Annotated in this window: 214 protein-coding genes, 2 tRNA genes, 2 other RNA genes and 1 pseudogene (1 of these 219 only partly in view); 145 read left to right on the forward strand and 74 right to left on the reverse strand. The window is 62.5% G+C overall.

Annotated elements, in window-relative coordinates:
* Positions 1-42 precede the first annotated feature (42 nt).
* Positions 43-591: a hypothetical protein gene (locus ACZ5YV_RS01755; protein WP_196225515.1), complete on the forward strand. Its 549-nt coding sequence runs from the start codon at positions 43-45 to the stop codon at positions 589-591.
* A 149-nt stretch (positions 592-740) separates the two neighbouring features.
* Here ACZ5YV_RS01755 and ACZ5YV_RS01760 read toward each other — a convergent pair whose 3' ends face one another.
* The 4 genes from ACZ5YV_RS01760 to ACZ5YV_RS01775 form a co-directional block, all read right to left on the reverse strand.
* Positions 741-1,241 (reverse strand): hypothetical protein, encoded by a 501-nt coding sequence (locus ACZ5YV_RS01760; protein WP_464788308.1) that lies wholly within the window; start codon positions 1,239-1,241, stop codon positions 741-743.
* 467 nt (positions 1,242-1,708) lie between these two features.
* A complete protein-coding gene (locus ACZ5YV_RS01765; protein ID WP_464788309.1) occupies positions 1,709-2,080 on the reverse strand; it encodes a hypothetical protein in 372 nt (123 codons plus the stop codon).
* A gap of 97 nt (positions 2,081-2,177) precedes the next feature.
* Positions 2,178-3,044, reverse strand: a complete 867-nt coding sequence (locus tag ACZ5YV_RS01770; RefSeq protein WP_464788310.1) for an SDR family oxidoreductase — start codon at positions 3,042-3,044, stop codon at positions 2,178-2,180.
* 84 nt (positions 3,045-3,128) lie between these two features.
* The gene (locus ACZ5YV_RS01775; protein WP_464788311.1) at positions 3,129-4,007 is read right to left on the reverse strand and encodes a hypothetical protein; all 879 of its coding nucleotides are present in this window, start codon (positions 4,005-4,007) and stop codon (positions 3,129-3,131) included.
* A 103-nt stretch (positions 4,008-4,110) separates the two neighbouring features.
* Between ACZ5YV_RS01775 and ACZ5YV_RS01780 the strand changes: the two genes are divergently transcribed.
* Positions 4,111-5,421 (forward strand): SLC13 family permease, encoded by a 1,311-nt coding sequence (locus tag ACZ5YV_RS01780; RefSeq protein ID WP_464788312.1) that lies wholly within the window; start codon positions 4,111-4,113, stop codon positions 5,419-5,421.
* On the opposite strand, the gene nhaA is transcribed toward ACZ5YV_RS01780, so the two are convergent.
* The 7 genes from nhaA to ACZ5YV_RS01815 form a co-directional block, all read right to left on the reverse strand.
* Positions 5,399-6,595: a Na+/H+ antiporter NhaA gene (gene nhaA / locus ACZ5YV_RS01785; protein WP_464788313.1), complete on the reverse strand. Its 1,197-nt coding sequence runs from the start codon at positions 6,593-6,595 to the stop codon at positions 5,399-5,401. The two genes, ACZ5YV_RS01780 and nhaA, sit on opposite strands and share 23 nt — an antisense overlap.
* Before the next feature lie 53 nt (positions 6,596-6,648).
* On the reverse strand, positions 6,649-6,906 hold the full coding sequence (locus tag ACZ5YV_RS01790) for a hypothetical protein (protein WP_464788314.1): 258 nt from the start codon (positions 6,904-6,906) through the stop codon (positions 6,649-6,651).
* On the reverse strand, positions 6,907-7,614 hold the full coding sequence (gene trmB, locus ACZ5YV_RS01795; RefSeq protein ID WP_464788315.1) for a tRNA (guanine(46)-N(7))-methyltransferase TrmB: 708 nt from the start codon (positions 7,612-7,614) through the stop codon (positions 6,907-6,909). It lies immediately after the preceding gene.
* Positions 7,615-7,792: 178 nt separating this feature from the next.
* Positions 7,793-7,972 (reverse strand): hypothetical protein, encoded by a 180-nt coding sequence (locus ACZ5YV_RS01800; protein ID WP_464788316.1) that lies wholly within the window; start codon positions 7,970-7,972, stop codon positions 7,793-7,795.
* A gap of 182 nt (positions 7,973-8,154) precedes the next feature.
* Positions 8,155-9,360: a methionine adenosyltransferase gene (gene metK / locus ACZ5YV_RS01805; protein WP_464788317.1), complete on the reverse strand. Its 1,206-nt coding sequence runs from the start codon at positions 9,358-9,360 to the stop codon at positions 8,155-8,157.
* A gap of 61 nt (positions 9,361-9,421) precedes the next feature.
* A complete protein-coding gene (gene lnt / locus ACZ5YV_RS01810; RefSeq protein WP_464788318.1) occupies positions 9,422-11,068 on the reverse strand; it encodes an apolipoprotein N-acyltransferase in 1,647 nt (548 codons plus the stop codon).
* Between the two features lie 10 nt (positions 11,069-11,078).
* Positions 11,079-11,714, reverse strand: coding sequence for a YqaA family protein (locus ACZ5YV_RS01815; RefSeq protein ID WP_464788319.1), 636 nt, complete (start codon positions 11,712-11,714; stop codon positions 11,079-11,081).
* Between the two features lie 143 nt (positions 11,715-11,857).
* On the opposite strand from ACZ5YV_RS01815, the gene ACZ5YV_RS01820 reads away from it, so the two are divergent.
* The 3 genes from ACZ5YV_RS01820 (at position 11,858) to ACZ5YV_RS01830 (ending at position 14,091) form a co-directional block, all read left to right on the forward strand.
* Positions 11,858-12,649, forward strand: coding sequence for a hypothetical protein (locus tag ACZ5YV_RS01820; protein ID WP_464788320.1), 792 nt, complete (start codon positions 11,858-11,860; stop codon positions 12,647-12,649).
* Between the two features lie 64 nt (positions 12,650-12,713).
* A complete protein-coding gene (locus tag ACZ5YV_RS01825) occupies positions 12,714-13,361 on the forward strand; it encodes a glutathione S-transferase family protein (protein ID WP_464788321.1) in 648 nt (215 codons plus the stop codon).
* 154 nt (positions 13,362-13,515) lie between these two features.
* Positions 13,516-14,091: a hypothetical protein gene (locus ACZ5YV_RS01830; RefSeq protein ID WP_464788322.1), complete on the forward strand. Its 576-nt coding sequence runs from the start codon at positions 13,516-13,518 to the stop codon at positions 14,089-14,091.
* A gap of 139 nt (positions 14,092-14,230) precedes the next feature.
* Here the strand turns inward: ACZ5YV_RS01830 and ACZ5YV_RS01835 are convergent, their stop codons facing one another.
* Positions 14,231-14,737 carry a hypothetical protein gene (locus ACZ5YV_RS01835; RefSeq protein WP_464788323.1) on the reverse strand — a complete coding sequence of 169 codons (507 nt, stop codon included), beginning with the start codon at positions 14,735-14,737 and terminating at the stop codon, positions 14,231-14,233.
* Positions 14,738-15,096: 359 nt separating this feature from the next.
* On the opposite strand from ACZ5YV_RS01835, the gene ACZ5YV_RS01840 reads away from it, so the two are divergent.
* The 9 genes from ACZ5YV_RS01840 (at position 15,097) to ACZ5YV_RS01880 (ending at position 21,328) form a co-directional block, all read left to right on the forward strand.
* Positions 15,097-16,431: a DNA-packaging protein gene (locus ACZ5YV_RS01840; protein ID WP_464789124.1), complete on the forward strand. Its 1,335-nt coding sequence runs from the start codon at positions 15,097-15,099 to the stop codon at positions 16,429-16,431.
* A gap of 62 nt (positions 16,432-16,493) precedes the next feature.
* A complete protein-coding gene (locus ACZ5YV_RS01845; RefSeq protein ID WP_464788324.1) occupies positions 16,494-16,832 on the forward strand; it encodes a hypothetical protein in 339 nt (112 codons plus the stop codon).
* 108 nt (positions 16,833-16,940) lie between these two features.
* The gene (locus tag ACZ5YV_RS01850; protein WP_464788325.1) at positions 16,941-18,068 is read left to right on the forward strand and encodes a phage portal protein; all 1,128 of its coding nucleotides are present in this window, start codon (positions 16,941-16,943) and stop codon (positions 18,066-18,068) included.
* Between the two features lie 98 nt (positions 18,069-18,166).
* Positions 18,167-18,487 carry a DUF6127 family protein gene (locus ACZ5YV_RS01855; protein ID WP_464788326.1) on the forward strand — a complete coding sequence of 107 codons (321 nt, stop codon included), beginning with the start codon at positions 18,167-18,169 and terminating at the stop codon, positions 18,485-18,487.
* Positions 18,484-18,882: an HK97 family phage prohead protease gene (locus ACZ5YV_RS01860; protein ID WP_464788327.1), complete on the forward strand. Its 399-nt coding sequence runs from the start codon at positions 18,484-18,486 to the stop codon at positions 18,880-18,882. The genes ACZ5YV_RS01855 and ACZ5YV_RS01860 overlap by 4 nt, the downstream gene beginning before the upstream one ends.
* A gap of 102 nt (positions 18,883-18,984) precedes the next feature.
* Positions 18,985-20,097, forward strand: coding sequence for a phage major capsid protein (locus tag ACZ5YV_RS01865; protein ID WP_464788328.1), 1,113 nt, complete (start codon positions 18,985-18,987; stop codon positions 20,095-20,097).
* 102 nt (positions 20,098-20,199) lie between these two features.
* Complete coding sequence (locus ACZ5YV_RS01870; protein WP_464788329.1) at positions 20,200-20,736, forward strand: head-tail connector protein; 537 nt, start codon at positions 20,200-20,202, stop codon at positions 20,734-20,736.
* Entirely contained in the window at positions 20,733-20,930 is a 198-nt protein-coding gene (locus ACZ5YV_RS01875) for a hypothetical protein (protein WP_464788330.1), read from the forward strand. The genes ACZ5YV_RS01870 and ACZ5YV_RS01875 overlap by 4 nt, the downstream gene beginning before the upstream one ends.
* On the forward strand, positions 20,927-21,328 hold the full coding sequence (locus ACZ5YV_RS01880) for a DUF3168 domain-containing protein (protein ID WP_464788331.1): 402 nt from the start codon (positions 20,927-20,929) through the stop codon (positions 21,326-21,328). Before ACZ5YV_RS01875 ends, ACZ5YV_RS01880 begins: the two co-directional genes overlap by 4 nt.
* Before the next feature lie 181 nt (positions 21,329-21,509).
* Here the strand turns inward: ACZ5YV_RS01880 and ACZ5YV_RS01885 are convergent, their stop codons facing one another.
* Entirely contained in the window at positions 21,510-21,839 is a 330-nt protein-coding gene (locus ACZ5YV_RS01885; protein ID WP_464788332.1) for a hypothetical protein, read from the reverse strand.
* Positions 21,840-21,893: 54 nt separating this feature from the next.
* On the opposite strand from ACZ5YV_RS01885, the gene ACZ5YV_RS01890 reads away from it, so the two are divergent.
* From ACZ5YV_RS01890 to ACZ5YV_RS01940, 11 genes are all read left to right on the forward strand, one after another.
* Positions 21,894-22,301 carry a phage tail tube protein gene (locus ACZ5YV_RS01890; RefSeq protein WP_196225666.1) on the forward strand — a complete coding sequence of 136 codons (408 nt, stop codon included), beginning with the start codon at positions 21,894-21,896 and terminating at the stop codon, positions 22,299-22,301.
* Positions 22,298-22,609, forward strand: a complete 312-nt coding sequence (locus ACZ5YV_RS01895; protein WP_464788333.1) for a gene transfer agent family protein — start codon at positions 22,298-22,300, stop codon at positions 22,607-22,609. Before ACZ5YV_RS01890 ends, ACZ5YV_RS01895 begins: the two co-directional genes overlap by 4 nt.
* Positions 22,606-22,800, forward strand: coding sequence for a phage tail assembly chaperone (locus ACZ5YV_RS01900; RefSeq protein WP_464788334.1), 195 nt, complete (start codon positions 22,606-22,608; stop codon positions 22,798-22,800). Before ACZ5YV_RS01895 ends, ACZ5YV_RS01900 begins: the two co-directional genes overlap by 4 nt.
* Positions 22,801-22,919: 119 nt before the next feature.
* Positions 22,920-23,471, forward strand: a complete 552-nt coding sequence (locus tag ACZ5YV_RS01905; RefSeq protein ID WP_464788335.1) for a tail tape measure protein — start codon at positions 22,920-22,922, stop codon at positions 23,469-23,471.
* Positions 23,468-25,798 carry a DUF2460 domain-containing protein gene (locus tag ACZ5YV_RS01910; protein WP_464788336.1) on the forward strand — a complete coding sequence of 777 codons (2,331 nt, stop codon included), beginning with the start codon at positions 23,468-23,470 and terminating at the stop codon, positions 25,796-25,798. Before ACZ5YV_RS01905 ends, ACZ5YV_RS01910 begins: the two co-directional genes overlap by 4 nt.
* On the forward strand, positions 25,795-26,610 hold the full coding sequence (locus ACZ5YV_RS01915) for a DUF2163 domain-containing protein (protein ID WP_464788337.1): 816 nt from the start codon (positions 25,795-25,797) through the stop codon (positions 26,608-26,610). The genes ACZ5YV_RS01910 and ACZ5YV_RS01915 overlap by 4 nt, the downstream gene beginning before the upstream one ends.
* A gap of 23 nt (positions 26,611-26,633) precedes the next feature.
* Positions 26,634-27,008: a peptidoglycan endopeptidase gene (locus ACZ5YV_RS01920; protein WP_464789125.1), complete on the forward strand. Its 375-nt coding sequence runs from the start codon at positions 26,634-26,636 to the stop codon at positions 27,006-27,008.
* 8 nt (positions 27,009-27,016) lie between these two features.
* Positions 27,017-29,212, forward strand: coding sequence for a phage tail protein (locus ACZ5YV_RS01925; protein WP_464788338.1), 2,196 nt, complete (start codon positions 27,017-27,019; stop codon positions 29,210-29,212).
* Between the two features lie 31 nt (positions 29,213-29,243).
* On the forward strand, positions 29,244-29,747 hold the full coding sequence (locus ACZ5YV_RS01930) for a DUF2793 domain-containing protein (protein ID WP_464788339.1): 504 nt from the start codon (positions 29,244-29,246) through the stop codon (positions 29,745-29,747).
* A gap of 178 nt (positions 29,748-29,925) precedes the next feature.
* The gene (locus ACZ5YV_RS01935; protein ID WP_464788340.1) at positions 29,926-31,014 is read left to right on the forward strand and encodes an OmpA family protein; all 1,089 of its coding nucleotides are present in this window, start codon (positions 29,926-29,928) and stop codon (positions 31,012-31,014) included.
* Positions 31,015-31,325: 311 nt separating this feature from the next.
* A complete protein-coding gene (locus ACZ5YV_RS01940; protein WP_464788341.1) occupies positions 31,326-31,874 on the forward strand; it encodes a superoxide dismutase family protein in 549 nt (182 codons plus the stop codon).
* A 21-nt stretch (positions 31,875-31,895) separates the two neighbouring features.
* Here ACZ5YV_RS01940 and thpR read toward each other — a convergent pair whose 3' ends face one another.
* On the reverse strand, positions 31,896-32,441 hold the full coding sequence (gene thpR / locus ACZ5YV_RS01945) for an RNA 2',3'-cyclic phosphodiesterase (RefSeq protein WP_464788342.1): 546 nt from the start codon (positions 32,439-32,441) through the stop codon (positions 31,896-31,898).
* Between the two features lie 191 nt (positions 32,442-32,632).
* Between thpR and ACZ5YV_RS01950 the strand changes: the two genes are divergently transcribed.
* The gene (locus ACZ5YV_RS01950) at positions 32,633-33,367 is read left to right on the forward strand and encodes a Bax inhibitor-1/YccA family protein (protein WP_464788343.1); all 735 of its coding nucleotides are present in this window, start codon (positions 32,633-32,635) and stop codon (positions 33,365-33,367) included.
* Between the two features lie 77 nt (positions 33,368-33,444).
* Here ACZ5YV_RS01950 and ACZ5YV_RS01955 read toward each other — a convergent pair whose 3' ends face one another.
* The 3 genes from ACZ5YV_RS01955 to ACZ5YV_RS01965 form a co-directional block, all read right to left on the reverse strand.
* On the reverse strand, positions 33,445-34,074 hold the full coding sequence (locus ACZ5YV_RS01955; protein WP_464788344.1) for a glutathione S-transferase family protein: 630 nt from the start codon (positions 34,072-34,074) through the stop codon (positions 33,445-33,447).
* 253 nt (positions 34,075-34,327) lie between these two features.
* The gene (gene clpA / locus ACZ5YV_RS01960; protein WP_464788345.1) at positions 34,328-36,646 is read right to left on the reverse strand and encodes an ATP-dependent Clp protease ATP-binding subunit ClpA; all 2,319 of its coding nucleotides are present in this window, start codon (positions 36,644-36,646) and stop codon (positions 34,328-34,330) included.
* Positions 36,647-36,803: 157 nt separating this feature from the next.
* Positions 36,804-37,001 (reverse strand): DUF1192 domain-containing protein, encoded by a 198-nt coding sequence (locus ACZ5YV_RS01965; protein WP_464788346.1) that lies wholly within the window; start codon positions 36,999-37,001, stop codon positions 36,804-36,806.
* Between the two features lie 101 nt (positions 37,002-37,102).
* Here ACZ5YV_RS01965 and ACZ5YV_RS01970 point away from each other — a divergent pair, with 101 nt between their 5' ends.
* The 7 genes from ACZ5YV_RS01970 to ACZ5YV_RS02000 all read left to right on the forward strand — a co-directional run bounded on the left by ACZ5YV_RS01970 (position 37,103) and on the right by ACZ5YV_RS02000 (position 43,702).
* A complete protein-coding gene (locus ACZ5YV_RS01970) occupies positions 37,103-38,107 on the forward strand; it encodes an NAD(P)H-quinone oxidoreductase (RefSeq protein ID WP_464788347.1) in 1,005 nt (334 codons plus the stop codon).
* A 101-nt stretch (positions 38,108-38,208) separates the two neighbouring features.
* Positions 38,209-39,069 (forward strand): UDP-2,3-diacylglucosamine diphosphatase, encoded by an 861-nt coding sequence (locus ACZ5YV_RS01975; RefSeq protein ID WP_464788348.1) that lies wholly within the window; start codon positions 38,209-38,211, stop codon positions 39,067-39,069.
* A complete protein-coding gene (locus ACZ5YV_RS01980) occupies positions 39,069-40,097 on the forward strand; it encodes a glycosyltransferase family 4 protein (protein WP_464788349.1) in 1,029 nt (342 codons plus the stop codon). The genes ACZ5YV_RS01975 and ACZ5YV_RS01980 overlap by 1 nt, the downstream gene beginning before the upstream one ends.
* Before the next feature lie 114 nt (positions 40,098-40,211).
* The gene (locus ACZ5YV_RS01985; protein ID WP_464789126.1) at positions 40,212-40,895 is read left to right on the forward strand and encodes a DUF1013 domain-containing protein; all 684 of its coding nucleotides are present in this window, start codon (positions 40,212-40,214) and stop codon (positions 40,893-40,895) included.
* Between the two features lie 64 nt (positions 40,896-40,959).
* Positions 40,960-42,666 carry a long-chain-fatty-acid--CoA ligase gene (locus tag ACZ5YV_RS01990; protein ID WP_464788350.1) on the forward strand — a complete coding sequence of 569 codons (1,707 nt, stop codon included), beginning with the start codon at positions 40,960-40,962 and terminating at the stop codon, positions 42,664-42,666.
* 43 nt (positions 42,667-42,709) lie between these two features.
* Positions 42,710-43,243 carry a peptide-methionine (S)-S-oxide reductase MsrA gene (msrA, locus tag ACZ5YV_RS01995; RefSeq protein WP_464788351.1) on the forward strand — a complete coding sequence of 178 codons (534 nt, stop codon included), beginning with the start codon at positions 42,710-42,712 and terminating at the stop codon, positions 43,241-43,243.
* A gap of 192 nt (positions 43,244-43,435) precedes the next feature.
* A complete protein-coding gene (locus tag ACZ5YV_RS02000) occupies positions 43,436-43,702 on the forward strand; it encodes a hypothetical protein (protein ID WP_464788352.1) in 267 nt (88 codons plus the stop codon).
* Positions 43,703-43,959: 257 nt separating this feature from the next.
* Here ACZ5YV_RS02000 and ACZ5YV_RS02005 read toward each other — a convergent pair whose 3' ends face one another.
* A complete protein-coding gene (locus ACZ5YV_RS02005; RefSeq protein ID WP_464788353.1) occupies positions 43,960-44,916 on the reverse strand; it encodes an L-threonylcarbamoyladenylate synthase in 957 nt (318 codons plus the stop codon).
* Between the two features lie 108 nt (positions 44,917-45,024).
* Here ACZ5YV_RS02005 and ACZ5YV_RS02010 point away from each other — a divergent pair, with 108 nt between their 5' ends.
* A complete protein-coding gene (locus ACZ5YV_RS02010; RefSeq protein ID WP_464788354.1) occupies positions 45,025-45,843 on the forward strand; it encodes an ATP-binding protein in 819 nt (272 codons plus the stop codon).
* A 219-nt stretch (positions 45,844-46,062) separates the two neighbouring features.
* Here ACZ5YV_RS02010 and ACZ5YV_RS02015 read toward each other — a convergent pair whose 3' ends face one another.
* Both ACZ5YV_RS02015 and ACZ5YV_RS02020 read right to left on the reverse strand, forming a co-directional pair.
* Positions 46,063-47,391 carry a PQQ-dependent sugar dehydrogenase gene (locus ACZ5YV_RS02015; RefSeq protein ID WP_464788355.1) on the reverse strand — a complete coding sequence of 443 codons (1,329 nt, stop codon included), beginning with the start codon at positions 47,389-47,391 and terminating at the stop codon, positions 46,063-46,065.
* Positions 47,392-47,435: 44 nt separating this feature from the next.
* Complete coding sequence (locus ACZ5YV_RS02020) at positions 47,436-47,606, reverse strand: hypothetical protein (RefSeq protein WP_464788356.1); 171 nt, start codon at positions 47,604-47,606, stop codon at positions 47,436-47,438.
* A gap of 241 nt (positions 47,607-47,847) precedes the next feature.
* On the opposite strand from ACZ5YV_RS02020, the gene ACZ5YV_RS02025 reads away from it, so the two are divergent.
* Both ACZ5YV_RS02025 and ACZ5YV_RS02030 read left to right on the forward strand, forming a co-directional pair.
* On the forward strand, positions 47,848-48,057 hold the full coding sequence (locus tag ACZ5YV_RS02025) for a hypothetical protein (RefSeq protein WP_464779152.1): 210 nt from the start codon (positions 47,848-47,850) through the stop codon (positions 48,055-48,057).
* 239 nt (positions 48,058-48,296) lie between these two features.
* Positions 48,297-49,066 (forward strand): IS5 family transposase gene (locus ACZ5YV_RS02030; RefSeq protein ID WP_464788357.1). Its coding sequence is split into 2 segments (ribosomal slippage): positions 48,297-48,611 and positions 48,614-49,066, totalling 768 coding nucleotides; the frame shifts between segments, so codons are not numbered across the junction.
* Here ACZ5YV_RS02030 and argC read toward each other — a convergent pair.
* The 4 genes from argC to ACZ5YV_RS02050 are packed head-to-tail and all read right to left on the reverse strand — an operon-like array spanning position 49,063 to position 52,737.
* Positions 49,063-50,007, reverse strand: coding sequence for an N-acetyl-gamma-glutamyl-phosphate reductase (argC, locus tag ACZ5YV_RS02035; RefSeq protein WP_464788358.1), 945 nt, complete (start codon positions 50,005-50,007; stop codon positions 49,063-49,065). The genes ACZ5YV_RS02030 and argC overlap by 4 nt on opposite strands.
* A complete protein-coding gene (locus ACZ5YV_RS02040; protein WP_464788359.1) occupies positions 50,004-50,912 on the reverse strand; it encodes a C40 family peptidase in 909 nt (302 codons plus the stop codon). Before ACZ5YV_RS02040 ends, argC begins: the two co-directional genes overlap by 4 nt.
* On the reverse strand, positions 50,872-51,279 hold the full coding sequence (locus ACZ5YV_RS02045; protein ID WP_464789127.1) for a MarR family transcriptional regulator: 408 nt from the start codon (positions 51,277-51,279) through the stop codon (positions 50,872-50,874). Before ACZ5YV_RS02045 ends, ACZ5YV_RS02040 begins: the two co-directional genes overlap by 41 nt.
* A gap of 54 nt (positions 51,280-51,333) precedes the next feature.
* Positions 51,334-52,737 (reverse strand): leucyl aminopeptidase family protein, encoded by a 1,404-nt coding sequence (locus ACZ5YV_RS02050; RefSeq protein WP_464788360.1) that lies wholly within the window; start codon positions 52,735-52,737, stop codon positions 51,334-51,336.
* Positions 52,738-52,877: 140 nt separating this feature from the next.
* Here ACZ5YV_RS02050 and ACZ5YV_RS02055 point away from each other — a divergent pair, with 140 nt between their 5' ends.
* Together ACZ5YV_RS02055 and ACZ5YV_RS02060 are read left to right on the forward strand one after the other, a co-directional pair.
* A complete protein-coding gene (locus ACZ5YV_RS02055; protein ID WP_460987665.1) occupies positions 52,878-53,081 on the forward strand; it encodes a hypothetical protein in 204 nt (67 codons plus the stop codon).
* Positions 53,081-53,932 carry a DUF4163 domain-containing protein gene (locus ACZ5YV_RS02060; protein WP_464788361.1) on the forward strand — a complete coding sequence of 284 codons (852 nt, stop codon included), beginning with the start codon at positions 53,081-53,083 and terminating at the stop codon, positions 53,930-53,932. Before ACZ5YV_RS02055 ends, ACZ5YV_RS02060 begins: the two co-directional genes overlap by 1 nt.
* Here the strand turns inward: ACZ5YV_RS02060 and rimO are convergent.
* The 3 genes from rimO to serS form a co-directional block, all read right to left on the reverse strand.
* A complete protein-coding gene (gene rimO / locus ACZ5YV_RS02065; RefSeq protein WP_464788362.1) occupies positions 53,905-55,293 on the reverse strand; it encodes a 30S ribosomal protein S12 methylthiotransferase RimO in 1,389 nt (462 codons plus the stop codon). The two genes, ACZ5YV_RS02060 and rimO, sit on opposite strands and share 28 nt — an antisense overlap.
* Positions 55,294-55,340: 47 nt before the next feature.
* Positions 55,341-56,390, reverse strand: coding sequence for a potassium channel family protein (locus ACZ5YV_RS02070; RefSeq protein WP_464788363.1), 1,050 nt, complete (start codon positions 56,388-56,390; stop codon positions 55,341-55,343).
* A 139-nt stretch (positions 56,391-56,529) separates the two neighbouring features.
* Entirely contained in the window at positions 56,530-57,807 is a 1,278-nt protein-coding gene (gene serS / locus ACZ5YV_RS02075; RefSeq protein ID WP_464788364.1) for a serine--tRNA ligase, read from the reverse strand.
* Positions 57,808-57,898: 91 nt separating this feature from the next.
* Here serS and ACZ5YV_RS02080 point away from each other — a divergent pair, with 91 nt between their 5' ends.
* The 4 genes from ACZ5YV_RS02080 to ACZ5YV_RS02095 all read left to right on the forward strand — a co-directional run bounded on the left by ACZ5YV_RS02080 (position 57,899) and on the right by ACZ5YV_RS02095 (position 60,628).
* On the forward strand, positions 57,899-58,336 hold the full coding sequence (locus ACZ5YV_RS02080) for a host attachment family protein (RefSeq protein ID WP_464788365.1): 438 nt from the start codon (positions 57,899-57,901) through the stop codon (positions 58,334-58,336).
* Positions 58,337-58,492: 156 nt separating this feature from the next.
* Positions 58,493-59,170: a hypothetical protein gene (locus tag ACZ5YV_RS02085; protein ID WP_464788366.1), complete on the forward strand. Its 678-nt coding sequence runs from the start codon at positions 58,493-58,495 to the stop codon at positions 59,168-59,170.
* Positions 59,171-59,736: 566 nt separating this feature from the next.
* Complete coding sequence (dksA, locus tag ACZ5YV_RS02090; RefSeq protein WP_464779163.1) at positions 59,737-60,201, forward strand: RNA polymerase-binding protein DksA; 465 nt, start codon at positions 59,737-59,739, stop codon at positions 60,199-60,201.
* A 64-nt stretch (positions 60,202-60,265) separates the two neighbouring features.
* A complete protein-coding gene (locus ACZ5YV_RS02095) occupies positions 60,266-60,628 on the forward strand; it encodes a PilZ domain-containing protein (RefSeq protein ID WP_464788367.1) in 363 nt (120 codons plus the stop codon).
* Between the two features lie 137 nt (positions 60,629-60,765).
* On the opposite strand, the gene ACZ5YV_RS02100 is transcribed toward ACZ5YV_RS02095, so the two are convergent.
* Positions 60,766-60,921 (reverse strand): YdcH family protein, encoded by a 156-nt coding sequence (locus tag ACZ5YV_RS02100; protein WP_464789128.1) that lies wholly within the window; start codon positions 60,919-60,921, stop codon positions 60,766-60,768.
* 189 nt (positions 60,922-61,110) lie between these two features.
* Here ACZ5YV_RS02100 and ACZ5YV_RS02105 point away from each other — a divergent pair, with 189 nt between their 5' ends.
* The 5 genes from ACZ5YV_RS02105 (at position 61,111) to ACZ5YV_RS02125 (ending at position 68,984) form a co-directional block, all read left to right on the forward strand.
* Positions 61,111-61,290, forward strand: coding sequence for a YdcH family protein (locus ACZ5YV_RS02105; RefSeq protein WP_464779165.1), 180 nt, complete (start codon positions 61,111-61,113; stop codon positions 61,288-61,290).
* Between the two features lie 111 nt (positions 61,291-61,401).
* On the forward strand, positions 61,402-61,881 hold the full coding sequence (locus ACZ5YV_RS02110) for a DUF1465 family protein (protein ID WP_196225703.1): 480 nt from the start codon (positions 61,402-61,404) through the stop codon (positions 61,879-61,881).
* Between the two features lie 93 nt (positions 61,882-61,974).
* Positions 61,975-64,023, forward strand: coding sequence for an autotransporter assembly complex protein TamA (locus ACZ5YV_RS02115; protein ID WP_464788368.1), 2,049 nt, complete (start codon positions 61,975-61,977; stop codon positions 64,021-64,023).
* Positions 64,023-68,198 carry a translocation/assembly module TamB domain-containing protein gene (locus ACZ5YV_RS02120; RefSeq protein ID WP_464788369.1) on the forward strand — a complete coding sequence of 1,392 codons (4,176 nt, stop codon included), beginning with the start codon at positions 64,023-64,025 and terminating at the stop codon, positions 68,196-68,198. The genes ACZ5YV_RS02115 and ACZ5YV_RS02120 overlap by 1 nt, the downstream gene beginning before the upstream one ends.
* Positions 68,199-68,330: 132 nt before the next feature.
* Positions 68,331-68,984: an outer membrane protein gene (locus ACZ5YV_RS02125; protein WP_464788370.1), complete on the forward strand. Its 654-nt coding sequence runs from the start codon at positions 68,331-68,333 to the stop codon at positions 68,982-68,984.
* Positions 68,985-69,032: 48 nt separating this feature from the next.
* Here ACZ5YV_RS02125 and pyrF read toward each other — a convergent pair whose 3' ends face one another.
* Positions 69,033-69,707, reverse strand: a complete 675-nt coding sequence (pyrF, locus tag ACZ5YV_RS02130) for an orotidine-5'-phosphate decarboxylase (protein ID WP_464788371.1) — start codon at positions 69,705-69,707, stop codon at positions 69,033-69,035.
* Positions 69,704-70,036, reverse strand: a complete 333-nt coding sequence (locus ACZ5YV_RS02135) for a hypothetical protein (protein ID WP_464788372.1) — start codon at positions 70,034-70,036, stop codon at positions 69,704-69,706. The genes pyrF and ACZ5YV_RS02135 overlap by 4 nt, the downstream gene beginning before the upstream one ends.
* Before the next feature lie 167 nt (positions 70,037-70,203).
* On the opposite strand from ACZ5YV_RS02135, the gene ku reads away from it, so the two are divergent.
* Genes ku through ACZ5YV_RS02150 form a run of 3 tightly spaced genes read left to right on the forward strand, consistent with a single transcriptional unit; the run spans position 70,204 to position 73,814 of the window.
* Positions 70,204-71,070, forward strand: coding sequence for a non-homologous end joining protein Ku (ku, locus tag ACZ5YV_RS02140; protein ID WP_464788373.1), 867 nt, complete (start codon positions 70,204-70,206; stop codon positions 71,068-71,070).
* A gap of 3 nt (positions 71,071-71,073) precedes the next feature.
* On the forward strand, positions 71,074-73,569 hold the full coding sequence (ligD, locus tag ACZ5YV_RS02145) for a DNA ligase D (protein WP_464788374.1): 2,496 nt from the start codon (positions 71,074-71,076) through the stop codon (positions 73,567-73,569).
* Between the two features lie 59 nt (positions 73,570-73,628).
* Positions 73,629-73,814: a hypothetical protein gene (locus ACZ5YV_RS02150; RefSeq protein WP_449471522.1), complete on the forward strand. Its 186-nt coding sequence runs from the start codon at positions 73,629-73,631 to the stop codon at positions 73,812-73,814.
* 103 nt (positions 73,815-73,917) lie between these two features.
* Here ACZ5YV_RS02150 and ACZ5YV_RS02155 read toward each other — a convergent pair whose 3' ends face one another.
* Positions 73,918-74,304: an EF-hand domain-containing protein gene (locus tag ACZ5YV_RS02155; protein WP_464788375.1), complete on the reverse strand. Its 387-nt coding sequence runs from the start codon at positions 74,302-74,304 to the stop codon at positions 73,918-73,920.
* 268 nt (positions 74,305-74,572) lie between these two features.
* Between ACZ5YV_RS02155 and purB the strand changes: the two genes are divergently transcribed.
* Positions 74,573-75,889: an adenylosuccinate lyase gene (purB, locus tag ACZ5YV_RS02160; protein WP_464788376.1), complete on the forward strand. Its 1,317-nt coding sequence runs from the start codon at positions 74,573-74,575 to the stop codon at positions 75,887-75,889.
* A 583-nt stretch (positions 75,890-76,472) separates the two neighbouring features.
* Here purB and ACZ5YV_RS02165 read toward each other — a convergent pair.
* Positions 76,473-76,549, reverse strand: a tRNA-Pro gene (locus ACZ5YV_RS02165).
* Between the two features lie 99 nt (positions 76,550-76,648).
* The gene (locus ACZ5YV_RS02170) at positions 76,649-76,948 is read right to left on the reverse strand and encodes a JAB domain-containing protein (protein ID WP_464788377.1); all 300 of its coding nucleotides are present in this window, start codon (positions 76,946-76,948) and stop codon (positions 76,649-76,651) included.
* A gap of 168 nt (positions 76,949-77,116) precedes the next feature.
* Here ACZ5YV_RS02170 and thyA point away from each other — a divergent pair, with 168 nt between their 5' ends.
* The 4 genes from thyA (at position 77,117) to ACZ5YV_RS02190 (ending at position 82,172) form a co-directional block, all read left to right on the forward strand.
* Entirely contained in the window at positions 77,117-78,064 is a 948-nt protein-coding gene (gene thyA, locus ACZ5YV_RS02175; protein WP_464788378.1) for a thymidylate synthase, read from the forward strand.
* A gap of 105 nt (positions 78,065-78,169) precedes the next feature.
* Positions 78,170-79,504, forward strand: a complete 1,335-nt coding sequence (locus tag ACZ5YV_RS02180) for a thiamine pyrophosphate-dependent enzyme (RefSeq protein ID WP_464788379.1) — start codon at positions 78,170-78,172, stop codon at positions 79,502-79,504.
* A 220-nt stretch (positions 79,505-79,724) separates the two neighbouring features.
* Positions 79,725-80,729, forward strand: coding sequence for an alpha-ketoacid dehydrogenase subunit beta (locus ACZ5YV_RS02185; RefSeq protein WP_464789129.1), 1,005 nt, complete (start codon positions 79,725-79,727; stop codon positions 80,727-80,729).
* Positions 80,730-80,732: 3 nt separating this feature from the next.
* Positions 80,733-82,172 (forward strand): dihydrolipoamide acetyltransferase family protein, encoded by a 1,440-nt coding sequence (locus ACZ5YV_RS02190; protein ID WP_464788380.1) that lies wholly within the window; start codon positions 80,733-80,735, stop codon positions 82,170-82,172.
* Between the two features lie 145 nt (positions 82,173-82,317).
* Here ACZ5YV_RS02190 and ACZ5YV_RS02195 read toward each other — a convergent pair whose 3' ends face one another.
* Complete coding sequence (locus ACZ5YV_RS02195) at positions 82,318-82,788, reverse strand: hypothetical protein (RefSeq protein WP_464788381.1); 471 nt, start codon at positions 82,786-82,788, stop codon at positions 82,318-82,320.
* A 156-nt stretch (positions 82,789-82,944) separates the two neighbouring features.
* Between ACZ5YV_RS02195 and ACZ5YV_RS02200 the strand changes: the two genes are divergently transcribed.
* Together ACZ5YV_RS02200 and ACZ5YV_RS02205 are read left to right on the forward strand one after the other, a co-directional pair.
* Entirely contained in the window at positions 82,945-84,099 is a 1,155-nt protein-coding gene (locus tag ACZ5YV_RS02200) for an AI-2E family transporter (RefSeq protein ID WP_464788382.1), read from the forward strand.
* A gap of 41 nt (positions 84,100-84,140) precedes the next feature.
* Positions 84,141-84,217, forward strand: a tRNA-Asp gene (locus ACZ5YV_RS02205).
* A gap of 198 nt (positions 84,218-84,415) precedes the next feature.
* On the opposite strand, the gene ACZ5YV_RS02210 is transcribed toward ACZ5YV_RS02205, so the two are convergent.
* The 5 genes from ACZ5YV_RS02210 to ACZ5YV_RS02230 form a co-directional block, all read right to left on the reverse strand.
* A complete protein-coding gene (locus tag ACZ5YV_RS02210) occupies positions 84,416-84,655 on the reverse strand; it encodes a DUF2842 domain-containing protein (protein ID WP_460987684.1) in 240 nt (79 codons plus the stop codon).
* Positions 84,652-85,230 (reverse strand): 5-formyltetrahydrofolate cyclo-ligase, encoded by a 579-nt coding sequence (locus tag ACZ5YV_RS02215; protein ID WP_464788383.1) that lies wholly within the window; start codon positions 85,228-85,230, stop codon positions 84,652-84,654. The genes ACZ5YV_RS02210 and ACZ5YV_RS02215 overlap by 4 nt, the downstream gene beginning before the upstream one ends.
* 90 nt (positions 85,231-85,320) lie before the next feature.
* A non-coding RNA gene (ssrS, locus tag ACZ5YV_RS02220) (6S RNA) lies at positions 85,321-85,477 on the reverse strand.
* Between the two features lie 11 nt (positions 85,478-85,488).
* Complete coding sequence (locus ACZ5YV_RS02225; RefSeq protein ID WP_464788384.1) at positions 85,489-85,827, reverse strand: cell division protein ZapA; 339 nt, start codon at positions 85,825-85,827, stop codon at positions 85,489-85,491.
* On the reverse strand, positions 85,820-86,017 hold the full coding sequence (locus ACZ5YV_RS02230; protein WP_464788385.1) for a hypothetical protein: 198 nt from the start codon (positions 86,015-86,017) through the stop codon (positions 85,820-85,822). The genes ACZ5YV_RS02225 and ACZ5YV_RS02230 overlap by 8 nt, the downstream gene beginning before the upstream one ends.
* 174 nt (positions 86,018-86,191) lie before the next feature.
* On the opposite strand from ACZ5YV_RS02230, the gene tkt reads away from it, so the two are divergent.
* The 4 genes from tkt (at position 86,192) to ACZ5YV_RS02250 (ending at position 91,527) form a co-directional block, all read left to right on the forward strand.
* Positions 86,192-88,159, forward strand: coding sequence for a transketolase (gene tkt, locus ACZ5YV_RS02235; protein ID WP_464788386.1), 1,968 nt, complete (start codon positions 86,192-86,194; stop codon positions 88,157-88,159).
* Positions 88,160-88,189: 30 nt separating this feature from the next.
* Entirely contained in the window at positions 88,190-89,200 is a 1,011-nt protein-coding gene (gap, locus tag ACZ5YV_RS02240; protein ID WP_464788387.1) for a type I glyceraldehyde-3-phosphate dehydrogenase, read from the forward strand.
* Between the two features lie 132 nt (positions 89,201-89,332).
* Positions 89,333-90,535: a phosphoglycerate kinase gene (locus tag ACZ5YV_RS02245; RefSeq protein WP_464788388.1), complete on the forward strand. Its 1,203-nt coding sequence runs from the start codon at positions 89,333-89,335 to the stop codon at positions 90,533-90,535.
* 95 nt (positions 90,536-90,630) lie between these two features.
* Positions 90,631-91,527: a fructose bisphosphate aldolase gene (locus tag ACZ5YV_RS02250; RefSeq protein ID WP_464789130.1), complete on the forward strand. Its 897-nt coding sequence runs from the start codon at positions 90,631-90,633 to the stop codon at positions 91,525-91,527.
* A gap of 65 nt (positions 91,528-91,592) precedes the next feature.
* Here ACZ5YV_RS02250 and ACZ5YV_RS02255 read toward each other — a convergent pair.
* A pseudogene (locus ACZ5YV_RS02255) lies at positions 91,593-92,345 on the reverse strand (DUF72 domain-containing protein).
* A gap of 38 nt (positions 92,346-92,383) precedes the next feature.
* On the opposite strand from ACZ5YV_RS02255, the gene thiE reads away from it, so the two are divergent.
* From thiE to ACZ5YV_RS02375, 24 genes are all read left to right on the forward strand, one after another.
* Complete coding sequence (thiE, locus tag ACZ5YV_RS02260; RefSeq protein WP_464788389.1) at positions 92,384-93,076, forward strand: thiamine phosphate synthase; 693 nt, start codon at positions 92,384-92,386, stop codon at positions 93,074-93,076.
* A 177-nt stretch (positions 93,077-93,253) separates the two neighbouring features.
* The gene (locus tag ACZ5YV_RS02265; protein ID WP_464788390.1) at positions 93,254-94,351 is read left to right on the forward strand and encodes a L,D-transpeptidase family protein; all 1,098 of its coding nucleotides are present in this window, start codon (positions 93,254-93,256) and stop codon (positions 94,349-94,351) included.
* The gene (locus tag ACZ5YV_RS02270; protein ID WP_464788391.1) at positions 94,348-94,932 is read left to right on the forward strand and encodes a M23 family metallopeptidase; all 585 of its coding nucleotides are present in this window, start codon (positions 94,348-94,350) and stop codon (positions 94,930-94,932) included. Before ACZ5YV_RS02265 ends, ACZ5YV_RS02270 begins: the two co-directional genes overlap by 4 nt.
* A 98-nt stretch (positions 94,933-95,030) precedes the next feature.
* Positions 95,031-95,594, forward strand: a complete 564-nt coding sequence (gene efp, locus ACZ5YV_RS02275; RefSeq protein ID WP_464788392.1) for an elongation factor P — start codon at positions 95,031-95,033, stop codon at positions 95,592-95,594.
* 152 nt (positions 95,595-95,746) lie between these two features.
* A complete protein-coding gene (locus tag ACZ5YV_RS02280; protein ID WP_460987694.1) occupies positions 95,747-96,562 on the forward strand; it encodes an inositol monophosphatase family protein in 816 nt (271 codons plus the stop codon).
* A 126-nt stretch (positions 96,563-96,688) separates the two neighbouring features.
* On the forward strand, positions 96,689-97,063 hold the full coding sequence (locus ACZ5YV_RS02285; protein WP_464788393.1) for an NADH-quinone oxidoreductase subunit A: 375 nt from the start codon (positions 96,689-96,691) through the stop codon (positions 97,061-97,063).
* Positions 97,054-97,608 carry a NuoB/complex I 20 kDa subunit family protein gene (locus ACZ5YV_RS02290; RefSeq protein WP_464788394.1) on the forward strand — a complete coding sequence of 185 codons (555 nt, stop codon included), beginning with the start codon at positions 97,054-97,056 and terminating at the stop codon, positions 97,606-97,608. The genes ACZ5YV_RS02285 and ACZ5YV_RS02290 overlap by 10 nt, the downstream gene beginning before the upstream one ends.
* Before the next feature lies 1 nt (position 97,609).
* Entirely contained in the window at positions 97,610-98,464 is an 855-nt protein-coding gene (locus ACZ5YV_RS02295; RefSeq protein ID WP_464788395.1) for an NADH-quinone oxidoreductase subunit C, read from the forward strand.
* Positions 98,464-99,699 (forward strand): NADH-quinone oxidoreductase subunit D, encoded by a 1,236-nt coding sequence (locus ACZ5YV_RS02300; protein ID WP_464788396.1) that lies wholly within the window; start codon positions 98,464-98,466, stop codon positions 99,697-99,699. The genes ACZ5YV_RS02295 and ACZ5YV_RS02300 overlap by 1 nt, the downstream gene beginning before the upstream one ends.
* Positions 99,699-100,367 (forward strand): NADH-quinone oxidoreductase subunit NuoE, encoded by a 669-nt coding sequence (gene nuoE / locus ACZ5YV_RS02305; protein WP_464788397.1) that lies wholly within the window; start codon positions 99,699-99,701, stop codon positions 100,365-100,367. The genes ACZ5YV_RS02300 and nuoE overlap by 1 nt, the downstream gene beginning before the upstream one ends.
* Positions 100,368-100,476: 109 nt before the next feature.
* Entirely contained in the window at positions 100,477-101,787 is a 1,311-nt protein-coding gene (gene nuoF / locus ACZ5YV_RS02310; RefSeq protein WP_464788398.1) for an NADH-quinone oxidoreductase subunit NuoF, read from the forward strand.
* Entirely contained in the window at positions 101,784-102,344 is a 561-nt protein-coding gene (locus ACZ5YV_RS02315) for a hypothetical protein (protein WP_464788399.1), read from the forward strand. Before nuoF ends, ACZ5YV_RS02315 begins: the two co-directional genes overlap by 4 nt.
* A complete protein-coding gene (nuoG, locus tag ACZ5YV_RS02320; RefSeq protein ID WP_464788400.1) occupies positions 102,337-104,343 on the forward strand; it encodes an NADH-quinone oxidoreductase subunit NuoG in 2,007 nt (668 codons plus the stop codon). The genes ACZ5YV_RS02315 and nuoG overlap by 8 nt, the downstream gene beginning before the upstream one ends.
* Positions 104,340-105,389, forward strand: coding sequence for an NADH-quinone oxidoreductase subunit NuoH (gene nuoH / locus ACZ5YV_RS02325; RefSeq protein ID WP_464788401.1), 1,050 nt, complete (start codon positions 104,340-104,342; stop codon positions 105,387-105,389). The genes nuoG and nuoH overlap by 4 nt, the downstream gene beginning before the upstream one ends.
* Positions 105,386-105,871: an NADH-quinone oxidoreductase subunit NuoI gene (gene nuoI / locus ACZ5YV_RS02330; protein WP_464788402.1), complete on the forward strand. Its 486-nt coding sequence runs from the start codon at positions 105,386-105,388 to the stop codon at positions 105,869-105,871. The genes nuoH and nuoI overlap by 4 nt, the downstream gene beginning before the upstream one ends.
* A gap of 33 nt (positions 105,872-105,904) precedes the next feature.
* Complete coding sequence (locus ACZ5YV_RS02335) at positions 105,905-106,516, forward strand: NADH-quinone oxidoreductase subunit J (RefSeq protein ID WP_464788403.1); 612 nt, start codon at positions 105,905-105,907, stop codon at positions 106,514-106,516.
* 118 nt (positions 106,517-106,634) lie between these two features.
* Positions 106,635-106,940: an NADH-quinone oxidoreductase subunit NuoK gene (gene nuoK / locus ACZ5YV_RS02340; RefSeq protein ID WP_004211745.1), complete on the forward strand. Its 306-nt coding sequence runs from the start codon at positions 106,635-106,637 to the stop codon at positions 106,938-106,940.
* A 6-nt stretch (positions 106,941-106,946) separates the two neighbouring features.
* The gene (gene nuoL / locus ACZ5YV_RS02345; RefSeq protein ID WP_464788404.1) at positions 106,947-108,992 is read left to right on the forward strand and encodes an NADH-quinone oxidoreductase subunit L; all 2,046 of its coding nucleotides are present in this window, start codon (positions 106,947-106,949) and stop codon (positions 108,990-108,992) included.
* The gene (locus ACZ5YV_RS02350; protein ID WP_464788405.1) at positions 108,992-110,566 is read left to right on the forward strand and encodes an NADH-quinone oxidoreductase subunit M; all 1,575 of its coding nucleotides are present in this window, start codon (positions 108,992-108,994) and stop codon (positions 110,564-110,566) included. The genes nuoL and ACZ5YV_RS02350 overlap by 1 nt, the downstream gene beginning before the upstream one ends.
* Complete coding sequence (gene nuoN / locus ACZ5YV_RS02355; protein ID WP_464788406.1) at positions 110,566-112,002, forward strand: NADH-quinone oxidoreductase subunit NuoN; 1,437 nt, start codon at positions 110,566-110,568, stop codon at positions 112,000-112,002. Before ACZ5YV_RS02350 ends, nuoN begins: the two co-directional genes overlap by 1 nt.
* Before the next feature lie 5 nt (positions 112,003-112,007).
* The gene (locus tag ACZ5YV_RS02360; RefSeq protein ID WP_464789131.1) at positions 112,008-112,706 is read left to right on the forward strand and encodes a biotin--[acetyl-CoA-carboxylase] ligase; all 699 of its coding nucleotides are present in this window, start codon (positions 112,008-112,010) and stop codon (positions 112,704-112,706) included.
* A 16-nt stretch (positions 112,707-112,722) separates the two neighbouring features.
* On the forward strand, positions 112,723-113,502 hold the full coding sequence (locus ACZ5YV_RS02365) for a type III pantothenate kinase (RefSeq protein WP_464788407.1): 780 nt from the start codon (positions 112,723-112,725) through the stop codon (positions 113,500-113,502).
* Entirely contained in the window at positions 113,502-115,139 is a 1,638-nt protein-coding gene (locus tag ACZ5YV_RS02370) for a ribonuclease J (RefSeq protein ID WP_464788408.1), read from the forward strand. The genes ACZ5YV_RS02365 and ACZ5YV_RS02370 overlap by 1 nt, the downstream gene beginning before the upstream one ends.
* A gap of 11 nt (positions 115,140-115,150) precedes the next feature.
* The gene (locus ACZ5YV_RS02375) at positions 115,151-115,411 is read left to right on the forward strand and encodes a DUF1467 family protein (protein WP_464788409.1); all 261 of its coding nucleotides are present in this window, start codon (positions 115,151-115,153) and stop codon (positions 115,409-115,411) included.
* Positions 115,412-115,502: 91 nt separating this feature from the next.
* Here the strand turns inward: ACZ5YV_RS02375 and ACZ5YV_RS02380 are convergent, their stop codons facing one another.
* Positions 115,503-116,159, reverse strand: a complete 657-nt coding sequence (locus tag ACZ5YV_RS02380) for a response regulator (RefSeq protein WP_464788410.1) — start codon at positions 116,157-116,159, stop codon at positions 115,503-115,505.
* Positions 116,156-117,865, reverse strand: a complete 1,710-nt coding sequence (locus ACZ5YV_RS02385; protein ID WP_464788411.1) for a sensor histidine kinase — start codon at positions 117,863-117,865, stop codon at positions 116,156-116,158. The genes ACZ5YV_RS02380 and ACZ5YV_RS02385 overlap by 4 nt, the downstream gene beginning before the upstream one ends.
* A 130-nt stretch (positions 117,866-117,995) precedes the next feature.
* On the opposite strand from ACZ5YV_RS02385, the gene recO reads away from it, so the two are divergent.
* From recO to ACZ5YV_RS02445, 12 genes are all read left to right on the forward strand, one after another.
* Positions 117,996-118,730 carry a DNA repair protein RecO gene (recO, locus tag ACZ5YV_RS02390; RefSeq protein WP_464788412.1) on the forward strand — a complete coding sequence of 245 codons (735 nt, stop codon included), beginning with the start codon at positions 117,996-117,998 and terminating at the stop codon, positions 118,728-118,730.
* Positions 118,731-118,782: 52 nt separating this feature from the next.
* Positions 118,783-119,829: a 3-isopropylmalate dehydrogenase gene (leuB, locus tag ACZ5YV_RS02395; protein ID WP_464788413.1), complete on the forward strand. Its 1,047-nt coding sequence runs from the start codon at positions 118,783-118,785 to the stop codon at positions 119,827-119,829.
* A gap of 10 nt (positions 119,830-119,839) precedes the next feature.
* On the forward strand, positions 119,840-121,048 hold the full coding sequence (locus tag ACZ5YV_RS02400; RefSeq protein ID WP_464788414.1) for a trans-sulfuration enzyme family protein: 1,209 nt from the start codon (positions 119,840-119,842) through the stop codon (positions 121,046-121,048).
* A gap of 33 nt (positions 121,049-121,081) precedes the next feature.
* Positions 121,082-121,480 (forward strand): Co2+/Mg2+ efflux protein ApaG, encoded by a 399-nt coding sequence (gene apaG, locus ACZ5YV_RS02405; RefSeq protein WP_464788415.1) that lies wholly within the window; start codon positions 121,082-121,084, stop codon positions 121,478-121,480.
* Complete coding sequence (locus ACZ5YV_RS02410; RefSeq protein ID WP_464788416.1) at positions 121,477-122,268, forward strand: LysR family transcriptional regulator; 792 nt, start codon at positions 121,477-121,479, stop codon at positions 122,266-122,268. Before apaG ends, ACZ5YV_RS02410 begins: the two co-directional genes overlap by 4 nt.
* A 62-nt stretch (positions 122,269-122,330) precedes the next feature.
* Positions 122,331-122,894: a tetratricopeptide repeat protein gene (locus ACZ5YV_RS02415; RefSeq protein ID WP_464788417.1), complete on the forward strand. Its 564-nt coding sequence runs from the start codon at positions 122,331-122,333 to the stop codon at positions 122,892-122,894.
* Between the two features lie 715 nt (positions 122,895-123,609).
* Positions 123,610-132,585, forward strand: coding sequence for a VCBS domain-containing protein (locus ACZ5YV_RS02420; RefSeq protein ID WP_464788418.1), 8,976 nt, complete (start codon positions 123,610-123,612; stop codon positions 132,583-132,585).
* 47 nt (positions 132,586-132,632) lie between these two features.
* Positions 132,633-133,340, forward strand: coding sequence for an OmpA family protein (locus tag ACZ5YV_RS02425; protein ID WP_464788419.1), 708 nt, complete (start codon positions 132,633-132,635; stop codon positions 133,338-133,340).
* Between the two features lie 13 nt (positions 133,341-133,353).
* Positions 133,354-134,748 (forward strand): TolC family protein, encoded by a 1,395-nt coding sequence (locus ACZ5YV_RS02430; RefSeq protein WP_464788420.1) that lies wholly within the window; start codon positions 133,354-133,356, stop codon positions 134,746-134,748.
* A gap of 53 nt (positions 134,749-134,801) precedes the next feature.
* Entirely contained in the window at positions 134,802-136,961 is a 2,160-nt protein-coding gene (locus ACZ5YV_RS02435; RefSeq protein ID WP_464788421.1) for a type I secretion system permease/ATPase, read from the forward strand.
* Positions 136,962-136,999: 38 nt separating this feature from the next.
* Complete coding sequence (locus ACZ5YV_RS02440) at positions 137,000-137,977, forward strand: cell wall hydrolase (protein WP_464788422.1); 978 nt, start codon at positions 137,000-137,002, stop codon at positions 137,975-137,977.
* Complete coding sequence (locus ACZ5YV_RS02445) at positions 137,974-139,248, forward strand: HlyD family type I secretion periplasmic adaptor subunit (RefSeq protein ID WP_464788423.1); 1,275 nt, start codon at positions 137,974-137,976, stop codon at positions 139,246-139,248. Before ACZ5YV_RS02440 ends, ACZ5YV_RS02445 begins: the two co-directional genes overlap by 4 nt.
* 12 nt (positions 139,249-139,260) lie before the next feature.
* On the opposite strand, the gene ACZ5YV_RS02450 is transcribed toward ACZ5YV_RS02445, so the two are convergent.
* From ACZ5YV_RS02450 to ACZ5YV_RS02460, 3 genes are all read right to left on the reverse strand, one after another.
* Complete coding sequence (locus ACZ5YV_RS02450; protein WP_464788424.1) at positions 139,261-140,289, reverse strand: transglutaminase-like cysteine peptidase; 1,029 nt, start codon at positions 140,287-140,289, stop codon at positions 139,261-139,263.
* A 117-nt stretch (positions 140,290-140,406) separates the two neighbouring features.
* Complete coding sequence (parE, locus tag ACZ5YV_RS02455) at positions 140,407-142,380, reverse strand: DNA topoisomerase IV subunit B (protein ID WP_464788425.1); 1,974 nt, start codon at positions 142,378-142,380, stop codon at positions 140,407-140,409.
* 245 nt (positions 142,381-142,625) lie between these two features.
* Positions 142,626-143,306: a GcrA family cell cycle regulator gene (locus ACZ5YV_RS02460; RefSeq protein WP_464788426.1), complete on the reverse strand. Its 681-nt coding sequence runs from the start codon at positions 143,304-143,306 to the stop codon at positions 142,626-142,628.
* Positions 143,307-143,421: 115 nt separating this feature from the next.
* Here ACZ5YV_RS02460 and ACZ5YV_RS02465 point away from each other — a divergent pair, with 115 nt between their 5' ends.
* Positions 143,422-144,270: an ABC transporter permease gene (locus tag ACZ5YV_RS02465; RefSeq protein WP_464788427.1), complete on the forward strand. Its 849-nt coding sequence runs from the start codon at positions 143,422-143,424 to the stop codon at positions 144,268-144,270.
* 21 nt (positions 144,271-144,291) lie between these two features.
* On the opposite strand, the gene ACZ5YV_RS02470 is transcribed toward ACZ5YV_RS02465, so the two are convergent.
* Both ACZ5YV_RS02470 and ACZ5YV_RS02475 read right to left on the reverse strand, forming a co-directional pair.
* Positions 144,292-144,417, reverse strand: coding sequence for a hypothetical protein (locus tag ACZ5YV_RS02470; RefSeq protein ID WP_464788428.1), 126 nt, complete (start codon positions 144,415-144,417; stop codon positions 144,292-144,294).
* Complete coding sequence (locus ACZ5YV_RS02475) at positions 144,417-145,733, reverse strand: UDP-glucose dehydrogenase family protein (protein WP_464788429.1); 1,317 nt, start codon at positions 145,731-145,733, stop codon at positions 144,417-144,419. The genes ACZ5YV_RS02470 and ACZ5YV_RS02475 overlap by 1 nt, the downstream gene beginning before the upstream one ends.
* Before the next feature lie 160 nt (positions 145,734-145,893).
* Here ACZ5YV_RS02475 and wecB point away from each other — a divergent pair, with 160 nt between their 5' ends.
* From wecB to ACZ5YV_RS02495, 4 genes are all read left to right on the forward strand, one after another.
* Entirely contained in the window at positions 145,894-147,039 is a 1,146-nt protein-coding gene (gene wecB, locus ACZ5YV_RS02480; protein ID WP_464788430.1) for a non-hydrolyzing UDP-N-acetylglucosamine 2-epimerase, read from the forward strand.
* Between the two features lie 126 nt (positions 147,040-147,165).
* A complete protein-coding gene (gene wecC / locus ACZ5YV_RS02485; RefSeq protein WP_464788431.1) occupies positions 147,166-148,461 on the forward strand; it encodes a UDP-N-acetyl-D-mannosamine dehydrogenase in 1,296 nt (431 codons plus the stop codon).
* 122 nt (positions 148,462-148,583) lie between these two features.
* Positions 148,584-149,294 carry a polysaccharide biosynthesis/export family protein gene (locus ACZ5YV_RS02490; protein WP_464788432.1) on the forward strand — a complete coding sequence of 237 codons (711 nt, stop codon included), beginning with the start codon at positions 148,584-148,586 and terminating at the stop codon, positions 149,292-149,294.
* Positions 149,294-151,405: a GumC family protein gene (locus ACZ5YV_RS02495; RefSeq protein ID WP_464788433.1), complete on the forward strand. Its 2,112-nt coding sequence runs from the start codon at positions 149,294-149,296 to the stop codon at positions 151,403-151,405. The genes ACZ5YV_RS02490 and ACZ5YV_RS02495 overlap by 1 nt, the downstream gene beginning before the upstream one ends.
* A gap of 133 nt (positions 151,406-151,538) precedes the next feature.
* On the opposite strand, the gene ACZ5YV_RS02500 is transcribed toward ACZ5YV_RS02495, so the two are convergent.
* Positions 151,539-154,211: a coiled-coil domain-containing protein gene (locus tag ACZ5YV_RS02500; RefSeq protein ID WP_464788434.1), complete on the reverse strand. Its 2,673-nt coding sequence runs from the start codon at positions 154,209-154,211 to the stop codon at positions 151,539-151,541.
* A gap of 79 nt (positions 154,212-154,290) precedes the next feature.
* Here ACZ5YV_RS02500 and ACZ5YV_RS02505 point away from each other — a divergent pair, with 79 nt between their 5' ends.
* The 4 genes from ACZ5YV_RS02505 to ACZ5YV_RS02520 all read left to right on the forward strand — a co-directional run bounded on the left by ACZ5YV_RS02505 (position 154,291) and on the right by ACZ5YV_RS02520 (position 158,357).
* The gene (locus ACZ5YV_RS02505; protein ID WP_464788435.1) at positions 154,291-154,593 is read left to right on the forward strand and encodes an Hpt domain-containing protein; all 303 of its coding nucleotides are present in this window, start codon (positions 154,291-154,293) and stop codon (positions 154,591-154,593) included.
* A 78-nt stretch (positions 154,594-154,671) separates the two neighbouring features.
* Complete coding sequence (locus ACZ5YV_RS02510; protein ID WP_464788436.1) at positions 154,672-155,838, forward strand: hypothetical protein; 1,167 nt, start codon at positions 154,672-154,674, stop codon at positions 155,836-155,838.
* Positions 155,839-155,895: 57 nt separating this feature from the next.
* The gene (locus ACZ5YV_RS02515; RefSeq protein ID WP_464788437.1) at positions 155,896-156,975 is read left to right on the forward strand and encodes a DUF2336 domain-containing protein; all 1,080 of its coding nucleotides are present in this window, start codon (positions 155,896-155,898) and stop codon (positions 156,973-156,975) included.
* Positions 156,975-158,357 (forward strand): sensor histidine kinase, encoded by a 1,383-nt coding sequence (locus tag ACZ5YV_RS02520; RefSeq protein WP_464788438.1) that lies wholly within the window; start codon positions 156,975-156,977, stop codon positions 158,355-158,357. The genes ACZ5YV_RS02515 and ACZ5YV_RS02520 overlap by 1 nt, the downstream gene beginning before the upstream one ends.
* 12 nt (positions 158,358-158,369) lie before the next feature.
* On the opposite strand, the gene ACZ5YV_RS02525 is transcribed toward ACZ5YV_RS02520, so the two are convergent.
* The 3 genes from ACZ5YV_RS02525 to gltX all read right to left on the reverse strand — a co-directional run bounded on the left by ACZ5YV_RS02525 (position 158,370) and on the right by gltX (position 162,218).
* Positions 158,370-159,313, reverse strand: a protein-coding gene (locus tag ACZ5YV_RS02525) for an IS630 family transposase (RefSeq protein WP_464786945.1) whose coding sequence is annotated in 2 segments (ribosomal slippage) — positions 158,370-158,975 and positions 158,978-159,313 — 942 coding nt in all. Because the reading frame shifts where the segments join, the coding sequence is not laid out codon by codon here.
* A gap of 144 nt (positions 159,314-159,457) precedes the next feature.
* Complete coding sequence (locus ACZ5YV_RS02530) at positions 159,458-160,744, reverse strand: citrate synthase (RefSeq protein ID WP_449471612.1); 1,287 nt, start codon at positions 160,742-160,744, stop codon at positions 159,458-159,460.
* 10 nt (positions 160,745-160,754) lie between these two features.
* Complete coding sequence (gltX, locus tag ACZ5YV_RS02535; protein ID WP_464788439.1) at positions 160,755-162,218, reverse strand: glutamate--tRNA ligase; 1,464 nt, start codon at positions 162,216-162,218, stop codon at positions 160,755-160,757.
* Between the two features lie 36 nt (positions 162,219-162,254).
* Between gltX and ACZ5YV_RS02540 the strand changes: the two genes are divergently transcribed.
* Positions 162,255-164,429, forward strand: coding sequence for a ComEC/Rec2 family competence protein (locus ACZ5YV_RS02540; protein WP_464788440.1), 2,175 nt, complete (start codon positions 162,255-162,257; stop codon positions 164,427-164,429).
* On the opposite strand, the gene lexA is transcribed toward ACZ5YV_RS02540, so the two are convergent.
* Positions 164,390-165,061 carry a transcriptional repressor LexA gene (lexA, locus tag ACZ5YV_RS02545; RefSeq protein WP_464788441.1) on the reverse strand — a complete coding sequence of 224 codons (672 nt, stop codon included), beginning with the start codon at positions 165,059-165,061 and terminating at the stop codon, positions 164,390-164,392. The two genes, ACZ5YV_RS02540 and lexA, sit on opposite strands and share 40 nt — an antisense overlap.
* A 152-nt stretch (positions 165,062-165,213) precedes the next feature.
* Between lexA and ACZ5YV_RS02550 the strand changes: the two genes are divergently transcribed.
* Positions 165,214-165,366 (forward strand): hypothetical protein, encoded by a 153-nt coding sequence (locus tag ACZ5YV_RS02550; protein ID WP_196225777.1) that lies wholly within the window; start codon positions 165,214-165,216, stop codon positions 165,364-165,366.
* A gap of 54 nt (positions 165,367-165,420) precedes the next feature.
* Here the strand turns inward: ACZ5YV_RS02550 and ACZ5YV_RS02555 are convergent, their stop codons facing one another.
* The 5 genes from ACZ5YV_RS02555 to ACZ5YV_RS02575 all read right to left on the reverse strand — a co-directional run bounded on the left by ACZ5YV_RS02555 (position 165,421) and on the right by ACZ5YV_RS02575 (position 169,547).
* Positions 165,421-166,599 carry a molybdopterin molybdotransferase MoeA gene (locus ACZ5YV_RS02555; RefSeq protein ID WP_464788442.1) on the reverse strand — a complete coding sequence of 393 codons (1,179 nt, stop codon included), beginning with the start codon at positions 166,597-166,599 and terminating at the stop codon, positions 165,421-165,423.
* The gene (gene moaC, locus ACZ5YV_RS02560) at positions 166,596-167,066 is read right to left on the reverse strand and encodes a cyclic pyranopterin monophosphate synthase MoaC (RefSeq protein ID WP_464788443.1); all 471 of its coding nucleotides are present in this window, start codon (positions 167,064-167,066) and stop codon (positions 166,596-166,598) included. Before moaC ends, ACZ5YV_RS02555 begins: the two co-directional genes overlap by 4 nt.
* Entirely contained in the window at positions 167,063-167,854 is a 792-nt protein-coding gene (gene trpC, locus ACZ5YV_RS02565; RefSeq protein ID WP_464788444.1) for an indole-3-glycerol phosphate synthase TrpC, read from the reverse strand. Before trpC ends, moaC begins: the two co-directional genes overlap by 4 nt.
* Positions 167,851-168,843 (reverse strand): anthranilate phosphoribosyltransferase, encoded by a 993-nt coding sequence (gene trpD / locus ACZ5YV_RS02570; RefSeq protein ID WP_464788445.1) that lies wholly within the window; start codon positions 168,841-168,843, stop codon positions 167,851-167,853. The genes trpC and trpD overlap by 4 nt, the downstream gene beginning before the upstream one ends.
* Before the next feature lie 113 nt (positions 168,844-168,956).
* Entirely contained in the window at positions 168,957-169,547 is a 591-nt protein-coding gene (locus ACZ5YV_RS02575; protein ID WP_464779943.1) for an anthranilate synthase component II, read from the reverse strand.
* A gap of 118 nt (positions 169,548-169,665) precedes the next feature.
* Between ACZ5YV_RS02575 and ACZ5YV_RS02580 the strand changes: the two genes are divergently transcribed.
* The 7 genes from ACZ5YV_RS02580 (at position 169,666) to ACZ5YV_RS02610 (ending at position 177,888) form a co-directional block, all read left to right on the forward strand.
* Complete coding sequence (locus tag ACZ5YV_RS02580; RefSeq protein ID WP_464788446.1) at positions 169,666-170,067, forward strand: DUF6766 family protein; 402 nt, start codon at positions 169,666-169,668, stop codon at positions 170,065-170,067.
* Positions 170,068-170,134: 67 nt separating this feature from the next.
* Positions 170,135-170,647, forward strand: coding sequence for a hemerythrin domain-containing protein (locus ACZ5YV_RS02585; RefSeq protein WP_464788447.1), 513 nt, complete (start codon positions 170,135-170,137; stop codon positions 170,645-170,647).
* Between the two features lie 5 nt (positions 170,648-170,652).
* Positions 170,653-170,997, forward strand: a transfer-messenger RNA (tmRNA) gene (gene ssrA / locus ACZ5YV_RS02590).
* Between the two features lie 303 nt (positions 170,998-171,300).
* Complete coding sequence (locus ACZ5YV_RS02595) at positions 171,301-171,684, forward strand: tetratricopeptide repeat protein (RefSeq protein WP_464788448.1); 384 nt, start codon at positions 171,301-171,303, stop codon at positions 171,682-171,684.
* Between the two features lie 270 nt (positions 171,685-171,954).
* Positions 171,955-173,541, forward strand: coding sequence for a hypothetical protein (locus tag ACZ5YV_RS02600; protein WP_464788449.1), 1,587 nt, complete (start codon positions 171,955-171,957; stop codon positions 173,539-173,541).
* 91 nt (positions 173,542-173,632) lie between these two features.
* Positions 173,633-176,311 (forward strand): TonB-dependent receptor domain-containing protein, encoded by a 2,679-nt coding sequence (locus tag ACZ5YV_RS02605; RefSeq protein WP_464788450.1) that lies wholly within the window; start codon positions 173,633-173,635, stop codon positions 176,309-176,311.
* An 89-nt stretch (positions 176,312-176,400) separates the two neighbouring features.
* The gene (locus ACZ5YV_RS02610) at positions 176,401-177,888 is read left to right on the forward strand and encodes a CYTH and CHAD domain-containing protein (RefSeq protein WP_464788451.1); all 1,488 of its coding nucleotides are present in this window, start codon (positions 176,401-176,403) and stop codon (positions 177,886-177,888) included.
* A 3-nt stretch (positions 177,889-177,891) separates the two neighbouring features.
* On the opposite strand, the gene ACZ5YV_RS02615 is transcribed toward ACZ5YV_RS02610, so the two are convergent.
* On the reverse strand, positions 177,892-178,545 hold the full coding sequence (locus ACZ5YV_RS02615) for a prolyl hydroxylase family protein (protein WP_464789132.1): 654 nt from the start codon (positions 178,543-178,545) through the stop codon (positions 177,892-177,894).
* A 168-nt stretch (positions 178,546-178,713) separates the two neighbouring features.
* On the opposite strand from ACZ5YV_RS02615, the gene ACZ5YV_RS02620 reads away from it, so the two are divergent.
* Genes ACZ5YV_RS02620 through ACZ5YV_RS02680 form a run of 13 tightly spaced genes read left to right on the forward strand, consistent with a single transcriptional unit; the run spans position 178,714 to position 190,763 of the window.
* Positions 178,714-179,538 carry a type II secretion system protein N gene (locus ACZ5YV_RS02620; RefSeq protein ID WP_464788452.1) on the forward strand — a complete coding sequence of 275 codons (825 nt, stop codon included), beginning with the start codon at positions 178,714-178,716 and terminating at the stop codon, positions 179,536-179,538.
* Positions 179,535-181,721 carry a type II secretion system secretin GspD gene (gspD, locus tag ACZ5YV_RS02625; RefSeq protein ID WP_464788453.1) on the forward strand — a complete coding sequence of 729 codons (2,187 nt, stop codon included), beginning with the start codon at positions 179,535-179,537 and terminating at the stop codon, positions 181,719-181,721. The genes ACZ5YV_RS02620 and gspD overlap by 4 nt, the downstream gene beginning before the upstream one ends.
* A 52-nt stretch (positions 181,722-181,773) precedes the next feature.
* Positions 181,774-183,312, forward strand: coding sequence for a type II secretion system ATPase GspE (gene gspE, locus ACZ5YV_RS02630; RefSeq protein ID WP_464788454.1), 1,539 nt, complete (start codon positions 181,774-181,776; stop codon positions 183,310-183,312).
* Complete coding sequence (gene gspF / locus ACZ5YV_RS02635) at positions 183,305-184,522, forward strand: type II secretion system inner membrane protein GspF (protein ID WP_464788455.1); 1,218 nt, start codon at positions 183,305-183,307, stop codon at positions 184,520-184,522. Before gspE ends, gspF begins: the two co-directional genes overlap by 8 nt.
* 9 nt (positions 184,523-184,531) lie before the next feature.
* Complete coding sequence (gene gspG / locus ACZ5YV_RS02640) at positions 184,532-185,065, forward strand: type II secretion system major pseudopilin GspG (RefSeq protein WP_464788456.1); 534 nt, start codon at positions 184,532-184,534, stop codon at positions 185,063-185,065.
* Positions 185,066-185,114: 49 nt separating this feature from the next.
* Positions 185,115-185,567, forward strand: coding sequence for a GspH/FimT family pseudopilin (locus ACZ5YV_RS02645; protein ID WP_464789133.1), 453 nt, complete (start codon positions 185,115-185,117; stop codon positions 185,565-185,567).
* On the forward strand, positions 185,560-186,006 hold the full coding sequence (gene gspI, locus ACZ5YV_RS02650) for a type II secretion system minor pseudopilin GspI (RefSeq protein ID WP_464788457.1): 447 nt from the start codon (positions 185,560-185,562) through the stop codon (positions 186,004-186,006). Before ACZ5YV_RS02645 ends, gspI begins: the two co-directional genes overlap by 8 nt.
* A complete protein-coding gene (gspJ, locus tag ACZ5YV_RS02655) occupies positions 186,006-186,728 on the forward strand; it encodes a type II secretion system minor pseudopilin GspJ (RefSeq protein WP_464788458.1) in 723 nt (240 codons plus the stop codon). Before gspI ends, gspJ begins: the two co-directional genes overlap by 1 nt.
* On the forward strand, positions 186,721-187,710 hold the full coding sequence (gene gspK, locus ACZ5YV_RS02660) for a type II secretion system minor pseudopilin GspK (protein WP_464788459.1): 990 nt from the start codon (positions 186,721-186,723) through the stop codon (positions 187,708-187,710). The genes gspJ and gspK overlap by 8 nt, the downstream gene beginning before the upstream one ends.
* Complete coding sequence (gene gspL / locus ACZ5YV_RS02665) at positions 187,707-188,816, forward strand: type II secretion system protein GspL (protein ID WP_464788460.1); 1,110 nt, start codon at positions 187,707-187,709, stop codon at positions 188,814-188,816. Before gspK ends, gspL begins: the two co-directional genes overlap by 4 nt.
* Positions 188,813-189,298 carry a type II secretion system protein GspM gene (gene gspM / locus ACZ5YV_RS02670; protein ID WP_464788461.1) on the forward strand — a complete coding sequence of 162 codons (486 nt, stop codon included), beginning with the start codon at positions 188,813-188,815 and terminating at the stop codon, positions 189,296-189,298. The genes gspL and gspM overlap by 4 nt, the downstream gene beginning before the upstream one ends.
* Positions 189,295-190,017: a type II secretion system protein N gene (gene gspN / locus ACZ5YV_RS02675; protein ID WP_464788462.1), complete on the forward strand. Its 723-nt coding sequence runs from the start codon at positions 189,295-189,297 to the stop codon at positions 190,015-190,017. The genes gspM and gspN overlap by 4 nt, the downstream gene beginning before the upstream one ends.
* Entirely contained in the window at positions 190,014-190,763 is a 750-nt protein-coding gene (locus ACZ5YV_RS02680; RefSeq protein ID WP_464788463.1) for a prepilin peptidase, read from the forward strand. Before gspN ends, ACZ5YV_RS02680 begins: the two co-directional genes overlap by 4 nt.
* A 12-nt stretch (positions 190,764-190,775) precedes the next feature.
* Here ACZ5YV_RS02680 and ACZ5YV_RS02685 read toward each other — a convergent pair whose 3' ends face one another.
* Complete coding sequence (locus ACZ5YV_RS02685; protein ID WP_464788464.1) at positions 190,776-190,979, reverse strand: energy transducer TonB; 204 nt, start codon at positions 190,977-190,979, stop codon at positions 190,776-190,778.
* Between the two features lie 590 nt (positions 190,980-191,569).
* On the reverse strand, positions 191,570-191,860 hold the full coding sequence (locus ACZ5YV_RS02690) for a hypothetical protein (protein WP_449471718.1): 291 nt from the start codon (positions 191,858-191,860) through the stop codon (positions 191,570-191,572).
* A gap of 355 nt (positions 191,861-192,215) precedes the next feature.
* Between ACZ5YV_RS02690 and ACZ5YV_RS02695 the strand changes: the two genes are divergently transcribed.
* Both ACZ5YV_RS02695 and ACZ5YV_RS02700 read left to right on the forward strand, forming a co-directional pair.
* Entirely contained in the window at positions 192,216-192,614 is a 399-nt protein-coding gene (locus ACZ5YV_RS02695; protein WP_464788465.1) for an antitoxin Xre-like helix-turn-helix domain-containing protein, read from the forward strand.
* The gene (locus ACZ5YV_RS02700; RefSeq protein WP_464788466.1) at positions 192,614-193,300 is read left to right on the forward strand and encodes an RES family NAD+ phosphorylase; all 687 of its coding nucleotides are present in this window, start codon (positions 192,614-192,616) and stop codon (positions 193,298-193,300) included. The genes ACZ5YV_RS02695 and ACZ5YV_RS02700 overlap by 1 nt, the downstream gene beginning before the upstream one ends.
* A gap of 162 nt (positions 193,301-193,462) precedes the next feature.
* On the opposite strand, the gene ACZ5YV_RS02705 is transcribed toward ACZ5YV_RS02700, so the two are convergent.
* From ACZ5YV_RS02705 to ACZ5YV_RS02725, 5 genes are all read right to left on the reverse strand, one after another.
* Entirely contained in the window at positions 193,463-194,725 is a 1,263-nt protein-coding gene (locus ACZ5YV_RS02705; RefSeq protein WP_464788467.1) for a cytochrome b/b6 domain-containing protein, read from the reverse strand.
* Positions 194,726-194,799: 74 nt separating this feature from the next.
* Positions 194,800-196,134 (reverse strand): MFS transporter, encoded by a 1,335-nt coding sequence (locus ACZ5YV_RS02710; protein ID WP_464788468.1) that lies wholly within the window; start codon positions 196,132-196,134, stop codon positions 194,800-194,802.
* Positions 196,135-196,190: 56 nt separating this feature from the next.
* Positions 196,191-198,338 carry an acetate--CoA ligase family protein gene (locus tag ACZ5YV_RS02715; RefSeq protein WP_464788469.1) on the reverse strand — a complete coding sequence of 716 codons (2,148 nt, stop codon included), beginning with the start codon at positions 198,336-198,338 and terminating at the stop codon, positions 196,191-196,193.
* Positions 198,339-198,408: 70 nt separating this feature from the next.
* Positions 198,409-199,269 carry a p-hydroxycinnamoyl CoA hydratase/lyase gene (locus ACZ5YV_RS02720; RefSeq protein ID WP_464788470.1) on the reverse strand — a complete coding sequence of 287 codons (861 nt, stop codon included), beginning with the start codon at positions 199,267-199,269 and terminating at the stop codon, positions 198,409-198,411.
* Positions 199,270-199,384: 115 nt separating this feature from the next.
* Positions 199,385-200,848 carry an aldehyde dehydrogenase gene (locus ACZ5YV_RS02725; RefSeq protein ID WP_464788471.1) on the reverse strand — a complete coding sequence of 488 codons (1,464 nt, stop codon included), beginning with the start codon at positions 200,846-200,848 and terminating at the stop codon, positions 199,385-199,387.
* A 74-nt stretch (positions 200,849-200,922) separates the two neighbouring features.
* Between ACZ5YV_RS02725 and ACZ5YV_RS02730 the strand changes: the two genes are divergently transcribed.
* The 4 genes from ACZ5YV_RS02730 to ACZ5YV_RS02745 all read left to right on the forward strand — a co-directional run bounded on the left by ACZ5YV_RS02730 (position 200,923) and on the right by ACZ5YV_RS02745 (position 206,206).
* The gene (locus ACZ5YV_RS02730) at positions 200,923-201,402 is read left to right on the forward strand and encodes a MarR family winged helix-turn-helix transcriptional regulator (protein ID WP_464788472.1); all 480 of its coding nucleotides are present in this window, start codon (positions 200,923-200,925) and stop codon (positions 201,400-201,402) included.
* Between the two features lie 84 nt (positions 201,403-201,486).
* Positions 201,487-202,635, forward strand: a complete 1,149-nt coding sequence (locus ACZ5YV_RS02735; RefSeq protein WP_464788473.1) for a helix-turn-helix transcriptional regulator — start codon at positions 201,487-201,489, stop codon at positions 202,633-202,635.
* Positions 202,619-203,995, forward strand: a complete 1,377-nt coding sequence (locus tag ACZ5YV_RS02740) for a serine hydrolase domain-containing protein (RefSeq protein WP_464788474.1) — start codon at positions 202,619-202,621, stop codon at positions 203,993-203,995. The genes ACZ5YV_RS02735 and ACZ5YV_RS02740 overlap by 17 nt, the downstream gene beginning before the upstream one ends.
* A gap of 33 nt (positions 203,996-204,028) precedes the next feature.
* A complete protein-coding gene (locus ACZ5YV_RS02745) occupies positions 204,029-206,206 on the forward strand; it encodes a TonB-dependent receptor (protein WP_464788475.1) in 2,178 nt (725 codons plus the stop codon).
* A gap of 106 nt (positions 206,207-206,312) precedes the next feature.
* Here ACZ5YV_RS02745 and pabB read toward each other — a convergent pair whose 3' ends face one another.
* Positions 206,313-207,521, reverse strand: a complete 1,209-nt coding sequence (gene pabB, locus ACZ5YV_RS02750; RefSeq protein ID WP_464788476.1) for an aminodeoxychorismate synthase component I — start codon at positions 207,519-207,521, stop codon at positions 206,313-206,315.
* Positions 207,522-207,829: 308 nt separating this feature from the next.
* Between pabB and ACZ5YV_RS02755 the strand changes: the two genes are divergently transcribed.
* The 6 genes from ACZ5YV_RS02755 (at position 207,830) to ACZ5YV_RS02780 (ending at position 214,203) form a co-directional block, all read left to right on the forward strand.
* Entirely contained in the window at positions 207,830-208,762 is a 933-nt protein-coding gene (locus ACZ5YV_RS02755; RefSeq protein ID WP_464788477.1) for an AraC family transcriptional regulator, read from the forward strand.
* A gap of 82 nt (positions 208,763-208,844) precedes the next feature.
* Positions 208,845-209,603, forward strand: coding sequence for an SDR family NAD(P)-dependent oxidoreductase (locus ACZ5YV_RS02760; RefSeq protein ID WP_464788478.1), 759 nt, complete (start codon positions 208,845-208,847; stop codon positions 209,601-209,603).
* 154 nt (positions 209,604-209,757) lie between these two features.
* Complete coding sequence (locus tag ACZ5YV_RS02765) at positions 209,758-212,328, forward strand: TonB-dependent receptor (RefSeq protein WP_464788479.1); 2,571 nt, start codon at positions 209,758-209,760, stop codon at positions 212,326-212,328.
* A 34-nt stretch (positions 212,329-212,362) separates the two neighbouring features.
* The gene (locus ACZ5YV_RS02770) at positions 212,363-212,899 is read left to right on the forward strand and encodes a 2,4'-dihydroxyacetophenone dioxygenase family protein (protein WP_449471741.1); all 537 of its coding nucleotides are present in this window, start codon (positions 212,363-212,365) and stop codon (positions 212,897-212,899) included.
* A gap of 112 nt (positions 212,900-213,011) precedes the next feature.
* Positions 213,012-213,416: a nuclear transport factor 2 family protein gene (locus ACZ5YV_RS02775; RefSeq protein ID WP_464788480.1), complete on the forward strand. Its 405-nt coding sequence runs from the start codon at positions 213,012-213,014 to the stop codon at positions 213,414-213,416.
* A gap of 37 nt (positions 213,417-213,453) precedes the next feature.
* Positions 213,454-214,203 carry an IclR family transcriptional regulator gene (locus tag ACZ5YV_RS02780; RefSeq protein WP_464788481.1) on the forward strand — a complete coding sequence of 250 codons (750 nt, stop codon included), beginning with the start codon at positions 213,454-213,456 and terminating at the stop codon, positions 214,201-214,203.
* Between the two features lie 183 nt (positions 214,204-214,386).
* On the opposite strand, the gene desA is transcribed toward ACZ5YV_RS02780, so the two are convergent.
* A complete protein-coding gene (gene desA, locus ACZ5YV_RS02785; RefSeq protein WP_464788482.1) occupies positions 214,387-215,781 on the reverse strand; it encodes a syringate O-demethylase in 1,395 nt (464 codons plus the stop codon).
* On the reverse strand, positions 215,778-216,512 hold the full coding sequence (locus ACZ5YV_RS02790; protein ID WP_464788483.1) for an alpha/beta fold hydrolase: 735 nt from the start codon (positions 216,510-216,512) through the stop codon (positions 215,778-215,780). The genes desA and ACZ5YV_RS02790 overlap by 4 nt, the downstream gene beginning before the upstream one ends.
* A 134-nt stretch (positions 216,513-216,646) precedes the next feature.
* Between ACZ5YV_RS02790 and ACZ5YV_RS02795 the strand changes: the two genes are divergently transcribed.
* From ACZ5YV_RS02795 to ACZ5YV_RS02810, 4 genes are read left to right on the forward strand one after another with little or no spacing between them, the layout of a single operon-like run.
* Positions 216,647-217,525 carry a methylenetetrahydrofolate reductase gene (locus ACZ5YV_RS02795; RefSeq protein WP_464788484.1) on the forward strand — a complete coding sequence of 293 codons (879 nt, stop codon included), beginning with the start codon at positions 216,647-216,649 and terminating at the stop codon, positions 217,523-217,525.
* A gap of 25 nt (positions 217,526-217,550) precedes the next feature.
* Complete coding sequence (gene purU, locus ACZ5YV_RS02800) at positions 217,551-218,411, forward strand: formyltetrahydrofolate deformylase (RefSeq protein WP_464788485.1); 861 nt, start codon at positions 217,551-217,553, stop codon at positions 218,409-218,411.
* On the forward strand, positions 218,380-219,285 hold the full coding sequence (locus tag ACZ5YV_RS02805; RefSeq protein ID WP_464788486.1) for a bifunctional 5,10-methylenetetrahydrofolate dehydrogenase/5,10-methenyltetrahydrofolate cyclohydrolase: 906 nt from the start codon (positions 218,380-218,382) through the stop codon (positions 219,283-219,285). The genes purU and ACZ5YV_RS02805 overlap by 32 nt, the downstream gene beginning before the upstream one ends.
* Entirely contained in the window at positions 219,278-219,631 is a 354-nt protein-coding gene (locus ACZ5YV_RS02810) for a dihydroneopterin aldolase (RefSeq protein ID WP_196226803.1), read from the forward strand. Before ACZ5YV_RS02805 ends, ACZ5YV_RS02810 begins: the two co-directional genes overlap by 8 nt.
* 36 nt (positions 219,632-219,667) lie before the next feature.
* Here the strand turns inward: ACZ5YV_RS02810 and ACZ5YV_RS02815 are convergent, their stop codons facing one another.
* The 6 genes from ACZ5YV_RS02815 to ligK form a co-directional block, all read right to left on the reverse strand.
* Positions 219,668-220,606, reverse strand: a complete 939-nt coding sequence (locus tag ACZ5YV_RS02815; protein WP_464788487.1) for a helix-turn-helix domain-containing protein — start codon at positions 220,604-220,606, stop codon at positions 219,668-219,670.
* A gap of 89 nt (positions 220,607-220,695) precedes the next feature.
* Positions 220,696-221,658 (reverse strand): PDR/VanB family oxidoreductase, encoded by a 963-nt coding sequence (locus tag ACZ5YV_RS02820; protein WP_464788488.1) that lies wholly within the window; start codon positions 221,656-221,658, stop codon positions 220,696-220,698.
* Between the two features lie 4 nt (positions 221,659-221,662).
* Entirely contained in the window at positions 221,663-222,766 is a 1,104-nt protein-coding gene (locus ACZ5YV_RS02825; RefSeq protein WP_464788489.1) for a Rieske 2Fe-2S domain-containing protein, read from the reverse strand.
* 200 nt (positions 222,767-222,966) lie between these two features.
* A complete protein-coding gene (locus ACZ5YV_RS02830) occupies positions 222,967-223,854 on the reverse strand; it encodes an amidohydrolase family protein (protein ID WP_464788490.1) in 888 nt (295 codons plus the stop codon).
* A complete protein-coding gene (locus ACZ5YV_RS02835) occupies positions 223,851-224,906 on the reverse strand; it encodes a 4-oxalomesaconate tautomerase (RefSeq protein WP_464788491.1) in 1,056 nt (351 codons plus the stop codon). The genes ACZ5YV_RS02830 and ACZ5YV_RS02835 overlap by 4 nt, the downstream gene beginning before the upstream one ends.
* Complete coding sequence (ligK, locus tag ACZ5YV_RS02840) at positions 224,899-225,573, reverse strand: 4-carboxy-4-hydroxy-2-oxoadipate aldolase/oxaloacetate decarboxylase (RefSeq protein WP_464788492.1); 675 nt, start codon at positions 225,571-225,573, stop codon at positions 224,899-224,901. The genes ACZ5YV_RS02835 and ligK overlap by 8 nt, the downstream gene beginning before the upstream one ends.
* A gap of 103 nt (positions 225,574-225,676) precedes the next feature.
* Between ligK and ACZ5YV_RS02845 the strand changes: the two genes are divergently transcribed.
* Positions 225,677-226,718, forward strand: partial view of a LysR substrate-binding domain-containing protein gene (locus tag ACZ5YV_RS02845; RefSeq protein WP_464788493.1) — the 5' portion only. It continues 110 nt past the right edge of the window; 1,042 of the gene's 1,152 nt are visible here — the first part of the coding sequence; the start codon lies at positions 225,677-225,679; its stop codon lies off the right edge, out of view.

The raw sequence follows: 226,718 nt of genomic DNA on the forward strand, positions 1-226,718 counted from the left end.
GCGCATGTTCTGCTGATCGACTTGAAGTCGGAGGGCAAGAGCATGGGCACCAATGCAAGACCGGCTGACGGGGCAATCACCCTGGCTGAATTGCGCGAATTCGCCAGTTTCCCGTCTGCCACGCAGCGCTATATCCGCCGGTCGCTGGACATCGGCCTTCACCGTCGTGACGCCATGAAGCTATGGTCGCGCGACATGGTGGAGGAAGCGAGCATCCGCGCGCAGGCCCGCATTTACGGGCGGCTGGACGAGATCAAGGCGCGGGTGCCCGACGATAGCGGGCTGGACCAGATGGAGCCGTTCATGGCGCCGCTGGTGACGGTTTCGGCGTTCGATCTGGGGCAGGACAGGCTGAGCAGCTTTTCCGCCTATCGGTTTTTGTATGAACGGCTGTTGGGGGCGGGGGCGCGGCCTTGGTTGCCGGGGGCGTTCTGCGCGGCGGCGAGCTTGCCGCATCTCCATCCCGAAAAGCGCCGGGCGCTGTTGCAGTCGATCAGTGAGGCCGCGGCGACGGCGGTGGGGTGGTCTAACCGGGAGCCGACCTTCTATCCTGAGTGGGTGGAGAAGGTGGATATGAGCAAGGCAAACTGAGATCCGGGCGCCCTTCCGGTCGGGGGGCGAGGGGCGAGGGTGTGACGGCGCTGCGGGCGAGGCTCGCGGCGCTGTTGCTTTTTGAGGTGGTGGGGATGGGTGGTTAGGGGACAGTCTGGTCGCGAGGTTGAGGAACGTGGGAAAGCCTCTCAAGATTTCCACTCGATGCCTTTTAACAGCACCGCAGTCATATCCAGCGCATCGAGCGTCATGGATTCCTGTTCAAGACGCTCTGCGTTGACATCAGAGAACCACCCAAAATAAGCGCCGACTGGCGCGATTTCGAGGCCGGGGCGCGCACCATCTGGACGCGTCAACGTTATCACCGATGCCGAGTGTCCCTGCCAAACTGCGTAGATCAACGCATACGGCCTCCCCTGCCGATTGTCCGACTTGAAGCCATAAGTGAAAATTGTATCAGGTGCTTCGCAATCGCTTTCTCGCGCGACGCCGTTGGTTCGATCGGCGGATGAACTTTGCTTATGATACTCCAAGGCATCGCGAAGAACAACGCCATCGAGATGAAACCCTTTGCGAAATGAACAGAATTTCGTGGTGGGCCTGATGATTATTTTGCCCTGTCGTTGAATATGAACTCGGTTATCGACAAGCAATGCCGCCTTTACCAGCTTCTGGACATCCGAAGGCATCGGGCTTCTCTCGCAGCCTGTGCAAGCCAAGCTGACTGCAAGAATGAACGTTTTGCGGACCATACCTACGGCTTATCATTGGAGGTGCTGCCGACAAGTTAATGTCCGTATATGGCGCACCCGAGCAGATGTGTGAGTGACCACAAATGGTCGTTAGCCGACGGTCCCCATTCCGTCATGCCAGCGAAGGCTGGCATCTCTGTCGATAGCGTTCGGATTAGCCGCACGAGATCCGAGCGTTGGCGGACGCCGCCCTCCGGGTCGCTGGGATGACGGAGGTGGGTGGTTTGGGGAGGTTCATCCTTCCCAGCGCGAGATGCGAGGGGGCCGTTGCGAAAGGGATGGTGGAGGGGAAATTTCGCAGGTCGTGCTATTTTCTCCTCCATCGGCCTGCGGCTGGTCCCCTTCCCCACGCTTCGCGCAGGGAGGGTTTGGGAAGGCTATTCCCCGGCGCTTTCCTTGCTCTGTCAGGAAGCCAGCCATTGCAGGGCTTGTTTTTCCTCCTGGAAGAACATGGTCGGAGTGTCTCGCATCAGACGTTCCATTTGCAGTCTGAGGAGGGCGGATTCGGGTAGCAGGACTCCATATTCGCTGATCTGGGTGGCATAATTGGTGATGATCTTCATGAAGCTGTTCATGACCGTTTGCGATTGAACGGTGCATGCTTTCATATCGAGCAGGACGCGGTCGATCGGTGAGGGTCTGGCGGTTATGGCGGCGCGTTGCCGCAGTGCCGCGATATAGCCTTCGACGGCATCGCCATCCCAAAAGCCTCGAAAGACGATTCGTAGCGTGCCGGGCTTGTGTCCTGCCACAAATTCAAAGCGTTCCTCTGCCATCGGTCTCACTTGTCGGATGATGGGACCCTTCGCAACTGTCGTTTTGCTTGGGTGCCGTAGCGTCCGGGTCGTGGGGAGCGAGTAATGTGGAGGGGGTTCATCCATTCACGATGGTGCCGCCATTGGGGTGGAGGACCTGGCCGGACATGTAGCTGGAGTCGTCGCAGGCGAGGAAGAGGAAGGCGGGGGCGACTTCGTTGGGCTGGCCGGGGCGGCCCATGGGGGTGGATTCGCCGAAATGTTCCAGCTTCTCGGGGCTTGCGCCGCCTGAGGGGTTGAGCGGGGTCCAGATGGGGCCGGGGGCTACGGCGTTGACGCGGATGCCGTCCTTCACAAGATTTTCCGACAGGCTGCGGGTGAAGGCGGTGATGGCGCCCTTGGTGCTCGAATAGTCCAGCAGTTCCGATGACCCCTGATACATGGTGACGCTGGTGCAGTTGACGATCGCGGCGCCTTTTTTGAGGTGCGGGCGGGCGGCCTGGGTCAGGAAGAACATGCCGAAGATGTTGGTCTGGAAGGTGCGGCGCAGCTGTTCTTCGGTGATGTCGGTGATGTCCTGGTCGGGATGCTGTTCCCCGGCATTGTTGACGAGGATGTCCAGGCGGCCGAAGCGGTCGATTATCTGTTTGACGGCGTCGTCGCAGAAGGATTTTTCGCCAATGTCTCCGGCGATGGTGAGGGCCTGCTGGCCTTCGGCTTCCACGATTTGCGCGGTCTTTTTCGCGTCGTCATGTTCGCAGAGGTAGAGGATGGCGACGTCGGCGCCTTCGCGGGCGTAGAGGGCGGCGACCGCGCGGCCGATGCCGCTGTCCGCGCCGGTGATGAGGGCGACTTTTCCTTCGAGGCGACCGGAGCCGGGGTAGCGGGGTTCCCATTCGGGCTTGGGTTCCAGCTTGCTTTCATGGCCGGGCAAGCCGTCTTCGTGAATCATCTCTTCATGATTGTCGGATGGGGTGTCGGACATGGCGCGTCTCCTTTCCTCGGCCAACACATGGGCGGGGGAGATGGTTCATGGCGTTGTGAGTGAGAAAGCGAGATCGGGTGGCTTTCAGTGCCCGACCGAGCTGGTCGCGCTGCGATTTTCCCAGATGGCGACTGGCGTATCGGTGCCCGGCAATTCCATGCGCACCTCGGTCAAGGAGATGGCGAGGACGCAGGTGGGGCGCTGTTCCATCCCAAGCGGCTGGAGGCAGTGAACGGGGCCGTTGCCGGGCACCTGCTCGATACGGCCGATGAGGCGGAGCCTTAGCCCGCGCGAGGGGGCGAAATCTTCAGGCGCGAGGCGCAGGACTTTTTCGAAGGGGCGACCGTGGCGCCAAAGGTCGTTGCCATCATTCTGGCCGAATTGGGCGAGGGCGAGGGTGCGGTCGGGTGCTGGCGCGGTGTCTTCTTGCTGCGCGGGGGCGGTTTTCGGCGCGGCAGGGCATGCGTCGCTGGTGGACCAGGGACGCTCCATCCAAAAGCCCTCGGCATCATGGCCTTCCCCTTCGGCGGGGAGGGCGAAGTCGGCGGCTTTCCAAGCGATCAGCATGACATGGACGCGGAGTACGCCCGCCGCCTCATCATAGCGCCAGCGCATGGGCGCTGTGCTGTCCTTGGCCGCAGCGCCGGAGCAGCCGAAGGGGAGGACGATGTCGAACCGCTGTCCAACAGCATTTGCGACATCTGGCGGGAGCGGTTTGCCCGACGAGAGCGCATCCGCGGCGCGGCGGGTGAGGTCGGCTATCTCCGCGCGGCCCCAGAGGCGCGGCGATTGCGGCTGTACGGGGAATGGTGGCGGGATGACCGTGACGGGGGCAGGCGCGGGGGGTGGAGCCTTTGGCGCGGTGGCGCGGCCGAGAAGGAAGCCGCCCGCGCCGATGGCGATGAAAGCGGTTAACCCCGCGGCTATGGTAAGCCGACTGGTCCGGGCACTGGGTTCACGCATAAGCCATTGATAGCAAAAAAGCCTTCATCCTCCAGAGGATAAATGCCCTTTTTGCGCCTTGCTGCGTTGACAGGGGCGGCGGCAGGCACGAGGCAGGGGGCGCATGACGATTGACCAAGTTCTGACGCTGCTGGTGCTGGCGGCCGTCGTCGCGGCGCTGATCTGGGACAAGGTGCGCGCCGATGTCGTCGCGCTGTCCGGGGCGGCGGTGCTGTTGATGACGGGCGTCGTGCGGCCGGTCGATGTGCAGGGCGCCTTTGCAAGTCCCGCGATCATCGCGCTCGCGTCGCTGTTCGTCATTGCCTATGCGCTGGAGCTGTCGGGCCTGCTCGACCGGGCGATCGCGATGGCGGTGACGATGTGCAGGCGGATGGGCGCGACCGGCATGTGGCTGTTGTTGTCGATGATCGGCGCGGTGTCCTGCTTTCTCAATTCCACGCCCATCGTCGTGCTGGGCGCGCCGGTGGTGCGCGATGTCGCCAATGCGTTGAGCCTGTCGCCCAAGCGATTTTTGATGCCGCTGTCCTACATCACCATCCTGACCGGCTGCTGCACGTTGATCGGCACGTCGACCAACCTGCTGGTGGATGACATGGCGAGCGTGGCGGGGCAGCCGCGCTTTGGCATTTTCGAGATTACGCCGGTGGGATTGCCCATGGCGCTGGCGGGCGGGCTGTACCTGTTCCTGTTCAGCAAGAAGCTGCTGGGCGGGCGTCATGAGGCGGATGAGCGGGAAGGGGAGGTCCAGCCGATCGATGCCCTGCATGTGTACAGCGCGCAGGTGGGCGACCCGGCGGTGTTTGCCGAGCCACGGCCGCTAAGACCCGCCAAGGCTGCGATTGCATTGGGGGTGTTTGCGGCGGCGGTGGGACTGGCGGCGATCAATGTCGCGCCGATCGCGGCGAGCGCCTTTGCAGGGGCGGTGGTGCTGATCCTGCTGCGGGTGATCAGCGCGGACGAAGCCTATAGCGGGCTGCGGCCGCAGATATTGATCCTGATCGCGGGCATGGTGGTGATCGGCATCTCGATGGAGCAGAGCGGGCTGGCGGCGGACGCCTCGCGGATGCTGATCGGCAGCGTGCATGGGCTGAGCCCGCTGATCGCGCTGGTTGTGCTGTATCTGGTGACGATGGTGCTGACGGAGTTGCTGTCGAACGCCACGGTGGCGGTGCTGGTGACGCCGGTTGCGGTGGCGCTGGCCGATAGTCTGGCGGTCAGTCCCCGGCCATTTCTGGTCGCGGTGATGATGGCGGCGAGCGCGGCCTTTGCGACGCCCTTTGGCTATCAGACCAATGTCATCGTCTATCAGATGGGCGGCTATCGCTATATGGATTTCGTGCGGGTTGGGTTGCCTTTGAACCTGATCACTTGCGTCGTCGCGGTGGCGGCGATCAGTATGTTTTTCCCGTTCTGATCAGGTCGGGCGCGAGCCGCAGGATAAGGAAACCGGCGGTGGCGGAGGCGAGTGAGCCGAGCAGGACGCCTAGCTTTGCCGCATCGCCTGTATCCGGATGGGGCGCGAAGGCGAGGCCGCCGATGAAGAGGCTCATGGTGAAGCCGATGCCGCACAGGAGGGCGACACCATAGATTTGGCCCCAACTGGAGTGAGCGGGGCGGCTGGCCCAGCCTAGGCGAGACAGGAGCCAGATGGTGCCGAATATGCCGAGCTGCTTGCCCGCGAAAAGGCCGAGCGCGATGCCGAGCGGCACGGGCTGAGCCAAGTCGGATAGCGCGACCCCGCTTAAGGACACGCCCGCATTGGCGAAACCGAAAAGGGGGACGATGGCGTAGGCGACCCAGGGGTGGAGGCCATGCTCCAGCCGGGACAGCGGCGAATGCTGGTCGTCGGGGGCGGCTGGGGTCTTTCGCAAGGGGATGGTCATCGCGACGGCCACCCCGGCCAGCGTGGCGTGGATGCCGGATTGCAGCACGCAGAACCAGACGAAGATGCCGATCAGCACATAGGGCCAGAGGCTGTTGACACCCGCCCGATTGCAGAGGGCAAGGCAGGCGAGACCTGCGACGGCCAGGACGAGGGGCAGCAGGTTGAGCTGTCCGCTGTAGAAGAGGGCGATGATGAGGACGGCGATCAGATCGTCGATGATCGCCACCGCCGCCAGGAATATCTTGAGCGATCCCGGCACGCGCGGGCCGAGGAGGGCGAGCACGCCGAGGGCAAAGGCGATGTCGGTGGCGGCGGGGATCGCCCAGCCGCGAAGGCCCGTGGCGTCTCCCCGGTTGATGGCGACATAGATGAGGGCGGGCATGATCACGCCCGCCGCCGCTGCGAGGCCAGGCAGCAGGCGGTCGGGCCATCGGGCGAGTTGCCCGTCCAGCACCTCCCGCTTGATTTCGAGGCCCACGATCAGGAAGAACAGCGCCATGAGGCCGTCGTTGATCCAGTGGAGCAGGCTGAGCCCCGCCAGGTCGATGTGGAGCGTGTGGAAATAGTCGGCCGACAGGGCGGAGTTGGCGACGAGCATTCCCAGAGCCGCTGCCGTGATCAGGATGATACCGCCCGCCGCTTCCGCCGCGAGGAAGGCGCGCATCATCGAGAGGGGGCGGGTGATGAGGGGAGGAACGCTCATCCCGCTGTTCTAACGGCCAATTCGGCGGAGGGCCACCGCTTCTGGTCGGTGGATCAGTGCGTTTCCGTGCGGAGCCGGTCGGCGAGTTGTTCGATTTCGAAGGGTTCGAGAATCCAGGTGCGGGTCTTGCGCCCCGCCCGGTGAATGGGCTGAGTCAGGAGGATGCGGGCCTGTTCGCGGGCGTGCGGCTTGAAGACCGCAAAGTGCTGGGCGCAGTCACGGATCGTGCCGATGACCGGGGCGCGGCCTTCAAGGTCGATCAGGGTAGCGGGCTGATCCCAGGGGATTGCGGATGTTGGATGATCGTTCATTCACTTGCGCCTGTAACGGAAATACCAGACTTCATGACCGAGGCGGCGGGCCTTGGCCTCATAGCGGGTTTCGGGCCAGCCGCCGGGGCGGGTGAGGAAGTCCTTGGGCTCGTTTGCCAGCCATTCGAAATCGGGGTGGCCGTTCATCACCATCATCGCCCAGCGCAGATAGACGGGATGATCGGTGCCGAAGCGAAATTCGCCGCCGGGCTTCAGCTTGCGCGCGATCATCCCCACGGGGCCGGGGTTCATCATGCGGCGCTTGGCGTGACGGGCCTTTGGCCAGGGATCGGGATGGAGGAGGTAGACGAAGCTCAAGGCGCCGTCGGGAATGCGGCTGAGCACCTGAAGCGCGTCGCCCATGTGGAGGCGGATGTTGCCGAGCGCCTGATCGCGGACATGGCCGAGCGCGGTGACGACGCCGTTCAGGAAAGGCTCGCAGCCGATGAAGCCATGGTCGGGCAGCATATCGGCGCGATAGGCGAGATGTTCGCCGCCGCCAAAGCCGATCTCGAAATGGAGCGGGCGGTCCCCATGAGAAGTTGGGCCGAAGAGATTGGCGGCGGTGATCTCCCCTTCTTCCGGGACGGAGAGGGCGGGGAGCAGCGTGTCGACCAGTTCCTGCTGGCCGACGCGGAGCTTGTGGCCCGACTGGCGGCCATAGAGGCGGTTGAGCGTGGTGGGGTCGCCGGATTTGTGCGCGGTCATGGCGGCGCGCTTAGCCGCGTGGCGCAGCGGGGGCAAGCGGGTAGCTGTCGTGCCTCCCGCACCCGTGGTGAGGAGCGGTACGAGTGCGGGAGGCACATTAGGCCACGGCCGGGTCCTGCGGCCGGGCTTTGGCTTGCCGGGAGGAAGAGAGGAAAAGACCGGAAGCCGGTCCTTCAGCTCAGTGGCATTTTATGAAGCGGCCCTTGGCGTCCTTGCACGGGCCTTTTTTGGCGACCGGCTTGGGCGGGCATTTGATGAATTTGCCTTTCGCGTCCTTGCATGGGGCGGCGAGCGCGGGGGTGGCGCTGGCGCCCAGGAGCGCGAGGCAGGCAAGAGCGGAGGTCAAAAACCGGGTCATCGCCTGTTCTCCTTGAGAGGAGGGGTTGCCGGACCCGACAGGGGGCCAAGTCCGGCAAGACATGTATGTGCCGGGATTGGGCGGAAACCTAGTGAACTTTTCGTCATGTTGCGCCCATGAAAAAGCGGCGCGCAAGGCCATTGCCCGCGCGCCGCTCTTTCATCTGTGGCGGGATAAAGCGCTTAGAGCGCGGCCTTCAGCTTTTCGACCAGGTCGGTGCGTTCCCACGGGAAGAAGTCGCCTTCTGCCTTGCGGCCGAAATGGCCGTAGGCGGCCGTCGGACGATAGATGGGCTTGTTGAGGCCGAGATGCGTGCGGATGCCGCGCGGGGTGAGGCCGCCCAGTTCCTTGAGCGACTTAATCGCTTCCTCGATCTTCGCATCATCGACGCTGCCGGTGCCGTGGGTGTCGACATAGAGCGAGAGCGGCTCCGACACGCCGATGGCGTAGGCGAGCTGGATCGTGCAGCGGCGGGCGAGCCCGGCGGCGACGATGTTCTTGGCGAGATAGCGGGTGATGTAGGCCGCCGAACGATCGACCTTGGTCGGATCCTTGCCGGAGAAAGCGCCGCCGCCATGGGGCGATGCGCCGCCATAGGTGTCGACGATGATCTTGCGGCCGGTGAGGCCTGCGTCGCCGTCAGGGCCGCCGATTTCGAAGCTGCCGGTGGGGTTGATGTGATAGACGGTCTCGTCGCCGAGCAGATCGCCGGGCAGGACTTCGGCGATGACGCCCTTCACATAGTCCTTCAGTTCCGCTTCCTTGGCGCCTTCGTCATAACCCTTGGCATGCTGGGTCGAGACGACGATGGCGGTCGCGGCGGCGGGCTTGCCATTTTCGAAGCGCAGCGTGACCTGGCTCTTGGCATCCGGCTCAAGGAAGGGCGCGCGTCCGCTGTGGCGGTCGGCGGCCATCTTGGCGAGGATCTTGTGGCTGTAATCCAGCGTCGCGGGCATGAGGTCGGGCGTTTCGTCGCAGGCGAAGCCGAACATGATGCCCTGATCGCCGGCGCCTTCATCCTTGTTGCCGGCGGCGTCGACGCCCTGCGCGATGTGCGCGGATTGGGCGTGGAGGTTGTTTTCGAAGCGGAAGCTTTCCCAGTGGAAGCCGTCCTGCTCATAGCCGATGCGCTTTACGGTTTCGCGGACGGCGCGTTCGATCTCTTCCCGCGCGCCGGGAGCCCACTGGTCATTTTCATAGACGCCTTTGCAGCGGATTTCGCCAGCGAGGACGACGAGTTGGGTCGTGGTCAGCGTTTCGCAGGCGATGCGGGCTTCGGGGTCCTTGGACAGGAACAGATCGACGATGGCGTCGGAAATCTGGTCCGCGACCTTGTCGGGATGGCCTTCGGACACGGATTCCGAGGTGAAGAGATAGTTGCTGCGCATGGGACTCCCGTAAGCCAAGCTGGCGTGAAAGGCGACATAAAGAAAAGTTTATGTGCCCCTATTAGCCCTTCACCCAACGGATGGCAATGGCCAGTCCGGCCAGCAGAGCCATGAACAGGAGGGGCGCCCAATTACCCAAATGGGCGAACAGCGTTGGCGGCAGCGCCGTGGGCAGCGCGCTTTCCAGATATCCGGCGCGGTGGAGGCCGAGCGCGCGCAGGACGTGGCCGCGCGCATCGATCACCGCTGACACGCCGGTGGGGGTGGAGCGGATGATGGGTACGCCTTCCTCGATCGCGCGCAGGCGGGCTTGGGCGAGGTGCTGGACCGGTCCCCAGCTGCCGAACCAGGCGTCGTTGGAGGGATTGAAGAGGAAGGCGGGGCGGTTCTTCGCGTCGATCACATGGCCCGAGAAGATGATTTCATAGCAGATCTGTACGCCCATCTTCAGCTCCGGGCGGCCGAGGGTGGCGGGGAGGGTCAGGCTTTGCGGGCCGGGGCCGGGCCAGAAGTCAGCGTCTCCGGGGACGAGGCGGGACAGGCCGATCGGCTGGAGGAGGGCGCGCATGGGGAGATATTCGCCATAGGGGACGAGATGCGCCTTGTCATAGCGGCCGAGCAGCTTGGCTTGCGGGGAGACGATGAAGAGGCTGTTGTTCGCTCCGGCGAGGGCGTCGGAGGTTACGCCTTCTTTCTCAACCTGCTTGAAATAGACTTTGGTCGCGCCAGTCATCAGCAGGTCGCCGGGGCCTAGCAACGCGGCGAGGCGGGCGCGCCATTGCGGTTCCATGTCGAGATAGGCGGGGATGGCGGCTTCGGGCCAGAAGATGAGGCGCGGGGCGGGGCGAGGTGTGCCGGAGAGGGTGGTTAGGGTGCGGAAGTGGGCTTCTTCCAGTGTTGGCGAGTATTTTTCGTCCTGGCCTATGTTGGGTTGGACTACGCGGATGAGGGGAGCGCCTGCGGGGGTGGGGGGTGCCGGGGTGAGGAGGCCCCATAGGGCGAGGGCGGCGAGCGGTGCTGCTATGGTTGCGGCAGGGAGGAACTGGCGCTTGACGGCGAGGAGGATGGCTCCGGCGGCGAGGATGGTGAGGCCGCCTACGCCATAGGTGCCGATGACTGTCGCGGCGATGGGGATGCCGGTGGGGAGTAGGGTTGCGGCGAGCGGGTTCCAGGCGAAGCCGGTGAAGGCGGTGGCGCGGAGATATTCGCTCGCGATCCACGCGGCGGCGAAGAGGAGGATGAGGATTTCTCCCCTCCCCTTCAGGGGAGGGGTAGGGGGTGGGGGCGCGCCTTTGGTGGCGCCCCTGGAGGCTAGCCCCCACCCCAACCCCTCCCCTGAAGGGGAGGGGCTCTTTGTTCCGAGGGACGCGTGGAGCCACCATGTGCCGAGCGTTGCCAGGCCGGGATAAACCGCGAGGTAGAGGGATAGCAGGACCACCGCGCCATAGCCGAACCAGTGGGGCATGGCGTCCTGGAAGGTGAAGGCGTGGGCGATCCAGTTGAGGCCGAGGGTGAAGTGGCCGAGGCCGAACAGCCAGCCGCGGGTGAAGGCGGCGCGGCGGTTGGGGGCGGTTTCGATGAGCCAGAGGAGTAGCGCGAAGCAGGCGAGGGTGACGGGCCATAGCTTGAGCGGTTCAAACCCGGTGGCGGCGACGAAACCGGCGAGCAGGGCCGTGAGCTTTGGGAAGCGGGCGGGAAGCTGGATCATTGGGTAGGGATCAGCGGATTGTGGCCATGGTGGCGTGGCTGCACTTGTCGCTCTTGTGCCCGCCGCCCGACAGCATCGACGCTGCGATGAAGCCGCCGACTACCAGGACGAGGAAAGCGGCCGAGAGGAGGCCGAGATATTTCTCGATGAACGCCTTTATCGGGCGGCCGAATTTCCAGAAGAGGAAGCCGACCAGCATGAACTGAAAGGCGCGGGACAGGATGCTGGCCCAGAGGAAGGTGAAGAGCGAGAGGCCGATGAAGCCCGCCGTTATCGTGATGAGCTTGAAGGGGATGGGTGTCGCGCCCTTCACCAATATGATTTCCGCCCCATAGTCGCGCAGATAGCAGGCGGCGACGGGGAATTTGGCGGCGAGGCCGAGGGCGTGGAGAATCTGCTGTCCGACGGCCTCATAGAGGAAATGACCGATCGCATAGCCGAGCATGCCGCCCAATACCGAGGCGATGGTGCAGATGATGCCGAAGCGGATCGCCCGTTCCGGCCGGGCAAGGCACATCAGACCAAGCAGCGGATGCGGGGGGATGGGGAAGAAGCTGCTTTCCATAAAGGAGATGACGAAGAGCCAGCGTTCGGCATGGGCGTGGGCGGCTTTGGCCAGCGTCCACTGATAGAGCTTGGTGAGCATCGGTGGCGGGCCTAGCGGAGATTGTGAGCGACCGCCAGCGCTTTCACCCCATTACGGAGTCGCAACATCGTGAAGGCGTTGACGCGGTGAGAACGGCTCGGCATCACCCCGTTTCTCCGCATCAGCAGCCCGGCCGGTTTTTTGTGACGATTTCCAACCCATCATGGTCGAAAGTGCGCGAGCGTGGTGGGGGATTGATCTTTGCGCTGGGGCTGAACGCGCTGCTGGTGCTGGCGCTGCTGACATTGGCGCCGGATCTCGATCTTCAGAAGGTTGATCCGCGCAATCCAGTGACGTTCGAAATGGCCGCTGCGCCTGAACCTCAAGCCGAGAAAAGCCCTGAGCAGGCCGAAAAGAAGGAGAAAGCGGCGGCGCCGGAAAAGAAGGAAAAGCAACCCGACAAGCCGCGCAAGCCGGTCGAGAAACCCGTCGTGACGCCAGTCGAAAAGCCGATCGTGACTTTGCCGCCGACCAAGCAGCCGTTCCTGCAACTGGACAGCGCGCAGATGGCGGTGGCGGACATCGGCAAGATGCCCAAGACGGATGACAGCCAAAGCGCGGGCACGGCCGGGCAAGGGAATAGCCGCATGGCGGCGGGGCCGGGCGAAGGGCCGGGCGGCGTCCAGTTGTTCGAGGCGGAATGGTATCGGCGGCCAACGCCCGCGGAGCTGGGCGGCTATATGCCCGCTAATGCGCCTGCCGGAGGTTGGGGGCTGGTGGCGTGCAAGACGGTGGAGAATTTCCGGGTCGAAAATTGCCAGGCGCTGGGGGAATCGCCGCAGGGGTCGGGCTTTGCGCGGGCCGTTCGGCTGGCGGCATGGCAGTTCCTGGTGCGCCCGCCGCGCGTCAATGGCAAGGCGATGGTTGGAAGCTGGGTGCGGATCAGGATCGACTATAGCCGTGCGCCCGCCGACAGCGGCGGGGCGGGTATGTGAATTTAGGTTGCATTTCGATACTGATGTGAGATGACGTGTCCCGTCGATTAGTAGGGAGACTCTCATGATCATCTATGGCGCGCGTCCATCGCCCTTTGTCCGCAAGGTTATCGTCTTTGCCGCCGAGAAGGGGCTGGCGGTGGAAGTGAAGCCCGGCGGCTTTGGCCAAGGTGGTGAGATTTTTGAGCGGGCGTCGCCTTTCGGAAAGATGCCCGCGTTCCAGGATGGTGATTTCCTGATCAGCGACAGTAGCGCGATCATAACCTATATGGATGCCGTCAAACCCGATCCCACGTTGATCCCGGCAGAACCGAAAGCGCGTGCGCGGACGATCTGGTATGAGGAGTTTGGCGATACTATCGTGCAATCCGCCGGGGCCGCGATCTTTTTCAATCGCATGGTCGCTCCGTTGCTGGGGATGCCGCAAGATTTGGCGGCGGCAGACCGGGCGGAGGCGGAGCAGCTTCCGAAGATTGGCGATTATATCGAGAAGATCCTGCCGGAAAGCGGCTTTCTGGTGGAGGATCGCTTTACCTTGGCGGATATTGCGGTTGCCTGTCCGCTGATCAACGTCGGCTATTGCAGTTCCAGCTTGAAGGATGGCCGCTGGCCGCGGCTGGAACAATGGTTGGAGAAAATCTGCGCGCGGCCGAGTTTTGCCGATGCGCTGGCGGCGGAAATGAAGGGCATTGAAGCCATGCGGGCATCCTGAACGAACCTATATGGAACATTATGCTTGACATCGTCACGCTGTTCTGGCAGTTATGTCGATATTGGGAATTGTGAGTCGCCGGGAGGGTGACGCGGCAAGGGCTCGTCCGGAAGGACTGGCCCTTTTTCGTTGGGGCAAGTGGAGGGGCGAGGGGATGGGGCAAGAGGGTGGCGCTAAGGTGGCGCGGCGCTTTTCGGGCAAAGCCAGCGATGCGCCCGACAGGGAATTGATCGTGCAGCGGAGCCAGCGCGGCGCGGCAGGGAGCGGCGCGCAGATGCGCGCGGTGCGCCGGGACGGCTGGACGGTCGAGCGGCGCAAGGCCTTCATGGAAACGCTGGCGGCGACGTGCAATGTCAGCGAGGCGGCGCGGGTGGCGGGCAAGAACCTGTCGAGCGCCTATTATCAGAAGCGGCGTGACCCCGGCTTTGCGCGGGAATGGGCGCAGGCGCTGAGCGTTGGTTATGGTGAGCTTGAGGCGCTGCTGCTACGTCAGGCGCTGTTCGGCACCGAAGAGGAAGAGGTCGTGCTGGACGGCGAGGGGATGGTGAAGAGCCGCAAGGTGAAGCGCGGGCATCCCCATGCGGTCGGCGTGCGGTTGCTGGTGCAACATCGGCGCGAGGCGGGGGAGAGGCTGGCGGCTGACGGAGCGGAGAGGCCGGACGGGGAGGACGCGGTCGAGCGGTTGCGGGAGGCGTTGGAGAGGGTGCGGGAGAGGCGTGGGGTGGGGTAGTGAGGTTGGGGTGGAAAACTGACACTCTCCCCCTCCCGCAAGCGGGAGGGGGCCGGGGGTGGCCAGCGCAGCGTCTGATCTATCCCCGCCGCTGCCGGAGTTGGGTGGTTAGGGGACCGTCTGCTGAAAGATACTCAACTCAACAATTTGGCATGCCAGAGCTTTGCGCCCCTTGCTTTCGATCCTTCCGCCACGCTTCAAGGCGGAGTCTGCACTCCGCCGCAGCCAGCGGCGCAGGAATACAAAATGATTGAGTTCCAATAGAAGCGGCGTTTGGGACAACTGCATCTACAATGACGCCGCCGACCCGCTCGCAGGCGGCTCCCGGCTCAGCGTCGTAGTGAACAATGGAGACCGTATAGTCTGGGCAAATGTCTCCGCAGATATGGTCATCCAAGACCATCACATCGTTATGAAGCCCCAGCCGCAAGCGACCATGATTGTTGCTTTTCACGTCGTCAAATTTGATCGCTATGGCGGCGACGTCAGCGTCGCTGAGTCTTCTTGTAGGATTATCCGTAAAGAAGGGGTCAGTGGTACGTCTTCCAAATTGACCAACAAGGAAAACGACACTCAGCAACACAAAGATCGTCGCAACTGCGATCCAGAACATCAGGCGGTAGGGATTTCTAATATCCAACTTCATCTCGGATTAGGAGTGGCCCGATAGTCCGCTATTTGAAATCATTTTATCATTCATTAATGACCGCCATTGGTCGGTTGCTGCTGAGCAGCTTTCCAATCCGGAACCAGACGAGCAGGTTATCGACGGCATGAAACGATGCGCGATCTTGGGACGACGATGCTTGGTGGTTCCAGGGCATTGAGCCCCTCCCCTTCGGAGGAGGGGTTGGGGTGGGGGAGCCCGAAAGGCCGATGTCCGCGCTTGAGGCACGCCCCCACCCCTCAATCCCCTCCCCTGAAGGGGAGGGGAAGCTGACCGGCGGAGGCGAAGGGGCACGTTTGTCGAAAAACGGCAAGGCGCGGTTAGGGGAGCATAGGCCGATGGGTGGCATGTCGGATTTTGAAAGACTGGCGGCCCTGCCCGATGCGGCGCGGGAGCGGGTGTTGGCGGGGCTGAACGGTGCGGCGGCTCAGGCTTTGGCCCATGATTGGGAATGGCTGGCGCGGCCGGAGCAGTTGGCGCCGGAGGGCGATTGGCGCATCTGGTTGATGATGGCGGGGCGCGGCTTTGGCAAGACGCGCGCTGGGGCGGAGTGGGTGCGGCATATTGCGGAGAGTGACAGCGCGGCGCGGATTGCGCTGGTGGGCGCGACTTTGGGCGAGGCCCGCAGCGTGATGGTGGAGGGGCCTTCGGGGCTGCTGTCGATCGCGCCCTGGTGGAACCGGCCGATCTTTTCGCCTGCGCTGCGGCGGCTGGTGTGGCCCAATGGGGCGATGGCGCTGCTGTTTGGGGCGGCTGACCCGGAATCGCTGCGTGGGCCGCAGTTCAGTCATGGCTGGGCGGACGAGATTGCCAAGTGGCCGCAGGGTGAAGCGGCGTGGGACAATATGATGATGGGGATGCGGTTGGGGCGGGCTCCACAAGTGATGGCGACGACGACGCCGCGCCCGGTGGCGCTGGTGCGTGGGCTGGTGGCGCGGGATGGCGCTGATGTCGCGGTGACGCGTGGGCGGACGGCGGACAATGCGGTCAATCTGGCCGATGGTTTCGTGGCGGCGATGGAGCAGAGCTATGGCGCGACGCGACTTGGGCGGCAGGAGCTGGACGGTGAGCTGATCGAGGAGGTCGAGGGCGCGCTGTGGAACCGGGCGCTGCTGGAGCGGTGCAGGGTGGCGCATGTGCCGGGCGGCGATGGCGGCGTGGCGCTATTGTCGCGCGTGGTGATCGGGGTTGATCCTCCGGCTTCGGCGCATGGCGATGCCTGCGGGATCGTGGTGGCTGGGATTGGCGGCGATGGCCGGGCCTATGTCATTGCGGATGCGAGCGTCGAGAAGGCGAGCCCGGAAAGCTGGGCGCGGGCGGTGGCTGACGCGGCGGCTGTGCATGGCGCGGACCGGGTGATTGCCGAAGCGAATAATGGCGGCGCGATGGTGGAAAGCGTGCTGCGCGCGGCCGAAGCGGCGCTGCCGGTGAGGCTGGTCCATGCGAGCCGGGGGAAGGCCGCGCGGGCCGAGCCGGTCGCGGCGCTCTATGAGGCTGGGCGCGTGCGGCATCGCGGGGCGTTTTGGGCATTGGAGGATGAGATGTGCGGGCTGATCGCCGGGGGTGGTTATGTCGGGCCGGGGCGGTCGCCGGATCGGGCGGATGCGCTGGTCTGGGCTTTGACCGAGTTGATGCTGGGACGGCGCGGGGATGCGCGGGTGCGGGCGGTTTGAGGAACCGGCCGCCCAAGCGCGGCGTATTATCCTAAGTCAATTTTTTAAAGGGAGTGAGGCTGATGAAATTGGCCAGGATGATGATGGTAGCGGCTGGCGCGACTTTGGTTGCGACGCCGGTTATGGCGGCTTCGCTTAACGGCAAGGAGCGCGCTCGGGTGGCGCGGGCGGCTCCGCGTGATCGGGATGATGTGCGTTACTGCCTGTTGCAGGCGAAAAAGGGGCGCGATCGCGGGACGGTGATTGGCGCGGCTGGTGGCGCTGGCGTGGGTGCGCTGGCTGGCGGGAATTTGGGTGAGTCCTTGCTGGCCGGTGCGGCGGGAGCTGTGGCTGGGCGTGTTATCGGGAAGAGTGAGGGGACTAACGCGGAATGCGATCGGGTTTTGCGGCGTAATCCTTGAGTTGGGCGAGGGGGCTTTCCCCTCTCCAGGTTGCGGTAGGCGGCACGCCGCCAACCTTCACCATCCTCTCCCCTGAAGGGGAGAGGATTTTTGTTTGTGGGGCTTTCGATGAAATTCTTTGGGGCTAGGGCGGCGCGTGCTGGTGCGCGGCCGGTGTTGGCGCGTGCCTGGGGTTCGGGCGCTGTGGCTTTGGGGGAGTGGCCTGCTTCCTATGAGGCGCAGGTGCGCAGTGGGGTGATCGGCAATCCAGTAGCGCAGCGCGCCTTGCGGCTGGTGTCGGAGGGCGCGGGGGCCACGGCCTTGCTGGCGAGCGGGATTGAGGAAGAGGAGCGCGCGCCGGTGCTTTCGCTGCTGACCCGTTGTTCGGCGGGGCAGGGGTTGGTGGAGACATTGGCGAGCCATTTGCTGCTGCATGGCAATGGCTATGTGCAGGTGATGGTGGGGGCAGATGGCAGGCCGGTCGAGCTATATGCGTTGCGGCCCGAGCGGGTGAGCGTGGAGGCGGACGCGCGAGGATGGCCTGCGGCTTATCTCTATCGCGTGGGGGACAGCGTGACGCGGCTGCTGCCCGAGGATGGGGCGGGGCGGGCTTCGATCCTGCATTTGAAGGCGTTGCATCCGTTGGATGATCATTATGGGTTGGGGTGCGTTGGCGCGGCGGCCGGGGCGGTGGCGATCCATAATGCGGCGACGGTGTGGAACAAGGCTTTGCTGGACAACGCGGCGCGGCCTTCGGGGGCTATGGTTTACGATCCGGGTGACGGGTCGGTGATGTCGCCTGAGCAGTTCGAGCGGGTGAAGCGGGAGATGGAGGTCGCTTTCTCGGGGGCGGCCAATGCCGGGCGGCCGATGTTGCTGGAGGGCGGGCTTGATTGGAAGGCGATGAGCCTGACGCCTGCGGAGATGGACTTTGTGGGTCTGAAGGCGGCGGCGGCGCGCGAGATTGCCTTGGCTTTCGGGGTGCCGCCGATGCTGATGGGGCTGCCGGGCGACAATAGCTACGCCAATTATCGCGAGGCCAACAAGGCGCTGTGGCGGCAGACGATCCTGCCTCTGGTGGGGAAGATTTGCGGTGGGCTGGCGCAGGGGTTGCAGGGGTGGTGGCCGGGCTTGTCTCTGGCGGTCGATATGGATGCGGTGCCTGCATTGTCGGACGAGCGGGCGGCTTTGTGGGAGCGGGTGGCTGCGGCAGATTTCCTGACGGGGGATGAGAAGAGGGCGATGCTGGGGATTTGAGGAGAGGGCGTTCCCCTCTCCCGCTGCGACTAGGCGGCTGGCGCCGCCAAGTCTCGCGCCTCTCCCCTGAAGGGGAGAGGAAAAGGAGGGCTATTTTCATGAAATATGATGGCGAGATGCTGGCGCGGCTGGTGGCGCAGGCCGACGCGGCGCCTGGGCAGATGGACATGGTGATGATCCGCGCGCTGATCGAGGAGGCGAGCGAGCTGGGTGCCGGGCGGGCGCTGGAGAGGCTAGGGCTTAGCGACCGGCGCGCGGAGAGTGATGTGCGGGAGTTGCGTGAGCTGCTGTCTGCCTGGCGCGACGCGAAGAAGGCGGCGCGCGGGGCGGTGGTCGGCTGGGCGGTGCGGATCGTGATGGCGTTGGTGCTGCTGGGCGTGGCGGTGAAGGCTGGGCTGATCGGCATGGTGCGCGGATGAGTGGGGATGTTCGGTTCGCGGGCTATGCGGCGGTGTTCGATCGGGTGGATCATGGCGGCGATGTGGTGCGGCCGGGGGCTTTTGCTGGCGTGGCGGCGGGGGTGCCTCTGCTCTGGCAGCATCTGCCGGGCGAGGCGATCGGGACTGTGGAGCGGGTGGAGGAGGATGCGCGGGGGCTGCGGGTGATTGGGCGGGTGACGGTGCGGACTTCCGCCGGGAGGGCCGCAGCGCGGGCCTTGAAGGAGCGCGCGGTGGATGGCTTGTCCTTTGGCTATCGGGTGCGGGAGGCGCGGGGGGATGCGCCGCGGGAACTGCTGGACCTGGAGCTGGTGGAGGTGAGCGTGGTGACGCATCCGATGCAGCCTTTGGCGCGGGTGATTGCGGTGGAGGGGTAGGGAAAGCCCCCTCATCCAACTTCGCCTAGCCAGCAAGCTGGCAAGGCTTCGTATCCTTCTCCCCCGTGGGGAGAAGGTTTTTTTATGTGCAAGGAGTGGTGGATGACGGATCAGTTGGAAGCGAGCTTTGATGCGGTGGTGCAGGGTGAGCGTATCGAGGCGCTGGAGGGTGAGGTTGCGGCGCTGAAAGGGGCGCTGGTGCAGCAGCAGCGGCCTGCGCTGGATGGGGTGAAGGGTGGCGTTTTCGATCCCAAGCGGGCGGCTTTTGTCGAGCGTTATGTGCGGCAGGGGCTTGAGGCGGGCGTGGAGCTGAAGAGCTTTTCGGGCGCGAGTGGCGCGGCGGGCGGTTATGCGGTGCCGCGTGAGATTGATCAGATCATCGATGCTACGTTGAAGGGGATTTCGCCCATTCGTTCGATTGCGAATGTGGTGCGAACGGGCAGCGCTGGTTATCGCAAGCTGGTGACGTCGGGCGGCATCGTATCGGGCTGGGCCAGCGAAACGGGTGCACGGGCCGAGACGGCGACGCCGAGCTTTAACGAGATCGTGCCGCCTTATGGGGAGCTGTATGCCAATCCGGCGGCGAGCCAGGCGATGCTGGATGATGCGCAGTTCGATGTCGAAGGCTGGCTGGCGGGCGAGATTGCGCGTGAGTTTGCGGCGGCCGAGGGCGCGGCCTTCGTCAACGGCAATGGCACGAACAAGCCCAAGGGGTTCCTGACCTATACCACGACCAATGAAGCGGACAGCGTGCGAGCCTTTGGTTCGCTGCAATATGTGGCATCGGGGGCTTCGGGTGCCTTTGCTGCTACGGGGCCGGACAAGCTGATCGACCTGGTGCAGAGCCTGCGTGCGCCCTATCGTCAGGGAGCGTGCTTCGTGATGAATTCGGCGACGCTGGCCGTTATTCGCAAGATGAAGACGACCGACGGGGCTTTTATCTGGCAGCCTTCGCTGAGCGCTGGGCAGCCTGCGACGCTGCTGGGCTATCCGGTGGTGGAGGCCGAGGACATGCCCGATCTTGCGGCGGGATCGCTGTCGATCGCCTTTGGCAATTTCCAGGCGGGTTATGTGGTTTCCGAGCGAAGCGAGACGAGCATCCTGCGTGATCCGTTCAGTAACAAGCCGTTCGTGCACTTCTATGCGGTGAAGCGGATTGGTGGCGCGGTTGCTAATTCGGAGGCGATCAAGCTGATGAAGTTCGCGGCTTCGTAAGAGGCACCCTCATCCAAGTTCGCCTAACCGGCTGTGCCGGTAAGGCTACCTATCCTTCTCCCGCTTGCGGGAGAAGGACTTTGCTGACGGGAGGGGCGGTTGGTGTTGGTGCGGGATGAGGCGGTGGTGGCGGGGGCGTCGCTGGCGGAATTGAAGGATTATCTGCGGATTAGCGGCAGCGGCGAGGATGGGTTGCTGGAGGGGTTGCTTAGAAGTGCGACGGCGCTGTGTGAGCAGTTTGTCGGGCAATGGCTGATCCTTGGCGAGGCGCGGGAGACGGTGCGGGCTGATGGGGAATGGCAGCGGCTGTCCGCTACACCGGTGGTGGCGATCCTGGGCGTCGATGCGGTGGGGCCGGATGGCGCGGGGCAAGCGCAGGCTGTCGATGCCTATTCGGTTGACATTGATGCTTCGGGAGATGGCTGGGTGCGGGCGCGGCCTTTGCAGGGTCAGCGGGTGCTGGCGGTGCATTACCGGGCGGGTATCGCCGAGGATGCGGATGGCCTGCCCGAGCCGATCCGGCAGGGGATCGTCCGGCTGGCGGCGGAGCATTTCTCCGCGCGCGGCGGTGATGTGGCGAGCCCGCCTGCGGTGGTGAGCGCGCTGTGGCGGCCGTGGCGGCGGATGCGGCTGGCATGAAGGTGGCGGCGCTGGCGCGGCTGGCCGAGGCGCGGGCGGCGCGGCGGCGTGGGCAAGTGGCCGAGGCGATGCTGGGGGCGGGGGTGGAGGATGCGCGGGTCGAGGGGGAGGCGGTGCTGCTGTCGGGGCGTGGGCTGATGCGGCGGTGGTTGGGCGACCTTGATTTGCGCGAGAGGGTGAGGGGCGGGCGATGAGTGCGGAAGTGACGGTGCGGGCGGCTTTGATTGCGGCCTTAGGTGGTGATGCGGAGTTGATGGGTGGGCTGAATGGCCTGTTCGACGGTCAGCCGGTGCGAGCGAGCGTGCCTTATGCGGTGGTGGGTGAGTGTATCGCCAGCGACTGGGGCGCGAAGGATGTGGATGGGCGGGAGCTGCGGCTGACGATTGGGCTGCATGATGCGGGGGAGACGCCGGGTCGGCTGGCGGTGCTGCTGGGGCGCATTGATGGCGTGATGGATGTTTTGGAATTGGCCGAGGGCTGGCGGATCGTCGGGGTGCGGTTGATCCGGTCTCGGGTGGTGAAGGGGCGGGAGAAGGACGCCTGGCAGGCGGTGGTGGATTATCGGGTGCGGGTGGTCAGGGAGGGGGATTAGACCTTGGCGTGTCTAGCACTTGTCATTGGGACTACCACCCCTCCTCCGTTCGCCCTGAGCTTGTCGAAGGGTCTTCTCTTTTAAGAAGTAGAGGGCTTCGACAAGCTCAGCCCGAACGGGGGTAGGTAGGTAGGTGAGTTGGGCTGGGTGCGCTGATTAGCCGCATCGCCTTCTTGGCCCTTTAGCCGCCGGGCTTGGAATAATCATCGAACTCGCCGGTGATCTTGTCGACATATTCGGCGATCTGGTCGTCGGCGTCGGCTTGGGCGTCCTTGTCGGACATGCCGGTGGATTTGTCGTCAGCGACGATGGCGGCGCGGAAGGCGGCTTCCTTGGCGCTGCATTTTGACTTCAGCGTCGACTGGAAGTCGCCGAGCGACAGCTTTTTGTCGAGCGCGGGGCTGATCTCTTTCGACAGGCATTCGGAATACGCCTTGCGGCCAGCGCCGACGGCATCGCCACTTTGCGCCGAGGCAGCCAGCATCATCATGAGGGGAGCAGCGAACAGCATTCGAACCTCTCCAATCGCAATTCAGGCACGGTTTATCTTACAGGAGAATGCTCCATGGCAGTGGAAAAAGGAAGCGCGTTTCTATTGAAAGTGGGCGATGGCGGGTCGCCTGTCGCCTATGCGACGGTGGCCGGGATGCGGACCACGCAGCTGTCGGTGAATGGCGAGGGCGTCAACGTGACGTCCAAGGATTCCGGTGGGTGGCGCGAACTGCTGTCGGGCGCGGGGGTGCGATCGGTCAGCGTGTCGGCGGCCGGGATATTTACCGGGTCGGCAGCGGAAGTGCGCATTCGCAATCATGCGCTGGCCGGGACGATCGAGCAGTTTGAGTTGAGCTTTGAAAGTGGCGAGCGGATGCGTGGGCGCTTTCTGGTCACGCGGCTCGACTATGCGGGCGATTATAATGGTGAGCGTAATTATGCGCTTAGCCTGGAAAGCTCCGGCCCGGTGGTGTCGGAATGAGCGCCGTGAACGAAGCGCGGGGCGAGGCTGCGCTGGAAGTGGCTGGCGAGGCTTTGCGGTTGCGGCCGAGCTTTGCGGCGCTGGTGGCGGCGGAGCAGGAATTGGGGCCGCTGTTTGAGCTGGTCGATCGGGCGGCTGCGGGGAAGCTGTCGCTTGCCGATATGGCGGGGCTGTTCTGGCATTGCCTTGCTGATGCGCCCGAAGGGCTGACGCGTGAGAGGCTGGGCGAGGCGATCGTCGAGGCGGGGCTGGCGAAGCTGTCGCCGGTGCTGAGTGGAATCATCAGGCAGATTTTGGGGGGACGATGAGCTTCTTCAAAGCGGCGGCGCGGCTGGCGGGCGTCGCGGGATGGCTGCTGGGGTGGCGGCCGGATGAGTTCTGGCGCGCGACGCCGGTGGAGTTGGAGGCGGTGTTGCGGGCGGCTCGGGGGGAGGAAGAGCCGGAAGTTGGGGTGGATAAAGCGGAGTTGGAGCGGTTGCGGGGGGTGATGCCGGATTGAGGTGGGTGCTTTCCGTTTCTCGACTGCACTCGAACGAACGGAGGTATCGTGTGGGGCATGCCCCCACCCCAACCCCTCCCCTGAAGGGGAGGGGCTTTTTTATGTGTGCGGGAGGTGGGATGGACGAGGAAATCGAGACGCTGGTGGTGCGGGTTCGGGCGGATACGCAGGGCCTGTCGCGCGATGTGGAGGCGATGCGGGGGGAGTTGGAGGGGCCGTTGGCTTCGGGGGCGGAGCGGGCTGGACGGCGGATTGAGCAGGGGTTGCTTCGCGCGGTGCGGAGTGGGCGTTTTGGCTTTGAGGAGCTGAAGCAGGTTGCCTTGTCCGTGCTGGAGGAGATTGCGGCGGGGGCGGTGCGGTCTGGCGCGGCTAGTGTTGGGGCCGTTGGGGGTTCGTTGCTGACGTTGGCGGGTGCGGCGCTGGGCTTGCCGGGGCGGGCTACTGGCGGGCCGGTGTCGCCGGGGCGGGCCTATGTCGTGGGTGAGCGGGGGCCTGAGTTGTTCGTGCCGACGGCTAGCGGGCAGGTGATGGCGAATGGCAGCGGTGCTGCGCGGGACGTGCGTGTGAACATAGCCGTGCAGGGGCGTGGCGAAGGGTTCGACAATGCGCGGATGCTGGCGCGAAGTGCGCGGCAGGTGGCGCGGGCGGTCAGGGGGGCGCTGAACGGATGAGTGGGCTTGGCTATTGGCTGGCAGATGGGCGGCGGGGGCAGGAGGAGCGCTTCATGAAGCGTTTTGCGCCAACGCATTGGACGGTGAACTTCCCTCGGCCGATGATGGCGAGCGTTGTCACGACGGCGCCGGATGCTTTGCGGGTGGATGCGGTCTTTTATGGCTCGGGCGATCTGGCGGGGCTGATCTGGGAGGCGGAGGACAAGTGGGGCCATCCGCTGCTGGCCTATGAGACGGCGCGGGATTTCCGGGATTGCGTGTTGCGGTTCCGCTGGCGGAGCGGGGGGCTGAAGCGGCTGGACGAGGTGCATGGGCCAACGCTGACGATTGAGGGACGCGACGCGGAGGGCGATCCGAGGTCCTGGTATGTGCGGCTTTGGAACTATGCGAGCGGGTCGGCGGAAGATGCGCAGATTGTGCTGGATTTTGCCGATCTGGATGGCGGGTTCCTGCTGCCGGGCGAGGCTGATCCGGTTTGGGCGGGTGATGTGGATCGGATGTTCATTTCCCTTGCACCGCCGGGCTATGATGCGGGGACTACGGCTTTCGCGGCGGGCGTGGACGGCTGGGTCGAGCTGTCCAACATGCGCTGTGATGGCGCGGGATCGGTGCTGAGCGTCGGCGATGTGATGGTGCCGGATCATGGGTTGTCGATGGCGACCGGCTATGATGATTGTTTCAACCAGACGCCTGAACGGATCGTCGAGGCGATCCATGCGCTGGGCTATCGCGGCGACATCAATCATTATGTGGGGATGAGCCATTATTTCCGGCTCGAACCGCTGGGTGGTGGTTTTTATGTGAGCCTGGCGGGTGGTGTGCTGAACGCGCCTTGTGCGGCCTGGCATGCAGACTTTGCGCGGCGGGCGAAGGCTCTGGGGCTAGGGGTGATCTGGTCGCTTTCCTATGAGCTGCTCGACGCGCATTGCTGGAATGACTGGAAACAGCGGGCGGAGAATGGTGATCCGGCGCTGACCGGATGGTCGCCGCCTTCGACTCTTTTGTCGCCTGCGCATGACGGGGCGATGAGCTATTTGCGGTTGGTGGCGGGAGCCTTTGTTTCCATTGGTTTGAGCGCCGGGATTCCGATCAGGTTTCAGGTTGGGGAGCCATGGTGGTGGGTGATGCCTGCCGATGGGCGGATCTGCATTTATGATGATGCGGCGCGGGCGGCCTTTGGTGGAAGTCCGGTGTCGATCAGCGACGTGCGGGGGACGTTGAGCGGCCCGCATAAGGCTCTGCTGGATCAGGCGGGGGCGGTGCTGGCGGCTTCGACGGCGGCGCTCTGTGCCTGGGTGAAGGGAGTGGCACCGGGGGCGGTTACGCATTTGCTCGCCTATCTGCCGACGGTGCTGGACCCGCTCGCGCCGGAGGCGAAGCGAGCGAACATGCCAGTGGGGTGGGCTGCGCCAGCCTTCGATGTGTTGCAGCTGGAGGATTATGACTGGGTGACGGAGGGGCGCCCTACGCGGACGGCTCGGGGGATCGAGGTGGCGACTGCGCGGCTCGGCTATCCGGTGGAAGAGCAGCATTATTTTTCGGGCTTCGTACTGCTGGGCGAGCAGGCGGCGCAGTGGCGGCAGATTGCTGACGCGGCGGAGGCGGCGGTGCGGCGGGGGACGGCGGCGACCTTTGTCTGGGCGCTGCCACAGGTGGCGCGGGATGGCTTCACCTGCTTCAGACTTCAGGGGGATGATGAGATGCAAGCCTTTGACGATGTGGCGTTTCCGATCGCCATCGGGCGGGACGCGAGCCTGTCGCCTGCTTTTTCCACGCAGGTGGTGGAGAGCCCGTCCGGCCATGAGCGGCGGAGCAGTGACTGGGCGGATGCGCGGCTGTCCTTCGATGCGGGGCCGGGGGTGCGATCGGAGGCGGACATTGTCGAGCTGATCGCTTTTTTCCGGGCGCGGCGCGGGGCGGCGCGGGGGTTCCGCTTTACCGATCCCTATGATGATCGCAGCTGTGCGCCGGGGATGGCGCCGGGCGCGCTGGATCAGCGTCTGGGGACGGGGGATGGTGTGCGGACGGAGTTTCCGTTGCAGCGCTACTATGGCGAGGGTGAGGAGGCGCAGGTGCGTCGGATCACCCGGCCGGTTACGGGAAGCATTCGCGTGGCAGTGGATGGCGTCGAGTTGATGAGTGGCTGGAGCCATGCGGGGCTGGGCATCATCGCGTTCGACGAGGCTCCGGCGGAAGAGGCACTGCTGACGGCGGGGTTCCGTTTCGACGTGCCGGTGCGCTTTGCCGAAGATCGGCTGGACATCAACCGCGCGACCTTTGCGGCGGGCGACGTGCCTTCGGTGCCGCTGGTGGAGATACGGGAATGAGCGGGGTGGAGGCTTTGGACAAGCCACTCGCGACGCTCGCTTTCTGCTGGCGGCTGGAGCGGCGGGATGGGGTGACGATCGGGCTGACGAGCCATGACCGCGATCTGGAGATTGGGCATGTGCGCTATCGCGCCGCGCCGGGGATGACGCCTTCGGCCGTTCGCAGTGGAATTAGTGCTGAGGCGGGCGATACCGACTTGCAGGGCGCGCTGATTGCGGATGCGATCAATGAGGCGGACCTGATGGCGGGGCGCTGGGACGGGGCTGCGCTGGAGTTGCGGCTGACGGAGTGGGACGCGCCGGGCGTCATGTGGCTGCTGCTGGCGAAGGGCGAGATTGGGAGCGTGGCGCGCAAGGGCGGGGCGTTCACGGCGGAACTGGTGGGGGCGATGGCGGCGCTGAAGGCTCCGGTTGCGCCCTCTACTTCGCCTGATTGCCGGGCGCGGCTGGGGGACCGGCAGTGTCGTGTAGATCTGGCGGGACGGCGGAAGGTCGTGGCGGTGTCCGCTGTCGATGATGTGGAGGTGAGTGCGGCGGGGTTGGCGGTGGGCGTCTATGCCTTTGGCACTTTGCGGTGGCTGACGGGCGCCAATGCCGGAGCGGTGCAGGCCGTCGTGGATAATGGCGCTAGTGGGATGACGCTGGCCGATCCGCCATCCTTTGCGGTGGCGGCGGGGACGCTGGCGCTGCTGACGGAAGGCTGCGACCGGCAGCTGGACACATGCCGGACCCGCTTCGCCAATGTCGTGAACTTCAGGGGGGAGCCCTATTTGCCGGGGACGGACCTTCTGACGCGCTATCCGGGAGCGTGAGCGGCGAACAAGCGAACCGGATCGTGGCGGCGGCGCGCGATCTGGTGGGGGTGGCTTTCCGGCTGCAAGGGCGCAGCAGGACGAGCGGTATTGATTGCGTCGGGCTGGCGGCTCTGGCGCTGGCGGAGGCGGGGCATCGGGGTGCCGCGCCGCGAGGCTATGGGCTGCGGTCGGGCGATGCGGCGTTGGCGCGCGACTGGCTGGAGCAGGCGGGTTTGCAGGCGGTTGAGCAGGGGCAGGCGGGCGACCTGGCGCTGGTGCGGCCGGGGCCGCTGCAATTGCATCTGATGATTTTGGTCCCCGGCGGGCATGTGCACGCCCATGCGGGCCTGGGGCGCGTGGTCGAGACGCCGGGGCCTTCGCCCTGGCCCGTCATTGGCCATTGGCGGGTGATATAGGAGCAGACATGGCGACTTTAGTGCTGACGGCGCTGGGCACGGCGATCGGCGGGCCGTTGGGCGGTGCGATCGGCGGGCTGATCGGCAGCAGTCTGGATCAGGCGGTGCTGTTCAAACCGAAGGGGCGCGAGGGCAGGCGGCTGACCGAGTTGCAGTTGCAGACATCAAGCTATGGCGCGCAGATCCCGAAGCTGTTCGGCACGATGCGGGCCGCTGGTTCGGTGATCTGGGCGACCGACCTTAAGGAAAAGCGCAACAGGAGCGGCGGCGGCAAGGGGCGGCCGAGCGTTACCAGCTACAGCTATTCGGCCAGTTTCGCCGTCGCATTGTCGGCGCGCAGGGTGCGGGCGGTGCGACGCATCTGGGCGGACGGCAATTTGCTGCGCGGCGTGGGCGGGGATTTCAAGTCGGGGTTGAGCGCGTTCCGCCTGCATTTGGGCGGCGAGGATCAGGCTGCCGATCCGCTCATCGCTTCGGCGGAGGGTGTTGACCGGACGCCGGGGCATCGGGGCATCTCCTATGCGGTGTTCGAGGATTTGCAACTCGCCGATTTTGGGAACCGCATTCCGTCGCTGACCTTTGAGGTGGAGGCGGATGACGGGGTGGTGACGATCGACACGGTGGCCGTGGATCTGAGTGGGGGTATCCTTGAGGCGGTTGCAGATGGAACCGTCGATGGCTTCGCGGCGGGCGGAGCTGATGTGATCGACGCGATTGGTCCGCTGGTGGAGGCATGGGACCTTGCGTTTGTTGCTGATGAGGACGGACTGCGGCTGACCGGCACGGGGGGCGATGAGACGGGTGGTGAGATCGGCGCGGGCACTCTGTGCAAGCGTATCAATGGCCGTGCCATCGATGCCGTCGAACAGTCGGGGGAGAGCGCCGATGCGGTGCCGTTGGCCCTGTCGCTGCGCCATTATGATGCGGCGCGGGACTGTCAGGCGGGGGTGCAGCGCGTCAGTCGGCCGGGGGCGGGGCGGGTCGAGCGCGGGATCGATCTGCCGGTCACCATGTCGGGCGATGCCGCGCGCCGTCTGGCGGCCCGTCATCTTGGTCATGACTGGACGGGCCGATCGGCCATGACGCTGCGTTGCGGATGGGAAGCGCTGCGCCATGAGCCCGGTGATCTGGTGACGGTCGAGGCCATGCCGGGCCGCTGGCGGGTAGAGGAACGGGAGTGGGAAGCCATGGCGGTGCGGCTGGCGCTGCGGCGGGTGCCGGGGGCGGGGGGCGTCCTGCCTGCGGGAGCGTCCTCCGGCGCGATCGTGCGGCAAACGGATGCGCCGCATGGACCTACCATATTGATGCTGACCGACCTTCCACCGCTGCGGGAGGCGGCGGCCACCGCGCCGTTGATCGTTGCGGCGGCCAGTGGCGGGGAAGGGTGGAGGAACGCGGCCCTGTTCGTGATGAGCGATACGGGAGAAGCCAATCCGGTCGGCCGCACCGCGCCGCGCGCCGTGATGGGGGAGGCCGACGAGGCGTTGGGGCAGGGGAGCTGGGCTCTGATCGATCTGGTCAACAGCCTGCATGTTACGCTGCTGTCGGCGGACATGGAACTGGGCGACGCGGATGAGGCGGCTTTGGCGCAGGGGCGCAATCTTTGCATGATTGGACGGGAGCTTCTGCAATTTTCCCGCGCGGTGCAGACGGGGGGGGCGAGCTTCCGGCTGGAGGGATTGCGGCGGGGATTGTTCGGGACGGAATGGGCGATGGGTGGGCATGTCGCTGGCGAGCCGTTTCTGCTGATCGAGGAAGAGCGGCTGGCTGAACCATTTGCCGGCCTGGGCAATGGCGAGATCGGTAGCACATTGCGGCTTTCGGCGGTCGGGATTGGCGATGCGGAACCGGTGGAGGCAGAGCTGACCGTCAGCGGGGAAGCGGTAACGCCGGTGGCGCCCGTTCACCTTCGCGCCGTTGCCGACGGGGCGGGCGGATGGGATCTGAGCTGGGTCCGGCGGAGCAGGAATGGCTGGCGCTGGATCAGCGGGGCGGATGTGCCGTTGGGCGAGGAAAGCGAGCGTTACGAACTGCGGGTGCTGGCGGATGGCGCCCTGATGCGCCGGGTCGAAACCACATCGCCGTCATGGACATATGACGCGGACGCATTCGACGCGGACGGCGGCGGCGCATTGACGATCGAGGTGCGGCAGATCGGCTCTTTTGCTCTGGGACGGCCGACGCGGATCGTCTTGCCGCTTTGATAACCGACAATTGGAAAAAGGAAGTTCGATCATGACGAGCGATGCGACGCCCCGCTGGGCCTTGCCCCACCTTTTCGCCGGACAGGCACAGAAGGAAGTCTTTCACAACGAGGCGCTGGCACGGATCGACATGCTGCTGCATGGCGCGGTCGAAAGCGCGGACGAGGATGTGCCGCCAACTTCGCCCGACGACGGCCAGTGCTGGATCGTGGCGGATGGCGCTTCAGGAAGCTGGTCGGGGCAGGATGGATCGGTCGCCTGTTGGACTGGAGGCGGATGGCGGTTTGCCGCGCCCCGAATGGGCCTGACGCTGCGGGTCGTGGATCGAGGTCATATGATGTATTTCGATGGCGGCGATTGGCAGGATGCAGCGGTGCGGGGCGACGGCTTCTATGTGGGGGGCGAGAGGGTTGCCGGGACCCGGCAACCGGCCATAGCAAACCCCGTGGGGGGAAGCTCCATCGACAGTGAGGCTAGAAGTTCCCTGGTGGCGATTTTAAATGCGATGCGCAGTCACGGACTGATCGAGCCATGACTTGTGGCATGTCCGGCTTTTACAATAGAGGTGCACGGAAATGCTTATGCTATGGGGCTTCTGGAGCTGTGTGATGCATTTGAGCAACAGTTTCACCAATTGTGGACTTGCCATGAAACTTTCTTGCCGATACATGGTTTCAGCAGTCCTTCGTGACACTTTTGAAAGGGGAATTCAAATGCGGAAGCTTGCCCTCGCGGCTGTGCTTGCCTCCTCCGCCCTGGCCACCCCGGCCCTGGCGCGTGATAACAGCTGGTATATCGGTATCGATTCCGGCGTTACCATCGTTGAAGATCAGGACATCACTTTCACCCCCGGTATCGATCCAACGACTGGTCTTGGCACTGCCAGCACCACCCTGGAAAATGTCGACTACCACAAGGGTTGGGACGGTGATGCGGTCATCGGTTACGACTTCGGCGGTTTCCGTCTTGAAGCCGAAGCTGGTTACAAGCGCGCCAAGGTCGATCTGGACAAGAGCGGTTTCGGCGGTTCCGCGTCGGCCCTTTCGTTCATGCTGAACGGTCTGCTTGACTTCGGTTCGGACGACGGCCTGCAGGGCTTCGTCGGTGGCGGCGTCGGCGTTTCGCGTGCCAAGCTGGCCAACGACCTGGTCAACGACAGCGACACCGGCTTCGCCTGGCAGGCGATTGCGGGCGTTCGTTATCCGCTGACCAACAATGTTGACGTCTCGCTGAAGTATCGCTTCTTCAACCAGGACAACATTGACCTGGTTCCGGCCTACACCACTTCGGTGGGCGTGGCCGGTGGCGATGTCACCACCAAGCTGCGTACGCACAGCCTTCTGCTGGGTCTGACGTATAACTTCGGTGGCGAACCGGCTGCTCCTCCGCCGCCCCCGCCGCCGCCCCCGCCGCCCCCGCCGCCTCCGCCGCCGCCTCCGCCGGTCGCTGAGTGCAGCCCTGGGCCGTACATCGTCTTCTTCGAATGGGACAAGTCGGACATCACGCCTGACGCCGCCACCATTCTGGACAACGCGGTTTCGGCCTACAGCAACTGCGGCAGCGCCCAGGTCATGCTGGCAGGTTATGCGGATCGCTCGGGTTCGGCATCGTACAACGTCGGCCTGTCGCAGCGCCGTGCTGATGCGGTCAAGGCCTACATCTCGTCGAAGGGCATTCCTGACGGCGTGATCACGACCCAGGCGTTCGGTGAATCGAACCCCCGCGTCGAAACAGCCGACGGTGTTCGCGAACTGCAGAACCGTCGCGTGGAAATCACTTACGGTCCGGGTTCGGGTCAGTAAGCAAGATTTCCATCTTCGCGGATGGAAACTAGGTTGAGGGGCTGGTCGAAAGACTGGCCCCTTTTCCTTTGCGGTGATCAGGCGCATCGACCAGCGAGCGGGTGTATCTTCACCATCTGGCCGTCAGCGTTGGGGAGACCGCTACTATATGCGCAACAAATGGCATCTTGCCGCGTTCGCCAGTGAGAGTGCGCCGCATTAGATCAAACGCGGATGGGCACTTGATTATTTGTTGCCACGTTGGCTTTGCCGAATACAGTTTCCCGCTTTTGCGCACGATGTTTTGATTTTTCACCGGGAGTGCATTGATCATGAAAAACGCCCTAATCGTCTTTGCGCCTCTCGCACTTTGCCTTACCGCCTGCACGAGCGGGGATGGCGGTGCTGTGAATTCCGCGTCGGCCGGGGTGCCAAATGCACGCGCCGTCTTGCTGGCTGCGGACGGGTCGGCTCGGGGCGAAGCGAAGGTTACGCAAGCGACGGACGGCCTGCATGTCGATGTTCGGGCAAGCGGGCTCACGCCTGGTGTTCATGCGGTCCATATCCACATGACCGGAACATGCACGCCGCCCGACTTCACCAGCGCGGGCGGCCATTGGAATCCAACCGCGCGCCAACATGGCCGGGATAACCCGGCAGGCATGCACATGGGAGACATGCCGAACCTGACCGCGGGTCCGGATGGGACTGGGCGAATGGAATTTGTGGTCTCCGGCGCGACCTTGCGCGGCGGAACCGATGCGGTCCTGGACGCTGATGGTGCCGCCATCGTGATCCATGCGCAGGCGGATGACAACAAGACTGATCCTGCGGGTAACGCAGGTGGGCGCATCGCCTGTGGTATATTGTCCGCCGACTGAAGACGCCAAGGGACACGTATTTTAGAGAGCGGAGGGATCGGCGAGATATACCGCCGCCATCTCGTAATGCGCTCCATTCTGCGTCAGGTGGCTTTCGAACAGGGCAAATTCATCCACCAGAAATGGAGGACTTGAAAGCCCGGAATGATAGGTCAGGAACCCGTCCGTGCTGCCTGCGTCACGGCCGAAGCGCGCCAGAGTGATGTGCGGTAGGTAGGCGCGTTGCTCAGCCGGAAAGCCCGCCGCGACACAGGTGCGGTCGATCTTTCGATGGAGTTGGTCGAGCGCATCGTGAGGGTGAACGGCTGCCCATAATGTGTCGGTTCGCCCTTTGCGCTCAAACTGTCCAAGGCCGGACACGGAGATCGCGAAAGGAGCGAAGCGCACGGCTGCCAGCGCCTCGGCCAGGTCATTGGCCTGATGCCGATCGGCGTTTCCGACAAAGCGCGACGTCAGGTGCAGTTGATCCTCGCTCTGCCATCGCGCGCCAGCGATGCCGCTCATCAATGACAACAAGCGCGCCCGGATCGGCTCAGGCGGGCGAATGGCGACGAACAAGCGGTGCATGAGGCCATTATAGCGAGCATGGGGAATTGTGTCAGCGGAAGCGGAGGAAGGGTGGAGTGGGTGCGCTGGAAGAGAAAGCCGGGAAACCATCCTACGTCGTTAGCGCTCCGGTCGCTCTTCCCTTGAATTAGGGGCCAGATATCGCGATAATAGCGATGTCGGCGGAGTGCGCCGGTGAAGGAGATTATCTCATGGCCAATTGGTCTGACCCCCGCTCGAACATTGCCGGTTTCGGCGGGACGACGGTTGCGCGCGGCGAGGCTTTCGACGCTGGCCTGCGCAGCTATATGCTGTCGGTTTACAATTACATGGCGAGCGGCGTGCTGCTGACGGGCGTCGTTGCCATGCTGTTTGCGTCGAGCGGGCTGGCTTATCAGATCCTGGCTGGCCCCGGCATTCTCAAATATGTGATCATGCTCGCGCCGCTGGCGTTCGTGATGATCATGAGCTTTGGCATCAACCGTCTGTCGACGGTCGCTATGCAGGCCATGTTCTGGGCCTATGCCGCAATGATGGGGCTGTCGCTCTCTTCCGTTCTGCTTGTTTATACAGGTACTTCGGTGGCGCAGACCTTCTTCGCGACGGCGGCGGCTTTCGCTGGCCTTAGCCTGTGGGGCTACACGACGAAGAAGGATCTTTCAGGCTTTGGCACCTTCCTGATCATGGGCGTGGTTGGCCTGCTGGTCGCTTCGCTCATCAACCTGTTCCTGCGGTCGAGCGCCATGGACATGGTGATCAGCTTCATCGGTGTGCTGCTGTTCGCGGGCCTGACCGCTTATGACACGCAGAAGATCAAGAGCATCTACGCGCATGTGGCGGGCACGGACATGATGGGTAAGTCGGTGGTGATGGGGGCGCTGAACCTCTATCTCGACTTCATCAACATGTTCCTGTTCCTGCTGCGCTTCATGGGTGATCGCCGCTGATCGCGATTTTGTAGACGAACTAAAAAGGCCCGGTGGAGCGATCCGCCGGGCCTTTTGCTATGCAAGGGTTTGAGAGTTCAGGCCGGTTTCTGCATCCGGGCGATGAGGGCGCCGTCTAGTTCCTTCTGCCGCTTGTAAGCGGGTCGCTCGCGCAGGCGGGCGGCGTAGGTTTCGAAAGCTGGGCGGCTGTCCATCGTGCCGAAGCTCAATCCCCAGTCGATCTGGGAGCCGACATAGACGTCGGCCGCAGTGAATTGGTCTCCGCAAATCCATTGATCGCCCGACACGGCCTGTTCCAGCGTTGCGAGAGTCTGATCATAGTTGCCGTAGCCCATGGAGCGTTCGCGGTCTTCAGGAACGGTGAGGCCCATCGCCTTGTTGGAAACAGCCGCTTCGACCGGGCCTGCCGCGAAGAACAGCCAGCGATAATACTCCGCCCGCCGATCCGGCGGAGGCGCCAGGGCTGCGGCGGGGAAAGCGTCGGCCAGATAAGCGCAGATCGCGGCGGCTTCCGTCACGACCTTGCTCCGATGGACGATGGCGGGAACCTTGCCCATCGGATTGATGGCGAGATAATCGGCCGCCTTCATGGTGGTGCCATAGTCCAGGATGATCATGTCATAGGGTTGGCCAACTTCTTCCAGCATCCAGCGTGCGATCTGCCCGCGCGACATGGGGTTGGTGTAGAAGGTGATGTCTTTGGCCATATTATTCTTCCCTCGTGAAGACGTGGTTGGAATTTGCGGGCGCCAGATTGGCAAATGCTGGTGGTGTCGGCCAATGGAATTTTGATTGTGGGGGTGGCCGTTTCAGATCGCCTTTGATGTTGCGCTTGCCCACCCCCTTACCCCCTCCCGCTTGCGGGAGGGGGATGCGATACTCCTGACGCTCGCAGGCTTTGCCCAAAAAGAAAGGGCGGCCGTGGGGAGCCGCCCTTTCATATCTCGTGCCTTGGCCTGCTTACTTCGCCGATTCCGCGGGCTTCGCCTTGCCACCCTTCTTGCCCTTTTTCGGAGCGGCCGGGGTGATTTCAAAGGCCAGCGCCTCGTCCTTCAGCCGGACATGGACTTCGCCTCCATGGACCAGCTTGCCGAACAGCAGTTCCTCGGCGAGCGGCTGCTTGATCTTTTCCTGCATCAGGCGGCCCATCGGGCGCGCGCCGTAGAGCTTGTCGTAACCCTTCTTGGTCAGCCAGCCCTTGGCATCGTCGTCCAGCGTGATGTGGACGTCGCGGTCGGCCAGTTGCAGTTCGAGCTGGAGCACGAACTTGTCGATGACCCGTGCCACGATTTCCGGCGGCAGATAGCCGAATGGAACGATGGCATCGAGACGGTTGCGGAATTCGGGGGTGAAGAGCTTCTTCACCGCATCCTCCTGCACATCGTCGCGGGTCAGTTCGCCGAAGCCGATGCTTTCCTTCGCCATATCCGACGCACCCGCATTGGTGGTCATGATGAGGATGGTGTTGCGGAAGTCCACCGTCTTGCCATGGTGATCGGTCAGGCGGCCATTATCCATCACCTGCAACAGGATGTTGAACAGGTCCGGATGCGCCTTCTCGATCTCGTCCAGCAGCAGGACGCTGTGCGGATTCTGGTCCACAGCATCGGTCAGCAAGCCGCCCTGATCATAGCCGACATAGCCCGGAGGCGCGCCGATCAGGCGGCTGACCGAGTGGCGTTCCATATATTCCGACATGTCGAAACGCTGGAGCGGGATGCCGAGCAGGTTGGCGAGCTGACGCGCGACCTCTGTCTTGCCGACGCCGGTGGGGCCGGAGAAGAGATAGCTGCCGATCGGCTTTTCCGGATCGCGCAGGCCCGCCCGCGACAGCTTGATCGCGGAGGACAGTATCTCGATCGCCCGGTTCTGGCCGAAGACGACACGCTTCAGGTCGGTGTCCAGCGAGCCCAGCACCGACTTGTCGTCGGCCGAGACGGTCTTGGGCGGAATGCGCGCCATGGTCGCGATGACCTGCTCGATCTCCTTGGGGGTGATCGTCTTCTTGCGCTTGCTGGGCACCACCAGCATCTGCATCGCGCCGACTTCGTCGATCACGTCGATGGCCTTGTCGGGCAGCTTGCGGTCGTTGATATAGCGCGCTGAAAGCTCAACCGCCGCCTTGATCGCGTCAGGCGTATAGCGGACGTTGTGATGTTCCTCGAAAGCGCTGCGCAGCCCGGCGAGAATCTTGATCGTGTCCTCGATGGTCGGTTCGTTGACGTCGATCTTCTGGAACCGGCGCAGCAGGGCGCGGTCCTTCTCGAAATGGTTACGGAATTCCTTGTAGGTGGTCGAGCCGATGCAACGGATCGTGCCGCCTGACAAAGCGGGCTTGAGCAGGTTTGACGCATCCATCGCGCCGCCGCTGGTTGCGCCAGCGCCGATCACGGTGTGGATTTCGTCAATGAAGAGCACCGCATGCGGCATCTTCTCAAGCTCGGTGACGACCGCCTTCAGCCGCTCCTCGAAATCGCCGCGATAGCGGGTGCCAGCCAGCAGCGCGCCCATGTCGAGCGAGTAGATCACCGCTTCCTTCAGAACATCGGGAACATCGCCCTCCACGATCTTGCGCGCGAGGCCCTCGGCGATGGCGGTTTTGCCCACGCCCGGATCGCCGACATAGAGGGGGTTGTTCTTCGACCTGCGGCACAGGATCTGGATCGTCCGGTCGACTTCGGCGCTGCGGCCAATCAGCGGGTCAACCTTGCCCCGCATCGCCTTCTCGTTGAGGTTGACCGTGAACTGCTCCAAGGCACTGTCCTTCTTGCCCTTGCTGTCCTGCGCCTTCTTTTCCTCTTCCGGGGCGCCCTTGGCGGCGCTCTGTTCGGGAGCGGCAGTACCCTTGCCGACGCCGTGGCTGATATAGCTGACGGCATCGAGACGGCTCATGTCCTGCTGCTGGAGGAAATAGACGGCGTAACTCTCCCTCTCGGAGAAAAGCGCGACGAGCACATTGGCTCCCGTCACTTCATCCTTTCCGGAAGATTGCACGTGCAAGATGGCGCGCTGAACCACGCGCTGGAAACCGCTGGTGGGGGAGGGATCGCTTGAGCCCTCCACCTTCAGGCTGTCGAGTTCACTGTCGAGATATTGGGTGACGGCGTCACCAAGTTCGCCAAGCTCTACACCGCACGCCTGCATCACCTTCGAAGCATGCTCGTCATCGATCAGCGCGAGGAGCAGATGCTCCAGCGTCGCATATTCGTGGCGGCGCTCCGACGCATGGGTCAGCGCGTTGTGCAACGTGGTTTCAAGGGCGGGTGCGAAAGATGGCATTTCTATTCTACTCCTGAGCCCCAAAGAGGGGCTGACTTGAACCATATGTCGGCATTGCTCGACGGCGGATCAAGGAGGGGTCCCTGATCGCCGGAATTGCCAGACTGCCCGCACCCGATGAGACCCTTGTCAGGGCCGCTGGGGGCGGTGCGCGGGTTCATCGCTTGAATAACGCCTCGGCACTTGATTTGTGGTTAACAGCGCTTTCAATTTTTGATCGGGTCCGGGCGATTTCGCCCTCCAGCGCCGTGACGCGCTCTTCCAGATCGGCAACCGACAGCGGACCCAAATCCTGTCGAAGCAGTTGGGCCAGCGGATCATCAATCTTGCGAGGCAGATCGTCGTCCATGTCCATGCATGCCAATGTTGACCGCGAAGGCTGGTCTGTCAATAAGGCCCTGATGCCGCTCGTCGATTTCAACTGTGGTTTAACATCGTTGCTGGGGACTAATCATCATGCGGGTTGAGACGGCGCTGCCTGATGAGATGATGGCTATCGCTATCCCCGTTCCCGGCGGCCCTGAAGCGTTGGTGCCTGAGCGTCGGCCAATCCCTGTTCCGGCGGCGGATGAAGTGTTGATCCGGGTCGCGGCGGCAGGCGTGAACCGGCCCGATGTGTTGCAGCGGCAGGGCAAGTATCCGCCGCCGCCCGGTGCTTCCGATATTCCGGGGCTGGAGGTGTCTGGCACGATCGTAGGGGCTGGTAGCAGCGCGGAGCAGTTGATCGGCCAACGCGTGTGCGCTTTGCTGACTGGCGGAGGCTATGCCGAATATGCGGTGGCGCCTGCTGGTCAATGCCTTTCCGTGCCCGATGGCTATGACATTGTCGAAGCCGCCGCCTTGCCCGAAACGCTCTTCACCGTATGGACCAACCTGTTCGAGCGCGCCTATGTCGCGGGAGGCGATACCGTGCTGGTGCATGGCGGGACCAGCGGCATCGGCACTATGGCGATATCGCTTTGCCGCCTGTTCGATATCACGATCATCGTCACCTGCGGGAGCGACGCGAAATGCGAGCAGGCGAAAGCTTGGGGCGCGCATCATGCGATCAACTATCGCGATCAAGACTTCGTCGAGCAGGTGAAGCGTATCACCGCTGGCCGGGGCGTGCAGGCGGTGCTGGACATGGTGGGTGGCGACTATGTGCCGCGCAATCTCCAGTGCCTTGCCGAAGATGGCCGCCATGTGACGATCGCGGTGCTGGGCGGGGCGAAGGCGGAAATCTTCCTGCCAACGGTGATGACGCGCAGGCTGACGCTCACCGGATCGACGCTGCGCCCGCGCTCGTCCGGTTTCAAGAGCCTAGTGGCCGATGAACTGATCCGTGAGGTCTGGCATTTTGTGGAGGAAGGAAAGCTCCGTCCGGCGATGGATCAGCGTTTTCCCTTGGCGCAGGCAGCACGAGCGCATGCGCGGATGGACGCGGGCGAGCATTTCGGCAAGATCGTACTAACGGTCTGAAAAGCCACAGAAGGTAGCATTTCCGTCACATTCGCTGCGGGAATGTAACATTGCGCGACTAAGGATTCGGCCCCGAGGACAACAGCTCCAAGGGTCGCATCATGAATGCCGTCACGCGCCTGCCTTTCCTGGCCGACATGGACGAAAGTACTCAGCGCTTCGACACCCCGGAGCATGCAGGCAAGCGTCGCCGGTTCCGCACCATCTGGATATCGGACATCCATCTTGGCACGCGCGGTTGCAATGCCAAGCTGCTGATCGACTTTCTCGACAGCGTCGATAGCGAGACCATGTATCTGGTCGGCGACATCATCGACGGCTGGCGCCTCAAGAAGCGCTTCTATTGGCCCGCTGCACATAATGACGTGGTATGGCGCATCATGAAGCGCGCCAAACGCGGCACCCGCGTCGTCTACATCCCCGGCAATCATGACGAGATGTTCCGCCAGTTCACGGGCCTCAGCTTTGGCGGGGTCGAGATCAGGCGCAAGGCGATCCATGAGACCGCCGACGGCCGCAAGCTCCTCGTCCTGCACGGCGATGAGTTCGACACGATCATGCTGGCCCACCGCTGGCTCGCCTTCGTGGGAGACGCCGCCTATGGTTTGCTGATGCGCCTTAACGTCGTGGTGAACGCCGTGCGCCAGCGCATGGGTCTGCCCTATTGGTCGCTCAGCAAAATGGCCAAGCACAAGGTCAAGAACGCCGTCGAGTTCATCTCCCGATTTGAAGAAGTGGTTTCGCATGAGGCTGGATCACGCGGCGTCGATGGCGTAGTCTGCGGACACATCCACAATGCCGAGATGCGGGAGATTGGCGGCATCCAATATTATAATGACGGCGACTGGGTTGAAGGATGCACCGCTCTGGTCGAACATTTTGACGGCCGTATGGAGGTGCTGCATTGGGCTGATGAAGTCGCGGCGCGCGCCGTCGGCGATCAGGTGAGGATCGCCGCCTGATGCGCATCGTCATCGTGACCGACGCCTGGTCGCCTCAAGTGAATGGTGTCGTGCGAACGCTCCAGACCATTCAGGCGGAGTTGGAGGCGCGGGGGCATGCCGTCAAGGTCATCTCGCCCGATCTCTATGGCTCCTTCCCCTGTCCGACCTATCCAGAAATCCGCCTGGCCTTCGTGCGATCGGGCGTGGTGGGTGATGCGATCGCCGCCTTTGAGCCGGACGCCGTCCATCTCGCGACGGAAGGACCGCTTTGCCTTGCCGCGCGTCGCTGGTGCCTGCGTGGCGGGGTGCCGTTCACCACCGCCTATCACACCCATTTTCCCGATTATGTCTCGCGCCGGACAGGACTGCCCGCGCGCTGGTTCTGGTCCTACATTCGCTGGTTTCATGGTCCCGCCCGCGCGGTACTGGTCTCCACCCGATCGGTGCGGCAGCAACTGCGCGCCCATGGATTGGTGCAGGTGCGGCCATGGGGCAGGGGCGTGGACCTGTCCGCCTTCACACCCGAGGCGAAGCCGCCTGCGGTATTCGCCAATCTCCCGCGCCCCATCCAGCTCTATGTCGGCCGTGTCGCTATCGAGAAGAATCTCGACGCCTTCCTTGCCAATGATCACCCCGGCAGCAAGGTGGTCGTCGGCGACGGCCCGGCGCGGGCGCAACTGCAACGCGCTTATCCCGAAGCACAATTCGTTGGCCCATTGTTCGGCGAGGAACTGGCGGGCGCCTATGCGGGCGCCGATGTGTTCGTCTTCCCCAGCCGCACCGACACATTCGGCCTCGTCATGATCGAGGCGCTGGCATGCGGCACTCCTGTCGCGGCTTATCCGGTCAGCGGGCCGGTGGACATCGTGACACCCGAAACCGGCGCACTGTCCGAACGGCTGGAGGACGCCATCGCCGCTGCGCTGCGTTGCGACCGTGGCGCCTGCGCCGCCCATGGCCGCAGCTTCAGCTGGGAACGCAGCGCCGACGAATTCCTGACCGGCCTCCACTGTATCGATCCCGTCGTCAGAGACAGCGCGGCCTGACGCTTTTCCTTGCTCCACCGGGTTTCTTGCACTATCTCAGGACGGGCGTGGCCGCCCTGCTTGGGCGGCCCTTGTTGTTTTTAGTGCCGGAGAATCCTCGTGTCCCAGCCTCTCATGCCCCATGCGACAGCCAGCTGGCTGGTCGACAATACCGCGCTCAGCTTTGACCAGATCGCGGAATTTTGCGGGCTGCATATCCTGGAAGTGCAGGCGATCGCCGATGACACGGCTGGCACCAAATATACCGGCCGCGACCCCGTCCGCGCGCATGAAATCACGATGGAGGAAATCCACAAGGGTGAGGCGAATGCCGACTATCGCCTGAAGATGCTGAAAGGTCCCGAACCCGTCCGCCGTACCAAGGGGCCGCGCTACACGCCGGTTTCCAAGCGTCAGGACAAGCCCGATGGCATCGCCTGGATCCTCCGCAACCACCCGGAAATTTCGGACGGCGCGATCGGCAAGCTGATCGGCACCACCCGCACCACCATCGCCGCGATCCGCGACCGCACGCACTGGAACATCTCCAATATCGTGCCCAAGGATCCGGTGACCCTCGGCCTCTGTTCGCAGCGTGAACTCGACGCGCTGGTGACGAAGGCCGCCAAGAAGCTCGGCATCGAAGCGCCGACCGATTCACGCCTGGACGGCGACCGCGAGGCGCTGATCGAGGAACTGCGCCGCGAACGCGACGACGCCGCCCGCCGGGCCGAGCAAGCGTTGAAGAGCGAGGCGGAGCTGATCTCTGGCGCTGCTACAATCCTCGACCCGTTCAGCAACAATCAGGGCCAGGTCTGATCCTGCCCTGACGCGCCCTGCTTTACGCTTGCGTAAAGTAGGGGCCTGACATACATCTCCGTTAATGGAGAGCATCGAGACGGTCTGGAAAGACCATTATAATCATCCTTTCCCCTGGGATCAGTCCTTCCCTCCCATGTCGATGGTGGACATGGTCGTGGACAGCGCGACGGCCAATCCCGATGCCGTGATGATCGACTTCCTCGGCCGCAAGACGACCTATGGCGACATGCTCCATGTCATCCGCCGGGTCTCGAAGGGGCTTCAGGATCTGGGCGTGCGCAAGGGTGATCGGGTAGGCCTCTACCTTCCCAACGTCCCCCATTATGTCGCGGCCTATTATGGAGCGATGATGGCAGGCGCGACCGTCGTCAATTTCTCCCCCCTCTATACCGCCGCCGAACTGGAACATCAGGTCGAGGACAGCGGCACGAAAATCCTCTTCACCCTGTCTGCCAAGGCGTTACTGCCCACCGCGCAGGAGGTGCTCGACAATAGCAGCCTCGAACGGCTGATCGTCGGCTGCGTCGCGGAGGTGCTGCCTCCCGCGAAATCGGTGCTGTTCCGCCTCTTCAAGCGCAAGGAAACCGCGCCGGTCCCGAACGACCCGCGCATCACCAGCTATGCCGACCTGCTGCGCCACGGCGAGGACCCCGCGCCGGTCGCAATCGATCCGGTCAACGACGTCGCCCTGCTGCAATATACCGGCGGCACCACCGGGCGGCCCAAGGGCGCGATGCTCACCCATCAGAACCTGACCGCCAATGCGCGGCAGATTCGGCTGATCGATCCGCATCCTGAAGCCGTCGATCGCATCCTCGCGGTCCTGCCCTTCTTCCATGTCTTCGCCAACACCTGCGTCCTCAACCGCACGGTGCTGAACGGGGGTGAAATGGTGATGCTGCCCCGGTTCGAAGCCGTGCAGGTGCTCGCCGCCATTCAGCGGACCAGCCCCACCTCGATGCCCGGCGTCCCGACCATGTTCCAGGCGCTGCTCGATCATCCGGCGACGCCGAACATCGATTTCTCCTCGCTGCGTCTGTGCATTTCGGGCGGCGCGCCCTTGCCGCTGGAACTCAAGAAACGGTTCGAAGCCACCACCGGCGCCAAGCTGTGCGAAGGCTATGGCCTTACCGAAAGCAGCCCGGTCGTCTGCTCCAACCCCTATGAAGGGCTGAACAAGCCCGGCACCGTGGGCCAGCCCGTCCCCGGAACGCGCGTAAAGCTCGTGGATCGGGAAGACCCCACACGGCCGCCGCCGCCCGGCGAACCGGGCGAACTAGTCTTTGCCGGTCCTCAGATCATGAAGGGCTATTGGCAGCGCCCCGACGCTGACAAGGAAGTCTTCATCGACGGCTGGCTGCGCACCGGCGACGTCGGCCTGATCGACGCGGATGGCTATGTGAAGATCGTGGACCGCCTGAAGGACATGATCGCGGTCGGCGGCTTCAAGGTCTTCCCCAGCCAGGTGGAAGAGGTGCTCTACCACCACCCCGACGTGAAAGAGGCGCTCGTTATCGGCATCCCCGATCCCTATCGCGGCGAGTCCCCCAAAGCGTTCGTCACGCTTCAGGAAGGCGCGAAGACGGACGGCGAGGCGCTCAAGGCATGGCTTAATCCCCAACTCGGAAAGCATGAAAAAGTCTGCGAGGTCGAGGTCCGGTTGAATCTTCCCAAGACGCTGGTCGGCAAGCTGTCGCGCAAGGAACTGGTCGCCGAAGAACGTGCCAAGGCAGAGGTAGCCACTGGGCAGGCTGGAACGACTGGCTGAACATTCCTATCTTGTGCTCCACACAGGATAAGGAACCAAGCGAATGGCCGAAGAAATCGCGACGCTGGCAGGTGGCTGCTTCTGGTGCACCGAGGCGGTCTATCAAAATCTGAAAGGCGTCCGGTCGGTCGAAAGCGGTTATCTAGGCGGTCAGTTGCCAAACCCCAGCTATGAGCAGGTCTGCTCGGGCGCGACCGGCCATGCCGAAGCGATCCGCATCGCCTTTGACCCGGAGATGATCTCCTATGGGGACCTGCTCGACATATTTTTCGCGACGCATGATCCGACGACGCTGAACCGTCAGGGCAACGACATCGGCACCCAATATCGCTCCGCCATCTTCCCCCATTCGCCGGAGCAGGAAGCGGAAGCCAAGGCCGCTATCGCCCGCGCGCAACCGGACCATGTCAATCCGATCGTCACTACGATCGAACCGGACGCTCCCTGGTATCCGGCCGAGGATTATCACCAGAAATATTGGGACCGCGTCGGCGATCGTAACCCCTATTGCATGGCGGTCATTCCCCCCAAACTCGCAAAACTGCGCAAGGGATTTGCGGAACGGATCGAGGGCTGATCCCATCCTCTACTCCGTTCGCCCTGAGCCTGTCGAGCCGAAGGCCGGCGAAGCCAACGGCTCCTCTTAAAAAGAAAGAGGCTTCGACAGGCTCAGCCCGAACGGGAATAAAGTGGATTCCCTGCAAAATCGCTTAGGCTAAGGTTAATCCCGGCCATGCCATTCACGCGGGGATTTCACAGGGGAATATCAATGCGCCCATTCGCGACGATTGCCGCAGCCGGAATAATGCTGACCCTCCCGGGCTGCATCGCAAAGACGGCGCTGGACGTAGCCACCCTGCCAGTTCGCGCCGGATCGCAGGCCGCAGATTGGGCCACCACCAGCCAGGAAGAATCCGACCGCAACTATGGCCGCCATATGCGCAAGCAGGAGGCCAGGGAAGCGCGCGACCGCAAGAAAGCCGATGAACAACGCCGCCGCGAATGCAAACGCGCTGGCTATCGGGACTGTGATTGAGGCGGGGCGACGTTCCGCTGACGTTGTATGACCAAATCTAGAGTGTGATCGTCTACACGGAAGTATTCACACTAAGGCCCTTTTCCGTCACCCTGGGCTTGACCCAGGGTCCCGCTGCCTCAGCAGCGCCAGATAAGAAGCGGGACCCCGGATCAAGTCCGGGGTGACGATCACTCAAACATGATCATGTCGTAGGTTCCGTCCGCACTTAGCCTGTCGAAAGGCTCCACCAGAACGGCGCTAAAGTCCATAAACCCCTAAGCCGCCGCCCGCCGCAACCGGTCGTTGATCGCCACTCCAATCCCCACATCCGGGATCGGCGCCACCGCAATATGCGTCGCCGTGCTCGCATCGGCGACATGCAGCGCCGCAAAAAGATTTGCCGCAGCCTCCTGCACATCGGCATCCGGGCTCAAATTGATATTGCACGGCATCAGGCCAAAGCCGATCAGATATTCGTCCTTTTCCGCCCGCAGCGCGTTCAGCCGCACCGGTTTTGACGGCGCATAATGGCTTTCCAACTGGCCCGGCGCCTCGATGTTCGCATCGGCCGCGCCGGTCACGACCGGAAGGCCCGTCGCCTGCTCCAGCATCGTCGCCGTCACCGGGCCGGGCCGCAACAGCCGGATACGGTCGTCCTCCGGCGCGACGATCGTTGACTCCAGTCCCTCGCTTGTCGGCCCCTCGTCCAGGATCAGCCGCACCTTGCCATTCAAACTGGCCAGCACATGTTCCGCCCGCGTCGGGCTGATCGCACCGCTGCGATTGGCCGATGGCGCGGCGAGTGGTCGCCCGCTTTCCCGGATCAGCGCGCGCATGGCGGGGTGGGCGGGCAAGCGCAGGGCGACGGTCGGCAAGCCCGCCGTCACCAGCGATGACAGGCCGCCGTCTTCCCGTACCGGCAGTACCATGGTCAGCGCGCCCGGCCAAAATCGCGCCGCCAGCTTGTCCGCCACGGGTGAAAAGATCGCCAGCCGTCCGGCCATCTCCTTGTCCGAAACATGCACGATCAGCGGGTTGAAGCTAGGCCGCCCCTTGGCGCTGTAGATCGCCGCGACCGCGCTTTCGTCCGTCGCGTCGGCGGCCAGCCCATAGACCGTCTCTGTCGGCACCGCGACCGGCTCGCCCGCGCGGATCAGCAAAGCGGCTTCGCGCAGGGCTTCGGCGCCATAGCGGCTGATCCGGGTGGAATAGGCAGGATTTGGGATGGTCACGGCCCCGCGATATAAGCTCCAGCGCGGCAGAGTAAAAGTCCATTACGACAGAAGAATGACAGGGCCACGCCGCTTGCCGGGGCGGGGGACGGGGATTAAGCCCGGCGCATGGAAGACGAAATTCTCAGCCGTATCGCCGAAGCGCTGGAACGGATCGCGCCGCCACCGGCCATTTCCGCCGACCTCGCCGCCGCACCCGCCTATGTTTGGGACGGCGCCGCGATCCAGGCCGTCGATGCCTTCATCCCGGTAGATTACGACCTTCTGACCGGTATCGAGGCGCAAAAGGCGACTTTGCTCGAAAACACCCGCCGCCACGCCGCTGGCCATGCTGCCCATGACGCGCTGCTCTGGGGTGCGCGCGGAACGGGCAAGTCCGCAGTCGTCGCCGCCGTCGTCGACCGGCTCCAGCGGGAAGGCGCTGACATCGCCTTGCTGCAATGCGCGATCGATGAACTGAACAGCCTGCCGCGTCTTTTCTCCCTCCTGCGCACGACGCAGCGCCCCTTCATCCTTTTCCTCGACGATCTCGGGTTCGACGAAAACGGCGTGGGAGACGCGCGCGCTTTGCGGTCGCTGCTACAGGGCGGCACGGCCGCACGGCCCGCGAATGTGCGCCTCTATGTCACCTCTAACCGCCGCCACATCGTCCCGCGCCACCTGTCGGAGCAGGATGACCCGGTCAATCCACGCGACGTCATCGATGACAAGATGGCGCTGTCCGATCGCTTCGGCCTCAGCCTCGGCTTCCACGCCATCGACCAGCAGGCCTATGTCGACATCGTCACCGGCTATGCGGACAGCCTCGGCCTCAGTTTCGACCCGCTCGAAGCCATCCAGTGGGCAACCCAGCGCGGCAGCCGTTCGGGCCGCGTCGCCTGGCAATATGTGGTTGAACTGGCGGGCCGCAACGGCCGCGCGCTCTGATCCTTTGTGTGCCGCGATTTCCTAACTAGCACTCGGTTCCGAGCGCTTGGAAATCGTCCATAAGCATGATCATGTTAGAGTTGTCGTCACCCCGGACTTGATCCGGGGTCCCGCTTTTTATCTTACGCCGCCCAGCCAGCGGGACCCCGGATCAAGTCCGGGGTGACGGAAAAGAAGCCTTGATGCGGATGCGCCCGCGTAATGCGATCGCGCTCTCAATCACTTGCTGCCAGTCACCCGCCAGATCACGCCGCCGACATCGTCGCTGACCAGCAGCGCGCCCTTCGCGTCGCCCGCGACATCCACGGGCCGCCCCCGCGCATGGCCATCGGCATCCAGAAAGCCGGTCAGCACATCGACGGGCTTGGCCTTGCTCACCTCGCCATTCGCCTCGAAGGGCACGAACACCACCTTGTAACCGGCGGCAGGCTTGCGGTTCCAGCTCCCATGCAGCCCGACGAATGCGCCGTTCGTAAACGCCCCGCCAATCTTCACCTTGTCGGCGAAGGCCAGCCCCAGCGGCGCGACATGGTTGCCCAGCGCATAGTCGGGCCGCTTGGTATATTCCCGCACTTCCGGCCGTTGCGGTTGCACGCGGCGGTCCTCATATCCGCCCCAATAATTCCACGGCCAGCCATAGAAGCCGCCAAACTCCACCCGCGTCAGATAATCTGGCACCAGATCGCTGCCCAGCATGTCGCGCTCATTCACGACGCCCCACAAAGCGCCGCTCTTGGGTTCGAAAGCCAGCCCCACCGGATTGCGCAGGCCCGAAGCGTAGATGCGATAATCGCCGGTCATGGGATTGACCTCCAGCACCGCCGCGCGGTTTGCCTCCCCATCCAGGCCGTCTTCCGCGATATTGCTGTTCGACCCAACGCCAACATAGAGCAGCCCCGTGGGGCCAGCCACCAGGCTCTTGGTCCAGTGCATGTTGGGCGCGTTCGCGGGCAGGTTCAGGATCTTGCGACCTTTGGCGGTGATCCGCGTCTCGCCCTCTTTATAGGGGAAAGCCATGAGCGCGTCCGTATTGGCGACATAAAGCGTTCCGTCCACCAGTGCCATGCCATAGGGCGAATTGAGCCCGGTCAGGAAAGCCGTCTTCACCTCCGCGCGTCCATCGCCATCCGCGTCGCGCAGCAAGGTGATGCGATTGGGCGAAGGCCCGCCCGCGCCAGCCTTGTCCATCAAATAGGTCATCACCCGATCCACGATCCCCCCGGCGGGGCGGGGCGGGCTGTTCGTCTCGGCCACCAATATGTCGCCATTGGGCAGGACCAGCATCGATCGCGGATGCGCCAGCCCCTCGGCAAAGCGCGCCACGGCAAGGCCCTTCGCCGCCACCGGCTTCTCGCCCGCCGTCCAGGCCTTCACTTCGGCGACGTTGATGGTAGGGATGAGTTCGCTTCGGGGGGCGGTGAAAACCGGCTCTTTCCCCGTATCCTCACCCGCCGCCAACTGCGCCGTATCCCCTTGCGCCAGATAGAAAATGACGCCCCCGGCGATCAGCAGGAGGATAAGGGTGATGGCGATCAGATGCTTCTTCATGCCGCCTGTCTATGCTGCGAATTCCCGCGCGGCAAGGCGCCCCGTCAGCCCCGTTCGCGCAACCACAGCAACAGAGCGATTACGCCCCCCAGCGCCGCTCCGGCCAGCAGCCCCGCACTCGGTTGCCCCATCATACCGCCAATGATCGCGCCGCCCAGGATCAGCAGTGCGATGATGGCGCCCGCGCCGGTCGGATTCTTCTTGCCATTCGTCATCGGCACCGCCCTTGCCACGACCCGCCCGCCAAGGCCAGAGCCTTTGCTGATCGCCCCGTCGCGGGACAGCCCAGTCCCGTCGGGAGACAGCCCAGTCCCGTTGCAGGACGACTGTGCCGCAACGGGACTTGGCTAACGGCCCATTCACCCTCGAAAGCCGCCGCTATCCGTGGAAGCGGGAAACTGGCACGGCAATTGAACCTTTGGTTTCCATCGCGGCGAGAAATTTTCGGGGGTTCACATGCAGTTGCCATATCTTTCCGACCGCAAAAGCTATGATGACGCAGCGGAGTTGATGGCAGCCTTCGGTGACAATGCGGGCTATGAAGCCGCCGCGCGTGCCGATCGCAGCCGCGACCTCGGCAACCATATCCATTTCTGCCACTGGCGTCAGATCGAGCGGCTGATCGTGCTGCTCACCTACGACGCGCCACTCGGCACGGTTCATTAGAGCCTGACTGATCGTCACCCCGGACTTGATCCGGGGTCTCGCTTCTTATCTAATGCCGCCCAGGCAGCGGGACCCCGGGACAAGCCCGGGGTGACGGAAAAGGGGCCTCGATGCGGATGCTTGGGTGTAAGACGATCCGCTTAAACCATCAGCGAGCGCGCCCTAGGTTACATACCCATAAACGGGATTTCCAACGGGCGTGATTTCTGATTCAGTTTCCCGATGAAGGGAGACTGGCTTTGGCGCGTTTTGATCTGACGGATTTCGAGTGGTCGGTGATCGAGCCGCTGCTTCCGACCAAGGTTCGCGGAGTGGCGCGGGTCGATGATCGGCGGGTACTGAACGGGATATTCTGGCGGTTGCGCACGGGTGCGCCCTGGGCGGACATTCCGGCACGCTATGGTCCGCACACGACCTGCGTGAACCGCTTCAACCGCTGGCGCAAGGCAGGTCATTGGGCGCGCATATTGCAAGCGGTGTCAGCAGCTTACGAAGGGGATATCCAGATGATCGACTCCTCGTCGATCCGTGTCCACCAGCACGCTGCCAACGCCCAAAAAAAGATGGCCGATCCCGTTGCATGGGTCGCTCGCGCGGCGGCCTGACCACCAAAATCCATGCACTGGTCGATGCGCTTGGCCTCCCCATCGGGCTAAAGCTGACCGAAGGACAGGCCCATGACGGACGATCGGCCGACGATATGCTTGATGGTCTTGGCAAAGGCTGCGTCCTGCTGGCCGACCGTGCCTACGATAGCGACGCCATGCGCAATGCCTTGGCGGCGCGCGGTGCATGGGCCTGCGTCAAGCCAATGCCAAACCGAAAACGCATCCCGGCTTTCAGCCCGTTCCTCTATCGCTACCGCAATCTCGTCGAACGCTTCTTCAACAAACTCAAGCATTTCCGAGCCATCGCCACCCGATACGACAAGCGAGACGATAATTTCCTCGCCTCCGTCCAACTCGCCTCAATCAGGATTTGGTTGCGGCATAATGAGTCGGTGACCTAGAGCCGCAACCCCGCCGTCTCGGGCAATCCAGCCAGGATATTGAGGTTCTGCACCGCAGCCCCGGCCGCGCCCTTGCCCAGATTGTCGAGCGCCGCCACCAGCCGCACCTGACCCGCATCCTCATTGCCGAACACGAACAGCGCCAGCCGATCCGTCGCGCCGACATGCTCGATCGCGATCTGACCCATCGCCGCGCTGTCCTCAAGCGAAGCAACGCTCACGATCGGCGATCCCGCATAGGCCTCGGCCAACGTCGCATGAATGTCCCCGACCTTGGGGGCATCTGTCATCGCGCGCAGCTGCAACGGCACTTCGACGATCATGCCGCGATAGGCATTGGCCACCGCGGGCGCAAAGATCGGCGGATGCGACAGGCCCGAATAGCGCAGCATCTCCGGAATATGCTTGTGCGTCATGCTGAGCCCATAGGGCCGGAACGCGCTCGGCGCGCCGATTGTCCCTTCAAACTCTGCGATCATCGCCTTGCCGCCGCCGGAATAGCCCGACGCGCCCGACACCGTCACCGGCCAGTCGGCAGGCAGCAGGCCGCCAAGCACCAATGGCCGCACCAGCGCCAGAAATCCGGTCGGCCAGCACCCCGGATTGGACACGAACCGCGCGTTCGCCAGCTTTTCCCGATGCCCCGGCTCCAACTCGGCAAAGCCATAGGTCCAGCCGTCCGCCACGCGATGCGCGGTCGATGCATCGATCACGCGCGTCCGGTCATTGTCGATCAGTGCCACGGCTTCGCGCGCGGCATCGTCGGGCAGGCACAGGATGACGATATCGGCGGCGTTCAAAGCCTCCCGCCGCGCCGCCGCGTCCTTCCGCTTATCCTCGTCCAGCGCGATGAAGGACAGTTCAGGCCGTCCGGCAAGCCGCTCGACAATCTCAAGCCCGGTGGTGCCGACGCCGCCGTCGACGAAAATCTTGTGAGTCACGCGCCGATCCTCCGCCGCGAAATTATCGGTTCCGCATGGTCCGCCGCCAGCCGACCGACCACGTCCGCCAATGGTTCGACTACTACGGCCATCCAATGGGCATTGGCGTGCAGCAGATTGTCGCCGTCCGTCATGATGCCGACATGACCGGGGAAAAAGACGAAGTCCCCGCGCTTCAACGGCTCGTCGGAGGGCAGGGGGTTGCCGATGCCTTCCCGCTGCAAATCCGTGTCGCGCGGTGCCTTGATCCCGCACTGACCCAGCGCGACCTGCACAAGTCCCGAACAGTCGATACCGCGATGGCCCCGTCCGCCCCAGACATAGGGCTGGCCAAGGTAGCGCAGCGCCACGGCGACCCAATCGCTTTCCGTCGCGTCGGCGCTGACGGCATGCCGCTCATGGACATATCCTTCGGCACAAGCGATGAATCCGTCCGCTGCCTGCCCGGTGAACAGCGCGCCGCCCGGCCAATAATCGCGAATGGGCGACTTGATGTCGGCCGCGCTGAATAGGGGCGCGGTGCCAGCAAAAATCCGGTGATTAGTCTCTTCATGGGTGTCCAGCGCCTCGCGCCGCACATAGCCGACATAGCCGTCATGCCCACAAAAGCCCCAGGCCCAGTCCGTGGTCATGTCCAGTGCATGGAAGCTTTCGCCGCGCAGCAATTCGCTGACTGCCGTAGCCGTGACGGCTGCTGAGGACAGCAGCGGCGTTCCCGCCGCAACGCAGGTCAGTTCAATCGAACGGGCATAATGGGCCGAAAACAGCACCCCTGCCAGTGACAGGTCGGCCAGGTCGCCGCGCGCGGCGTGGATGCGGCTGTCCAGCTTGACGGAGCGTCCGTCAAGTTTGAACCGAATGCGTTCAGGCGGTGCGTCCCGCAGAGTTGAAGTCGTGGCGTTCATCGCGGCCGGTTCCTGCGATGAAATGGTGAAACGCGTCAAGGAATTCCGCCCCTTTTGGGGTCCGGGTGATGAAAATATTACGCCGATCGGCCGCATCCCGCTCCCGGCGAAGATATCCGAGCGCCGAAAGCTTGTTCAGCGCGCGGGTAATAACCGGCTTCGACACATGCAGCGCCTCGGCGAGTCCCCGCACGGTATGCGGCCCTGCGCCGATGTAAACGGTCATCATCAGCGCCATTTGCCGGTTGGTAAGGTCGGGCCTGCCGGATCGCACATAATCGACCAGCGTGCGCATCCATTGGGCAAGTTGTTTCAGACCTGGGCGGTTCAGCTCAGTAGTCTGTTCCTGTGCAGAAGCGGCATCCATGCCCCCGTAACGCACGATGCACAATCCGGTTGCGTAACGGCCCCATGCCGAAGTTCATTTCTGCCCTGATTTTTCATAACGTTGTTCCAGCATGCGGAAAACGGCGCGCAGGCCCAATGCCTCGCCGCCCTTTGGTCGCCCCGGCTTTGGCGACGGCCGCCAGGCGAAGGTGTCGAGGTGCAGCCACTTCGCCTTGTCCGGCACGAACCGCTTCAGGAACAGCGCGGCGGTGATCGCACCCGCAAAGCCGCCTTCGCCCGCATTGTTGATATCGGCGATGTCCGATTTCAGCATGTCGGCGTAGCCATCCCATAATGGCAGGCGCCAACTCGGGTCGTCCACTTCGTTACCCGCCGCCTCCATTTCAGCGGCCAATGCGTCATCATTGGTGAACAGGGCAGGGAGGTCGGGACCCACCGCCACCCGCGCCGCGCCGGTCAACGTCGCATAGTCGATGACCAGTTCCGGTTCATCCTCTCCCGCCAGCGCCAAGGCATCGGCCAGCACCAGCCGACCTTCCGCATCGGTATTGCCAATCTCCACCGTCAGCCCCTTGCGGCTGCGCAATATGTCGCCGGGGCGGAAGGCATTGCCCCCTACCGCATTTTCCGCCGCCGGGATCAGCAGGTGCAACTGTACCGGCAGGCGCGCGCCCATGATCAACCGGGCGAGCGCGACCGCATGGGCCGCGCCGCCCATATCCTTCTTCATCAGGCGCATGGCCGACGATGGCTTGATGTCCAGCCCGCCGCTGTCGAAGCAAATGCCCTTGCCGATGATAGCGACGCGCGGATGCTTGGCATCACCCCACCTTAATTCGATCAGGCGTGGGGCAAAGTCCTTGCCCGCTGCCCGGCCCACGGCATGGATCATCGGGAAACCCTGCTCCAGTGGGTCACCCTTCGTCACCGTGAAGCGGGCGCCAAAGGCTTCCGCGACCTTCGCCGCTTCCTCCTCCAACTGTTGAGGCCCCATGTCCCCAGCGGGAATGTTGACGAGGTCGCGCACCAGCGCCACCGCTTCGGCCAGCCTGACCGCCGCATCGATCTGCGCAACCTCGCTGGTCAGCAGCACGCGCGGCCCAACGGCGTTTTCATCGCGGCGATAGCGGTCGAACCGATATTGCGCCGTCAGCCAGCCGAGCATGGCTGGCCCGGCCGTCCCGTCCGCCAGCCGATATTGACCCTCGGGCAATGTCTCGGCCAGCTTGGCGAGGCACCAGCTGCTGAGCTTCGCTTTGTTCGCCACCCCCGCGACCACCGACCAGTCCGAAGGATCATCTCCCGGAATGATCGCATGCTCATATCCCTTGCCCGCGAACTTTTGCGCCGCGACGATCGTCCGGACGCACTGCGGCTGCGCGGAAAGCCAGTTTTCGAAGCTTTCCGCGTCGACAATCTGGATCATATGAGCGGGCTGGTTGTTGTCTGCTTTCAGCAGGTCGTAATAATCGGTCATGGCGGGATTCTGGACAAGGATGAGGGGGTTGGAAAGCCCCATTTTTGCGATGTCGGCGGCTCGGCTCGACCATCCCGCATTTGCCCCTGACCGGCAAAGGGTCTAGATTGATGGCAACGCAAACAGGCAAGGAGAGAGACATGGTAATGCATGGCGATAATGCGCGGCAGCAGGCGCTTCGTGCGCGTGCCTATCAACTCGCCGAAACCGGGCGGTTCGATGGCGCGCATCAGGTCGAGCAAGCCCTGATCGCGGAAGGCTGGCCCAACGCCGCCGCCGTCCTTCAGAGCAGCTACGCCCGCAAGGCGATCAGCGAACGTTGTCTGGCGGCCAAGCCGCACTGATGCAGCGCTTACCAATGCGAATGAGGGCAGGGCCGGTCGCAGGACTGGCCCTCTTTCTCTGTGCATGTTCTCCCTCGGCTGGCGATCAGGCAACGGATAATGTCGCTGACCCCGGCAATGATGTCGCCACGGCCAATTTCGTCAACCGTATGGCAGGCGCGAAACAGCCAAAGCCGCCGTCCCAGCCTTTTCAGCAGGCCGAAAAGACCGACCTGCTGGAATTCCTCTATGCCTGGCCTGCGCAAGCCTCCGCCGTGCCGGAGATCGCCGCCAAATTCCGCAAGGACATGGAAAGCGGAAAGGCGGACGCGCTCAAGATGGCGGCGGACGACCGCAAATCGGCGCAGCAGTCCGGCTTTCCCTTCCACGCCCATAGTCTGGAAACGCGCTGGACCTTAGCTGCCGACACGCCGCGCTTCCTCTCGCTTCGTTCCAGCCGCTACACCTACACCGGCGGCGCGCATGGCATGACCGGCTATGACGTGCTGCTGTGGGACAAGGCGCGTAAGCGGGAAACCAGCGTGCAGGCGCTCATGACCTCACCCGCCGCCTTCGCCGCCGCGATCCACGACTCCTTTTGCGACGGCTTGGACAAGGCCCGCGCGAAGAAGCGTGGCGGGCCGATCATGCGCGGCGACGATCCCTTCACCCAGTGCATCGACCCGATGAAGGAAGTCCTCGTCCCCACCTCGCGCGGTGGCAAGCTGATCGACCGGATCGTCGTCGTCATCGGCCCATACAGCGCAGGTTCCTATGCCGAAGGGACCTATGAAGTGCCGCTGGCCGTCGATGCCGCCATGTTGAAAACGATCAAGACCGAATATCAGGACGCGTTCGTGGGCGCTCCGTAAAGATCATGCTCGTCGGCATCCTCGATCACCACGTCGAGGATGTCGCCAGCTTTCCGCCCTTCGCCAACGTCCCGCAGGAACACATTCCCGTCGATCTCCGGCGCATCCGCCTGGCTCCGCGCGGTGGCGCCGATTGATCCGTCCTCGTCAGCGTCGCCAACCTCATCGATGATCACCGGCAGTACGCGTCCGACCTTCGCCTGCAACTTGGCGGCCGAGATTGCGGCGGTCTTCTCCATGATCCGCTGGTAGCGTTCTTCCTTGACCTCTTCCGGCACTGCGCCGGGCAGCTCGTTCGCCGCCGCGCCCTCAACCGGTTCGAACCGGAACGCCCCCACGCGATCGAGTTGCGCCTCGTCCAGCCAATCCAGCAGATACTGGAAGTCCGCCTCCGTCTCACCGGGGAAGCCGACGACGAAGCTCGACCGGATCGCGATGTCCGGGCAGATGCCCCGCCACTTGCGAATGCGGTCCAGCACCTTCGCCTCATTGGCGGGCCGCTTCATGGCCTTCAGCACAGTGGGCGAAGCATGCTGAAACGGAATGTCCAAATAAGGCGTCAGCAGCCCCTCCGCCATCAGCGGGATCACATGATCCACATGCGGATAGGGATAGACATAGTGCAGCCGCACCCATGGAGCCACGCCTTCGCTGGTCCGCAGCTGACCCAGTTCGCGAGCCATGTCCGTCATATGCGCCCGAACCTCGCGGCCCTTCCAGCTGCGCGGCTCATGCCGGGTATCGACCCCATAGGCCGAAGTATCCTGGCTGATCACCAGCAATTCCTTCGTCCCCGCATGCACCAGCTTCTCCGCCTCGCGCAGCACCGCATCGATCCTGCGCGACACCAGATCGCCCCGGATCGAGGGAATGATACAGAAGGAGCAGCGATGGTTGCACCCCTCCGAAATCTTGAGGTAGCTGTAGTGACGCGGCGTCAGCTTCAGCCCGCCTTCGGGCACCAGGTCGACAAAGGCATTGGGCACCGGCGGCGAAGCATCATGCACCGCATTCACCACCTGCTCATATTGATGCGCCCCCGTAACGGCCAGCACCTGCGGGAACTTGGAGCGGATCACGTCCGCCTCATCGCCCATGCAGCCGGTAACGATGACGCGGCCATTTTCGGCGATCGCCTCGCCAATCGCCTCCAGCGATTCCTCCTTCGCGGAATCGAGGAAGCCGCAGGTATTCACCAGCACCACGTCCGCGCCAGCATAGTCGGCGGACATCAGATAGCCGTCGGAGCGCAGCTTCGTTAGGATGCGTTCGCTGTCGACCAGGTTCTTGGGACAGCCGAGTGACACCATGCCGACCTTCGGCGCTTCAGGAATTTTGGTTGCCATGATCGGCGCGCACATAGGGATTTTTGCGCCAAATGTCACGCCCGCCCGAAAGATCAGCCGGATTAGCGCGTCTCGCCCGCGCCATCCCCCTGAACAATCTCGATGATAAGGTCGCCCGGCTCGAGTCTCCGCGCCCCTTCCTTCCAGAAGCCGATGACCCGCTCACCCCGATAGATTCGCACGCCAAGCCCGGTCCCGATCGCCGACAACGGCCCGCCGATTTCCTCTGCGAGCACCGCCCGCTCATGCAGCTTCACCGCGCCACCCGACGCGGCCAAGTCCGCCATATAATCCGCGATATGCCGCCCGCTGGTGCTCCCCGCCAGCAGCAGCCCGGCAAAGCTCACCGGATTGATCACCGTCGTCGCCCCAGCCTGCCGCGCGGGCAGCTCATTATCCTCGTTCCGCACGACGATGCTGATCGGCAGGCGAGGGGCCAGATGCCGCGCCGTCAGTGTTATCAAAATCGACGTATCGTCCCGGCCAGCCGACACGATCATCGCCCGCGCGCGGGCGATCGCCACATCGTTCAGCGTCTTGTCCCGCGTCGAATCGCCGCACATCACGTTGCAGCCCAGATCCTCCGCCTCCACCAGCGGCTTTTCCTGCGGATCGACCACCACGATCTCACGCGGATCGACGCCCCGCGCCAGCAGTTCCCGCACCGCTTCGCCGCCGCTGGTGCCAAATCCGGTCACGATGATATGATTGTGCAGATCGGCCTGAATGCGTGCCATGCGCCACCTGTAGAAGATGTTGCGGAAAAACAGATTATAGGCCGTCCCCAGAAAGATCAGCCATACGAACAGCCGGATCGGCGTCACCAGCAGCGCCTCGAACAGCCGCGCTTCCGGGCTGACCGGCACGATGTCGCCATAGCCCACCGTCGTTACCGTGACGGTCGTGAAATACAGCACATCGACGAAGCTGATCTGGTCGTCCAGATTGTCCTTCAACCCATCGCGCCCGACCCAGTGGATCAGCAGCACCAGCGCGATCAGCCCGAAAACCAGCCCCACCCGCCAGACCAGATCGGCCCAAATGGGCATGGACGATCGCCGCCGCAAAAATCCGGTTTGCGCCAAGGGAGGACGGGCAGGATTGATCCTCATGGGGTGCGCGTTTCGCCCTCCAAATTCTAACCCATCACCGTCATCCCAGCGGAAGCTGGCATCTCAGGAGAGATCACGCCACACCCGCCCGAGACCCCAGCGTCCGCTGGGGTGACGAAATGCGGGAGGGCCTTTGGTATCACCTTGGCTCCAACCGCGTCACCCCACCCATATAAGGCGCCAACACCTCAGGCACGATCACGCTGCCATCTTCCTGCTGGTAATTTTCCAGCACCGCGACCAGCGTCCGTCCCACGGCCAGCCCCGACCCGTTCAACGTATGCAGGAAGCGCGTCTGCTTCTCCCCTTCGGGCTTGAACCGAGCATTCATCCGCCGCGCCTGGAAATCGCCGCAGTTGGAAATCGAACTGATCTCGCGATAGGTCTGCTGGCTCGGCAGCCAGACTTCCAGGTCATAGGTTTTCGCCGCCGCAAAACCCATGTCGCCGGTGCACAGCAGCACCTTGCGATAGGGCAGACCAAGCGCCTGCAACACGCCTTCGGCCGCCGCGCACATGCGCTCATGCTCGGCCTCGGACTCTTCGGGCTTGCAGATCGCGACCAGTTCCACCTTCTCGAACTGATGCTGGCGGATGAAACCGCGCGTGTCGCGCCCCGCCGATCCGGCTTCCGACCGGAAGCAGGGGGTCAGCGCCGTCAACCGCATTGGCAGGCTCGCCACGTCGACAATCTGCTCGCGCACTAGGTTGGTGAGGGAGACTTCGGCGGTGGGGATCAGCCAGCGGCCATCGGTTGTCCGGAACAAATCCTCGGCGAATTTCGGCAGCTGCCCCGTGCCGAACAGCGCCTCGTCCCGCACCAGCAGCGGCGGGTTCACTTCCTCATAGCCATTCTCGCCCGACTGGCGATCCAGCATGAACTGCGCCAGCGCCCGGTGCAGCCGCGCCATCTGGCCACGCAACGCCGTGAAACGCGCGCCGGACAGCGCCGCTCCGCCCTCGAAATCCAGCCCCAGCGCCGGGCCGAAATCGGCATGATCCTGCGGCGTGAAATCAAACGCGCGCGGTTCGCCCCAACGGTTCACCTCGACATTGTCCATCTCGTCCGCGCCTTCGGGCACATCGGCGGCGGGCAGGTTGGGAATGGCCGCCAGCAGGGCGTGCAGCTTCTCGCTTACCTCCCGGTCTTCTTCCTCCCGCGCGGGCATGCTTTCCTTGAGCGCCGCGACTTCCGCCTTCAGCGCCTCGGCCTTTTCCATGTCCTTGGCCGCCATGGCCGCGCCGATCGCCTTGCTCGCTTCATTGCGGCGGGCCTGACCCTGCTGCAACTCCGTCTTGATCGCCCGGCTTCGCTCGTCGAGCGTCAATATGTCCGCGCTCGAGGGCGCAAGGCCCCTGCGGGCAAGGCCAGCGTCGAAAGCTGCGGGATTTTCGCGGATAAAACGGATATCATGCATGGGTCCGCCCTATGCCGTTCCGCGACCAGCCGCGCAACCCTGTGCGCCCCTGTCCGTTAGGGATTGCAAGCCATCAGGAAAGGAGCCGGGAATGTGGATCGATCATGATGCGATGGTGCTGGTTGCCGACGGTCGCAAGATGCTATTCTTCCGAAACAAGGGCGATCGCATGGCGCCCAATCTGGAAGCGGAGACGGTGAAGCTCCAGGAAAATCCCGCCGATCGGGACCAATCCACCGATTTGTCGGGCCGCGCGCCGTACATGATGGGCGCGCAAGCCACCATGGGCAACACCGATTACCATGAACAGGAAGAAGCGCGCTTCGCCGCTGAGGCAGCCGACCTGCTTAGGCGGCGCGCGCTCGCCAACGACTTTGAAAAGCTGATCGTCGTTGCGCCTCCCGCCGCCTTGGGAGAGATGCGCAAACATTATCACAAGGAAGTGCAAAGCCGCCTGGTCGGCGAAATCGCCAAGGATCTCGCCAACCATCCCGTGCCGGAGATCGAGAAGATCATCGCTCAGGCCTGACGCGATCGACGCAAAAAAAGGGGCGGCTCCCCCCACGAGCCGCCCCTTCTCACGCCCCCACGTGAAAGGCTGCATCGGCCCGTTGGTCTGTCGGGCCACCTGATGCGCCATCATTCAGGCCGGGCCAAATCCCAGCCCTAAAGCCTTCAAGCCGCCTTGGCCTTGCGCTCCGCAAAGCGCCGCCGCGCCATCAGCGCCACCGCTCCCGCACCGAACAGCAGGACCATCGGCGGCGCGGGCACATCATGGCCGCCGCTGCTGCTGCTGGAACCGCCCGAGCTGCTGGACGACGTGGACGAGGATGTGCTCGATGACGTCGAACTGGACGAGGACGTGCTTGACGATGTGGAAGAGGAGGTTGAGCTGGACGTTGACGATGACGAGCTGCTCGTCACGTTGCCGCTCGACGTCGATACATTCCCGCTCGAAGTCGACACGTTGCCGCTGGATGTCGAGACATTCCCGCTCGACGTGGACACGCCACCCGTGGAGGTCGATACCCCTCCGGTCGAAGTCGAAACGCCGCCCGTCGTGGAGCTGGTCGAGCTGCTGATGCCCCCGGTTGAGCTGCTGGTCGATGAGATGACGACCGATCCGCCGCTGCTGCCACCGCCGCTACCGCCGAAGAAGCCGCCGATGAACCCACCGCCGCCAAAGCCGCCGCCGCCCGCCATCACCACAGGAACGCCGCCACCGCCCGACATGATCGGCATTTCAGCAGCAGCCACCGGCGCGGGCAGGGGGATGGGCGCCGCATGCGTCGTCACCGACACGGTCTGCGGCGCGCAGGAGATGGTCCTCACGACCTTGCGCTTCACCGTCCGCACGGCATAGCGCTTGGGCGCGGCCTTCACGCTCTTGTTGCTGTGGACCCCTGCCGGCCGGGCGCTCTCGGCGACATGGACGGCACCCCCGCCGATGATCGCGCCACCGCATGTGCAGGCGCATAATTTGGCCAGTGCCATCCGTACCGACATAGCTATCCACTCTTGTTCGTCTTCAAGCTTCTGGCCGCGTCAGTTGCCTTCTGAGACCCGGAAGCTGTTTCCTGCCCTGTAACAAGACAAGATAACCGCTAAACTTCAACGCCATTAACCTTGAATATAGGCTATAAGTTGGTGACGGATATAGAACAGCGCCAATCTTTATGGTTAACGTCTCGTTTTGATACAAAGGGAGTTAACGGCGGGGCTTGAGTTATTCTTTGTGGTCGATGCCTTCGATCGCGCGCGCAAATCGTCGGGACGTGGCGCTGCCAGCCGTAGCAAATTGTCGCCGCCCGGCTCGCTCTCTTGAATGCGCGCTTGTGTCGCCCCGCGCCGCTCGTTATTAGGCGCCGTCAATCATAAGTCACGGGCTACCGGCCCTTTTGAACCGGAGCCCTCGAGTCGGAGAGCCAGATGGCATCGGTCCTGAATTCCGATAAAGACGGCCATAATCCGCCGAAATCGGCTGTTACACTTCCCCCCGACTATCGTCCTTCGCCCGACGAAGAGTTCATGAATCCCCTCCAGCTCGAATATTTCCGCCAGCGGCTCTGGGACTGGAAAAAGCAGATTCTGGCTGAGGCGGAAGGCACGCTGGCCGTGCTGCAAAATGAACCCTTGCGCGAACCCGATCTCAACGACCGCGCGTCGAGCGAGACGGACTGGTCGATCGAACTGCGCACCCGCGATCGCCAGCGAAAGCTCATCTCCAAGATCGACGCCGCGCTCCGCCGCATCGATGAGGGTGAATATGGCTATTGCGAAGTGACCGGCGAACCCATTTCGCTCGGCCGCCTCGAAGCCCGTCCGATCGCGACCATGACTGTCGAGGCGCAGGAGCGTCATGAGCGGCAGGAAAAGGTATCGCGCGACGATTAACGCTTTATCCACCGGTCGCTGGCAATGTGTCCCCAAATAAACGGGTCATTGCAAGGGATTGGGCATGGATAGCGATCAGGAAATGGCGGAACGGGGACCTGCTCGGTCAGGCCCGCGGGACAGCCTGTTCCTGCTTACCAATCTGACAACGAACGAAGGCACGCCGCTCGGTCGCGCCCGCGTGCGCAACCTGTCGGCGACGGGCCTCATGGCCGACTGCGAACGGCCGGTGCCTTCGGGTGCCGACATCCTGCTCGAACTGCGCGGAGTCGGGCGGGTCAGCGGCCGTGTCGTCTGGGCCAAGGATGGCAAGATCGGTATTGCATTCGATCATGAGATCGACCCTGGGCTCGCCCGCAAACCCATAGCCTCCGGCACCACCCACCGCGCGCCCTCCTATCTGCGCCTCCACCAGATAGGCCGCTGACCAAAACGCGTTCTTCTCGCCATTTCCTTCACGAAAAAACGCGCCGCCTCCCAGCGCCGCGTCAATCCCGATTGTCCGGAAAGTAAGGGCGGAGCCGCGTTTCACCGCGGCCCCATGCCCTCAATCTCAATGCCGGATCAATTTCGTGACATTTCCTCTTTCACCCGCAACTTCTGCTTCTTGAGCGAGGCAACCAGGATCGCGTCGGGCATAGGCCGACTCGTCTCTGCCTTAATCCGTGCATCAAGCCCGGCATGCTTGGCTGAAAGAGCTGAAATGTGGCTGTTTTCCATGACATTCTCCTGATGAGGGTGATGGACGAACGAGTAGATCATGATTTGCCCCGCCTGTCTTTCCGGAATCGGTGCTTTGCGATGGGGCGCGTGCAAATTTGCGATGGTCCGATAGTGTCCGGGGGGTTATCAGGAGGCTGTCCGCAACATGGCCGAGAAAGTGGGTAGTGGGTGAGCCGGGAAGACATCATGCGACGGCTGGAACTGCTGCGAGTCGAACATCGCGATCTTGATGGCGCCATCGAGGCGCTCGTGGACGCGGGAGGGCGCGACCAAATGCAGATCGCCCGCCTCAAGAAACGCAAGCTCCGACTCCGCGACGAGATCGCGCTTTTGGAGGATGCGCTGGTGCCCGACATCATCGCCTGACGGCCCCTGCGTGCGATTGTTGGTTAACAACGGCCCTGAATGATACAATCTGCCCCCAGATGCCTGCATCGGGACTGACAAGCAGCCGCTTTTATGTCAGTGATTCGGCCTATGTCTCCTGCCGTCACTCTGGACCGTGGCTTGCATCGGCGTCTTGTCGATGGCCTCTATCTTGAAGCCATGGTTATGGCCGATGAGGCGCGCGCCTATTTCGACCGCCGTGATATGACGGAAGCTGAGATCGAAGATCCCCTCCGCCGCGTCTCGTTCGCCTGCGAATCCCTCAAGGTGACGACCCGGCTCATGCACATCATCGCCTGGCTATTGAGCCAGCGGGCGTGGCAGCGGGGCGAGTTATCAGATGCCGACCTGATGGACGAGAAATACCGGCTGGGCCGCGCTACGGAAACCGACCCGGATATTGCGGCAGCCTTCCCCTTCGCGGCCCGCGCCTTGATCGAGGCCAGTCAGGAACTGTACGGGCGCGTCGCGCGCCTGCAAGACAGGATGGACCATATGGCTCGTCCGCATGGCCGTGTGGACAACAGCCCCGCTCGCGCCTTGATGGATCGCCTGAACACCGCCTTCTGAGGTCGGCTTGTGAAAGGCGTTTCGTCGCTTCTTCCTGCGGAGGATCATCGTACGGGCTGGCGCTTCCTTTCCCAAATGGGCTAGACCGTTGATATGAACACGGGCTTGCGGACTTTTCGCCGCGTATCAGCCATGTCGCAAGCCTCCCGGCTTTTGATCCTGCCTCTGCTTTTGGCGGCTCCCGCCGTGCATGCGCAAATCGTGGCACCGCCTGCGGATGCGGTTGACCAGGATCTTCCCCTGGACCCCATGCCTGACCTGGGCGTGGCATGGCCTGACCTGGGGCAACCCGACGCGGTTGCGTCACTGCCTCCCGATCCGGCGGATACCCCCGACCTTGCTGATGATGCCACAAGCCCCGCGCTTCAGGATTTCGATGTCGATTTGCCTGATGAAGCCGCGGCCTTCGCGGATTCGGGTGAGGAAAAGCGCTATTCCGTTCAGCTCAATGGTTTGGACGGGATAGCGGACACGCAGTTCGACACCCGCTTCAAACAATTGTCCGTGTTGCGGGAGGGGGAAGGGAAGCCCGCAAATCTCGCGCAGATAAACCGACGGATCAAGGAAGATAGCGAACTGCTCGACCGGCTATTGCGCGCGAAGGGCTATTATGCGGCCCGCGTTCGTAGCGCCATTTCCGTTTCGCCGGAGAAGGAAGGCAGGCTGGCCGTGCGGTTCGATATAGTGCCGGGGACGCGTTATCTGCTTTCCTCGGTCGATCTCCAGGGCTTGGCCGAAGCGGGCGAACAGCAGACGAGGCTGCGTGAAGCTTTCCCTCTCCATGCGGGCGATCCCATTGATGCCGACGCGATTCTGGCGGGGCAGGCTTCTCTTTCGCTCGCCATGAGCGAAAATGGCTTCCCCTTCGCACGGGTTGGCGAGCCGGAGGTGCGGATCGACCATGAAGAACGCAAGGGCGATCTGGATATCATCGTGACCCCGGGTGCCTACCGAACCTTTGGATCGGTCATCCTTAAGGACAATAAGCTGTTCAACGCGCGCCATGTGGAGAGCATCGCCCGCTTCGAGCGTGACGATCCTTACAAGGCGTCGGACGTCGAGGATCTGCGAAGCGCGATCGTTGCTACCGGTCTGGTATCGTCGGTCACGCTGACGCCCAAAGACGCCGGTGACGGGAAGCATGTCGATCTGGCGGTCGATGTCCGGCCCGCGCCACTGCGGACCATTGCGGGCGAGCTGGGCTATGGCACCGGCGAAGGTTATCGCGCCGCCGTAAGCTGGCAGCACCGCAACCTGTTTCCGCCAGAAGGCGCTGTCACATTGCGCGGGGTGCTTGGGACGCAGGAACAGACCGCGTCCTTCACCTACCGGCGCAACAATTTCCGGGAGCGTGATCATGTGCTGACGGGATTGGTGTCGATCAGCAATATCAAGCGGGATGCCTATGACGCCCGCACGATCACCCTTTCGGGGGCGCTGGAGCGGCAGACCAACATATTGTTTCAGAAAAAATGGGTCTGGCGCGTTGGGGCGGAACTGATCGCTTCGGATGAAAAGGATGCTTTCAGCGGCGGCAACAGGCGAACCTTCCTGATTGGCGCGGTTCCGCTTAGCCTCACTTATGATGGCAGCGACGATCTTTTGAACCCCAGCCGGGGCTTTCGGCTAGGCGGCCGGTTCAGTCCCGAATTGTCCTTCCAGAACGGGACCTTCGGCTATTCCCGCGTCCAGCTGGACGGTAGCGTTTACCAGCCTGTGAATGAACGGATCGTGCTGGCGGCGCGCGCCCGCTTCGGTACGATCCTGGGGTCCACGGTTGATCAGATCGCGCCGTCGCGGCGCTTCTATGCCGGTGGCGGTGCTTCGGTCAGGGGCTATGGCTATCAGGATATTGGCCCGCGCGACGCGAACAATGATCCGATCGGCGGCAAGAGCCTTGCTGAATTTTCACTGGAAACCCGCGTTCGTTTCGGGAATTTCGGCATCGTGCCATTTGTGGATGCAGGCAATATCTCCACCAGCTTCCTGCCACGTTTTAAAGACATGCGCATCGGCGCGGGCATGGGGCTGCGCTACTATAGCAGCTTCGGCCCGATCCGGATCGACGTCGGCACGCCATTGAACCCGCAGAAGGGTGATCCGCGGGTGGCCGTATATGTCTCTCTCGGGCAGGCCTTCTGATGGCCCAGGATGAGGTACAGCGGCCGCAGCGGCGTCATCGGGCCTGGGATGGGCGATGGCAGCGGTGGATAGTTGGCATGCTTGCCCTTCTTCTGGTCGCAGCGGCGACGGCGCTGGTGTGGCTCGACACTTCTGCCGGGCACCGCTTCCTGGTTGCGCGTGTTGAAAAGATCAGTCCGCCGTCCGGCTTGCGTATCCATGTCGACCGGATCGAAGGCAGCATTTACCGCCGCGCCGTCCTTCATGGCGTGACGCTGTCTGATCCCAAGGGCGCCTTTCTAACGGCTCCGCGCATAGAACTGGATTGGTGGCCGCTGGCCTGGCTTTCAAACCGTCTCGACATTGACCGGCTGAACATTCCCGTGGCGACGCTGCACAAGCTGCCACGCCTTAACCCCGGCAAGCAGAAGGGGCCGATCCTTCCCGGCTTTGACATCCGGTTGATGCAGTTTTCGGTAGGCCGACTGATCATAGCCGAAAATATCAGCGGGCGCGTGCAGCAGGCGACGATTTCCGGTGACGCCGACATACGTGACCGAAGAGCGGTCATCGACCTTTCCGCGCGGGTTCTGGGGCAGGAGGATGCGATCAACCTCGCGCTCGACAGTCGCCCGGATGATGATCGGTTCGACCTGGACGTAACCGTCAATGCGCCCGCTGGCGGCGTCCTGGCGACCATGGCCGGGTTGCGGCAGGACGGCAACCTGCGGATTCGGGGGGAGGGCAGCTGGACACGCTGGGATGGCAGGCTGGCGGGTACGCTGGACAGTGATCCTGCGGTCGACATGGTGCTTGCAGCCCGCAGTGGCATCTATTCCGCGACTGGATCGGTCGAAGCATCGGCCATAGCAGGAAAAGGGCTGGTACAGCGTCTAGCTTCGCCGCGCCTTTCGCTGGAGGCGCACGGGGAGCTGAAGGATCGTGTGCTGGACGGCAAACTGTCCCTGCGATCGGAAGCGATCGCGCTGAGTGCTGATGGTGCCCTCGATCTGCGTAACTCCGCATTTGATAATATGCTGATCGATGTGAAGCTTGCGCGGCCCCAAGCCTTGCTCAAGTCCATGCGGGGCCGCGACGTCACCGCGCGGGTGCGGCTGGATGGTGCCTTCTCCAGCGTTGGCTACGAATATTTGCTGAGAGCCAGACAGCTTGCGTTCGACCGTACGGTGATCAGCGATGTGCGCGCAGAGGGTAAAGGACGCAAGGTCGGCAATGGGCCGTTGCTGATCCCCCTGCATCTGCGTGCGCGGCGGCTGGATGGGCAGGGCGACCTTGTCGAGGGCATCATCCGCAATTTCGTGCTGGATGGCGTGTTGCAGATCAAGGGGCAGCAGCTCCTTACCAATCCCATGCCGATCCGGTCGGACAAGCTGAGCGGCAAGCTGGTCATGCTCGCCGACCTCAGGACGGGTCGTTATGATTTCGGTCTGGATGGACAGATACGCGGCCTTGCCATTCGTGGTCTCGGTATCGTGGATCTCACGTCCAAGCTGCGGGCAGTGCCCGGAAAAAGCGGCGCGTTCAGCCTCAGCGGTACGGCAATGGCGCGCATGCGCCGGTTGGACAATAGTTTCCTGCGGGGCCTGGGCGGTGGCCTCCCGGTGGTGAAGAGCAATCTTTCCCTTGGCGCCGACAAACGCCTGATGTTCACGGGGCTGCGTCTGGAAGCGCCGTTGCTCAGCCTTTCGGCTGATGGGTATCGGCGGCCCGATCGGAGCTTCCATTTTGAAGGCAGCGGCACGCACAAGCGATATGGAGCTTTGCGCCTCACGCTTGACGGCAGGATTGAGCAGCCGACGATTGACCTGCTGCTTCACCGGCCCCTTGATGCATTGGGCGTCGCCGACATGCGCGTGCATCTGGTCCCGGACGACGCCGGGTATCAATTCACAGCTCTAGGTGGATCGACGCTGGGCACCTTCAATGGCGAGGGCCAAATTCTGTTGCCGCGCGGCGCTCAGGCGGTTGGGAGGGTGGCGAAGCTCGCCGTGTCGGGAATAACCGCCAGCGGTGATCTGCGTCCTGTGACGGGCGGCCTTGAAGGGCAGCTGAATGTCGCTGGCCCCGTCAATGGAAGCATCGCCTTTGTCCCCATAAATGACATTCAGCAACTGGTCCTGAAGCTCGACGCTACGGACGCCAGCTTCGATGGACCTACGGCAATCGCGGTACGTCGCGGCAAGCTGGATGCGACGGTTCTGCTCGATCCCACCGGGACGTCGATCAATGCCGTGGCGCAGGCCAGAGGCTTGCGGGTAGGTGGCATCCTGATCGGCAGACTGGCGGCCAATGCCGATCTGACCGGCGGGCGTGGAACGGTGAAGGCCAGCCTTTCGGGCCAGCGCGGCCGTCTTTTTGACTTGCAAGGTGAAGCGCAGGTCGAACCCGACCGCATCCGCATCGCAGCGCGAGGTATGGTGGACAAGCGAGCGATCCGACTGACGCGGCCTGCGCTTTTGGCCCGCAGTGCTGACGGTTGGCGACTGTCCCCGGCGACCATCAGCTATGCCGGCGGCTCCCTAGAATTGGGTGGAGAGCTAAGCGGTCTGACGACGCGCATCGAAGGTCGTGTGCAGAAGCTGCCGCTTTCCCTGCTGGATATTGCTTATGATAATCTGGGCCTGGGCGGCACCGCCACAGGATCGCTCAGCTATGTGCATAGCCGGGGCGGCATGCCCACCGGGAAGGCGGAACTACGCGTGCGCGGCCTGTCGCGTTCTGGATTGTCGCTCAGTTCCCGGCCCGTCGATGCCGGGGTGAACGCAGTTCTGACCAATGACCGGCTTGCGGCGCGCATGCTATTCGCCGCCGATGGCCAGACGATTGGACGGGCGCAGGTCTTGCTGACGCCGCTTGGCACGCAGGGGAACCTGATCGACCGGCTGAACCGGGCGTCTCTATTCGGTCAGCTGCGATTCCGGGGGACTGCGGATACGCTCTGGCGCCTGACCGGGGTGGAGATAATCGACATCTCCGGCCCCGTGAGTGTCTCCGCCGACGCGCGCGGTACGCTTGGCAATCCCGTGATTTCCGGCGCGCTCGCGACTGACACGGCATCAATCAACAGCGCTGTGACCGGTATGCGGCTGCACAATGTGAAGGCGCGTGGACGGTTTTCAGGCGCGCAACTGGTCATGTCGAGTTTCACCGCCAATGCAAAGAATGGCGGAACGGTCAGCGGGACGGGCAGCTTCACCTTCGCCGGAATTGCCGGGGTCGGCATGGACTTGCGTTTGCAGGCGGACGATGCCGCGCTGCTGGACCGCGATGACATAGCCGCTACGGTCACTGGCCCCATCACCTTGCGTTCGGACGGCGTCAACGGAACCATTGGCGGCGACCTGCTGCTCAATCGCAGCCGTTTCACCTTGGGCCGTGCAGCCGCAATCGCCCAGATTCCGGAGCTTCGCGTCACAGAGATCAATCGTAACGGCGAAGAGGTCGAACGGCCCCGCACAAATCGGCCGTGGGCTCTTGCCATCAAGACGCGGGCGCGTAATCGCCTGACGGTCACAGGTTTGGGCCTTGATAGTGAGTGGCGCGCCAATCTGGATATCGGCGGCACCGTGACCAGTCCTGCAATCTCCGGCACGGCAGAGCTCGTTCGTGGAGGTTACACCTTCGCCGGGCGCCGTTTCGAACTGCGTGAGGGTAAGATTCAGTTTGATGGCCGCACGCCAACGAATCCGACGCTCGACATCGATGCGGAAGCCAACGTCAACGACCTGACCGCTATGATCCATGTGGGTGGTACAGGTCTCAGGCCCGACATCAGCTTCACCAGCGTGCCCGCCCTGCCGCAGGACGAACTGCTTTCCCGCATATTGTTCGGAACATCGATAACCAATCTTTCCGCGCCGGAGGCGTTGCAACTCGCCTCGGCCGTCGGATCGCTCCAGGGTGGCGGAGGGCTTGATCCGATCAACGCAGTGCGCAAGGCTGCCGGACTTGACCGGCTGCGCATTATCGCCGCCGATCCTACGCAGGGGCAGGGGACTTCAGTTGCGGCCGGAAAATATCTGACGCGCAAGACCTATGTTGAACTCATAACCGATGGCCAAGGCTATTCCGCGACGCGCATGGAATATCAGGTTACCCGTTGGCTTTCTCTGCTGGCGTCGATTTCCACTCTTGGTCGGGAAAGCGCAAACGTCCGCATATCCAAAGATTACTGACCTTCCCTGCTTTCCTGTTCGTTGCCGAAATACCACAATTTCAGCTGTTTATCTCAGGTTCATGAAACCATTGCCTGCCGTGGGACTTCCACCACTTCCTCCTCAAGGAGGTGAGTGACAATGGAGTATCCTATGCGGAAAATATTGGTCGCAACCCTGCTGGCTGGATCGGCCGTCGCGTCTCCTGCCCTGGCACAGGATGCCGGCGCCACTTTCACAGGTCCAAGGGTCGAAGCTATTTTGGGCTATGATCATACCGGCGCGGGCAGCAGCGTGGACAATGACAATAGCAGAGATGATCAGTCGATTGACGGGCTACTGTATGGCGTAGGCGCGGGCTACGATGTCAATCTCGGCAGCGCTGTCGTAGGTGTCGAGGGCGAATTCACGGATTCGACCGCCAAGAGCAGCAGAAACCCCTTCACCAGCCAGTTCGGTTTCGGCCGTGTCAGCCAGGGCCGTGACCTGTACGTCGGCGCCCGTGCTGGCATACTCGCCAGCCCCAACACCCTTGTCTATGTGAAGGGTGGCTACACCAACACCAAGCTGAACGTGCTTGCAGGCGACACCGACGAAACAACCGATACCTCCTTCAAGCTCGACGGCTGGAGGATCGGTGGCGGCGTTGAACGGGCCTTCAACCAGAATATGTTCGGAAAGCTGGAGTATCGCTACTCAAAATATGACAGCGCGCACATCGACTTCATGAATGGCGCGACGAGCAGCGAATTCGACATCGATACGGATCGTCATCAGGTCGTGGCCAGCGTAGGTTGGCGCTTCTGACGGGACGGGGGGATCGGCTCTGCTGATCCTCCCATCACGTCTTTCCCTCTATAAAGTTGCTTCGATTTCGCGTGCGGCCATGTCGGGGTTTTCCGCGAGGCTGATTGGTCGTCCCACGACAAGGATTGATGCGCCCCGATCCAGTGCTTCCCGAGGTGTGACCGCGCGCTTCTGATCACCCAGGGCGCCGCCTTGCGGCCGGACGCCAGGCACAACGAAAAAGCCGTCCGGCCAGGCACGTTTGGCTAGCGCGACTTCTTCCCCGGAACAGACGATACCGTCCAATCCGGCACTGCGCGCCAGGTCGGCAAGCCGCGTCACCTGATCTTCAGCCTTGCCGCCGACCCCGATATCCACAAGGTCGCCATTATCCAGGCTGGTGAGTACGGTTACCGCGACGACCTTTGTATTGACGCCCGCAGCTGCTTTTGCATCCTCCAACATGGCGCGCCCGCCCGCCGCATGCACGGTGAGGATCGCTGGTTCGAGGCCATGGAGCGCCTGGACGGCCTTTGCGACCGTATTCGGGATATCGTGCAGCTTCAGGTCAAGGAAGATCGGCAGATCGAATTTCATCATTTCCCGCACGCCGTGATGGCCATGTGCGCAAAAGAATTCGAGCCCCAATTTCAACCCGCCTACATGTCCGCGCACGCGCCGGGCCAAATCCTGGGCTTTGGTGAGGTCGGGCGTATCAATGGCGACGTAAATGGGGCTGCTCATGCTGTTCCTGTAGCGGGGAGGGAAGAAGGAATGGAAAGGTCGTCGGCGATGCTGGCAGGCGGTAAGGTGGGAGCAGCCGTGGCGGTTGCCGCTATCAGCGCCCGCTCCGTGCTTTCCAGTTTCCGCTTCATCCGCCAACGCGTGGTGCGGGCCATGATCCAGAAGGGAACGGCGCCCACCAGGAAGGCGATGAGTATGGGGAACCAGATACGCGTCTCCCACACGATGTCGCCCCATATCTTGATTTCGGTAGGCCGGTTGTTCGCCTTGCAGAACAAGGCAATCGCGACGGCCAAGACAACCCAGAAGGCAGTCCGCAGGAATTGCATTCGGCATGTCCTCTAGCTGATAATCGAACCAGCTTAGGCCATTTCGGCGTAGTTCGGAAGCGCCTCGTCAGATTTGCTGGTGTCGGGGGGACAGAAAGTCGCTCCACTGCATGCCGGAACCCTTGTGCCCGCCTGCGCATTTTCCTTGCGGCAAGGAGGTTCAGGACATGGCGGCGCGCGCATATTGGCAGGGGCAAATCAGGTTGGCCCTAGTGTCCATTCCCGTGGAAATCTATGCGGCGACGAAGTCCGGCGCCCAGATAGCCTTCCATCAGATTCACGAGCCAAGCGGCAAGCGCGTCCGCTACGAAAAAACCGTCCCCGGCCTTGGTCCGGTCAAGCCCGAGGACATCGTGAAGGGCTATGAAGTCAGCAAGGGGGACTATGTGCTGCTTCAACCCGAGGAGATTGATGCGGTCAAGCTGGAGAGCAAGAAAACGCTCGAACTCACGCAATTTGTGGACGCTGACGAGATCGACGTCCTCTATTATGAGCGGCCCTATTATGTCGTGCCTGCGGATGACCTTGCCGAAGAAGCCTTCATCGTCCTGCGCGAGGCATTGCGGCGCGCGAAGAAGGTTGGACTGGGCCAACTCGCGATGCGCGGCCGGGAATATATCGTTTCGCTAAAGCCTTGCGGGCGGGGCATGGTGCTGGAGACTCTTCGCTATGCCGATGAGGTCAATCGTGCCCAGTCCTACTTCCGCGAAATTGAGGATGTGAAGCCCGATCCGGAACTGCTCGACCTTGCCGAAGCGCTCATCGAAAAGAAGACCGCGCCTTTTAAACCCGACAGCTTCCACAACCGCTATGTCGATGCGCTTGAGCGGCTGATCGAAAAGAAGAAGAAGGCCAAGGGGCGCCGCATCATCGAGGATGAGGATGAGGCTCCGGTCAAGCGCAGCGGCAATGTGATCGATTTGATGGCGGCGCTAAAGAAATCCGTCGATCCCGGGACGAAAAGCACGCCCGCCAAGAAACCGGCTGCGCGGCGCACCGCCAGCACCAAGGCTACCACGCGCAAGCGGGCCTGACATATGGCCGAAGCCGACCCCCTCAAGGAATATAATCGCAAGCGCGATTTCACTCGAACCAAGGAACCGGCGGGAAAGCGGACGCGCGCCAGCGGCAACAGCTTCATCGTGCAGAAGCATGATGCCACGCGTTTGCACTATGATTTCCGGCTGGAAGTGGACGGCGTGTTGAAAAGTTGGGCGGTGACACGCGGCCCTAGTCTTGACCCCGCCGACAAGCGTCTTGCCGTTCGCACCGAAGATCATCCGCTATCCTATGCGAGCTTTGAAGGCACGATCCCAAAGGGCGAATATGGCGGTGGTACAGTGATGCTGTGGGATGAGGGCACTTGGGAACCGGTCCCCGGGAAAAGTGCAAAGGACCTGGTGAAAGGACATCTTCACTTCATTCTTCACGGCAAGCGGATGAAGGGCGAGTGGCTTCTGATCCGCCTGAAACCCCGGCCCGGCGAAGGGAAGAGGGAGAATTGGCTGCTCCGCAAGATAGATGATGCCTATGCTGGCCCCGCCGAGGATTTGGTCGGGCGGGAACTGACCAGCATCAAGAGTGGCAGGACCATGGGCGAGATTGCCGCCAACGCACCAGCGATCTCGCTAAAGGGCAAGCGCGGAAAGGCTTTCGATGCCGCTATGGACGAAGCGAAGAAGGCGACGCCGGTTCAGCCTTCCCCCAAGCGCCGCCGACAGGAAAAAGCACCACCATTTCACGCGCCGCAGCTCGCGACGCTGGTCGATGCCGTCCCCACGGGCAATGGATGGCTGCACGAGATCAAATATGACGGTTATCGCATCTTGGTCAGTGTTTCCGGCAACCGCGTTCAGCTGTTCACGCGCACCGGTCTCGACTGGACTGACCGCTTCGCGCCGCTGGCGAAGGAAATAGGCGTCATGAACCTTCCGCCCATGCTGATAGATGGAGAAGTCGTCGCACTGGGGGCGGACGGAAATCCGGACTTTTCCACATTGCAGCAGGTGTTGAAGGGAGAAGGCAAGGGTGCCCTCCACCTCTTCGCCTTCGATCTTCTTTCACTCGAAGGGGAGGATCTGACATGGCAGCCCAACATCGCCCGTAAGGAAAAGCTAGCGGCTCTGCTGGGCCAGGGTAGCGCGCATGTGCATTTTTCCGACCATATTCTGGGCGCTGGCGAAAAGCTTTTCCGGACGATGTGCGAGGCCGGGCAGGAAGGGATAATCTGCAAGCGAGCAGATGCTCCTTATCGTGGCACCCGAACGAAGAACTGGCTCAAGGTTAAATGCACCCGTCGGCAGGAATTTGTCATTGTCGGATGGACTCCCAGTTCCGCAAGCGGGCGCGCGATCCGTAACATCCTTCTAGCGCAGAATGATGATCAAGGACTCGTCTACGCGGGCAAGGTCGGCACGGGTTTCAATGCGCGAAACAGTGATCAACTGCTTCGCCAACTGAAGGCACGAGCCCGCCAAGCCCCTGCCTTGAACGTACCACGCAGCGAAACGCGGGGCGCCAAATGGGTGCGCCCTGACTTGGTGGCCGAAATCGCCTTTGCGGAGTTCACCAGCGATAATGTCGTGCGCCACGGCAGCTTCCTTGGGCTTCGCGAGGACAAGAAGGCGGGCGAAGTGGCTCGGGAGAAGGTTATGACTGTGCCTGAACAGGAAAGCGGCGTTCATGTCTCAAACCGCGAACGGCTGATCTTTCCGGAGGCGAAGGTGACTAAGGGGCAGTTGGCCGACTATTATGAAGCGGCCGGGGCGATCATGCTGCCCTGGATAGCGCATCGTCCGATAAGCCTGGTGCGCTGCCCACAGGGACGGGCGAAGAAATGCTTTTTCCAAAAGCATGACAGCGGCAGTTTTGGTGACCATGTGAAGCACGTCCCCATTCGCGAAAAGGACGGCGACGAGCAGGACTATCTTTATGTGGACGACATTGATGGGCTGATCGCTTGCGTTCAAATGGGCACGATTGAATTCCATGGCTGGGGTTCCCGGGTGGAGGATGTCGAAAAGCCCGACCGGCTGATCTTCGACCTCGATCCGGATGAAGGCCTCGACTTTGAGGATGTGAAGAAGGCCGCCCGCGACATTCGCCGCACGCTTGAGGACATCGGCCTCACCAGCTTTCCCATGTTGTCCGGTGGAAAAGGCGTGCATGTGGTTGTCCCGCTTACGCCCGAAGCCGAATGGCCGCAGGTCAAGGATTTCGCCGACCGCTTCGCAAGAGCGCTCGCCGCCGCCGAACCCGATCGTTTCACGGCAACAATGAGTAAGGCCAAGAGGAAGGGCCGGATCTTTATCGACTGGCTGCGCAATCAGCGGGGGGCTACGGCGGTGCTCCCCTATGTCGTCAGGGCGCGTGAAAATGCTCCGGTGGCGGTGCCCGTCAACTGGAACGAACTGGAGGATATTGATCGGCCGGGGGTTTTCACTATCGCGGACGTGGATGCATTGGTCGCCCGCGCGGCATCACGAGAGATGCGGGGATGGGGAGAAGCGCGGCAGACGTTGCCCGATTATTGAACTGATATCTGACAGCTATCTTTTCTCCGGCGCGACCTTGTTGCATAAGCCGATTCACCATGACCAAGTCCGACAAAGATGCGCCCGACGCGGGCGCCCCCGAACAGGCAACAGAAGCAAAGCCCGATCTGGCAACGGCTGCCCGAAAGACAGCGGGCCGAGGCGTATGGATGGGCACCGCAGTCGGCATAGGATCGGCCGCCATCGTTGCAGCGCTTCTGTATACCAATAAAAAACGTGGCTGATCGATTGGTCTAAAAGGGAGGCGGCATGGCCTTCGCTCCACGCCGCCCCATGCTGTGACCCATAGACCGGGTTCTTGTCAGCCTAAATAATAGTGCGAGGCGATTAAGCAGCGCCGCGGCTCAGATAGGTGATGAGTTCGGGCTTGCTTACGGACGTGCTTTTGTCCGCATCGGCGGTCCTGAATGCGCCATCAGCCCAAATTGTGACGTCAGCGGCGGATAGTTTTTCACCGCTGCTTTTCATCTCCTGATCCTTGAGCGCAACCATCCAGCGTGAAAACTCGGCCTTGTCGAGTTGACCGTCTCCATTGGCATCATAGGCCGGGAATTCGCTATCGACGATGGATGCGACGGTATCGGCCGGTGTCGCCGCCGGGCTTTGAGGAGATGTGCTCACACCTGCCTGTGGGCTACCGGGCACAGAACCAACCTGTCCGATAGCCGGAACGGCGGCAGACAGCGCAAATGAAAATATGAGGCCGCGTAACATCACTTTCTCCCTCGGCAGCGGTCGAGTAGGTCAGTTGCTCGATAGCTTGACCCATGAATACATAAGTGACGACCGCGTTTCCTGAATATCCATTCAGGCTCGGCAATTCGCCTGTGAAACTGGCTCGTCCCATCTTTGAACGCTGCGATATTCGGGGTAAAAAGTTACTGGTACAGACGCGCGAACCCAATTGAGGGCGCGATTTGCCCTTGAATGGCTGGACTGCTAGGCGGCGCGCGAACTTTTATCAGCAATCAGGATTCGTTCGATGGTCCCGCGCTACGCCCGCCCGAAAATGACAGCTCTCTGGGAGCCCGAGGCTCGATTTCGCATTTGGTTCGAGATCGAGGCGCACGCCACCGATGCGCTCGGTGAATTGGGCGTGGTGCCCAAATCAGCTGCCAAGGCGCTGTGGGACTGGTGGGCGACCAACCCGACCATAGACGTGCCAGCGATCGACGCCATCGAGGCCGTGACCAAGCATGACGTCATCGCCTTCCTGACCTGGGTTGCTGAGCAGGTCGGCGACGAAGCGCGCTTCATGCATCAGGGCATGACCTCTTCCGATGTGCTGGACACCTGCCTTGCCGTGCAGCTTTCCCGCGCGGCCGACATCCTGATCGAGGATCTGGATCAACTGCTCGACGTCATCAAGCGTCGCGCGTTTGAACATAAATTGACGCCGACGATTGGGCGCAGTCACGGCATTCATGCCGAGCCGGTCACTTTCGGTCTCAAGATGGCCGAGGCCTATGCCGAGTTCAGCCGGTGCCGGACCCGCCTTGTCGCGGCGCGTGAGGAAATTGCGACTTGCGCTGTTTCCGGCGCGGTCGGCACGTTCGCGAATATCGATCCGCGTGTCGAAGAACATGTCGCGGCCAAGTTGGGGCTGGCCGTCGAACCTGTTTCGACCCAGGTCATTCCCCGTGATCGCCACGCGATGTTCTTTGCCACCCTGGGCGTTATTGCAAGCTCGATAGAACGGCTGGCCGTTGAGGTCCGGCATCTGCAACGCACCGAAGTGCTGGAGGCGGAGGAATATTTCTCCCCCGGCCAGAAGGGCAGTTCGGCGATGCCGCACAAGCGCAATCCCGTTCTGACTGAAAATCTGACGGGCCTTGCGCGCATGGTGCGCAGCTATGCGCTGCCCGCGATGGAAAATGTCGCCCTGTGGCATGAGCGCGACATCAGCCATTCGTCGGTTGAACGCTATATCGGTCCTGATGCTACCATCACGCTCGACTTTGCCCTGGGCCGCATGACCGGGGTCATCGACAAGCTGCTCGTCTATCCCGAACGCATGATGAAGAACCTCGACAAGATGGGTGGTCTTGTTCATTCGCAACGGGTGTTGCTGGCGCTGACGCAGGCGGGCGTTTCGCGCGAGGACAGCTATCGCTATGTTCAGCGCAACGCGATGAAGGTCTGGGAATCGGATGGCCAGCTTTCGCTTCTCGAACTGCTGAAGGGCGATCCGGACGTATCCGCAGCTCTTACCGCTGAGCAGATCGAAGAGAAATTCGACCTCGGCTATCACTTCGAGCAGGTGGACACCATCTTCCGCCGAGTGTTTGGAGACGCATGACGGGCGGTCGAAAACTCATATGATAGAAGGGCGCGGAAACGCGCCCTTTTTTCTGTGCTGTCGGGACGCAGCAAAAAACTACGGGCGGTCGGCAGCAGCGCATGTTGCGCGGCTGACGCCTCTATGGCCAATGAGGGTCCATTGGGCCCGGAAGGGTAGGGCTATATCCACTGACCGGGGAATATGACCCGTTCCTGTACCAATATCTAATATCGTCGATGGACGCTGTTCAGCGAACAGCCGCACCAGAAACGGTATAAGGAACTGATTACGAACAGCATCTGAGCGGCAACCATCATCCCAACGAACGGCTTCTGAACAGACTTGCTCTGACTCCAAGGCGACCTGATGCATGTCGTTTAAGTGGCCTAGTGGCGAGCCGAGTGCAACCGTCTGCTTGCGGTTTGAGGGGAGGTGCCTCAGCAAATGGCGCGAAAAAACAAAATTTGAAACCAACCCCCGCCGGTGATTGATCCTATGCACAAGGCGGTTCACCGCAAACTGCATACGTTATCGGTGCTAGTGCTACGTAGCCTTTCAGAGTTTGCGCCTAAATATCTGAAAACAAACAGAAAAAAATAATTGGTCGGGGAGAGAGGATTCGAACCTCCGGCCCCTGCCTCCCGAAGACAGTGCTCTACCAGGCTGAGCTACTCCCCGACCGATAGCGGCATTGCTTGCAACGCCGCTGGGCAGGCGGGGTCTATAGAGGGGGCTTTTCGGGCTGGCAAGCGGCTGAGCGCGCTTTTTTTGACATGGTCAGAGCAGGCCTGCCGCGCGAAAGCTGAACTGGTTCGCGGTGCCCCGGATTATATGATCGGCGAGCTTGACCTCCATGGGCCGGAAGCGGCGAGCGATGGTTCGTGAAAGGCGAATGTCGCTCCAACATGGATAGGGGGAGCGCTGGTCGGGGCGCTGCTGTTCGATTGTCAGCCAGTGGCTGTCGCGCAGCAGCAGTTCCTGCACGATGCAACGCCAATCTTCATTGCCATCCACGCGGTGCACGGGGCGCCAATCATCGTCGAGGAGCAGGATTTGCATGTTTGCCGTGATAGTCATCGCACCAGGATGCAGCCGGGCCGATCAGTGATCACGGCCAACCGTCTCCACTGTGGAGCGGAAGGCGGGCAGAATGATCCGAAGCGAAAGCAAGATTGGCTAGCGGCTGTTCGCTCGGCTAAAGCGGGGCGGCGAGTTTGGAATCGTCCCAGCAGGAAAGAACCCCCGTTGACCAGCACCGTCATCCCGGCCGAAGCGCATTACGAACAGCAATATCTGCACCTGATGCGCCGGATCTGGACGGAGGGGGACGAGCGGATCGACCGGACGGGAGTGGGCACGCGATCTCTGCTGGGCGCGAGCATGCGTTTTTCGCTGGCCGATGATGCGGTGCCGTTGCTGACGACCAAGCGGGTTTACTGGAAAGTCGCGGCGCGGGAGATGCTGTGGTTCCTGACGGGCGACACCAATATCCGCGAGCTTGTGCGCCAGGGCGTGCATATCTGGACCGACTGGCCGCTGCATGCCTATCGCAAGGCAACGGGCGAGGACATCAGCCGGGACGATTTTGAAGCGCGGATCGTCGAGGATGCGGCTTTCGCGGAGCAGTGGGGCGACCTGGGGCCGGTTTATGGGGCGCAGTGGGTGAACTGGCCGCGCTATGAAGCGGTTGGTGACGGGCTCTTCCGGCGGGCGGAAAAGGGGCATAACCAGATTGCGGAACTGGTCGAGGGGATCAGGAACAACCCGGGATCGCGGCGCCTGCTTTTTACGGGGTGGAATGTTGCGGAAGTGGCGCAGATGGCTCTGCCGCCTTGTCATATGACCTATCAGTTTCAGGTGTCGAATGGGCGGCTCAACGGGCTACTGTTCCAGCGCAGTTGTGACCTTGGCCTTGGATTTGCGTTCAACATCTTCGGGTTGTCGATGATTACGCGGATGTTGGCGCAGCAATGCGATCTGGAGCCGGGGGAAGTCGTCTGGCACGGTGGCGACGTGCATCTTTACTTGAATCATGCCGAACTGGTTGAGGAGCAGATCAGCCGGACGCCGGAAGGCGCGCCGAAGCTGAGGATAAAGAGGCGGCCGGAAAGCATTTTCGATTATCGGATCGAGGATTTCGAAGTGGTGGATTATAAGCCGCAGAGTCACATTGCGGCGCCGGTGGCGGTTTGAATTCAAGAAGGAAATAGCGGGAAAACGGAACTCTTGCTTTCGGCGAGCGTTGTAATATAATAATTGCATAAAGCAATAATATTGCAAATGCGAGTAGGAGGCAGGATGGGCGACCGGAACGGTTCGGGCGCTGGAAAGGCCGGAACTCAGAGCGGCCAGAATGCCGAAGAGCAGCTTTCGGCGGACGGCCGGAACCTGCCGCCATTGCGGTTGCATGTGCCGGAACCGCAGTTTCGGCCCGGCGATGAAGCCGATTTCGGTCATTTTGACATTCCCCCCGCCGGAACCTCGCGCAGGCCCGATGAGGCGGCGGACGCGGGTACGATGCGGGAAATGGCCTATGACCTTGTCCGCGTGCTGGATGAGGAAGGGCGCGCGGTGGGACCGTGGGATCCGAAGCTGCCGTCCGAGATGCTGCTCCGCATGCTGCGCGGCATGGCGCTGACGCGGGCGTTCGACGGGCGCATGTTCCGGGCGCAGCGGCAGGGCAAGACCAGCTTTTACATGAAATCGACCGGCGAGGAGGCAGTGTCGATCGGCGCGGCGGCGGCGCTGGCGAGCGATGACATGTGCTTCCCCAGCTATCGCCAGCAGGGGATATTGATCGCGCGCGGCTGGCCTTTGGTCGACATGATGAACCAGATTTATTCGAACAAGGGCGACCGGCTGAAGGGGCGGCAGCTGCCGATCATGTATTCGGCGCGGGAAGCGGGGTTCTTCTCGATCTCCGGCAACCTGGCTACCCAATATCCGCAGGCGGTGGGTTGGGCCATGGCGAGCGCGGCACGGGGCGACACGCGGATCGCGGCGACATGGTGCGGGGAAGGATCGACGGCGGAAGGGGATTTCCATTCCGCCTGCACTTTTGCCAGCGTCTACCGTGCCCCGGTGATCCTGAACGTCGTCAACAACCAGTGGGCGATCAGCAGCTTTTCCGGCTTTGCGGGGGCGGAGGCAACGACCTTTGCGGCGCGAGCGATCGGCTATGGCATCGCCGGGCTGCGGATCGACGGCAATGACGCGCTGGCGGTCTATGCTGCGACGCGCTGGGCAGCGGATCGGGCGCGGGCCAATCATGGGCCGACGCTGATCGAGCATTTTACCTATCGGACTGAGGGGCACAGCACGTCCGATGATCCGAGCGCCTATCGGTCGGCGGACGAGGGAAGCCACTGGCCGCTGGGCGATCCGATTGCTCGGTTGAAGCAGCATTGCATCGCGGTCGGCATCTGGGACGAGGAACGGCAGGCGGCGATGGACAAGGAACTGGCCGAGCAGGTGCGTGAGGCTGCGAAGGAAGCGGAGAAAAACGGGATTTTGGGGCATGGGCTCCATCAGCCGATGGAGAGCATGTTCGAGGATGTGTTCGAGGAGATGCCCTGGCATTTGCGCGAGCAGCAGCGGCAGATGCTGGATGAAGCGAAGGCTGCCGGGTTGTGAGGGGGGAAGCGCTTTTTGATCTCGTCATCCCAGCGCAGGCTGGGATCTCATGCATGTATGTTCAGCCTGGAGGCCGGGAGATGCCAGCCTTCGCTGGCATGACGGAGAGACACGTGGGCGCGCTGTCTCCCCCTCTCCAAGCTGCGCTAGCCAGCGGGCTGGCAAGCTCCGCTATCCTCTCCCCTGAAGGAGAGAGGAGATGAGCCAGGAAACTCGCCAGATGAGCATGATCCAGGCGATAAACAGCGCTCTCGACGTGATGATGGAGCGTGACCCCGATGTCGTCGTCATGGGGGAGGATGTCGGTTATTTTGGCGGCGTTTTCCGGGCGACGGCGGGGTTGCAGAAGAAATTTGGCAAGAACCGGGTGTTCGACACGCCGATCACCGAGACCGGGATTATCGGCGTCGCGGTGGGGATGGGGGCCTATGGGTTGCGGCCGGTGCCGGAAATACAGTTTGCCGACTATATCTACCCCGCGCTTGATCAGTTGGTGAGCGAGGCGGCGCGGCTGCGTTATCGGTCGGCGGGAGAGTTCATCGCGCCGATGACGGTGCGGTCGCCCTTTGGCGGCGGGATTTTCGGCGGGCAGACGCACAGTCAATCTCCCGAGGGCATCTTTACCCATGTTTCGGGGATCAAGACGGTGATTCCCTCGACCCCCTATGACGCCAAGGGGCTGCTGATCGCGGCGATCGAGGATAATGATCCGGTGATCTTCTTCGAACCCAAGCGCATTTATAATGGGCCGTTCGATGGCCATTATGACCGGCCAGCGAAGAGCTGGGCGGGCCATCCCGGGGCGATGGTTCCGGAGGGCTATTATCGCGTGCCGTTGGGGCAGGCGCGCACGGTGCGGGAGGGGGAGGCGCTGACCATCCTCTGCTACGGCACGATGGAGCATGTGATCGAAAGCACCGTCACGGAGATGGGCGTCGACGCCGAGATCATCGACCTGCGGACGCTGGTGCCGCTGGACATAGAGGCCATCGAGCAGTCGGTGAAGAAAACCGGCCGCTGCCTGATCGTGCATGAGGCGACGCGGACCAGCGGCTTTGGCGCGGAATTGAGCGCATTGGTGCAGGAGCGGTGCTTCTATCATCTGGAAGCGCCGATCGAACGAGTGACGGGTTTCGATACGCCCTATCCGCACAGTCTGGAATGGGCCTATTTTCCGGGGCCGGTGCGGATCAGGGAAGCGATTACGAAGATCATGAGGGATTGAGCCATGGCGCTGTTCACGTTCAGGCTGCCTGACATCGGCGAAGGCATTTCCGAGGCGGAGATTGTCGGTTGGCATGTGAAGGTCGGGGACCGGGTGGAGGAAGACCAGCCTATCGCCGACATGATGACTGATAAGGCTACGGTCGAGATGGAGAGCCCGGTCGCGGGGGTGGTAAAGCGGCTGGCCGGGGAGGCGGGTGAGCAGGTGGCGATCGGCGCCATGCTGGTGGAGATTGAGGTTGAGGGGGAGGTTGCTTCCGTTGGGGAGGCTCCGATGCCTTCGGTGGAGGAGATTGCGGCGGAGACGGCGGGAGGACGCGAGGTAGCGGGTTCGTCGGTGAACGGGATTGTTTCGTCGGTTGAGCGGGCTGGAGCTGCGGGGGAAGGATTTTCTTCGCAGGATAAGGCTGAAAAGTCCTCTCCCCTTCAGGGGAGAGGGTTGGGAGAGGGGGAGCTAGGCGAAGCGCTCGCGTTACAGCCCCTCTCCCCAACCTCGCAGGGAGTCACGCGCCTCCCTGCGACCCCTGAAGGGGAGAGGGAGCAGGGCGGTACGTGCCTCCCAGCGGTCCCTGAAGGGGAGAGGGAGCAGGTGCTCGCATCCCCCGCCGTCCGTGCCCGCGCCAAGGAATTGGGGATAGACCTTTCCCAGGTGAAGCCAACCGGCGATCATATCCGCCATTCAGACCTCGATGCTTTCCTGCTTTACGGTGTGGGGCAGGGCTATCGGCCTGCGGGGCAGCGCGCGCGGCGGGAGGATGAGGTGGTGAAGGTCATTGGCCTGCGCCGCCGGATTGCTGAAAATATGGCGGCGTCAAAGCGGCATATTCCGCATTTCTCTTATGTGGAAGAGATCGACGTCACCGAGCTGGAGCGGATGCGCGCGCAGTTGAATGGCGAGCGTGGGGATCGGCCGAAGCTGACGATGCTGCCGCTGTTGATCGTGTCGATTTGCCGGGCGCTGCCGGACTTTCCGATGCTGAACGCCCGCTATGATGACGAAGCGGGCGTGGTGACGCGTTTTGGCGCTGTGCATATGGGGATTGCGACGCAGACGGACGCGGGGTTGATGGTGCCGGTGATCCGGGACGCGCAGGATCGGAATATCTGGCAATTGGCGAGCGAGATCAGGCGGCTCGCCGAGGTGGCGCGGTCGGGCAAGGCCAGGGTGGAGGAGCTTTCGGGATCGACTTTGACGCTGACGTCGTTGGGTGCGCTAGGCGGGGTGGCGACGACGCCGGTGATCAATCGGCCAGAGGTGGCGATTATCGGGCCTAATCGAGTGATCGAGCGGCCGGTGTTTCGTGGTCCGGAGGTTGTGGCGGCGAAGCTGATGAACCTGTCGATCAGTTGCGACCATCGCGTGGTGGATGGATGGGACGCGGCGAGTTTCGTGCAGGCGGTGAAGCGGTTGCTGGAGACGCCCGTGCTATTGTTTGCGGAGTGAGAGAATATATGCCCCTCCCTTTCAAGGGAGGGGTTGGGGTGGGTGCGAGCGAAGCGAGCCAGCAACCGATTGAAAAGGCAGAACGCCGCTGGCGCGGCGACCCACCCCCGTCCCCTCCCTTGAAAGGGAGGGGCTATTTTTTGGTTCACCGCATCGTGGCCCTATAACTCAGACGCGCAGTCTCGCCCGGCGACAGGCGCGTGGGGCTGGTCCAGCGTATATGGGTGATGTCGGCGGGAATGGCCCTGCGAACGCCGCCTAGAGGGGTCGGCAGCCAAAGCTCGTCCAGACGGCCCCAGCGTTGGCCGCCGTCCACCGATACTTGCATCGACGGATCGGGCGCGGTGAGGAGGGTGCCGCGCGGGATGGCGTTGGTCAGGGCGATGCCCTGCACCGGCTGGCTGCCTTCGTTGCGCCAATTGATGACGAAGAGAAGTTGGGCACCCGGTGCTGCGCGGCTGGCGCTGGCAAGGGTGCGACGGGCTCGGCCGTTGATATCGGTATGGACGCGCTCCACGAACATTTGCGTTTCCATGCGCAGGTTCGTGCGGGCTAGCGAGGGTGCGGACAGCATTGCCCATCCCGCCATGCCCAGCAGCGCCAGTTTACGCATCATCCGTTCAAAGCCCCGATCCCCGTTTCGCTATTGCTTAGGACAGGGGAGCGAAAATTTGGTTAATGGGCTTTAGTCATGTTCGGGCCGATGAATGAAATTGACGGGCTGTGGCGGGCCGGTACACATTGTCGATATGCGGGCAGGATCGATTATTCAGTGACACCTCATGAACAGCTGGAAATCAACCGGCGGCGGGATCGGCTGCTGGCGTCGATCGCGCTGACGACGGGCGTTGGGCTGCTCCTTGCCTTACCCTTTGCCTTGCGCGAGGGGGCGGAGTTTTTCCTGCCGCTGACGGCAGCGGTCGTGATCGCAATCGCGCTGGTGCCGTTCCTGGAGTGGATGGAGCGGCGGGGTGTGCCTTCGGCCGTGGCGGCGCTGGCGGCGGTGATCGCGTTCCTGGTGGTAGCGAATACGGCGCTGGTGCTGATCGTGGTGCCGGCGGCGGACTGGTTCAGGCTGCTGCCGCAGCGTTTGCCCAAGATTCAGGACAATCTGGCGCCGCTGATCGATTTTTATTCCCAGTTGCAGCATTTCGTGGACGAAACGGTGCAGATGCTGGCGACGGGGCCAGTGGCAGCGGCCCAGACGGCGGCGGTGGACGCGCCGCGATCGCTGTTGCAGTTCGCCGCGACCTCCGCGCCTTCCGCGATCATCCAGATGGTGTTCGCGCTGCTCATCATCTATTTTTTCCTCGCCGGTTGGACGCGGCTGCGGCGGCGGACGATCAACAGCCGGGGCAGCTTTGACGGGGCGATGGCGGTAGCGCGGGTGATCCAGAATGTGGTCGATGCGACATCTGCCTATGTGCTGACGATCGCGACGATCAACCTGTGCCTCGGGTTGGCGGTTGCGTTTGCGCTGTGGCTGATCGGCATGCCTTCGCCGCTGATGTGGGGCGGGATCGTCGCGCTGCTGAATTTCGTGCCCTATTTCGGGCCGATGTTGGCTGCGGCTTTGCTGGCGCTGGGCGGCCTCATGGTGTTCGATGATGTGTGGCGGGCGCTGGCGCCTGCGGTGACGCAGATCGGCTTTCATCTGGTGGAGGCCAATGTGATCACGCCGACGGTGCTGGGGCGGCGGCTGACGATGAACCCGCTGCTGATTCTAGTGTCGCTGACTTTCTGGGGATGGGTTTGGGGAACGCCGGGCGCGCTGCTGGGCGTGCCTCTGCTGATCATCATCCAGACCGTGGTGGCGGCTGCCGGAACCCCGGATATCGCGGGTTTCCTGTTTGAGCGGGGGACGCTGACAGTGGCGCTGCGCGAAGAAAATGACGAGAAAGAAGAAAGTGGCGAAAGAGCCGGTTGACAGGTCCGGCGGTCCCGCATAGATGCCCGCCCACACCGAACGCGGGTGTAGCTCAGTTGGTTAGAGCGCCGGCCTGTCACGCCGGAGGTCGCGGGTTCGAGCCCCGTCACTCGCGCCACTCTTTTGGAAGAGTGGATGGTCCTTAAGGGCCGGAAATTTCACAATAATTTGATGAGCGTCATGCCAGCGGAAGCTGGCATCTCAGGCCTTTACGTGCGGCCTCGCCTCACGAGAGCCCAGCTTTCGCTGGGGTGACGGAAGTGGGCGCTAGTAGCGACGGAGTTGGAGGTCTTAGCCGCGCCGAACGTATGGCGCGTTAACCGCGACGCCAGCGGCCGGTTTCCATCCAGGCGAGCAGGCGCTTTAGCGGCAGAACCCAGATCCAGATGATGCCGAGGAAGACATAAACCGGCACCTGCACGATCATCGGCAGGCTGCCGATGAGCCCTGACAGGCTGCCGACGAGGACTGCCCAAAGTGTGATAAGCCCGACGATGGCGAGCATGCCCACGGGCTTGCGCCAACTGGGTTCGTATGGAGCAGGTTGACGGTTCACGCGTCGGGTCCTTCGATCAATTCGACTTCGGTGAGGATGATGTGGAGCGGCAGGTCCCACGGGTCGGCGGGCAGGGCGTCTTGTTCCTGCACTGACCAGGCGAGGCCGATCCGCAGCGCATCGGGGTAGCGGGCGAAGGCGCGGTCATAGTAGCCGCCGCCCTGGCCCAGCCGGTTCATCGCACGGTCGAAGCCGAGCAGCGGGGCGATGATGACGTCCGGCGCGACGGGCGGGCCGCTGGGTTCGGGATGGTGGGTGCCGTAGAGGCCGGGGTGAAGCTGATCCTCCGGCGTCCAGGCGAGGAATTCCATGCTGCCGAGGCGGTCGATGACGCGGGGGAGGGCGAGAGTCTTGCCCATGGCGGCAAGCTGGGGGGCGAGGCGTTGGGCGGGCGCTTCGTCGTCGAGGCCCATGTAGAGCGCAACCGTCTGCGCATTATTCAGCCTGCGGGCGAGTGGCGAGGGGAGCGCCTTGAAGGTTAGCCGGTGCGCCAGCGGATCGAGCGATTGCACGAAGGTGCGGCGGTGTGTCCGGGCGAGGGTGCGCAGGGCGCTCTTGTCGAGATATTCGCTCATGGGGCCGCGTTTAGACCCGGAGGAGGGGGCTGGAAACTGGTTTCTCGACTGCGCTTGAAACGAACGGAGGTTGGGGAGAACGAGGAGGGTGACGGGACCGCCTTGGCCGTTTGCTGGAATATCCTCTGACGCCTCAACGTCAGGTGGGGACCATGTAGATCGGGCCTGGACCCGCCCAGGGACAGCCCCCTTGGATGTGATTATCGCCTCAGGGATGTTCGCTAAAGCTCGTACGAGGCAGTACCCGTCGCGCTATATCTAGGCGCCGGATGCCTGCGCGGCAAGTCTGTCGCTCAGCTTTTCTATGCGGGCGGCGAGAGCCTCCACGGCGTGAGCCGTGGCATCGTCCTCATCTTCGCCGAGCGCCAGTTGCTGCTGGCGTCCGATCGCCTCGCGCTTGAGGTCGTTGAGTTCGTCGGCAAGGAAGAGCGCGGCGAACAGGAGCGTGCGCACTTCGGTAAGACCAGGCGTGTTCTGCTGCGCAAGACGGGCCTTGCGCTCGATCAGGGTGGCGAGGTGGGCGAGATGCGCTTCCTCCCCATCGCGGCAACGGACGGTATAATGACGTCCGGCGATCTGAAGGCTCGTTTCAGCCACGTGCTTCCCCCTTGAGATCGGCGATAAGTTCATCGAGCGAACGCAGTGCCGCGCGCGCGGCGGCGTGGTCCATGCCGGGGGAAGAGGAGGAGGCCGAACCCGGCGACGCGAGACCTTCCACATCCTGTTCGAGCCGACCGATCGCACGTTCCAGCCTGACGATCGCCTGCATCATTCGGTTGCTTGCCATGACCCACGCATAGACAAAGTTTTCGCCTTGCAAAAGCTGTCATTGGACGGCTTGGCGCTCCCCAAGGTCCTGCCACGGTTGACGCCTTGGGTGCAACGCGACAAAGGGGACCCGATTTCGATTCGCCGGCTCAGCAGGGGGCCGTGAGCCAAGCCAAGGAAGAAGCCAGCCTAGATGACCGTATCCGAAAAGTCGCTCGCCAGCGCCATCCGGGCGCTTTCCATGGACGCAGTGCAGGCGGCGAACAGCGGCCATCCGGGCATGCCGATGGGCATGGCGGACGTCGCGACGGTGCTATTCAAGGATTATATCAAGTTCGATCCGACCCAGCCCAAATGGGCCGATCGCGACCGCTTCGTGCTGTCTGCCGGTCATGGTTCGATGCTGATCTACTCGCTGCTGCACCTCACTGGCTATGCGCGGCCGACGATGGAGGATATCCGTAATTTCCGCCAGCTGAGTTCGCCTTGCGCGGGGCACCCTGAGAATTTCGAGCTGGCGGGCGTGGAAGCGACCACCGGCCCGCTGGGTTCGGGCCTGGCCACTGCGGTCGGCATGGCGATTGCCGAGCGGCACCTCAATGCGCAGTTCGGTGACGATCTGGTTGATCACCGCACCTGGGTGATCGCGGGCGACGGATGCCTGATGGAAGGCATCAACCATGAGGCGATCGGCCTTGCGGGCCACCTGAACCTTGGTCGCCTGATCGTGCTGTGGGACGATAACAAGATCACCATCGACGGCGCGGTGGACCTGTCGAGCAGCGAGGATGTGCGGGCGCGCTATGTGGCGACCGGCTGGCATGTCGTTTCCTGCGACGGTCATGATGTCGCCGATGTACGCCGCGCCATCGACGAAGCGCTGGACGATCCGCGCCCGTCGCTGGTCGCCTGCGCCACCAAGATCGGTTATGGCGCGCCGAACAAGGCGGGCACATCGGGTGTCCATGGTTCGGCGTTGGGCGAGGCCGAAGTCGCGGCGGCTCGTGAGTTTCTGGGCTGGACTGCCGAACCTTTCGTCATCCCCGAGGATATTGCCGCTGAATGGCGCCGCATCGGTTCGCAGGGTGCGGAAGTGCGCGCTGCCTGGGAGGGGCGTCTGGCGGACAATGGCCAGAAGGCCGAGTTCGAGCGCCGGATGGCTGGCGAGCTGCCTGCTGACTTCTCGCTCGACGCCTATATCGACACGTTGATCGCCAATCCGCAGAAGGTCGCGACCCGCAAGGCGAGCGAATTGGCGCTGGGGGCGATCAATGACCTGCTGCCCGAGACGCTGGGCGGTTCGGCGGATTTGACCGGGTCGAACAACACCAAGACCAAGTCGACCGGGCCGCTGACCAAGGACGATTATTCGGGCCGCTATGTCTATTACGGCATTCGCGAGTTCGGCATGGCCTGCGCGATGAACGGCATGGCGCTTCATGGCGGCGTCATCCCCTATGGTGGCACTTTCCTGGTCTTTTCCGATTATATGCGTGGCGGCATCCGCTTGGCCGCGCTTCAGGAGCAGCGCGTCATTCATGTGCTGACCCATGACTCGATCGGTCTGGGCGAGGATGGTCCGACCCATCAGCCGATCGAACATGTCATGTCGCTGCGCATGATCCCGAACCTGGATGTTTATCGCCCGGCGGACATTGTCGAGACGGCGGAATGCTGGGAATTGGCGCTGAAGGACCAACAGGGTCCGTCGGTATTGGCGCTGACTCGCCAGAACCTGCCGCAGCTGCGGACGGAGAAGAGCGAAAATCTGTCTGCGAAGGGGGCTTATCGCCTGCGCGCGGCGAAGGCTGGCCGCAAGGTTGTGCTGATCGCGACGGGTTCGGAGGTAGAGATTGCTGTTGCGACGGCTGATCTGCTTGAAAGCCAGGGCATCGGCGCGGACGTGGTTTCGATGCCGAGCTGGGCGCATTTCGACGCGCAGCCGCAGGCGTATAAGGATGATCTCCTTCCGCACCATGTGCTGCGTTGCTCGATTGAGGCAGGGACGACCTTCGGCTGGGAACGCTATGTTGGCATCGCCGGCTTGCGTTTTGGCATCGACAGCTTTGGCGCTTCGGCCCCGGCGGAAGCACTTTACGACCATTTCGGCCTGACGGCCGCCAAGATCGCGCCGCAGGTTGCGGCCGCGCTCGATCATTAAGAACATCTACCCAATCAGGAGGCTAGTGCAGTGGCAACGAAGGTAGCAATTAACGGTTTCGGACGTATCGGTCGGCTGGTGGCGCGCGCAATCTTGTCGCGCACCGACCATGATCTGGAGCTGGTCAGCATCAACGATCTGGGCGATGCCAAGGCGAACGCCCTGCTGTTCAAGCGTGACAGCGTCCATGGTAATTGGGCTGGCGAAGTCAGCGCCGAAGGCGACGCGCTGATCATCAACGGCAAGCGCATTGCCGTCACTGCCGAGCGTGATCCGGCCAAGCTGCCGCACGCGGCGCAGGGCGTCGAAATCGCCCTGGAATGCACCGGCATCTTCGCTTCGAAGGAAAAGGCAAGCGCGCACCTGACCGCTGGCGCCAAGCGTGTTGTGATCTCGGCTCCTGCAACCGGCGTCGACAAGACCATCGTGTTCGGCGTCAACCATGATGCGTTGACCGGCGATGATGTGGTCATCTCGAACGCCAGCTGCACCACCAACTGCCTGGCTCCGCTCGCCAAGGTTCTGCACGATGCCATTGGTATCGAAAAGGGCTTCATGACGACGATCCACAGCTATACCAACGACCAGAACACGCTGGACCAGCTGCACAGCGACATGCGCCGCGCCCGCGCCGCTGCACTGTCGATGATCCCGACCACCACCGGTGCCGCGCGCGCGGTGGGCGAGGTTCTGCCTGAGCTGAAGGGCAAGCTGGATGGTTCGTCGGTGCGCGTGCCGACGCCGAACGTCTCGGTTGTCGATCTCAAGTTCATCGCCAAGCGCGCCACGAACAAGGAAGAGGTCAACCAGCTGCTGAAGGCTGCTTCGGAAGCAGGTCCGCTCAAGGGCGTGCTGGGCTATTCGGACGAGCCGCTGGTGTCGATCGACTATAATGGCGATGCGCGCAGCTCGACCGTGGACAGCCTGGAGACCGCCGTCATCGACGGTAATCTGGTTCGCGTGCTCAGCTGGTACGACAATGAATGGGGCTTCTCGAACCGCATGATCGATACGACCGGCGTGGTTGCGGGTCTGCTGTAAAAGAAACCGGGCGGGCCTTAGGACCCGCCCTTTTTCGTCATCCCAGCGAAAGCTGGGATCTGATTTTACGTCCTGCCCACGGGATGAGATCCCAGCTTTCGCTGGGATGACGGCGGGCGGTAGGAGATAGCTGTGGCCAAGCCCTTCAAGACGCTGGACGATATGGGCGACATCAGCGGCAAGACCGTGTTGGTGCGCGAAGATTTGAACGTGCCGATGCAGGATGGCAGCGTCAGCGACGACACCCGCCTGCGGGCGGCGATGCCGACGATCCTGGAGCTGGCGGATCGCGGCGCGAAGGTGTTGATCCTGGCGCATTTCGGACGGCCCAAGGGGCAGAAGAACCCGGAATATTCGCTGTCGAAGATCACGCGTCCGCTGACGCAGGTGTTGGGCCGCGACGTTCAGTTCATCCCCGATTGCTGCGGCGAAGCGGCTGTGGATGGCATCGCTGTGATGCGTCCGGGCGATATCTCGATCCTGGAAAATACCCGCTTCCATCCCGGTGAAGAGAAGAATGATCCGGCTCTCGTCGAAGCGATGGCGGCGATCGGCGATCTCTATGTGAATGACGCTTTTTCCGCCGCGCACCGTGCCCATGCCTCGACCGAGGGGCTGGCGCACAAGCTGCCTGCTTTTGCGGGCCGCTCGATGGAGAAGGAACTCGACGCGCTGCAGGCGGCGCTCGGCGAGCCGGTGAAGCCGGTCGCGGCGGTTGTCGGCGGTGCGAAGGTTTCGACTAAGCTCGACGTGCTGAACAACCTCGTCGCCAAGGTCGATCATCTGATCATCGGCGGCGGGATGGCCAACACTTTCCTTCACGCGCGCGGCGTCGATGTGGGCAAGTCGCTGTGCGAGAAGGATTTGGCCGAGACAGCCGAGGCGATCTTCGACAAGGCCGAGGCTGCGGGCTGCACCATCCATCTGCCCTATGACGTGGTGGTGGCGAAGGAGTTTGCGGCCAACCCGCCTTCGGTGCGGACATGCAATGTGCATGAGGTCGCCGCCGACGAGATGATCCTGGACGTAGGGCCTGCCGCCGTTGAGGCGTTGGGTGACGCGCTCAAGAACTGCCGGACTTTGGTGTGGAACGGGCCATTGGGCGCGTTCGAGATTGCTCCGTTCGACAAGGCGACGGTGGCGCTGGCCAAGACGGCGGCGGCGTTGACCAAGGAAGGGCAGCTGACGTCCGTGGCGGGTGGCGGTGACACGGTCGCGGCGCTCAACCATGCAGGCGTCGCGGGCGACTTTACGTTCGTGTCCACGGCTGGCGGTGCTTTCCTCGAATGGATGGAAGGCAAGGACCTGCCGGGCGTCAGCGCATTGATGGTGTGAATTTTAAAGGCCGCTGTCCGAAAGGATGGCGGCCTTTCCCTCTTTCCGATGCCGCCAATGGGGCGGTGCAACTCCTACAGAGAAAGTATGTGCAGATGCTGGATCAGGACATGATGAACAAGATTGCGGGCGGCAACGGCTTTATCGCCGCGCTCGACCAGAGCGGCGGTTCGACGCCCAAGGCTCTCAAGGGCTACGGCATTGAGGAAGGTGCGTGGAGCAATGATGAGGAGATGTTCGGCCTCATCCACGACATGCGCAGCCGTATCATCACCTCGCCCTGTTTCAGCGGCGAAAAGGTGATCGGCGCGATCCTGTTCGAACGGACGATGGACGGTCAGGCGGGCGGCAAGTCCGTGCCTCAGGCGCTGATCGAGCGTGGCGTCGTGCCCTTCATCAAGATCGACAAAGGTCTGGAAGACGAGGCAAACGGCGTTCAGATGATGAAGCCGATGCCGGAACTCGACACGCTGCTAAAGCGGGCAAAGTCGCTCGGCGTGTTCGGGACCAAGGAGCGTTCGGTTATCAATCTCGCCAATCGCGAGGGCATCGCCGCGATCGTCAAGCAGCAGTTCAAGGTTGGCGCGCAGGTGCTGGCCGCCGGGCTGATGCCGATGCTGGAACCGGAGATCAACATTAAGAGCCCCGAGCGGGCCGCCGCCGACCAGATCCTGCTGGAGGAACTGCTCAAGGGCCTGGATGCGCTGCCCGAAGGCCAGAAGGTGATGCTGAAGCTGTCGCTGCCCGCCAAGGCTGGCTTGTTCGACGCGCTGGTCGATCATCCCAAGGTGCTGCGCGTCGTGGCGCTGTCGGGCGGCTTCTCGCGCGCCGAGGCATGCGTTGAACTGGCGAAGAATCGCGGCATCATAGCCAGCTTCAGCCGTGCGCTGCTGAACGATCTGCGCCACCAGATGAGCCAGGATGAGTTCAACGTGTCGCTGGGTCAGGCGATCGACGAAATCTACACCGCCTCGACCAAGAAGGCGGCGTGATGTGACATGAGGGCTGCTGGCGACAGATGTCAGCAGCCCTCACTCACCTGACTGGCGCAGAATTTTCAGCCTGTCATCCCCTTGAGCGCCAAGGCGTCCTGGATGGCATCGGCGTTGATGTCGTTGTTGAAATAGGCCCAGACCGCGCGACCCTGGTGAGCCTGATCGTTCATCCACCCGGCCCATTCGCGCAGATCATCCTCCGCATAGCGTCCCCAATATTTGCCTTGGCCGCCATGGAAGCGGACATAGGCGGCGCGGCCCGTCACCATCCTGGGGCTGGATGATCCAGCCATGTCATGAACGCAGAAGCTGGCGCCATGCCGGTCGAGCAATTCGTAGGTCGCATCTTCATACCAGCTGGGGTGGCGGAACTCGAAGACGGGGAGGATGTCGGCGGGTTGCAGCTTAAGGAAGCTTTCGAGTCGGTCGAGGTTGAAGGTGAGGCTAGGCGGCAATTGATAGAGAATGGGGCCAAGCGTTGGGCCGAAATGGCGGAAGGACGCCATCATCCGCTCCATCGGCTCTTCACAGTTGGTGAGCTTCAGAGCCTGGGTGAGATAGCGGTTTGCCTTGACCGCATATCAGAATCCGGGCGGGGCCTGGTCGCGCCAACCGTCGATGGTCTCCGGCTTGGGGCGGCGGTAGAAGCTGTTGTTGATCTCCACCGTGTCGAAATGGTCGGCGTAGAAGGCGAACCAGCGCTTCATCGCCAGTTTTTCCGGGTAGAAGGTGCCGCGCCAATGGCGGTAGTTCCATCCTGAGTAGCCGATCCTGATCATGACAGGACAAGCCGCCGCGGCCGAACGCGGTTCCATTCTTTTCCTTAAGTGGCGAAACGCGCTAAGGGCTGCGCATGACCGACTTTACCGATGAAGAGCTGGCGCTCGATCCGCATTTTGCCGACCAGTTCGACAAGGGCTTCCGCCCGCCCTGCCAGCTTTACCTCATATCGCCGCCCGTGATCGACGAGGGTTTCGCGGCACAGTTGGCCAAGGCTTTGGACGGCGGCAAGGTGGCGGCGTTCCAGTTGCGGTTGAAGGGCGTGGATGAGGACGCGATCGCCCTCGCGGCCGAGCCGTTGCAAAAGCTGTGCGCGGAGCGGGAGGTCGCCTTCATTATCAACGACAGCGTCGCGCTGGCCAAGCGGTTGGGCGCGGATGGCGTGCATCTGGGGCAGGGGGATGGCGACCCGCGAGAGGCGCGCAAGATATTGGGGCCGAAGGTGCAGATTGGCGTGACCTGCCATGATAGCCGCCACCTTGCGATGGAAGCGGGCGAGGCCGGGGCGGACTATGTCGCGTTCGGCGCCTTCTATCCCACGACGACCAAGGAAACGCATCACCGGCCGGAGCCATCGATCCTTGGCTGGTGGACGACCCTGTTCGAGCTGCCTTGCGTGGCGATCGGGGGGATTACGGCGGATAACGCCGCGCCGCTGGTCGAGGCGGGCGCGGACTTTCTGGCGGTGAGCAGCGCGGTGTGGGCGCATCCGGACGGGCCGCGCGCGGGCGTTGCGGCATTTTCGGCTGTGCTGGGAGGGTCTTAGAGGAGCGTGGCTTTTAGATCAGCGCCGCTTCCTAATGCCGTTCGCCTGAACGGACTTGGTGATTTAGATCGAACACATTCTGCTCTAAATAAGTCTCGCCGGATGCTAGTTAATGGCGGGAGGCAGCTTTCCTGAGCTTTGCGCGTTTCTCTCCCCGAACATCGGGAGAGTATCGCCTTGAAGACATATCTGCTCGCGCTCACGCTGCTCTGTTCGGCTTGCAAGGTTGCCGTCACCGACGCCAATGAAAGCGGGACAGTGGCTCCCGCAGATCAGAAGGAGGCAGCGCAGGGTGCGGCGGTTAAGCCGGTCGGCGATCCCTATGCCTTCTCCATAGTGCCCGAGCCGGGCGGTGCGCCTGCTCGCGCGGACTCCATCTTACAGGCGCAGGTGGCGCTTGATCGGGCGGGCTTTTCGCCCGGTGTGCTGGATGGGAAAGAGGGCATGTCCTTTACCGCCGCGCTGAAGGGATTTCAGGAGGCGAAGGGCCTGCCGGAGACTGGCAAATATGATGAGGCGACGGCAAAGGCGTTGCTGGGCGACAAGCCGCCGCCAGCAACGTGGCTGGTGACGATCCCTGAGGGCTTTGCGCGTGGTCCGTTCACTACAATTCCCAAGGAATATGCCGATCAGGCGAAGCTGCCCGCGCTTGGCTATCGCAATTTGATCGAGAAGCTGGCTGAGCGATTTCATACCAAGCCTGAAGTGCTGGTGGCGTTGAATGCGCCCAATACAAAGCTGGGGCCGGGCGCTACCGTGCGGGTGCCAGCCGTGGGCAATCAGCCAGTGGCGCAGATCGAGGGGGATGAGCGCGGCTGGGGCACTACGCTCGCCAGCCTAGCGGTCGCTAAGGATCAGCCGCAGGCCGATCATATCGTGGTCGACAAGTCCGAAGGCGTACTGCGCGTGTTCGACGAGGCCAACAAGCTGATCGCGCAGTTCCCGGCGACTATGGGTTCGGAACATGATCCGCTGCCGCTCGGCACGTGGGAGATCAAGGGCATCAGCCGGAACCCTGATTTCCATTATAATCCTGATCTGTTCTGGGATGCCGATGCGAAGGACGAGAAGGCGGTGTTGAAGCCGGGACCCAATGGGCCGGTGGGCGTCGTGTGGATCGACCTTTCCAAGCAGCATTATGGCATCCACGGGACGCCTGAACCGCAGACCATTGGACGCACTGAAAGCCATGGCTGCATCCGGCTGACCAATTGGGATGCAGCAAGGCTGGCGCAGATGGTGAAGAGTGGGGTGAAGGCGGTGTTCCAGGCATGAAGAGGCCGGGGCGGCGAGGATGTGCGGGCATCATAATCGCCGTCCTGCTGTTGCTCCTGTTCCTGAAGATGTGCGTGCGGATCGTTCCGGGCGGCCTGGAAAGGACGGCTTCGCCGCCTCAGCGTCCGGCTGCGGCGGAAGTCGGCTCTCTGCTGATCCCGGTTGAGGGTGTGCCGCCTACCGCGCTGACCGACACTTTCACGCAGGCAAGGGCTGGTGGCGCGCGGCCGCATGATGCGATCGACATCATGGCGGCACGGGGCAGGGCCGTGCTGGCGGCTGCGGATGGGCGTATCGAAAAGCTGTTCACGAGCGCCGATGGCGGGCTGACCATCTATCAGCGGTCGCGCGACGGGCGGCACATCTATTATTATGCGCATCTGGATGGTTATGCGCGCGGGCTGGCGGAGGGTCAGAGCGTGCGGCGGGGGCAGAAGATCGCCACGGTCGGTAGCACCGGCAATGCCGATCCGGCAGCGCCGCACCTGCACTTTGCCGTGAATGAGATCACGCCGGGCGAGCCATGGTACAGGGGCCGGGCGATCAATCCCTACCCCTTGCTGGCGCGGCCGATCCGATGAGCCTACTTGCCCTTCGCGACGGCACGATGTAGAGGCGCGCCCAGCCTTTTAAACAGGTCGGCTCTTTTCACCTTTAGACATATAGGCAGGCTCTTCCCATGAAGATCAGCGGCGTCGAGATTCGTCCCGGCAACAATATCGAATATGACGGAAGCCTGTGGCGTGCCGTCAAGATCCAGCACACGCAGCCCGGCAAGGGCGGCGCCTATATGCAGGTGGAACTGAAGAACCTGATCGACGGACGCAAGAATAACGTCCGTTTCCGCTCGGCCGAGACGGTTGAGCGTATCCGGCTCGACACCAAGGATTTCCAGTATCTCTATGCCGAGGGCGACATGCTCGTCTTCATGGATACGGAAACCTATGAGCAGATCAACCTGCCGCAGGATTTGATTGGTGATGCCGCCGCTTTCCTGCAGGACGGCATGATGGTTGTCCTAGAAATGTATGACGAGCGCCCGATTTCGGTGCAGCTGCCTGAAACCATCGAAGCGACGGTCGTGGAGGCCGACGCCGTGGTGAAGGGGCAGACCGCTTCTGCCAGCTACAAGCCTGCGATCCTGGACAATGGCGTGCGCGTCATGGTGCCGCCGCATATCGTCACCGGCACGCGCATCATTGTTGATGTGTATGAGCGGGAATATGTGAAGCGGGCGGAATGAACTGCTAATTGTTCCCCTCCCGCAGACGGGAGGTTAGGGGTGGGCGCGAGCGTTAGCGAGTCCTTGCCTCATTCAAAGCGTTGCATGCGATTGCTACGCAATCGTGCCCACCCCCGACCCCTTCCGCTTGCGGGAGGGGGGAGATTGAGTAAATGGTATCCCATTCCGGCCTTCTCACCGTCATGGAACGCGCCGCGCGCAAGGCTGGCGCGAAGCTGCGTCGTGACTTTGGCGAAGTCGAGCATCTGCAAGTGTCGCGCAAGGGACCGGCGGACTTCGTGTCCAAGGCCGATCAACAAGCCGAACGCACTTTGGTCGAGGAGCTGCAAAAGGCGCGGCCCGATTGGGGCTTTCTGCTGGAAGAAGGCGGGGTGATCGAGGGAGATCCCAACAAGCCGCGCTGGATCATCGATCCCCTCGACGGCACCAGCAACTTCCTCCACGGTATCCCGCACTTCGCAATCTCCATCGCCGTCGAAGAGCCGCTTTATGGCGGCAACAAGAGGGAAGTGACGACCGGCCTTATCTACCAGCCGGCGACTGACGAAAGCTATTGGGCGGAAAAGAGCCGGGGCGCATGGCGCCACGACCAGCGTTTGCGAGTGTCGGCCCGCCGCGACCTGGGCGACTGCCTGATCGCGACCGGTATTCCCTTCATGGGCCATGGCGACATGGCGCAGTGGACGCGCATCTTCGGCGCGGTAGCGCCTTCCGTCGCCGGTATCCGTCGCTTCGGTGCGGCCTCGCTTGATTTGGCACATGTCGCGTCCGGCCGTTATGACGGCTTCTGGGAAAGCGGTCTTCAGCCCTGGGACGTCGCGGCTGGATTGCTGCTGGTGCGGGAGGCGGGTGGGTTTGCCACCGATTTCAGGGGCGGCGATCAGCCGATCGAGCGCCGCGAAGTGATCGCGGGCAATGATGCCATCCACAGCAAATTGCACAAGCTTGTGGCTGGCGCGCTGCGCTGAGGCAGGCATTTGTTTCTGTGTAAGAGAAGCAGACTGTTGCGAATCATTCTCACGCCTCGGGGCCTTGCTTCGCTTATGCGGCAGGCCTAAAGCGCGCCCATAGTCATTTTCGCCCAGGGGATTCCGTTGGTCGATCTAGCCGAATATCTGCCGATCCTTATCTTTCTCGGGATCGCATTGCTGCTTTCCGGGGCGTTCGTGTTCCTGCCGATGCTTGTCGGCCGACTGACCGGCGCGCATCAGCCCGATCCGGCGAAGCTGTCGGAATATGAGTGCGGTTTTCCAGCGTTCGAAGAACCGCGCAGCCAGTTCGACGTGCGCTTCTATCTGGTCGCGATCCTCTTCATCATCTTCGATCTGGAAGCCGCCTTCCTCTATCCGTGGGCGGTCAGCCTGGATCAGATCGGCTGGGCCGGTTGGGCGACGATGATGATCTTCATAGCGGAGCTGGTGCTGGGCCTCGTTTATGCGTGGAAGAAGGGAGCCCTAGATTGGGAGTAGAACTGACCAGTCCCGCGCCCGGCACGATGTTGCCCGCGGGGACACAGCCCGACCAGAATTTCTTCAACGCGCTGAACAGTGAAGTCAGTGACAAGGGGTTCCTCGTCACATCGACGGAGGATCTGTTCCAGTGGGCTCGCACCGGGTCGCTGTGGTGGATGACCTTCGGTCTTGCCTGCTGCGCGGTGGAAATGATCCACGTCAACATGCCGCGCTATGACATGGAGCGTTTTGGCGCGGCGCCGCGCGCCTCACCGCGCCAGTCGGACGTGATGATTGTCGCGGGAACGCTGTGCAACAAGATGGCTCCGGCGCTGCGCAAGGTTTACGACCAGATGTCCAATCCGAAATATGTGATTTCGATGGGCAGCTGCGCCAATGGCGGCGGCTATTATCACTACAGCTATTCGGTTGTGCGCGGCTGTGACCGGATCGTGCCGGTCGACATCTATGTGCCAGGCTGCCCGCCGACCGCCGAAGCGCTGCTGTATGGCGTGATGCAGTTGCAGCGGAAGATCCGCCGGATCGGGACGATTGAGCGCTGATATGGGTCATTCTGCACCGAAGATCATGAACCCGGACGGGCTCGCGGACAAGATCGCCGGACTGTTGGGTTCGATGCTGATCGAAGCGGTCGATCATGCCGATGAGCTGAGCTTCACCGTCGTGCGCCAGCGGCTGGCCGAGGCGCTGGATGTCCTGCGCGTTCAGGGTGAATATCAGCAGCTGATGGAGATCGCGGGCATCGATTATCCAGAGCGGGCCGAGCGCTTCGAAGTTTGCTATCATCTGCTGTCCGTTACCAAGAACCATCGCATCCGCGTCAAGGTAACTACCGACGAGGATCAGCCGGTTCCCACCGTCACGCACATCTGGCCTGTTGCAGGCTGGCTGGAGCGCGAGGTGTTCGACATGTACGGCGTGATCTTCGAGGGCAATGCCGACCTGCGCCGCATCCTGACCGACTATGGTTTCAAGGGGCATCCGCTCCGCAAGGACTTCCCGCTGACCGGCTATGTCGAGATGTGGTATTCCGAAGAGGATAAGCGCGTCGTCTACAAGCCGGTGCAGCTGGCCCAGGATTTCCGCCAGTTCGACTTCATGAGCCCGTGGGAAGGCGCGCAATATGTGCTGCCGGGCGATGAAAAGGCTCCGCAGGCACCGGGCGCGCCTTCGCCCGTCGCCGCTCCGCCGCCACCTCCCGCTGCGGCCAAGGGCGAGCCCGCTGGCGCAACGCCCAAGGTGACGGAAAAGTCGGAAGACACCGGTGCAGGCGAGCCTGCCAACAGCAAGGCTCAGGAGAAGTCCCCCAGTGCGCCGGTTCAGCCTGAACACCATACCGACGAAGGCAAAGGCGCCGCCAAGCCCGAGGGCGCGTCTAAGTCAGAGGACAGGGCCTGATGTCTGATTATCTGGAAAAGCTGGAACATCGGATCAATGCCGACGACCCGACGCTGGGCGATACCGAGATCCAGAACTACACGATCAACTTCGGCCCGCAGCACCCCGCGGCGCACGGCGTGCTTCGCCTTGTCATGGAGCTGGACGGCGAGATCGTGGAACGGTGCGATCCGCATGTCGGCCTGCTCCATCGCGGCACCGAGAAGCTGATCGAATATAAGACCTATCTTCAGGCGCTGCCCTATTTCGACCGGCTCGACTATTGCTCGCCCATGGGGATGGAGCACAGCTATGTGTTGGCGATCGAGAAGCTGCTCAATCTGGAAGTGCCGCTGCGCGCGCAATATCTGCGTGTGTTCTTCGCGGAACTGACCCGCATCTGCAACCATATGCTGAACCTCGGCTCGCACGTCATGGACGTCGGCGCGATGACGCCGAACCTGTGGCTGTTCGAAATTCGCGAGGACTGCCTGAATTTCTTCGAGCGGGCTTCCGGCGCGCGCATGCATTCGGCCTATTTCCGGCCGGGCGGCGTGCATCAGGACGTGCCGCTCAAGCTGCTGACCGACATTGCCGATTGGCTCGACACGCGCCTGCCGCGCCTGTTCGAAGACGCGATCAGCCTGGTGGCCGACAACCGCATCTTCAAGCAGCGGAACGTCGACATCGCGGTCTGTTCCAAAGAAGACGCGCTGAAATGGGGCTTTTCGGGTCCGATGATCCGTGGGTCGGGCATCCCATGGGATATTCGCAAGGCGCAGCCTTATGATGTCTATGACCGGATGGAATTCGACGTTCCGGTCGGCACGAACTTCGACTGCTATGATCGGTTCATGGTGCGCGTCGAGGAAGTCCGCCAATCCGCGCGGATCATGAAACAGTGCCTCAACGAAATGCCGGAAGGGCCGATCGCCAGCTTCGACCGTAAGGTGGTGCCGCCCAAGCGGGGCGAAATGAAGCGGTCGATGGAAGCGCTGATCCACCACTTCAAGCTCTATACGGAAGGCTTCCACGTTCCGGCGGGCGAAGTCTATGTGGCGACCGAAAGCCCCAAGGGCGAATTCGGGGTGTATCTGGTGAGCGATGGCACCAACTCGCCCTATCGCTGCAAGATCCGTCCGACGGCTTTTTCGCACCTGCAGGCGATGGATTTCATGATGAAGGGCCACATGCTGGCTGACACCACCGCCGTGCTAGGCGCGATGGACATCGTGTTCGGAGAATGTGACCGCTAATGGCTGACGCAGTTCATATCCCTGACGAAGCGGAAACGCGCGCGCGCTGGGGCAATTTTGCCTGGACAGCGGACAATGCCGAACAGGCGAAGAAGGTCATCGCGCGCTATCCCGCCGGCCGTCAGCAATCGGCGGTGATGCCGCTGCTCGACCTCGCCCAGCGTCAGGTAGGGGCGGAAACGCAGACCAATGGGTGGCTGCCGGTGCCGGTGATGGAATATATCGCCGATCAGCTCGAGATGCCGTATATGCGGGTCTACGAGGTCGCGACCTTCTACACCATGTACAACCTTGCGCCGGTCGGCCGCTATCATGTGCAGGTTTGCGGCACGACGCCATGCATGCTGCGCGGTTCGGACGATGTGTTTTCGGCGTGCAAGAACAAGGGGCTGGTGAAGGGCGGCACGACGCCGGACGGCCTGTTCACCTTGAGCGAGGTCGAGTGTCTGGGCGCTTGCGCCAATGCGCCTATGGTGCAGATCAACGACGATAATTTCGAAGACCTGACCTATGACAGCATGAGCGCTATCCTTGATGATCTCGCCGCTGGCAAAAGCCCCAAGATCGGGCCGCAGATTGAGCGTCAGACGAGCTGTCCAGAGGGTGGCCCGACGACGCTCAAGGAAATGGTTTCGGAAAATCACGATTATCGGGGGAAGTGGGCGTAATGGCTTATCCCTATCCCGTCACCCCAGCGGAAGCTGGGGTCTCCATCCTCAGCGCGCGCACGCCTGAGATGCCAGCTTTCGCTGGCATGACGAATGCTGGAGGCCGCGCATGAGCGACGTCATCGCACCCCTTGCCGACAAGGATCGCATCTTCACCAACGTCTATGGCTTCCAGGATTGGGGCATCGACGCTGCATGCAAGCGCGGCGATTGGGACAATACCAAGGCGCTGCTGGAGATCGGCCAGGACGAGATCATCGATCGCATCAAGGCGTCCGGCCTGCGTGGTCGTGGGGGCGCGGGCTTCCCGACCGGCATGAAGTGGAGCTTCATGCCCAAGGAAAGCAAGGATGGCCGTCCGAGCTTCCTGGTCATCAATGCTGACGAATCCGAGCCGGGTTCGTGCAAGGACCGCGAGATCATCCGCCATGATCCCCATAAGCTGATCGAAGGTGCGCTGGTCGCTGGTTTCGCCATGAGGGCGCGTGCGGCGTACATCTATATCCGCGGCGAGTTCATCTATGAGGCCAAGGTCCTCTTCGCCGCCGTCGAGCAGGCCTATGAAAAAGGCTTTCTCGGCAAGAACGCATGCGGTTCCGGTTATGATTTCGACGTCTTCGTCCATCGCGGCGCGGGCGCCTATATCTGCGGCGAGGAAACTGCGCAGATCGAAAGTTTGGAAGGCAAGAAGGGCCAACCGCGCCTGAAGCCGCCTTTCCCGGCAGGCGCGGGCCTTTATGGCTGCCCCACGACCGTCAACAATGTGGAATCGATCGCCGTTGCGCCCACGATCCTGCGCCGTGGCTCGGAATGGTTCGCAAGCTTCGGGCGGGAGAATAACAAGGGCACCAAGCTCTTCCAGATCAGCGGCCATGTGAACAAGCCCTGCGTCGTCGAAGAGTCGATGGGCATCAGCTTCAAGGAACTGATCGACCGGCATTGCGGTGGTATTCGTGGTGGCTGGGACAATTTGTTGGCGGTGATCCCTGGCGGTTCGTCGGTGCCGCTGGTTCCGGCGCGTGAGATCATGGACGCGCCGATGGACTTTGACGGGCTGAAGGCGGTTGGGTCTGGTTTGGGCACGGCGGCGGTCATCGTCATGGACAAGTCGACCGACATCGTCCGCGCGATCAGCCGTCTCTCCTACTTCTACAAGCATGAGAGCTGCGGCCAGTGCACGCCATGCCGTGAAGGCACCGGCTGGATGTGGCGCGTGATGGAACGGCTGCGTTCTGGCGAGGCCGACATTGGCGAGATCGACATGCTCCAGCAGGTGACGAAGCAGGTCGAAGGCCACACCATCTGCGCGCTCGGCGACGCGGCGGCTTGGCCGATCCAGGGCCTGATCCGGCACTTCCGTCCCGAGATCGAGCGGCGGATCAACGAGCGTGGCGTGCCTGTGATGGAGGCGGCTGAGTGAAACGACTTCCATTTCTCCTTTTTGTCTTTTTAGTTGGACTTGGTTTCGGCCATGCGCCTGCTTATGCGGGCAAGAGCGATGAGGCGTGGGCAAAATGTCTTTGGGAAACTGTGCCGAGTTCTGCCAATAATTGGTTGGCAATGCCCCTGCCGAAGCGCGACTATGGTCTGGCACAACCTCCGGCAGAGTACGTTCTTCAATATCGCTTGCAGGCCGCGTGCCATGAAAAGCTAATTCCGATAGGGAAGAAATCACCTCCAGGCTTCAACGCAAAGTCGATACGACTTGCGTTAGAAAAGACGAAGCCGTTGGAAGTGCGATCTGATCTGACTGATCCGAAGGCATTTCGTTGCACGCGCTATTTCTTAAACGATACCGAGTTCAAGAATCCTGCCGCTTATTCGTGGGGGTTCGGCGAAGGCTCTAACGAGCACATAGTTTCATCCATTACATATTTCTTCGCCGCGCAGGGCGGCGGCAGTGTCGGACTGCCCAATTCCGGTGGCTTGAAGAAATGCCATTGGATCAAGGAAGACGGGACTTTTATCGATGCCTAAAGTCAAAGTAGACGGCGTAGAACTCGAAGTTCCGGCGGGCGCGACGGTCCTGCAGGCGTGCGAGATGGCGGGGAAGGAAATTCCGCGTTTCTGCTATCATGAGCGGCTGAGCATCGCGGGCAATTGCCGCATGTGTCTGGTCGAGGTGAAGCCTGGGCCGCCCAAGCCGCAAGCAAGCTGCGCGCTGCCAGCGGCGGACAATCAGGAAATCTTCACCCAGACCGAAATGGTGAAAAAGGCGCGGGAAGGGGTGATGGAGTTTCTCCTCATCAACCATCCGCTGGATTGCCCGATCTGCGATCAGGGTGGCGAGTGCGACCTTCAGGACCAGTCGGTCGCCTATGGCCGTGGCGGCAGCCGCTTTGAGGAAAACAAGCGCGCCGTTACCGAGAAATATATGGGGCCGATCGTCAAGACGGTCATGACCCGCTGCATCCAGTGCACCCGCTGCGTGCGCTTTGCCGAGGAAGTCGCGGGCGTGCCGGAGATCGGCGCGATCGGGCGCGGCGAGAATATGCAGATCACCACCTATCTCGAACATGCCGCGAAAAGCGAGCTGTCGGGCAATGTGGTCGACCTGTGCCCGGTCGGTGCGCTGACGTCGAAGCCCTATGCGTTTGAGGCGCGGCCCTGGGAGTTGCGCAAGACGCCCGCGATCGACGTGATGGATGCGGTGGGCACCAATATCCGCCTCGACAGCCGCGGCCGTCAGGTGCTGCGCGCGGTGCCGCGCATCAACGACGACGTGAACGAGGAATGGGCGAGCGACAAGACCCGGCACAATGTCGATGGTCTGGTCCGCAAGCGGCTCGACAAGCCATTCGTGCGCAAGGACGGCAAGCTGGTTCCCGCCACGTGGGAAGAGGCGTTCAAGGCGATTGCCGCCGTCCAGCATGGCGGTTCGGTTGCAGCGCTCGCGGGTGACCTGCTCGATTGCGAGACGATGTTCGCGGGCAAGCTGCTCGTCGAGAAGCTGGGCGGTTCGATGCTGGAAGGGCGTCAGACGGGTCTGGCCTATGATGTGTCGAGCCTGTCGGCGGTGAATTTCAACACGACGCTGAACGGCATTGAGATGGCTGACGCGATCCTGCTGATCGGCACCAACTTGCGCTGGGAAGCGCCGCTGGTGAACACGCGGATCCGCAAGGCGATCAAGAAGGGCGCGAAGGTCTTCGCGCTCGGGCCTCAGGTCGACTTGACCTACAAGGTCGAATGGCTGGGCAATGATGCATCGCTACTGGCGAAGCTTCCGCAAGCTGTGGTCGAGGCGTTCGGCAAGGCGGCGCGTCCGGCGATGATCGTCGGTGGCGGCGTACTGGCGAAGGACGGCGCGCATGGCGACACGCTGGCGCTGGTCGAGACGCTGGGTCTGATCAAGGATGGTTGGAACGGCTATAACGTGCTGCACTTCGCAGCGGCGCGCATGGGCGGTCTGATGCTGGGCTATGCGACGCAGGGCGGGATCAAGGCTGTGGCTGCGGCCAAGCCGAAACTGCTCTTCTCGCTCGGCGCGGACGAGGCCGATTATTCGGCTTTCGAAGACAGCTTCAAGGTCTATGTCGGCCACCATGGTGACAAGGGTGCGCATGCGGCGGATGTGATCTTGCCAGGCGCTAGTTATGCCGAGAAGGCGGGCACCTATGTCAACCTGGAAGGCCGGGTTCAACGCGGTGAAAAGGCCGTGTTCGCGCCGGGTGATGCGCGTGAGGATTGGTCGATCCTGCGAGCGCTTTCTGAAGTGCTGGGCGCGACGCTGCCGTTCGACAGCTTCGACGCGCTGCGCGCCGAAATGGCGAAGGCCGTTCCGGCGCTGGGCGTGGAAGGCCTGGCCGATTATGGCTGGTCCTTGCCCAAACTGCCGGGCGGGGCGAGTGGTGAGTTCGGATCGCCGATCAAGGATTTCTACCTGACCAACGCCATCTGCCGCGCCAGCCCGACGATGCAGCAATGTTCGGCCGAGCTGATCCATGGTGAGACCTTCGCGGAGGCCGCAGAGTGACCGCTTTCTTCCAATCATTCGGCATGCCCTTCGAAGGCGCATGGCTGCTGTCGACGATCATCGGCATATTGGTGATCGCCCTGCCGCTGATGCTGGCGGTGGCCATGATCATCTATGCCGACCGGAAGATCTGGGCGGCCATGGCGCTGCGCCGTGGTCCGAACGTGGTTGGTCCTTTCGGGCTGCTCCAGTCCTTCGCGGACGGGGCCAAGGTGTTCCTGCAGGAAACCATCATCCCGTCGGCCGCCAACCGCGCGCTGTTCCTGATCGCGCCGATCATCACCTTTACCGTGGCGCTGATCGCCTGGGCGGTGATCCCGTTCCAGGCGGGCGTGGTGCTGGCGAACATCAATGTCGGCCTGCTCTACATCCTGGCCATCAGTTCGCTCGGTGTTTACGGCATCGTGCTGGCGGGTTGGGCGTCGAACTCGAAATATCCCTTCTACTCGGCGATCCGCGCGAGCGCGCAGATGATCAGCTATGAAGTGTCGATCGGCTTCATCCTGGTGTGCGTCGTGCTGTGGGCTGGCAGCTTCAACCTGACCGCGATCGTGGAAAGCCAGCGCGGCTATTATGGGTTCATCAACGGGCATGCGTTCAACCCGCTGCTCTTCCCGATGGCGATCATGTTCCTGATCTCAGCCATGGCTGAAACCGGGCGCGCGCCTTTCGATCTGACCGAGGCGGAAAGCGAATTGGTCGCGGGCTACCAGACCGAATATTCGTCGATGTCTTTCGCGCTCTACTGGCTCGGCGAATATGCCAACGTGCTGCTGATGTGCGCGCTGAACGCGATCCTGTTCTGGGGCGGCTATTTGCCGCCGATCGATTGGGCACCGCTCTATTATGTGCCGGGAATCATCTGGCTGTTCGCCAAGATCCTGTTCTTCTTCTTCGTCTTCTCCTGGGTGAAGGCGACGGTGCCGCGTTACCGTTATGACCAGTTGATGCGTCTGGGCTGGAAGGTGTTCCTGCCGACCTCGCTCTTCTTTGTCTTCCTGGTTTCGGGCTTCCTCATGTTTACGCGCTACGGAGGCGCTCAATGAGCCTCGCTTATTACATCAAATCCTTCACCCTTTGGGAGTTTGTGAAGGCGCATTGGCTGACCTTGAAATATTTCTTCAAGCCCAAGGCGACCATCAACTACCCCTATGAGAAGAACCCGATTTCGCCGCGGTTCCGGGGTGAGCATGCGCTGCGCCGCTATCCCAATGGCGAAGAGCGCTGCATCGCGTGCAAGCTGTGCGAGGCGGTCTGTCCGGCGCAGGCGATCACCATCGAGGCGCAGCCGCGTGACGATGGCAGCCGCCGTACGACGCGCTACGACATTGACATGACGAAGTGCATCTATTGCGGCTTCTGTCAGGAAGCCTGCCCGGTTGATGCGATCGTCGAAGGGCCGAATTTCGAATTTTCGACCGAAACCCGCGAGGAGCTTATCTACGACAAGGCGAAGCTCCTTGAAAATGGCGACAAGTGGGAGCGGGCGCTGGCCGCTAACCTTGCCGCCGATGCACCCTATCGTTAAGCCGCGACCCGATCGAAGAGGATATATGATCCTGTGATTCACGTGCTTGCCTTTTACCTGTTCGCCACTTTGGTGGTGTGCAGCGGCGCGCTGACGATCCTGTCGCGCAATCCGGTTCATTCGGTGCTGTGGCTAATCCTCGCGTTCTTCAACGCGGCGGGCCTGATGGTGCTGCTAGGTGCCGAGTTCATCGCGATGCTGCTCATCATCGTCTATGTGGGTGCGGTCGCCGTATTGTTCCTGTTTGTCGTCATGATGCTCGACATCGACTTCGCGGAACTGCGGGCTGGGTTCGTCGATTATCTGCCCTTTGGCATGCTGGTCGCCCTGGTTTTGCTGGCCGAGATTGTGCTGGGGATCGGCATCTGGAGCGCGGGGCCGATCGAGCTTGCCCAGCGCGCGGCACCTGTGAACCCGGAGCTGTCGAATATCCAGGCGATCGGGACGCTGCTCTACACGCGCTACATCTTCCTGTTCGAAGCAGCGGGCATCGTTCTGCTGGTGGCGATGATCGGCGCGATCGTGTTGACCCATCGTGCACGCGGCGGCGTGCGCGGGCAGAATATCGCCCGTCAGAACCGCCGCCGTCCGCAGGATGCCGTGCGCAACGTCAATCAGCCCGTGGGGCAGGGGGTGGAGCTGTGACGCACCCCTATTCCGTCATGCCAGCGCAGGCTGGCATCTCAGGCCGGATCGTTCGGCGTATGAGGCATGAGACCCCAGCTTTCGCCGGGGTGACGGCCTCTTTTATGGGAATGCCGTCATGATCGGCCTTCAGCATTATATGGTGGTCAGCGCGATCCTGTTCGTGATGGGGGTGCTGGGCATTTTCATCAACCGTAAGAATGTCATCATCATCCTGATGGCGATCGAGCTGATCCTCTTGAGCGTGAACATCAACCTTGTCGCCTTCAGCGCCTTCCTGGGCGATTTGGTGGGGCAGGTGTTCAGCATGTTCGTGCTGACTGTCGCGGCGGGTGAGGCGGCCATCGGCCTTGCCATCCTCGTCATCTATTTCCGTGGTCGCGGCACCATTGCCGTCGATGATGTCAACCGGATGAAGGGCTAAAGCTCGATGATCCAGCTTATCGTCCTTCTTCCGCTCATCGCGGCTGTCATCGCGGGCCTTGGCAACAAGGCGTTGGGCAAGCTGCCTGCGAAGATCATCACTACCGGCGCGCTCTTCGTTTCCTGCGCGCTTAGCTGGCCGATCTTCATCGCCTTCCTGACCGGGCATGCGGAACCCTATGTGGCGCCTGCCTTCACCTGGATTCAGTCGGGCAGTTTTGATGCTCAATGGGCGCTGCGCGTTGACGCGATGACGGCGGTTATGCTGGTGGTGATCACCAGCGTGTCGAGCCTCGTCCACCTCTATAGCTGGGGCTATATGGAGGAGGAGCCGGATCAGCCGCGCTTCTTCGCCTATCTCTCGCTTTTCACCTTCGCGATGCTGATGCTCGTAACGGCCAACAATCTGTTGCAGATGTTCTTTGGCTGGGAAGGCGTCGGTCTTGCCTCCTATCTGTTGATTGGCTTCTGGTTCCGTAAACCGAGCGCGAACGCGGCCGCGATCAAGGCGTTCGTCGTTAACCGCGTCGGCGACCTTGGCTTTATGCTGGGTATCTTTGGCACCTATCTGGTGTTCAATACAATTTCGATCCCCGAAATCCTGGCCGCCGCGCCCTCCATGGCCGGATCGACCATCGGTTTCCTGGGGCATCGTTTCGACACCATGACCGTGCTCTGCTTGCTGCTGTTCATCGGCGCGATGGGCAAGTCGGCCCAGTTGGGTCTTCACACCTGGCTGCCGGACGCGATGGAAGGCCCGACCCCGGTGTCGGCGCTGATCCATGCTGCGACCATGGTGACCGCGGGGGTGTTCATGGTGTGTCGCCTGTCGCCGATGTTCGAAGCCTCGCCGACGGCGCTGGGCTTCGTGACCTTTATCGGCGCGGCGACCTGCCTGTTCGCGGCGACGGTTGGTACGGTGCAGAACGACATCAAGCGCGTCATCGCCTATTCGACCTGCTCGCAGCTCGGCTACATGTTCTTTGCTGCAGGTGTTGGCGCTTATGGCGCGGCGATGTTCCACCTGTTCACCCACGCCTTCTTCAAGGCGTTGCTGTTCCTGGGCGCTGGATCGGTGATCCATGCGATGCACCATGAGCAGGACATGCGTTACTATGGCGCACTGCGGAAGGAGATTCCGATCACCTTCTGGACGATGACGCTGGGAACGCTGGCGATCACGGGCGTGGGCATTCCGTTGCTGGGCTATGGTTTTGCAGGCTTTTATTCGAAAGACGCAATCCTGGAATCGGCGTTCGCGGCGGGCGGCAACGGCGTGGGCGCGTTCCTTGTCGGCACCTTTGCGGCGTTGCTGACCAGCTTCTATAGCTGGCGGCTTGTTTTCCTGACCTTCTTTGGCAAGCCGCGCTGGGCCGCATCGGAGCATATTCAGCACGCCGTTCATGGCCATCATGAGACGCCGGACGAAGAAACCGCGCATGATGGCCACGGCCATCATGACGAGCAGGGGCATGAGATGACGGGAACGGCGGGTTATCATCCGCATGAAAGCCCCTGGGTCATGCTGTTGCCGCTGGTGCTGCTGAGCCTGGGCGCGGTGTTCGCCGGCTTCATCTTCCATGATCAGTTCATCGGAGCAGAAGGCGGCGTCGAGTTCTGGAAGGGCGCTCTTTCGTTCGACAGTCACCTGATGCATGCGAGCCATGAGGTGCCCAACTGGGTTAAGTTCGCGCCGTTCACGGTGATGCTGACCGGCTTCGTCATTGCGTGGCTTAGCTACATCAAGAATACCGATTGGCCGCGCCGTTTTGTGGCGGAGTTCGGGGTGCTGTACCAGTTCCTGCTCAACAAATGGTATTTTGACGAGCTGTATCACTTCCTGTTCGTCAAGCCTGCCTTCGCCATCGGCCGCTTCTTCTGGAAGTTCGGTGATGTCGGCTTCATCGACCGCTTCGGCCCCAATGGGCTCGCCGCGCTGGTCGTGCAGGGCAATAAAGTCACCCGTCGGCTTCAGTCCGGCTACCTCTACACATACGCGCTGGTGATGCTGATCGGCCTCGCCGCGGCCGCAACCTGGGCGATGACACGATAATGGACGGCTTCCCCATCCTTTCCCTGATGATGGCAGTGCCGATGGCGGGGGCCATCGCCTGTCTCTATTCGGGTGCGAACCAGGCGCGTTGGATCGCGTTGTTGGCGACGCTGGTCGATCTGGCGCTCGGCGTCCTGCTGTGGTCGAAATTCGACCAGTCGGGCGGCGCGGCGCAGTGGCAGTTCCAGGAATATGCGCCGATCTTCGGTCGCTTCGCCTGGGCGCTGGGGATCGACGGCATCGCGCTGGTGCTGATCATGCTGACCGTTTTCCTGATGCCGATCTGCATCGGGGCGAGCTGGCAGGCGATAGAGAAGCGCGTCGGTGAATATATGGCGGCTTTCCTGTTCATGGAGGTGCTGATGATCGGCGTCTTCACGGCGCAGGATCTCTACCTCTTTTACGTGATGTTCGAAGCAGGCCTGATCCCGATGTACCTGATCATCGGCATCTGGGGCGGGGCGGATCGCATCTACGCGAGCTACAAGTTCTTTCTCTATACGCTGCTCGGATCGGTGCTGATGCTGATCGCGATGATGTGGATGGTGCACGACGCGGGCACCACCGACATCCCGACGCTGATGGCCTATAATTTCGATCCGCATGTGCAGACCTGGCTGTTCCTGGCCTTCTTCGCGAGCTTTGCCGTCAAGATGCCGATGTGGCCGGTTCACACCTGGTTGCCGGATGCCCACGTGCAGGCGCCGACGGCCGGTTCGGTCATTCTGGCGGGCGTGTTGCTGAAGATGGGTGGCTACGGCTTCATCCGTTTCTCGCTGCCGATGTTCCCGGAAGCTTCAGCGCAGCTGGCCTGGCTGGTCTGGGGTCTGTCGATGGTGGCGGTGGTTTACACCAGCCTCGTCGCGCTGGTGCAGACCGACATGAAGAAGCTGATCGCCTATTCCTCGGTCGCGCATATGGCGATCGTGACGGTCGGCCTGTTCGCATTTAATCAGGCGGGCATCGAAGGCGCGATGATGGTGATGCTGGGTCATGGCCTGGTTTCGGGCGCGCTGTTCTTGTGTGTCGGTGTCATCTACGACCGTCTGCATACGCGTGAGATTTCGCGCTACGGCGGCCTTAGCATCAACATGCCCAAATATGCGGTGCTGTTCCTGCTGTTCACCATGGCGTCGGTCGGCCTGCCGGGTACGAGCAACTTCGTGGGTGAGTTCCTGGCGCTGATGGGCATCTATCAGGCGTCGAGCTGGGTGGCGCTGGTCTGCACGACGGGCATTATTTTGGGCGCGGCCTATATGCTCTATCTCTACCGCCGCATTGCTTATGGCGAGCAGAAGAATGCCGATGCAGCGGCGATGCCTGACCTGTCGATGCGGGAAATGTGGCTGCTGGCGCCGATCGCTGCTGCCGTCCTGTGGATGGGTATCTATCCCGAAAGCTTCCTGGCGCCGATGCGGTCTGACATTCGTGCGCTGGAAGCCCGCATTGCCTCTGCGGCTCCAGCGGGCGATTCCAGGATCAAGATGGGTCCGGCTGTCGTGCCGACGGCGGCTCATCACGGCGAAGACCATAGTGCAATGTCCCATGAAAAAGCGTCGGGGGAGGCGCACTGATGATTGATTCCGCTTCCCTTCTTGCCGTTCTGCCGGAGCTTGTCCTTACGGCGGGTGGGCTGGTCCTCCTGATGATCGCCGCTTTTGGCGGTGACGGGACCGCGCGCGCCGTCAACTGGCTGTCGGTGTTGACGTTGCTCGTTGCGGGTTTGATGCTGCCGGTTTCCCTAGCGCATGGGCCACTCGCCTTTGACGGGCTGGTGCGTGCCGATGCGTTTTCGGTTTTCGCCAAGGCACTTATTTATGGTTCGGCCGGTGCCGCAATTTTGTTGGCGCCGCGCTACTTCCTCGTCGATGGCGCGTTGCGGCCGGAATATCCCATCCTGATCCTGTTCAGCAGCATCGGCATGGGCATGATGGTGTCGGCCGGTGATTTGCTGACCCTTTATGTCGGATTGGAGATGCAGAGCCTGGCCGCCTATGTGCTGGCGAGCTTCATGCGTCAGGATGAACGGTCTTCCGAAGCGGGCCTTAAATATTTCGTGCTCGGGTCGCTGGCGAGCGGCATCCTGCTCTACGGCACGGCGCTGCTTTACGGCTTTACCGGAAGCACGAGCTTTGATGGCATCGCCGTCGCGTTGGGCGATGGCGTGGGCAAGGGCGAACTGTTCGGCATGGTGTTCCTGCTGGCCGGTCTTGCCTTCAAGATGAGCGCTGTGCCGTTCCATATGTGGACGCCCGACGTTTACGAAGGCGCGCCGACGCCGGTTACGACCTTCTTCGGCAGCGCGCCCAAGGTTGCGGCGATGGCTTTGACCGTGCGTGTCGCGATCGAGGCGCTGGGTCCCGCCGGGCTTGACTGGCAGCAGATCGTTATCTTCGTGGCGCTGGCTTCGATCATCTTCGGCGCGGTGGCGGCCATCGGCCAGACCAACATCAAGCGTCTGATGGCCTATTCGTCGATCAACAATGTCGGCTTCGCGCTGATCGGCCTTGCCGCGGCGACGCCTGCGGGCGTGGCGGCGACGATGAGCTATATGGCGATCTATGTTGTGATGACGATCGGCGGCTTTGCCTGCATCTTGCAGATGCGGGATGCCGAAGGGCGTCCAGTGGAGAGCATTGCGAGCCTTGCGGGTCTGTCGCAGTCGCGCAAGGGGCTGGCCGCAGCGCTGGCGATCTTCATGTTCTCCATGGCCGGTATCCCGCCGCTGTTCGGTTTCTGGGCGAAGTTCCTGGTGTTCGATGCGGCGGTGGCTGCGGGGCTGACCGCGCTGGCGGCGTTCGGTATCGCGGCTTCGGTAATTGGCGCATTCTATTATCTCAAGATCATCAAGACGATGTATTTCGATGAGCCTGCCGCAGCTTATGAAGCGCGGGGCGGGGCGGTCGAGAATATCATTCTGACCGCCTGCGCGGCTGTGATCGTCGTCGGATATCTGTTGAACCCCGTGCTGGACAAGGCAAGCGCGGCCGCTGCGGCGTCGCTATTCTGAGCGATATTCGCTTCGTCGAAGAGACCGGCTCCACCAACGCCGACATGCTGGCGTTGGCGGAGCATGGCATCGCCGAAGGGACGTGGTTACGCGCCGGTCGGCAGACGGGGGGGCGCGGCCGTATGGGGCGGGCCTGGGAAAGTCCTGCTGGCAATCTTTATTGTTCCACGCTGGTGCGCCTGCGCGCCGGTGATCCGCCGCCGCATCTGCTGGCTCTGGTTGCCGCAAATACGGTTCATGCGCTGGTAGCCCCTCTGTGCGAGGGGCAAGCGCGGATCAAATGGCCCAATGATGTTCTGGTCGATGGCGCGAAGATCGCTGGCATCCTGCTCGAACGCGCCGGAGATTCCATCGTCGTGGGGATCGGTATTAATGTAGTCGGCCATCCGGAAGGGCTGGACCGGCCTGTCACCAGTTTGGCGGCACAGGGGGCGGGGGACGCGCAGGCGAGTGCCTTGATCGAGAGATTGGCTGAGCTGTTCGCCCATTGGCTGGCGATCTGGCGCGCGCAGGGGTTGGATCCGGTGCGGGCTCATTGGCTGCTCAATGCGCATGCCAGCGGCACCGCGATGCGGGTTGTGCAGCCTGACGGCGAGACTGTGGAAGGCACATTCGATACGCTTGATCAGCAGGGCATGCTGATCCTCCGCTTGGCGAATGGCGATACCCGTGCCATTCATGCGGGCGACATCCTTCTCATCTGATATCCGGGGACGGGCCATGCTTCTCGCGATCGACGCGGGCAATACCAATGTGGTTTTCGCACTGCTTGAAGGGCGGGAGATTCGCGCCCGTTGGCGGATCGCGACTGATCCGCGCCGGACGGCGGATGAATATGCCGTGTGGCTGAACCAGTTGCTGATGCTGGAAGGCTATGCCCTTGCGGATGTCGATGCGGTGATCATCGCCACCGTTGTTCCCCGCGCGCTGCATAATCTTCAGGTGCTGGCGGAGAAATATTTCAAGACCACTGCGCTTGTCGCGGGTCAGGCCCCGGTTGAATGGGGCGTTGAACTGGACGTGGCGGAGCCCGCTTCCGTGGGTGCCGACCGGGTTGTAAACGCCATTGCCGCTCACCATTTGTACGAAGGCGATTTGATCGTCATCGATTTTGGAACCGCGACAACCTTCGACGTCATCGATTATCAGGGGACGTACAAAGGTGGCATCATTGCGCCGGGTATCAACCTGTCGCTCGATGCATTGGTCGCGGCCGCTGCCAAGCTTCCAAAGATTGCCATTGCGCCGCCGGAGAACCGTTCGGTTATCGGTCGCACGACGGAAGCGCAGATGCATATCGGCGTGTTCTGGGGCTATGTCGCGATGATGGAAGGGCTGGTTGCCCGGACGCGCGCGGAGATTGGCCGCCCAGCCAAAGTGATTTCGACAGGCGGCCTTGCTGTCCTGTTTGATGAAAATAGTGAAATTTTCGATGCGATCGCGCCGGACCTGACCATTTTGGGTCTCGCGCTGCTGCACGAACGGAGTTTGAAGAACTGATGATACCTAAAGACGAGCTGCTCTTCCTGGCCCTGGGCGGGTCGGGAGAGATTGGCATGAACGTCAATCTCTATGGCTGCCAGGGCAAGTGGGTGATGGTCGATCTTGGCCTGACCTTCGCCGACCCGGCTTATCCGGGCGTTGATCTGGTGCTGCCCGATCTGTCCTTCATCGAAGAGCGTCGCGACGACCTGCTGGGCATCGTGCTCACCCATGGGCATGAAGATCATATCGGGGCCATCCCCTATCTGGCCGCTGACCTTGGCGTGCCGCTATATGCGACGCCGTTTACGGCGGGCCTCATCAGGCTGAAGTTGGAGGAAGAGGGGCTGACCAAAGAGGTCGAGCTGAATGTGATCGACAATGAAGGCAGCTTCGCGCTGGGGCCATTTGGCTTCCGCTATGTGCCGCTGGCTCATTCGATTCCCGAGGGCAATGCCGTGCTGATCGACACGCCTCACGGACGTGTTTTCCACACGGGCGACTGGAAGATCGATGTGAAGCCATTGCTGGGCCAGCCTTCGACCCCCGAGGAGCTGACCGCGATCGGTGATGAGGGGGTGCTGGCGCTTGTTTGCGACAGTACGAATGTTTTCAATTCCGAGGCGAGCGGCTCCGAAGCCGATGTGCGCGAAGGGCTGATGCAGACGATCACCGGCGCGAAGGGGCGGGTGCTTGTTACTACTTTCGCCTCCAACGCGGCGCGTTTGCAGACGCTCGGCGAAGTGGCGAATGCGGTCGGACGCAAGCTGTGCGTCGCCGGGCGATCGCTGGACCGGATCATCTCGACCGCTAAGGCAGCAGGATATCTCAAAGACTTCCCACGGACGGTCGATTGGGAGGATGCGATGGCGCTGCCCCGTAACGAGGTGATGATCATCGCAACTGGCGGGCAGGGTGAAGCGCGTGCCGCCTTGTCTCGCGTTGCTTTCGACAGTCATCCGATCAAGCTGGACACCGGCGACTTGGTGGTTTTCTCGTCCAAGCAGATACCGGGTAACGAGATCGCGATTGGACGTATTCAAAATGCCCTGGCGACCAAGGGTGTGCTGATGGTGACGGATCGCCAGGCCGAGGTCCATGTTTCGGGCCATCCGGGGCGGCCCGAACTTGAAGCCATGTATCGCTGGGTGCGGCCGCAAATTTTGCTGCCCGTCCATGGCGAGCGGCGGCACATGGCGGAGCAAGCGCGGCTCGGTCTGGCCAGCGGTGTCCCCAGCGCCGTTGTGCAGTCCAATGGCGATTTGCTGAGGCTGGCCCCCAATGGTCCCGAGATCATCGGGCATGAGGCTACGGGGCGGCTCGTTCTGGATGGCGATGTGATCCTGCCTGCGGACGGTTCCACGATGAACGAGCGCCGCAAGGTCGCGCTGCATGGGCAGATCAGCGTGGCGGTTGCGCTGGACCGCAAGGGCAAGTTGATGGGTGAGCCCGCATTGCGTACCCAAGGCGTGCCGGTGGAAGAGGATAAGGAAGCGTTCTTGGCGGAGGCGGCTGACGAGGCGGCGCAGGCTGTGTCGAAGGGGCCGCTAGAGGAAGAGGCGTTGCGCGAGCGGGTACGGCTGGCGGTGCGGCGGACGGCCACGCGCTGGACGGGCAAGAAGCCGGTGGTGGACGTTCTGCTCATTCGCGCCTAAGGCTCCGCATCATGAACTGGTACGCAATCCTGGCTATTTATGTGCTGTTCTGGGTGATCAGCGCGTTCATCGTTCTGCCTTTCGGCATCCGGACGCCCGACGAAACGGGTGAGGTGATGCTGAAAGGGCAGGCTGACAGCGCGCCCAGCAACTTCCGGCCCGGCATGGTTGCGTTACGTGCGACGGTCCTGTCGGCGCTGTTGTTCGGGCTATATTATGCCAATTATGTCGAGGGCTGGGTCACGCTGGAGCGGCTGACGCATCCTTCATGATGGCCGTAGGATAGTGTTCGCTCCGAGGCGGTCGCGGGCTTCGACAAGCTCAGCCCGGACACGGGCTGAGTTGTGCGGATAGCTGATCTGCTCAGTGCAGGCCGACTGCCGGTATGGCGCTGTCCATCGACAACATCATGATGATCAGTTCTGACCGGGACTTGATGCCGAGCTTCTGAAAGATGCTGTGCAGGTGCACCTTGACCGTTCCTTCGGTCAGGCCGCACCGCGCGGCGATTTCGCGATTGCGGAGGCCGGCCCGGATAAATCCGGCGATCTCCATTTCCCTGTCGGTCAGGCTGGAAAGCGCGTTGTTGTCGTTGGGCGGGGCCGAAATGCTGTGCACAAGCGCCTGTTCCATCACGGCGGGCGCAATGCTTTTGTTGCCGCCCAGCACCTGCGTGATGCAGGATAGCAGTTCGTTGGGATCGCTGTCCTTCAGGACCACGCCATCCACGCCGAGCTTGATCGCCTCCAGCGTCTGGTCAGGGCGGATGTGGACGGTCATGAAGATCACGGGAACATTGCTGCCGCTGTCGCGGATGGCAGACAGGATCGCGAGGCCGCCACCGTCCTTCATACTCACATCCAGGATCAGCAGGTCGGGCTGATCATTCTGGAGGCGGGAGATGGCTTCACTGACAGAACGCGCGCAGAAGACGACGTCATGCCCGTGCGAGCTCAGAAACTGCGCCATGCCATCGAGGAAGATGGGGTGGTCGTCGACTATCGCAATCTGAGCCATCATATTGGGGACCTCGGCAAGGATGAAGGTAATCTAATCGAAATTAATGAATTCATGCTTAAGTTGTGGAAATAGGCGGTGCCGCCGATCTTGCCCAACCGTTTCATGATGGACTGCGATTGCAATTCGAAATCGCCGGTATAGCTTTGCTGCTCGATCCCCCGGTCGCCCGGATTGTCCTTGAGCGCGATCATTATCTCATCATCGGCCTGAGCAAGTGAGACGGTAATATGCTGGGCGGCGGCGTGCTTTACGGCGTTGGCGGTGGCCTCCCGGAGCAGGAACTCCACTTCTGCTGCCGTTTCGGACGTGACCATCATGGGATGGTCTACCGGGTTCAGCCGACACTCAATTCCCCATTGCAGGGCAATGAAGCGGCAGCAGCTTTCGACATCGCGGACCAGATCGACATCGTCCGGTCTGGTGCCGGTCACATTGAGCAGGCGACGCAGATGGGCCTGTTCGGCGGTGACAAGTTCTTCCATCGCATGCAATTCGGCCAGGTGATGCGGGGCATCGCTAGCGGCCAGCCCATGTTGCGCGGTCACGAGGCGGACGCGAAGAGCGGCAAGGGTCTGAAGAACGCTGTCGTGCAGATCGCGGCTGAGCGCGAGACGTGCTTCGGCAAAGGTTCGATCGCGCCAGGCGAGCAGGAAGAAATGCCGATCGAGGAATAGCTCAAGCCCTTCCTGGATGCGCAGTGCGCGCAAGAGGGCGGCGGGCGACCAGCCGTGGCGCGTGCCGACGAAAATGCGACCGCGCAGCTCACCGGCCTGAACCTGAAAGCTCAAACCCTGACCTGCGCCCAGCAGGTCGGATATCGCTTCCGTCAGGTGAGACGCCTTTTCATTTCGCGTGATGCCGAGGCGGTTGCGCAGCAACAGGCGGCTCGATTGACCGGAATAGAGAAAGGGCGCTTCCGGCGGTGCGATGCCCAGCAATGCTTCCACCTGCGGCTGCGGCAGGCTGATGGCATGGACGCCGTCGCCATTGATAAGCTCGCAGTGGATGGGGCCATCGTCCATCTGCCAGACGAGAGCGCAATAGCGGGCTGCCATCAGTTCCGATATCTGCTCCACCACGAAACGCGGAAGAGATTTTTGGAAAGACAGCCCGACGGCCTGCAATCGTTCCGACCATTCGATCAGCCGCCTTTCCAGGATCGACATGCTGAGCATCGCCGCGGCGATGGTGCAGCCGATGATGACCGTGATCCCGTCGATCGCCCGGTCCACCTCTGCTACATGGCGTTCGGCAGCCCAGCTTTCGTAGGAACCCCGCGCCAGGAAAGCGAGAACGAGGCAAAGGGCAAAGACGATTATCGAGCCACGGCCAAAGCGCTCCGACGCCGACCAGGCAACGAAGAACAGGCAGGCGAGGGCTGCTATCTGCAAAGGCTGGCATAGGGCGATCACCGTCAGGAATATGATCGCGTCGAGGATCAGTGACAGGGGCCGGAGCAGCAAGCCCAGCGGCGGCGCCAGCATATGCTGCACAATGCCGAACAGGGTCCAGAGCCAGACGCCGCCGTGCAGAAGTGTGATGGTGCGGGCGAAGTCAGGTTCGTTGTTGAACATCGCGCCGATCTGCCACGTGGCGGCAACGGCAAAGGCGACGCGGGATACGGCAAAACCCAGCGTCGGCGATCGACCCAACCAGAGCACCAGGCGGTCCATCGCGGAAGATGACGCCTTGGGCATATTCAACATGGTGGCTTGTCCCCCGACTCCCACAGGGATGTTTCACCACAGGCGGGCAACAGAAACAACCTATATCGACCCGCGATCTGGTGCGTCCCCAGCAGTGGCGCGACGGGCTTTGCACAGTTAAGGATGACGCATGGCCGTGCTGATCACTCCTGCCCTGGTTTGCGGGGTCCGTTCTCATGGCGAACATGGAGCGATTGCGCGCCTTCTGACGCCGGACCATGGGCTGTTGGCGGGCTACGTGCGTGGAGGCCGATCCCGCGCCTTGCGGCCGGTGCTCCTCCCCGGAAATAGCGTAAAGGCGGAGTTCCGTGCCCGCACCGAAGAGCAGCTTGCCGGGCTGACCGTCGAAATGGAGCATAGCCGTGCACCTCTGCTATCCGAGCCCTTGCCCGCCGCGGCGATCGATTGGGTATGCGCGCTTACGGCGACGGCTCTGCCGGAAGGGACGCCATATCCGACACTCTATCAGGCTATGGATGGCGTGCTGGGCGCGATCGACGCGGCGCCCGCCGCGCGGGGATGGGCGGCGGCGCTGGTGCGATACGAACTGTTGTTGCTGGCGGAACTCGGCTTTGGCCTCGATTTTGGTCGGTGCGCAGCGACAGGTGGGGCCGAAGACCTGGCCTTTGTCAGCCCGCGCAGCGCGGCGGCGGTCAGCAGGGCGGGTGCTGCGGGATATGAGAGTCGGTTGCTGCCGCTGCCGCCTTTTCTGCTGGAGGGAGGCAGCGGCGACTGGCCCGGCATATTGGACGGATTACGGCTGACCGGCTTCTTTCTGGAACGGTCGGTGCTGACCGATTGGAGGGCCGACACGCTGGCCGCGCGCGAAAGGCTGGTCGACAGGTTGAAAAGAGCGGTTGCGTGAGGCGCGGCGGCTTCATAAGGGGCGGCCACGACATTGAAGGAGTTTTCGCGCCATGTTGATCGCCCTGTTCCCCGGAGATGGTATCGGCCCAGAGATCATTGCGCAGGCACGGCGCGTGCTCGACGCCCTGGCGATTGATGGCCTGACCTATGAGGAAGGGCTGGTTGGCGGTGCGGCTTACAAGGCCCTGGGGCATCCTTTGCCGCCCGAGACTCTGGATATAGCCCGGCGCGCGGACGCCATCCTGTTTGGCGCTGTCGGCGATCCCGATTGCGACTCGCTGGAGCGGCACTTGCGGCCTGAGCAGGCGATCCTTGGGCTGCGCAAGGCGCTGGGGCTGTTTTCTAACCTGCGTCCCGCAAAGGTCTTTCCGGAGTTGGCCGATGCTTCTGCCCTGAAGAAGGAGGTGGCGAGCGCCATCGACCTGCTGATCGTGCGTGAGACCAATGGCGACGTCTATTTCGGTGAAAAGGGCATGCGCAAGACGGCGGACGGCCTGCGCGAAGGCTATGATGTCATGTCCTATAATGAAGAGGAGGTGCGCAAGATCGCGCATCAGGGCTTCCAGGCTGCGCGTGCCCGCCGGGGCAAGCTCTGCTCGGTGGACAAGGCCAATGTTCTGGAAACCAGCCAGCTGTGGCGTGACGTGATGATCGAAGTTTCGGCCGAATATCCCGACGTTGCCCTGTCTCACATGTATGTGGACAATGCCGCGATGCAGCTGGTGCGCGATCCGGGCCAGTTCGATGTGATTGTCACCGGCAACATGTTTGGCGATATCCTGTCGGATCAGGCGAGCATGTGCGTCGGATCGATCGGCATGCTGGCTTCGGCGACCCTCAACGACAGCAAGCAGGGCCTGTACGAGCCGATCCATGGATCGGCCCCCGACATCGCCGGGCAGGGCAAGGCCAATCCGCTGGCAACGGTCCTGTCGGCCGGGATGATGCTGCGTTACTCACTGGGCATGCCGGAACAGGCCGACCGGATCGAGGCTGCGGTTGCCAGGGCGCTTGCCAATGGTGCGCGCAGCCCCGACCTCGGCGGAAACATGACTACGGTCGAGGTGGGCGACGCGGTACTGGCGGCTCTGAAGTAAGGAAGAAGCGATGAAGCGCAGGAGCGGGCAGGACCCGGCGATCACCAAGAACTGGCGGCCTGCTACGCTTGCGGTGCGGGGCGGCAGCGCGCGCAGCGAGTGGGGCGAAACCTCCGAGGCGCTGTTTCTGACCAGCGGCTATTGCTACGACCGTGCCGAAGACGCGGCGGCGCGCTTCGCGGGCGAGCAGCAGGGCATGACCTACAGCCGCCTGCAAAACCCGACGGTCGAGATGCTGGAAAAGCGCATCGCGCTGCTGGAAGGCGCCGAAGCATGCCGTGCGACGGCCACCGGCATGGCGGCGATGACGGCGGCGCTGCTGTGTCAGTTGTCGGCGGGTGACCATGTCGTGGCTGGGAAGGCGCTGTTCGGGTCATGCCGCTGGCTGACAGACACGCTACTGCCCAAGTTCGGGATCGAGACGACCACCGTCGATGCAACCGACAATGCTGCCTGGGAAGCGGCTGTGCGGCCCAATACGAAGGTGTTCTTCTTCGAGACACCCGCCAACCCCACTATGGATGTCGTGAACCTGGAGGCGGTGTGCGGCATCGCCAAGAAGCACGGCATCACGAGCGTCGTCGACAATGCCTTCGCCACGCCAGCGCTTCAGCGGCCGATGGAATTCGGAGCGGATGTGGTCGCCTATAGCGCGACCAAGATGATGGACGGGCAAGGCCGTGTCCTGGCCGGTGCGATATGCGGCACCGAGGATTTCATCATCAACACACTGCTGCCGTTCCACCGTAACACCGGGCCGACGCTGAGCGCGTTCAACGCCTGGGTGGTGCTGAAGGGATTGGAGACGCTGGACCTGCGCATCCGCCGTCAGAGCGAGAACGCCCTTAAGGTAGCGAAGTTTCTGGAGGGCCGGGTGGCGAAGGTCCTTTATCCGGGGCTGGAAAGCCATCCGCAATATGCTCTGGCAGCAAAGCAGATGGAGATGGCCGGGCCTATCTTCTCGCTTTATGTCGGCGGTGGACGGAAAGAGGCCCATGGCCTGCTTAACGGGCTGGAGTTGGTCGATATCAGCAACAATATCGGGGATTCCCGGTCGCTGATGACCCATCCCGCTTCGACGACGCATTTCGGCATGGCCGAAGAGGCGCGGCTGGAGGTCGGCATTACCGAGGATATGCTGCGGCTGAATGTGGGGCTTGAAGATGCGGATGATGTGATCGAGGATCTTGATCGCGCTCTGAAGTCGATAGGCCGTTGACGAAAGCAGGGGGAAAGGCGCATTTCTTTTAACGTGAACGCGCTCTTTCCCTTTCATGCGACCACACGTGATATCAACGTGCATGTTGCCGTTACGTTCCTGCCGGAACAGTCAGAGCCTGACCGCGGGCGCTGGTTTTGGGCCTATCATATCCGTATCGAAAATAGCGGGGATCAGCCCGTGCAGTTGCTGACGCGCCATTGGGTGATCACTGATGGGCGCGGCGCACAGCATCGTGTGGACGGTGATGGCGTCGTGGGCGAACAGCCGGTGGTGCAGCCGGGGAAAAGCTATGACTATGTTTCGGGTTGCCCCCTCAATACGCCGACAGGATCGATGCGCGGGCATTATCATATGATCGGCGCCAGCGGGGAGACGTTTGACATCGCTATCCCTCATTTCGCGCTCGTAGCCCCGGCGATTGCCGAATGAAGCGTACGCATTTGCCGTTGAACGGTCTGCGCGTGCTGGATGCGGCAGCGCGGCATTTGTCATTCACCCGGGCGGCCGATGAACTCGCGGTGACACCGGCAGCCGTTGGCCAGCAGATCCGGGCGCTGGAGGATCTGCTGGGCGTCGTGCTGTTTCGCCGCACGCCGAAGGGTCTGGAACTGACCCCCGAAACCGAAGCGGGGCTTGAAGCCTTGCGCGCGGGCTTTCTGGAATTTGAAGAAGCGGTGCGCGCCATGCAGGCGGGACAATCCAGTTCTTCGCTGACTATCGCCGCCCCGCGAGACGTCACGGCAAAATGGCTGCAACCGCGCCTCGCCAGCTATGCGGCGAACCAGCCCGATCTCAAATTCGCTCTGGTTGCAGCGGATGAGACGCTGGATTTCACGGAGGCTAATCTGGACCTCGCATTGCGGCTGGCCGACGGGCCAGGCGAACATGAAGGGGTGAAGCTGGGCGAGGCGAGTTTCGTCACTGTCGAAGCGGCTGGGGGAAGTCCGGCGCATCGCGTCGATTGGCCGGGCTGTCCAACGGGGAGCGAACCGGCAGCGATCCGGGTTGCTGACGCCGGGCTCGCCATTGAGGCCGCGATCAACGGCTTTGGACGAGCAACCGTGCCGCTGCTGCTCGCGCAGGCTGATATTGAGGCGGGCAGGGTGCGGCAAGTTGGGGAGCCGGAGGCGTCTGCTCTGGCCTATTGGTTGATCGCGCCGCTGCCCCAATGGCGGCAGAAGAAGGTGAAGGCGCTGATCGAGGCGCTTCTCTCCTGAACCGGGGCTTCGCTTCTGCCCTTTCGTTGGTGCGAGGCCGTCGCGCATCGAGGAGTAGGCGGATGACCTTTCGCGGCTTCAACCATAGTGGACGAGCATGTGCGCTGCTGCTGCTTTCCCTGGCGCCTCCCGCATGGGGTCAAGCGCCCTATGTTGCCGATGTTACCGAGGCGCGAGAGAAGCAATGGCGATCATTGGTGGCGGAAGCGCAGACCGCTTACACAGGCGGACGATTGTCTGAAGGCACAGAAGCTGCGCGCAAGGCGCTCGCGCTGGCTGACGAACTGTTCGGGGCTGATGATCCGCGCACGCTGATTTCGGCCAATGATCTGGCTCTGCTGCTGGAGGGGATGGGCAATCATCGCGCGGCCGAACAATTGCTCCGCCGAGTGTTTGACAGCTATTTGCGCACGCGGGGCGAAGATGACCCCAATTGCCAGATGGCGCTGGAGAACCTGATCGATTTCTATCTAGCGCGCAAACGGACCGACGCGGCTGGGCCGTTGGTCGGCTATGCGTTGGATCTTTTTCGCCGGACAACAGGCGCCGCCAGCGAGCGCACGCAGCGCATGGAAAAAATAGCGGCGCAAATGCCTAAGCCCGATCCAATTATTCCGGTGAACTGACGATCGCGTTTCCGCCTCCATTCGCCGACTATATCGATGATTATAGCTCTTAGGGTGAATTGCTAAACCACCCGCCGCTGCTATCCCCACGCCACCATCGGACGGCGACGTTCATTTCCCCCCAATGTCTGGTCAGTGCGCGCATTGGCATGAGTTGGGGGAGCGGGCGCTGACACCGGATATAATTCCGTTGGGTCGCAAAAATGAGTGGGCGGCTGGCCGAAGGGCTAGCCGTCCGCTTATCGTTTCCAAGACATTGTTGGCCGCCAGGACACCCGGAAGTAGCTCCATAGCTTCAGCGATACCTTCCGAGTCGTTGCCGGACAGCACTCCGATCATTAGCCTGCATTAAATATAGGATATAATACCAACGATATACTGCATGTGAAGTACATATATCTGTAGTAATAGAGCATGGGTTATTTTTCCGCCGCTATCGTATTTAAATGGTTAACAAAAGTTGATTTTTGGTGACTCTATTTATCCCCGCCTAATATGATCGCTCATCGGGTCAGAAGTATAAGACAATAGGATTAATCCGGGGCGGGGAGGGCTGATAAAGCCTTGCCAACGGAAGATCGCAGACAATGGGCAATAGCTGATCCGCTAATGCCATGAGTCGATGAAGATGGAATTTCTCGATGCATGCGCGTTGAGGAAGCGGTCTTCTGCGCACTTCTTTGAACCGTCCCATGACTACAGGTGGGATGGAAAGATGGATTTCGAGCGCGAATGGAATGTCGATGCCGCCGCTGACCGTCAGCAAGCGCATGACCCGGTGTTGGATGCACTCGCTGCTCAGGTGAAGGGGCACCATATCCAGCCAGGCACAATGCGCACGGTGGCCGCTGGCCCGGACGGCGTTGTCGTCCTTCCTGCCGGAACCGACATCAATCAAATAGAGGTCGATGGCCGCAACCTGATCGTCACGTTGCCGGACGGCACTCAGATGGTGATCCTGGACGGCGCGGTCGTAATGCCGCACATCGTTGTTGGCGATGTGGAAATCCCTTCGGTCAACCTTGCGGCGCTGCTGATCGGCGAGGAACCGCAGCCCGCTGCTGGCCCGGCTCGCAGCTCTGGCGGCAATTTCCTGGCAGCCGAGGGCGACGTGGGAAATCCTCACGGCCTGGGCGACCTGCTCCCGCCAACCGAATTGGCCTTTACGCAGCCCGAAGAGCGGGAAATTCTCCCCATCGCGCCGAATGAGGAAGATCATGTGCCTGAACTGGAGGTCCCCACCTCCGGCCCTGGCACTGTCGTGGATGAGTCCGGCCTGGGCACGGTAAACCGTCCCGGCGGATCTCCCGGTTCGAACGAACCGGCCCCGGTCGAGACGACAGCCGGCACCATAACCTATGTCGCGGTCGATACACCCGCGACGATCAGCATCAACGGCCAGGTCGTCACTGGACCAGGGCAAACGATCACCGGCGCCCACGGCACGCTGACGATCACCAGTGTTGCTCCAGGTGCGATCGAATACAGCTATACATTAGCCGACAATAGCTCTGGCGATACCGTGACCGACAATTTCACGGTAACGGTTACCGATGCTGACGGGGACAGCGTCACCAAGGCGCTGGTGGTCAACGTTATCGACGACGTGCCTACCGCGCACGATGATCTGGCTCACCAGGGTACAGAGGGTGCGCCGGTCGTCGTCAACGCCTTTGCCAATGATGTGTTCGGCGCAGATGGGGTCGATATCGACAATAATCCCGCCGTGCGCGTGACGATTGTCAGTGGTCCGGCAGAAGGAGCGGTGGCGTACGACCCCGCGACCGGGCTGTTCACCTTCACTCCGGCGGCTGGGCAGGAAGGCACGGCAACCTTTGTCTACCAGATTCAGGATGGCGATGGCGATGCCTCCCAGGCGACAGTCACTGTCACCCTGGAGCCCGATTCCACGCCGACTATGGAGGTTCAGGCTGGGTCGGACACGCTGGTCGATGAGTCTGCGCTCAATCCCAATGGTTCCAATGCTGAATCCACGGCGGAGACCGCCGCTGGAACGCTGATCGTCACGACCGGAAACGACACGGTCGGCTCACTGGTCATCAATAATGTGGATGTGACCAACGGCGGGACCGTCCAGGGCAGCTTCGGCACCCTGACCATCACTGGATCTCCGGCATCCGGATACAGCTATAGCTATACGTTGGAAACGGCCACATCGGGCGACAACACGAAGGATAGCTTCGCCGTCACTGTTACCGACAGTGATGGAGACACCGCAGGCACGACGCTGACTATCGGTATCGTGGATGACCAGCCGCACGCCATTGATGATGTCGGCAATGTTGTCGTCGAAGATGCTGCCACCAACAGCCTGTCTGGCAATGTGCTGACCAACGATGTGTCGGGTGCGGATACGCCCAAGAGCTTTGTTGCCTGGGGCGCGGACGCAGCGGTGGTGGCGGAGCTGAACAGCTACGGCACGCTGGTGCAGAACAGCGATGGCAGCTGGAGCTATGTTCTGGACAACAGCCGGGCAGCGACCCAGGCGCTGGGCAGCGGGTTCAGCCAGGACTTCACGCTGCATTATACGATGCAGGATGCCGATGGCGACCAGTCGCCCGCGACGCTGACGATTACGGTCAAGGGCGCGGACGACAGCGCGACCGTGGTGACGGCGGCGGCGACGGGTCCGGATGCGACCGTCTATGAAGCAGGCCTGCCGAGCGGCACGGCGCATGACGGCAGCCATGTGACCAGCGGCAGCTTCACGGTCTCGGCGACCGACGGGATCGCGAGCATCACGGTGGGGGGCACGAGCTTCACCCTGGCGCAGATGCAGGCGTTCGCCGCGACCAATGGCGTTGTGAACACGGGCGAGGGGACGCTGCTGCTGACCGGCTACAATGCCGCGACCGGGGCGGTGAGCTACAGCTACACGCTGCTCGCGACGATCGACAATGACAGCAAGGCAGGCGCGACCGGCACCGAGTTTGACGACAGCGTCACGGTGAGCGTGACCGGCATCAGCGGCACCAGCGGCAGCGACACGCTGGTCGTGCGGATCGTCGATGATGCGCCGCATGCGGTCAATGATGCAGGCGGCACGCTGACCGAAGATGTGGCGGGTAGCCTGTCCGGCAATGTGCTGAGCAACGATGTGTCGGGTGCGGATACGCCCAAAAGCTTTGTTGCCTGGGGTGCCGACGCAGCGGCGGTGGCGCAGCTCAACAGCTACGGCACGCTGGTGCAGAACGGCGACGGCAGCTGGAGCTATGTTCTGGACAACAGCCGGGCAGCGACCCAGGCGCTGGGCAGCGGGTTCAGCCAGGACTTCACGCTTCATTATACGATGCAGGATGCCGATGGCGACCAGTCGCCCGCGACCCTGACGATCACGGTCAAGGGCGCGGACGACAGCGCGAGGGTGGTGACGGCCTCGCTGAACGGCCCTGACGCGACCGTCTATGAGGCAGGCCTGCCGAGCGGCACGGTGCATGATGGCAGCCACGTGACCAGCGGCAGCTTCACGGTGAGCGCGACCGACGGGATCGCGAGCATCACGGTGGGGAGCACGAGCTTCACCCTGGCGCAGATGCAGGCGTTCGGCACGACCAATGGCGTTGTGAACACGGGCGAGGGGACGCTGCTGCTGACCGGCTACAATGCCGCGACCGGAGCGGTGAGCTACAGCTACACGCTGCTCGCGACGATCGACAATGACAGCAAGGCAGGCGCGACCGGCACCGAGTTTGACGACAGCGTCACGGTGAGCGTGACCGGCATCAGCGGCACCAGCGGCAGCGACATGCTGGTCGTGCGGATCGTCGATGATGCGCCGCATGCGGTCAATGATGCAGGCGGCACGCTGACCGAGGATGTGGCGGGTAGCCTGTCCGGCAATGTGCTGAGCAACGATGTGTCGGGTGCGGATACGCCCAAAAGCTTTGTTGCCTGGGGTGCCGACGCAGCGGCGGTGGCGCAGCTCAACAGCTACGGCACGCTGGTGCAGAACGGCGACGGCAGCTGGAGCTATGTTCTGGACAACAGCCGGGCAGCGACCCAGGCGCTGGGCAGCGGGTTCAGCCAGGACTTCACGCTTCATTATACGATGCAGGATGCCGATGGCGACCAGTCGCCCGCGACCCTGACGATCACGGTCAAGGGCGCGGACGACAGCGCGAGGGTGGTGACGGCCTCGCTGAACGGCCCTGACGCGACCGTCTATGAGGCAGGCCTGCCGAGCGGCACGGCGCATGACGGCAGCCACGTGACCAGCGGCAGCTTCACGGTCTCGGCGACCGACGGGATCGCGAGCATCACGGTGGGGAGCACGAGCTTCACGTTGGCGCAGATGCAGGCGTTCGGCACGACCAATGGCGTTGTGAACACGGGCGAGGGGACGCTGCTGCTGACCGGCTACAATGCCGCGACCGGAGCGGTGAGCTACAGCTACACGCTGCTCGCGACGATCGACAATGACAGCAAGGCAGGCGCGACCGGCACCGAGTTTGACGACAGCGTCACGGTGAGCGTGACCGGCATCAGCGGCACCAGCGGCAGCGACATGCTGGTCGTGCGGATCGTCGATGATGCGCCGCATGCGGTCAATGATGCAGGCGGCACGCTGACCGAAGATGTGGCGGGTAGCCTGTCCGGCAATGTGCTGAGCAACGATGTGTCGGGTGCGGATACGCCCAAAAGCTTTGTTGCCTGGGGTGCCGACGCAGCGGCGGTGGCGCAGCTCAACAGCTACGGCACGCTGGTGCAGAACGGCGACGGCAGCTGGAGCTATGTTCTGGACAACAGCCGGGCAGCGACCCAGGCGCTGGGCAGCGGGTTCAGCCAGGACTTCACGCTTCATTATACGATGCAGGATGCCGATGGCGACCAGTCTCCCGCGACCCTGACGATCACGGTCAAGGGCGCGGACGACAGCGCGAGGGTGGTGACGGCCTCGCTGAACGGCCCTGACGCGACCGTCTATGAGGCAGGCCTGCCGAGCGGCACGGTGCATGATGGCAGCCACGTGACCAGCGGCAGCTTCACGGTGAGCGCGACCGACGGGATCGCGAGCATCACGGTGGGGAGCACGAGCTTCACCCTGGCGCAGATGCAGGCGTTCGGCACGACCAATGGCGTTGTGAACACGGGCGAGGGGACGCTGCTGCTGACCGGCTACAATGCCGCGACCGGAGCGGTGAGCTACAGCTACACGCTGCTCGCGACGATCGACAATGACAGCAAGGCAGGCGCGACCGGCACCGAGTTTGACGACAGCGTCACGGTGAGCGTGACCGGCATCAGCGGCACCAGCGGCAGCGACATGCTGGTCGTGCGGATCGTCGATGATGCGCCGCATGCGGTCAATGATGCAGGCGGCACGCTGACCGAAGATGTGGCGGGTAGCCTGTCCGGCAATGTGCTGAGCAACGATGTGTCGGGTGCGGATACGCCCAAAAGCTTTGTTGCCTGGGGTGCCGACGCAGCGGCGGTGGCGCAGCTCAACAGCTACGGCACGCTGGTGCAGAACGGCGACGGCAGCTGGAGCTATGTTCTGGACAACAGCCGGGCAGCGACCCAGGCGCTGGGCAGCGGGTTCAGCCAGGACTTCACGCTTCATTATACGATGCAGGATGCCGATGGCGACCAGTCGCCCGCGACCCTGACGATCACGGTCAAGGGCGCGGACGACAGCGCGAGGGTGGTGACGGCCTCGCTGAACGGCCCTGACGCGACCGTCTATGAGGCAGGCCTGCCGAGCGGCACGGCGCATGATGGCAGCCACGTGACCAGCGGCAGCTTCACGGTGAGCGCGACCGACGGGATCGCGAGCATCACGGTGGGGAGCACGAGCTTCACCCTGGCGCAGATGCAGGCGTTCGGCACGACCAATGGCGTTGTGAACACGGGCGAGGGGACGCTGCTGCTGACCGGCTACAATGCCGCGACCGGAGCGGTGAGCTACAGCTACACGCTGCTCGCGACGATCGACAATGACAGCAAGGCAGGCGCGACCGGCACCGAGTTTGACGACAGCGTCACGGTGAGCGTGACCGGCATCAGCGGCACCAGCGGCAGCGACATGCTGGTCGTGCGGATCGTCGATGATGCGCCGCATGCGGTCAATGATGCAGGCGGCACGCTGACCGAGGATGTGGCGGGTAGCCTGTCCGGCAATGTGCTGAGCAACGATGTGTCGGGTGCGGATACGCCCAAAAGCTTTGTTGCCTGGGGTGCCGACGCAGCGGCGGTGGCGCAGCTCAACAGCTACGGCACGCTGGTGCAGAACGGCGACGGCAGCTGGAGCTATGTTCTGGACAACAGCCGGGCAGCGACCCAGGCGCTGGGCAGCGGGTTCAGCCAGGACTTCACGCTTCATTATACGATGCAGGATGCCGATGGCGACCAGTCGCCCGCGACCCTGACGATCACGGTCAAGGGCGCGGACGACAGCGCGAGGGTGGTGACGGCCTCGCTGAACGGCCCTGACGCGACCGTCTATGAGGCAGGCCTGCCGAGCGGCACGGCGCATGACGGCAGCCACGTGACCAGCGGCAGCTTCACGGTCTCGGCGACCGACGGGATCGCGAGCATCACGGTGGGGAGCACGAGCTTCACGTTGGCGCAGATGCAGGCGTTCGGCACGACCAATGGCGTTGTGAACACGGGCGAGGGGACGCTGCTGCTGACCGGCTACAATGCCGCGACCGGAGCGGTGAGCTACAGCTACACGCTGCTCGCGACGATCGACAATGACAGCAAGGCAGGCGCGACCGGCACCGAGTTTGACGACAGCGTCACGGTGAGCGTGACCGGCATCAGCGGCACCAGCGGCAGCGACATGCTGGTCGTGCGGATCGTCGATGATGCGCCGCATGCGGTTGATGATGCGGACAGCGTGACGGAGGGTCTTGGCAACAAGGCCGACGGCAATGTGTTCACCGGGGTTGGCGGCACGGACGCTAACTCGACCGATGGCACGGCGGACACGATCGGCGCGGACGGCGCGGCGCCTGGCGGCGCAGTCACGGGGGCTCGGGTCGGCACGGAAGTCGGCGGCGGCGCGCTGACGGGGGTGAGCGCTGCGGGCACGACGATCAGCGGCACCTATGGCGATCTGCTGATCAAGTCGGATGGCAGCTATACCTATACGCTCAAGACCGCGTCGATCCCGGCGGGCGTGACGAGCGAGACCTTCACTTATCAGATCAAGGATGGGGACGGCGACACAGACCTGGCCCAGCTGGTGATCAGCCTGAACCAGGATGGCCGCGTGCCCGATGTGACGGGCGACACGAGCACGGTCTATGAGGATGGCCTGGCCGACGGTTTGCAGCATGGTGCGGCCAGCGAGACCGACACGACCGGTCAGTTCAAGGTCAACGCCAATGGCGAGAGCTACACGCTGACGCTCGATGGCGATCTTAACCCGGCGCAGGCGATCACGGCGGTGGGGCAGCAGGTGTTTACGAGCAAGGGCGTGCTGACGATCACCTCGATCTCGGCGCCAGATGTGAACGGCATCGTCACCTATGGTTACAGCTATACGCTGGACCATGCGTTGACGCACACCGGGCAGGGCGAGATCAACCCGCTGACCGACACGATCAGCATGACGGTGACCGACGCCACTGGCGATAGCGACGCGACGCCTGGATCGATTGTCGTCTCTATTGTGGATGATGTTCCGACATTGTCTTCCGTCACGGATTTGTCGGTGGCGAATTCCATTCACACCTATAGCGGGAATGATATCAACTTCACCTATGGTGCAGATCAGGCGGGCAGCATCACGCTGACCCATCTGACTGACATAACGGGCATCGTCTACACGGGCGACGGCACCGGCGTGGTGACGGCCAGCGTGAACGGCAATCCCTATTTCACGGTATCCGTTGATCAGGTGACCGGCGATTATACTGTGGACGTGCTGACTACACGACCAGTGGTCGATACGCCGCTCAGTTTCAGCAACATCGCGCCTGGCAATTACACGACGGTTACCCTGCCAGGCGGGCAGGTGTTCGACGGCGTTTCTTACGCCAACGGAACGACGACCGCCCAAGCCTTCACCAACGATGGATCGACGATCAACCCGTCAGGCAATGGCTTTGGCGTGGCGAACAACCTCGTCAATGACAATGAGGGCTTCCTGTTCAGCAGTCACGACTCTTCGTCCCTGAGCTTCGACGTCAATTTCCAGCCGAACACGTCGTCGGTGACTGTCACTTGGGCCACCTACGCGGGCGGCACGCCAGCAGGTGGCGCGGTGCCACTTCAAACCGGGACTTTCCTCGTCACGAAGGACGCTGACGGAATTAGCCATGTCGATATCGATCCGACGCTCGATTTTGATCATATGGTGGTCCGCTTCGACTATACCGGCAGCGGCAATCCGGCGGCGCGCGTTGAAAATTTCAGCGTAACGCAGCAGGTCATTCCTGACGATCAGGTGCTGCAGTTCGTGGTCACGGTGAAGGACGCAGATGGCGACATTGTCACCAGCACGACGCCCACCACCACGATCGATGTTACCTTCCAAGGCGGAGCGCCGGTTCCGCCGGTCGCGATCGACTTGGATCGTGACGGTCTGGAATTTGTCGATCGTTCGCTGGGTGTCACCCACGATTATGGCAGCGGCACGGTCAGCACGGCATGGGTCTCTTCCGACGACGGCCTGCTCGCTCATGCGACCGGCGGATCTTACGATATCGTCTTCGCCGACGATGCGCCGGGGGCGAAGAGCGATCTGGAAGGCCTGCGCCTTGCCTATGACGGCAATGGCGATGGCGTGTTCGACGCCCATGATGCCGCCTATTCCGAATTCGGTGTCTGGCAGGATCTGAACAGCAACGGTGTGGTCGATGGCGGTGAGTTCAAGTCGTTGGCCGACATGGGCATAGCATCGATCAAGCTGACCTCTGATGGCCAGAGCTATCAGACAGCGGGCGGCGACGTGACAGTGCTGGGGGAAGCGACCTTCACCCGTACAGACGGCACGACGGGCACTGTCGGCGACGTGGTGTTCGCCACCTCCAAGGATGTCGATCTCGCCAAGACGGAAAGCACGACCAGCGGCTTCAACCAGGCGCTGATAGCGGCGAGCCTGGTGGCGGTGGCTGGTGCTGCCGAGACGGTGGAGCAGGCGCCTGCTCCGGTCGTTGCTCAGACCGAGACGACGGTGGATACCGCACCGACGGCTACTACCAGCACGGCGTCCGAGCCTGCCAACGAAGGTGACGCAAGCACATCGGTGTCGAGCGAAAGGCAGGATGGCCATGCTGCGGATCAGCCGGTCGAACGGGCGAGCCACAGCGGCGGCGACGATGCGGCTCCAGATCATTCGTCGCTTTCGGGCGGCGATGATGCACCGGTTCATGCCGCCAATGATGATGGCCAGGCGCAGCCCGCGCTGGACGATCATCAGGGCTTGCTCGCCCAGGCGGTCAATCTCTCGGTCTTCGATGGCAATGCGGCGGCGCTCGTTGCGGCGCATGAGGCGGCTCCGAATGCTCAAGCAGCACAGGTGGTGGCCGAAGCTTTGGGCCATGCAGGGACGCCAAACATCGATGCGCTGCTGGCTGCATTGCCGGGGGGCGAGCATGCGCCAGTGCTGCTCAATCCTGTTGCGGGCGACGTTGCCGATGCAGGCCATCTGATGGCGATGGCGGCCAGTGTCTTCGATGCGGCGATGGTCGCGCATGAAGCGATGGCGGTCGCTCACGGGTGATCGCCATGGTTCGGATTTCTCGCGGGAATATTTGGGGGAGAATTATTATGCGGAACAGGTTGAGGAGCATCGCTTCCTTCGGCCTAGCGGCGGGGATGATATCGACGGGGGCCTTGGCGGCACCCGCTTCGCCCCTGCTGCAGATGGGCAATTCGGAGCTCAAGGGCGCGCTCAAGAGCCGTTATGACACGGCGGTTGCGGCGGCGGGCGACGCAAGCTTACGGGCAGCGCAGGACAGCCGCTGGACCTGGGCCGTGGAGGCCAAGAACCAGTGCGGCATTGCGCTGGGCTTCATGAAATCCGGCACTAAGGATGCGGACAGCATCAATAAGTGCGACGACTTTGTGGCACGCCTTTCGGCGCCGCCACCGCCGCCGGTGCCGACCGCAGCTTCAGCCCCACCCGCGCTGGACTGCACGGCACCGGCGGTGTCCATCTTCTTCGACTGGAACATGGACACGCCGCTGCCCGAGGGCGCAGCGACGATCAACCAGATCACGCAAACGGCCGCTCAGTGCGGTTGGACGCGGTTCGGCGTCACCGGCTACACCGATACGTCGGGCGGGACACGCTATAATGACGGCCTGTCGCTGCGCCGGGCGCAGAATGTCGCCGGGCTGATGAGCCAGGGTGGCATCGCGATGGACGCGATGACCGTCAGCGGGCTGGGCGAGACCCAGCTGAAAATCGAAACTGCCGACAATGTGCGCGAACCGATGAACCGTCGGGTCGAAGTCACTGCCAGCACGAATTGAGGGGAGCGCAATCATGACAATCCTGCGCAAGACATGCGGCAGCCTGATGGCGCTGTGCGCCGCGACCATGGCAACGACCGGCTGGGCACAGACCACGGACCTGAAGAGCGCCATCGCGGCCGCGATCGACAGTCATCCGGAAATCAACCAGGCGATCCAGAACAAGGAAGCGATCGAGTTCGAACGCGAGCAGGCCAAGGGGTTGTATCTGCCCCGGGTCAGCGTGGAAGGATCGGCTGGCATACGTCGGCTGGAGAATAACACGCGCCGGACGCTCGGCCTCGGCGATCAGACGCTCTATCCGCTGGAAGCAAGTGTGCTGGCCGAAGAAACGTTGTTCGATTCGGGCTATCGCGGTGCTGAAAAGCGGCGTCAGGCAGCGCGGATCGATGGCGCTGCGCTGCGCGTGGGCGAGCGGTCGCAGTTCGTCGCGCTGAACGTCACGCGGCAGTATCTGGATTATATGCTGCAACAGCGGGTCGTTGCGGCGGCTGAGGATAATATCGCTTTCCATCGCAAGCTGCTCGGCGATCTGGGCGAGGGCGTGTCGAAGGGGTCGATCAGCATTGCCGACCAGCAGCAGGCCGAAGAGCGGTTGCAATCCGCGCTGGTCCGCAAGAGCGAAGCCGAGCAGGACCTGACCAACGCAGCGATCAGCTTCCGCACGCTGACCGGTCTTTCGATCGATCAGGTGTCGATGCCCGATGCGGTGACGAGCGCTGTACCGCCGACGCTGGACGAAGCGATTGCAGGCGCGCGCGCCAACAACCCGCTGATCCGGGAAGCTGAAGCTGACATCCAGGCTGCCCATGCAGTCGTCGACGAGGCGAAGTCCGAGCTTGGACCCAAGGTTGTGCTGGAAGGGCGCGGCCGCGTCGGTGAGGATGTGGACGGCTTTCGTGGCAGCACCAATGATGTGCAAGGCCGTGTCGTCCTGCGCTGGCAGCTGTTCGATGGCGGTATCAACCGGGCGAAGGTCCAGGAAATGACCCGCCGCGCTAGCGAGGCGCGTTTCCGGCTCAGCCAGCGTCAGCGTGAGGCGGAAGATGATGTGCGCACTGCCTGGAACCGTTGGGATACGGAAAAGAAGCGGCTGACGGATCTGTCGCGTCAGGGCACCGTGTCTGATTCCCTGCTGGTGTCCTATCGCGAGCAGTTCAACGTCGGACGCCGTTCACTGCTTGACGTGCTGGATACGCAGAATACCCGCTTCAATACGCAGGTGCGGACGGAAACTGCCCGCTTCTCTGAAATCTTCGCGCAATATCAGATTCTGGCGGCGACCAATCAGTTGCTCGACACTCTGGGGATAGCCCAGCCTTCGGGCGCCAATCCCTATGCGCGCAAGAAATATGATGTCCCGGATCTGCCGCCCGCCGAATTGCAGCGGCGGCGCTATCCGGGCTGAGTTTCCATCTTTGGGGTCACCCCGGCTTCGGCCGGGGTGGCGCGGGGTAAACAATGTTGGAACGAAGCACATTAAGTCTGGCCGAATGGCTGGACCATCAGAGTTCGCCCGGTGACGAGCTGACCGAATGCATCGCCCATGTGGCGCGGCATTTCGATCGATCGCCGGGGATCGTGGCTCTACGGGCGGGTCTTGCCGTTGATGAATCCGGGCGTTTGCCCTTTCATCAGGCGGAATCCGCGCTGGATCAGATCGGCCTGCTGAGCGACCATGTTCGCGGGCGGCTCGACAAATGGCGGGCCGCCAATCTGCCAGCCATCCTGCCGTTAAGGGGCGAGCGTTTTCTCCTCCTGCTGGACATCAAGCAGGGCGATGCGCTGGTTCAATTGCCTCATGCGAGCGAGCCGGTATGGGCGCGGCTTTCCGACCTGGAATCCTATTTCACCGGCGAGGCGCTGGCGGTCATGGCCGATCACGGCCGCGAACGGGCCGAGGAAAGGCCGTGGGACGAGCGGGCGCGGCAACATTGGTTCTGGCGCGAAGTCTGGCGGGCGCGGGGGTCCTTTGGCTATGTCATGCTGGCGGCGGGGATCATCAACCTTCTCGCCTTCGCGTTGCCGCTGTTCACCATGAACGTCTATGACCGGATCATTCCGAACAAGGCCGCTTCCAGCCTGTGGGTATTGGGCGCGGGCGTCATGCTCGCCTTTGGGCTGGATTTTGCTTTGCGGCTCGCTCGGGCGCGGCTGGTTGACGAGGCTGGCCGGGAAATTGACGAACGACTGTCGCAGCGGTTGTTCGAGAAGGTGATGAACGTGCCGCTCGCTAGCCGCGCGGGCAGCACTGGTGCGCTGGCACGACGCGTGTCGGAATTCGAAAGTGTCCGGGAATTTTTCACATCGACCACCGTGGTGCTGGTGGTGGATATCAGTTTCCTGTTCGTGTTTGTCGGCATCATCGCGCTGCTGGGCGGATGGCTCGCGGTAGTGCCTGTCGTCATGATCGGCATCATGGCCATAGCGGGCTTTTTCCTTCAGCGCTCCATGGCCAGCCTGTCGCGGGATGCGCAAGCGGACTCGAGCCTGCAAAGCGCCGCGCTAGTGGAAGCGATCGGGGGCATCGAAACGTTGAAGGCATGCCGCGCCGAAGGGCGGATGCTGGACAGGTGGCGCCGTTACGCCAGGATGAGCGCATCGACGCAGGAAAAGCTGCGGCGGCTAAGCTCGACCAGCGTGACACTCGCGTCGCTATGCCAGCAGGTGACCAGCATCGCGTTGGTGATCGGCGGATTTTACATGTTCGCGGCGGGCGAGATCACCATGGGTGCGATCATTGCTATCGTCATGCTGGCTGGCCGGTCATTGGCGCCGGTTGGACAGCTGGCCTTCGTCATCGTGCGAGCACGGCAGGCGATGACGACTTTGGGCAGCCTCCAGACGCTGATCGATCAGCCGGACGAGCGGCTGGACGGAGCGCGTGGCATCATCCCGAAGGTGCGCAAGGGCGCGATCGTCGCCAAGGGGCTGGAATTCAGCTATCCGGGCGCCACTCAGCCCAGCCTCAAAGGCATTGATCTGCGCGTCGAACCCGGCGAACGGATCGGCATCATCGGGCGCGTGGCGTCGGGCAAATCGACGCTGGGGCGGGTGCTGTGCGGCCTTTATCCTCCGGGCGGTGGCATGTTGACCATCGATGATGTGGATAGCCGCCAATATCATCCGCACGAACTGCGCGCTGCCTTCCGCTACGTTGGACAGGATGCGGAACTGTTCAGCGGGTCGGTGCGGGAAAATCTGCTGCTGGGCGCGCGGGACGCCGACGATGAGAAGTTGCTGGACGCGCTGGAGCGCTCGGGTGCGTCGCGCTTCTTTGGACGGGACGCCGCCGGGTTCGACCTTCATATCGGTGAGCGCGGCAGTCGCCTGTCGGGCGGGCAGCGGAGCTTCCTGGTGCTGGCGCGGGCGTTGGTGGAGCCGACCAAGCTACTCTTCCTCGATGAGCCGACCGGGGCGATGGATAATCAGACGGAAAATCTGTTTGTCGATCATCTGGCAAAGGCGCTGGAGCCCGAACAGACGCTGATCGTATCGACGCACCGCCATGCCCTGCTGAGGATCGTGGATCGGCTGATCGTGATCGACCAGGGTGTGGTTCTGGCGGACGGGCCGCGCGATGAGGTGATCGGGCAGCTTCAGAAAGGAGCGGTCCAATGATCGGGCGGACATGGAGGTTGCCCGCGTCTGAGGCTTGCATGCTCGGCCTCGGGGGGGCGCTTGTTGTAGCCTTGGCGGCGGGGACGGTTGGCTGGCGCGGGAACGACGCTCCCAAGGCTGCGGTCGAAACGAAGATCATGGACGGTGCGCCCGCCATCCCTCGCCAATATCGCGCGCTGGTTGAGATCACGGAGAGCGAAGCCGCGCCCTTGACGACGGGGCAAGAGGCGGAGGTGCAGAATGGCAGGCTGCGGTTTGCGTCCGGCGCCATTGCCGCAGCAGCGCCTTTCCGGGCGCTTGAGTCCGCAGGCGAGGACAGGAGCCGCGCGCTGCAATGCCTGACGCAGGCGATCTACTATGAAGCGGCTGCCGAACCGGAAAGCGGACAGCGCGCGGTAGCGCAGGTTGTTCTCAACCGTGTGCGTCATCCCGCGTTCGCAAAGACGGTGTGCGGCGTGGTGTATCAGCGCTTCAACGCGTCAGTGTGCCAGTTCAGTTTTGTATGTGATGGGTCACTTGCACGGCGGCCGATGGCCGTCCTCTGGAATCGGGCGCAGCGGATCGCGGCGGCGGCGCTGGCGGGACAGGTCGAACCGAGCGTTGGCACGGCGACCCATTATCATGCCGATTATGTGTTCCCTGGATGGGCGCCGCATCTCGCGAAGCTGGTGAAGATTGGCGCACACATCTTCTATCGCTGGCCGGGCGCGTGGGGCCTGCCGCGTGCTTTTACGGGACGCTATGCCGGGGGTGAATATATCCCTGCCTTCGATCCATCGCAGATGGTGGCGGTGAGGGAGCCGCAGATCGATTATCCTGCGGTGGCGGCGCTGCCCGAACGCCGGGCGGCCAATGATGTGGGCGGGCGGATGGACCCGTCCAAGGGATGGAAGCTCTCCATTCCTGATCCTTCGCAAGGGGGCGGCGCTCTCACCAACATGCTGGCAGCGCAGGAAAAGGCGAAGGCGGTGGCGCTCGCCGCCGATGAACATGCAATGCAAGAGGCAAAACCATGATGGGGCGCTCGATCAGCTGGCTGCGGGGGCAGCCGGGCAACAAGCAGGTCATCCTGTATAGCGGCGGAGGCATGCTGGCGTTCCTGTTATGGGCCAGCCTCGCTCCGGTGGATGAGGTGACGCACGGGCAGGGGCGGGTTATCCCGTCGAGCAAAGCGCAGGTCATCCAGTCCGCCGAGCCGACCACGATCGAGGAGATATTGGTCCGGTCGGGGCAGAAGGTCAGCAAGGGGCAGTTGCTGGTGCGTCTGGACGACGCAATGCTGGCGTCCGAACTGGGGCAGTTGCAGGCGGAGACGCGATCGCTGACGGCGCGGGCAGGGCGGCTGGAGAAGGAAGGCACCGGGACAGGGGCCAACTGCGCCACGGGTGGCCCCGAATGTCAGCAGGAGCAGGCGCTGGCCGCAGTCCGCCAGTCGGCGCTTCGCAGCAAGCAGGATGGGCTTTCGGCTCAGGTGGAACAGCGTCGCCGCGAACTGGGCGAGGCGCAGGCCACGATCGACAGCCTGGGTGGCAGCGTTCAGCTGGCGCGGCAGCGGGTGGCGATGTTAGAGCCGCTTGCGGCCAAGTCCATTGTCCCGCAGACTGAATTGCTCGACGCCCGGCGTGAACTGGTGGATGCGCAAGGGCGGCTTAACGCGGCGCAGCAGCAGGCGTCGCGTGCATCGGCCGCGATCCGCGAGGCCCAGGCGCAACTGTCCGAGGCGAATTTTCAATTCAAGCAGGATGCGCTGAACGAACGCAGCCAGTTGGAAGCCAAGATTGCGGTCAATAGCGAGTCCCTACGCGGTGCGAAGGGTCGAGCGCAACGCGCGGAAATTCGTTCGCCCGTCGATGGTGTGGTCAACGATGTGCAGGTGACGACCATCGGCGGCTTCGTGACGGCGGGGCAGAAGATCATGCAGATCGTGCCCATCGGCGACAAGCTGCTGGTGGAGGCGCGGGTGAAGCCGAACGACATCGCCTTCATCAAGACCGGTGATCGTGCGGTCGTTAAGGTCACTGCCTATGACTTTTCCATCTATGGGGGCCTGAGCGGCACCGTGCAGCAGGTGTCGGCCGATAGCGTCTATGACGAAGCGACGCGGGAGGCCTATTTCACGGTGGTCGTGGAAACCGACCGCGCGTGGCTGGGCACTGGCGCGCACAAGCTGCCCATCACGCCCGGCATGGTGTGCGATGTAGAGATATTGACGGGCCGTAAGTCGGTGTTGGCCTATCTGCTCAAGCCCATCATGAAGGCACGGTCGGAGGCTTTGCGGGAGCGGTAAGCAGTAAGTGGCTCAGCGAGCGGCGAACTGGACCGGCTGCGGCTTCGTTACGCGATAGCCGTGAGTCCAGCGTCCGTAGGCGTTGAAGCTCATGATCGGCCGATAGTCGCTGACCTCTGAAGAAGGCAGCACCCGATCTGTCATATTGTCTAGGATCATCAGGTCGCTGCCAACACGCACTGCCAGCACCGCGTGATCGGCCTGCCTCACCAGATCGCGCGCGATGACGAGGAACATCGCATGGCGATCGAAGCCCGCCGCTTCCAGAAGTTGCATCTTGGCGATGGCATAATCTTCGCAGTCGCCAGCCCCGCGTTGGAGCGACTGGCTGGCTGAAGCCCAGCTGTCGCGGCCCTGCCGATCGTCAACGAAGCGCAGGCGGCTGTTGACCCAGCTATTGACCATCTCCACCTGCCGTAGTCCGGCGGCGGCGCGGGTCGACCGCAAAAGGCTGGCTGACAGGATGGTAGCCGGAGCGAACCGGGTAGCGGCGGCCCATTTGTCGTCGAGCGGTGTCCGGCTGACTGCCATCGCCACCGATCCGAAGATGTCCGGCTGTCCCGCGCGCGGCGCTGGAGCAGATGACAGCGGGGTGGGCTTGGGCATGGCGAAGGTGGCCGCAGGCGCTGTGATGAGGTCGCGCATGAAGGTGGGCACGAGGTCGGGTTGCTTGTAGCTGAGGGCAGGCTGGCTGAGGGTCAGGCGGATGCCTTGCAGTTCCCATCCGGGCATGCGCGAAAGCGTCCGGTCAACGCGGCTGTCGTTGACGATAGCTTGCGGTTCCGCGACTGGCGGCGCCCAGTTGAAGGATGACATGCTGCCCTGCTGCGCGCTGATGGCGGCAAGGCGGCTCATGCCGCCTGCGAGCAGGGTGGATGCCAGGCGATCGGCCTGTCCATAGTCTGCGCCCTTTAACGCGGCGCTGGTGATGCTGCCGGTCGGCGTAAGGGTTTGCGCGAGCGCGGTGCCGCTCTGCACCGACAGCAGCAGAGCCGGTGCGGCAAGCGGTGCGATGCGAAGGATCTGGGCGAAGCCTGACATGCTTGCCCGTATCGCCCGGAAAATTGAACATCCCGTACCCCGCAGTGGTTAATGCTGCGGTAGCCACGAAATCCGGAGGGGGGCACTGTCGCGCGGCGATGCTTGCCTACGAGAGGGTCAGGCGTCGATCGCTTCTTCGTCCACCGTGGCCGCATTTTCCTGAATGAAGGCGAAGCGATGGGCGGGGTTGGTTCCCATCAGGCGCTCGACCAATTCCCGCACTTGCTGACGATCCTCGATATCGTCGGGCAGGGTGATGCGGATGAGGCTGCGGGTCTTGGGGTCCATGGTGGTTTCGCGCAGCTGGCCGGGATTCATTTCACCAAGCCCCTTGAAGCGGCTGACTTCGACCTTCTTGCCCTTGAACTCGGTGCGCAGCAATTCTTCGCGATGGGCGTCGTCGCGTGCGTAGAGGCTCTTGCCCCCGGCAACGAGGCGGTAGAGCGGCGGCTGGGCGAGATAGAGGTGCCCGCGCCGCACCAGTTCCGGCATTTCCTGGAAGAAGAAGGTCATGAGCAGTGTGGCGATATGCGCGCCATCGACGTCAGCGTCGGTCATGATGACGACGCGCTCATAGCGCAGATTGTCGGGATTGCAGTCCTTCCGCGTGCCGCAACCGAAGGCCAGGATCATGTCGGCGATTTCCTGGTTCGCCAGGATCTTTGCGTTATTGGCGGAAGCGACGTTCAGGATTTTGCCGCGTAGGGGCAGGATCGCCTGCGTCTTGCGGTCGCGTGCCTGTTTGGCCGACCCACCTGCCGAATCGCCTTCGACCAGGAAGATTTCCGTGCCTTCGGGATCGTCGGTCGAGCAATCGGTAAGCTTGCCCGGCAATCGCAGCTTGCGGGCGGATGTCGCGGTCTTGCGCTTGACCTCCTTTTCCGCCTTGCGCTTCAGCCGCTCGTCCATGCGGTCGATGACATAGGCAAGCAGCGCCTTGCCCCGCTCCATATGGTCCGACAGATAATGGTCGAAATGATCGCGCACCGCGTTCTCGACGAGGCGGGCGGCTTCCGGGCTGGTCAGGCGATCCTTGGTCTGGCTCTGGAATTGGGGATCACGGATGAAAACGGACAGCATGATTTCCGAAGAGGTCACGATGTCGTCTGCGGTGATGTCCTTCGCCTTTTTGTTGCCGACCAGTTCGGCGAAGGCGCGGATGCCCTTTACCAAAGCGGCGCGCACCCCTGTTTCATGCGTGCCGCCGTCGGGTGTCGGGATGGTGTTGCAGTACCAGCTGTAGCTGCCGTCAGACCAAAGCGGCCAGGCGATCGCCCATTCGACGCGGCCTGCGGTGTCAGGAAAATCCTGGCTACCAGAGAAGAAGGCGCTGGTGGCGCATTCGCGTGTGCCGATCTGTTCCTTCAAATGATCGGCAAGACCACCGGGGAACTGGAACACAGCTTCCGCTGGCGTATCGTCGCTTATGAGTTCGGGCGCGCATTTCCAGCGGATCTCGACGCCCGCGAACAGATAGGCCTTGGAACGGGCGAGGCGGTAAAGGCGGGCGGGCTTGAATTTCTGCTCGCCGAAAATTTCATGGTCGGGGATGAAGCTGACCGATGTGCCACGCCGATTAGGTGCCCCGCCGATCTTCTGAAGGCCGCTGGTAGGCAAGCCCTGCGCGAAGCTTTGACGGAACAATTCCTTGTTGAGGGCAACTTCTACCACGGTCACGATCGAAAGCGCGTTCACCACGCTGATGCCTACGCCATGCAGGCCGCCGGATGTGGCATAAGCCTTGTCGGTGAACTTGCCACCCGAGTGGAGCGTGGTGAGAATCACCTCTAGCGCCGATTTGCCGGGAAATTTCGGGTGCATTCCAACCGGAATGCCGCGGCCATTGTCGGTGATGGTCAGCTTATTGCCGGGTTCCAGCGTGACCTCGATACGGGTGGCATGTCCCGCAACCGCTTCGTCCATGCTGTTGTCGAGCACTTCGCTGGCGAGATGATGGAGCGCCCGCTCGTCCGTCCCGCCGATATACATGCCCGGACGGCGGCGAACCGGCTCCAGTCCTTCGAGCACTTCGATGGAGGATGCATCGTAATCGGAGGAGGAAAGCGGCTGGCTCGCGAACAGATCGGACATGCGCACAAGCTATAAGCGGGTCGGCGGCGGGCGCAAGCAGGAGCTATGAAGAAGGGGCCGGTCTAGGGTGTGTGGGATTCAGCCCATGACGGCTGCAAATGGCGACTTTCTGCGCTTCCGGTGCTCACGTACTGAAGTACGCTGCGCGCCGGTTCTCGAAATTCACCATTTTCGCCTCGTCCTGAACTGAATCCCTACACACCCTAATCGACCGGCCCCATCAAATTTCAGAGCTTAACGGAGAGTCAGCGAACGCGCGGACCGCCGAAAGGCAGGGGCGGAGGCGGACGGCGCGTACCGCGCGGCAGCTGAGCCTGATACGCGCGGCCGCAATGTTCCACGCAATAAGGGAAGCCGGGGTTCACGGTCTCACCACAGAAGTGGAAGTCCGGTTCGCCCGGATGGCCCATCGGCCACTTGCAGATACGCTCGGTCAGGTCGAGCAGCGATGTCTTGCCTGCGATTTCCGGGCTAGGCTTGGCAGGGACCAGGCGGCGGGGAGGGGCAGGTGGGATCGGTGCCTGCTGGTCGCCGGGACCCTGGCGAAGGAATCCGCCCGGACCAACCGATATGATGCGAGGCTGCGGCGCGGGTGTAGGGGTGTCTGCGGCAGGAGCTGCGGCAGATTGTGCGGGCGCGGGCGCAACCGACGGAGCGGGACGTGTGGGAGCGGGTGCGCTATGCTGCACCGGCGCGGCGGGTTTGGGCGCTTCGGCTTCGGGTGCGGGCTTGCGGACGGGAGCAGCCTTTTTGGGCGCCTCGTTCGGCTTTACGGGCGAAGGGCGCGATTGCAGGCCAAGGCGATGCGCCTTGCCGATCACGGCATTGCGGCTGACACCGCCCAGTTCGTCCGCGATCTGGCTGGCGGTCAGGCCTTTTTCCCACATTCCCTTGAGCTGGTCGATACGCTCGTCGGTCCAGGACAATGAATGACTCCTCAAATTCTCTGGCTAGCGCCCTATATGGGACGCGCCTGCACAGGTTAAAGCCCATGCACAACGCCCTTGCGGCACAACAGACCAGCCGATAGTCGATCGAAGCATGAACGAACAGCCCCAATTTTCCGTATCCGCCTCTTCGCCTCCTCCTTTTCATGAGCCGGGTGAGCTTGTCATCCGCAACGTCAACTGGGCGGGCGCCCGAGCGCTCTACCAGAAAGAGGTGCGCCGCTTCATGAAGGTGCAGCTCCAGACCATCTGGGCGCCAGCGGTTACGACGCTGATGTTCCTTATCATTTTCTCGATCGCGTTGGGCGGGGCGAACCGGCAGGTACTGGGCGTCCCCTTCGCGGACTTCATCGCGCCGGGGCTTATGATCATGGGCATGATGAACAATGCCTTTGCCAACAGCAGCTTTTCTCTCCTGGCGGGGAAGATGCAGGGCACGCTGATCGACTATCTGATGCCGCCGCTTTCCAATAGTGAGTTGCTGCTGGCTCTGGTCGGCGCGGCGGTGACGCGGGCGGTTTGTGTGGGGCTGGCGCTGTGGGGGGCGATGGCGCTGTGGCCGGGGGTCCATGTGACACCGGCGCATCCCTGGGCGATCGTCTGGTTTGGGCTGATGGGGGCGGCGCTGACAGCGTTCATCGGGGTACTGACATCGATCTGGGCGGAAAAGTTCGATCATGCCGCCGCGATCACCAATTTCGTGATTGGGCCGATGACGCTGCTGTCTGGCACATTCTATTCCATTGACCGGCTGGCGCCCGTGTTCCGCGCGATCAGCCATGCCAACCCGTTTTTCTACGCGATATCGGGCTTTCGCTACGGTTTCGTCGCGGCGGCGGACGGAGATGTTGTCGTGGGAAGCATCGTTCTGCTGGTGCTCAACGTCGCGTTGGCGTTGCTGTGCTATGTGCTGCTCAAGCGCGGGTGGAAGCTCAAAGCCTGATCTAGCGCCGGTGGGAATGGATCAGATGAAGCCCGCTATCACGGGGAGGGTCAGGGTCATGACGAACAGGGCCATTGCCGCGATCAGCCAATGATGAAGACGGGGAAGGCCGAGGTCATCCCGGCCCCCCTCCGGCTGAACATTCATCAGATGACGCCCTTGCCGCCCACTCGGGTGAGGGCAAAGCCCGCCGCTTCGGCTTCGCTGCGGGGATAGATGTTGCGCAGGTCAATGAGCAGGGGCTTGGTCATCGAAGCGGCAAGGCGCTTGAGATCGAGCGCGCGGAAAATATCCCATTCCGTGACCAGTACGAGCGCGTCGGCGCCAGTCGCGGCCTCGTAGGCATCTTTCGCCATGGTGACGCCTGACATCATTGGCCGGGCCACCTCCATGCCTTCGGGATCATAGGCGACGATGCGGGCTCCGGCATCCTCCAGCGCCTGTACGATGGCGAGGCTGGGCGCATCGCGCATGTCGTCAGTGTTAGGCTTGAAGGTGAGGCCGAGCAGGGCAACGGTCTTGCCGCGCGCTTCGCCGCCCAGCGCCTTCACAATCTTGCGGCCCATCGCGCGCTTGCGCAGGTCATTTACCTGCACCACCGTCTCCACGATGCGGATCGGCGTGTCATAATCCTGCCCCGTTTTTACCAGCGCGAGCGTGTCCTTCGGGAAGCAGGAGCCGCCATAGCCGGGGCCTGCATGAAGGAACTTGCTGCCGATCCGGTTGTCGAGCCCTATGCCGCGAGACACGTCCTGCACCTCAGCGCCGACAGCTTCGCACAAGTCCGCCATTTCATTGATGAAAGTGATCTTGGTCGCGAGGAAGGCGTTGGCAGCATATTTGATCAATTCCGCCGTGCGCCGTCCAGTGAACATGACGGGTGCCTGGTTGAGGTTCAGCGGCCGGTAGATTTGCGCCATGACGGTCATGGCCCGTTCGTTGCCGGTGGTGCCCACGACGACGCGATCCGGTCGTTTGAAATCGCTGATCGCGGCGCCTTCACGGAGGAATTCCGGGTTGGAGACCACCTGGATGTCGAGGTCTGGGCGTACTTCCTGTACGATGCGCTCAACCTCGTCACCCGTGCCAACCGGCACGGTCGATTTGGTGACGATGACCGTAGGGCCGTCCACGGCTTCGGCAATTTCGCGAGCGGCTGCATAGACGTAGCTGAGGTCCGCATGGCCATCGCCGCGGCGCGAGGGCGTGCCCACGGCGATGAAGATCGCGTCCGCGCCCTTGACTCCCGCAGCGAGGTCGGTGGTGAAGGTCAGTCGGTCGGCCGCAGCATTGTTGGCAACGAGCTGATCAAGGCCCGGTTCATAGATCGGCATGCGGCCGGACAAGATCGCATCGATCTTGCCAGCGTCCTTGTCGACGCACACGACGTCATGGCCGAAATCGGCGAAACAGGCGCCCGATACCAGGCCGACATATCCCGTGCCGATCATCGTGATCTTCATAAACTACCCGCTGCCTCGTCCGAAAAAATGAAGGATTGACTGCGCCCTAGCATAGGTCATCGCACCTGCGAAAGCGCGCGTCGGAATTACCCCTTGTTCAGGGGATGGTTACGATTTGCTGGCAGGGGGTAGCCTTAAAGGCTCGCATCAGGGGGCAAAGATGAAAGTTGCGGTGGTATTCGGGACCCGCCCCGAAGCGATCAAGTTGTTTCCGGTCATTCACGCGTTGCGCGCGCGGGATCATGTCGATGTGCGCGTGATCGTCACGGCGCAGCATAGGGGGTTGCTGGACCAGGTACTCGACATTGCGGGTATCAAGCCGGACATCGACCTTGACGTGATGACGCCGAACCAGACTCTGGACGGTCTTACGGCGAAGCTGATCGTCGATCTGGGCAAGGCGTTCGATGCGGAGAAGCCGGATCGGATCGTCGTGCATGGTGACACGCTGACGACCATGGTCGCGAGCCTTGCCGCCTATTATCGACAAATTCCGGTCGCGCATGTGGAAGCGGGATTGCGCAGTGGGGATATTTATCATCCCTGGCCTGAAGAGGTGAACCGACGCGTCGTCGCTTGCGTGGCCGACATGAACTTTGCGCCCACCGGCGCGGCGGCCGATGCCCTGATACGGGAAAATCGCGATGCGGCCAGCATTCACATCACCGGCAACACGGTGATCGACGCGCTGCTTGCGACGCGCGAAAGAATTGCGGGCACGCCTGCGCTCGCGGCGGGCCTCGATGAATTGGCGTCGCGCTTTGCAGGGAAGCGCATCATCGCTGTCACCACCCATCGGCGGGAAAATTTCGGCGGGGGCATGGAAGCGATTGCCCGATCCATTGCCGACATCGCGGCTCGTCCGGATGTGGCGGTGATCTTCCCCGTCCATCCCAATCCCAATGTGCGCCCGATCATGGAGGCGGTCCTTGGGAAGCTGCCGAACGTCGCGATGATCGAACCGCTCGATTATCCGCATTTCGTGCGCCTGCTCGACATGTGCCATCTGGTCCTGACCGACAGCGGCGGCGTGCAGGAGGAGGCGCCGTCGCTTGGCAAGCCGGTGCTGGTGATGCGCGAAACTACCGAACGGCCTGAAGGCGTGACGGCGGGGACGGCCAAGCTGGTGGGCACCGACCGTACCCGCATTGTTGGTGAGGTGTTGGCGTTGCTCGACGATGACGAGGCTTACCGGGCGATGGCACGGGCGCATAATCCCTTTGGCGATGGGCGCGCGGCGCAGCGGATTGCGGCGGTCATTGCGTCGGGAAGCGTCGAGGCGGAAGGTCTGGAGGAGGCGGCATAGCTTCGAGTCAGGTGCGGCGCTTTTAACTCTTCCAAAACCTCATCGTCCGGTGATCGTTCGTTACCGGAATCTTTAGCATTTGCCTTCAAAAACAGCGGTAACTGATCGATTTTCCGGGATTATTGCATGCCTATCGACAAGCAGCAGAAGGTTTCCGTCATCGGGCTGGGCTATATCGGGTTGCCGACTGCCGCCCTTATCGCCCGTGGGGGAGCGCATGTCGTGGGCGTCGATGTCAGTGCTCATGTGGTGGAAACCGTCAATTCGGGCCGGGTGCACATCGAGGAAGTCGATCTTGACGGCCTGGTGCAGGGCGTAGTCGCACGGGGAAATCTAAGAGCCAGCCTGACTGTCGAACCGAGCGACGTCTTCATCATCGCGGTTCCCACTCCGGTGGCTGAAGATCGCGCGCCGGACATCTCCTATGTGCTGAACGCGGCGCGAACCGTTGCTGAGGTACTGAAAGCGGGCGACACGGTAATATTGGAGTCCACATCGCCCGTCGGCACTACCGAAGCGATGCGAGACCTGTTCGCGAAGATTCGCCCTGACCTCAAAATGCCGGGACCAGGCACGGCCGGGGATGTCGCGATCGCCTATTGCCCGGAGCGCGTTCTGCCGGGCCGCATTCTGGTCGAATTGATCGACAATGACCGTTGTATCGGCGGTATAACACCGCGATGCGCGCGCAAGGCATTGGCATTTTACCGTCAATTCGTACGCGGAGCCTGCATCACAACAAGCGCGCGTGCCGCCGAGATGGTGAAACTCGTCGAAAACAGCTTCCGCGACGTCAATATCGCCTTCGCCAATGAATTGTCCGTCATTGCGGAAGGCATGGACATTGACGTATGGGAAGTGATCCGCCTTGCCAACCGCCACCCGCGCGTGAACATCCTTCAGCCAGGGCCGGGAGTGGGCGGGCACTGCATTGCCGTGGACCCCTGGTTCATCGTTCATGGCGATCCGGAGAATAGCCGCCTGATCCGCGCCGCGCGCGAGGTGAATGACGCGAAGACCGACCATGTCGTCGCCAAGGTATCGGACCTGATCGACGAGTTTCCCGGCGAGGACGTCGCCTGTCTCGGCTTGGCTTTCAAAGCAAATATCGACGATTTCCGCGAAAGTCCCGCCGTGAAAGTGGCGAGCCGTCTGGCCCGCCGTTACGGCCGCCGCATCAAGTTGGTCGAGCCTTACGCGCAGGCTTTGCCGATGGAGTTCGCGGGCACCGGGGCGGAACTCATCGATCTCGATACGGCTCTGGAACAATGCGGCGTTTTCGTCATTCTGGTTGATCATGACATGTTCAAATCAGTCCCGGTGGACGAGCGCTTCGGCAAGGCGGTTTACGATACGCGCGGCGTATGGCCGGACCAGCCGCGTCGCCTGCCGCACGATCAGCCGGGGCGTATGGCGGGTTGATCGAGAGCCGCTTGGCCCAGAGTGCCATGGCCGCAGTTGCCATGGCCATTTAGCCTCGCTAACCCCGCCCAAGCGTTTCGCCCCTCGGCGGACTGTTTGAAAGGCGTGGGGAATTTTCACCAATGGGCTGGCCGACCAACAGGAAGCAACAGGCTCTGGTCATCATTCTGGCTTCTGCCTCGCTTGGCGGCTGTGCAACGGTTGAAGACGCCCCCCGCGAAGCCGCTGCCTATGCGGTGATACCCGCTCCTCAAGCGGTTGGCCTGGACTATCACATCGTTCCTGATGATGTGCTGCGGGTGCAGGTATATCATGAACCCGGCCTTTCGCTGGAGGATGCGGAGGTCACGGCGGCGGGTATGGTGCGTCTGCCGTTGATTGGCGATGTGCCGGTCGCGGGCTTGTCCGCTAGCGAGGCTTCAGACGTGATCGCTGGCAAGCTAGGCGAGCGTTATCTGGTTTCTCCTCAAGTTACCGTCTTCATCAAAAAGGCCGTCGGTCGTCGTATCACTGTGGATGGCGAGGTGAGGCAGCCAGGGCTTTATCCCATCGAAGGGCGCATCGGGTTGCTCCAAGCTGTCGCGTTGTCGAGGGGGCCGAGCCGCCTTGCCAGCCTGAAGCAGATCATCGTCGTTCGTCAGGTGGAAGGTGAACGGAAAGCGGCGATGTTCGACTTGAATGCGATCCGCCGGGGCGAGGCGCTGGACCCTGAAATTCTGCCGGGCGATACGATCATAGTTGGGCTATCACGAGCGAAGGCCATCCTGGGCGGGACGTTGCTGGCGCTGCCGGTGTTGGGGGCGGCCTTTGTGTCTCTCGACGGAGAGCATTGATGGCAGGTCGCACGATCCGCATCGATAACGACCATGCGCCCTTCGGGCCGGAGGGACGCAGCGCTCGCATTGTGACGGCGGCCCGTGCCGCCTGGACGGCGATATGGCGCCATCGTATCATCCTGTTGGTCACCATGGCGCTTTGCGTCCTGGCGGGCATCATCTTCATACTTCTTTCAACGCCTGATTACCGCGCCACAGCTTCGGTTGAGGTCGAGGACGTACCCGCAGGCGCGGCGGGCGCGGGAGCAATCCAGCGACCGGCCGCGCCCGCTGACAATGAAGCGCTGATGCAGACCGAGTTGGAGGTGCTCCGCAGCCGCGCTTTGGCCGAAGATGTGGCACGCGAGTTGGCGTTGGTCGGTAGCCGAACCTTTTTTGATGGTATGGATGAACGGCGCCCCGAGCGCGGATCCGGATCGCTCAGCCAGCGGCAGGTCGAGACCGAAGCCGTCATCGGCCTTCTGCGCGACAACCTGGAAGTGGAATTGCCGGGCAAGAGCCGTGTCATCCGCATCAGCTTCACCAGCGCTGATCCCATATTATCGGCGCGGGTCGCGAACAGTTATGCTGACAGTCTGATCAGAGCGGACCTGAAGCGCGGATTTGAATCCGGCGTTCAGGCGCGACGCTTCCTGTTGGGGGAACTGGACAGTGCGAGAGGGGATCTGGAGCGCGCCGAACGGGACCTTGCCGCCTATGCCGCTCAGAATGGCTCGCCTTCAGCGACGGACGTAGATGGAGGCGACAGGTCTACCGACTCGAACGGCACGACCGCGACGCGGCTAGCGCAGTTGAATGCCTTTCGCGCTCAGGCGACCGCAGATCGGATCGCAGCGCAGAAGCGTTGGGAAAGCGCCCGCCTTTCCAGTGTCGAGACGCTGCCCGAAGTGCTGAACAACGGTGCGATGCAGCAGTTGATGACGCAACGGGCGCAAGCGCGGGCAGCAGTGCTGGAAGAGCGGCAGTTTCGTAAGGACGCCCATCCGGAAATGCGGGAGGCCCGGGCACGGCTGGCCGCGCTGGACGATCAGGCGACCGCGATGGCGAACAGCATCCGCGCCTCCTTGCACGAGCAGTTTGAAGTTGCCGTACATGGTGAGAAGCAGATCGAAGCCGAGATTTCGGGCGTGGAACGCCAGGCGCAGGCAGAGCGTGGACGGGGCGTGCAGATGAGCATCCTGGAGCGCTCGGTCGATACATATCGGCTGCTGCATGACAGCCTGCTTCAGCGTTACCGTGACATGGCATCGCAGGCTGGCTTTCAGGCGGGACGCATACAGCCGTTGGACCGTGCCGCCGTCCCTTCGCGGCCGTCATCGCCGAATATCGGCATCACGATGCTGATGGCTTCGCTTGGCGGTCTGTTGCTGGGTTTGCTGATGGTCGCGGGACGCCATGTGTTCGACGACGCCGTGACCTCCGCCGATACGCTGGCGGAGCGTGCCAACATGCCGCTGCTGGGGACGGTTCCGGTTACCGACAAGCCGGCTGCGGAAACCTATGTGCCGATTGCATCCTCGCTGTTGCTCGCATCCTCGGCCGGATTGCCTGCTTCCATCCTGATTACCAGCGCGCAGGAAGGCGAAGGGAAGTCTTCGACCGTCCACGCACTGGCTCTCGCCTTGGCGAAACTGGACCGTCGAGTGCTGGTGATCGACGCTGATATGCGTCGGCCGCGACAGCATGGTCTGTTCCATGTCACGCCCGAACGCGGCTTAAGCGAAGTCATGACGGGGCAGGCCAAGGCGGAGGATGTGATCGTCGGCAGTGATGTCCCCGGTGTATCGCTTCTGCCCAGCGGCGCGATCCCTCCTAATCCCGCTGAACTTCTATCCACTTCCGCGTTGGATGTGCTGCTCGCGGCCGTTCAGGGACGTTATGACACGGTGCTGATCGATGCACCCCCGATCCTGGGTGTCCCGGATACATCGCTACTCGCGTCGAAGGCGGAGGCGACGGTGTTGATCGTGGAGTGGGGGCGCAACCATCATGGCGGCCTGAGAGTGGCTGTAGACCGCGTGCGCCGGGCGGGCGGCGCCATTATTGGCGCGGTGCTGACCAAGCAACAGGGCCGCGCGTTTGAATATGAGTATCATAGGAACGGGTAGGGGATCTCGGCCGACTTCACCGATCGTAACAGGGGGAAACTGACGGGGCGGCGCCAACTGAAGCCTCGCGTCTTTATGGCTGGACACGCGTTCAGATCCTCTGTGGGGCAGTGGCTGTCGTGGTGCGTGAAATTTACTGACGGAGCCGCTCGATAGCCTGAGCAAGTGCGACATAAAGCTTGCCCATGTCGGACGAAAGCACCGCGACCCCAAGCGCATTGCCGTCGCGCGCGGAAAGAATGATCCGCAGCATGGATTCGAAGTCGTGAATGTAGCGGTTCACATGCTCCTGGAACTCGGCATCGTTGTCATAGTGCAGGGCGATCTCACGCGATTCGCCTGCGTCCAGCAACTTGACCGCCCGGCGGGTGAAAACGCCGCGATCGCCTTTGAGATAGGAGGCCCAGGCGGAGTCGGTGACGTCGTTCGACAGAATTTTGGCGACATCGATCGAGGTGCTGTTGAGTGATTCGATCAGCAGGGCCGATCGGCGCGCAAAATGGTCGCGATCGCGGTCTTCGGCGGCCCGTTCCGCTTCCTCGATCCGGGATTGAACGCTCGCACTTGTGTCGGCAATTGTCAGCAGCTGCCGCGTAAGGCGATCGGACGCCTGATGCGCAGCGCGAACAGCCTCCTCCGCGACCTGAGCGAGCTTTTCGATCTGGGCCGTTACCTTGTCATCGACTGCCTGCTGAAGGGCGGCCTCGCTGGCTTCGGCAAGCGACTGCGCGGCGTCCGGGATGGCGCGGCCTAGTGCCTGACGTGCACCCTCGGCGGCTTGATCGGCGGTATCCTTGACGCGCAACAATGCGGTCACCAGCAATGGGCCAGCGCCTTCGGTGATCCGCGTCGCGTCCTGATGAGCGTGATCGAGTGCGGTGCGCAGCTTCTCAACCAGTTCGCGGTTCGCCTCGACGCCGCTTTGCGTGCTTTCCAGCCATTCGGTAAGGCGGCGGCCCTGACCGCGCAGCAGTTCTTCAGCCTCTTGGGTGCGGCCGACCAGCGCTTCGGAAATGGCCTCCAGCCGTTCCATTTCCGGTGCCGCGCTATCAAGCAGTTCGCGGCTCGTGGAAATGCGCGTGTCGAAGCGCTGCAATGCAGCGGGGAAGGTTTCGTCCAGTTCCCGGACGCTCGAATCAAGAGCGACAAGTAGGGTTTCCGCACAGCTGATCAGCTTTTCCGCCGTAACCCCACCGGCAGCGAGGGCGTTATCGATCCGCTGTGTTTCAACGGTGAGGCGGGAAAGTGCATCGGTAAGCCGATCGTTGCGGGACAAGGCGCTTTCTTCCAGCGCGGCAAATCGCGACTGCGTGCTTTCGATGGCCTCGCCAAGCGTGTCATGCAGACCGGACACAAGCGCGCGTTGTCCTTCGACCAGATCATTGATCTGATGGAGGCGGCTTTCGACCTCGCTCATGTGGTCGGAAATGGCGGAGACGGTTTCGTCGCCGATGCTCTGGATATCGCCGCGTGAGCGCGTCACCAGCGCGTCGAGAGCCTCAGCTTGCCGCGCGAGGCCTTGCTCAGTGAAGGTTACGCTATCTTTCGCGCGGGCGAAGGCGGCTTCAGTGCGTTCACGAAGCTGAGCTTCGATCTGTTCAGAGTCATGTGACAGGGCAGCAAGGGCGCTCTGGCTCGTCGTGGCAATGCCCGCCTGCGCTGTTTCAACGAGCGTGCGGAGGGCCTCAGCTTGCGCCGTCAGATCACGATCGGCCGCCGCCATGCTCTGCTGCGCATGCGCCACAGTCGTTTCAAGGCGCTGCCGCACGTCACCTTCAACTCGGTCAAGGTTCTGCGTGAGCAATTCGATCGTCGCTTCGGCGCTGTTAGTTATGCCAGCGCGTGCGCGTTCCAGCAGGCTGGCGAGGGTGCTCGCCTGCCGATCCAGTTCAGCTGCCCCTTCCTGCATCGTCAGACGGGCGCTTTGCGCTGTGGCGTCGATCCGCCCAGCCGCTATGTCCGCCATGCCGTTCACTTCCTCGGTCGCGGAACGGGTAGCCTCTTGCAACTGGGTGAGTTGGCTCGACAGGCTCTTCGTGGCGGTCAGTGTCCGCGCACGGGCGTCGTCGGACAGTTCGCCAAGAGCGTGAAGCCGAGCCTCCAGCGTGTCGATCCGTTCCGCCAGCGCATGGCCGTTATCGATGATCTGCGCTGCCATGCGACCGGCCCGATCCTCCAGTTCCGGCATGGCAGCGATCAGGGCATCCATGCGCGTGACGAGGGCTGCTCCTGCGCGTTCGGCAGCTTCCGCCTTTTCGGTCGTGCTGTGGGCGCGACTGGCTATCAGTTCGGCAGAGGCCTCCATATTGCTGCTGGCGGCCGCGCCATAGCTGTCGAGCAATTCGGCCTGGTCCTGCATGGCCTCGCGGGCGGTAGCTAGCTGACGGTTAATGCGGCTGAGTCGGGCTTCCAACTGCTCCGCCTCCGCATGTAGCGCGCGCGCAGTGTCGAGATAGCGGCGCGACTCGGCGCGGCTGGTGCGAGCAAGCAGCAGATAGCAGACGCCGAGGCCCACGACCGGCAGCAATATGGTCGTGATCAGCCCAGGCCAGGCGGCAGGGCCTGCCTGCCATTGTTTCGTCGAGACTGTCGCCCATCCTGCAAAGCCCAGCCACAGCAGAGCTGCGAAGCCGAACATGGCCTGCGTCCGGCGGCTGAAAGGATCGCCGCGCTCCTCTGCCTCGCCGTCTTCATCGCTGTCATCGACGACCTGCTCCAACAGCAGTGTGTCGTCCTTTCGCGACTCGTCAGAAGTCGCGATGCTTTTGTCTCGCCAGAATTCGACGATGGTGCTGCCCCCGGTCATGACCCCATCCTATCATCTTTTCAGCGCAACAAAATGCCCTGTTACCAAAACTTAACGCAAGCCCGATAGCGTTCGGCCCATGTCATACGATCCTGGCGCCCTGAATGCTGCTCTTGCTGCCGCTGTCGGCGAAGATTTCACGCTGATCGCGGACCTTCGGGTGGCCTTCATGGAAAGTGCCGAACGCCAGCTGGACCTCCTCCGCAATGCTCAGTCCGACGCGAATTGGGAAGTGGCATCATGGCGGCTGAAGGGATTGGCGGCGAGTTTTGGCCTTACGCACCTCATGGCACTGGCTGATGAAGCAGCGGATTGTGTAAGGGGCGATCCACGCATTCTTCGTCAATTGCGAATGGCTATCGACCGGCTTCAACAAAGCTGAATCGCAGCATGCTTGCGTGATGGCGGCAGCCTTGCGAAAAGGCAGGTTCACACAAGAACGGGTCAGTTCCATCTCAGCATGACTTTTGCGGCCATTCTCAGCGCCAGCCGGGCGTCCAGCGATTCTTCGGCGGCCCTTCGCGCCAGCCTGCATTTTGCGGGGCAGACGCTGGTCGAATATCAGGCGCGGCAGGCTGCCCGGGCTGGGGCAGATCGCATCATGATACTCGTGAGTATCATCACGCCCGCCCTCTCACAGGCTGTGGACAGGTTGAGTGCCGACGGGATTTCGGTCGCCCTGGTTCGCGATATGGTGTCCATGGTCCGGGACGCGCCGCGCGATGCCGATGTGGTCCTGGTCGCTGACGGGGTCGTCATTGCGCAGGCTCATTTCGACGCCATAGCCGAGCGCGAGGGCAACGCCCTCTTGGTAACGGACGACAGTCATGCCAGCGCTCCGCTGGAACGGATCGATGCAGGTCAGCGATGGGCTGGCCTGGCCCGGATCAGTCCAGACCTGCTTTTTGGCACGCTCGACATGATCGGTGACTGGGACCTGTCGCTGACACTCGTGCGCGCGGCCGTGCAAAATGGCGCTCGCCGCATCACCGTTCCACAGGATGATCTACTGACGGGGCGTGTTGCACTGGTCGATGGGCAGGCGCAGGCCGATCTGGTCGCTCAAGCGGTGATGTCGGCCGGTTCGTCGGCGAAGAGAATGCGCGGCTTGGCTGAACATTATATTCTTTGCCCTGCCGCCCGATTGTTCAGTCCCACCCTGATGCGCACCCAAGTCCCGGCGGCACAAGTGCGTATCGCAGCCATGGCATTGGGCGCGATTGCCCTGGTGCCGATAGAGTTGCTTTGGCCCGCGACGGGGTTCCTTTTGTTATTGCTAGCATTGGGGCTCGCGGAAATCGCGGATCGGCTGGATGAACTGGCCCTCCGATCACCACCGGCAGGATGGACCGCATTCGTTGTCCCCTTCTTCGCGGTTGGCGGGATATCCCTCGCCGGAGGGAGCGTGCTGGCGACATGCCTCGCGCTGCTGCTTGCCATCATCCAATTTGCTGACCGCTGGAACAGGACGGGGGGAGCGAGGGCCTGGATGATCTTCACCCCTGCAAGCGCGGTGATCCTTCTGTTGCTGACGACTTCGCTGGGCGCGGCGATGATGGGTTTTGAAGTTGCAATGCTGGCCGCCATAGCATCCGCAGGTGCGATCATCCTGCGCAAACCCGCCTGATACATTTCACGCATAGGGTTTAGTGCATTTTAAGGACGTGCGGCTATGTTGGCCGCCATGAGCGCCTTTTCGTTCCTTACCGGGCCAACGGCGGCGGACAGTTGGCCTGCGGCCCCCGTCCTGGCCGGCATGTCCGCCGTGCCCGTGGGTCATGCCATTGATCTGGCATTTTTCTTTCCCAATGAAGGGCGGGAACGTCACGATGCGCTGATGGCTGAAACGCGGCGCCATCTGGGCGGCTGCGTCGCTGGTATCGAGCATGCCCTGCGATTCGCGCTTGAACGGCCAGACGTGACGAGCCTGCTGGCGCAACAGTCGGAAGCGATTTGCTGGCCGACCATTTGTGCTCAGCCAACACTGCTAAGCCCGGCGTTGCTCTCTCACATGCAGATGCGTGCTGGCGTTACACTATTGCTGAGGCAATTTGGCCAGCCAGACGATCGATTGGACGAGACAGAAGCAGAGATCATCTTTCCCACCGATGATCCAGCCGTGACTGAAGCGCTTGCCGCCCTTGCCATGGCGGAGGGACGTTGGCTGACGTTGGGCGGGGAAGACGAGCCGATGCAGCCGGACATTCCTGCCGAACATTATGCGGAACTCCTATGGACCGCTGCCGCGTGCCTGATGGCTGTGGTTCAGCGGACGTCGTTGTTGGATGCTGGAGAAATCCTTCCTGCGGTCGAAAAAGCTGGGTGGGCTTTATTGGCTGAACATGACGAGAGTCGCAGCCCGATCGCAGCGGCAGACAGGTTGGTGCGCCGCCTGGGTGAACGTGCAGACATGCCCGAATTGCTGGGCGCTGCTCTGGGCCAGCGGCGGTTCCTGCTATTTGCGTCCCTGGCGGCTCGGCGATTGCGCATGGATAGCGCGCATGTGGCCGACATATTGGTGATGGGACCGGTCCCTGAATTGGCGGCGCTTTGCCGATCGTTAGGGGGATCGGATGCCGACTATCGTCATCTGCTGATGGCATTGCGGCCTGTCCGGCCCTCGCTCACGGACGCTGCAATCATCGTAGAGGCGGAACGGTATCAGGCGTTGACAGAGGCGCAGGCGGACGGTTTGGTGAACGCATTACGCGCGCCTCGGGCACTGCGTGCGAAAATCGATCATCTGCGGCGGATCACTGTCTGATGAATATGCCGGTGCATCCTGCCATTATCCGCGCGACTGTAGCGGCGAATGGATTGCTGTTGAGCGCGGATGCGCCTTTGCTGGCCTTGCAGCGTGAGGCGGGCTCCGATCTTGGCGCGGTGCTGGCTATTCCACAATTGGCAGCGCTGGCGCGGCTTGCGTCGCGGCTTTCTGTTACCGTTTCACGAACGGTTACGGCGGCGGCGGATCGCGGTGACATCGACATGTGGGTGCGGGCTAAGCCTGAAGCCGACGGCGTGCAGATATCGGTGATCGAATGGAATGAGCGGCCAGCGACTGCTGCTCCCGTCGACATGATGCGCCGTGAAGCAGACATTGCGGCCGTCGCAGAAGGGTGGACCTGGCAAATCGATACGCAACTGCGGTTCCAGATGGTGTTGGAAGGGGTAGGGCCGGAAAGTGCCTTGCCTCAGCAGCCTCCGATACCCGGTAGCCGTCTGACCAGCTATTTCGAACTGCGGCCTGATGAAGAGGGTGACCTGGGCATTCTGCGCGGATTTGCGCAGCGTCGCGCCTTCCGTGACCAGATCGCAACCTTGATTGCCGAACCTGAGCAATGCTTCCGGCTTTCGGGGTTCCCGATGTTCGATTTGGCGGGGCAGTTACTTGGCTATCGGGGCAAGGCATTTCCATTGGATCGAGCCATTCTGGCTCCTCATGTGCCGCCTGCGCCCGCGGTCGTCATATATCCGGCAGAGTTCGGACGGCGCCTCGATCGTTCCCTGCGCCAGCCATTGGGCCGGATCATCGCCAATGCGGATTCGATCAACGCGCAGTTCGATGGGCCGCTGCGCCCGGACTATGCGGGTTATGCTTCCGACATCGCGGCTGCGGGACGTCATTTGATGGCGCTGATCGATGATCTGGCGGACTTGCAGGCGATCGACAGGTTGGACTTCACCGTTGCGACCGAGGATGTGGACCTGGCCGATATCGGGCGACGGGCCGCTGGGCTGTTTGTGGTCAAGGCGATGAGCCGCAAGATTAAGCTTTTCCCACCAGAATCGAAACATAAGACCGTTGCGACGGGTGAATTCCGGCGCGCACTGCAAATCCTGATGAACCTCGTCGGCAACGCTGTGCGCTACGCGCCTGAGGATAGCGAAGTGCGGATAGAGACTGGCGTTGATGACGGACGAGCCTGGATCGCTGTCATGGATCAAGGAGCAGGTGTCCCGGAAGATAGTCGAGAGCGCATCTTCCAAAAGTTCGAACGGCTCGGCCGGAGTGATCCTGGCGGTAGCGGTCTTGGCCTCTATATCTCCCGCCGACTTGCGCTTGCCATGGGTGGAGACATTCAGATTGGCGATGCCCCTGGCGGGGGTGCGCGATTTACGCTGGCGCTACCGGCGAGCAGCTAGAGTCTTTCTGACTTAGATTGAGGCATATCCGGCTCCACGGATGTAATTGGCGCATTCTGCGGGCGGGAAGTGGTCGAGCAGTTTTCCGATGCGTCGCCATGTTGCCTCGACGGTGCGTTCGTTGGCCTTGCGGAGCAGACGCTTGAGCTTGGAGAACATCTCCTCGATGGGGTTCAGGTCGGGCGAGTAGGGCGGCAGGAAGAACAGCCTGATGCCCGCCGCCTTGAGCAATTTGCGCACGCGGCTGCCTTTGTGGCTGCCGAGATTGTCGACCACGATGATGCTGCCGGGTTCCAGCGCGGGGATCAGGAACTGCTCGACCCACGCGGTGAAGCTCTCGCCGTTTATCGGGCCATCGAGGACGCAAGGGGCCACGATGCCATCATGCCTGAGGCCAGCGATGAAGGTCAGCGTCTTCCAGTGGCCATGCGGCACCTTGTCGATCAGCGGCTCGCCCCGGTGATGCCAGCCATGGGTGCGGGTCATGTTGGTCTTCGCCCAGGTCTCGTCGATGAAGACCATGCGCTTGGGATCTACCCAGCGCTGGACCCAGCGCCAGCGGTTGCGGCGTCGGATGACGTCGGGCCGGTCCTGTTCCTTGGCGAAGAGCGTCTTTTTTTAAACGTCTTGCCCAAGCGGCCCATGAACCGCCACAGCGTGTCGCAGCAGACCACCACACCACGCTCTTCACGCAGCTGGGCCAGCAACTCGTGCAGCGTCAGGTCCTTCTTCTGCTCGATCCGCGCAAGCAACCACTCGCGCTCACGCGCCAGCAACGGGAGCATGTGACCGCCGACCTTGCCCGGCTCAACAGACCCGCGCGTTCGCCATGACTGCGCCCAGCGAACCCCCGTGGCCGGGCTCACCTCCAGCAACCGCGCAGCCCCCCGCGCCGACATGCCTCGATCCAGAGCCCGACAAAACCGAACCCGCAAATCCTGTGATAATGGCCTCATCCATGCTGGCCTCCTCACCAGTGGCCACCTTGAATCACACTTCCAACCGTCTGGAAATCCCCAACGATTCATTCAACATCGGAAAGACTCTAGAATAAAAAACGGCGCCGATTTGGCGCCGCCTTTTTTATCGGTTGACCGCGATTAGCGCTGGCTAACCGGGACATAGTCGCGCTCTGCCGGGCCGGTGTAGAGCTGGCGCGGACGACCAATCTTCTGCGCTGGGTCCGAAATCATTTCATTCCACTGCGCGACCCAGCCAACCGTGCGGGCAAGGGCGAAGAGCACCGTGAACATCTCGGTCGGGAAGCCGATCGCCGACAGGATCACGCCCGAATAGAAGTCCACGTTCGGGTAGAGCTTCTTTTCGATGAAGTAGGGATCGTTGAGCGCGATCTGCTCCAGTTCCTTGGCGACGTCAAAGACGGGATCGTTGACGCCGAGCTTTGCCAGGACGTCCTTTGCCGTCTTCTGCATGACGGTCGCGCGCGGATCGTAGTTCTTGTACACGCGATGGCCAAAGCCCATCAGGCGGAACGGATCATCCTTGTTCTTGGCGCGGGCGATATATTCCGGAATGCGGTCCACAGTGCCGATCTCGCGCAGCATATTGAGAGCGGCTTCGTTCGCGCCGCCATGGGCAGGACCCCAGAGGCAAGCGATGCCAGCAGCGATGCAGGCGAAGGGATTGGCGCCCGACGAGCCAGCGAGACGGACGGTCGATGTCGATGCGTTCTGCTCGTGGTCAGCATGCAGGATGAAGATCTTGTCCATCGCGTCCACGATGACCGGATCGGGTTCATATTCCTCGGCGGGGACCGAGAAGGTCATCCGCAGGAAATTGGCGGTGTAGCTGAGGTCGTTGCGGGGATACACGAAAGGCTGTCCCACCGAATATTTGTACGCCATGGCCGCGATTGTAGGCATCTTGGCGATCAGGCGGTGGCTCGCGATCTTACGCTGTTCCGGATCATTAATGTCCGTCGAGTCATGGTAGAATGCGGACAGCGCACCCACCACGCCGCACATGATCGCCATGGGGTGCGCGTCGCGGCGGAAGCCACGATAGAAGGTGGTGAGCTGTTCGTGCACCATGGTGTGACGGGTGATTGTGCGGGTGAAGTCCTCCAAATCCGCCTTCGAAGGCAGTTCGCCATTCAGCAGGAGGTAGCTGACTTCCATGAAGCTGGATTGTTCTGCCAGCTGATCGATGGGGTAGCCCCGATGGAGCAGGATGCCGGCGTCACCATCGATATAGGTCAGGCCCGAATCGCAGCTGGCGGTCGAGGTGAAGCCCGGATCATAAGTGAACATGCCGGTGTTGGCGTAGAGCTTGCGAACGTCGATGACCTTGGGGCCGACGGAACCGCTCAGGATACCGTAGTCCTTGGTATCGCCGCCGACTGTCAAAGTGGCATTATTGTCCGACATCTCGTTCTCCTTATTTGCCAACAGCGCGCGATGCCTGCCTGGCATCCGCGAGCCGCTCCAAGCTCCTGTCTTTTCCAAGAAGGAAAAGGACATCAAATATCCCCGGCGAAACCGTGCGACCGGTTAGCGCCGCGCGTAGCGGTTGAGCCACTTTGCCCAACCCCAATCCGACTTCCTCTGCCACGCGGCGGATCGCTTCCTCGATCGCTTCGACCGTCCAGGAGGGAACGGAATCAAGAGCGTCGGCGGTCTTCCCAAGCAGCTCGCGCGCCGAGTCGTCTAGCAGAGCAATTGCCTTGTCGTCAAAATCCAGCGGGCCTGCCTTGAACAGGAACTCGGCGCCTTCGGCAATCTCGTTAAGTGTCTTCGCGCGTGGCTTGAGCGAAGGCATGGCTTGCGTGAGAAGCGCCATCGCCTCGACCGACGAGGTCGTGCCGAGCCGTTGCGCCACGCGCGGCAGGACCAGTTCCGCCAGGCGCTGATCATCGGCCTCACGCAGGTAGAATGCGTTGAGATTTTCAAGCTTCTTGATGTCGAAGCGGGAGGGCGATCGGCCGACGCCGCTTATGTCGAACAGTTCGATCGCGCGATCTCGGGAGATGGTTTCTTCATCGCCATAGCCCCAGCCGAGACGCAGAAGATAATTGAGCACGGCTTCGGGCAGCATGCCCATCTCGTCGCGATAGGCATCGACACCCAGCGCGCCATGCCGTTTCGATAGCTTCGCGCCGTCCGATCCGTGGATCAAGGGAATATGGGCATATACCGGTTCTTCCCAGCCCATCGCCTTAATAATGCCGAGCTGGCGAAACGCATTGTTCAGATGGTCGTCGCCGCGGATCACATGTGTGACGCCCATGTCGTTATCATCGACCACGACGGCGAGCATATAGGTTGGCGTCCCGTCAGAGCGGAGCAGGATCATGTCATCCAGTTCCGCATTCTGCACAACGACCCGGCCCTGGACCGCATCGTCGATGACCGTCTCGCCTTCGCGTGGCGCCTTGAGCCGAATGACGAACGGAGCATCGGCCGGAGCTTCTGAAGGATCACGGTCCCGCCAGCGGCCATCATAACGCATTGGCTGCTTTGCGGCGCGCTGCTGTTCGCGCAGTTCAGCCAGTTCTTCGGGGGGCGCATAGCAGCGATAGGCATGGCCAGCCGCGAGCAACTGATTAGCGACCTCTGCGTGCCGCTGCGATTGCTCAAACTGAAAGACGGCGGGCTCGTCGCCTGCAAGGCCGAGCCATTCAAGGCCGTCGAAGATCGCTGTGACAGCATCCTCTGTCGAACGGGCGCGATCGGTATCTTCGATACGCAACAGGAACTTGCCGCCATGGTGTCGGGCGAATAACCAGTTGAACAACGCGGTGCGCGCGCCGCCGATATGAAGAAATCCCGTGGGCGATGGCGCGAAACGGGTTACCACCTGCTTGTTCAAACCCGTTGCACTCACCGCTTTATTCCTCGACATCCGCCTTGCTCATTCATGAACGCGACGCCCCCTAGCATGGCTTTTGAGCCACGACAAACGTCCGTTGCCCCGATAATAAGGCGCAGCGGCCATCAGCTTTTCGCGCGCCTCGAACAGGCATTGGAGGCTGAGCGCGAGCAGCTCGCGCTTTGGGTGCCGGTGGGCCTTGGATTGGGCATAGCGGCTTGGTTCTTTCTACCTAACCAGCTGACATGGTTGTCTTTTTTCTGTTGCGCGATTGCGATCGCGAGCGGCGGATTGATGCTGCCGGAGGGCGGCCGGATACGCCATGCGATTATATTGGGCGGTCTGCTCGCGGCGTCAGGTTGCCTGTTGATATGGGGGAAAGCCCTGATTGTCGGCACGGCGCCATTGCCCCGTGCCGCATTTGTAGAAGTGACTGGCGAAGTCAGGTCGGCCGATACGGTGCCTGCGCAGCAGATGAGTCGCGTATCGATCCATCCTATCAACATGCCTGCGCTGCCTTCGCTGATCAGGGTGAACATAGCCGCCGCCGACCTACCCGAAGGGGTTGGCAAAGGTGCCATCATTCGCTTTCGCGCCCGGTTGATGCCTCCTGCCGAAGCGAGCCTGCCCGGCAGCTATGATTTTTCGCGTCGCGCTTATTTTCAGGGGATCGGGGCAACGGGACGCGCGCTTAAGCCTATCGTCGTGCTACGCCCCTCAACGGAGGCGCCGCCTCTGCGCAATCGTCTTTTCGCGCACATATTGAAGAATGCGAATGGGGAGGGCGCGGGCATAGCCGCAGCGCTGGCGACGGGGGATCAGGGCGCCATCAGCGAGGCGGACGCCGACGCGATGCGCCGCAGCGGCCTTGCCCATCTGCTCTCGATCAGCGGGCTGCACGTCACCGCCCTAATCGGTGCGGTCATTTTTCTGCTGATGCGGATCATGGCACTCAGCCGACGTGCGGCATTGGATTGGCCATTGATGCTGATCGCTGCGGCCGGTGGCGCGCTGGCGGGCCTGGGATATACTTTGCTGACGGGCGCGGAAGTGCCGACGGTTCGATCCTGCGTCGCGGCACTGCTGGTGCTGGGCGGGCTTGCGCTTGGCCGCGAAGCCATCACCTTGCGGCTGATAGCCGCCGGGGCATTGGTGGTTCTGTTGGCATGGCCAGAGGCGCTGGCGGGGCCAAGCTTCCAGATGAGTTTCGCCGCAGTTATCGCTATTGTTGCCTTGGGCGAACATCACCGCTTTCGGGCATTCGCGGGATCCCGTGAGGAGTCAGCACTTCGGCGACTGGGTCGCCACCTTGCCGTCCTGCTCCTCTCCGGCTTTGCGGTGGAAATGGCTCTGGCGCCGATCGCTTTGTTCCACTTTCACAAGGCCGGGATGATAGGCGCTTTTGCAAACCTGGTGGCTATCCCCCTGACGACCTTTGTCGTCATGCCGCTGGAAGCATTGGCTTTGCTGCTGGATGTTGTCGGTCTTGGGGCTCCTGCCTGGTGGTTGACGGGCCGCGCGCTCGATCTGCTGCTGCTGATCGCGCATGGGGTAGCGGCAAGTCCTTGGGCGATCGTCACCGCGCCTGCCGTGTCTAACGCGATTTTCGGGATCATCGTGCTGGGCGGCCTTTGGTGCCTGCTTTGGCGAAGCGCTTGGCGCTGGATGGGACTGGCCCCCGTGGCGCTGGGGATGGCCATCATTATTATGAGTTCGCCACCCGACATTCTGGTGACAGCGGATGGGCGCCATGTGGCCGTTCGCGGGCAGGACGGCGGCATGGCTATTCTGCGTGAGCGGGCAGGAGATTATGTCCGCGATATGATCGCAGAAAGTGCAGGCCATGGAGGTCCGCTGGGCGCTCTTGCAGACTTGCCCGAAGCGCGTTGTTCCATGGACTTATGCATGGTGGCCCTGACCGGAGGAGGGCGCATATGGCAGCTATTGGTGACGAGAAGCGGGGTTGTCGTGCCCAAGGACGGCCTGGCACGCGATTGCGCGCGTGCCGACATCGTTATCGCTGACCGTCGCCTGCCGTCATGGTGTCGGCCCCGCTGGATGAAAGCCGATCGGCGGTTGTTGGCACATACCGGCGGGCTGGCGATCGATCTTGATGGAGGAACCGTGCGAACCGGCAAAACAGTGGGCGACGCACATCCGTGGGTCGCCCGGCCTCCCTATTTACCGTCGCGCCGTCGATCCGATCAGTTGTACCGTCGCAGCAGACCAGCCAGCTTTCCTTGAATGCGCACCTGCTGCGAATCGTAGATTTGCGGCTCATAAGCATTGTTGGCCGGATCGAGCCTGACCTTAGGTCCCTGGCGATGATAATATTTCAGCGTCGCCTCGCTATCCTCGATTAGTGCGACCACGATTTGCCCCTCGCGCGCGACTTCGGTTCGCTGGATCAATGCGAAGTCACCGTCGAGGATGCCCGCGTCGATCATCGAATCGCCAGAAACCTCAAGAGCATAATGATCACCGGCACCCAGTAGAGCGGCAGGAACCGACAGCATGTTCTGTCCTTCCATGGCTTCTATGGGGACGCCTGCGGCAATCCGACCGTGAAGGGGAATGTCGATCACGTCGTTGGCTGCGACCGGGGCCTTGGCCGACAGTTGCGGCTTGGGTGTCGCTGCAACCTTGGGTGCGCGATGCATCGCTTCAGGAAGTTTCAAAACCTCCAGTGCTCGTGCCCGATTTGGCAGGCGACGGATGAATCCGCGTTCTTCCAGCGCATTAATCAACCGGTGAATCCCGGATTTCGACCGCAGATCGAGCGCTTCCTTCATCTCCTCGAACGAAGGTGAAACCCCGCCTTCCTCGAGCCGAGTTTGAATGAAGCTGAGCAATTCCTGTTGCTTGGGCGTCAGCATGCCGACTTATCCTCCATGGAACGGATGGAGAACACATAGGAAACGTAAGGGGGCAAGTCAAGCGGGCTTGCGCCAAGCGTAACGAAAGGAACGGACCTGCGTCACAGCCGTTCAATAGCGGCCTTCCCAAAGAGGGTGAATAGGAGAGTAAGATGGCGAACCAGAACGATCAGGACAAACAGCGCCGCCAGCAAGGTGGTGACCGCTCAAGCCAGGGCGGGCGTCAGCAGCAGCAGGAAAATCGCCAAGGTCAAATGGGCGAGAGCCGCAAGGACAAGAGCGATCACAGCAAGCAGCAGCGCTGATCTACGTTTGGTTGGATCACGGGGAGGGGCCGCATTGCGGCCCCTTTCTCATTGTCAGAGCGGAACGATGGTTACTTTGTCGCCTACGGCGGCTGGGGGTGAGTCGGCCGGTCGACGGATCAGGCACCCCGCTTGAGCCAGGGCTGCGGTCGCGGCGCTGTCCTGCGAGGTAACGGAGACCAAGCCGACATCGGTGAGGTAGGCACGAAGATAGTCGTCGCGCTCTCCTGTCGCGGGGAGGGGGGCGGCGAGTTCCGCGATCATCGTACGGGGTAGCGGGTTGGCGGCTCCGGCCATGTGCCGCACAAGGGGCAGCAGGAATAGCGTTGCTGTCACAAAGGCGGACACGGGGTTGCCGGGGAGACCGAGGAACAGGGTGTCACCCAGCTTTCCCGCCATGAGCGGCTTGCCGGGGCGCATGCGAATCTTCCAGAAATCCAAAGTGCCGCCTGCCGCCTGAAAAGCTGGCCTCACCAAGTCGTGATCGCCGACCGAGGCGCCCCCGGTTGATACGATGACGTCGGCCCCGGCAGCTTCTTTGAGCGATCGGACCATTGCGTCCAGATCGTCGGGAACGATGCCGAGGTCGATCACCTCCGCGCCTGCCTGACCTAGCATGGCCGCAAGCATGGGCGCGTTGGAGGACGGCAAGCGGCCAGAGGGCGTGGGCGCTCCGGGGGGGACGAGTTCATTGCCTGTAGAGATCAGGGCGATGCGCGGACGGCCGCCGACCGGGAGGGTTCCGTGGCCCCCAAGAACGGCAAGAGCAATCTGCGCGGGACCCAGTGCGGAACCGGCAGGCAGCAATAGATGATTTGCGCCAAAGTCGCTTGCCGCCGGGCGCACGTTTCGTCCTGTGGGTAGTGGAGAGCCGAGCGGGTGCACGAACTGGCCGTCCAGCTGCGCATCTTCCTGGATCAGGACGGTATCGGCACCGGGCGGCAGTGGTGCGCCGGTGAAGATGCGGCAGCATTCCCCCGGAGCCAAAGCGGAGGGGAGGGAGCCGCCTGCTGTACTTTCAGCGGTTAGGCGCCAGGGACCAGGCCATTCTGCCGCACGAATGGCGTAACCATCCATCGCCGATAGATTTGCCCAAGGCTGATCGCGCAGAGCAAAGATGTCCCGTGCGAGCCATCGGCCTGCACAGTTGGAAACCGGGGCATCCTCTTCCGGTAAGCGGCTACCCAGCGCAAGCAGGCGCGCCTGAGCCTCCGCGACCGGGAGCAGACTCATGGCGCGCGCCAGTCGCCCGACTTGCCGCCAGACTTTGCGAGCAGCCGGACATTACCGATAATCATGCCCTTATCGAGCGCCTTCGCCATGTCATAGATGGTCAGCAGCGCCGCAGAGGTGGCGGTAAGCGCCTCCATCTCAACGCCGGTTTGACCCGCGCTTCTGCTGGTCGCGGTGACGGTGACGCCCTCTGTTTCCAGATCGAAGTCGATGGCTACCGAGGTCAGGGCGATGGGATGGCATAGCGGGATGAGATCAGAGGTACGCTTTGCCGCCATGATGCCTGCCACTCGCGCTACCGCCAGCACATCGCCTTTCTTTACCAGTCCTTGCGCGATAGCGGCCGCGGCTTCGACACTCATGGCGATGTGGCCGGTGGCGATGGCTTCGCGGGCGGTCACGGCCTTGGCGGAAACATCGACCATATGGGCCGATCCATCCTCATCAAGATGGGTGAGCTTGCTCATGCGCCGGTCAGCAGCGCGCGGGTGGCGGCTTCGACATCGGACTGGCGCATCAGGCTTTCGCCTACCAGGAAGCATCGTACGCCATGTTCGGACATGGCGATCAGGTCGGCGTGGCTGCCAAGGCCGCTTTCAGCGACGAAGGTGCAGCCTTCCGGAGCCTGGCCGACCAGTTCGTAGGTGCGGGCGAAATCGACGCTAAAGTCTCGCAGGTCGCGGTTGTTGACGCCGATCAATCGTGAGCGGAGCTTCAGCGCGCGTTCCAGTTCATGGGCGTCGTGCACTTCGACGAGCGCATCCATGCCAAGGCCAAGTGCGGCATCCTCTATTTCCGCCATCTGATTGTCGTCCAGCGCGGCGGCGATGATGAGGATGGCGTCGGCTCCGAGCGAGCGGCTTTCGAGGACTTGCCAGGGATCGACCATGAAATCCTTGCGCAGGACGGGGAGGGCACAGGCGGAACGGGCGGCCATCAGATAGTCGTCATGGCCCTGGAAATAGGGTTCGTCTGTCAAGACCGACAGGCAGGCGGCACCAGCGGCGGCGTAGGCTTGAGCATGGGCGGGCGGGTCGAAATTTTCTCGGATCAGGCCCTTGGAGGGGCTGGCTTTTTTGATTTCCGCGATGAGGCCGAAGCCCGAGCGGGCGGCGCTGTCCAGTGCCTGGCGGAAGCCGCGTGGAGGTGTCTGTTCGGCTGCACGGGCGTGGAGTGTCGAGACGGTGACGGCGGCCTTGCGGCGGGCCACTTCCTCACGCTTCGTATCGCAGATTTCGATCAGCTTGTTCGTCATTTATAGGCAATCCAGCAATTGAGCAGCGCGTTGGCAAGCCCGCGGTCGATAGTTTCGGCAGCTTCCTCGACACCTTCTCGCAGATCGGCAACCGCATCCGCTACGACAAGGGCAGCGGCTGCGTTCAGCAGCACGGCGTCGCGATATGCGCTGGATTCGCCCTGAAGGAGGGCGCGTAGGGCGGCGGCATTATGCGCGGGGTCGCCGCCACGGATTGCCTCAACCGGGTGCGTCGGCAGTCCAGCGTCGGCAGGGGAAAGGCGACGCATGGCGACGATGCCCTGCGCGGTTACTTCGGCGACGTCGTTGCCGCCCGCGAGGGACAGTTCGTCAAGGCCCTCATCACCAGAAACGATCATGGCGCGATCGACGCCAAGTTCCGCCAGCGCCTCGGCATAGATGGGAACATAGGCCGGGCGGGCGATGCCGACGAGTTGACGGCGCACTCTTGCCGGATTGGCGAGCGGACCCATCAGGTTGAAGATGGTGCGCTGGCCGATGGCCTTGCGGATCGGGCCGAAGCGTTTGAGCGCGGGGTGATGCTTCTGCGCGAACAGGAAGCAGATGCCGAGATCGGCCAGCGTTGCTTCCGCCGTATCGGCGACGCGATCAAGATCGAGGCCGAGTGCTTCGAGCGTGTCGGCGGCCCCGGCCTTGGATGATGCGGCGCGGTTGCCATGCTTGGCGACGGGCACTCCGGCGGCGGCTACTACGAGACTGACGGCGGTCGAGACGTTAAGCGTATGGTGGCCATCTCCACCTGTGCCGCAGACATCGATTGCGCCAGCGGGGGCGGCGATGGGGATCATGCGCGCCCGCATGGCGCGGGCGGCGGCGGCGATCTCCGTCGCGGACTCGCCGCGCTGGGCCATGGTGACGAGGAAGGCGGCGATTTCCGCCTCTGGCAGGTCGCCGTCGAACAGCAGGTCGAAGGCAGCGGCGGCCTCGGTGGCGCTCAGCGGCGTTGCGGGATCGGGCAGGCGGGTCATCGCGTTGCCTTAATCACGACGCCGCACCGGAGTCGAGGGGAGGGTGCGGGAAAGTCTTTCGCACATGGCACGGCGAAGCCCTGTGTCTCGTTCGCTCCGCCGCGAAACCGAAATCAGGCGGCTGCGCGTTCCTTTACCGGAATCCCGGCGATCCGCATGAAGTTCGCCAGCATCTCATGCCCATATTCGGTGGCGATGCTTTCGGGATGGAACTGGACCGAGTGGATCGGAAGGCTTTGATGGCGGAAGGCCATGACCGATCCGTCCTCGCTGGTCGCGTTCACGACGAGGCTCTGCGGAATGTTATCGACGATGAGCGAATGATAGCGGGTCGCGGTGAAGGGTGATGGGATGCCCGCGAAAAGCCCTGTGCCGTCATGAGTGACAGGGGAGGTCTTGCCATGCATCAGGCCGCCCCGAACGACTTGCCCGCCGAAATGCTGGCCGATCGCCTGATGGCCGAGGCATACGCCCAGCAGGGGTGCGCCCGCGTCTGCGGCGGCGGCGACAAGATCAAGGCTGACACCAGCCTCATTGGGCGTGCAGGGACCGGGCGAAAGCAGGAAGGCGCTGGCGCCGCTGGAGAGGGCCTGCCCTGCCGAAATAGCGTCGTTGCGGACGACCTCCACCTCTGCACCCAGTTCCATGAGGTAGTGGACCAGATTCCAGGTGAAGCTGTCATAATTGTCGATGACGAGGATCATGGGACCATGGCTATAGAGAGTGTAGCGCGCCGGGCCAATCGGAATCGGCGTTTTTAACTGGCTGAACCGGCTACATGCTTTTGCGTTGTCCTTCCGGAGCGACATGAGGGAGGATGGTATGAAGCGCTACGCCTATGGTTGGATCACGGCCCTGTTCTTCCTGGTGTCGATTGTGGGTCATTGGGTGTTTGGCTGGTGGGCCTATGTGGATGACGCAAAGACGCACGGGCAGGTGCCTGAACTGGCGGCCTATGCCATCGAGATGGGCCGGGATACGTTCGAGAATTGGCAGTCGGAATTTCTCCAGCTGATCTGGCAAGTCGTGGGCCTGGCCTATTTCCTCTATGTCGGCTCGCCAGCCTCCAAGGAGAATGACGACCGGTTGGAAGTGAAGGTAGACGAACTGCTGAAAATGGCCGGTGGCAAGGATGCCGAGCAGTTGATCCGCGAAATCGACAGCCGTTATCTTCGCGCCGGTGGTCATGCGAAGCCGCACGGCACTGATCTGGGCTATGAATGATAGCAGGACGGAACCCGGAGGCTTGTCAGCCGCTTCTTGACGATATGTGTTCGTGAGGAGGACGGAAATGGCCAAAGCTGAGTTTACCGATGCGATCGCCCTGTTGAAAGCTGATCACCGCAAGGTCGAGGACCTGTTCGAGCAATTCGAAAAGGCGAGGGCCGCAAACCGGAAGCAGGAAATCGCGCATCAGATTTGCATCGAGTTGAAGATCCACACCACGATCGAGGAGGAGATTTTCTACCCCGCCTTTCGTGGCAAGATCGAGGACGACACGCTCGATGAAGCCTATGTCGAGCATGACGGTGCGAAGGTGCTGGTGAATGATATCGAGGCCGGATCACCGGAAGATGATTTCTACGATGCCAAGGTCAAGGTGCTGTCCGAAGAGATCAAGCATCATGTGAAGGAAGAAGAAAGGCAGTCTGACGGCATGTTCGCTCAGTGCCGCAAGACAGAAGTGGATCTGGTGGCGCTGCGTGACAGGATGATGATGCGCAAGCAGGAACTGATGGCGCAAGCGAAGGCCAGCGGATTGCCGGTCGCCAAGCCCAAGGCCGTTCATCTGGTTCCGGCCTGACCGAAAAGGTTGATAAATGGGGCGCGCTGTCCCATATGGGTTTTGCCGGGTTCGCCCGGCTATGGTGATAAATCGTGTCGTGTAATAGGCGCAGCGGACCCGGGGGCAGTACCCGGCGGCTCCACCACATATCCCGGCTTGTACGGGGTGTCTGACGGGGCCGAACTAGGATCGACGTGTGTTGAAAGGCGATGTCTTCACCCGGCCTGAGTAAGCCGTAAAAATGTTCAAAACACGTAAGTGCCAACGATAACGAGGCTCTTGCTCTTGCTGCGTAATTGATGGCCTCGCGGCCTGACATTACCCAAAAAGAACGCGGTTGAACCCACCGGGCAACAGAAGGGAATTCAGCGGCTTCCGGAGGAGCCGGGCAACAGAATCCTCCGGACTTCCTTCATTCGAGTGATTTTGGTGGCCGTCCTGCGGGGCGGGCGGCGCTCGCTATGGGCTGGTGGCTGAATCTGCAGCCGCGAATCGGCTGGCGGGAACCAAGACGGTTCAATTACAGTTCTATGACAGTTAAAAGAAAAATTTATAACATATTGAATTACAATGAATAAAAATCATTTTTGGGCGTGGTTCGCTGCTTGTTCAGATGTCATCGAGATGAAATAATCCCGGCTATTGTAGAAAGTTTTTTCGGGAGAAATTGGATGATGAAGGTAGCGGCGATCGTCGGGTTGGTGCTGGCCGGGGGCATGTCGGGCGCGGCCGTGGCTGCATCCGATGAAGTGGTTGTGGTCGGTGTCCCCGATGGACAATTGGCCGCCCCGGCCTTGGTGGCGAAGGATTATGAAAAGGCCGTTCGCCGCCTTGCGCCGATGTGGCCGGACGGGGCGAATGATCCGGCTCGGTTGATCAACCTTGGCAATGCCTATGCGGGCCTCGGGCGGATGAAGGATGCGCGAGAGGCTTATGGCGCCGCCCGTTTCGCGCCGGAATCGACGTTGCTGCTCGCGAATGGTGAAGAAGCATCGTCGCGGGATGTCGCCCGCCGCGCGCTCGGCCGCCTCGAAGCGAGCTATGCCATGCGCTGACTTCAGCGCGTTAAGTCATTGAACAGTGAGGCGTCGTCCGGTGGGACGGCGCCTTTCTTTTTGCGTGGACGGCTTTCGCAATCATCAAAGTGAAACAAGAGTCTCTGAACTGTCATTTCAAAGTCACTCTCCCGTCACGGAAGCAAAATGTCTCTGTCATCCGGCGCGCCTAGCTGCGGCGACTGAGGGCGGCAGGGGGCGTTGTCCGATTCGTGAATCCCCTTCGCTCCGCATCTTAACACAAACCGGCATCGCCGGAGCGGAGACGACATGGTCAAGACTAATCGTATCAATACCATCCTGATGGCGGGTTGCGCCTGCGCTGCTCTGAGCGCCTGCGGTGCCGATGACATCGCTTCGCCGGGCGAGGGGACGATCGTCCTGCCCGCGCCGACGCCTTCGCCGAGTCCGACGCCCACTCCAACGCCGGGCAATGTGACTGCTGCTGCCGACTGCCCGACCATCTCTGGCGCGGATCAGCTAACCAACCTAGGCACTATCAGCGACGGCACCAATACGTGGCGCAATTGCGGCTTCCCCGCGCGTTTCAACAGCTCGACCGCGATCGCCAAGACGGCGGGCGTCATCTATTCGCTGCCCGGCCGCGTCGATGTCGGCACTGATCAGGGCGCTGCGAGCACCGGCTCCAATGTGACGCTGACGGTTGATCCGGGCGTGGTGGTCTTTGCCGGCACCGGTAGCGCCTTCCTGGCTGTCAATCGGGGTAACAAGATCAACGCCGTGGGCACGGCCGCACAGCCGATCGTCTTCACCAGCCGTGAAAATGTCACCGGTTCCGCCACCGATCAGTCGTCAGGCCAGTGGGGCGGCATCGTGCTGCTGGGCCGCGCCAAGATCACCGACTGCGATCAGGCGCCTAACGCGGCTCCGGGAACCACCGCCTGCCAGCGCGACACCGAGGGCACGACCGGCGCGCTCTATGGTGGCGACAATGACGCGGACAATTCAGGCCGCATGAGCTATGTCCAGATCCGTTATTCCGGCTTCGTGCTGGCGAATGGCAAGGAACTGCAGGGCCTGACCCCTTCGGGCGTCGGCACCGGCACGCAGCTTGATCATATTCAGGTTCACAACAGCTCGGACGACGGCATCGAGGCTTTCGGTGGTTCGACCCACATGAAGTATCTGGTGCTGACCGGTAATGAGGACGACAATCTGGATACGGACGTGGGCTTCCGCGGTACGGCCCAGTTTGTCATCTCGGTCCAGCGCGCCAACAACAATATCGGCGATACCTTCACCGAGACGGACTCGAATGGTTCGACGACCGGCACCAGCTTCTCCGAAGACGCGCTGCCCCGCCAGTATCTGAAGGTTGCGAACTTCACGCATATCCAGCGGTCGAATACCGGCGATGACGGCGCGACCATGATGCTGCGCGGCGGGGCTGACCTGGCTATGGTGAACGGCATCATCGTCAGCCCTGACCAGAGCTGCCTGCGCATCAACAGCGCGGCGACGGTGCGTGATGCCGACGCGGCGCTACAGGATGCGGGCAAGCCGCGTTACCTGTCGGTCGTGATGCAGTGCAACGCCACCCCGTTCAAGGGGACCGGCGGCGTCGATGCCGCAACGGTCCAGTCGATCTTCGCGACCGATCCGAACAGCAGCTTTGCCTACACGCCTTCGCTGACCAGCCTGTTTATCAACGGGGCGACGGAAACGGCTCGCGCCGCGATCGACCCCAAGACGATCGACAGCAACTTCACCACCACCAACTATATCGGCGCGGTGAAGGACAGCAACGACAGCTGGTACGCAGGCTGGACCTGTAATTCGGTCACGGCGAGCTTCGGCAGCAGCAGCGCGAACTGCACCGCCATCCCGACGACCTGATCGACCTGACCCTGAACAGGGGCGGGGGAGCGTGCATCAGCCGCTTCCCCGCCCTCTTTACAAAGAATTTTCCCAAGGGGGACTCCAAGCCATGTCGAAGCCGCTCAGCCTGGCGCGCATGCTCCTGATTTCGACCGCCCTTTCCGCTCCGGCGGTGATGGCGCAGACCACGACCGATAGCGCGCCCACATCAGGCGTACCGACCGCATCCGAGGAAGCCGATGCGCAGACCGGTAATGTCGATGTGTCCGTGCCGGGGTCCGACATCATCGTCACGGGACGCCGCACCAGCAACGTGTCCCAGGCCGCTCCGCAGGTGGTGACCGTGCTGTCGGCCGCCGACATCAAGCGCACGGGCGAAGGTGACATCGCCGGGTCGCTCCAGCGCGTGACAGGCCTTTCGGTCGTGTCGGGCGGCTATGTCTATGTGCGTGGCCTTGGTGACCGCTATTCGCTGGCGCTGCTCAACGGGTCGCCTCTGCCGAGCCCGGAACCGCTGAAGCGCGTCGTGCCGCTCGACATCTTCCCGACCAGCGTCATCGCATCGACGATGGTGCAGAAAAGCTATTCGGCCAATTTTCCCGGAGAGTTCGGTGGCGGTGTCATCAACCTGACGACCAAGGCTATTCCGGTGGAAAGCTATCTGGAGTTGGGGATCGGGAGTTCCGCCAATACCGAAACGTCGGGCAACATGGGCTACACCTATTATGGATCAAAGTCGGACTGGACCGGCTTTGACGATGGTTCGCGCGACGTTCCGCCACTGCTGGCGCAGGCTTTCGGTAGTGGAGTGCCATTCTCCAACATGACGCGTGGTGACCTGCAGGCGATTTCGATGCAGTTCCTGAATGCGAAGACTTCCGTGCTCCAGCGGACCAACAGCCTGCCTTTCAACTTTTCGGGGTCGCTGAACGCCGGTACTGCGATGGACGTGGGTAGCGACGGGCGGTTGGGCGTGCTGTTCACCGCGTCCTACAGCAACAAGTGGCGGACACGGTCCTCACTACAGCAGGCGTCAATCAATCTGGAGCAGGCGCCCGGCAAGAACGGCGTACAGGTGTCGACGGATAATGAGGTGACATTCAACAGCCTGTTCGGGGTTGGCCTTGAACTGGGCGATCAGAAGATCCGCTGGACCAATGTCTATATCCGCGACACGCTGAAGCGCGGCGCCCTGACGCTGGGGCAGAATGACGGCGCGATCGCGGGCGCGGATTATATGAAGCAGAACACCGCGTGGTATGAGCGGCAGCTGATCGACACCCAGATGGTCGGCGAGTTCAAGCTGATGGAGGGCCTGAGCCTCGACCTGCGCGGCGGCTATGCCAATTCGCAGCGGGAAGCGCCCTATGAGCGCGAGTTTGAATATGTGCGGACCAATCGTGACCTGACGGTCGATCCCGTGGGCGACCGCTTCGTCAATGCGCTGAACCGCCAGCGGGGCGATGCGTCTATTACGTTTAGCGATCTCAGCGAAGACCTGTGGTCAGCGGGCTGGGACCTCAGCTACAAATTCTCGCCCGATCTGACGGCAACGGTGGGCTATGCGTTCAGCGATACTAAGCGCACGTCCTCGCGCTATGAGTTGCATTTCGACGCGACCAACCTACCGATCGCCGTGCAACAGCTGCGGCCCGACTACTTGCTGTCGGACGCTTCGATCCAGTTGTTCGACATGTCGCTGCTGGACTTTTCGGGCAACTATCCCGTCTATGACGCCGCTCTGCGGACGCATGCGGGCTATGCGCAGGTGAAGGTGCGGCCGATCGCAGGCGTGACCGTGGACGCGGGGGTGCGTTATGAGAAGGGGCGTCAGTCGGTCACCGGCGTGGACGTTTACAATACGGGCGTCGAGCCGGTGAACGGCATCAACAAGGAATATTGGCTGCCCGCCGCGACCATCACTGTCGAGGCGGCCAAGGGGCTGCAGTTCCGCATGAGCGGTTCCAAGACGATTGCACGCCCGCAGTTCCGCGAGCTGATCGCCCAGCCCTATATCGATACCGATTCCAACCGCTTCTATCGCGGCAACCCTTTCCTGCAGGATAGCGAGTTGTGGAACGCCGATTTGCGTGCGGAATGGTATATGGGCCGGGATGAGCGGCTTACGGCGGCGGCGTTCTGGAAGAAGATCGACAATCCGATCGAGACCTACACGACGATCAACGACAAATATGACGTGACGACCAGCTTCGCCAATGCGCCGGAAGCCACGCTGTACGGCGTCGAGTTCGAGGCGCAGAAATATTTGCCACTCGATAACTGGAGCAGCCCGTTCTTCCAGACCCGTCGGATCGTGTTGATCGGCAACTATACCTACACCCAGTCGAAGCTGAAGGTGAGCGAAGGGGATACGACCATCCCCTACAGCTATACCACCGGCTCGCTGCCCGCCGCGTCCGACTATTTCCAGGATGGGGTGCCGCTGACCGGCCAGTCGGATCATCTGGTCAATTTGCAGCTTGGTCTTGAAGACACCGACAGGCTGTCGCAGCAGACGCTGCTGCTGACATATGCCAGCCCGCGCGTCACCAGCCGTGGTCCCAACCTTCAGCCCGATATCAAGGAAAAGCCGGGACTGACGCTGGACTTCGTGGCGCGGCAAGGCGTGACCCTGCCGGGCGGGGTGAAGAGCGAGTTCAAGTTTGAGGCGCGTAACATCACCGGTCGCAAGTTCCAGGAATTGCAGGAACTGGACGGCAACAAGGTGTTCTACAACCGCTACAAGATCGGCACGACCTTCGCGGCTTCATTGACCGTGGCGCTCTGATTGAACTTTCTCTGATGAGGCTTGACGGCCGATCTGCTTCGTGCGGATCGGCCGTTTCGCCATCTGTGATTCGCGCGTTTTCCTGCGCCGTGTTAGGTGTTGGCCTCAAGCGGAGGCAGGCGGTGAAGCAGGAAGTCGAGCTGAAACTGGAGCTGTCGCAGCAGGCGGCGGAGGCCTTTGAGCAATTGGCGCTGCTGCCCGCTGAAAGCGGCCGGTCGCAACTTCAGGCCGTCTATTTCGATACGCCTGACAAGCAGTTGGAAGCGCGAGGATATACCCTGCGCATCCGCAGATCAGGGGAGGAGCGCGTCCAGACCGTCAAGGCCGGTAGTGAAGATCGGGGCGGAGCGCTGTTCTCACGGGCGGAATGGGAAATGCCGGTCAGGCAGGACGAGCCGGTGATCGATAGCCGCACACCTATTGCGGGCGTTCTAGGTGATGCAGCGGAGATGATCGAACCCGCGTTCAAGGTCGAGGTTGAGCGGCGCACATGGCAAATTGCCGAGGGGGCCGCGGAGATCGAATTGGTGCTCGACAGGGGATGGGTCCGCGCGGGTGAGCGGCAGTCGCCCATCTGTGAAGTCGAACTGGAATTGAAGGCAGGAGAGCCCGTCGGCCTGTTTGCGCTCGCCAGGCGAATAGAGGCGGAAGTGCCGGTGCGGCTGGGCGTCGCGGCAAAGTCGGAACGAGGCTATCGGCTGCTGGCACCCGCGCCCGCCTGCTTCAAGGCGGAGAGGCTGGCGCTGAAGCCTGATATCAGCGTGCAGTCGGCGTTCCAGGCGATTATGCGCAACTGTGTGCGGCAATATCGGCTGAACGAAGATCTGCTGCTCGACCATTATGATCCGCAGGCGGTGCATCAGGCGCGTGTAGGCGTGCGGCGGCTGCGTTCGGCGCTGACGCTGTTCAGGTCAATGCTGGCGGCGCAAGACGTGACCCGCTTTCAGGGTGAACTTCGCTGGCTGGCGCAGCTGCTGGGAGAGGCGCGTGATCTGGATGTGCTGATCGAACGGGTGAAGCCGGGCGAACTGCACGAGCAACTGGCTGCCGTCCGCGCGGTGGTTCATGCGAAGGTGATCGATGCGCTGGAATCCGATCGGGCGCGGGGCTTGATGATCGATATCGTGGAATGGCTGACGCTTGGAATAGGCGAGCCGGATGCCGATGGCTGCAAGTTGCGCGATGAGGCTGCGGAGACGTTTGCCGCGCGCCGTTTGCAGCATTTTCATCGCTGGCAGATGAAGCATGCACGGCATCTGGCGAAGCTGGATGACGCGCACCGTCACGAAGTGCGCAAGAAGGCGAAGAAGCTGCGCTACGCCGCCGAATTTTTCGGGGGTCTATTCGACGCCAGGAAACAGAGGCGACAGCACGCGTGCTACATCGATGCGCTGGAAGGATTGCAGGACGAACTGGGCGCGCTCAATGATCTGGTCAACGTGCGGACCCTGTTGGCGCGGCATGGCCTGCCGGTCGATGCCGATCTGGTGAAGAGCGGTCGGAGCAAGAAGAAGCTGCTGGCGGCGGCGGGCAAAGCCTATGATGAGTTGGCGGATGCCAAGAGATTCTGGCGTTGAAGATCAGGCCCAGGGCTTCTCTCGATACCATTTTGTGATGATGTGCTTGACGCCGCTGCGCACCTTCAGCCCGTGGTGCAGGCTGGCCCCATTATAGCGTCCGGGTTCAAGGCGATTGTTCCAGGCGAGTAGCTTGCCAAGTTCGGGCTGAACCGTCTTGCCGATCTTGACGAAGCGGGTCGCGCCGCCTGCGGGGGGCTGGTTCAGATAGACCATCAGCGTCCATGTGCGATTGCCTGATACGGAGCAGTAGCGGGCGAAGTCGAGGCCAGCGGGATCGAAATAGTCGGTGTGGGCCTTGAATTCCTGGCCCACGGCATAGCGCTGCCCCTGTATCGGTTCTCCGAAACATGGGGCGATCCCGGCGAAGGCGGCGAGTTTTTCGTCTATTGCCCCGATGAAGGGATCGGCGTTGTCGAGATCGCAAGTCTCGCTGGTGCGGAAGCCTGTGTCGCCATTGGCATCGGCGATGGTGGAAGGGCGGCGGCGCGCCTCGATCCGTGTGATCAGGCCATCGCATTCTTCCGCTGTCAGGAAATCCCGCTGGATGAAGAGCGTCAGATCGCGGCTGGGTACGCGCTGGACGCGTGGATGGGATGCGATCCAGGAGGCATCGGCATCGGCATCGGCTGCTGTAGGGATGGGCTGGCTTTGCATGGACGCCTTCGTGGGCGGTGGATCGGGCCTTTTGCTACCGTCCGACGCTCCAAATGCAAGCGTCATCGCTTGCGGATTGCCCTTGTCATGGATAGGTCACAAGTCTGTCATCCAGCAGTAAAAACAATTGCCTAGCAGCGCGGGTGTCAAGGGGGATCACCAAGTTCCATGCGCGTGCCGTTTCGCAGTGACTTTCAAGGCCTTAGCCGCCGCCTCGCGCCGATCGACTGGACGCGGGTTGCCGAGAAGCTGTTGCTGGGCCTCCTGGCGCTGCAATGTGCAAGGCTGGTTTGGGCTGTGCTGACTCCGGACGGGAGCTTTGGACCGTGGGAAGGGCGGCAGGCGCAATTTCCGAATTCCGCGGCGCGGCAGGCGCTATTTTCCAGTTTTGACCCCTTTTACCGGGCTGGACCGCAGCAGGCGGCGGGCGGTGGGGTCGTCACCTCGCTGGCACTGACGGTTTACGGCATCCGGTTGAACGAAGGGTCGGGGCTGGGATCGGCCATCATTGCAGGCCTCGACGGGGTGCAGAACAGCTTTGCCGTGGGTGACGAGGTTTTGCCGGGTGTGCTGTTGAAGGGGGTGGCGTTCGACCATGTCACCATCGATCGCGGCGGCGTGGAAGAGCAGATATTTCTCGACCAGTCGCAGCCCGCGCCCGTCACTGCGCCGGGCGAAGGCGGCGCTGTTCCAGCGCCGACAGGCGGCATCGACAATCCGACGGCGGATGGGTTGAAGCGCGACATCGGTTTTGCGCCTCGCATGCAGAATGGCCGGATCACGGGGCTCATCCTGATGGCCAAAGGACCAGCTTTCCAGAATGCCGGGTTCCAGCCTGGCGATATCGTCACCCAGGTCGATGGGCAGCCGGTCGGCTCGCCTAGCGATCTCCAGGCGCTGCAGGGCAAGATCATGCCCGGCGCGCGCATTTCCCTGACCGTCGAGCGGGGTGCCAGCCTTTCGACGATCAACCTTACTCTGCAAGGCCAATGACCAGAAAATTCCTTCTCTCCGCCGCGACCGCCCTCGCTCTGGCCGCGCCTGTCGGGTCGCCTGTCATGGCACAGCAGACGCTGAATGTGCGCGACGCCGATATTCGCGCCTTCATTCAGGATGCCGCGCGCGTGACGGGGCGGACCTTCATCATCGACAATCGGGTGCAGGGGAAGGTTTCGGTTGTGACCGACCGGCCGCTGTCACGATCGGAATATTTCGAGATTTTCCTGTCGACGTTGCGGGCGAATGGGCTGGTGGCGGTGCCAGCTCCGGGCGGTGCTTATCGCATTCAGCCTGCTGACGGGGCGGCCGGGCAACCTAGCGTCGTCGGACGGGGGGCTAATCGCAACCAGTTCGTTACCGAGGTGTTCCGCCTGCGCTCGATCGATGCGGCCAGTGCGCTGGAGACATTGCGGCCGCTGGTCAGCAAGGATGGATCGGTGACCGCCAACCGCGCCGGGAACAGCGTGGTCGTTGCAGACTATGCCGACAATATCGGGCGTATCCGACAGGTCCTGGCGCGGATCGATCGCGATACGGCGGCGACGCAGACGGTGATGTTGCGGAATGCTGGCGCGCGAGAAATCGCGACTTCACTTCAGGCGCTGGTGCAGAATGGTGGCGAAGGGACGCAGCGCGCGGCGACTATCGTGCCGATCGACAGCAGCAATTCGGTCGCGATCCGGGGCGATGCCGGGACGGTGACGCGATTGGCGCAGATGGCGCGCGATCTTGATCGGCAGGCGGCAAGCGGGACGGAGATTCGCGTCTATTGGCTGGAACATGCGGATGCCGAAAAGCTGCTGCCTGTGTTGCAGCAATTGGTTGGGCAATCGTCCAACTCTGCCGTGACGGCTTCGGTTCCGGCGGCGGGGAATGGTGCTGCTCCGGTTGCGGCGGCGCCTGCGGTGGTGAGTTCGGCGGGTTCTTCGGGTGGCGGCATTTCGACGCGGGGTCCTGCGATCGTTACCCGCTATGAGGGAGCCAATGCGATCATCGTAGCGGCTAATAGCGACGTGCAGCGCATGCTTGGCGAGACCGTTCGGCAACTCGATACGAGGCGGGAGCAGGTTCTGGTCGAGGCGATCATCGTCGAGATCAGCGATGCCGCCGCCAAGAAGCTGGGCGTGCAGTTCCTGATCGGCAGCGCCAAGACGGGTTTTGCTGCTACCAATTATTCCAACGCTTCTCCCAACTTGCTGACACTGGCGGGGGCGATTGGCGCGAACGAGTTGGGTAAGACCACCACGACGGTCGTCAACGGCGGCGTGACCACGACGACCACCTCGACCGAGAATAGCAGCCTGTCGAACACCTTGCAGCAGGCGGCGGTCGATAGCTTGATGAACGCGACGGGCGGCTTTGGCGGGGTTGCGACGCAGATCGGGCGGAACGGTATTTTTGGGGCGATCATCAACGCTGTCAGGTCCGACACCGACAGCAATATCCTGTCCACGCCTTCGGTTATGACGCTGGACAATCAGAAGGCGTCGATCCTGGTCGGGCAACAGGTGCCGATCACGACCGGCGAGGCGCTCAGCCAGAATTTCGACAATCAGTTTCGTACCGTGCAGCGGCAGGATGTCGGCATCAAGCTGGAGGTGAAGCCGCAGATCAATACGGGCGGCGCGATCAAGCTGTTCCTGAGGCAGGAAGTGTCGAGCGTCGCCGGGCCGGTGTCCAACAATAATAGCGACCTCATCATCAACAAGCGCGAGATCGAGACGACGGTCACGGTGGATGATGGCGAGATTTTGGCGCTTGGTGGCTTGCTGGACGACAACGAGCGCAAGACGATCGAGCGTATTCCGCTGCTGTCCGATATTCCGGGGCTGGGTGAGTTGTTCAAGTCGCGCAGCAAGAGCCGGAGCAAGACCAACCTGATGGTCTTCATCCGGCCCACCATCCTTCGGTCGAAGGAGGATGCGCAGCGCCTGACGCAGCAACGCTATGGCTATGTGCGGGACATGCAGTTGGCGCGGAACCCCGATCAGGAACCGAGCATCGACGAATTGGTGCGCGACTATATGGGCGCGGAACCGCCAGCCGCTGCGATGCAGGCGAGTGATGCGGTGGCGCAGTCAAGTGCTGGCCCGGCGCAAGTGATTGAACCGACGGTGCGGCAATCGAGCGGCGTGGTGCGGCCGGTGGACGGTGCGGCGAATGGAGGTCGGCGGTGAACCGTTTTTCGAAGGGAGGGCTTCGACAGGCTCAGCCCGAACGGAGGTTAGGGTGAGCGAGCCCCACTCCGATCTCGACGTGCCGCACAGCGCGCCCCGCGCGGTGGATATTCCCTATGTCTTTGCGCGCAAGCATGGCGTGGTCATGCTGCCGCTGGACGGAGACCGCCTCACGATCGCAGTTCGGGAGGGGAGCGATCCGCGCATATTGCTGGAAGTGCGGCGCCATCTGGCACGAAGTTTCGATGTGCGGTTCGTTGATGGGCCACAGTTCGACCGGCACCTGTCGGATCACTATGCGATGGAGGGCCGCGCTGCCGCCATGGCCGGGTCGCTGGAGGTGGGCGCCGATGAGCTGGACATTCTTGCCGCAGACATTCCGACTGCCGACGACTTGCTCGACAGCGCCGATGACGCGCCCGCGATCCGGCTGATCAACGGGATCATCGCCGAGGCGGCGCGGCAGGGTGTGTCCGACATTCATATCGAGCCTTATGAAACCGGCCTGATCGTGCGGATGCGGATCGATGGGGTGCTGCGCGAGACCTTGCGCATGCCGCCACATGTCGCGCCGGTGGTGGTGAGCCGGATCAAGGTGATGGCGCGGCTGGACATTGCCGAGCGGCGGGTGCCGCAGGATGGGCGCATCGGTTTGACGCTTGGCGGGAAACTGCTGGACGTGCGTGTATCGACGCTGCCGAGCCGGGCGGGCGAGCGGGTGGTGCTGCGTATTCTCGATAAGGAGAATGCGGGCATGAATCTCGACCTGCTGGGCATGGCGGGGGCGGCGGATCGGATTTTTCGTGAAGGATTGCATGAACCGAACGGGATTATTCTGGTCACGGGGCCGACCGGGTCGGGGAAGACGACGACGCTTTATGCGGGTCTGAGGCAGTTGAACGATGGGACGCGCAATATTCTTACCGTGGAGGACCCGGTTGAATATGCGGTCGAGGGGGTCGGGCAGACGCAGGTTAATGCGAAAGTCGGGCTGACCTTTGCTGCGGGGTTGCGCGCGATCCTGCGGCAGGACCCTGATGTGGTGATGGTCGGCGAAATTCGTGACCGGGAGACGGCGGAGATTGCCGTGCAGGCGTCGCTGACGGGGCATCTGGTGCTATCGACCGTGCATACCAATGATGCGGTGGGCGCGATCACGCGGATGCGGGATATGCGGGTGGAGCCGTTCCTGCTCGCCTCGACCCTGCGAGCGGTGATCGCGCAGCGACTGGTGCGGCGGCTTTGTCAGCATTGTCGGGAGCCGGTGCAGGCGGACAAGTCGGCAAGCGCGTTGCTTGGTTTCGATCCCGGAACGATCATTTATCGGGCGCGAGGCTGCGAGGAGTGCAATGGGACTGGTTATAAGGGCCGGATCGGCGTGTTCGAGGCCATCCGCGTGGATGATACCATCCGCCGCCTGATCAATGATGGGGGTGACGAGTCCCTGATCGCGCGGCATGCTTTCCTCAATGCGCCCAATCTGGGGTCGGCGGCGCGGGCGCTGGTGCGCGATGGACAGACCACGGCGGAGGAAGCCATCCGCGTGTCGCGGCGCGATGCGGCCGAGGTGGAAACCATCGCCGATGGCTGAATATGATTATCTGGTCATCGATCCGGCGGGCAAGGAGCGCAGCGGCAAGATCAAGGCCGATACGGTCGAGGATGCGCGGGCCAAGCTGGACGCGCGCAAGCTGTTCATCGTGCGGATCGAGCCGAACGTAGCGGAGAAGGTAGGCAGGCGAGCGGCCTTCTCCCTGCGCGCGCCTCGTTTGTCGGCGAAGGAATTGACGCTGTTCACGCGGCAGCTGTCGACGTTGATCCAAGTGAGCCCGCTCGAAGAATCGCTGCGGACGATCGGGCGGCAGAGCGAGCAGGAGCATGTCCGCGCGATTGTCAGTAAGGTGCATTCGGGTGTGTTGGAAGGGCGGCGGCTGGCGGATGCTCTGGGCGCGGAGCCGAAGAGCTTTCCAGCGCTGTATCGGGCGATGGTCTCTGCGGGTGAAAGCTCCGGCAGCTTGCCGACGATCATGGAGCGCTTGTCCGACCTGATGGAACGGCAGGCGGTGATCCGGTCGAAAGTTTTGACGGCAATCGCTTATCCGAGCGTGTTGGCCGCTTTCGCCGTCTGCGTGGTCGCGGCGTTGATGATTTTTGTCGTTCCCAAGGTTGTGGAGCAGTTCGATACGGTTGGTCAGGACCTGCCGCTGCTGACGCGGATGGTGATGGGGACTTCGGCCTTTCTGGCTGGCTATTGGTGGTTGCTGGCGATCCTGATTGGACTGGGTGCCTTTGGTTTCTGGCGGGCATTGAAGATTGAGGCGTTCCGTTATCGGTTCGATGGGCTGTTGTTGCGGTTGCCGCTGGTGGGCCGATTGATCCGCGATCTTCATGCGGCGCGGATGGCGCGGACTCTGTCCACGATGGTGGCGAGCCGCCTGCCGCTGATGGAAGGCCTGACGCTGACGACGCAGACGGTGCATAACCGGGTTTTGCGGCAGGCTTCGGAGAAGATTGTCGAGGCCATTCGCGGGGGCGGGAGCCTGTCGGCGGCGCTGCGGCGGGCTGGTGTGTTTCCGCCGTTGCTGGTCTATCTGGCGGCGAGTGGCGAAAGTGCGGGGCGGCTGGATACGATGCTGGAGCGGGCGGCCGATTATCTGGAGCGGGAGTTTGACAGCTTCACCTCCGCTGCGCTCGCCATGCTGGAGCCGGTGATCATCATATTGATGGGCGGGATCGTGGCGGTGATCATCTTGTCGATCCTGCTACCCATCCTGCAATTGCAGAGCCTTACGGGGGCTTGAGGAGTGATTATGTCTATTTCCAGAGCCATGCGCTTTTTCCAAAAAGAAGAAAGGCACTTCGACAAGCGCAGTGCGAACGGAGGTCGAAAAGCAGGCGAGGATGGCTTCACCTTCTCGAGGCGTTCCGCCGAACACGGCTTTACGCTGGTCGAGTTGATGGTGGTGATCGTCATCATCGGGCTGTTGGCGACGATCGTGGCGATCAACGTCATTCCGGCGACCGACACGGCGCGGGTGGAGAAGGCGAAGGCGGACATTGCGACGATCGAGCAGGCTCTGGAGCAGTACCGGCTCGATAATCTGAGCTACCCTTCGCAGACGGATGGTTTGCAGGCGCTGATCAATCCGCCCGCATCACTGGCGCAGCCGCAGCGGTATCGCCGGGGCGGCTATATCAAGAAGCTGCCGGATGATCCGTGGGGCCGGGCCTATCATTATGCGGTGCCGGGGCGGAAGGGCGCGTTCGATATCAGTTCGCTGGGCGCGGATGGCCAGCCGGGCGGCGAGAGCGAGAATGCGGATATTTATTCCAGCGAGCTTTGAGGCGGCGATCCTGAGCGAAGTCGAAGGGCTCAACCCGAACGGGGAGAGGTTGGTTCGTCGGCCGATCGCCAATGGCTTTACCCTGATCGAGCTGATGGTCGTGTTGACGATCGTCGGTTTCATTTCGGCTGCGGTGGTGCTTGCCATGCCCGACCCGCGCGGGCGGGTTGTCTATGATGCCGATCGCTTTGCCGCGCGCGTCGCCGCCGCGCGCGACGAGGCGGTCGTTACCGCGCGGCCGATGGGGGTGTGGGTTTCCGCGTCGGGCTATGGCTTTCAGCGGCGCAATGGGGCGCAATGGGTGCCGTTGGAGGACAAGCCGTTCGTGACGGCCAACTGGAAGGCCGGGACGCGGGCACTGGTTGGCAAGGACGGGCGGCAGCAGATCGGCTTTGATGGGACTGGCCTGCCGACTGACGCCATGACGGTGACTTTGGCGCGGGAGGCTGAGCGGGTTTCCGTGACTGTCGATATGGCGGGGAAGGTCATGGTCGGTGGGTAGGCTCCAAATCCTCGACAGCTTTGCTGGAAGAAAGAAAAGGGCTTCGACAAGCTCAGCCCGAACGGGGAGGGGTGCGGGCCGGAACGGTGAGGCGGGCTTCACGCTATTGGAAATGCTGGTGGCGTTGGCGGTGTTCAGTCTGGCTGCCTTGGCGCTGGTGCGGTTGCAGGGGGTGACTTTGCGGACGGCGGCGGATCTCGACAGCAAGGCGCTGGGGCAGATTGTCGCGCGTAACCTGATGGTGGACGTGCAAACCGATCCCGCGCCGCCCTCGCTGGGCAGGGAAGAGGGCGATGTCGATAATGGCGGGCGACGCTGGCATTGGGTGAGGGCGGTCAAGGCTACTAGAGACAAGCGACTGTTGCAGGTTGATCTGACTGTGAATGGGCAGACGGGGTCATCGCCGGTCGTGCTGAGCTTTGTGCGGGTGGTGCAGTGATGCGCGCCATAGCCAGCAGGGATTTCAGTCGCGCATCAGGCTTCTCGACCCTTCGACAGGGCTCAGGACAGGCTTCGCTCGAAGCGAACGGAGGGCCGGGCGGGCAGGCGGGCTTTACGTTGATAGAGCTGTTGGTGGCGCTGATGATCTTTGCGATGCTGGCGGCGGCGGGTGTGCTGCTGCTGGGGAACAGCGTGTCGGCGCAGGCGCAGGTCAAGGCGCGGCTGGATGACATGGCGGCCGTGCAAAGGGCAGGTGGCGCGCTGGCAGCCGATCTTGGGCAGGCGGTGCCGCGTATCAGCCGCACGGAGACGGGGACGCTGGCGCCTGCATTCTGGTCACACCGCGAGGGCGAGGCCGTGCCGGTGATGCAGTTTGTGCGTGGCGGCTGGGACAATCTGGGCGATTTGCCCCGGCCTTCCTTGCAGAAGGTGGAATATTGGGTGCGGCAAGGGCGGCTGGAGCGGCGCACTTATGCGCAAGTCGATGGCGCGGCGGGGGACGATCCAGCTACGCTGCTGGACCATGTGGATGATGTCGCGCTGCGCTTTCGCGACGCGCAGGGGGAGTGGCGTGACGAGTGGATACCGACGCAGCCCGACCTGATGCCGCGCGCTGTTGAAATGACGGTGACGCGCATGGGTGAAGCGCCTGTCACCTTGCGCTTTCTGGTCGGGCCGGGGCCTGCGGAGAAGCTGGAAGGGGAGATGGCTGGTGCCTGATCCCGGGGAAAAGGGCGAGCGGGGAGCGGCGCTGCTGACCGTATTGCTGCTGGTCGCGGTGATGGCCGTGGTTGCTTCCACGGCGCTGGAGCGGCTGGCGCTGGCTACCCGGATGACGGGCAATAGCGGCGCGGTGGACCAGGCGCGGGCCTTTGCCGATGCGGGCGTGGAGATGGCGCGGTTGCGGATCGGTGATCTGATCGCCGCCAATCCGGGCAAGACGACGCTGGCGGGAAACTGGATGGGGACGCCGCAGCCGGTCGCTGTTCCCGGTGGTGTCGCGAGTGCGCGGGTGAGTGATGCGGGCAACTGCTTCAACCTCAACAGCGTGGTGGCTGGCGAGAATGAGTCCAATTTGAAGGTTCGGCCGGTTGGCGTGTCGCAATTTCAGGCATTGTTGCAGGCGCTGGGCGTGGATGCGCGGCAGGCGCAGGTGGCGGCGGCATCGCTCGCCGACTGGATCGACAGCGACAGCGTGCCGCAGCCCGGCGGGGCGGAGGATGAGGTCTATGCGCAGGCGGCACGGCCCTATCGCACGGCAAATCGCTTCATGGTGGATGCGAGTGAGCTGCGCGCGGTCCATGGGGTGACGTCCGCCATCTATGATCTGGCGCGGCCGTGGGTTTGCGCGTTGCCGACGGCGGATTTGTCGCCGATCAACGTCAACACGCTGCTGCCAGGGCAGGCGGTGCTGTTCGCCATGCTGTTGCAAGGGCAGGTGAGCGTGGCGCAAGCGCGGCAATATCTGGCGCAGCGGCCCACCGAGGGTTACGGCAGCACGGTGCAATTTTGGGCGCCGCTGGCCAGCCAGGGCATCAGTCCGCTTGAGGAAGCGGCCAATCAGGTCAAGTTGACGACAGGATTTTTCGGGGTGGAAGTGACGGTGGACGTTGGGGGAACGCAGGTGGTGGAGCGGGCGATGATCGATGCCCGGCAGAGCCCGGCGAGGTTGATCCGCCGTAGCTGGGGGAGCGGCGCGTGAGCGTGCGTGACGGACTGATCGTGGCGCTGCCCGAAGCGGGCGAACCGCTGTGGATGCGCGTTGTCGATGGCGCTGTGGCGCAGAGCGGCAGGGGGGCAAACTGGCTGGCGGCTTGTGGCCTGACGGCGTTGCCTGCCGATGCGGTGGTGATGTTGGTGCCGCCTGCTTCGATGGTGACTTTGCATTGGGCGGACTATCCTGAACTTGCACCCCGGCAGGGGAGGGCGGCGGCGCGGCTGGCGGCGCTGGCGGGCGGGATCGTGCCTGCTGATCAGCTGTTTGCGGCGGCGGATGAGAATGATGATCCGGCGCGGCCGCATGTCGTCGCGGTCGCTGCGAGGGGCGACATGCAGCATTGGCTGCTTTGGGCGCAGCATCATGGGTTGGACCCGGACATTATCGTGCCTGCGCCGTTGCTGCTGCCGGAGCCCGTTGAGGGTTTTGTGCGTGGCGCGCTGGATGGCGAGGCGGTGTTGCGGGGGCGTGACGTTGCTTTTGGTGGCGATCTGGCTTCGGTGCTGGCGGCCGATGCGGTGATTGAGGATGTGCCTGCCGATCTGTTGCAGGCGCGGGCCGTCGAGGCGCTGGAGCGGCCGCCACTGGACCTGCGGCAGAGCGACTTTGCCAAGCGGGTGCGGCGGGTCGCGGACAAGGCGGTGCTTCGGCGGATATTGCTGTGGAGCGGGCTGATCCTGCTTGTCAGCCTGTTCATTTCATTGGCGGTTATGGTGCGGCAAAATGTGGCTGCGAGTAGTCTGGATGCGGAGAGCCTGGCGCTGGCGCGACAGGTGGTGCCGAGTGCGAGTGACTTGACGCAGGCGGAGGCGGAGATTGAGCGGCAGCTGGCGGCGCGCGGGGCGGGCGCTTATGCCTTTACCGCGCCGGTTGCGGGTTTGCTGAGCGCCTTGCAGGAAGCGCCGGGCGTGTCGATGACGGCGCTGTCGCGGGATCCCGATGGGATGATCCGGGGGACGCTGGCGGCGGCGAAGGTGGAGGAGATCAACGCGGTGCTGCTGGCGTTGCAGAGCGCGGGCTTCACCATCACGGCGACGCCTTCGCAGGACCCGGGCGGGCGGGCGCTGGCCGACATTACGGTGCGATCATGATGGATGCGATGAAGACGATGTGGGGCGGGAGATCGCCGCGCGAGCAATGGATGCTGGGCGTGATGTTCGCGCTGCTGGCGGTGGTGCTGCTGTGGCTGGGCGTGGTGGGGCCGTTGGCTTCGGCGCAGCGGTCGGCGCGTGAAGGGCTGCTCGCCGCGACTGATCGCAATGCGGCGATGCGGGCGAAGGTGAAGTTGCTCAAAACATTGCCGCGAGGGGTTGCTGCGAGTTCCGGGACGGCGATCGATCAGCTTGTGAGCCAGAGCGCGGGCGAGGCTGGGCTGACGCTGGAGCGGGCGGAGGCGCAGGGCGACGCGCGGATCGAGATTGCGATGGCGTCGGTGCGGCCGGTGGCGCTGTTTTCCTGGCTTGCGGCGCTGGAGGCGCAGGGCGTGCGCGTGGAGACGATGAGCGCGCGGCCTTCCCCGACGGCGGGCAGCGTTTCGGTGCAGGCGGCGCTTGTGCGGGGGGCTGGGCAATGACGCGGCTGGGCTGGTCTGAGCGGACGCGAATTGCGATCGTCCTGCTGTTGGTCTTTGGGCTGATCCTGTTCATGCCCATGCGGATTGCGCTGGGGCTGTCCGGGCTGGAGCGACTGGGCATCGCCGCGCGGGAGGTGCGGGGAACGCTGTGGAGCGGGCGGATCGATCAGCTGATGCTGGGCACAATGCCGGTCGGGTCGGTGAATGCCGCTTTATCGCCGGTGTCTTTGCTGATGGGGCGGGCGCGGTTCGACATATGGCGGCGGCAGGGCGCGGCGGATGATCTGAGCGGCGCGCTGACCGTGGGTTTCGGGCGCGCGGGCATTGACGATGTGACGGGGACTGTGCCGCTCGGGCGAAGCTTTGCGCCGCTGCCGATCGCGAGTTTGGCGATGGAGGATGTTACCGCGTATTTTTCCGGCGACCGTTGCGGCCATGCCGAGGGTCGGGTGCGGGCGCAGTTGGCAGGGCAATTCCCGGGTCTCAACCTGACGCAAGGGCTGTCGGGCGTAGCGAGTTGTGATGGCGAGGCGTTGCTGCTGCCGCTGGTCAGCCAGTCCGGGCTGGAGAAGATCAACCTGCGGATATGGCGGTCAGGGCGCTATGTTGCCGAGATGCGGGTGGAGACGGCGGACGCGGCGCTCGGCGATGCACTGGCGAAGGCTGGCTTTGCCGGGACAAGCGGTTCGCGGGTGCTGAAGGTCGAAGGAACGCTGTGATCGATCCGCTGTGGGCGGCGCTGGGCGCGGTTGCTGGGGCGATCGCGGGCAGCTTTTTGGGAACGCTGATATTGCGTTGGCCCGAGGGTCGCGGCGTCATGCGTGGACGGTCGGCTTGCGATAGCTGCGGGCGGGTGCTGGGCGCGGTCGACCTTGTCCCGGTGATAAGTGCGCTGCTGTTGCGAGGCAGGTGTAGGACTTGCGGCGGGAAGATCGCACCGCTGCACGGGCGCATGGAGGCGGGCTGCGCGGTGATCGGGGCGCTCGCATCCGGTCTGGCGCCGGGGCTGGTGGGGGCTGGATGGGCTTTGCTTGGATGGCTGCTGCTGACATTGGCGATCCTCGATTGGCGGCATTTCTGGTTGCCGGACGCGCTGACGTTGCCGTTGGCGTTCCTTGGACTGACACTGGGCCTGTGGGTGACGGATGCGGCGCTGTCCGATCGCGTGATCGGGGCGGCAGGAGGATATGGTGTCCTGCTGGCGGTAGCGGTCAGCTATCGGATGGCGCGGGGGAGGGAAGGATTAGGCCTCGGTGACGCGAAGGTGATGGGCGGGCTAGGGGCCTGGTTCGGATGGCAGGCGCTGCCGTTCATCCTGCTGATGGCTGCGGGGATTGGCCTGATGGCGGTGCTGGCAAGCGTCGCGTTGGGCCGGAGAATAACGGCAGCGACGCGGGTGCCGCTGGGCACATGTCTGGCGGTCGCGGCACTCCCCGGCTGGTGGGTGTCGATGCTGGTTGTCTAGTTTCTGCCGCTTCTAACGCACACGCCAGCGGTAATCCTCTTCCCGCACCTCAGTAACGGCATATCCTTCGGGGTCGCGGGCAGGGCGAAAGCGGTATCGTTCCATGATGACGCGGCAAGTCATCGCGTCAATCTCCGGATAGCCGCTTCCTTCGATAACTTCGCATCTGTCGACCTGTCCCGAAGGACCGATGGCGTATCGCACGCCGATTGTCACGCGGCCGACGCTGCGTAAGGAGCCAGGGAAATCCGAATTGCGAAAGCGGCCGCCGGTTTGGCGCGCCCGCGAGAAATCGCCTCCCTCGCCATCCCCACGACCAGTGCCGGTTCCAGTGCCGCCGGACCCGCTGCCAAAGCCGGGAGTAGCGCCACTACCCGCGCCGCCTGCGTCGCTCTTTATGGAGGCTGTCGGCGCGGTGGGTAGGATCGGAGCAGGGGTATGTATTATGGGCGACGGGGCTACAACGCTGGTAGGGCGCGGTGGTTGATCTCGCACCTTCTCGGCGCGGCGAGGAGATCCGGACGCAGCGCCGCCTTCGCCTTGGGGTTCACGGGTTTCCTTAGGCGGGGGAGGTTTGGGTTGGTCCGGCGCGGAGGGCTTCAGATTGAACAACGCCAAGGGGGTGCTATCTATCGCCGAGCGTAGTAGTGAAGGTGCTCTCAGGCCGATTATCAATGCATAGCCGATGACGGCGTTCACCAAGAACGCCGCAATAGCGGGGACGATTCTGTCCCGGCCCTGCCATCGCTGCGCCCAAGATGCTGTCATGTCATTGAATGCCGCGTGCAACGCGCGGCGACTTGGCGTCAGCGGTAAACGCGGTTGCCGTTGCGGTCGATATAATATTCGCGGCCGCGACGGTCACGTTCCCACCGGCGTTGTCCATCGGACGTGGCCGCGCCTACGACAGCACCACCCGCAGCGCCGATTGCCGCGCCTTCGGCTACGCCAAGCCCGGGGACGATCGCACCTGCTACCGCACCACCGACCGCGCCGATGCCTGCACCCCGCAGTCCATCGCGCGTCGTTTCACGAGAACAGCCGCCAACGCTGGCAGCGGCTGCCAATCCTGCCATCAATAAGAATGTGTTACGCATGGTTCGTCTCCACAATTGCCCAACATCAAACGACAGAGATGCAAGTTAGTTCGATCCATATGTCACAAACCTGCCGAACGGCGCTGAAATTACGAGCGTTCGATGTGTATCTATGAGAGAGTGGTGACAACTGCGGGTAGGGTTGGCTTCATCAAAGAATAGCAGAAAGCCGGTGTTTTCTGATGTGTGATCCAACCCTGCTGTACCGATCGACTGTACCAGCGCGGGAATGAGGGATCCAGTTGATCGGCGTCTAACAGCCTGATTGGGTCGAACACATTATGTGTGGAAATTGATCCAATCTTGACATTAAGTACAAATATAATACATCTCCATGACGAGAAGGAGATCGCAAATGGCAACAGCTGCCCACTTCGGAGCCAAAGCCAAAGCGCCCAGCCGTAAGGATCTCACCGGTCCGGCGCTGCGCACCTTCTTCCGCATTGCCGATGCCTGGAGCCTCAAGGAAGCCGAGCAGATGAAGCTTCTCGGACTCGATAATCGCTCCACATTTCAGACCTGGAAACGCGGCGCCGTCGCAGCCATTCCCAAGGATGCGCTCGAAAGAATTTCCTATGTGCTGGGTATCTACAAGGGGCTCAGGCTCCTCCTGCCTCGCACCGCCGACGAATGGGTGCGCAAACCCAATGACGCGCCCCTGTTCGCCGGACGTCCAGCGATCGAACGGATGACTTCGGGCAATGTCGCCGATCTTTATGTCGTGCGCCAATATATCGACGCGCAACGCGGATAATGGATTCTATCCCGAAGGCGCGTGTGCACTGGCAGCCATGCTATCGGATTATCGCAAGCCGCTTCCCACCGATATCTCTGTTCGAGGACGTCGCCGACCCCTCCGATCTTGAAGCGGTCTACGCGATTGAGGCGATGACCAACGACCGGCTACGCGATGAGGTCGGCGACCTTGCACTCGTGCCGCCGGAGGATCGCGTGTCGGGGCCGGGCACTTCTGTCATCATGGCCGCCTTCACCCATCTCAATCCTGATGGAAGCCGCTTTTCTGATGGTAGCTTCGGCCTGTTCTATGCAGCCAGAGAGATCGAGACCGCGATTGCCGAAACCAGCCATCACCGCGCGCGGTTCATGGCGCTCACTCGGGAACCGCCGCAGGAACTGGACATGCGGGTATATGCCGTCGATATCGACGCAGAGCTGCATGATATCCGGGATGCACGCAAGGCACAGCCTGACCTCTACGCTTCGGACAGCTATGTCGCTGGTCAAGCACTTGCAATCGAGTTGCGCAGTCAAGGGTCGGACGGCATCGCCTATCAGAGCGTCCGCCATCCGGGCGGTGAATGCGCAGCTGTGTTCCGTCCCAGCCTGCTCACCGACTGTCGGCAAGAGCGGCACCTATGCTATGTCTGGGACGGGCAGGGGATCGTTGCCGTCTACGAGAAGAAGGCGTTTAACACCTAAAATACCGACCAGCGATCATGCGGTTTGAAATTTCATTGAGCGTGCACCGTATAATTGCGTGGCGCAGGGAGGCCGCCGTTTCGTGGCCGAGTCATTCAGGCGGCTGAGATCGACCATATTCGTCGTTCCCAGGCGGCGCAGACTGCGTCGAAACCCGCCTCATCACTGATCCTGCCGGTGCGCGGTCAAGGCGAAGTTTACTGTGACCTTCGCAGCGATCGTTTCATCAGTGGGTGAACCGACATCAAACATGTTCCGGTCGAGATCCGCTCGGCCTTCGGCTCTGGCGGTGTCCCCATCCTGACGCAGCGTGAAGCGTAGCGTGACCGGGCGGCGGCGTCCGTTCAGGTCCAGCGTGCCTCTGGCTTCGTACAGGTCGCCGCCCCGTGGCCGGAAACCCTTGGCGCGGAACACAGCATGCGGATGCGCCGATATGTCGAAATAGTCGGGGCCTCGCAGCGTTTCGTCGCGTTGTGCGTCGCCCGTGATGGCGGAGGCCAGGTCGATCGTCACGAGGATTGCGCTGCCGGGCAAATCGTCCGGGCTGTAGCGGATGTCCGATTTCCAGTGAAGGAAGGATCCGTCCACCGTCGCGCCGCTCCACATGGCGATAAAGCCGAGTTCCCCCTGCCCCACGACGCGCCAGCGCGACAAGGGAAGCTGTCGTGAATTGGCTGTGGGCACCGGCGTAGCCTTTGGGGTCGTTGGGGCCGTCGGGGTCGTGGCAAGCCGCTGCGCTGGGGTGGAACCGGGTGAAGGTGGCGCTATCTTGATCGGCACGGGCATCCCTTTCTGCTGGGCCACGGCTATGGTGGGCGTTCCGGTAAGAAAGAATGATGCCGAACCTGCCAATGCCATTGTTCCCAGCGCAGCCAGCAGCGCAAGTCCCGGCGCCAAGCCCGGGATCATGCGAGCAAGCAGATCCTCGCGCTTGTAGAATTGATGGCGAATAGCTCCAGCGACATGCAGCACGACCAATCCGGCTAGGACATAAGCCGCCAGGCGATGCGTGTCATAGGCTATTCCATTGAGGCCAAAAGAGATCGGCAGATGCGGCCAGGCAATCGTGCCGAACAGCAGCGTCGGCACCCGCAGCTTGCTGGTTGAGACCAGCGCCCAGCCGCTGAGCGGGGCGAGAAGCATGACGGCGTAGAGCAATTGATGCGTCACCTTTGCCGTGAACGCAGATATCCGATCATCCGCCAGTGCCGGGGGGCGGGGGTGGGCCAAGCGGATGCCAACGCGCAAAAGGGTGAGCAGCAGGATGACGATCCCGATCGACTTGTGCAGCTGATAGGCGGCAAATTGGCCTAGCCCCGGCGCGATGCCGGACAATTGCCAGCCCAGGACGAGTTGAAAGATCAGGGCTGCCGCGATCGACCAATGCAACGCGATAGCCGTCATGGAATAGCGCTGTGGCGACATGGGCAGTCTTTCCTCCTTATGGTTATCTCAAAGAAGAGTGCGAGCGGCGGGCGGGTAATGAAGGGAACGATGGTTCATTCGTAAAGCTTGGACGAATTGCTGTCCCGTCCTCCAGTCACGAGAAGGGCTAACGCGCATGCCGCGATCAGCGACCCTGATGCCATGGTCAGCGCCACGGCGGGAAGCTTGAAATCGAGAGTGAAAAGGAAACCAGCAAGGATGGGACCCAAAGCAGCTCCTCCACGGCCGAGGCCGATCACTATTCCCGTGCCGCCTGCCCGAACCGCCGTAGGGAAGGAATGCGCAATGATGGCGTAGAGGCCGACGACGGCCGCGTTTGTGAAATATCCCGCCGCCGCAGCTACCAGGGCCAAGCCGAAAAGGCTGGCTTGTCCCTGCCCGAAGACAGTCACCATTGCCATCGACAGTAAGAGGGCGGCGATCACCAATATGCGGACGTCCAGCCGCCAACTGAGGGCACTGAGCGAAAGCGCTCCCAGCAAGCCGCCTACATTGGCCCATACCAGCACGCCACCAGCGGACGACGGTGCATAACCCATGTCCACCACGATCTTGGGCACCCATTTGAGGATGAAGTAAAAGGTCATGATGTGAAAGAAATAGGCGGCCGTCAGCAGCACCGTCGTGCGTGCGAGGCCGGGATTGAACAGCGCGGCAAAGGATGCCTTGGGCGCCGCCGCATTTGAAGCGGGCAAAGCATCCAGCGCATTGTGTCCCATCCGGCCTATCAGCTGATTGATCCGGTCCAGCGCATTGGCCGGGCGTCGTTGAAGGAGGAATCCGATCGATTCAGGGAGCAGCAGGAACGTCAGTGGCAAGAAGATTGCTGTGACGACTCCTCCAAGCAGGAATATGTCGCGCCATTCGCCCGACACCAGCAGCATCGAAGCGGCCGAGCCGCCAAGGATCGCGCCGATCGGATAGCCCGCCGCCATGAGGGCAACGGCCAGGCTGCGGGTGCGCGCGTTGGCAAGCTCTGCGACGATGGCGTTGGTGCAAGCCAGCATGCCGCCGATGCCGAGGCCAGTCACAAGCCGTATCACCGACAGGGAGACAACGCTGAATGAAAAGGTCGCGGCCAACATACCCGTGGCCATGACCAGGAGGCAGAACAGGATGGTGGGCCGACGGCCGATGCGATCAGCCAGGCCGCCGAGCAGCACGGACCCCACAGCCATGCCGATCAGTTCCATCGAAAGCACGACGCCCAATGCGGCGCGGTCAATGCCCCACTCTGCGGCAATGCCGGGCGAGGCGAAGCTGATCGCCAGAACATCAAAGCCATCAAGCGCGTTCAGCATGATGCACAGCGCTACAGCCGCGATTTGCAGGCGGCCCATGGGCGCTTCATCAAGTAATTGCCTGATGTCCGTTCCGTTCCGCGCCATCCTCTCCTCCCCTGAAATGATTGTCGATCTGGTTATTGCCTTGTTGGTCAGGCGTCTTACGGTGCTGTCAGCATAAGGGCGTCGAGAGCGATTGCGCCTCTACCCTGCGGATAGAGGATGACCGGGTTGAGATCGATCTCCCGGATCGGCGGTTCGGCGAGCAGGATGCGGCCAAGCGTGTGGATAATCTGTGATGCCGCCTCCACATCCAGCGCAGGCGATCCGCGAAAGCCGCGCAGCAGGGGCGATTGCTTGAGCTTATGCAGTTCAGCGGCGATGGCATCGACCGAGAGGCCGGGGGTGATCAGGCGCACGTCCTGCAGGATTTCCGCCGTGACGCCGCCAAAGCCGCACAGGATGACCGGCCCCCAGTCTGGATCATTCTTTGCGCCGATGATAAGTTCGACGCCGCGTTCGCCCATGGCTTCGATCAGGACGCCGTCGATCGCGATGGTCGCATCATAGGCGGCGACATGGGCATATAACCGGTCCCAGCCCGCGCGCAGTTCGTCGGCGTTGGGGAGGTTCAACACCACGCCGCCCGCATCGCTCTTGTGGCTTAGACGGGCGGACTGTGCCTTGAGCGCGACCGGATAGCCGACCGCTTGCGCAGCGTTCAGCGCGTCGTCGATGCTGGTGCAGAAGGCACCCTTTGGGAACGGGATGCCGAGCGGGGCGAGGATCGCCTTGGCGCGATATTCGGGGATGACGCCGCTGTGCCCGGTGAGAGCAGGCGCGGGCAGGGGGGCGGTCGGCGCTTCGCTGAAGTCCCGGCGCGCATGGTCGTTGAGCCGCTTCAGGGCGCGGAAGGCGCGTTCGGTCGAAGGGAAATAGGGAATGCCGAGCGCGCGCAGCTGATCGATATGATGGGCTGGAACCGGCGCGCCTTCGTCCAGTCCGGCGAAGATGATCGGCTTGTCCGGCTGCAATTCGTCAACAGCGCGCAGGATCGGCGGCAGCTTGATGCCGACCGTCACGGGATCGGTCTGGATGATGCCCGTGACGATGCTGCCGAACCGGTCGTCGGTGAACAGCGCCGCCAGCGTCCGGCGATAGAGGTCAGGATCGACCAGTCCCTGCGCGGTCAGGTCCAGCGGGTTGGAGACGGGAACGAAATCGGGCAGCACCCCGCGCAGGGCAGGGGCATTGCCGTCATTGACCTGCGGCAGGTCGAGGCCGATGGCTTCGCACAGGTCGAGGGTCAGCGCCTTGAATGCGCCGCTTTCGCCCAGCACGGCAACGCCGCCAGCCGGAATGATGGGGCAGCGCAACGCGATTTCGGCGATGTCGCCCAGTTCCTCCAGCGTCTCAGCCAGGATGACGCCCGCGCGCTCCACCTTGATGCGCATCACCTGATAGTCGCCCGCCATCGCCCCGGTGTGGGTGGCCGCGGATTCACGCGCAGCTGCCGAGCGGCCGGGGTGGAGCAGGACGATGGTCTTGCCCAGAGCGCGGGCGCGGCGGGCGGCGGCGAGGAAGCGCTGCGGCTTGCGGAATTGCTCCACGATCATCGCGATCACCTGGGTGGAGCTGTCTTCCAGCAGGTAGTCGACATAATCCTCGACGCCCGATGCGGCTTCGTTGCCGGTCGAGATCGAGAAGGACAGGCCCAGATCGCGCGAAGCGAGCGTGGTGCACAGGACGCAGGCCATCGCGCCGCTTTGCGACACGATGCCGATACCCGGACGGTCGCCCAGAGGCTTGGCGTCGGTTTCCACGAAGGTGAGCGGCACGCGATCGATGAAGTTGGTCATGCCAAGGCAATTTGGCCCTTCGACAACCATCCCGGTTTCAGCGGCGATCCGGCCGATCTCCCGTTGTTCCGCCAAGCCTTCTTCGCCGCCCTCCGCAAATCCGGCGGAAAAGATGACGGCAGCGCCGACATTGCGCGCGGCCAGCGCTTTCACCGTATCGAGCACTGCCGCGCGCGGAATGGCGAGGACGGCGGCATCCACGCCGTCGGGCAACGCATCGACGGATGGCAGGCATGGCCGTCCGCCGATTTCCGCGCGCTTGGGATTGATGAGGTGGATGTCGCCGGAAAAGCCGTTGCGCGTCAGGTTGGACAGGACGGATGCGCCCAGCGCACCCGGCTTGTCCGATGCGCCGACGATCGCCACCGATCGCGGGCGCAGCAGCCGGTCCAGCGACCTGGCCGCGCGGGCAGCGGTGGCGACGGGCGGATTGAGGGTGTCGGCCGTCATGGGTCCGTCTCTCCAAAAACTCTGTGGGGCAGGCCGCCTCTTGGGGGCGATCCTGCCAGTCTGTCGCGGTTCAGGCCTGCTGTTTCGACTTGTCGTAAGCGCCAAGGCCCGGCTTGTAGCTCTTGTCGTCGATAAACTGTTTGATGCCTTCCTTGCGGCCCTCATTGTCGAAGCTGTTGGCCGCTTCCTGCGCGCGGATCAGATAATCCTCGGCATTGTCATAGGTCATTTCGCGCACCCGGCGGATGGCGTCCTTGGTCGCCTTGAGCGCGACGGGGTTCTTCGTCAGCAATGTCTGCGCGACCTGCGACACGCGGCCCTTCAATGCGCCGAGCGGCAGCGCTTCGTTGACGAAGCCCCATTGCGCCGCCGTCCTGCCGTCCACATTCTCGCCCATCAGCGCATGATACATGGCGTTGCGAAAGCTGGTCAGTTCCGTCGCCACCTTGGCCGCGCCGCCGCCGGGCAGGATGCCCCAGTTGATTTCGCTGAGGCCGAATTGCGCCTCTTCCGCCGCGAAGGCGAGGTCGCAGGCGAAGAGCGGGCCGTAGCCGCCGCCAAAGCACCAGCCGTTGACCATCGCGATAGTGGGTTTCTGATACCAGCGAAGGCGGCGCCACCAACCATAGCTTTCCCGTTGCGCGCCACGCGTGCCCTTCAGGCCCTGCGCCTCGGTTTCCCGGAAATATTCCTTGAGGTCCATGCCAGCGCTCCACGCCGTGCCCTCGCCGGTCAGCACGAGGACGCCGACATCGTCGCGAAACTCAAGCTCATCGAGTATGCGCATCATCTGGCGGTTGAGGCGCGGCGACATGCAATTGCGCTTGTCCGGGCGGTTGAGACTGACCCAGGCGACGCCGTCCTCCACGGTGAAGGCGACGGTTTCGATTTCGGCCTGCTCGACGCCATCGACATGCAGGAAGTTCGTCATGATCGTTCCTTAGAAGTTGTTCGTCACACCAGCCAAAGCTGGTATCTTGTGCGGCTAAGTCGTGCCTCTCCGCCTGAGATCCCAGCTTCCGCTGGGATGACGAGGGAAGTGAATATCAAATCGGATAATGGCCGGGCTGGGTCTCCATCGTGATCCAGCGCAATTCGGTGAAGCTGTCGATCCCGGCGCGGCCGCCGAACTTGCCATAGCCCGACGCCTTGACGCCGCCGAAGGGCATTTGCGCTTCGTCATGGACGGTCGGGCCGTTCACATGGCAGATGCCGGACTGGATCTGCCGCGCGACCCTGAGCCCGCGCGCCGTGTCGCGGGTGAAGACCGATGCGGACAGGCCATATTCGGTATCGTTGGCCAGTTCGATCGCATGGGCTTCGTCGCGGGCGCGGATGATGCCGACGACCGGGCCGAAACTTTCATCGCGGAACAGCTTCATCTGTGGGGTGACGCGGTCGATGACATGGGCGGGCATCAAGACGCCGCCCCCTTCGCTCAACACCTCGCCGCCGTTCAACTGGGTCGCGCCCGCCGCGAGCGCATCATCAATGAGCGAACGGACATGGGAAACCGTTTTGCTGTCCACCACCGCACCCAGCGGCGTCTTGCCCTCGCGCGGGTCGCCCACCGCCATGGAGCCGACCTTGGCCTGAAACTTCTCGGCGAAAGCGTCGGCGATGGCATCGACCACGATGATCCGTTCGGTCGACATGCAGATTTGGCCCTGGTTCATGAAAGCGCCGAACGCGGCGGCCTTCACTGCTTCGTCAAGGTCAGCATCCTCCAGCACGATCAGCGGCGCCTTGCCGCCCAGTTCGAGCACGACAGGCTTCAGATGTTCAGCGCAGCGTTTCGCGATGATCCGGCCGACCGGCGTCGATCCGGTGAAGTTCACGCGGCGCACGGCGGGATGGTCGATCATCGCGCCGACCACATCGGCCGCATCCTGCGGCGCGTTGGTGATCAGGTTGACGATGCCGCCGGTAAGGCCCGCTTCCACAAAGGCCTGGACGATCAGGCCATGGGTGCGCGGGCATTGTTCCGATGCCTTGAGCACCACGCTGTTGCCGCAGGCGAGCGGCACGGCGATGGCGCGGGTGGCAAGGATGATCGGCGCGTTCCATGGCGCCATCGACAGCACCACGCCTGCCGGTTCGCGGATCGCCATGGCGATGCAACCGGGCTTGTCGGACGGGATCACCTCTCCGCCGATCTGGGTGGTGAGCGCCGCCGCTTCGCGCACCATGGAGCTTGAGAGCATCAGGTTGAAGCGCGCCCAACCCTCGGTCGCGCCGATTTCCGCCATCATCGCGTCGATGAAATCGTCCACGCGGGCATCAAGCGCGTCGGCGGCTTTCATCAGCAGGGCGCGGCGGGCATTGGGGCCGGTTTGCGACCAGGCGGGGAATGCGGCCTGGGCGGCGTCCACTGCGGCAACCGCATCTTCGATGCTGGCGGCAGCCGCGCGGGTGGCGACGGCGCCAGTGACCGGGTTCAACCGTTCGAAAGCCGATGCGGCACTGCGCGATTCGCCGCCGATTATCAGGGAAATTTCCGATGCGGACATGTGTCAGGCCCTCTCCTAATGTTATGTTGCATATCAATGTTGATTGTTCTGAGCAATAACATTATGAGCGAATCATGAGCATGAGTCCTTCAGGCAACAGGCTGATCAATCCCGTCGCATCACGACTGGGATATCGGCTGCGGCGTTCCTCCTCCGCGATGATGGCGACGCTGGGTGCGGCGCTGGAACTGGTGGGGTTGCGGCCGGTGGAAGCGACGATCCTCCTGACGATCGGGGCCAATCCGGGCTGCATCCAAAGCGACATAGGCCGCATGCTGGGGATCAAGCGCGCCAATATGGTGCCGCTGATCACTGGCCTCATCCAGAAGGATCTGGTGCAGAAGTCGCCGGTAGACGGACGCTCCTTCGCCCTGAGCCTGACCGCCGAGGGAGAGGATGTGCGCAGCGAGGCGGACGCGATCATGTCCGCGCATGAACGCCGCTATACACGCTTGCTGACGCCCGAATATCAGGATGCGCTGCGCATCGTGCTGGACGTTCTGGAACAGGAAGAAAATGCCACGGATGAGGAGAGGGAAGCGGCAGTCATCTAGGCCGCGCCATCTCCGCAGTGCGCACGTCATTTGGGAGCCTAACGCCGCAGTAAAAATAATGCGCGGCAAGCAGGGAGGGATGCAATGGAGACCAATCTCAGCGCGCAGATACTGCCCGCCCTTTACGGATGCTGCGACCGTCCCGAAAACTGGCGGCCGCTGTTGGACCGGATTTGCGCCGACCTTGGCGTCCGCAGCGCGGCGGTGCAGATTTACCGGCAGGAGGGCGGCCATCTGATACAGCGGTGGCAGGAGCGGGACAGCTATTCCCACGCGAACGCCGCCCTGCATGACCGGTGGATCAACAATCCAGACAATCCCCGGCTCGCCATCGTCCCGCGCGACCGCCTGGAAGCACAGCTGTCCGTCCGCACCGACGCGCAGCGTTTCGATTCCACATCGCCGCAATTGCAGGAGACGCGGCATCGCCTGGCGCAGATTGGCCTCAGGGGCGGGTCGGGCCTGCTGTTCGAATTCGAACCATCACGCTGGTTCAGCCTGATCCTGCACCGGCAGATCAGCGACACGGTGGAGCGGGACGGCAAGGATGCTGCTTTCCTGTCGGACATCGCGCCGCATCTTCTGACCCTGTCGCGCGTCTCGGCCACTGTGCAAACGGCACGTGCCGCGCAAGCCACATTAGCCTCGATCATGGATCGTCTGCGCCCCGGTGTCATTCTCTGCACCGCCAGCGGCGAGGTCCGCTGGCACAATCGCGCGGCGGCCACGATGCTGGCGAACGGCGCGCCGCTGATGCTGGATCATGGCCAACTGCGCGGGGTTTCAGCCGAAAGCCGCCAGCGGCTGGCGCGGCTCCTGTCGCCTGCCCGTGAGGACGAAATGGTCACGGCGGCGTTCGGCGAGCTGGACGACGGCATGGTGCAGGCGATTGCGCTGCCCAATGGCGCGTTCAAGGGGACGGTGGCGGATGGCTGGGACGATGACAGGGACGGCGTCGCGCTGATCCTGATCGATCCGTCGCAGGCGCCCTTCCTATCGGCCGGGCACGTCACGTCGCTATTTGGCCTGACGCCTGCGGAGGCGCGATTGGCCGTCGCCTTGTCTCAGGGCACGTCGCTCAACGCCTATGCCGATCGCCGTGGCGTGTCGGTCGGCACGGTGCGCATTCAGATGAAGCGCATCCTGGAAAAGACCGACAGCCGTCGTCAGGCCGACCTTGTCGGCAAGCTGTACGGCTCCGTCATCGCTCAGGTGCATGGCAATTTGCACTGAGCGGCGGCTGCGCGGCGTATCCCATTTGGGAGCCGCGCTCGTCAGATCATCTGTTCACAACAGTGCCGAAGGACCGACGACCATCAGTCGGCCGAAAGTAGAGGATGTGCGAGTGCGCAAAGCATCAGGATTCCTTGTCAGTTTCGCGGCTGCCGCGATGTGCGCGACCGTTCCGCCTGCCTTGGCGCAGCAGACATTGCCCCCTGTACTGGCTGATGGACAGCCATCCACGGTGCCGGTCGCCGTCCAGATCGCGCGTTGGCACATGCTGGATGGCGACATTAATTCACTGACCTTCCGTAGCATGGACCGGCTGTTCACCACGCGCACCGTCGCCCATGCGGGGACGCCCTGGCGGCTGCCGCGCGCCGACGCGCCGCTAGACGTCAGCTACACTTTCGGCGGCAAGCGCTACACGGCGCAGGATTTCCTCGATCGCACCTACACCAACGCGCTGCTGGTGATGAAGGACGGCAAGATCGTCAGCGAAATCTACCGCAACAACAGCGACGAAAACAGCCGCTTCATCGGCTGGTCCATGACGAAGTCGGTCACGTCGCTGCTGGTCGGCTGTGCGCTGGCGGACGGGCGGATCAAGTCGCTGGACGATGACATCACCGCTTACCTGCCCGAATTGAAGGGCGGCGGATATGACGGCGTGACCATTCGGCAGATTCTGCAGATGCGGTCTGGCGTGGATTATGAGGAACGGTACGATTTCGCCAATCCCGGCATCGCGGCGCGCAATCATATCGACGCGCTGGTCAAGAATGTCGCGCGCTTTGCCGATGCCGCGCGGACGGTGAAGCGGCTGCACGCGCCGGGCAGCGTGTTCCAGTACAAGACGCTCGACACCGCCGTGCTTGGCTGGCTGATCGAACGGGTCAGCGGGACCACCGTCGCTGCCTATACCGCGCAGAAATTGTGGGAGCCGTTGGGCGCTGAACAGGACGGCTTCTACATCATGGATGGACAGCCCGGCACGGGTCGCGAATTCAGCGGCGCTGGTTTTAACGCCACGCTGCGCGACTATGGGCGGATCGGCCAGATGATGCTCGACGGCGGCCGCGCCAACGGGCGGCAGGTGGTGCCAGCCGACTGGGTCCGCACATCGACGGCGCCGTCCGCGCCCGCCGATGACAAGATGCCGGGCATTCCGACCGGCTATGCGATGCAATGGTGGCTGCTGGACAATAGCGGCACCTACAGCGCGGTGGGATTGCAGGGCCAATATATCTACGTCGATCCGCGATCCCGCACCGTCGTCGTCAAGATCAGCTATTTTCCGCCGGGCGATGAAAAGCCGACGGCGGAAACCGGCGCTTTCCTGAAGGCCGTGTCGGCCTGGTCTCCGAAATGACCGGAAGAACATCCAAAAAATAGGGAGGGAAGAATGAAACGCATATTGCTGACGGGCTCCACCGCCATCATGACCTTGTGGACGTCATCCGCCTGGTCGCAGGAAACGGCCCCGCAGGCGGGATCGTCCAACACGCTGGGCGAGATCGTCGTGACGGCCCAGCGTCGGACGGAAAATCTGCAGAAGGTGCCGGTTGCCGCCAGCGCGCTGGACGCAGGCGACCTGAAGGCGAATGCCGTCGTTCGCCTCAACGACCTTCAAAATGCGACGCCCGCGCTGTCGATTTCCGACGCGGGTATCACGTCTGCGGTCAACATTCGCGGTATCGGCCTTGCCAGCAACTCGCCCAATGTGACGGCAGGCGTCGCCACCTATGTCGACGGGCTGTTCCAGCCGCCGATCGTCCAGGCGAACAGCTTCTATGATCTCGCAAGCGTCGAAGTGTTGCGCGGTCCGCAGGGCACGTTGGTCGGCAGCAACTCGACCGGTGGCGCGATCTTCATCAATTCGCGCAATCCTGATCTGAATGGCATCAATGGCTATGCCGAGGGGAGCGCTGGCAATCGGGGCAATTTCGGATTGGAAGGCGCGGTGAACGTGCCGCTGTCCTCCACGCTGGCTGTACGCGGTGCTGGCTTCTACCGGGGCCATGACAGCTATTTCAACGATGTCGGCCCCTTCAACAACAAGGCGGGCAAGCTGGACGAAAAGGGCGGGCGGCTGGGCGTGCTGTGGCAGCCGGGCGATTTCCGCGCGCTGCTGAAGGTCCAGTATAATGATCGCGACATTGGGGGCTATGCCTATCGTCCGATCCGGGGAACGGAGTATTCGCCTTATCGGGTGGGTGACATCTATACGCTGAATTATGATACGCCCGTGGCGATCCGGGAAAGGGCGTTCATCTCCAGCCTGGAACTACGGCAGGAGTTCGCCAACGGCATCGTGTTGCGATCCTTGAGCGGCTATCAAAGCAAGAAGATCGAGGGCGTCAACGATGTCGATGCATCGCCTGCGCCAGACGGTGTTGCCGAGGATTATTTCGCCCGCGAACGCCAGTATAGCGAGGAAGTCAACCTGATCTCACCAACCGGCGAAACGCTGGAATGGATTTTGGGCGGCTATTTCCAGCGCAACGAGATCAAGGTGCGGATCCATCAGCTGCAAGCTGGCTTCCCGACAGACATTGATCCCGACAATATACGCACAACGCTAGGCATCTTCGCGCAGGGCAGCTACCGCGTGACGCCTGATGTCCAGTTGCAGCTGGGCGCGCGCTATTCACACTATAAGGCGAGCGGTGTGGGTCAGGTACGCATCGGCGCTGGCATCCCGATCTTCCCTCCGGGCGGCCTGCCCGTCGCCAACTTGGCTGGCACGCACCAGGATGGGCGCGTGACCGGCAAAGCTGCGATCAACTGGACGGTCAACGACGACCATCTGCTCTACGCCTTCGTGGCGCGGGGATATAAGCCGGGCGGCTTCAATGCTGTGGATTCCGAATTCCGGCCGGAAATGGTTTGGAACTATGAAATCGGTTGGAAGGCGAGCCTGTTCGACAAGCATGTCCGCACGCAGATTTCGGGTTTTTATAACGACTATTCCGACTTCCAGTTTGAAGTGATCGAGCCGACGACCGGTTTCAATGGCGTCCAGAATATTTCGAAAGGCAAGATCAAGGGTTTCGAAGCGCAGTTACAGAGCAAGTTCGGCGGCTTCAGTTTTGACGCTAACGTCGCCTATGTCCATTCGAAGCTCGCCGGGCTGACTTTCATCAATACGCGGGCTATCCCGTCTGGAAGCCTGGGTCCTCAATGTCCGCCGGGTGCGCCGTCCGCACCTCCAGCATGTTTCGATTATACCTCTGCCATCATCACTACCGATGGCGGTCCCAACCTTTATTCGCCGAAGTGGACCTATGGCGGCACGGCGGCCTATGAGTTCCAGCTGGGCGATGACGTGACCCTGACGCCGCGCATCAGCTATTCCTATGTCGGGCCGCGCTTCACCTATCTCGCTTATTCGCCAATATCCGACCGGATCGGGGGATATGGGTTATTGTCCGGCCTCGTCACCCTGCGCACCGGCCAGTTCCATATCGAGGCCTATGGCACCAACCTGACCGGCAAGCGCTATGTCAGCGGCCAGTTTGGTCTCAATGAATTTTACGGTGCGCCGCGCGAATATGGCATTCGCGCAGGCTTCACCTTCTGAAGTTGAGGGAAACCCGTCGCCATCGGGTGGCGGGTTTCAGTATTAGTGCTTTGGGGCTTGTTTGATCAGGCCAGATTGAACAAGCGCGGCATCGCGGCGAGAAATGCTAGTCAAGAAATCGTGCCTTGGTCAGGCACTCCTCCCATTCCGCGAGGGGATCGGAGTCAGCGACGATGCCGGACCCGAGGTCGATCGTCAGCCGCCGTTCTGCCGGTGAGATGGTCAGGGTACGGATCGCGACGTTGAAACGCGCGTCACCGTCCGGGGTGAAATGGCCGATTGATCCTGTGTAGATGCCGCGCGGTCTGTCTTCCAGCTGTGCAATCACTTGCGCCGCGCGGATCTTGGGCGCTCCAGTGATTGAGCCGCAGGGGAACAGGGCAGCGAGGATGTCGAAGGCGTCCACGTCCTCGCGGCGGCGGGCCGTGACGGCAGAGACCATCTGGTGGACCGTCGGATAGGTTTCGACCGAAAAAAGCTGCGGCACCTTTACCGATCCAGGCTCCGCCACCCGCGACAGGTCATTGCGCATCAGGTCGACGATCATCAGATTTTCGGCACGTTGTTTGGGATCGGCGGCCAGCGACTGTGCGGCAGCGGCATCCGCCGTGGGATCGCCGTGTCGCTCCGCCGTGCCCTTCATCGGACGACAGGCGATGTCGCGCCCCGTCACCGTGAAGAACAACTCCGGCGAGAAGGAGAAGATGAGGTCTGCGCCGGTCGATATGATCGCGCCATAGGGGGCACGCTGGCGCTGCCGCAGCCGGGTGTAGAGCGCCAGCGGATCACCGTCGAAGTCCATCCCGGCGCGGAAAGTGAGGTTGGCCTGATACAGATCGCCTGCACGAATGAGTTCGAGCAGGTCCTCGATCCGCCCCATATGCTGCCCCTTTGTGCTGGCGGGCGTCAGCGGCCCCATGAGGAACGCTGCATCGGTGGGGAGTAGGTTCGCGAACATTTGTGACGGCAGCACCAATGGGGTCCCGAATATTCCGAACCAGAGGAACGGCCCGCAGGAGGGGGTAACCGGCATCGCGGGATCGAAGGCGGCGGCGGCATCATAGCTGACAAAGCCGGCGGCGTGTGCGCCTTGTCTCGTGGCTGCGCGCACCGCTTCCAGCGCAGGTGCGACTTCCGAGAGCGTCGCAGCCTCGATCACTTGCATCGGATGGGTGAAGAGCGTGACGTCGCCGTTGGGCGAGGATGCGTCGTCTAAAAGCACATGGGGTTGATCGAAGGCCGGCAGGAAACCCATGGCCTTCACACCACATTCTGGTCGGGCCGATTGCGGCGGCACAGTAAGAAGATGGTTCATTGCACGCTCCACGTCGCACGCGCCGAGAAATCTTCGGCCTCTGAACGAGCTTTAGGTCTGCTGTGGCCCCACATCGCGCCGTGGCGATCATTCGAACTGATCCGCAGATATTCATTTTTTCTAAGTCTTGGTCCGAAGCTACATTCCACGGGAGGGAATGAACGGAGATAAAATTAGATTTATCAGTCTCTTGACGATGCTTATGACCCCGTCACCTGCGACGAGCCAGATGAAGGCCAGGGGATGACGACCGCCACTATTTCCTTTTCATAATTTATGTGAAACTGTTCCAGTCAGGAGAGCGGTGGATGATCGAGCAATTCTCGACGCAGGACGTCGCCAGGCGTGATCGCTTGGCCTACTGGAACAGAATCGCCTCTGGCCGGTCCGCCGGACTGATGATCGACAGTTCCAATCGCGAATTTCTAGGTCAGCTTGGCTGTTGGACGCTGGGCGATCTCACCATTTTCAAGGCGCGGGCGGAATCTTCGGTCGTGTCGCGCAGCGCCCGCCACCATGGCGAAGAGCGGCTTCTGGTGCACCTCCAGACCCTTGGCCTCAGCGAGCAGCGCCAATCCGGCCGCGAATGCGTACTGAGGCCCGGCGACCTTTCCATCTGCACCACCGCAGCGCCGATGCGGATCGAGGTTGCATCCCATGAAATGATGGTGGTCGATGTCGCCCGCCATGAACTGGAACAGCGGGTGCCGCAGTTGGACCTCCATATCGGCAGTCCGACGCCCGGCAATTCGCCGACCGTCCACAGTTTTCACCAACTCGCTCTTGCCCTGTGGCGAGAGGCGGAGAGCCGCGCCGCGCCGCCTGATCCAAGCTGGGCCGAGGGCGCCGAAACGCTGATGCTCGACCTTCTGGGCCTTGCCTTGCGCAGCGCTGTGCGCGGCGGTCCCAATGTCGATGGCCGGGGACTGGCGCGGGTCAAGGCGATCGTGGAGGCACGGCTGGGCGATCCTGACCTCGACACGGAATCTATCGCGCGCGAAGTCGGCATATCGCCGCGAACGATCCAGACATGGTTCGCGGCCGAAAGCACGACGCTACGCGCCTATATATTGGACAGGCGGCTGGAAAGGGCGCTGGAAATGATCGCGGCCGACCGGGCGGCGAACATCACCGCGATCGCCCTCGAACTCGGCTTCAACGATCCTGCTTATTTCGCGCGCTGCTTCCGCAAGCGGCACGGCTATTCACCCCGCGAAGGGCGCCAGATCGCGCGCGCCTGACCAGCGGTAATTTCCAAAGATCGCCCATCGGCCGCTCCGATCGCAGGAGCGCGCCTACCATCAGCATGCAGGAGTGACGCAGATGACCAACGGATTGCTCGCCGGGAAAACGGGCTTTGTCACTGGCGCTGCCAGCGGCATCGGGCGCGGCATCGCCAAGGTGCTGGCGGCGGAAGGGGCGCATGTCGTGTTGAGCGACCTTGCCTCCTCAGCCGAGGAAGGCGCGCAGGCGGTCGCGGAGATCGAAGCGGCGGGCGGCATCGCGTGCTTTATGGCGGCAGACGTGACCAGCGCAGCCGATATCGACGCGCTGATTGCGCAGACGCGCGCGATCAACGGGCGTATCGACTTCGCCGTTAACAATGCGGGCATCGGCCTTAAAGCCATGTTGGCGGAAAGCAGCGATGATCTGTGGGACCGGGCGAATGATGTGAACCTCAAAAGCTGTTTCCGCATCATGCGCGGCGCTCTGACCGTCATGCGGGAGCAGGGTGGCGGCAGCATCGTCAACGTCTCATCCATCGCGGGAGCGGTGGGCTTGCGCGAAGCAGGCGTCTATTCGGCGACCAAGCATGCGATCCTTGGCCTGACGCGAACGGCGGCGGGGGAAAATGGCGACCTCAATGTGCGCGTTAATGCCATCCTGCCCAACGCGATCCGCTCCAAGCTGCTCGACGGCACTTCGCCCGAGTTCCTGGAAGCGCTGCTTGCGCCCCAGGCGATCAAGCGGCTGGGCGAGCCGGAGGAGTGCGGCCACCTTACGGCCTTCCTGCTGTCGGACAGGGCTGCCTTCATCACCGGCGCGTGCATCCCGATCGATGGCGGCTATCTGGCAAACTGATTAAGGCGATAATTCGCATTCGTGAAAAATTCGTGGAAATGAATCAAATTGCGCTGGAGTCCTGTTCGGCAGCGCTCCAGTGCAAGCGGGAGAGGCGGGTTTCTGTCATTTCGATGGTGAGCGCGAAAAGCGTCCATTGTCGAGGGGAGGAACCATGATCAAGATTATTGCCGCTTTGCCGGTTGCGTCGGTGCTAGCCATAGCGGCCGGGACTTTGGCGCCCGCTTTAGCGCAGGAAACGACGCCTGCGGCGGTTCCCGCCACGGAAGAAGCGCCCCAGAGCGGCGGCATCCAGGACATCGTCGTCACCGCCCAGCGGCGTTCGGAAAATGTGCAGAAGGTGCCGATCGCGATTTCCGCCTTCACCAATGAAGCGTTGCAGGAACGGGCGGTGCAGAGCGTCGCCGCGCTGTCGGGACTCGCCCCCAACGTCACCTTTGATGCAGGAACGCCCTTTTCCGGATCGTCGTCTGTGCTGGCTGCCTATGTTCGTGGCATCGGGTCCAACGACTTTGCCTTCAATATAGATCCGGGCGTCGGCGTCTATCTGGACGGCGTCTATCTTGCACGTTCGGTCGGCGCGAACCAGGAATTGGGGGACGTCGAGCGGATCGAAGTGCTTAAAGGTCCGCAGGGCACGCTGTTCGGCCGTAACACCATCGGCGGCGCGATTTCCATTGTCACACATGATCCGGGCGACAAGTTCCGCTTCATCGGCGATGCGACCACGGGAAGCTACAAGCTGTTCCAGGCGCGCGGCACGGCGGACATTCCGATCGCCGATACGCTGTCGAGTTCGGTGTCCTTCTCCGTCAAGACGCGCAACGGCTATTTCAAGCGCAAGCCCTTTCCGGGCGCACAACCGGGCACCTATCAGGTCGAACCGGCAACCGCCTATTCCGCGAGTGGCTACGAAAATGCAGGACTTGGCCGCGAAGGCGGCGAGGATGCCTGGAGCCTGCGCACCAAGCTGCGCTGGGAGCCGAGCGACGCGGTGCGCGTGACGCTGAGCGGCGATTACAGCAACAGCAAGCAGGAACAACTGCCAAACACGCTGCTGGCGACCACGCCCAATGTCGCGGGCGGCGCTTTCGACGTTTTTGCGGGCAGCTATAACTGCGCCATCGCGGGGCAGTCGACCGGCTGCGGCAATGGACCGCCGTCCTTCGCCTATGCATATCGGCGCGCCGGCCGTTCGGGCTTGTTCGACTTGCCCGCGATCTTCGGCGTCAATGCAGACGCCAACCCCGATAACAACCGGCTGCCTTATGACAACCGCTTCGTCACCGGGGACAAGGACAGCAGCTATGCGACCGGTTCCAACTTTTCGCGCATGCAGTCCTATGGCGGGGCGGGAACGATCGAATATGATCTGTCCGACAGCCTGACGCTGAAATCGATCACCGCCTATCGCGAACTGCACTGGAAGGCGGGTCTGGACAATGACGGTTCGCCGCTCAACATGCTCCAGATCAGTTTCGAGATGAACCAGAAGCAGTTCAGCCAGGAACTCCAACTTTTGGGGAATGCGCTGGATGATCGCCTTAAATATGTTCTGGGCGCCTATTATTTCAGCGAATCGGGTAATCTCCACGAATATGTGACCTTTGGTGAAGGACTGTTGTCGATCGACGGCAACAATCTCCTCAACACCAAGAATGGCGCGATATTCGGTCAGCTCGACTTCAAGCCGATCGACCTTGTCGGCATTACCGTCGGCGCTCGCTATACGAAGGAAAAAAAGTCGTTCGAAGGGTTCCAGACGGACCTCAACGGCCTGACCTACAAGATCCTGAATGGGTTCGGCGTGCCTGCCTGCGCATCGCTTACCCCGATCAGCGACGATTGCCGCATCGCCGGGGGCTTCCCCAACGCCAACGCGCCGCTGCAACTTTATCCCGGTGGCGAGAACCGCAAGACGTTCGACAATTTCTCGCCCAAGATCGGCGTGCAGCTTTATCCCAGCGACGACTTCATGGCCTATGCGTCCTGGTCGAAGGGATACAAGACCGGCGGATGGACCACGCGTCTGTCGAACCCGTTGCCCGATGCGCCGAGCTTTGACGAGGAAAAGGCGACGACCTGGGAAGTCGGTTTCAAGTCGAAGCTGCTTGACCGGCGTCTGCAACTGAACTTCGCGGCCTTTACGACCGACTATAAGGGCATCCAGCTGAACTTCCAGCAGGGCGTGTCGCCGACCATCCAGAATGCGGGTGATGCGCGCATCAAGGGGTTCGAGGCTGAAGCCGTGTTCGCACCCATCCGCGCCCTGACCCTGACAAGTTCGATCGGCTATATCGACGCCAAATATACGTCAGTCCTGCCCGGCGCGGTGGTTGCGCCCAGCGTGATCCAGGGGGGCGTCTTCGTGGGCGCCGAACTGCCAAAGACACCGCACTGGAAGGTCAATGTCAGCCCGCGTATCGAACTGGACGTCGGTAGCAGCGGCGCGAAGCTCATCATGTTGGCCGACTGGACTTATACGTCCCGGATGCGCAACGACACCGAAGGCACGTTCCTGCTCGATCGCAAGTCGTCGAACGTCGTCAACGCCAACGTCACGCTGCGCTTGCCCGACGACCGCTACAGCGTGACGGTCGGCGGCACGAACGTCTTCAACGAACGCTTCCTGACCACGGGGCAGGCGCAGATTGCCGGGGGGCAATTCTACGGCACCTATAATCGTCCGGCCGAATGGTACGCCAGGCTGGGCGTGAAATTCTGATCAACCACAATACACGAAACAGGATCGCATCATCATGTCCACTGTAATGACCGCCCCCCCATCGACCGCCTTCAAGATCGTCGATGTGCCCGAAAACCTGTCTCATGTGATTGAGGCGCATGGCGTCAAAGGCAGCTTCATCGGGCCGTCGGAGGCGGAAAGTCCTTGGGTGCCCTTTGGCCCCAACGCCGCCATTCGCCACCTGGCCTTCGACGTCCGCCAGAACATCTATTGCAACGTGCTCTGGCTGAAGGGACCAGGCGTCGTAGGCACCCACAAGCATCGCGGGCGGCTGGTTATGATGTGCCTGGAAGGCAGCCTGCGCTATCTGGAGCATGATTGGGTCGCAGGCCCAGGCGACTTCTTCCTGGAAGTGCCCGGCGAACGGCACACACTGGTCAGCGAGCATCCCCAGGGTGGCAAGCTGTGGGGATGGATGCAGGGGCCGATCGAATTCTACGACGAGGATGGCAAGTTCGTGGAGACGGCCGACGTATGGTGGTTCATCAACCATTATGAGAGCTACTGCCGGGAAAATAACTTGCCCATCAACCCGCAACTCTACCTCTGAGCGGTGGCGTCCGCCGGGAGGAGCAGCCCGCCTCCCGGCGGATGGATTGAAAAATGACCAAGAGCAGGCCCCTGCCACGCAAAGCCGCACAGGCCGCGGCGCCGAAGACCTCATGAGCTTCCCAGCCCCGGACCAGCGCCGCGCAATCGAGTGGGACTGTACTCGGCTCGTCCATCACTATGCCAATCTGAACGATGCGGCGAAATGGGAAGCCGCAGCCAACTTGTTCACGGATGATGGCCGGTTATCCAGGCCAACCGCGCCCGATCAGCCGATTGTTGGCCGCGAAGCTATATTGGCCGCCTTCCTCGCCCGCCCGCCGCGTATCACCCGCCATGTCTGCGCCAATGTCGTGATCGACATACTCAGCACAGATGAGGCCACAGGCGAAAGCGCTATGCTGTTGTTCGTCGGCCCAGGCACGCCCTTGGTGGGATCATTCAAGGACAGGTTCATCCGCACCACTGGAGGATGGCGTTTCCTGGAGCGAAGGGGTTCGCTCATCTTTTCAGCGTGAGGCTATGCCATTTCATTCCTGATGCTAAAGTCGGGCAATGAACGAACAGACGCTATCGCCCACCGTCAAATCCGCCATGCGCACGATCGACATCATCGAATATGTCGTGTCGTGCCGCCGCCCACTAGTGGCGCAGGAGATCGCGCAGGCGCTGTCGATCCCGGTCAGCAGCCTGTCCTACCTGCTCGCGACGCTGACGGAGCGTGGCTATCTGCAACGCGAAGGGCGACGCTACAACCCGGGCCCGGGGCTAGCCCGCCTGCAAGGGCCAGCACCCGCCTTCTCGCTCGCTGAACGCGCCGCGCCACTTGTTCGGTCGCTCCGCGTCCAGCTGAACGAAACCAGTTCCTTTTTCGTGCGCAAAGGGTGGGAGATGGAGGCGCTGGTCACCGAGACAAGCGACCATGCGCTGCGCTATGCCGTGCATACCGGCCGCCGCACGCCGCTTCACTGCTTTTCGGCGGGCAAGGCCTTGCTGGCGGCGCTGCCGGACGAAGAGTTCGAATGCTATCTGGAGGAAAGCCGTCGTGAGGCGCTGACTCCCACAACGATCACGAACGCTGACGCCCTGCGGCAGGAGATCAGGCTGGTGCGGCAGACGGGCGTGGCGCGCACACGGGAAGAAAGCACGCCCGGCATCTACGGCTTGGCCTATGTGGCGCGCGCGGATGGGGAAGTGGCCGGGGCGTTCAGCGTCGCCGTGCCGGTAGTGCGTTTCGATGAGGAACTTGACCGGCGCGTGGTGTCCGCGCTGACGCGGACGGCGGCTTTGTTCGATATTGCCTGAAATATGCCGCTGATCCCGGCGCCGTTCGCCCTCAGGGCAAACGGGTGAGGTCGTGCTCCTGCGAAGGCAGGAGCTCAGGTCCAAGCGATGAACTAGGCTTCTGCCTTCGCAGGAGCACAGCAGCACTGCCCCTTAAAAAATCCGGCGGGGCGCCAGGGAGAAAACGCCCCGCCGGTTGGATGATCAGGCGGTCTTGCGGGTCCGCCAGCCATCCGCGTAGCTGTCGCGCGCGACTTCGGAATAGGGAGCGGGGCTGACAGTGGCGTGGATTTCGACCTGGATGTGCGGTTCGACGGTCGGCTTGCTGGTGCCGCCATCGGGTTCGCCCCACAGCAGCGTCACCTTCGTGCCCGGCTCCGCATATTCGGCGTCCAGCATTGCCAGGGTCAGCATCCGGCCTTCATTGGCGCTGTAACCGACCCAGGTGGACAGGCCAACCTGCTTGCCATCGACCAGCACCGCGTCATAGGGGTGCATCGAATAGACCGCCGAGGGAAATTCGAAATATTTCGCGCGGTCGCCCTTCTGGAAGGCGGAGCTGATGACACGGGCGACATCCTCGCTGTCCAGCGCCAGCGTCACCTTCTTGCGATGCGGTCCGGCCGCGATCTTCTCCAGCGCTTCGCGGCCGATAAAGTCATGGTCGAACTTGACGAACGGACCATAGCCAAGATCCCATGGCGTCAGATAATAGCCATCGATGCTGTCGGGAACATAGCTGCCGCCGATCGACGCCTTGGCTTCGTAGGAGTTGGCGGTCAGCCATTCGCGATAGGGCTTGAGCGCTTCGCCGCTGTAGATGGCGGGCAGCGGGGAGGGGATCCAGCCCGATTCAAGCGTGTTCGACGAATAGGTGCGGCCACCCACCAGCGTCAGGCCGAAGGGTTCGCCCGCCTTGATCAGTGCCTGGCGCACGGTTTCGCGTTCCGCCCAGGGGCCGAACAGCTCATAGCCGGGCTGGCCCGCCATGCCGTGACGCAGAGCGCGGACTTTGCACCCTGCAATGTCGAGCGTGGTCATGTGGAAGAATTTGAGGTCGGGCGGGGTCTCTCCCATCGCCGCCTCAAGCGTCTGCATCGCGTTCGGTCCTTGCAGCTGATAGCGATAGGACTTGCGGTTTTCGGGGTCCGGACGAACGGCGGTGCGCTCATCGCGTTCGACGGTGACGTTCCACTTGCCGGTCTGGGCGTGGTATTCCACCCACTCAATGGCGGGGGCACGGCCGACTAGGTTGAAGCGGTTTTCCTCAAGGTAGAAAAGGATCACGTCGCCGATGACATAGCCGTCGGGCGTGACCGGCACCCACTGTTTGGCGCGATCGGGGATGAAGCCCTTGAAGCTGTTGATGCCGAGATGGTTAAGCATTGCGAAGGCGTCCGGCCCGCTGACTTCCAAATCGACCATGTGATAGGACTGGTTGAACAGCACGGCCTTCTGCGCCCATGCGGTCTGTTCGTTGCGCCAGTTGGAATATTCCGCCGGAACGCCCGGATAGGCGTTGGGTCCGGTCTGCTGGTTGCGCAGGAAGTGAACGAGGTCACCCTTGCCTTCGAGCAGATTTTGCAGGCTTTCAGTCATTCATCGTCTCCCATCATGATGTTGGAACCGGCGGGCATTTCCAGCCAGTCGGCTATGGCTTCGTTAAGGGCATCAGGCGCCTCGGCGGGTAGCATGTGGCCCGCCTTGGCGATGATCTTGAGGTGCGCACCGGGGATGCGTGCAGCGATGGAGCGGTGCTGTTCGGGCGGACTCCACTCATCATCCTCGCCCACCGCGACCAGCGTCGGACAGGCGATGTTGGGCAGCAGCGATTCGACCTCCGGGCGGCCGAGAAGGGCGGTGATTTGCGCCTCATAGGTGTCGACGCCCGCCTGCGTCGCCATGAGGTGCAGCGGTGCGATCAACTCCTGATCGGCGCGGCGGGTGGGCGCGACCATGGGGGGAAGCCAGCGGTCCACCAGTGCGGCCATGCCCTCCGCCCGGCCGAGCGCCAGCAGGTTGTGGCGCTTCTCTGCCTCTCCTTCACGGACGGTGTGTGTGCCGGTGCTAATCAGAGCGAGCTTTTCCACGCGCTCAGGGGCAAGGCGCATAACCTCCAGCGCGACCCGCGCACCCATGGAATGGCCGAGCAGCGCCATCTTCTCGGGGCCAGAGGCGATCACGCGCTGCGCCATCTCCGCGATGCTGCCACACGCGCCAAAGCCATCGATTGCCAAGGCGTCGGGGAAACGATCCAGCTGCGCGGCAAACACACGGGAATCGCAAAGAAGGCCGGGCAGAAGGACAAGATTTGCGGTGGAAGCGGACACGATGAAATCGCCTTAATTCGTATTCGTGAAATTTCCTATATACGAATTAACGGAAAGGCGCTAGAGAAGAAATGGCAAAAAGATCGAGCGGCCGACGCTGCTCGACAAAGCCCAAACACTTCAGGAGAGCGGTCATGGCGGGCGCGGCGACGATCCACCCGAACTGGGAACAGCATATCCCCAAGCGGATCACCGATGGCTATTCGATCGAGATCACGGCCAAGGATTGCGACGCCCTGCGTTCTGCCGCGTCGATGCTGGCGCCGGAAACGCCCATCGCCATCACTTTCCTGCCGGGCGAGACGATCGATGCGCGGATCGACGCGGCGAAGCTGGTCCGTGACTTTGGCTTTGAACCCATGTCGCATCTGTCGGCGCGGCGGATCGGGTCCTACGAGGAGCTGGAACAGACGGTTCGCCGCTCGGTCGAGGAAGCGGGCGTGCGCCGCATGTTCGTGGTGGCGGGCGATCCTCCTGTTCCTGCGGGGCCGTTCGAGGATGCGCTTTCATTGCTTCGCACCGGCCTGTTCGAAACGCATGGCGTGAAGGCGATCGGGATTGCGGGGCACCCGGAAGGTCATCCGGTGATGGACGAAGAGGCCCGGTGGAGCGCACTTTTGGCGAAGTGCGTGGAGGTGTCGGATCGCGGCATGGCCCCGCTGATCGTCACGCAGTTCGGCTTCGATGCTGCTCCAGTACTCGACTGGCTGCTCGAACTGCGGCGGCGGGGCATCGATGCGCCGGTGCGGATCGGTGTGCCGGGGCCAGCGGGGATCAAGACGCTGCTGCGCTTTGCTGCCCATTGCGGGGTCGGCGCGTCTGCGTCGGTGCTGGCCAAATACGGTATTTCCCTGTCGCGACTGCTGGGCGCTGCTGGCCCAGACCGGCTGGTGGGCGACATCGCCGCTGGCCTGCATTCTGGTCACGGCCCCGTGCGGCTGCACTTCTATCCTTTCGGCGGCCTGGCGCGGACGGCGGAGTGGATTGGGCAACACCGATCAAACCAGAATTGACGCACATCATCCATAGGGGGATCGATTGACCCAGACCTGCATCCTCACCTTGTCCTGCGCCGACCGGCCGGGACTGGTCGCCACCGTCGCCGCCTTCCTGGCCTCGCATGGCGGGAATATCCTTGAAGCCCAGCAGTTCGACGATCGCGAAAGCGGGCTGTTCTTCATGCGCGTTGTGGCCGAACTGGCGGAGCCATGGAATGACATCGGCAAGCTGAGCGCAGCGTTTCAGCCGGTAGCGGACGACCATGGCATGGAATGGAGCCTGCGCGATGCGGCGGAGCGGCGGCGGGTGCTGTTGCTGGTGTCGAAGTTCGACCATTGCCTGGGCGACCTGCTCTACCGCCACCGCATCGGCGAACTGCCGATGGATGTGGTCGGCATCGTGTCCAACCATCCGATGGCCGCGCTGAACACCACGATGATCGGCGATATTCCCTATCATCACCTGCCCGTCACCAAAGACACGAAGGCGCAGCAGGAAGCGCAGATCAAGGCGGTAGTCGAGGATACCGGCGCGGAACTGATCGTTCTGGCGCGCTACATGCAGATATTGTCGGACGATCTCGCCGCTTATCTGTCTGGCCGCTGCATCAACATCCATCACAGCTTCCTGCCCGGCTTCAAGGGCGCCAAGCCTTATCATCAGGCGCATGCGCGCGGCGTCAAGATGATCGGCGCGACCGCGCATTATGTGACCGCCGACCTCGATGAAGGGCCGATCATCCATCAGGATGTCGAGCGGATCAGCCATGCCGACAGCCCCGACGATCTGGTTCGCAAGGGCCGCGACATCGAACGGCGCGTGCTGGCGACGGCGGTCGCCTATCATCTGGAAGACAGGGTATTGGTCAATGACAGCCGCACAGTCGTTTTCCGCAACTGATCCGCGCGTGGCCCGGACCATCGACGGCAAGGCGCTCGCCCGCACGATCGGCGCGGAGACGGCGCGCCAGGCGGCCGAGCTGCACGCGCGAACCGGGATACTGCCGACGCTCGCCGTCGTGCTGGTGGGCGAGGACCCGGCAAGCCAGGTCTATGTCCGCCGCAAGGTCAAGGAGACGAAAGCAGCGGGCATGCGGTCGATCGAGCATCGGCTGGACGCTTCCATCGCGCAAGCCGAGTTGCTGTCGCTGATCGGGTTGCTGAACGTCGATCCGAGCGTCCACGGCATATTAGTGCAGCTGCCTCTCCCTCGCCAGATCGACGCGACGCGGGTGCTGGACGCGATCGATCCGGCCAAGGATGTGGATGGGTTCCACCCCGTCAATGTCGGGCGGCTATCGACCGGAATTGGTGGGCTGGTGCCGTGCACGCCGCTCGGCTGCATGCGCCTGCTCGACACGGTGGTGGATGACTATCGCGGCCTCAACGCCGTGGTGATCGGCAAGTCCAACATCGTCGGCAAGCCTGTCGCCATGCTGCTGCTGGAACGCGAATGCACGGTCACCGTCACGCATGTCGCGACGAAGGGCCTGGCCGACATGGTGCGCATGGCTGACATCGTTGTTGCCGCCGCCGGCAGTCCGCGCCTTGTGCGGGGGGATTGGGTGAAGCCCGGCGCGATCGTGATCGATGTCGGCATCACCCGCGTGATCGACGAGCATGGAAAGGAACAGCTGGTGGGCGATTGCGCCTTTGATGAGCTTGGCCATGCCGGAGCTGTGACGCCGGTGCCGGGTGGGGTGGGGCCGATGACCATCGCCTGCCTGCTTGCCAATACGGTGCAGGCGGCGAAGCGGGCGGCGGCTCTTGGCTGAGTCCTGCTCCACCACGCGGGTCGCCGTGCGCGACCTGCCGCTGATGGCGGACATCGGTATCAACCCGGACGAGATCGGCACGTTCCAGCCGCTGGTGGTCAGCATCACGCTGCTGGTCGATCCGGTGACGGAGGACATGCTGGGCGCGACGATCGACTATCGCCGCGTCCATGAACTGGCGCGGATGCTGGCGGAAAAGCGCATCGGGCTGATCGAGACGTTCGGCGCGGAACTGGCGCGATCCTGCCTCGCTTTCGACCATGTGCGGCAGGCCGAGGTAGTGATCGACAAACCCCGCGCGCTGCCCTCGGGTATGGCGTCGGTCACGATATCGATGTCGAAGTGAAGGGCGGGTAGGGCGGGGAGACACCCAAATCCCTAGTCATCCCTTCCGAAAAGACGTCGGCGAACGCCCAAATTCCTGCGCGAAACAGCGGGCGAGATAGCCTGGATCATTGAAGCCGCACGCATAAGCGATTTCGCTGACGGTCAGGCTGCGGCACGCCCTGTCCTCCAGCATTGCGCGGACGCGACCCAAGCGGATCGTGCGCAGTTCGCGCCCGACGCTGCTGCCCGTCGCGGCGAACAGGCTGTGGAGATAGCGGACTGAGATCCCATGCTGCGCGGCGATGGCCGCAGGCGTCAGGTCCGGGTCCGCGAAGCCGCTGGCCAGCGTCCGGCGGATTTGGTGCATCAGGCGGCGGCGATGTGTGGTTTCCTCGCCCGCCATCCCATCGCACATCAGCGCGAGGCAGCCGCCAAGCTGGTCAGCGATCAGGTGAGCGGGCAGGGGCCGTCCTTCCTCCACGGCATGGGCGACGCTGTGCAACAGCCCGTCGATCGCGGCGCCCCATGGCGATGATCCGATCAGCGGGCGGATGGTGCAGGCATAGGGATCGGCCAGCCAGCGTTCGATCCAGGCACTGGGCAGGGCGACCAGATAGGCTTCCGAAAATGCGGATGTGACAAAGCTGAAATTATCGAGATGGCTGAACAACAGGGCCTCGCCCGCGCCCAGCGTGGCTTCGCGCCCGTTCTGACGCAGGGTGATGCCGCCGCTGCGCATATAGACAAGGTCGAAGCGCGGCGAGGCGCCGTGGCGCCCGCTGGCGTCGTGCACGCCTTCCTGGCTGGTCGCGTTGATGACGGAGAATTGCACGTCGCCGATATGCTGCTGGCGCAACTCGCCGCGGAATGTAGCGCGATCCGGCACGCGAATGTCGATGGGCGTCACATGCGCTTGCACCTGCCCGTGCCAATGGTCAAAGGCGGGCAGGCCGTCCAGCGCGGCGGTCGATACGTGATAGCCGGGGCCATTCACCCGCAGTCCGTCTCCTTCCCGCGCCGTCGATCGCGCGTTCGGCCGCGACGATAACGGGAAAAGCGGGGGCGCGCCACAAGGACGTTAGTTCAAAGGTCGAGAAGCAACAGCGGCGATAGCGACCGAGAGCAGCAGGGGGTGAAGAGCTTTCCTTCGTCCCGTTCCTCGTCGGTCAGATAGCTGTCGCGATGGTCCGGCGCCCCTTCCAGCACGCCGGTGACGCAAGTGCCGCACACGCCTTGTTCGCAACTGATCGGGACGTCGATCCCCGCATCGGCCAGAATGCTGGCAACCGACGCGCCGGGTGCGATCGAAAAGGTCGCGCCCGTGCTGGCAATGCGCACATCGAAGGGCTGGTCGCCTGCTTGTACCAGCGGTTCGGCGGCTTCGAACAGTTCACGATGGATGCTGGCATCCGCCCAGCCAAGCCGTTGAGCCTCGTCCCGCACGGCGTTCATGAAGCCTGCCGGGCCGCACACATAAACATGGGTGTCTGGGCCGGGCGACCCAAGCGCAGCCGCCGGATCGAAGCGAGGCGATCCATCATGCCGACTGAAATAGGTGCGTCCGCCCGCCGCGTCCACGGCGCTGCCGAAGGCGACGTTTTCCGGGTTCCGGCAGCAATAATGCAAGTCAAAAGACTTCCCTTCGCTCGCCAGCGCCGCCGCCATGGACATGATTGGGGTGATGCCAATGCCCCCGCCGATCAATATGTGGCGGCTGCCTCCTTTGGCGAGCGCGAACAGGTTGCGCGGCGTGCCGACATTTACCTGTCGCCCCGGATGGAACGCGTCATGCACCCGAGCCGATCCGCCCCGCGATTGCGGTTCGCGCAGCACCGCGATCTGGTAGCGGTGCCGCTCTGCCGGATCGTTGCACAGCGAATATTGCCGCACCAATCCTTCATCCACCACGACGTCGATATGTGCCCCTGCCGCGAAGGGCGGTAGCTCGCCGCCGTCGGCCCGCCCGAGGTCGATCCGCACGATATCCGGAGCCAGCAGCACGCGTCCGGTGATTTCGAGCGTCAGCCCATCAGCCAGCTTTGCCATGACCTCAGACCACAGGTTCGACCGGCAGCCGGGTGCCAGCCTTTCGCGTCAGCAGGTCGAGCGGCGATTCCGCGCTGGGCTGCGGCAGGGCGCCTTGCGCCTCGTCGGCGATCAGCTTCTTCATGATCCGGCGGGCGCGGGTTGCCGCGACGTCGGCTGACGCCATGACCGGTCCCATCTCATCGAGCGTCCGGGTCCCCATCATGCGCTGCTGTTCTTCCAGGATCGGCTTGTCCTGCCCGACGAAGGCGATCTCGATCGCGGCGCGCCACATCTCGTCGACCGACGGATCGTCCACCTTGTAGTTGCGCGCGAAGGACCAGAAATACCAGCTGGAGGTCGCATCCTTGGGCGTCAACAGGTCGCACCCATAGAGCCAAACGCCCTCATCCCGCGTCTTGCCCACCGGGGTTACGCCGACGTCGAGCAGCAGGTTGCCCGGCGGGTCCCAGCGCATATAGGCCCAATGATCGACATTCTCCGCATAATTGTCGAAAGCGGCGGCCCAGGCGGGCGGCGCTGCGCCGTCATGCGCCCAGCGGTTGGACCAGACCGTGGTGCCGCTTTGGAGCGTCTCCAACTTGCTGCGAGTCAGCGCCTCGCTGTTCAAAACGCCTTCATGCACGAATTCGGCATGGGTCAGGTCGAGCAGGTTGTCGCTGATCAGCTCGTAGTTGGCCGCGACCTCCATCATGCCTTCGATCCGGCGGAAGGACGGGTGATTGTTGCAGGAAAAATCGGGGATCGTGCTTTCGTCGGCATGATCCGCATCGCCGAGCCACAGCCAGATCATGTCGTAGCGTTCAACCACGGCATAGCGCTTCACCCGCATCTTTGCCGGGATGATGCCATCGATCAGCGGCGTTCGCGTACAGCCGCCGGAGGTGCCGAAACGGAAGCCATGATAACCGCACTGGACATCATCGCCGATCAGCTTTCCGGCGCTTAGTGGGGCAAAGCGGTGCGGGCAGACATTGCCGAGAGCGACCGGATCGCCATTTTCCGTGCGGTAGAAGACGATCGATTCATTGCAGATCTGACGTTCCAGCAGGGCGCGCCCGATCTCGCTGCTCCAAGCGGCTACATACCAGCAATTCTTAAGGAACATCTGCCTCTCCGCATTATTCAACCCGTCGTCGGGCCGTTTTTCGCTGTCAGGATAGATCGGCGCGTCCGGGCTTGCGCGGACAGGAGAGCACAAAAGTTGGGACTAGGAAGCAGCGCCGTAAGGGCGCGCGCATGGGGACTTCCCCGGATCAAGACTGCGATTTTTAAGAACCGGCTCCCATTGAGCATTTCGGCTGTAAACTAATCAAAAGCCATTTCCTCGGGCCAGTACAGCCGGGTGGGATTGGCGACGAGCAGACGATGCTGGAGGCTGGCGGTGGGCGCGATGCGGGGGATCATATCGACCAGCGCGCCGTCGTCTGGAATTGCCTTTTCCATGTTCGGGTGCGGCCAATCGGTGCCCCAAAGCACCCGGGTCGGATAATCCGTGACCAGAGGAACGACGGTTCTTGCGAAATCGTCCCACGGGGGACCTTGCGGGTCTAACCGATCGGGACATGTGACCTTGGTCCAGATGTCGTCCCTGCTGTCGAGCAGGGCGCGAAAAGCGAGCATGTCGATGCCGTCCGGCCCTTGGGTGACGTCCGGACGACCCATATGATCGATGACGATGAGGGTGGGAATGGCGTCCAGGAAAGGGCGCAGTTCTTCCAGAAGGTCGGGCTCAAAATAGACGACCACATGCCATCCAAGCGGCTGGATGCGGCGGGCGACTTCGAGGAACTTGTCCTTCGGCGCGTCATCGACGAGGCGCTTGAGGAAGTTGAACCGCACTCCGCGGATGCCGCCTTCATGCAGCGTTTCGAGTTCTGCGTCGCTGATTTCCGGGTCAACCACCGCGACGCCGCGCGCCTTGCCGTTTGACTGCGCTATCGCATTAAGGGTCGCGGCATTATCCGTTCCGTGGCAACTCGCCTGGACGATGACGTTGCGGGAGAAACCAAGCCGGTCCCGAAGCGCGAAGAGCATATCCGGCCCTGCGTCCTCTGGAAGATATTTCGCCTTGGGACTGAATGGAAACCGCGCCATTGGTCCAAAGACATGGCAATGCGCATCGACTGCGCCCGGGGGTGGCGTGAAGCGAGGCACTGACGGAGTGGAGTGCCAGCTGACAACACGATCCGTCATGCAAAAATCTCTCCGTCCATCAGCTTTCGGGCGGTGCGCAGCAATGCGGCGCTGACGACCTGGCCCTGATCGTCCAGTTCCATGACGCAGGTGGTTTCGCCTGTCGGATGTTCTACCGAAAGGCTTTTGATCCTGTCATCGGGAATGGCGGCAAGCTCTGCGGCTGGCGTGCCTTGAATGAGGCAGGCGGTGGCGACGCTGACCGCGCCCAGTACGCCGATCGATGCATGAGCCCGGTGAGGAATGAAACTGCGCACCGTGATCGCGCCGCCGTGGCGCGGGGGTGCTACCAGCATCATCTTGGGCACCGACTTTTCCTTTACATCGCCAAGGTTCATTCGTTCTCCAACGGCGAGACGGATTTTCTCGATGCGAGCCTTCAGGGCGGTGTCCTTGTCCAACGCGTCGCGATCTTCATAGCCGGTTATGCCCAAGTCCCGCGCCTTCATGACGACGCAAGGCATCCCGTTGTCGATCAGGGTGACGCGAACACCTTCGACCTCGTCAAAGACATTGCCGGTTGGGAGCAAGGCGCCGCAGGAGGAACCGGCGGTGTCGCGGAATTCCAGCGGGATAGGGGCAGCGGTGCCGGGGACTCCGTCGATCTTCGCGTCGCCGTCATAGCGGACGATACGGCTCGGGGTTTGCACGGTCGCAATCGCGGTCTGGCCGGTATTTTCCATGTAGATGGCGACGCGGGTCTCCCCATCTCGTGCTTCGACAAGGCGCCGCTCGATGGCGAAGGGGCCAACGCCAGCGAGGATGTTGCCGCAATTCTGCGCGTCGGTGACGATGGCTTGATCAACGAAGACCTGGAGAAAGAGATAGTCGACATCGACGCCGGGCCGCGCCGACTTTTTGACCACGGCCACCTTGCTCGTCAGTGGGTCGGCGCCGCCCATACCGTCGATCTGACGGGGATCGGGCGAGCCCATGATGCGCAGGAGAAAGCTGTCGCGAGCGGCGGGGTCGGCGGGCAAGTCCTCGGCGAGGAAATAGCCGCCCTTTGACGTGCCGCCGCGCATCCACATGACACGGGCGGAGTCAGACATATTTGAGACCCATTTCTTCAAGGCGCGGCCGCATGTTGTAGATGTCGAGACCGAGTTCGCCAGCAGCCAGGCGAACACGCTTGGCTTCTTCGGCGGCTTCGCGGGCCTGGGCCTTTTCGAGGACAGCGGTGGCGTTGGCGCGGGGGACGATGCAGACGCCGTCATCGTCGGCGATGATGATGTCGCCCGGATTGACGAGGGCGTTGGCGCAGACGACGGGAACGTTCACGCTGCCGAGCGTCGCCTTTATCGTGCCTTGGGCATGGACGGCCTTCGACCAGACGGGGAAGTTCATTTGGGTGAGGTCGCGGATGTCGCGGACGCCTGCGTCGATGACGAGGCCGCGACAGCCGCGCGCCTGGGCTGAGGTTGCGAGGAGGTCGCCGAAATAGCCGTCGGTGCAGGGGCTGGTCGGCGCGAGGAGGAGGATGTCGCCTTCGCGGAGTTGTTCGATTGCGACGTGGATCATCCAGTTGTCGCCGGGAGGGGCGGAGATGGTGACTGCGCTGCCGGCAATGCGGGCGCCGGGATAGATGGGGCGCATGTAAGGCGCGAGGAGTCCGGTGCGGCCCTGGGATTCGTGGACGGTGGCGACGCCGCAATGGGCGAGGGCGTCAATGATGGAAAGGTCCGCCCGGTCGATATTCTGGACGACGATGCCGGACATGCGATTTGCTCCTTTGGCGAAAGCATGAAGGAAGTGGCGAGAAAAAGCGGTTTGAACAAATTTGATCTATGTGATTGGCATTAGTTTTTGCTAAGTGTTCGTGATGTCACCTGATCAGTTCAATATCCGGCACTTGTCCGCTGTCGCCGCCGTGGTCGCGCAGGGGACCGTCAGCCTGGCGGCGCGCGCGGTCAATCTGACGCAGCCTGCCGTGACGCAGGGGATCGCCAAATTGGAGGCGCAGCTGGGCCTGTCGCTGTTCGAGCGGCATCCGGGCGGCATGACGCCTACGGAAGCCGCGACAAGACTTGCCCCCCGGCTGGAGGCTGCGTTGCGGCTGATTGGTAGCAACCGGGCGACGGCGGCGCAGATACGGGCCTTTGTCGCGCTGGCCCGAGCGGGGAGCTATGCGGCGGCGGCGGCCGAGGCAGGCGTGACGGAGCCGTCGCTGCACCGGGCGGTGGGCGACCTTGGCCTCGCGATGGGATACAGGTTGGCGGAACGGCGCGGGCGAGGCGTGACGCTGACGAGCGCAGGGGCAGCGCTGGCGCGGCGGTTGCGGCTGGCGCTGGCGGAATTGCGGTCGGGGCTGGAAGAAATCGAGGCGCTGAAAGGGCAGGAGAGCGGGCGCGTCGTGGTGGGCGCAATGCCGCTGTCGCGCGCAAGGCTGCTGCCCCGCGTGATCAGCCGGTTCCGGCGCGAGTTCCCGCATGTGCATATCAGCATCTATGAAGGGTCGCACGCCGAACTGGTCGGGCCGCTGCGCGACGGCGAGGTCGACATGATGATCGGCGCGTTGCGCGATGCGTCGGTGGGGCAGGACCTGGTGCAAAAGCCCCTGTTCGAGGATCGGCCGACGATCATGGCGCGGGCAGGGCATCCACTGGCGGGGGGATGGGACGCCGATGCTTTGCGGCGTTTCCCATGGATATTGCCGCCGGAAGGGACGCCGTTGCGGCAGTTGTGGCGGGAGATGGTGGAGACGCTGGGCGGCGAGTTGCCTGCCGTGCCGATCGAATGCGGATCGGTGATGACGATCCGCGAGCTGCTGGTAAACGGCGATTATCTGACGATGCTGTCGGTCGATCAACTGGCACTGGAGCTGAACGCCGGGATGGTGATCGACATCGGTCCCGCGCCCGGCG

It is taken from the genome of Sphingobium sp. TomTYG46 (assembly GCF_055396345.1).

Coding starts and splice junctions, on each gene's coding strand:
- ACZ5YV_RS02350 (WP_464788405.1), top strand. CDS start 108,992: ATGGACGGCTTCCCCATCCTTTCCCTGATGATGGCAGTGCCGATGGCG.
- ACZ5YV_RS02055 (WP_460987665.1), top strand. CDS start 52,878: ATGGTAATGCATGGCGATAATGCGCGGCAGCAGGCGCTTCGTGCGCGT.
- ACZ5YV_RS02615 (WP_464789132.1), bottom strand. CDS start 178,545: ATGCAAAGCCAGCCCATCCCTACAGCAGCCGATGCCGATGCCGATGCC.
- moaC (WP_464788443.1), bottom strand. CDS start 167,066: ATGAGCAAGCTCACCCATCTTGATGAGGATGGATCGGCCCATATGGTC.
- ACZ5YV_RS01965 (WP_464788346.1), bottom strand. CDS start 37,001: ATGGACATGGACGACGATCTGCCTCGCAAGATTGATGATCCGCTGGCC.
- ACZ5YV_RS02735 (WP_464788473.1), top strand. CDS start 201,487: ATGGAGACCAATCTCAGCGCGCAGATACTGCCCGCCCTTTACGGATGC.
- thiE (WP_464788389.1), top strand. CDS start 92,384: ATGACCGACTTTACCGATGAAGAGCTGGCGCTCGATCCGCATTTTGCC.
- ACZ5YV_RS02515 (WP_464788437.1), top strand. CDS start 155,896: ATGAGCGCCTTTTCGTTCCTTACCGGGCCAACGGCGGCGGACAGTTGG.
- ACZ5YV_RS02060 (WP_464788361.1), top strand. CDS start 53,081: ATGCAGCGCTTACCAATGCGAATGAGGGCAGGGCCGGTCGCAGGACTG.
- ACZ5YV_RS01865 (WP_464788328.1), top strand. CDS start 18,985: ATGACGGATCAGTTGGAAGCGAGCTTTGATGCGGTGGTGCAGGGTGAG.
- ACZ5YV_RS02070 (WP_464788363.1), bottom strand. CDS start 56,390: ATGAGGATCAATCCTGCCCGTCCTCCCTTGGCGCAAACCGGATTTTTG.
- ACZ5YV_RS02010 (WP_464788354.1), top strand. CDS start 45,025: ATGGAAGACGAAATTCTCAGCCGTATCGCCGAAGCGCTGGAACGGATC.
- ACZ5YV_RS02125 (WP_464788370.1), top strand. CDS start 68,331: ATGCGGAAAATATTGGTCGCAACCCTGCTGGCTGGATCGGCCGTCGCG.
- ACZ5YV_RS01950 (WP_464788343.1), top strand. CDS start 32,633: ATGGCCAATTGGTCTGACCCCCGCTCGAACATTGCCGGTTTCGGCGGG.
- ACZ5YV_RS02230 (WP_464788385.1), bottom strand. CDS start 86,017: ATGGCAAGCAACCGAATGATGCAGGCGATCGTCAGGCTGGAACGTGCG.
- ACZ5YV_RS02375 (WP_464788409.1), top strand. CDS start 115,151: ATGAACTGGTACGCAATCCTGGCTATTTATGTGCTGTTCTGGGTGATC.
- ACZ5YV_RS01930 (WP_464788339.1), top strand. CDS start 29,244: ATGACGAGCGATGCGACGCCCCGCTGGGCCTTGCCCCACCTTTTCGCC.
- trmB (WP_464788315.1), bottom strand. CDS start 7,614: ATGACCGCGCACAAATCCGGCGACCCCACCACGCTCAACCGCCTCTAT.
- ACZ5YV_RS02605 (WP_464788450.1), top strand. CDS start 173,633: ATGTCGAAGCCGCTCAGCCTGGCGCGCATGCTCCTGATTTCGACCGCC.
- ACZ5YV_RS02040 (WP_464788359.1), bottom strand. CDS start 50,912: ATGAACGCCACGACTTCAACTCTGCGGGACGCACCGCCTGAACGCATT.
- ACZ5YV_RS01885 (WP_464788332.1), bottom strand. CDS start 21,839: ATGCTGTTCGCTGCTCCCCTCATGATGATGCTGGCTGCCTCGGCGCAA.
- purB (WP_464788376.1), top strand. CDS start 74,573: ATGGTCCCGCGCTACGCCCGCCCGAAAATGACAGCTCTCTGGGAGCCC.
- gspN (WP_464788462.1), top strand. CDS start 189,295: ATGACGCGGCTGGGCTGGTCTGAGCGGACGCGAATTGCGATCGTCCTG.
- rimO (WP_464788362.1), bottom strand. CDS start 55,293: ATGTGCGCGCCGATCATGGCAACCAAAATTCCTGAAGCGCCGAAGGTC.
- ACZ5YV_RS02745 (WP_464788475.1), top strand. CDS start 204,029: ATGAAACGCATATTGCTGACGGGCTCCACCGCCATCATGACCTTGTGG.
- ACZ5YV_RS02440 (WP_464788422.1), top strand. CDS start 137,000: ATGCTCGGCCTCGGGGGGGCGCTTGTTGTAGCCTTGGCGGCGGGGACG.
- ACZ5YV_RS02420 (WP_464788418.1), top strand. CDS start 123,610: ATGGATTTCGAGCGCGAATGGAATGTCGATGCCGCCGCTGACCGTCAG.
- ACZ5YV_RS02730 (WP_464788472.1), top strand. CDS start 200,923: ATGAGCATGAGTCCTTCAGGCAACAGGCTGATCAATCCCGTCGCATCA.
- msrA (WP_464788351.1), top strand. CDS start 42,710: ATGGCCGAAGAAATCGCGACGCTGGCAGGTGGCTGCTTCTGGTGCACC.
- ACZ5YV_RS01760 (WP_464788308.1), bottom strand. CDS start 1,241: ATGCCTTCGGATGTCCAGAAGCTGGTAAAGGCGGCATTGCTTGTCGAT.
- ACZ5YV_RS02025 (WP_464779152.1), top strand. CDS start 47,848: ATGCAGTTGCCATATCTTTCCGACCGCAAAAGCTATGATGACGCAGCG.
- recO (WP_464788412.1), top strand. CDS start 117,996: ATGGCCGTGCTGATCACTCCTGCCCTGGTTTGCGGGGTCCGTTCTCAT.
- ACZ5YV_RS02280 (WP_460987694.1), top strand. CDS start 95,747: ATGGTATCCCATTCCGGCCTTCTCACCGTCATGGAACGCGCCGCGCGC.
- ACZ5YV_RS01935 (WP_464788340.1), top strand. CDS start 29,926: ATGCGGAAGCTTGCCCTCGCGGCTGTGCTTGCCTCCTCCGCCCTGGCC.
- ACZ5YV_RS02805 (WP_464788486.1), top strand. CDS start 218,380: ATGACAGCCGCACAGTCGTTTTCCGCAACTGATCCGCGCGTGGCCCGG.
- nuoG (WP_464788400.1), top strand. CDS start 102,337: ATGCCTAAAGTCAAAGTAGACGGCGTAGAACTCGAAGTTCCGGCGGGC.
- ACZ5YV_RS02830 (WP_464788490.1), bottom strand. CDS start 223,854: ATGACGGATCGTGTTGTCAGCTGGCACTCCACTCCGTCAGTGCCTCGC.
- ACZ5YV_RS02215 (WP_464788383.1), bottom strand. CDS start 85,230: ATGAGCGAATATCTCGACAAGAGCGCCCTGCGCACCCTCGCCCGGACA.
- ACZ5YV_RS02425 (WP_464788419.1), top strand. CDS start 132,633: ATGCGGAACAGGTTGAGGAGCATCGCTTCCTTCGGCCTAGCGGCGGGG.
- trpD (WP_464788445.1), bottom strand. CDS start 168,843: ATGACCCGCCTGCCCGATCCCGCAACGCCGCTGAGCGCCACCGAGGCC.
- ACZ5YV_RS02080 (WP_464788365.1), top strand. CDS start 57,899: ATGTGGATCGATCATGATGCGATGGTGCTGGTTGCCGACGGTCGCAAG.
- dksA (WP_464779163.1), top strand. CDS start 59,737: ATGGCATCGGTCCTGAATTCCGATAAAGACGGCCATAATCCGCCGAAA.
- wecB (WP_464788430.1), top strand. CDS start 145,894: ATGAAAGTTGCGGTGGTATTCGGGACCCGCCCCGAAGCGATCAAGTTG.
- ACZ5YV_RS02135 (WP_464788372.1), bottom strand. CDS start 70,036: ATGCAATTCCTGCGGACTGCCTTCTGGGTTGTCTTGGCCGTCGCGATT.
- ACZ5YV_RS02120 (WP_464788369.1), top strand. CDS start 64,023: ATGGCCCAGGATGAGGTACAGCGGCCGCAGCGGCGTCATCGGGCCTGG.
- ACZ5YV_RS02115 (WP_464788368.1), top strand. CDS start 61,975: ATGAACACGGGCTTGCGGACTTTTCGCCGCGTATCAGCCATGTCGCAA.
- ACZ5YV_RS02530 (WP_449471612.1), bottom strand. CDS start 160,744: ATGTCGGACAATAATGCCACTTTGACAGTCGGCGGCGATACCAAGGAC.
- ACZ5YV_RS02445 (WP_464788423.1), top strand. CDS start 137,974: ATGATGGGGCGCTCGATCAGCTGGCTGCGGGGGCAGCCGGGCAACAAG.
- ACZ5YV_RS02795 (WP_464788484.1), top strand. CDS start 216,647: ATGGCGGGCGCGGCGACGATCCACCCGAACTGGGAACAGCATATCCCC.
- ACZ5YV_RS02385 (WP_464788411.1), bottom strand. CDS start 117,865: ATGTTGAATATGCCCAAGGCGTCATCTTCCGCGATGGACCGCCTGGTG.
- ACZ5YV_RS02000 (WP_464788352.1), top strand. CDS start 43,436: ATGCGCCCATTCGCGACGATTGCCGCAGCCGGAATAATGCTGACCCTC.
- ACZ5YV_RS02755 (WP_464788477.1), top strand. CDS start 207,830: ATGATCGAGCAATTCTCGACGCAGGACGTCGCCAGGCGTGATCGCTTG.
- ACZ5YV_RS02720 (WP_464788470.1), bottom strand. CDS start 199,269: ATGACGAACTTCCTGCATGTCGATGGCGTCGAGCAGGCCGAAATCGAA.
- pabB (WP_464788476.1), bottom strand. CDS start 207,521: ATGAACCATCTTCTTACTGTGCCGCCGCAATCGGCCCGACCAGAATGT.
- ACZ5YV_RS02250 (WP_464789130.1), top strand. CDS start 90,631: ATGCTGGATCAGGACATGATGAACAAGATTGCGGGCGGCAACGGCTTT.
- gspF (WP_464788455.1), top strand. CDS start 183,305: ATGGCTGAATATGATTATCTGGTCATCGATCCGGCGGGCAAGGAGCGC.
- ACZ5YV_RS02170 (WP_464788377.1), bottom strand. CDS start 76,948: ATGACTATCACGGCAAACATGCAAATCCTGCTCCTCGACGATGATTGG.
- ACZ5YV_RS02015 (WP_464788355.1), bottom strand. CDS start 47,391: ATGAAGAAGCATCTGATCGCCATCACCCTTATCCTCCTGCTGATCGCC.
- ACZ5YV_RS02415 (WP_464788417.1), top strand. CDS start 122,331: ATGACCTTTCGCGGCTTCAACCATAGTGGACGAGCATGTGCGCTGCTG.
- ACZ5YV_RS01990 (WP_464788350.1), top strand. CDS start 40,960: ATGGAGAGCATCGAGACGGTCTGGAAAGACCATTATAATCATCCTTTC.
- ku (WP_464788373.1), top strand. CDS start 70,204: ATGGCGGCGCGCGCATATTGGCAGGGGCAAATCAGGTTGGCCCTAGTG.
- ACZ5YV_RS02820 (WP_464788488.1), bottom strand. CDS start 221,658: ATGGCAAAGCTGGCTGATGGGCTGACGCTCGAAATCACCGGACGCGTG.
- ACZ5YV_RS02470 (WP_464788428.1), bottom strand. CDS start 144,417: ATGAATGTTCAGCCGGAGGGGGGCCGGGATGACCTCGGCCTTCCCCGT.
- ACZ5YV_RS01895 (WP_464788333.1), top strand. CDS start 22,298: ATGAGCGCCGTGAACGAAGCGCGGGGCGAGGCTGCGCTGGAAGTGGCT.
- wecC (WP_464788431.1), top strand. CDS start 147,166: ATGCCTATCGACAAGCAGCAGAAGGTTTCCGTCATCGGGCTGGGCTAT.
- ACZ5YV_RS01840 (WP_464789124.1), top strand. CDS start 15,097: ATGGGTGGCATGTCGGATTTTGAAAGACTGGCGGCCCTGCCCGATGCG.
- ACZ5YV_RS01940 (WP_464788341.1), top strand. CDS start 31,326: ATGAAAAACGCCCTAATCGTCTTTGCGCCTCTCGCACTTTGCCTTACC.
- ACZ5YV_RS02295 (WP_464788395.1), top strand. CDS start 97,610: ATGGGTCATTCTGCACCGAAGATCATGAACCCGGACGGGCTCGCGGAC.
- lexA (WP_464788441.1), bottom strand. CDS start 165,061: ATGCTGACGCCCAAGCAACAGGAATTGCTCAGCTTCATTCAAACTCGG.
- lnt (WP_464788318.1), bottom strand. CDS start 11,068: ATGATCCAGCTTCCCGCCCGCTTCCCAAAGCTCACGGCCCTGCTCGCC.
- ACZ5YV_RS02465 (WP_464788427.1), top strand. CDS start 143,422: ATGAACGAACAGCCCCAATTTTCCGTATCCGCCTCTTCGCCTCCTCCT.
- ACZ5YV_RS01970 (WP_464788347.1), top strand. CDS start 37,103: ATGCGGGTTGAGACGGCGCTGCCTGATGAGATGATGGCTATCGCTATC.
- ACZ5YV_RS02185 (WP_464789129.1), top strand. CDS start 79,725: ATGAGCATGATCCAGGCGATAAACAGCGCTCTCGACGTGATGATGGAG.
- ACZ5YV_RS01890 (WP_196225666.1), top strand. CDS start 21,894: ATGGCAGTGGAAAAAGGAAGCGCGTTTCTATTGAAAGTGGGCGATGGC.
- ACZ5YV_RS02710 (WP_464788468.1), bottom strand. CDS start 196,134: ATGGCGCGGAACGGAACGGACATCAGGCAATTACTTGATGAAGCGCCC.
- ACZ5YV_RS01905 (WP_464788335.1), top strand. CDS start 22,920: ATGGACGAGGAAATCGAGACGCTGGTGGTGCGGGTTCGGGCGGATACG.
- ligK (WP_464788492.1), bottom strand. CDS start 225,573: ATGTCCGGCATCGTCGTCCAGAATATCGACCGGGCGGACCTTTCCATC.
- parE (WP_464788425.1), bottom strand. CDS start 142,380: ATGTCCGATCTGTTCGCGAGCCAGCCGCTTTCCTCCTCCGATTACGAT.
- ACZ5YV_RS01985 (WP_464789126.1), top strand. CDS start 40,212: ATGCCCCATGCGACAGCCAGCTGGCTGGTCGACAATACCGCGCTCAGC.
- ACZ5YV_RS01915 (WP_464788337.1), top strand. CDS start 25,795: ATGAGCGGGGTGGAGGCTTTGGACAAGCCACTCGCGACGCTCGCTTTC.
- ACZ5YV_RS02600 (WP_464788449.1), top strand. CDS start 171,955: ATGGTCAAGACTAATCGTATCAATACCATCCTGATGGCGGGTTGCGCC.
- ACZ5YV_RS01860 (WP_464788327.1), top strand. CDS start 18,484: ATGAGTGGGGATGTTCGGTTCGCGGGCTATGCGGCGGTGTTCGATCGG.
- ACZ5YV_RS02700 (WP_464788466.1), top strand. CDS start 192,614: ATGGATTCTATCCCGAAGGCGCGTGTGCACTGGCAGCCATGCTATCGG.
- ACZ5YV_RS02620 (WP_464788452.1), top strand. CDS start 178,714: ATGCGCGTGCCGTTTCGCAGTGACTTTCAAGGCCTTAGCCGCCGCCTC.
- ACZ5YV_RS02550 (WP_196225777.1), top strand. CDS start 165,214: ATGGCGAACCAGAACGATCAGGACAAACAGCGCCGCCAGCAAGGTGGT.
- tkt (WP_464788386.1), top strand. CDS start 86,192: ATGACCGTATCCGAAAAGTCGCTCGCCAGCGCCATCCGGGCGCTTTCC.
- ACZ5YV_RS02520 (WP_464788438.1), top strand. CDS start 156,975: ATGAATATGCCGGTGCATCCTGCCATTATCCGCGCGACTGTAGCGGCG.
- ACZ5YV_RS01835 (WP_464788323.1), bottom strand. CDS start 14,737: ATGAAGTTGGATATTAGAAATCCCTACCGCCTGATGTTCTGGATCGCA.
- efp (WP_464788392.1), top strand. CDS start 95,031: ATGAAGATCAGCGGCGTCGAGATTCGTCCCGGCAACAATATCGAATAT.
- ACZ5YV_RS02505 (WP_464788435.1), top strand. CDS start 154,291: ATGTCATACGATCCTGGCGCCCTGAATGCTGCTCTTGCTGCCGCTGTC.
- ACZ5YV_RS02585 (WP_464788447.1), top strand. CDS start 170,135: ATGGCCAAAGCTGAGTTTACCGATGCGATCGCCCTGTTGAAAGCTGAT.
- gspD (WP_464788453.1), top strand. CDS start 179,535: ATGACCAGAAAATTCCTTCTCTCCGCCGCGACCGCCCTCGCTCTGGCC.
- ACZ5YV_RS02740 (WP_464788474.1), top strand. CDS start 202,619: ATGGCAATTTGCACTGAGCGGCGGCTGCGCGGCGTATCCCATTTGGGA.
- ACZ5YV_RS02835 (WP_464788491.1), bottom strand. CDS start 224,906: ATGTCTGACTCCGCCCGTGTCATGTGGATGCGCGGCGGCACGTCAAAG.
- ACZ5YV_RS02595 (WP_464788448.1), top strand. CDS start 171,301: ATGATGAAGGTAGCGGCGATCGTCGGGTTGGTGCTGGCCGGGGGCATG.
- ACZ5YV_RS01775 (WP_464788311.1), bottom strand. CDS start 4,007: ATGCGTGAACCCAGTGCCCGGACCAGTCGGCTTACCATAGCCGCGGGG.
- thpR (WP_464788342.1), bottom strand. CDS start 32,441: ATGCACCGCTTGTTCGTCGCCATTCGCCCGCCTGAGCCGATCCGGGCG.
- clpA (WP_464788345.1), bottom strand. CDS start 36,646: ATGCCATCTTTCGCACCCGCCCTTGAAACCACGTTGCACAACGCGCTG.
- gltX (WP_464788439.1), bottom strand. CDS start 162,218: ATGTCGAGGAATAAAGCGGTGAGTGCAACGGGTTTGAACAAGCAGGTG.
- ACZ5YV_RS01830 (WP_464788322.1), top strand. CDS start 13,516: ATGGGGCAAGAGGGTGGCGCTAAGGTGGCGCGGCGCTTTTCGGGCAAA.
- gspG (WP_464788456.1), top strand. CDS start 184,532: ATGTCTATTTCCAGAGCCATGCGCTTTTTCCAAAAAGAAGAAAGGCAC.
- ACZ5YV_RS02400 (WP_464788414.1), top strand. CDS start 119,840: ATGAAGCGCAGGAGCGGGCAGGACCCGGCGATCACCAAGAACTGGCGG.
- ACZ5YV_RS02300 (WP_464788396.1), top strand. CDS start 98,464: ATGTCTGATTATCTGGAAAAGCTGGAACATCGGATCAATGCCGACGAC.
- ACZ5YV_RS02760 (WP_464788478.1), top strand. CDS start 208,845: ATGACCAACGGATTGCTCGCCGGGAAAACGGGCTTTGTCACTGGCGCT.
- ACZ5YV_RS02270 (WP_464788391.1), top strand. CDS start 94,348: ATGAAGAGGCCGGGGCGGCGAGGATGTGCGGGCATCATAATCGCCGTC.
- ACZ5YV_RS02100 (WP_464789128.1), bottom strand. CDS start 60,921: ATGGAAAACAGCCACATTTCAGCTCTTTCAGCCAAGCATGCCGGGCTT.
- gspJ (WP_464788458.1), top strand. CDS start 186,006: ATGCGCGCCATAGCCAGCAGGGATTTCAGTCGCGCATCAGGCTTCTCG.
- ACZ5YV_RS02190 (WP_464788380.1), top strand. CDS start 80,733: ATGGCGCTGTTCACGTTCAGGCTGCCTGACATCGGCGAAGGCATTTCC.
- ACZ5YV_RS02555 (WP_464788442.1), bottom strand. CDS start 166,599: ATGAGTCTGCTCCCGGTCGCGGAGGCTCAGGCGCGCCTGCTTGCGCTG.
- ACZ5YV_RS02020 (WP_464788356.1), bottom strand. CDS start 47,606: ATGACGAATGGCAAGAAGAATCCGACCGGCGCGGGCGCCATCATCGCA.
- leuB (WP_464788413.1), top strand. CDS start 118,783: ATGTTGATCGCCCTGTTCCCCGGAGATGGTATCGGCCCAGAGATCATT.
- ACZ5YV_RS01770 (WP_464788310.1), bottom strand. CDS start 3,044: ATGTCCGACACCCCATCCGACAATCATGAAGAGATGATTCACGAAGAC.
- ACZ5YV_RS01880 (WP_464788331.1), top strand. CDS start 20,927: ATGAGTGCGGAAGTGACGGTGCGGGCGGCTTTGATTGCGGCCTTAGGT.
- ACZ5YV_RS01790 (WP_464788314.1), bottom strand. CDS start 6,906: ATGAACGATCATCCAACATCCGCAATCCCCTGGGATCAGCCCGCTACC.
- ACZ5YV_RS02155 (WP_464788375.1), bottom strand. CDS start 74,304: ATGTTACGCGGCCTCATATTTTCATTTGCGCTGTCTGCCGCCGTTCCG.
- nuoK (WP_004211745.1), top strand. CDS start 106,635: ATGATCGGCCTTCAGCATTATATGGTGGTCAGCGCGATCCTGTTCGTG.
- ACZ5YV_RS02770 (WP_449471741.1), top strand. CDS start 212,363: ATGTCCACTGTAATGACCGCCCCCCCATCGACCGCCTTCAAGATCGTC.
- ACZ5YV_RS02725 (WP_464788471.1), bottom strand. CDS start 200,848: ATGTCCGCATCGGAAATTTCCCTGATAATCGGCGGCGAATCGCGCAGT.
- ACZ5YV_RS02580 (WP_464788446.1), top strand. CDS start 169,666: ATGAAGCGCTACGCCTATGGTTGGATCACGGCCCTGTTCTTCCTGGTG.
- ACZ5YV_RS02500 (WP_464788434.1), bottom strand. CDS start 154,211: ATGACCGGGGGCAGCACCATCGTCGAATTCTGGCGAGACAAAAGCATC.
- ACZ5YV_RS02050 (WP_464788360.1), bottom strand. CDS start 52,737: ATGACCGATTATTACGACCTGCTGAAAGCAGACAACAACCAGCCCGCT.
- ACZ5YV_RS02150 (WP_449471522.1), top strand. CDS start 73,629: ATGACCAAGTCCGACAAAGATGCGCCCGACGCGGGCGCCCCCGAACAG.
- nhaA (WP_464788313.1), bottom strand. CDS start 6,595: ATGAGCGTTCCTCCCCTCATCACCCGCCCCCTCTCGATGATGCGCGCC.
- gspM (WP_464788461.1), top strand. CDS start 188,813: ATGATGGATGCGATGAAGACGATGTGGGGCGGGAGATCGCCGCGCGAG.
- ligD (WP_464788374.1), top strand. CDS start 71,074: ATGGCCGAAGCCGACCCCCTCAAGGAATATAATCGCAAGCGCGATTTC.
- ACZ5YV_RS02705 (WP_464788467.1), bottom strand. CDS start 194,725: ATGTCGCCACAGCGCTATTCCATGACGGCTATCGCGTTGCATTGGTCG.
- ACZ5YV_RS02695 (WP_464788465.1), top strand. CDS start 192,216: ATGGCAACAGCTGCCCACTTCGGAGCCAAAGCCAAAGCGCCCAGCCGT.
- ACZ5YV_RS01755 (WP_196225515.1), top strand. CDS start 43: ATGGGCACCAATGCAAGACCGGCTGACGGGGCAATCACCCTGGCTGAA.
- ACZ5YV_RS02365 (WP_464788407.1), top strand. CDS start 112,723: ATGCTTCTCGCGATCGACGCGGGCAATACCAATGTGGTTTTCGCACTG.
- ACZ5YV_RS02450 (WP_464788424.1), bottom strand. CDS start 140,289: ATGTCAGGCTTCGCCCAGATCCTTCGCATCGCACCGCTTGCCGCACCG.
- ACZ5YV_RS02825 (WP_464788489.1), bottom strand. CDS start 222,766: ATGTTCCTTAAGAATTGCTGGTATGTAGCCGCTTGGAGCAGCGAGATC.
- ACZ5YV_RS01955 (WP_464788344.1), bottom strand. CDS start 34,074: ATGGCCAAAGACATCACCTTCTACACCAACCCCATGTCGCGCGGGCAG.
- ACZ5YV_RS02715 (WP_464788469.1), bottom strand. CDS start 198,338: ATGACGGCCGACACCCTCAATCCGCCCGTCGCCACCGCTGCCCGCGCG.
- ACZ5YV_RS02045 (WP_464789127.1), bottom strand. CDS start 51,279: ATGGATGCCGCTTCTGCACAGGAACAGACTACTGAGCTGAACCGCCCA.
- serS (WP_464788364.1), bottom strand. CDS start 57,807: ATGCATGATATCCGTTTTATCCGCGAAAATCCCGCAGCTTTCGACGCT.
- ACZ5YV_RS02430 (WP_464788420.1), top strand. CDS start 133,354: ATGACAATCCTGCGCAAGACATGCGGCAGCCTGATGGCGCTGTGCGCC.
- desA (WP_464788482.1), bottom strand. CDS start 215,781: ATGACTGAAAGCCTGCAAAATCTGCTCGAAGGCAAGGGTGACCTCGTT.
- pyrF (WP_464788371.1), bottom strand. CDS start 69,707: ATGAGCAGCCCCATTTACGTCGCCATTGATACGCCCGACCTCACCAAA.
- ACZ5YV_RS02780 (WP_464788481.1), top strand. CDS start 213,454: ATGAACGAACAGACGCTATCGCCCACCGTCAAATCCGCCATGCGCACG.
- ACZ5YV_RS01850 (WP_464788325.1), top strand. CDS start 16,941: ATGAAATTCTTTGGGGCTAGGGCGGCGCGTGCTGGTGCGCGGCCGGTG.
- ACZ5YV_RS01765 (WP_464788309.1), bottom strand. CDS start 2,080: ATGGCAGAGGAACGCTTTGAATTTGTGGCAGGACACAAGCCCGGCACG.
- trpC (WP_464788444.1), bottom strand. CDS start 167,854: ATGACGAACAAGCTGATCGAAATCTGCGATACGAAGCGTGAGGAAGTG.
- ACZ5YV_RS01825 (WP_464788321.1), top strand. CDS start 12,714: ATGATCATCTATGGCGCGCGTCCATCGCCCTTTGTCCGCAAGGTTATC.
- ACZ5YV_RS02575 (WP_464779943.1), bottom strand. CDS start 169,547: ATGATCCTCGTCATCGACAATTATGACAGCTTCACCTGGAATCTGGTC.
- ACZ5YV_RS02095 (WP_464788367.1), top strand. CDS start 60,266: ATGGATAGCGATCAGGAAATGGCGGAACGGGGACCTGCTCGGTCAGGC.
- metK (WP_464788317.1), bottom strand. CDS start 9,360: ATGCGCAGCAACTATCTCTTCACCTCGGAATCCGTGTCCGAAGGCCAT.
- ACZ5YV_RS02110 (WP_196225703.1), top strand. CDS start 61,402: ATGTCTCCTGCCGTCACTCTGGACCGTGGCTTGCATCGGCGTCTTGTC.
- nuoN (WP_464788406.1), top strand. CDS start 110,566: ATGATTGATTCCGCTTCCCTTCTTGCCGTTCTGCCGGAGCTTGTCCTT.
- ACZ5YV_RS01800 (WP_464788316.1), bottom strand. CDS start 7,972: ATGACCCGGTTTTTGACCTCCGCTCTTGCCTGCCTCGCGCTCCTGGGC.
- nuoF (WP_464788398.1), top strand. CDS start 100,477: ATGAGCGACGTCATCGCACCCCTTGCCGACAAGGATCGCATCTTCACC.
- ACZ5YV_RS01900 (WP_464788334.1), top strand. CDS start 22,606: ATGAGCTTCTTCAAAGCGGCGGCGCGGCTGGCGGGCGTCGCGGGATGG.
- ACZ5YV_RS02765 (WP_464788479.1), top strand. CDS start 209,758: ATGATCAAGATTATTGCCGCTTTGCCGGTTGCGTCGGTGCTAGCCATA.
- nuoE (WP_464788397.1), top strand. CDS start 99,699: ATGGCTGACGCAGTTCATATCCCTGACGAAGCGGAAACGCGCGCGCGC.
- ACZ5YV_RS02410 (WP_464788416.1), top strand. CDS start 121,477: ATGAAGCGTACGCATTTGCCGTTGAACGGTCTGCGCGTGCTGGATGCG.
- ACZ5YV_RS02495 (WP_464788433.1), top strand. CDS start 149,294: ATGGCAGGTCGCACGATCCGCATCGATAACGACCATGCGCCCTTCGGG.
- ACZ5YV_RS02435 (WP_464788421.1), top strand. CDS start 134,802: ATGTTGGAACGAAGCACATTAAGTCTGGCCGAATGGCTGGACCATCAG.
- ACZ5YV_RS01815 (WP_464788319.1), bottom strand. CDS start 11,714: ATGCTCACCAAGCTCTATCAGTGGACGCTGGCCAAAGCCGCCCACGCC.
- ACZ5YV_RS01910 (WP_464788336.1), top strand. CDS start 23,468: ATGAGTGGGCTTGGCTATTGGCTGGCAGATGGGCGGCGGGGGCAGGAG.
- nuoL (WP_464788404.1), top strand. CDS start 106,947: ATGATCCAGCTTATCGTCCTTCTTCCGCTCATCGCGGCTGTCATCGCG.
- ACZ5YV_RS02690 (WP_449471718.1), bottom strand. CDS start 191,860: ATGCGTAACACATTCTTATTGATGGCAGGATTGGCAGCCGCTGCCAGC.
- ACZ5YV_RS02775 (WP_464788480.1), top strand. CDS start 213,012: ATGAGCTTCCCAGCCCCGGACCAGCGCCGCGCAATCGAGTGGGACTGT.
- ACZ5YV_RS02540 (WP_464788440.1), top strand. CDS start 162,255: ATGGCTTTTGAGCCACGACAAACGTCCGTTGCCCCGATAATAAGGCGC.
- ACZ5YV_RS02490 (WP_464788432.1), top strand. CDS start 148,584: ATGGGCTGGCCGACCAACAGGAAGCAACAGGCTCTGGTCATCATTCTG.
- ACZ5YV_RS02180 (WP_464788379.1), top strand. CDS start 78,170: ATGGGCGACCGGAACGGTTCGGGCGCTGGAAAGGCCGGAACTCAGAGC.
- ACZ5YV_RS02380 (WP_464788410.1), bottom strand. CDS start 116,159: ATGATGGCTCAGATTGCGATAGTCGACGACCACCCCATCTTCCTCGAT.
- ACZ5YV_RS02370 (WP_464788408.1), top strand. CDS start 113,502: ATGATACCTAAAGACGAGCTGCTCTTCCTGGCCCTGGGCGGGTCGGGA.
- ACZ5YV_RS01855 (WP_464788326.1), top strand. CDS start 18,167: ATGAAATATGATGGCGAGATGCTGGCGCGGCTGGTGGCGCAGGCCGAC.
- ACZ5YV_RS02510 (WP_464788436.1), top strand. CDS start 154,672: ATGACTTTTGCGGCCATTCTCAGCGCCAGCCGGGCGTCCAGCGATTCT.
- nuoI (WP_464788402.1), top strand. CDS start 105,386: ATGAGCCTCGCTTATTACATCAAATCCTTCACCCTTTGGGAGTTTGTG.
- ACZ5YV_RS02475 (WP_464788429.1), bottom strand. CDS start 145,733: ATGAAGATCACGATGATCGGCACGGGATATGTCGGCCTGGTATCGGGC.
- ACZ5YV_RS01875 (WP_464788330.1), top strand. CDS start 20,733: ATGAAGGTGGCGGCGCTGGCGCGGCTGGCCGAGGCGCGGGCGGCGCGG.
- ACZ5YV_RS01925 (WP_464788338.1), top strand. CDS start 27,017: ATGGCGACTTTAGTGCTGACGGCGCTGGGCACGGCGATCGGCGGGCCG.
- ACZ5YV_RS01980 (WP_464788349.1), top strand. CDS start 39,069: ATGCGCATCGTCATCGTGACCGACGCCTGGTCGCCTCAAGTGAATGGT.
- ACZ5YV_RS02105 (WP_464779165.1), top strand. CDS start 61,111: ATGCGACGGCTGGAACTGCTGCGAGTCGAACATCGCGATCTTGATGGC.
- ACZ5YV_RS01975 (WP_464788348.1), top strand. CDS start 38,209: ATGAATGCCGTCACGCGCCTGCCTTTCCTGGCCGACATGGACGAAAGT.
- ACZ5YV_RS01780 (WP_464788312.1), top strand. CDS start 4,111: ATGACGATTGACCAAGTTCTGACGCTGCTGGTGCTGGCGGCCGTCGTC.
- ACZ5YV_RS02195 (WP_464788381.1), bottom strand. CDS start 82,788: ATGATGCGTAAACTGGCGCTGCTGGGCATGGCGGGATGGGCAATGCTG.
- ACZ5YV_RS01845 (WP_464788324.1), top strand. CDS start 16,494: ATGAAATTGGCCAGGATGATGATGGTAGCGGCTGGCGCGACTTTGGTT.